The sequence below is a fragment of the Streptomyces sp. NPDC058257 genome (genome assembly GCF_042881845.1).
Lineage (GTDB): Bacteria > Actinomycetota > Actinomycetes > Streptomycetales > Streptomycetaceae > Streptomyces.
Map to the genome: position 1 here is coordinate 333,842 of NZ_JBHVXJ010000002.1, position 226,835 is coordinate 560,676.

Here is a 226,835-nt window from a genome sequence, read left to right on the forward strand (position 1 = left end):
GGTCCCTCCCCTGTGGGGACCGGTGCCGAACGACGTGGGCGGCTTCGTCCCGTGCCGTATCGGCCTATCGGCGCGGGTCGAGTACGGATCTACGGGCCGGATCCACAGGCAAGGCGGATACGGTCCGGATGTGCTCGGTGGAAACCAGTCGAGGTTCTGCGGCGTCAGAGGTCACCCCTGCGGGTAGCACGAGCTGGTGACCTGGTCTGACGCTGCGCGATTGGTTCGCTACCGCTTCGTGATCCTGTCAGCCTGGGCCCCGGACGGGGAGGTACTGCCTCTGTCCGGACGCCTTAACCGCAGGTCAGCCGTATAAAGTGAGTTTTCCGGTCCGGATATACAGGTGCGGAGGAGTAAGGGGTGGACGCCTTGAGTTCCGACTCAGGGGCTCGTACAGCCTTCGCGGAACGTCTCGCGCTGCTGTACAAGGAAGCAGGCAACCCTCCCCTCCAACGCGTGGCCGAGGCGGTCGTCCGGCATCAGCGGGTCGACGAACGAGGGCGGACCGTCCGGGTGTCCGCCCAGCGGATCAGCGACTGGCGGCGGGCGAGGAACGTGCCTGCCCAGTTCGCTGTCCTCGCAGCGGTACTTCATGTCCTGATACCCGAAGCACGTCGCGAACGGCCCGCGCCGGTGTCCACGGGTCTGTACGACATCGCCCAGTGGCAGCTCCTGTGGGAGCGCGCGGTGGCCGACCCGGTCAGTGGTCGCGTCGCCGCCCCGACATCCCCAGCAGGGGGAGGCGCGGGCGAGGAGCTTCCGGGTGACGCTCCAGCAGCCGTCACCAGTGTGTGTCCCTACCGCGGGCTTGCTTCGTACCGCCAGGAGGACTCCCGGTGGTTCTTCGGGCGCGACCGCAGCACGGATGCCCTCGTCGCCCAGCTTCGCGCCGCCGAGAAGACGGGTGGCCTCGTCATGCTCGTGGGCGCGTCGGGGGCGGGGAAGTCCTCCCTCCTGAACGCCGGCCTGGTGCCCACGCTGCAGAACGGTGAACTGGGAGACGAGAACGGGAACGCGGGCCCGGTACTGCAACTCGTACCGGGAAGCGATCCTCTCGCGGAGCTCACCCGCCACATACCCGAGCTCGCGCACGCCATCTCCCTCCTGGAGGACACGGCCGCGCAGGAGCACGGTGCTCCGCGATTCGCGGAGGCCGTGCGGGAGTCCGTCGCCGCGTGGGCGCGGCGCGAGACCTCGTCCGCCGCCCGCCCGGTCGTCATCGTGGATCAGTTCGAGGAGACGTTCACCCTCTCCTCCGACGATACGAGCAGGCGCACTTTCATTCAGGTCCTCCAGGCCGCCTGCTCTCCCATCGACGCCGGTGGCCCGGTCGACGCCGGTGGCCCGGCTCCCGCACTCGTGGTCCTCGGCATACGCGCCGACTTCTACGAGCAGTGCCTCGCGCATCCCGAACTCGCCGACGCCCTGCAGCACCGGCACATGGTGCTCGGGCCGCTGACCACGCAGGAGCTGCGCGACGCGGTGACAGGACCCGCCAAGGCCGTGGGGCTCGAACTCGAACCGGGGCTCGTGGAACTGATCGTCCGGGAAGTGAGTACGGACGGGCCCCGCGGCGCGCACGACGCCGGAGTGCTGCCTCTCCTCTCCCACGCCCTGCTCGCCACGTGGCAGCGGCGGAAGACGGGCCGGCTGACGCTGGCCGGCTACCGCGCGGCGGGCGGGATCCAGGGAGCCGTCGCGGCGAGCGCCGAACGCGCCTGGTCCGGCCTCGACCCGGCGGCACGCACGGCCGCCAGGCTGCTCCTCCTCAGGCTGGTCAGACTCGGCGAGGACACCCAGACCACCCGTAGGCGCGGGACGCGGCGCAAACTGGCGGAGGAGTCGAGCGACCCCGGCAAGACGGAGGAATCGCTCGAAGCGCTGGTCCGCGCCCGTCTTGTGACCCTCGACGCGGAGGCCGTGGAGATCACGCATGAGGCGCTGCTCCACGCCTGGCCCCGGCTGCGCGACTGGATCGACGAGGACAGGAACGACAACCTCCTGCGCCAACGCCTGGAGGAGGACGGCAGGACCTGGGAGGACTCCGGCCGCGATACGTCGCTGCTCTACCGGGGCTCCCGACTCGAACAGGCCCGTGCCTGGACGAAGACCGCCGGCGGCACCTTTCTGACCAGAGGTGCGGTGGAGTTCGTGGCCGCGTCCGCCAGACTCCGTCGGCGTACGGTCCTGATCACCCGGGGCGCGGTGGCGGCTCTGGTCGTGCTTGCCATGGTGGCCGTCGTATCGGCGGTGGTCGCGTGGCGGCAGCGGGACGACGCCGTGTTCCAGCAGGTGGTCGCCGAGGCCGATCGCGCCCAGCACACGGACCCGTCCCTCTCCGCTCAGCTGGATCTGGTGGCACACAATCTGCGGCCGGAGGACGCGGGCGCGAAGAACCGCCTGCTCTCGATCGTGAACGCACCGCTGGCCACCCCGCTCCTGGGCCACAAGGGCGCCGTCTACCTCACCTCCTTCAGCCCCAACGGAGGGCTCCTGGCCACCGCCAGCTACGACAGGACCGTACGGCTGTGGAACGTATCGGACCCGTCGCGCCCCAAGCCCCTGGGCAAACCCCTCACCGGACATACGAGTTGGGTCAGCAGCGCGGTCTTCAGTCCGGACGGCGACACCCTCGCCACCGGATCGGACGACGGCACGGTCCGGCTCTGGGACGTCCGGGATCCCGGCCACCCGCGCCCGCTGGGTTCGCCCATGGACCCTCACGGCGGCGCGATCTACCTGGTCGCCTTCAGCCCGGACGGGCGGACGCTGGCCTCCGCCCATGACGATCACCACGTGCGGCTGTGGAATGTGCGGAACCCGAGGCGGCCGAAGGCACTCGGTGCCTTGTCCGGCCACACCGCCGCCGTGCGCTCCGTGGCCTTCAGCCCCGACGGACGGACGCTGGCGTCCGGTGGCGACAGCGGCAAGATCAGACTGTGGAACGTGGTCGACCCGCGTCGCCCCAAGCCGATCGCGAAGGTGCTGAGCGGCCATACCGGCACGGTGCACTCCGTGGCCTTCAGCCCCGACGGCCGCACGCTCGCCAGCGGCAGCAGGGACAACACCATCCGGCTCTGGAACGTGACCGACCCACGCCATGGGAAATCGCTCGGCGGTGCGCTCACCGGCCACACCGGCGCCGTGTGGTCCGTGACCTTCAACCCCGCCGGAACCATGCTCGCGGCCGCCAGCGCGGACGGTACGGCGAGCCTGTGGAACGTCCGTGATCCGGCGCACTCTTCGCAGGTCGGCGAGCCTCTCGCGGGCAGCAGCGGAGAGATGTACGCCCTCGGCTTCAGCCCCGACGGGCGGACTCTCGCCACGGGGAGCGGCGACAACAAGGTCCGCCTGTGGTCGATACCGACGTCCGACATGATCGGCCAGATCGGTGCGTTCCGCCCCGACGGGAAGGTGCTCGCCACGGCCGCGCGCGACGAGCAGGTACGGCTGTGGAACGTGGAGCACCCCAACAAGCCCGTGTCGCTGAGCAAACCGTTCAAACCCTGGGACGGGGACGTGCGTTCACCGGTGTTCTCCCCCGACGGCGACACACTCGCGGTCCTTACGGGCAGCCGCGCGGTGCAGCTGTGGAACGTCGCCGACCCGGCCAGGCCCGTCCCCTACGGGCCGCCCGTCGCGCTGCGGACGCGTTTCGCGGCCGCGCTGGCCTTCAGCCCGGACGGGAACACCCTCGCCACCGCCCACACCGACCGCACCATCCAGCTGTGGGACGTCAGCAAGCCCTCTCGCCTCCGACCGCTCGGTAAGCCGCTCACCGGCCACAAGGGCTACGTCAACGCCCTCTCCTTCAGCACCGACGGCCGCACGCTCGCCAGCGGCAGCGCGGACAGCACCATCCGGCTCTGGAACGTGGCCGACCGGCGCCACGCCACCCGCCTCGGTACGCCTCTCACGGGGCACCTGGGCCCCATCAACACGCTCGACCACAGCCAGGACGGCCGCACGCTCGCCAGCGGCAGCGACGACGGCACGGTCCGGCTCTGGGACATCACCGACCCGCTCAAGGCGAAGCAGCTCGGCAACTCCCTCACGGGGCACACCGACGCGGTGATGTCACTGACGTTCAGCCGGGACGGCCACACCCTGGCGAGTGGCGGCAACGACAACACGGTCCGCCTCTGGGACATCGCCCAGCCCTCCAAGGCCGCTCCCATCGGTCAGTCGATGAGCCCCAACTCCAAGACGGGCGGTTTCCTGTCGTTCAGCCCCCAGGGCCAGATGCTCGGAGTTTCCAGCGGTACGGATACCGTCCGGCTTTGGAACTTGGACACGGACGAGGCGATTCGCCGCATCTGCTCAACCACTCGGGACGTACTGACACGGGAAAAGTGGGACGAGTATCTGCCCCGCCTCTCGTACGCGCCGCCTTGCGACGAGTAGGCAAGTCGCCGAGTAGGCGAGTCGCCGAGTAGGCGAGTCGCCGAGTAGGCGAGTCGCCGGGTGGCCGAGTAGGCAAGTCGTCGGGTGGCCGAGTAGGCAGGTGGCGGGTGGCCGAGTAGGCAGGTGGCGGGTAGGCGGTATATGGGCAGGCGAGTGGCGGTTCGCGGCCTCTCCCCCACGAATCATGCCGCGTGATCCCGGTCACAACTCCGCATTTCAGTTCGAGAGTTGCTCCCCTCTACACGCGGAGCCTTGTTACGGTTGGCCACAGCCCGATCGCTGGTGCATCCCCCGTCGCCAGCGGTCGGGCATTTTCATGATCCGGCCCAGCGGTGGCATCTCGATAGGTCGCTCGATGGTGGCTCGGTGGCTGCTCGGCGCGCTGCTCGGTGGCTGCTCGGCGCGCTGCCGTGAGCCCATTGCCCAAGAGGCGTTCAGTGCCTGATCGAGGCATCCAGTGCCACGCTGCTTTCAGGGCGACGGGACAGGAAGTTGAAATTGAGGCAATAGGCCACTTCCCCTTCCCCGGCGGTCGGTGAACTATCCACGGGCCAACTGGGTGGTAGGGCCATGCTTCTTGAAGGGCGGGTCTCGCATTTCGCAGATCAGGCCCGCTCGCTTGTTTTCGAACCGGGCCCGATTACACCTCGGTCGTATGGTGTGCACTCGCGTGGTGCGCCGCTCGTATGGTGTGTCACCCGCGTGGTGCGCCGCTCGTATGGTGTGTCGCTCAAGACCCCGTACGACACCGACACTCCCACGACGCACTTGGAAAGGGTGGTGAGCCGTGAGCCGGCGCATCGTCATCGTCACTGCCGTCCATGCGCCGTCGGCGCGCTTTCTTGCTGACGCGTACAGGTCCCTGAGCGAGCAGGAGTTGCCCGCGGGCTGGGAGTGGCACTGGCTGATCCAGGAGGACGGGACGACCGACCAGGTCGCGCCCCACGTCCCCGACGGCGACGACCGGATCACGTTCAAACAGGGCCGCGCGGGAGGCCCCGGTGTCGCACGAACCATCGCCCTGGCCCACGCGGACGGCGAGTACATCAAGGTCCTGGACGCCGACGACCAGCTCGCGCCGGGTGCGCTGGCCCGCGACCTCGCGGCCCTCGAAGCCGATCGAACCATCGGCTGGGCGACGTCACGCGTGCTCGACCTGCTCCCCGACGGATCCACCGCCGGTTTCCCCGGCGACCCCGTGAACGGGCCGGTGGAACGCCAGGAGGTACTCGACTACTGGGCGTCCCACGACTACCTCGCGCAGGTCCATCCGGCGACGCTCTTCGTCCGCCGCGAGCTGCTCGTCGCCCTGGGAGGCTGGATGGCCCTGCCCGCGTCCGAGGACACGGGTCTCCTGCTCGCGCTCAACTCGACGTCCCGGGGCTGGTTCTCGTCCGAGGTCGGCTTGCTCTACCGCAAGTGGGATGGCCAGGCGACCGGCCAGGCCTCGCACCTCGACAGGGCGGAGCGCGAGGCCCGTATGGCGGTGGTCGAGGCCAGGGCGCGAGCCCTTGGCCGCCTCCGGTGGAGCTATCCCGCCGATGTCGAAAGCCATGATCCGAGCGGCGCCGAGTCCGCGTCCGCGTCCGCGTCCGCCGGTGAGATGACGGGAGAATCAGAGGGAGAGGGAGAGGGAGAGGGAGAGGGAGAGGGAGACGCTGAGGCACCAACGTGGTTCCCTGCCGTGTTCCTCTTCGGCGTGGTCGCCCTGATCCTCCGCTTCGGCGGCGTCTGGCCCTGGTGGCCCCTGCTCTGGGCGTCGCTGTTCGCTGTGGCCGTGGGGATCGCGGCGTACGAGTGGCGGCTCGTCGTCCGCAGCCGGTGGCGGATGCCGGTCGGCGAATGGGCCCTCCTCGTCGTCGCCCATGCCGGGTGCGCCGCCTGCCTCGCCATGGTCCTCGGCTTCCTGCATCACTGACGCCCATGACCGGCCTGTATCGATGGCGTGCATTGGTGGCTTGTATTGATGGTCGGCGGGCAATATCGATCTTGCCGCGGTCGCCGCCCGACTCGTACGGTCACGGCTATGCCTCCCGCCACCCCCCGCCGCACGTCGGAGCTTCTCGCCACCCTCGGCCGCGGCTACGTACGCAACGCGCCCGGCTCGCTGCTCAAGGGCCCGCTCGCTGCCCGCTACCTCAACCCGTACCTGCGCGACCATCCACGTCAGCGCGTGGTCGAGGCGCGGTTCGACGCCCGCTTCGCCTGCGACTCGCGCGACCTCATCCAGCGGTTCATCAGCCTGTACGGGGTGTGGGAGCCGCACATGACGCGGTGGCTGCAGAGCCGTCTGGGCGCCGGGGACACGTTCGTCGACGTGGGCGCCAACATCGGCTACTTCGCGGTTCTGGGCTCGCGTCTCGTCGGCGGCACGGGGCGGGTGGTGGCCATCGAGGCGTCCCCCACCTTCCACGACCGCCTGCTGCGGCACGCCGAGCTCAACGGCTGCCACAACGTCCGCGCGGTCAACGCGGCGGTCTCCGACAGCCACAAGACGCTGACCTTCGTGCTCGCCAGCTCGAACAACATGGGCGCGAACTCGATCGTCCCGTACGACGGTCCGGCCGAGTCGAGCTTCGAGATGAAGGCCCGGCCCCTGCCCGAGCTCCTGGACGAGAGCCTGGACGAGGACGAACTCGCCAGGGTCCGCGTGATCAAGATCGACGTCGAGGGCGCCGAGGGCGGCGTCATCCGAGGTCTTGCCCCCGCCCTGGGCCGGCTCCGCCCGGAGGTGGAGATCGCCGTGGAGGTGACCCCGGGCCGCATGGCGCAACTGGGCGATTCCATCGATGAGTTGATGGAGACGATGGCGCGGCACGGCTTCCACACCTACCGGCTGCCCACCGACTACCGGCCCGAGAACTACCCCCACGCCCTCCGCCGACCGGAGCCCCCGACGCGATGGCGCGGCCCCATCGTCGGCGAGAGCGAGCTGGTGTTCTCGCGGGTCGACGCGGAGACCCTGGGCTGACCTGGATCAGAACCCGGAACCGGACAGACCCGGAATCAGATCGGACGCCCAACTCCTGGCCCGGACCCGGACCCAGGCCAGGCCTCCGGATCCACCGCCCGGCCGACGCCCTACAGGCCCCGGCCCCGGCTCCGGTCCCGGCCGACGCCCTACAGGTTCCGGTTCCGGTTCCGGTTCCGGTCCCGGTCGAACGCGAGGTCCAGCATGCGGATCGCGTTCCCGCGGAGCAGCTTGTAGGCGACTTCCTCGGGGAGGTGGCCGACGTGGTCCTCAGCCACCTGCTTCGTGTGCGGCCACGTCGAGTCGACGTGGGGGTAGTCGGTCTCGAAGGTGGCGTTGTCGACCCCGACGGTCTCGATCGAGTCGACGCCGTGCTTGTCCCGGAAGAAGCAGCAGAAGATCTGCCGGTAGTAGTACGTCGACGGGGGCTCGGGGATCAAGTCCTTGACGCCGCCCCAGGCCCGGTGCTCTTCCCATACGTCGTCGGCGCGCTCCAGGGCGTACGGGATCCACCCCATCTGCCCCTCGCTGTAGGCGAGTTTGAGGCGCGGGAACTTCACCAGGACCCCGGAGAAGAGGAAGTCCATCATCGACGCCATCGCGTTGTTGAAGCTCAGCGAGGCCTGAACGGCCGGGGGCGCGTCGGGCGACGCGGCCGGCATCTGCGACGACGAACCGATGTGCATGTTCACGACGGTGCCGGTCTCCTCGCACGCGGCGAAGAACGGGTCCCAGTAGCCGGAGTGGATCGATGGAAGGCCAAGGTGCGTGGGAATCTCGCTGAAGGTCACGGCCCGCACGCCGCGAGCGGCATTGCGCTTGATCTCGGCGACGGCGAGGTGCACGTCCCACAGCGGGATGAGGCAGAGCGGGATCAGCCTTCCGCCGCTGTCACCGCACCACTCCTCCACCATCCAGTCGTTGTACGCCCGGACGCAGGCGAGCCCGACCTCCCTGTCCTTGGCCTCGGAGAAGGTCTGCCCGCAGAAGCGCGGGAAGGTCGGGAAGCAGAGGGAGGCCTCGACATGGTTGATGTCCATGTCCGCGAGGCGGGCCTTCGGGTCCCAGCAGCCGCGGCGCATCTGCTCGCGCGTGATGCCGTCGAGCGTCATCTCGTCCCGGGAGAATCCGACGGCGGCGATGATGCGCTTGTACGGGAAGATCTCTCCCTCGTACTCCCACCAGTCGGTGACCTGCCCTTCCGGGTCCGTCGTGAACTTGTACTTGCCACCGATGTACTCGAGCTCGCCGATACCCGCGGTGAAGGGCTTGGGGCCCCGGTCGCGGTACTTGCTCGGGAGCCACTTCTCGAAGAGGTGCGCGGGTTCGATCACGTGGTCGTCCACGCTGATGACGCGGGGGAGTTCCTTGGCTTTCTCGGCCCCGACCTCGTTGTTGTCCACTGCTGTGCCCCCTACTACCTGCCGGTTTCCCTAGCTGACATCTGACGGACCATCAGATTGAGGTTATGGGCTCACCCCGGCGACGGCAACAGCTCTCCTGAAACTCGGCCTCTTGCGCGATCGCGCCGGATCCGCTGAACTGACGGCTCGTCAGTTTGCGGCACCGCAGGTCAATTTGAGGGAGGACGCCCGATGGAGACGATGTGGCTCACCGGAGCCGAGTGGGTCGCCGTGCTCCGGATCGGGCTCGGCCTGTGGTGGCTGGAGAGTTGGCGCCACAAGGACAAGAAGACCTGGTTCACCGGCGGCGGGATCGACTGGGCGGCGGGCATCGCGGACAAACACCGCTGGACCTTCGTGCGATCGGGCTTCGATGTCGTGGTGAAGCCCCGGCCTCGCACGATGGCGTACGTCGTCGCCTACGCGGAACTGGCCCTCGGCCTCGGCCTGATCGTCGGACTCCTCACGCCGATCGCCCTCATCGGCGGACTCGTGCTCAACCTGATCTACCTGGTGCTGATGATCCACGACTGGGGCGAGCAGGGGCAGAACCTGATGATGGCGCTGATCTCCACAGTCGCGCTCTTCGGGATGTCCTGGCAGGTCTGGTCCCTCGACCACGCCTTCGGGCTCTTCACGTAGACGCTCGAAGCCGTCCGGGCCTCGCGCCCCTGTCTCGCGCACCTGTCTGGTCTGTTGTGCCCCGGCATGCCACCCTGCCCGGCACATCCGCCCGCTACGGACTGAGGAACTTCCGCCCGCTACGGACTGAGGAACTGAGGAGAGGCCGATGAGCGAACGCGACCAGGAGACGTACGAGCCGGAGGCGGCCGCCCTCAGACAGGGCCACGCCGCCCGAGCCGAGAGCGCGGCAGCCCGGGCGGCGGCGATGAGCCACTACATCGAGCGCGGCGCGGGAGGGACGGGAAAGGCGGGAGGAGTGGGAGGGACAGGAGAGACAGGAGGGACAGGAGGGCAACCGTCCGGCTCCGCAGCCGACGAGAACGCCGTCTGGAAGGCCGCTCACGCCGCGCGCGTGGCGGCGCAGGCCCTCGCCGTGCTCTCCGAGAGCGCGCCCGATCCGGCCGCGGACTCTCGCTGCGCAAGAAACGCCGCCGCCTCCGCCGCGCAGGCCGCACAGATGGGGCAACTCGTGGACGGCGGCGCCGAACCGTCCCTCGCCGCCTGCCAGGCCGCGCTCAAAGCCTCCCTGGCCGCATCGTCGGCGGCGGGGGCCAGATACCTCGGAGCGGACGAGGAGCTGAACTCCCAGGCGGACATGGCGGAGAGGGCCGCCGTCGTGGCGGCGGAGCGGGCAGGATGGATCCGGCCCGGCACAGACGTCCCCGCCGTGTCGACGGGGGTACGAAGTCCCGAGGTCATGTCGATGCTGCACTTCTGACCCGACCGCACCCAAGGGACCGCGCGAGAAGAGCAACCGGCTTGCGTAGCATGGGTGTTACGTGCCGATGCCTGATCGGCGTGATGTATACCCGACGCCCCGTTCCGCTCACCGTTCCGTGGTGCCACCATGCGGAGTCCAGAGGTGTCGAGGGGTGTCGAGGGGCCCCTCGGCGGGGGCGGGCGGAGGAACAAATGGCAGAGGTGTTTTTGCGACGGCTGAGCCGATGGCAGGCGGAGCAGCAGCGGGAATCGATCGCCGACGTCTATGTCGAGGCCTACGAAGGAGAGGCCGGAGCCGAGTACCGGGACCGGCAGGGGTTCCTGCACGATTTCGAGGACATCGTGCAGCGGCCGGACTTCGACATGGTCGTCGCCGACGCGTCGGGCAGCATGCGCACGGTCGGCTGTCTCTACGGATACCGCGCCGCGCGTTCCGGCTCCTGGTGGGAGGGGTTTCGCGGTGTCCTGCCCGTGGAGGTCGAGGAAAGCACGGCCTCGGGCCGGGTCTTCATCCTGACCGAGCTGATGGTGGTGCCCTACTACCGGCGCCAGGGCATCTCCGAGCGCCTGCGCACGCTCCTGTTGGTACGGCACGCCACAGATCTGGTCGTCGCCGTCATCAAGCCGGACGACAATCTGGGGCGGGAGGTCCTGCGGTCGTGGGGCTGGACGAAGCTCGGCGAGTTCGATCCCGCAGGCTCCGGCTCGTCGGCGCCGCCCCGGCGGGGAGAGACCGAGGCGGGGACGCCGAACGGGCTGATGTGGGAGGGGTGGATGCGGCCGATGCCTTGATCGCGCGCCTGAGTCCGCTCCCGGGAATCGCTAGCCCTGCTTGCTCGTCTCCTTGCTCGTGCTCGTCTACGTGCTCGTCTCCTTGCTCGTCTACTTGCTCGCCTTCAGGGAGTACATGAGGGGGATGCGCGGGCGGTCCACGGGGAACTGGTAGATGCCGTCGCGGCGTTCGAGGGTGCCGAAGCGTTCGAAGAGCGTGGTGTCGTGCTCGTGGAGGAAGTCGATGCGCAGGCCGGCCGATGCCAGCGCCGAGACGACCTCGCCGACCGGGTGCTGCCATTCCACGGTGCGGTTGTGGACCGTGGGCGTCGTCGTGTCCGCGTAGCCGCCGGGGGCCTCGTCGATCCAGGCGTCGCGCGCGAAATAGTCGTACGCGATCCGTGAGCCCGTCTCGTCGTCCAGGATGTCCGCGAGCGGGTGGAACTCCGCGAGGTAGAGGAAGCCGCCGGGCGCGACGAGCGCCGCGGCGGTCTCGGCCCACCGCCTGATGTCGGGGAGCCAGCACAGGGCGCCCACTCCGGTGTAGACGATGTCGTACGAGGAGTCGGGCACCGCGTCCGCCGCGTCGTACACGTCTGCGGCGACGAAGGACGCCCGGTCGGCGGTGAGGCCGAGCTCTGCGGCGAGGTCGCGGGCCGCTTCGACGGCGGGTTCGGAGAAGTCGAGCCCGACCACGCGGGAGGCGCCGTGCCGGGCCCAGGAGAGCGTGTCCAGGCCGATGTGGCACTGGAGGTGGAGCAGCGAGCGCCCGGTGACGTCACCGACCTCCGCGAGCTCGAAGCCGCGCAGCGGGTCACTGCCGGAGCGGAAGGCTTCGAGGTCGTAGTAGTCACTGGCGAGGTGGAGGGGGACGCGCTCGTCCCAGCGTCTTCGGTTGGCCTCGCGCCAGTCGGACGGGGTCGGTGAGTACATTCCAGAAAGTTATCCACAGGCTGGGGACCCTCGCCAGCGGATTGTCGGCTCCGGCGTGCAGTATGGGGTTCATGAGCGACTTGGGTGCGGGTGCGGTGGATGCGTCGAGTGCGGGTGCGGGCGGAAGCGCGGGGATGCCGGAGTGGGAGAAGCGGTTCCGTGCGCCGCGGGTGTCCCTGCCCGACTGGGCGGAGGACGCTCCGGACCGCTCCCTGTTCGTGTCGAACGCGACAGGGACGTATGAGCTGTACGCATGGGACCGCGCCACCGGCGAGCAGCGCCAGGTGACGGACCGGCCGAACGGCACGACGGACGGGCTCCTCTCGCCGGACGGCGAGTGGATCTGGTGGTTCAGCGACACGGACGGCGACGAATTCGGCGTATGGATGCGCCAGCCCTTCGCGGGCGGCGCCGACGAGCCCGCGGTGGCGGGACTCGAAGCGTCGTATCCGGCGGGCCTCGTCCTCGCGCGGGACGGTCTGATGTCCGTCGTCGGCCGCTCCACGGACGAGGACGGCACGACGATCCATGTCGTACGCGCCCCGGACGCGGACCCCGTCGAGATCTACCGCCACCGCGAGTCCGCGGGCGTCGGCGACCTCTCCCACGACGGCTCCCTGATCGCCGTCGAGCACACGGAGCACGGCGACGCGATGCACTCCACCCTCCGGGTGATCAGGCCGGACGGCTCCACGGTCGCCGAGCTCGACGACACCGAGGGCGGCACGGTCGAGCTCGGCCTGGAGGTCCTCGGTTTCGCGCCGGTCGACGGGGACACGCGGCTGCTCGTCGGGCATCAGCGGCGCGGACGCTGGGAGCCGATGGTGTGGGACATCGCGTCGGGCGAGGAGACGGAGCTGGCGCTCGACCTGCCGGGCGACGTGAGCGCCGAGTGGTATCCGGACGGCTCGGCCCTGCTCATCGCGCACAGCTTCGAGGCCCGCAGCGAGCTGTTCCGCTATGTGTTCGCCTCCAGTGAGCTGATCGAGGTCGAGACACCCACGGGGTCGGTGTCGGGCGCGACGGCGCGGCCGGACGGCAGCGTGGAGTACCTGTGGTCGTCGGCCGCCGAGCCGCCGGTGGTGCGCTCGACGACGGGCGGCGTCGTGCTCGACCCGCCGGGCATGAAGGCCCCGGCGTCCGTGCCGGTGGAGGACGTGTGGGTGGAGGGGCCAGGGGGCCGGGTCCACGCCCTCGTACAGAAGCCCGCCGACGCGACAGGCCCGCTCCCCACGATCTTCGAGATCCACGGCGGCCCGACGTGGCACGACAGCGACGCGTTCGCGGCGGGCCCGGCAGCCTGGGTCGACCATGGGTACGCGGTGGTGCGGGTCAACTACCGCGGCTCGACCGGTTACGGCCGCGAGTGGACGGACGCCCTCAAGCACCGCGTCGGCCTGATCGAGCTGGAGGACATCGCGGCGGTGCGGGAGTGGGCGGTCACATCGGGTCTCGCCGACCCGGCCCGCATCATCCTGGCCGGTGGCTCCTGGGGTGGTTACCTCACGCTGCTCGGCGTCGGCACCCAGCCCGACGCGTGGGCGCTGGGCCTGGCCGCGGTGCCCGTCGCGGACTACGTGACGGCGTACCACGACGAGATGGAGGCCCTGAAGTCCATGGACCGCACGCTCCTCGGCGGTACGCCCGAAGAGGTCCCCGAGCGCTTCGAGGCCTCGTCCCCCCTGACGTACGTGGACGCGGTGCGGGCGCCGGTCTACATCTCGGCGGGCGTGAACGACCCGCGCTGCCCGATCCGCCAGATCGACAACTACGTGGACCGGCTCAAGGCCCGGGGCGCGACGCACGAGGTGTACCGGTACGACGCGGGGCACGGCTCGCTCGTCGTGGACGAGCGGATCAAGCAGGTGCGGTTGGAACTGGACTTCGCCGAGCGACACCTTCGCTAGCCGGGGGCTCGGCCGCGGGGGAGAGCTGTGATTTCCCAACCCCGCGGCCCGTCGCTCCGGGGCGCCCCCGTACCGTGGGGGTGTGTACCGGTTCCTGCTGACGCCCCGCTGGTGGGGGATCAACGTCTTCGTACTGCTGGCCATCCCCTTCTGCATCTTCATGGGGTCCTGGCAGCTGGGGCGGTTCGAGGACCGCGTCGAGGCGCATGACGCCGCGCAGGCACAGGCGGACCGGCAGGCGGCACCGTCCCGGTCCCAGGCGAAGGCCCGGCCGCTGGACTCGCTCCTCCCCGTGGACCAGGAGACGTCCGGGGAACGGGCGTCGGCAAAAGGGCGGTACGGCAAGCAACTCCTTGTGCCGGACCGGGAGTTGGACGACAAGTCCGGTTACTACGTTCTGACACTCCTGCACACCGACAGCGGCAAGGACCTGCCAGTCGTGCGCGGCTGGCTCCCCGGGAACGCGAGTGCGGCGAAGGCTCCCTCGGCGCCTTCCGGCGAGGTCACCGTGACGGGCGTGCTCCAGGCCTCCGAGAGCCCTGGGTCCAACGGGGTCAGTTCGGCCGGAGGACTCCCGAACGGGCAGCTCGGCGCCATCAGCGCGGCCTCACTGGTGAACGTGGTCCGGGGCGATGTGTACGACGCCTGGGTCACGCTGGAGAAGGGAGACTCCGGGATGAAGGCGGTCCCGGCGGCCGCGCCCGCGAACACCGGTCTCGACCTCAAGGCCTTCCAGAACCTCGGCTACACCGGCGAGTGGTTCGTCTTCGCGGGGTTCGTCGTCTTCATGTGGTTCCGGTTGTTCCGCCGGGAGCGCGAGTTCGCACGGGACGCCGCGCTGGGGCTTCTGCCGGAGGAGCCTGCTGGCGCCACTGAGGCTGCTGGGACCGCTGCCACCGCCGAGCCTGCTGGGACCGCTGCCGCCACTGAGGCTGCTGGGACCGCTGCCACCACTGAGGCTGCTCAGACTGAGGCTGCTGGGGCTGGGACTGCTGAGCCTGCCGCCGAGGCTCCTCGCGGGGCCTGAGTTTCCCTGCCTGGAAACGCCGGACGGGCTGGAGCGATGTCCAGCCCGTCCGAACCCACGTCACTCACATAAGCGCTCTCGCATACAGCGCTCTCACATACAGCGCTACGACGCGGACAGCATGCCCGTCCGGTAGACAGTCCCCGCACACGCGTTGGCGATCGTCGTGCCCGCAGCGGGCGAACCCGAGGCCGCCGTCAGGGACACCGTCACTCCGCCGTCCAGGACGCCGCCGTCCCCGCGCATCATCTGCGGCTCCGTGCCGTCCGGTGTGCCGCCGTCCGGGCCACCGCCCTCTGTGGGAGTCGGGTCGGGCGTGGGCTCGCCGCTGTCCGTCGGACACCCTTCCGAAGGCACCCAGGCGAACTTCACCTCGTACGCCTGGCCCGGCTGGAGGACCAGCGAGCTGATCGCCTGTGCCGGGTCCGGCAGGCCGGCCGCCGGGTCGCCCGCCACATGGTCGGCGATGCCGATCTTCCCGGGGTCGGCCGCACCGGTCGTGGACGTGCTCACGCTGCCCGGGGCGCTGACCGTACAGGCGGTCGAGGAGACGTTGGCGATCCGGAAGCTGCCGTACACCTTGCCGTCGCCCTCCGGGGCTCCCGCGCTGCCGACGGCGTTGCCGAGCTGGTCCATCGCGCAGGCGGCCGAGTCGGTGGACGCGGCGCCTTCCGGGTCGGGGCCACCGGTCGCGCCCGCGCTGGACGCCCCGCTCCCCTTGCCGTCCTTCTTGCCCTTCTCGTCCTTCTTGTCCTTGGACTTCGAGGGGCCCGAGCCGCTGCCCTCGCCCTTCTCGCCACCGTCAGGACCCTTGCCCTCGCTCGAACCGCCCTGCGTCTGCTCGCTGTTCCCGGCGATCGACGGCCGGTCGTCCGAGCCGCCGCCCGAGTTCGTGACGTGCACCAGAGCGGGGATGGCGGTGCCGATGAAGAGCGCGGCGGCCGCCATGCCGACGACGGCCTGGCGCTTGCGCGCCCGCCGTGCGGGCACCGCGTGGCGCAGACGCTCCAGGGCTCGGTCGTTCGGCTCGATCTCCTGGACGGCCGTACGCATCAACCTGCGCAGCGCCAGCTCGTCAGAGTCGGAACCGGAATCGGAATCGGAGCCAAAGCCGTCCTTACCACCGAAGACAGCACCCCAAGCCGAAGCGGCGCCACCCTCCGGCCCGCCCTCCGCACCAGATGTCGCACCGGACGTCGCACCGGCCTCGGCCTCAGCCTTGTCCCCGTCCCCGGACCCGTCCCCGGATCCGGACCCGCCTTCAGACGCGGTGGGCTCCTCGCCCTGACCGTGTTTCACAGTTCCGTCTCCAGCATGCTGCTCAAACTCGGCGTTCTCATCGCGCTCATCGCGCTCGCGCCCGTCCTCATGCTTGCTCATGCCGGTGCCTCCATGGCGACCCGCAGAGCCGCGATCCCGCGTGAGCCGTACGCCTTCACCGACCCGAGCGATATGCCGAGCGTCTCGGCGACCTGCGACTCGGTCATGTCCGAGAAGTACCGCAGGACCAGGACCTCGCGCTGGCGGCGCTGGAGGCCGCGCATGGCCTTGATCAGCTCGTCCCGCTCAAGGATGTCGTACGCACCCTCCTCCGCGCTCGCCATGTCCGGCATCGGCTTCGAGAGAAGCTTCAGCCCGAGGATCCGGCGCCGCAGCGCGGACCGCGAGAGGTTCACGACCGTCTGCCGCAGATAGGCGAGCGTCTTCTCCGGGTCCCGCACGCGTTTGCGCGCCGAGTGCACCCGGATGAACGCCTCCTGCACGACGTCCTCGCACGAGGCCGTGTCATCGAGAAGCAGCGCCGCCAGGCCGAGGAGCGACCTGTAGTGGGCGCGGTAGGTCTCGGTCAGGTGGTCGACCGTGGTGCCCGCACTCATCGTCTCCTCAGCGCCCTCGCGCTGCGTCGGGATGCGGGCCGATCTCGTCGTGGGCATGGGGGCGATCACCGGCATGCCGGCGGGCGCACGGGGACGGCGAGGCGGACGCAGGGCAATGCCCCTCGCCTGAACCGCTGTGAAATCGAGTACCTCTGCCACGCCTGTTGGACACGCCTACCCCCTGGAGGGTTGTACGCATCATGTGGTGCGTTTGCGGCAGGCATCGTCGCCGTTGGTGACGATGCATCAAATGCCCCCATGCGTACCAGCTCTTCCCCTATGCCCAATTTTCGCAGCGCTCAAGGTCACACCCCTGAAGGGCGATCGCAAAGACGCGCCCCGCCCAGCTGCCGGTTGCAGGGGACGGGGACGAATATTGCGAATCTTCGAACGCGGCAATGGTCCAGTTCAAGCGATCCTGGCCACCAAGCTGGACACAGAACTTACACAGATCCCACAAAGGCTTTCACTCCGGGGAGCACTAGGGACCGCCCCCGCCCGCCGGACGACAACCATCTGCACCTGTCTGCGTCTTTCTGTCCTCATACAGGATGCGAGCCCACGCGAGCCGAGCCGGGATGCGAGCCCACGCGAGCCGAGCCCATGGAACCCATGGAACCCATCGGGAGATCTACCGCCCGGTGAACTCCCCCGCCACCAGCTCCGCGATCTGGACCGTGTTCAACGCGGCCCCCTTGCGCAGATTGTCCCCGCAGACGAAGAGCTCGAGAGCCGTCGGATCGTCAAGGGCGCGCCGCACCCGGCCCACCCACGTGGGGTCGGTCCCCACCACGTCGGCGGGCGTCGGGAACTCGCCGGCGGCCGGGTTGTCGAACAGTACGACGCCCGGCGCGGTGGCCAGGATCTCCCGCGCACGGTCCACCGTGACCTCGTCCTCGAAGCGCGCGTGGACGGTCAGCGAGTGGGTGGTCACCACCGGCACCCGTACGCACGTGGCCGCGACCTTCAGATCGGGCAGGCCGAGGATCTTGCGGGACTCGTCCCGCACCTTCATCTCCTCGGACGACCACCCGTCGTCCCGCAGCGTCCCGGCCCACGGCACCACGTTCAGCGCCACGGGCTCCAGGAAGGGCCCGGTGTCGTCCCCGACAGCACGTCGTACGTCACCGGGGCTCGTGCCGAGTTCCGAACCTGCCACCAGTTTCATCTGCCGCCGCAGCGTTTCCACACCGTCCCGCCCGGCCCCGCTCACGGCCTGGTAGGACGAGACGATCAGCTCGCGCAGACCGAATTCGGCATGCAGCGCGCCGATGGCCACGATCATCGAGAGGGTCGTGCAGTTGGGATTGGCGACGATGCCGCGCGGGCGTACGCGCGCGGCATGCGGATTGACCTCGGGAACGACCAGCGGCACGTCCGGGTCCATCCGGAAAGCGGCGGAGTTGTCCACGACGACAACGCCCTTGGACGCGGCGACAGGCGCCCACTGGGCGCTCACCTCGTCAGGCACGTCGAACATGGCCACATCGACGCCGTCGAAGACGTCCTCGCTCAGCGCGAGGACCTCGACCTCCTCACCGCGCACGGCCAGCTTCTTGCCGGCCGAGCGCGGTGAGGCCACGAGTCGGATCTCGCCCCAGATGTCGGCGTGCTGCGACAGGATCTGGAGCATGACCGCGCCGACGGCCCCGGTCGCTCCGACGACCGCGAGCGTCGGCTTTCCGGTCATCGCCCGGTGCCTCCATAGACCACGGCCTCGTCCGTGTCGGAGTCGAGTCCGAAGGCGGTGTGCACCGCGCGCACGGACTCGTTCGCGTCATCGGCGCGGGTCACGACCGAGATGCGGATCTCGGAGGTCGAGATCAGCTCGATGTTCACGCCCGCGTCGCTGAGCGCCTCGAAGAACGCGGCGGTGACGCCGGGGTTCGTCTTCATACCCGCGCCGACCAGCGAGATCTTGGCGATCTGGTCGTCGTAGCGAAGGGAGTCGAAGCCGATGGTCGCGCGAGTCTTCTCCAGCGCGTCGATCGCCTTGCGTCCCTCGGCCTTCGGCAGGGTGAACGAGATGTCCGTGAGTCCGGTCGAGGCTGCCGACACGTTCTGCACGATCATGTCGATGTTGACCCCGGAATCCGCGATGGCGCGGAAGATCGAGGCGGCCTCACCCGGCTTGTCCGGCACGCCGACGACCGTGATCTTGGCCTCCGAGGTGTCGTGCGCGACACCGGAGATGATGGCCTGCTCCACCTTGCGGTCCCCTTGCGATTCGTTGCTGACCCACGTGCCCTTGAGTCCACTGAAGGACGAGCGCACGTGAATCGGGATGTTGTATCGGCGGGCGTACTCCACGCACCGGTGGAGCAGCACCTTGGACCCGGAGCTCGCGAGCTCCAGCATGTCCTCGAACGAGATCCAGTCGATCTTCTGGGCCTTCTTCACCACACGAGGATCGGCGGTGAAGACACCGTCGACGTCCGTGTAGATCTCGCAGACCTCCGCGTCGAGCGCGGCCGCGAGGGCGACAGCGGTCGTGTCGGATCCACCACGCCCGAGCGTGGTGATGTTCTTGCCCTCCTGGCTGACACCCTGGAACCCGGCGACGATAGCGATGTTGCCCTCGTCGATCGAGTTCCGGATGCGGCCCGGCGTGACATCGATGATCCGCGCTTTGTTGTGGACGGAGTCGGTGATGACACCGGCCTGGCTGCCCGTGAACGACTGGGCCGCGTGACCCAGGTTTTTGATCGCCATGGCCAGAAGGGCCATGGAGATCCGCTCCCCGGCGGTCAGCAGCATGTCGAATTCACGCCCGGCAGGAATCGGGGATACCTGCCCGGCAAGATCGATCAACTCATCCGTCGTGTCACCCATGGCGGACACCACGACAACGACCTGATGGCCGTTCTTCTTGGCGTCGACAATCCTCTTGGCGACCCGCTTGATGCCCTCGGCATCGGCTACGGAGGAGCCTCCGTACTTCTGCACGACAAGGCTCACGTGCGCTCCTCGCTCAGTCCGTCTCTTACCGCACTGCTGCGGTCGGCTCAGTCTAACGAGCGGCCGAAATTCGCCTCGCGGATATCACATGGTGAGATGTCCCGCCCACCAGGTGATCATCCACAGGCATACGCCCCCGCTTCTCGGGAGGTACGTTTCGACCGCTCGGCTTGGCACATGCCCGCTGGGGAGTCGGACACTCCGGAAAGTGGGACGGCTCACAGATTCACCCCGCCCCGGCCCACCGCTGCCGCGTCGGCCCCCGCCCCCCGGGGCCGGGGCCCGGTGAAATGCAGGAAAGTCCCGCTGGAGGCCCGTAAAGGGCATCGATTGGCGGGACTCTATTGCGAAGGGGCGGTCGGGCGGGGGTTGGTTTCGGGGGGGGGCTCGGAGTTGTTGTGGCGGGGGGGGTAGTGGATGTCGGAGATCTCTACTATTCTGAAAACTCGACTAGTCCGGGAGGTGGGGCAGGTGCCGGAGTTCAGTTCCGCCTGGTTGCGTGCGGCGCTGCCGTTGTGCCTGCTCGGGATGTTGGAGCGTGGCGAGAGTTATGGGTACGCGCTGTTGCAGGAGTTGGGCGCGGCCGGGTTGGCCAATGCCAAGGCGGCCACGCTCTATCCGGCCTTGACCAGGCTGGAAGAGGAGGGCGCCGTCGACATCCGCTGGAGCGCGGGCGAGGGCGGCCCCGGACGGAAGTACTACAGCCTCACCGAATCGGGGCGCGAGCGACTGGCCGTCGAGTATCACGCCTGGCGGGACTTCCACGGCGTGGTGACGGCCCTGGCCGGTTCAGGGGATCAACGAGAACTGGGGGAACCCGATGATGCGCACGGACGGCAGGGAGCAGCGGCAGACGCAGAAGCAGGGGCTGAGGCCTGACTGGGCCAGCGGCGACGACGCCCAGTGGGCCGCCCAGTTCGAGCTGGCGTTGGCCGTGGAGCACACGCCGCCGGTCGGGCTCGCCGAGGAGGTGCTCGAGGAGGCCCGGCTGACTGCCGTCGAGGCGGGGACATCCGTCCGGGAGATCTTCGGCGACCCCACCGCGTACGCGGAGACCGTGGCCGCCGAGCGGATCGACGAGGCCCATCGCAGCACCGTCGACCTCGAAGGCTTCGCCGCCGGTGACCGGTTCACCAGCTCGCTGTTGCTGGCCGGCGGCCAAGTCGCCCTGTTCGGTGTGGTGCTGTGGGTGAGCAACGGGTTCCGGATGAACGTCGGTTGGCCCACGGGGGGCGCAGGTCTGCTGCTCTCCGTGCTCATCGTGCTCGTCACGGGCGTCATCCCCGAGCTGCGTGCGGCCGGGCGGCTTCGGGCGGGCCGGATAGCCATCGCCTGCGCGGCGGTGCTTGTGGTGGCCTGCGCCGTGGGGTTCACCGCCATACCCCGCGGGCCTCAAGTGAGTGTTCCGGTGCCCTCGTTGTTCGTCGTCGGTGCGTTGCTCGGGGTGCTGGGGTGGCGGCTCTCCCCCGAGCGCGTCGGGCGATGGTTCCGTGAGCGGGCCGTTCCCGCCGACGCGACAAGGGATGACGACGAGGCCTGGCTGATACGGCTCTCCGCGTTGCTGCGGGGGCGGCATCGGGTGTCCGCGGGGGACGCGGCGCGCGCTGTGACCGAGGCACGGGACCATCTCGCCGCATCGGGCGGAAGCGCGGCGGGAGAGTTCGGGGACGTCGAGGTCTACGCGCTGCGGCTCAGCGAGGGGCCGGGGAAGACGCAGCGTGCGGCACGGGCCGAGGTGGTGCCCACGGTCCTGTTCACCGGGGGACTTCTCTGGTGGGGCCTGGACGTGCTCAGTGCGCCGGAGCCCTCGTCCCTCTGGTTCTGGGCCAAGGTCGCCGTGCTGGTCGTCGGCATATGGGCTTGGGCCACCACCACGTGGTCGCTGTGGCGGAAGCTGCGTCCGGGCGGAAGGGGCGGACCGGGCGGCACGGACAGCACTGGCGGCACGGCCAGCACGAGCGGCACCGGCGGCACGGACAGCGCGGGCAGCACCGGCGGCACGGGCGGCGGCTCGGGCGTCAAGGACGGCTGATCCTTCACCGCCCGTCCTCCACTCCTACTGCACCGAGCGCAGGCCCAGAGGCCCGGCGATCTCCTCCGCCATGACCTTGCCCGCGGCCTCGGCGAGGGCGTCCTCGGCCAGGTCCTCGTCGGTGTCGAGGCCGTTGAGGTCTTCGAGGGGCTGGTTCAGGCGGACGTGGGCGACCAGGGACTGGAGGGCTCGCAGGGCGCCCGAGGCGGTGGAGCCCCAGTTCGAGAAGTACGAGAACTGCCACCACCAGAGGGCCTCGACCGTGCGGCCGGCGCGGTAGTGCGCCAGGCCGTGGGAGAGGTCGGCGACCACGTCTGCCAGGTCGTCCGAGATGCGGCAGGCCACGGGGGCCTTGCGGGGTTCGTACGGGTCGAAGACCTCGGAGTAGACGTCGATCGGCTCCAGCATGGCGGCCAGGCGTTCGCGCAGGTCGTCCACGTCTCGCTCCGGGCCGAGGTCGGGCTCGTAGCGCTCCTCGGGGACGATGTCCTCGTGTGCGCCCAGGCGCCCGCCGGCGAGGAGGAGTTGGGAGACCTCAAGGAGGAGGAAGGGGACGGCCGAGTCCGGCTCGTCGCCCTTCGCGACCTCGGTCACCGCGACGATGAAGCTCTCGATCTGGTCCGAGATCTGCACCGCGAAGGAGTCCGGGTCCTGGGCGGAGGCGTGCAGAAGGACCGTCGACTCGGGGGCGACGATCGTTTCGGGGGCTGTCATCGGCTCGGGCGTGAGGATCGACTCGGGGACGATCGTCGCTTCCGGCTGAGTGGACTGCTCTGGCTGGTTCTTAGACATCTAGGAGTCGTCTCCCCTCGAAGGCGCGGCCCAGAGTGACCTCGTCCGCGTATTCCAGATCTCCCCCGACAGGGAGCCCGCTGGCCAGGCGGGTGACCTTCAGGCCCATGGGCTTGATCATGCGCGCGAGGTACGTCGCTGTGGCCTCCCCTTCCAGGTTCGGGTCCGTGGCGAGGATCAGCTCGGTGACAGTGCCGTCCGCGAGGCGCGCGAGCAGCTCTCGTATACGCAGGTCGTCCGGGCCGACGCCTTCGATGGGGCTGATCGCTCCGCCCAGTACGTGGTACTTCCCCCGGAACTCGCGCGTACGCTCGATCGCCACGACGTCCTTCGGCTCCTCGACCACGCAGATGACGCTCAGGTCGCGGCGCGGGTCGCGGCAGATGTTGCAGAGCTCTTCCTGCGCGACATTGCCGCAGGTCGCGCAGAAGCGGACCTTGTCCTTGACCTCAAGGAGGGCGTGCGCGAGGCGGCGTACGTCCGTGGGCTCCGCCTGCAGGATGTGGAAGGCGATCCGCTGCGCGCTCTTGGGACCGACGCCGGGCAGCCTGCCCAACTCGTCGATGAGGTCCTGAACCACGCCTTCGTACACGGGGTGCCTTTCCTGCTTTTGCCGAGTATCACACTTTGGTACGTACGGTAGTTGGCCCGTGGCCCTCTTAGAAGGGAAGGCCCGGCATACCGCCGCCGCCAAGGCCCTGCGCGAGCGGGCCCAGCTTCTGCTGCTGGAGCGCCTGCGCGTTCTCGTTCGCCGCCTGGACGGCCGCGACGACCAGGTCCGAGAGCGTCTCGGTGTCTTCCGGGTCGACCGCCTTGGGGTCGATCACGAGGCCGCGCAGCTCACCGGAGCCGGTGACCGTCGCCTTGACGAGACCGCCGCCCGCCTGTCCTTCGACCTCCGTGCGCGCGAGCTCCTCCTGAGCGGTCGCGAGGTCCTGCTGCATCTTCTGGGCCTGCTGAAGCAGCTGCTGCATGTCGGGCTGGCCACCACCGGGGATCACGATCAGCTCCTGTCTCGAAAGGTCTCGAATGGTCTGGGACGGTCTGTGGAGGTATTTACGGTGGATTTTCCACCTGGAACGAGCCTACGTGGTCGAGGGAGCCCTCGCCCCAGCACTCTTTCGAGTGAGATCAGCCGTCCTCCTATACCTGATCAAGCCCCTCTTCCGGGCGGAAATACCGCGATACCGGGCTCACGGCCACCCATTGGGCGGTAGGACTGGGGCTGCGCATGAGCAGATGACATTCAGTCGCTTCCACACCGTCAGCCGCTTCCGCACCATGAGCACCACCAACACCATCAGCACCATCAGCACCATCAAGGATCTCGTAGAGGTAGAGGGAGTGCCGGGTGAGCCAGCCGGAGATGCAGCCCGAGGGGGTGCCCCAGGAGGGGCAGGGTGCCGGGGCCCGTGGGCAGCAGGGCGTTCCTGGTGGTGCTCCTGGTGGTGCTCCTGGTGTTGGGGACGGCTCTCGGCTCGGGGATCTGACGGGGCGGGCCTTTCCCCTCGGCGACTGGAGTGAGCCCGCGGCACGGCTCGACGAGCTGTACCGGTGGGTGGAGCGGGGCGCGCTCAACACCGCGGAGTGGTACCTGTCCGACCGGGCGTGGAAGCGGCGCGGGGCGCGGCTCTCGCGGATCGGGGCGGCGGTGGGGGCCGTGGGCGCGGGGGTGCTTCCGCTGCTCGATCTCGCGGGGGCGGTGGGGGGCGTCGCCACGTGGGGGTTCGTCTCGCTGCTCGCGGGGGCCGCGTGCGTGGGGTGCGATCGGTTCTTCGGGCTCACGTCCGGGTGGATGCGGGACGTGGCCACCGCGCAGGCCGTGCAGCGGCGGCTTCAGGTGCTGCAGTTCGACTGGGCGTCCGAGAGCGTGCGGGAGGTTCTCGGGCCGACCGAGGGGACTGCCAGCGAGGCCGCCGATCGGTGTCTCGGGGTGCTTCGGCGGTTCTCCGAGGATGTGACGGAGCTTGTGCGGGCCGAGACGGCGGACTGGATGGTGGAGTTTCGGTCGGGGCCCGCGCCGTTGGCCATGCAGGCCGTGGTTCCGGCCTCCCGGGGAGAGGCGGGCACGCCCCCGGTCCGGGCCGCCCTGCCGCCGGGGGCCCGGCCCAATATGCCCCGGCAACGGCCGCCGGAGCCTCGGTGAGGTGAGGTGAGGTGAGGTGGGGTGAGTGGGGGGCGGGTGCGGGGTCCCGATCCCGCCCCTTCCCGAAACCATGGGGCTGCGCCCCCGGGACCCTCGGCAGGATGAGCTCGAACGACGGCCGGGCTGAGGACGGCCGAAGCGGTCAGCTGTAGATGATCATTGAGCCTTGCGCCAGGCTTCGGGTGGTCGCGGCGTGGAGGCCCAGCCATACGTGGCGTTCCCTCGCGAACGGGCTGTCGTCCGGTGGGGGCAGGGCCGCCGGTTCCTCCAGGGACGTGGGCGCCTCGGGGGGTGTCGGAGGGCGAGGGGGGTTGGACGCGTCGATGCCGATGGACGGGGCCACGAACTCCAGCTCCCGGAGAAGGGCGTGGGAGGAGCCCAATGGGCCGCCCCCCGAGAGGAGTTCGTCGTTCGAGAGAGGGGCGGGGAAGTCGACCGGGACGTACGCCCCCGCGTGGTCGTAGTGCCAGACCAGGTGCGACTGCTGGGCCGTCGTGTCGAACATCTCCAGCAACTGCTCGTAGTCACCGCCCAGTTCGTCCACCGGCGTGACCTCCAGGCCGCAGACCTGGAGCAGATACGCCCGGCGCAGGAAATGCAGCGCGTCGTAGTCGAAGCCCGCCACCGGGGCCACGTCGCCGGAGAGGCCCGGCATGTAGGCGAAGACGGGGACGGGGGGCAGGCCTGCCTCGTGCAGCGCCTTGTCGTACACCGCGATCTCTTCGGCGAAGGGATTGTCGGGGCTGTGGCACAGCACGTCGACGAGTGGGACCAGCCACAGGTCACAGGCCAAGGGGGCTCCTCAGGTCAGAAGTCAGGCTCAGGTCAGAAGTCAAGCTCAGGTCAGAAGGTCGGGCTGACGTCGGGCTCGAGTCGGGCTCAGGTCCGGCTCATGTCGGACATCGGACGTTCCTCGCGTTCAGGCAGCGTAGTCCGGGCAGGTGCCCCCTAGCTGCCCCCGTGCAGATCCCAGATCCACACCCCGTCTACCCACTTTCCGGGCCGGTCAAGAAGGCCATCCACCGTCTCCCGCAGCGCGGCGTCGTGCTTCTGCGGCGCGAGGACCAGTACGCCCGCGTTCCAGTACGTCAGATCCTCGCGCGCCGCCCTGCGCCAGGCGTCTGTTATCTGCGGGGCGCGGCCCGCGGAGCGGACGTCCTGGAGGAGGTTCGACGTGTTGCGGGGCGAGGCGCCGTAGATGCCGACGCGGTCGGGGCCCCACGGCCCGTTGAAGTAGCCGCCGGGCAGGCGGAAGTCCAGGTCGGCGGTGGTCTGCCAGTGCAGGGCCTCCGCACCGGTCGGGTCCGGGAGCGGTACCGGTACGAGTGACTCGCCGGCGCCCAGATACTTCTTCCAGGTCCCGTCGGCGATGAACGCGGGGGTCTGCTCCCGCTCCACCGCCCGCAGCGGCGCCGGCACGATCGGCAGGAGCGCGAGGGCGACCGCGGCCACGCCCGCGTACCGCGTGGCCGTCATCCGGTGGGCGGGAGCGAGCAGCCGCGCCAGCGCGAGGGCGATGAGCATGCCGAGCGCCGGGGCGCACACCATCGCCACCCGCGACTCGATGACCGACTCGAAGAGGGGTGCGTGCGCCAAGGGCGCCCACGGCCCTGGGAGCACGACCTCCGTCATGGGGATGCGGAACTTCGGGCCGAGGGAGAGGAACGCCGCAGCGATCGCCGTGAACGCCAGCGCCTTCACCACCGCCCGCTCCCAGAGACGTACGACGATCGCGAAGGCGAGGGCGATCAGGGGCCAGCCGTAGAAGGCGTTCTGCTCGGTGGGGTTCTGGGCGAGGGCGCGCGCGGCCTGCTCGCTGCCCGCGAGCGAGCGCTCCGAGAAGGAGAGGAGCGCGAGCGGGCTGTTGCCCGCGCCGTCGCCGTGCAGCACGCTCGTGTAGCTCTGCGGGCCGAAGAACTGCCAGTAGAGGGGAAAGGCGACCAGCGGGACAGTGACCGCCACGGCCACTCCGAGGCCGCGCGCCAGAGGCCGGATCGCCGCCCTCGCCACATCCTTGCGCGCAATCCCGTACGCCGCCGCGAACAGCAGCAGGCCCAGTGCCGCGAGCAGCAGCGGCTCCTCGCCGAGGAAGATCTGATAGGTGGTGAAGAGGCCGAGGACGACTCCGTCGCGTACGACCCTCGTGCCTGTGCCTGTGCCTGTGCCTCTGCCTGTGCCCGCGCCCTCGTCTGCGTCTTCGCCCTCACAGAGCCGCAGCGTCCTGTCGATGATCAGCGGGATCATGAACAGGACCATGAAGTTCGGGTGCGCGTGGGCGTGGCTGATCATGGGTGGCGCGAAGGCGGCGAGCGCCGCGCCGACGGCTGCCGCGCCCCGGTGACGTACGAGGCGCTTGAGGATCAGCCAGTACCAGGCGACGGCGGTCGCGGCCAGGCCCAGTGTCATCGCCGCGTTCAGGGCGACGGCAGGCCCGAAGAGCCAGGTCACGGGGGCGAAGGGGACGGAGAGGCCGAGCATGACCGTGTTGGCCATGAGGTTCACGCCGTCGGGATAGTTCTGGAGGGTCGTGAAGAGGGGGTTGTGGAGGTGGCGGATGTTGTCCGCCGTCACCGCGAAGAACCACTCCCACTGGTTCTGGTCCTGGAGGGAGTCCGGGAGATAGCGGTCGTCCGGCGCGATCAGGCGGCCCGAGTAGAGGACGACGGCCATGGACAGGAAGATCGCCGCGACGAGCAGGTCCCTCCGGGGGACGGTGCGGATCTTCAGCGAGGTCAGTTCGGCCAGGACCTTCACGTAGTCGAACGGGCGGACCTTCGAGCCCTCCTGGTGCGCCCAGCGCACCGGCACCTCGGCGACCGGCCAGCCGGAGCGGTGGAAGTACTGCAGTATCTCGACGTCGATCCCCCAGCCGCGGAGGCGGGACGCGGCGAAGGCCTCACGGGCACGGTCGCCGTCGAAGAGCTTGAAGCCGCACTGGGTGTCGCGGACTCCGGGGACGGCGACCGTACGTATCAGGAAGTTGCCGGTACGGCCGAGCAGTTCACGCAGGCGGTGCTGGTGGCTCTCGATCGTCGCGCCGGGGCGGGCGCGGGAGCCGATCGCGGCCGTGTGGCCGTCGGTGAGCGCCTTGTCGAGGCACTCCAGTTCCTCGATGGGAGTGGCGAGGTCGGCGTCGGTGATCAGTACGCGGTCGCCGCGTGACGCGAGGACGCCCAGGCGCAGGGCGTGGCCCTTGCCGAGGTTGCGGGGGGAGCGGATGAGCTGGACGCGGGGGTCCGAGGCTTCGGCGTCCGCGGCGATGTCGAGGGTGGCGTCGGTGGAGCCGTCGTCCACGACGATCAGCTCCCATCGGGCGCGGGCGCCTTCCGTGGAGCCTTCCGCGGCGCCTTCCGCGGAGCTCCGCGTGGAGCCCTCAGCGCCGTCCAGGTACGCGCGGATCGCGGCGAGCGTGGGAGCCAGGCGCCGTTCCTCGTTGTAGGCGGGGACGACGACCGTCAGGTCCACACTCATGCAGCGGCCGCGAGACGTTCGATGAGGGCGAGCGAGTGCACGTTGTACTCGGCGATGATCGCGTGCGCGGCCTCGGGGTCGCGGTGCGCGAGGGCGTCGACGAGCTCGGTGTGCCGGGCCCAGAGGGTGCCGCGCAGGTCGCCGTCGCCGTGTTCGACGGCGCGGCGGAGGTAGGTGACGGCGCAGACCCAGGACTGGACGCGGATGCGGTGCAGGAAGTCCGAGAGGTAGGGGTTGCCGAAGAGGGCGCTGAGCTCGCGCCAGAAGCGGAGGTCGTAGCCGATGAGGACGTTCAGGTCACCCGCGCAGGCGGCGCGGGCGGCTTCCTCGCCTCGGCGGCGTACGGACAGGAGCGCGGCGGAGGCCTCCTGCTGGGGCTTGGGTCCCAGCGGGGTGCCTTTCCTCGCGAGGTCGCGGAAGATTCCGTCGGCGACGAGTCTGCGGGCCTCCAGCATGCCTCGGTAGTCCGCCAGGGAGTGCTCGCGGACGCGGTAGCCGCGGTGCTGGTCGGCGTCGAGGAGGCCTAGCGCCGCGAGGTTCACCAGGGCCTCGCGGACCGGGGTCGCGGAGACGCCGTACTGCTCGGCGATCTCCTTGACCGTGAACTCCTGACCCGGCTCCAGACGGCCGCCGAGGATCTCGTCACGCAGCGCGTCGGCGATCTGCTGGCGCAGAGTGCTGCGGATGACGGCGGGGCCGTCGGTGCCGGGCATCTGGGTTCCCTCGTGGAGTCGTTTTGGCGGTCGTCGTCTTGCTTACGAGCACGTCAGACTACGCGGTCGGGGTTCTGGGGAGGCGGGGGCGATTCCTTGGCCGGGGGCCTGGTCGCGGGGTTGGGGGCCTGGTCGCGAGGTCGGGGGCCTGGTCGCGAGGTCGGGGGCCTGGTCGCGAGGCCGGGGGCCTGGTCGCGAGGCCGGGGGCCTGGTCGCGAGGCCGGGGGCCTGGTCGCGAGGCCGGGGGTCGATCCCGTGGCCGGGGCCACCCCCTGGGCGGGGCCGATCCCGAGGGTGGGCCCGATCCCGAGGGTGAGGGCCTGTCGCGGGTGCGGGGGCCTGTCGCGGGTGCGGAGGCCCGTCGCGGGTGCGGAGGCCTGTCGCGGGTGTGGGACGTTTCTGTCCGTGCCGCCGCTCCGCTTCGCGTCGGAGCTGTCCCGCCCACCCGGCCGATTACCCGAGGTCATGGGTGGATGGGAGGGAAGATCCGTCGCGAAGGGGCGGACAGTACAGGGCCGGCCGGTCCTGACCCGGGTCAGGACGCGTGTTCGTCCGCCACGGCAAGCGCGGCGTCAAGCGCCGCGAGGCCCTCCTTCGCCTCCGTGTCCGTGATGTTGCACGGGGGCACCACGTGGGTGCGGTTCATGTTGATGAAGGGCCACAGGCCCTGCTTCTTCGCGGCGGCGCCGAACGCGGCCATCGGGGCGTTCGCCTCGCCCGTGGCGTTGTACGGGACGAGTGGCTCGCGGGTCTCCTTGTCCTTGACCAGTTCCAGGGCCCAGAACATGCCGAGGCCACGGACCTCACCGACGCTCGGGTGCCGCTCGGCGAACTCCGCGAGGGCGGGGGCGATGATCTCCCTGCCGACGCGGGCCGCGTTCTCGATGACGCCCTCGTCCTCCATGACGTGGATCGTCGCCACCGCGGCTGCGCAGGCCAAGGGGTGTCCGGAGTACGTCAGACCGCCCGGGTAGGGCCTCCGGGCGAACGTCTCCGCGATGGCGGAGGAGATCGCGACGCCGCCGAGCGGGACGTAGCCGGAGTTCACGCCCTTCGCGAAGGTGAGGAGGTCGGGCACGATGCCGCCGTCGAAATGATCGGCGGCGAACCACTTGCCCGTACGCCCGAAGCCCGCCATGACCTCGTCCAGGACGAAGACGATGCCGTGCCGGTCGCAGATCTCGCGTACGCCCTTGAGGTAACCCGGCGGCGGGATCATGATGCCCGCCGTGCCGGGGACGGATTCGAGGATGATCGCCGCGACCGTCTGCGGGCCCTCGTAGGCGATGGTGTCCTCTAGGTGCTGGAGCGCGCGCTCGCACTCCTGCTGCTCGTTCTCGGCGTAGAAGGGGCTGCGGTAGAGGAACGGCGCCCAGAAGTGGACGACGCCCGACGTGCCGTTGTCGGAGGCCCAGCGGCGGGGGTCGCCGGTGAGGTTGATGGCGGTGGAGGTACCGCCGTGGTACGAGCGGTAGGCGGAGAGGACCTTGGGGCGGCCGGTGTGGAGGCGCGCCATGCGGGTCGCGTTCTCCACGGCCTCCGCGCCGCCGTTGGTGAAGAAGATCTTGTCCAGGTCGCCGGGGGTCCGCTCGGCGATGAGGCGTGCGGCCTCGGAGCGGGCTTCCACGGCGAAGGCGGGGGCGAAGGTCGTCATCTCCGCCGCCTGCCGCTGGATCGCGGCGACGACCTTCGGGTGCTGGTATCCGATGTTCGTGAAGACGAGGCCGCTGGTGAAGTCGAGGTAGCGGTTGCCTTCGTAGTCCCAGAAGTACGAGCCCTCGGCGCCGGCTACGGCGAGGGGGTCGATCAGCTCCTGTGCGGACCAGGAGTGGAACACGTGGGCGCGGTCCGCGGCCTTGACGGCGGCGCCGACCTGGGGATTCGGCTGAGGGGTCATGTGGGCGAGGGTAAATGTCCACGGTGTGGACGGGGTATGGGCGTTCCGTTTCGTGGCGGCGCGGGGTACTGGACAGTGTGTCGGGCTCCCGGGTGGCAGGGCCTCCGTACCCCGGCGGGGTGGGCTTCTCGTTCACCGGCGGGGTGGGCTTCTCGTTCACCGGTACGGGTGTCGGGGCGTCGATCCTCCCCGGCCCAGCCCCTTGCCTCAGTTGCCGCCATCACCGGGTTCACCGGGTTGACCGAGTTCACCGGGTTCGTCCTCGAACGCCGGACGGCCTGAGATGCCGGACCCGTCCCTCAGCCGGGACTAGTCATCCGAATCCGCCACCACCTTCGCCCGCGGCGCCCCGCCCTCCCCGCAGCGGATCTCGTACGGCAGATCGTCCTGATCGTCGTCGTCGCTCGGCTCCGCCTCCAGGCGGGCCACCGCGGCCGGGCCCCGTTCCACGTCGTCGTCGATGTGGAAGCCGTCCGCCGGGCTCCACGAGACGAGGTAGACCGTTCCGTCCGCCCTGCACTCGACCGTCGCCGTCCCGCCCGTGAAACGCAGGGTGGAACGGTCGGACGCCTCCTTCGAGGGGGAGCTCGGCGTACTGCTGGACGCGGACGGAGACCCGGACGGAGACCCGGACGGAGACCCGGACGAAGACGATGACGTCGAAGGAGACGGAGACGGAGTCGCAGACGCAGACGCCGACGTCGCCGCCAGCGCTCTGCGTACCGCCCCCTCGTCCAGCGGACGGCTGTGCGCCGCTCCCCCGCTGTCCGAACTGGCCAGCTGCCAGGCGCCCAGCGCCCCCGCGGCCGTACCCACGCCCACCCATGCCGCGGTCACCACCGCGTTCCGCCACTTCCTCATCCGGACACTGTGCCGCACCGTTTCCTAACGCCCGGTTAAGGGCTGCCCAAAGGCACTGACTACGGTGGATGTATGGCCCATCTTCTCGTCGTGGAGGACGATCCCCAGCTGCGCGGTGCCCTGGTGCGCGCCCTGCGCGACAAAGGGCACGCCGTCGCCACCGCGCCCAGCGGCATGGCAGGCCTGGACGCGGCGGTCACCCACCGCCCCGACCTCGTCGTGCTCGACCTGGGTCTTCCGGACGTGGACGGCGCCCAGATCCTGCGCATGCTCCGTGCTGTCAGCGACGTACCCGTCATCGTCGCGACCGCACGCGACGACGAACCGGAGATGGTGGCGATCCTGGAGGACGGAGCCGACGACTACATCATCAAGCCGTTCGGTGCCGCCCAGCTGGACGCCCGTATCAAGGCGGTGCTGCGCCGCCTCGGCGCGACCGAGGTGGCCGAGGAGCCTCTGCGGGTGGGAGGCCTCGCCATCGATCCCGCCTCCCGCGAAGTCACCCTCGACGAGAGCCCGCTGGACCTCACCCCCCGCGAGTTCGAGCTTCTCGCCTACCTCGCCCACCGACCCGGCCAAGTCGTCTCCCGCCGCGAACTCCTGGCCGAGGTGTGGCAGCAGCCCCTCGGCGGGGCCGACAAGACCGTCGACGTCCATCTCTCCTGGCTCCGCCGGAAACTGGGCGAGACCGCCCAAGCGCCCCGCTACCTCCACACCGTCCGCACCGTGGGCGTAAAGCTGACACCCCCGGAAGGACCGTCCGAAGAGCCCCCCGAAGAACCCCCCGCAGACCAAGGCCCCGGGGCCCGCTGATGCGCCGCAGTCTTCTCCTCCTCACCGCCGCCACCACCGCCCTGGTGCTCACCGCCCTCCTCGTCCCCCTCACCCTCCTCACCCGCACCCACGCCGCCGACCGCACCACCGCCGAAGCCACCGCCCGCGCCCAGTGGGTGGCGCACGCCATCGGGCCCGACCTCGCCACCTCGGAGGAGCGCGAGACCGCCGAGCAGACCGTGGAGAGCGTCAACGCGTCCGATCTGCCGAACACGTCACTCGTCTTCGCCGACGGCACCGTCATCGGTCCTGATCCCCGGCATCAGCAGGCCCACATCACCGAGGCCGTCCGGCTCGCCCGCACCGGTCGCGCCTTCACCTACGAGCCCTCCACCGGCGGCCGTGAGGTCCTCGTCCCCGTGCAGGGCGCCGCCGACGGCACCGCGGTCGTCCAGGTCACCCTCACCGAGCGCCAGCTGTACGCGGGGACCATGACCTCCTGGCTCGTGCTCGCCGGGATCGGGGTCGGCCTCGTACTCATCGGGCTGCTCCTCGCCGACCGTCTCGGCGCCCGTCTGGTCGGCGCCACCAGGCGCCTCGCCCGCACCGCGGACCGTCTCGCCGCCGGTGACCTCACCGCGCGCGCCACGCCCGAGGGCCCGCCCGAACTCCGGCTCGTCGCAGGTCAGCTCAACCACCTCGCCACCCGCATCGACGAACTCCTCACCGCCGAACGCGAGAACGCCGCCGACCTCGCCCACCGCCTCCGCACCCCCGTCGCCGCCCTCCGCCTGGACGCCGAGACCCTCCGCGACTCGGAGGACGCGCACCGTATCGCCGCGGACGTCGCGGCCCTCGAACGCAGCGTCGACGACGTGATCCGTAAGGCCCGCCGCCCATTCCGGGACGCCCCTTACGCGGACCTGGCCGCCGTGGCCCGCGAACGCGCCGCTTTCTGGCTGCCCTTGGCGGAGGATCAGGGGCGGGAGACCGAGACGTCGACCCAGCAGGGAACCCACCCGGTGCCCGTCCCCGAGGACGACCTCACCGCCGCCATCGACGCCCTCATCGGCAACGTCCTCGACCACACGCCCCAGGGCACCCCGTTCCGCATCACCGTCCGTACCGACCCGGCGGGGCAGGCCCAGCTCGTCGTCGCCGACGAAGGCCCCGGCCTCCCCGCCACCTACGCGGCGGAACGCGGCTCCAGCGGCGGTGGCTCCACGGGGCTCGGCCTGGACATCGCCCGCCGCACGGCACAGACGGCGGGCGGCACCTTCGACATGGCGTCGGACGCCAACCACGGCACCCGGGTGACCCTCACCTTCCCGCAGGCACCGCCGCGGCCCGCGGAAACGCGACCCGGACGGAACGAGCCCACCGGTTGACACCCAACTCGGGGCGCAGCGCGGCGAAACCGCCGCAGTACTTCGTGAAGTCCGCGGCCCGCACCCCGTACCGGTGAAGGACACGGTCCGCCTCCGTCAGATGCCCCTGCGTCTTGGTCTCCACCAGAACGAGCCCGGAGTCCGCCGCCACCGACCGGCCCGTGGCCACGTCCCGGACGACGAGTCCCGCGTCGCACGTGATGCGCTGGCCGTCGGCGACGAAGGTCGCCCGCTGGTACTCGGTGACGAGGGCCGTCGTCAGGCCGCCCGGCGCCTCGATCCCGTACGACCCGCTCAGCACGCCCCTGAGGAAGCCCTGCCGCTCGGCGTCGAGCACGCGGTCGTCGCCCTCCAGGCGCTGGCGGTGCTTGACCGTCTCGCCGCGCCCGCTCTTCAGCTTGATCTCGAACTGCCGCTCGCCGCTGTCCTGGTAGACCCGCTCGCGGATGCGGTAGCGCAGCCGCCTGCCCTGCCGGTGGTGGTGGTAGGTAAGGAGCTCAGGGGTGTCGTAGTACGTGGAGTGGTAGTTGAACCAGCGCTTTCCGCCGATGCTCAGCGCCCGGAAGGGGCCGGAGGCGCGGCGCGGGTCCGTGAGCAGCGCCGCCAGGTCGTCGAAGATCTCGACCGGCACGAGATAGCTGTTGTCGTAGCGGGCGAGCAGCTCCGCCCGGGCGTTGACCTCGTCGAGCGAGATGGGGTGCGCGGCGAGCGCGGCTCGTCCGATGGCGCGTACGGCGGGGTTCACACGGTCTCCTTCTGGTGGGGGACGGCAGGCGTGCGGGACCGGGTCGTGCGGCGTCGTGGTTCCGTACGTAGGAACTCCCCGGCCCTCTCGGAAGGTTCCGGTTGCCGGAAGCGGACTTCCAGAACCATCAGGTCTCGGACGTAATCGACTTCCTGGACGGTCCAGCCGAGCGGCTCTCCCAGGCGCCGCGACAGTTCGGCACGGAGCTCGGTCTCGTCGCGGTACACGGCGTCCAGGGTGATGACGGTCCGGCGGTCGCCTGCGAAGAGGCGGGGGTGGTCGGCGACGTACATCACCAGGAGCAGCACGGCGGCGAGCCCGGCGGCGACCGGCAGGTCGAGGCCCGGAAGGCCGCAGAGGAGGCCGAGTACGAGGGTGATGAAGTAGTACGCCACTTCCTGGTGCTGCAGCGCGTCCGAGCGGAGCCGCACGATCGAGAGCACTCCGAAGAGCCCGAACCCGAGCGCGAGCCCGCCGTTGCCGCCGGCGCTCGCGAGAGCGGAGACGACCGCGAAGAGCGCGACGTTCAGGGCGAGGTAGGCGGGGACCAACTCGCGTCTGCGGTGCCGTGGGTAGAAGACCCCGAAGGTCAGAAGGGTCACGGCCACCAGGTCGAGGCCGAGGTGGGCGGCCATCTGCCCGAGGTTTTCTGCGCTGTCCATGACCAGAACGCTAGGGAACGGCGGGTTAAGGGCGCCCCCAGTGGGAGTTAACGAGCCGGGCGCTCTCACCGCCGCCTGGCGGCAGGTGCTCGGTGCCTCCCCGCCTGAGACCCTGCCCGTCGCCGCAATCGCCCGCGCGATGGGCGTCACCCGGCAGAGCGTGCGGCGCGTCGCCGATCTCCTCGCGCGGCGCGGCCTCTCCCGGCTCATGCGCAACAACCCGTTACGGAGCCGTAGCGGGCGGTACGTGCCCCGATGTCGGACCACGCGACTATCCTCGATCTGTTGCACACCAACGGGGGAGGTCGGGGCGACGATGGAGAAGCTGGGGCTCGGGGATCCACCGCGAATAGGCGCCTATCGGCTGCTCGCGCGGCTCGGCGCGGGCGGCATGGGGCACGTCTATCTGGCGCGATCCGACCGGGGACGTACGGTCGCGGTGAAGCTGGTGCGTGAAGAGCTCGCCGAGCAGGAGGAGTTCAGGAACCGCTTCCGGCAGGAGGTGCAGGCGGCGCGGCGGGTCGGCGGCGCGTGGACGGCGCCGGTGCTCGACGCGGACACCGATGCGGCGATCCCCTGGCTGGCCACGGGATATGTCGCGGGGCCCTCGCTCCAGAGCGTCATCTCGCGCGACCACGGGCCGCTGCCCGAGCGGTCCGTGAAGATACTGGCGGCCGGGCTCGCCAACGCCCTCAAGGACATCCACGCGGCGGGCCTCATCCACCGCGACCTCAAGCCGTCGAACGTGCTCGTCACGATCGACGGACCCCGCGTCATCGACTTCGGCATCGCCCGCGCCCTCGAAACGGTGACCGACGGCGGCCTGACCCGCACCGGCGCCCTCGTCGGCTCGCCCGGCTTCATGGCGCCCGAGCAGGTGCGGGGCGACCGGATCACTCCGGCGTGCGATGTGTTCTGCCTGGGTTCGGTCCTCGCGTACGCGGCTTCGGGCGCGCTGCCGTTCGGCACGGCCAACAGCGGCGTGCACGCGCTGATGTTCCGTATCGCGCAGGAGGAGCCGAATCTGGAGGACCTTCCGGAGGAGCTGGCCGAGCTGGTCGGCGACTGCCTGCGCAAGAACCCCGCGGACCGCCCTTCGCTGGAGCAGCTCCTCGAACGGACCGGCGCGCAGGACACGCTCGGCGACGGCGGCCGGACGCGGGACCCGTGGCTTCCGGGCGCGCTGGTGGCCCAACTCGGCCGCCATGCGGTGCAGTTGCTCGACACGGAGGATCCGGACGAGGGCGGGGACGGGGGCGGGAGCGGGGGCGGGGCCAAGTCGCCGTCCGTCAACGGATCCAAGGGGGCGGTTCCGCCGGTGTCGCTCGCGCCGCCGAAAGACCTGGCCACGGGGGGCGAGGGCGCCGCGCCCAAGTCCGCCGAGTCCGGAGCTGGCGCTGGCGCTGGCATTGGTGATGGTGCTGGCGCTGGCGCGCCCGGAACTGGAGCCGCCGGAGCCGGGGCCGCTGCGGCTGCGGCTGCCGCTGCCGCTGCCGGAAACGGAGCCGACTCCGCCCCCACTCCCGCTCCCACTCCCACCGCCGCCCCCGCCGACGGCGACACCCCGCCCCCGCCCGGAAGACCCGGCGAGGCCCCGCTCGACCACCTCCCCACGATGATCGCCGGCCAGGCACCGCGCCCCACACCCCCACCGGGCCCGGCGTACGGCTACCCCCAGCAGCACCCCCAACAGCAGCCTCAGCCCCAGCAACACCCTCAGCCCGGCTACGGCTACCCCCAGCAAGGCCCGTACGGCCCCACCCCGCCCTACGGCCCCACACCCCCGTACGGCCCGCTCGTCCACCCCCAGCCCGAGCCCCCGCGCCGCAACAGTCGGTCCACCGCCGCACTCATCGCGGTGGCCGTCATAGTGGCCATAGGAGCGGGCGGCGCGGTGTACGCGGTGATGAAGGGCGACGGCACCACGAAGGCGGGCGCCGCGAACTCCAAATCGCCGTCCAACAGCGCCCCTTCGACGCCGGGCACACCGTCCGACGACAAGGCGACGGAGCCCGAGAACCCGCCCACGTCCCCCGCGTCCAAGGCCGGGGAGGGCACGGTCCCGGACGAGTTGCTCGGCACCTGGAGCGGCTCCATCGAGAACAACCTGGGCCACAACACCCGCCGGCTCGTCCTCCAGCAGGGCGAGGTCGGCGACACGGTCATCTCGATCACGGCGGACGGACCGACCGACACGGGCGGCACGTACCACTGCGTGTTCCAGGGCAAGTTGGAGTCGGCGAGCGGCGACACCCTGCGCATCGGGCCGACGGACGTGATCGTCGGCCAGCCCGCGACCTCCTGCACACCGGGCAAGGCGAGCACGGTCACGCTGCTCTCGGACGGCAGGCTGCACCGCGAGAACACCGGCACCGACAAGGGCCTGACGTACGACAAAGAGGGCTGAGTACGCCGCGGAAGGCAGAAGGGGGCGCCCCGGATGAAGCCGGGGCGCCCCCTTCCTCGTACAGCGAAAGCCGCTAGATGAACGAGTTGATCTCGATCGTCTCCGTGCGGCCCGGACCCACGCCGATCGCGGAGATCGGGGCGCCGGACATCTCCTCCAGGGCCTTCACGTAACCCTGCGCGTTCTTCGGCAGGTCGGAGAAGGTCTGTGCCTTGGTGATGTCCTCGGACCAGCCGGGGAAGTACTCGTAGACCGGCTTCGCGTGGTGGAAGTCCGTCTGGTTGTACGGGAGTTCCTCGACGCGCTTGCCGTCGATCTCGTACGCCACGCAGACCGGGATCTGCTCCCAGCCCGTCAGGACGTCCAGCTTCGTGAGGAAGAAGTCCGTCAGGCCGTTCACGCGGGTCGCGTAGCGGGCGATCGGCGCGTCGAACCAGCCGCAGCGCCGGTCGCGGCCGGTGGTGACGCCGCGCTCGCCGCCGATGCGGCGCAGGTCCTCGCCGTCCTGGTCGAAGAGCTCGGTCGGGAACGGGCCCGCGCCGACACGCGTGGTGTACGCCTTCAGGATGCCGATGACGCGGCTGATCTTCGTCGGGCCGACGCCCGTACCCGTGCAGGCGCCGCCCGCGGTCGGGTTCGATGAGGTGACGAAGGGGTACGTGCCGTGGTCCACGTCCAGGAGCGTGCCCTGGCCGCCCTCGAACAGGACGACCTTGTCCTCGTCGAGCGCGTCGTTGAGGATCAGCGTGGTGTCGGCGACGTACTGCTTGATGTTCTCGCCGTGCTCCATGAGCTGCTCGACGATCTGGCCGACCTCGATGGCGCGGCGGTTGTACAGCTTGGTGAGGAGCTGGTTCTTGACCTCAAGAGCCGCCTCGACCTTCTGCTCCAGGATCGACTGGTCGTAGAGGTCCTGGACGCGGATGCCGGTGCGGTTGATCTTGTCGGCGTACGTCGGACCGATGCCGCGGCCCGTCGTGCCGATCTTGCGCTTGCCGAGGAAGCGTTCCGTCACCTTGTCGACGGTCACGTTGTACGGCGTGATGATGTGCGCGTTACCGCTGATCAGAAGCTTCGACGTGTCGACGCCGCGCTCGTTCAGACCGCTCAGCTCGGAGAGCAGGACCGACGGGTCGACGACGACTCCGTTGCCGATGACGGGCACGCAGTCCGGGGAGAGAATCCCGGAAGGGAGGAGATGCAGCGCGTACTTCTGGTCGCCTACGACGACCGTGTGGCCGGCGTTGTTGCCGCCCTGGTATCGCACTACATAGTCCACGGAGCCACCGAGCAGGTCGGTGGCCTTTCCCTTGCCTTCGTCACCCCACTGAGCACCGAGCAGCACAAGTGCGGGCACAGGCGTACACCCCTTCCGGGCGGGGCATGTCCAAGGTCTAGGGGCCGTAGCCGCCGTATGGGTGTGCCTTGGATGCTGCCCCGGAATAGACGAAGCCCCTGGCGCAATAGCGCAAGGGGCTCTTGCACAAAGATGCTACCCGAGGACTAAAGAAAGGGCGCACGTTGTCGGCTCGCGACCAGCTGCTAGTCGTCATCGACCCGGTCGCCCGGCGCACGGACGGTGAGTCGGTACGGATCGCGAAAGATGTCTTGGGCGCGGGTGCGACCGCCCGCATCTGCCTGCCGGAAGGACCGGAGGAGTTTGCGAAAGCCCTGGCCAGAAGGGGTGCGCGGCGCCCCGTAGTGATCGGTGACGACCGGGCGCTGCTGCGCGCCGTCGCGGTCCTGCACCGCGAGCGGGAGCTCGAATCGTGTGTGGTCTCGGTCGTTCCGGTGGGAGCGTCCCAAGCTCTTTCGCGGTCGCTGGGAGTGCCTGCGGGGGCCGTCGCCGCGGCCCGGGCGGTGCTCGAAGGGGCCGAGCGGCGGCTGGATCTGCTCGTCGACGACAGCGACGGGGTGGTCCTCGGGAATCTGCGGATCCCGCCCGTCGCCTCTTCGGGTTCTTCGCCTTCGGCTTCTTCGGGTTCCTCGGGTTCTTCGGGTTCCTCGGGTTCCTCGGGTTCCTCGGGTTCCTCGGGTTCGGCCTCAGCCTCGGACCCGGGCTCCGGCTCCGGCTCCGACTCCGGCTCCGGCTCCGGCTCCGGCTCCGGCTCCGGCTCCGGCTCCGGCTCCGGAGGGACGGTGGTGGACAACCACCCCTGGCTTCGTACGTGCCAGTCGCTCGTACGCACCCTCGCGCACCCCTCGCGCGTCGCGTCGGCGCCGGGACCCGCGCCCGTCCGGCTGCGGGTGGAGGCGGACGGGGTGCTCGTGGTGGACCTGGACCAGCTGGTGCAGGGGGTCTCGATCAGTACCGGGGCCGACGGCCTCGCGCAGGTCGAGGTCAGACCCTCCTCGGTGGGCGCCTCGCCGCAGGTCCTGCGGGTGCGGGCGCGGACGATCACGGTGTCCGGGCCGGATTTCCGGTACCGGGCGGACGCCGTGGTCGGGGGGCCTGTGCGGACGCGGACGTGGTCGGTGCGGCCCGACGCCTGGGGCTTGATGCTGCCCAGGTGACCGTGACCGCCGCGGGGTGGGCAGGGGGTTTTCAGCGCCCCCCCTGCGACCTACTCGCTCCTCGCTCCTCGCTACTTGCTACTTGCCGAACAAGGTCTCCCGGTGCACCCGCCACCGCTCCAGCATTCCCGCGATCTCGTGCTCGACGAACTCGAAGAAGGCCAGCGTCTCGGCCATGCGTCGGCCCGCCGGGGTGTCGGCGCCCAGGCTGGTGACGCCGTCGTGCAAGGCGCTCTCCCAGCGCTTGAGCACGCCGTCACGGTTGGCAAGCGCCTCGTACCACTGGTTGCTGTGCACCCGGAAGAGGTCCCGCCGGGAGCCGGGTTCACGCTCCCTTGCCACCATGTGCTGCTGCGTGAGATAGCGGACCGCGCCCGACACCGCCGCCGGGCTCACCCGCAGTCGCTCCCCCAGCTCCGCCGAGGTCAGCGCGCCCGAGTCCGACGCGAGGAGCGCGGCGAAGATCCTCGCGGGCATCCTCGGCATGCCCGCCTCGACCAGCTGCGCGGCGAACTGCTCCACGAAACGTGAGACGACCTCGTCGTCACGTCGCGCCTCTTGCTTGGACTCGTCGGGCATCTCCCGATCATCTCCCTTGCTCCGCCGGACGTGATCGAGTTTATACGCTTCCTTAACTTCACAAGTTTGTGAAAATAGCGTACGTTCTGAAACATGACGAAGGCAATCACTGTCTCCGGACTGCACAAGTCGTTCGGACGGACGCACGCGCTCGATGGCCTCGATCTCGACGTCGAGACCGGCGAGGTCCACGGCTTCCTCGGCCCCAACGGTGCCGGGAAGTCCACGACCATCCGGGTCCTCCTCGGCCTGCTCCGCGCCGACTCCGGAGCCGCCCAGCTCCTCGGCAAGGACCCGTGGAGCGATGCCGTCGAACTGCACCGGCGCGTGGCGTACGTACCGGGCGACGTCACGTTGTGGCGCAACCTCTCCGGCGGCGAGGTCATCGATCTCTACGGGAAGCTGCGGGGCGGCCTCGACCAGGCGCGCAGGGCCGACCTCATCGAGCGGTACGAACTCGACCCGGCCAAGAAGGGGCGTACGTACTCCAAGGGCAACCGGCAGAAGGTCGCCCTCGTCGCCGCCTTCGCCTCCGACGTCGACGTGCTCATCCTCGACGAGCCCACATCCGGGCTCGACCCGCTCATGGAGGAGGTCTTCCAGAGCTGCGTCGAGGAGGAGCGGGGCCGGGGGCGGACGATCCTGCTCTCCTCGCACATCCTCAGCGAGGTGGAGACGCTCTGCGACCGCGTCAGCATCATCAGGAAGGGCCGGACCGTCGAGAGCGGTTCGCTCGCCGGCCTGCGCCACCTGACGCGGACCAGCGTCACCGCCGAGCTCGCGGGACCGCCCGACGGGCTCACGCGGCTGCCCGGCGTCCACGACGTCGACGTGTCCGGGAACCGCGTCAAGCTCCAGGTCGAGACCGACAAGCTGGACGCGGTGCTGCGTACGCTCGCCGACTCCGGGGTCCGGTCACTCCTCTCCACACCGCCCACCCTTGAGGAGCTCTTCCTGCGGCACTACCAGGAGGACGTGCGGACCGGCGAGACGGTGTCGCGATGACCGCCGCCGTCGCCGGACCTTCGGGGTTCGCTCCGCGCACCGGCGGATCGGGCCAACTCGCCGGTACGGGAACCCTGTTGAGGCTCGCCCTGCGCCGCGACCGCGTCATGCTGCCCGTCTGGGTCCTCGTCGTCGCCGGCATGGTCCTCTCGATGCCGGGCGCTCTGGAGAAGACATACGCAACGACCGCCGAGCGGGCCGACGCCATGCGGTCGATGAACGCCAACTCCTCGATGCGGGCGCTGTACTCACCCGTGTTCGGGGACTCCATCGGGGCGCTCTCCGCCTGGCGCATCGGCGTCTACGCCGCCATCCTCGCCGCCGTGATGAGCCTGATCATCGTCGTACGGCACACGCGCGATGAGGAGGAGACGGGGCGCCAGGAGATGATCTCCGCCGCGATGGTGGGGCGGCGCGCGCCGCTGACCGCCGCGCTGCTCGCCGCGTTCACGGCGAACGCGGCCGTGGGTCTCCTCATCGCCGCCGGGATGGCGGGGCAGGGCTCGGGCGGGGCGCTCGCGCTGGGGCTCGGCGTCGCGGGCACCGGCATGCTCTTCGCCACCATGGCGGCGATCGTCGCCCAGCTCACGGAGAGCGCGCGGCTCGCCAAGGGCCTCACGTCGGCTGTGCTCGGCACGGCGTACGTGCTCAAGGCCGCCGGTGACGCGGGGACGCGGGGCGGCGAGTCCGTACTCACCTGGATCTCACCGCTCGGGTGGGTGGAGAACCTCCGCGCCTACGCCGGTGAGCGGTGGTGGGTGCTGCTCCTGATCGCCGCCGCGATCGTGGCGCAGGGCGCCCTCGCGTACGACCTCGCCGGGCGGCGCGACGTCGGCATGAGCTTCCTGCCGACCCGGCCGGGCCCCGCGAAGGGCCGCCTCGCCACGGCGGGCGCGCTCGCGTGGCGGCTGCAGCGCGGCAGCGTGCTCGGCTGGATGCTCGGGTTCCTGGCCGCCGGTGTCGTCTTCGGCGGGATGGTCGACGGCGCGGCGGACATCGTCGGCGGCAACGAGAACACCCGCGACATCATCGAGCGGATGGGCGGCCAGTCCGGCCTCACGGACGCCTTCCTCGCCACGATGGTCGGCATACTCGGCATGGTCACCTCGCTGTACGTGGTCGCTTCGGTGCTGCGGCTGAACGCCGAGGAGACCTCGCAGCGGGCGGAACCTGTCCTGGCCAACGCGGTGGGGCGGCTCCGGTGGGCCGCGGGCCATCTGGTCATCGCCTTCGGCGGCGCGCTGCTCCTGATGCTGGTGGGCGGGCTCGGTCTCGCCGTCGGGTACGGGCAGGACCTCGGGCCGATCATGGGCGCGTGCCTGGTGCAGGTGGCCGCGATCTGGGCGCTCGGCGGGTTCGCGGTGCTGCTCGTGGGGGCGTTCCCCAGGGCCGCCGTCGCCGCCTGGGCGGTGGCCGGGGTCTGCCTGGCGATCGGCTGGATCGGCCCCGCGCTCGGCCTTGCGCAGGCGGCGCTGAACGTCTCCCCCTACGGACACCTCCCGAAGCTGCCCGGCGGGGGCATGGAGTGGGCGCCGGTGGTGGTGCTTCTCACCATCGCGGCGGTGCTCGTCGCGGCGGGGGTCGCGGGGCTTCGGCGCAGGGACATGATCAGTTGACGTCGGCCTGTGAGTCGGCCTGCGAAAGGACGGCGCCCTGGGCCCGGGGCGAAGCCCGCAGCGGCGTCCGGGGCGAAGCCCGCAGCGGAGTCCGGGGCAAAGCCCGCAGCGGAGTCCGGGCCGAAGCCCGCAGCGGCGTCCGGGGCTCCGAAGTACCCCCGCGTAGTACCTGCGACGGACGCCGCAGAACCCGTCCAGGAGGGGACGACCTCCACCCACGGCACCCGTACCTTCGTAAGCGTGACTGACGCGACCAAGACCGCCACCAGCAGTACCCGAAGCCCGGAGCACCGCATGGCCGTGGGCGCGATCGCGGGGCTCCGCCAGGACCTGATCCGTGACGCCTTCGCCTACCGCCCGATGCCGCCGATGCGTACGGACGGGCCGGTGAGCCGACGGCTTCCGGCCCGCATACGCCCCTACGCCGCCTGGATCCCGCACGCCGTGGTCGCGATGGCCGCCGTCCTCGCGTACTCGGCCGCCCCCGTCAGCGGCAGCGGGATGGGCGCCGTACTCACCGGCATCCTGCCTGCCGCCGCCGTCCTCATGACCCTGATGCGGCCCGTCGGCGCCTGGTGGTTCTCGCTGGCGAGCACCCCGTTCATCGCCGTGATCGCCCCCAGCACGGACGGCTGGCCGTGGACCGACAGCTCGTTCATCTCGCACATCACCGTCATGACGGTGGTCGCCGTGCGGACCCGTCCGCGTGCCGCCGCGTGGATGTGGGCCTGCACAGCCGCCTACGGCGTCTTCGTCGAGGTCTTCACGGGTTCGAGCGCGTACGGCAGTGACCTGCCCCAGATGCTCTTCTTCTCCGCGCTCGCCCTCGTCACCGTCTCCCTCCTGCACGTCCGCCGCGAGGCGCAGCGAGAGGTCAGCGTCGAGCGGACGGCCACCGCGATGGAGCGCGGCAAGCGCACGCTCCTCGAGGAGCGGACGACGATCGCGCGCGAGCTGCACGACGTCGTCGCGCACCACATGTCGGTGGTCGCCATCCAGGCGGAGGCCGCGCCCTACCGCGTCGAGAACCCGCCGCCCGAGCTCGAACAGGCGTTCATCACCATCCGTGAGAACGCGGTGGCCGCGCTGACCGAGCTGCGCCGCGTCCTCGGTGTCGTACGCGCGGAGGACTACGAGGCGCCCGACGCCCCGCAGCCCACCCTCGCCGACCTCGACCGGCTCATCGCGAACGTCGGCGAGACCGGCCTGAACGTCGAGAAGGTGATCACCGGCGCGGTCCGCGAACTCCCGCAGGGCGTCGAGCTCTCCGCGTACCGCATCGTCCAGGAGGCGCTGAGCAACACCCTGCGCCACGCACCCGGCGCCACGGCCCGCGTCGAGGTCGGCTACGTCCTGGGCGGCCTTGGCCTGCGCATCGTCAACGGCCCGGCGACCGGCCTGGTCAAGCCGTCGCCCGGAGCGGGCCACGGCCTCACCGGCATGCGTGAGCGTGTCACGATGCTGGACGGCGAGATGACGACCGAGAACACCCAGGACGGCGGCTACGAGGTCACCGTGTTCCTGCCGGTCGCGTCCGCGCCGGAATCCGATGGAGGCCAGAAGTGACGATCCGCGTACTGATCGCCGACGACCAGATGATGGTCCGCGAGGGCTTCTCCGTCCTGCTCAACGCGATGCCGGACATCGAGGTCGTGGGCGAGGCGGTCAACGGCCGCGAGGCGGTCGAGCGCGTGCGCGAACTCAAGCCGGACGTCGTTCTGATGGACATCCGCATGCCCGAGCTGAACGGCATCGAGGCCACCCGGGAGATCGTCGCGGCGGACGTCGAGTCGAAGGTCCTCGTCCTGACCACCTTCGACCTCGACGAGTACGTCTACCAAGCGCTGCGCGCGGGCGCCTCCGGCTTCCTCCTGAAGGACGCGTCAGCGCGCCAACTCGCGGACGGCGTGAAGGTGGTGGCGGCCGGCGAGGCGCTGCTCGCGCCCTCCGTGACGCGCCGCCTCATCACCGAGTTCTCCAAACTGGGCGGGACACCGCGGCTGTCGGCGACGGTCCAGGCGCAGCAGTACGGCGAACTCACCGAACGCGAGACGGAGGTGCTGGTGCTCGTGGCCCAGGGCCTGTCCAACTCGGAGATCGCCTCGCGCCTCGTGGTCGCCGAGTCCACGATCAAGACCCACGTGAGCCGCGTCCTGGTGAAACTGGGCCTGCGGGACCGTACACAGGCGGCGGTCTTCGCGTACGAGGCAAGGCTGGTCACGCCGGGCTGACCCCGACTACCGTCCTTCCATGGACGCCGCCAACGCCCCCATCGCCACCTTCGCCCCCTGGTCGCCGGAGTTCATCGCCGATCCGTACCCGGCCTACGCGCGACTGCGGGCCGCCGGGCGGGTCCACCACTTCGAGCCGACCGACCAGTGGCTGATCCCGCACCACGCCGACGTATCGGCGCTGCTGAGGGACCGGCGGCTCGGGCGGACCTATCTGCACCGCTTCACGCACGAGGAGTTCGGACGGCAGTCGCCACCGCCCGAGCACGAGCCGTTCCACGTCCTGAACGACAACGGCATGCTCGACCTGGAGGCGCCGACCCACACCCGCATCCGGCGCCTGGTGTCCAAGGCGTTCACACCGCGCACGGTGGAAGAGCTCAGGCCCTACGTCGAGGGCCTCGCCGACCGGCTCGTACGGGATCTGGTGGCCGACGGGGGCGGTGACCTCGCGGCGCGGGTCGCCGAGCCGCTGCCCGTCGCGGTGATCGCGCAGATGCTGGGCATCCCGGAGAGCGACCGGGACCAGCTGCGGCCCTGGTCGGCCGACATCTGCGGGATGTACGAGCTGAACCCGTCCGAGGAGAGCGCGACGCGGGCGGTCACGGCATCGCTCGAATTCTCGGCGTACCTGCGCGAACTCATCGCGGTGCGCCGCGAGAAGCCGGGCGACGACCTGATCTCCGGGCTCATCGCCGCGTACGAGGACGGGGAGTCCCTGAGCGAGCAGGAGATGATCTCCACCTGCGTGCTGCTGCTCAACGCGGGACACGAGGCGACGGTCAACGCCACCGTCAACGGCTGGTACGCGCTCTTCCGGAACCCCGCCCAGCTGGCCGCCCTGCGCGCGGACCCCGGGGGACTCGGCCCCACCGCAGTGGAGGAGTTGATGCGCTACGACACCCCGCTGCAGTTCTTCGAGCGGTGGGTCCTGGACGACATCGAGGTGGACGGCACCGTGATCCCGCGCGGCAGCGAGGTCGCCCTCCTCTTCGGCAGCGCGAACCACGACCCGGCGGTGTTCACCGCCCCCACCACCCTGGACCTGACCCGCGCCGAGAACCCGCACATCTCCTTCAGCGCGGGCATCCACTACTGCATCGGCGCACCGCTGGCCCGCATCGAACTTGCGGCCTCGCTGGGCGCGTTGCTCCGCAGGGCCCCGGGGCTGCGACTCGCCTCGGAACCCGAGCGCAAGCCGAACTTCGTGATCCGGGGCCTTCAGGAGCTGCTGGTGGAAGCGTGAGGCTCGATCCACATCAGTACCCCGACGGTCTCACCAACCCCGTCTCGTAGGCGAAGACGGCCGCCTGTGTGCGGTCCCGCAGGCCCAGTTTCACCAGGGTGCGGCCCACATGCGTCTTCACCGTCTGCTCGGCCACCACAAGAGCGGCCGCTATCTCCGCGTTCGACAGACCCTGCGCGATGAGGGCGAGAACCTCCGTCTCGCGCTCGGTCAGCGCGCCCACGCGCGTCTTGAGCGGCGTGCGCGGGACCTCGCCGAGCGACGGCGCGTGATCCCGGGCGCGAGCAGCGCGTCACCCGCGGCTGCTCAGCGGGGGCAGCGGCATGGGTGCGAGCGTGCACAACTCCTCGCGGAACGACCGCAGGACGGGCAGCACGACGGAGCCGAAACCCTCACGGCCCGCTCCTTCCGCACTCACCGCACCGTCCGCATTCACCGCCCCGTCCGCACTCACCGCACCCTCCACGCTCTCCCCACCCCGCACAAGATCAACTCTATGCACCCCGCACCGCCTTCGGCTCCACGGTTCCATCCCCGGCCCCACCGGGCCGGTGCACCCTCGCCACCCGCGATCCTCCCCGGCTCCTCCCCCCGGCCCCCTTGCTCGTAGGTCCAGAAGGCCGCCCAGCACACCCCGAGCCCCAGCACGAACACCGGAAGCCAGACGAGGCGGGCCAGGACCCAGCCGAGCCCGTCCGGCACGGTGTGCAGGCCCGGCAGCGGGGCGCCCGCCAGCAGGCCGAGCGCCGTGACCGCCATCAGCGCGGTCTGGTGCCAGAGGTAGACCGTCATCGCGAAGAGGTTCACCACGGCCACCGCGGCCCAGGCGGCGGGCCTCCGCATCCAGCGCCCGAGCGGCTCCCTGAGCAGCGTCGCGAGCCCGCACTGCGCGAGGCCGAAGGTGACGGCGGCGAGGGTCGGAGGGTTCAGGTTCGAGATCGCGGCACCGGGCACACCGACCATCGACGCCGGGTATCCCGCACAGCGGATCAGTCCGGCGGTGGCCACCACGCCGCCCGTGAGCGGCGACGTCCAGGCCGCCGGCCCCCTGGGTGGCGGCGCGACCGCATACGACCGAGCCGTACGAGTGGCAGAGCAGCGAGAGGCGGGCGCGCGGATTGACGGCGCGCAGCGCGCCGACGAAGACCCTGAGCGCCGGCGCCGCTTCCTCCGCGCGCCCGGTCGTCAGGGCGGCAGGGCGGCAGGGCTGACCGTGCCCGGCGTCTCGTAGCCGAGCCAGGCCACGACCGCCGCGTGCGCGCCCAGTTCGCCGTGCAGGGCGACGGCTCCCGCGCGAAACCGCCCGTACGTGTCGATGCCGGTGTCCGAGCCAGGCACCAGGACGGCGACCCGGTCGGCGGCCTTCAGGTCGCCGAGCACCTCGGCGGTCCTGCCCGCGCCCCGGCCGTCGAAGGCGAGGAAGTGGCGGTCCGGCGCGGCCATGGCGCGGAGTCGGCCTGCCCGTCCCCGGTCGCCGTACCGCGCCGCCATCCGCGCGGCCCGCGCGGCGTTCGCGCGGTTCGCGTCGTACGCCGCGTCGAGCGTGCCCGCCGTGAGGGGCGCGAGTTCCGCCGGGGCGGGGGCCGGGACCTGCGGGCGGACGGCGCCCGACACCGGCACGGCGACGGCGCCCGCGACCAGCGCGGCGAGCAGAGTGCGGCTGAGCCGCCCGGCCCGTGGCGTCATGGGTCCTTCCCTTCCAGTTCGTGTCTCTGGAAGGGAAGTTATGGATCAGGACCCGTAGTCGGCATCACACCGTGGAACTCACTTGGCGCGTAGCTCTCAGGTACTACGGGTAGCCCAGGGGCCACGCTCTGCGGGTATCCCCCGGGCGTTCCCGGGCATCCCCGGTCTAGTACGCCAGCTGTGCGATCTCCTCCGCCACCACCGCGCAGGCGTCCGCCGCCGGGTCGATCAGCGGGAAGTGGCCGACGCCCTCCAGAAGCGTGAACCCGACGACCTCGCCCGCCTTCGCCGCCGCGTCGGCGTACGCCTCGGCCACCGCCTGCGGCACGACGATGTCGGTACGTCCCTGGACGACGGTCGTGGCGATGCCGGTCGGCAGCAGGGCCGCCGGGTCGGCGTGCGCGAGACGCTCGTCGAACTTCTCGGCCCCGCCGAGGAGTTGAAGGGGTGCGTCCGAGCAGACGCCGAGCTCCCGCGCGACCCGGAAGTCGGCGACGGGCGCGAGGGCGACGACGCCCCGGAAGGGGACGGGCCGGTCGATGCGCCAGGGGGAGCCGGTGGGCAGTACGTGGCGGGCGGCGGCCCAGAGGGCGAGGTGGCCGCCCGCGGAGTGGCCGGTGACGACGGTGCGGCGGATGTCGGCCGACGGCACGAGGTCGGCCACGAGCGCGGGGAGCGCGTCGAAGGCGGCTGCGACGTCGTCGAAGGTCTCGGGCCAGCGCCCCGCAGCGGGTCCGCCGCCCTGGGCGGGGATCGAGCTCCCCCGGCGGTACTCGACATTGGCCACGGCGAAGCCACGCCTGGCCAGGAAGTCCGCGAAGGGCGTGAGATGCCGCCGGTCGTACGGGGCCCGCCAGGCGCCGCCGTGCAGGACGACGACGAGGGGGGCGGGGGCCTCCGTGGCGATCCGGGGCTCGTAGAAGTCGATCACCTGGTCGGGGTGTTCGCCGTACGCGGCGGTGGCGTCGGGCGTCACCGCGGGGTGCGAGAAGGCGGCGTCGGCCTCGGCGGTATCGCGGGCCACGGCGTCGTCCGGCATGCGACAACCTCTCTGCGGGTGCGTGGGGTACAGGTCGGGTACAGGTCGGGTACAGGTCTCTTGATCTTCCCCTACCCCGCTCCTTCCCGATACCGGCGCCGGGCGGCCGGAATTCGGCCCGCCCGGCGAACGGCGACACGCCGCTACCCCGCGGCTTCCCTCAACGTCCGCGCGAGCACCCCCGCGGCTCGCTCGGCATCGGCGAACCCGACGTACAACGGCGTGAATCCGAACCGCAGCACATCGGGCGCCCTGAAGTCCCCGACCACGCCCTGCTCCACGAGACGGCGCATGACGTCACCCGCGTCGTCGCACCGCAGGGCGACCTGGCTGCCGCGCTGTCCGTGCCCGGCCGGGGTGAGCACCTCGACCCGGCCCTCGGGGACGTAGGCCGCCACGCACTCGATGAAGAAGTCCGTCAGCGCAAGCGACTTGGCACGTACGGCCTCGATGGACACCCCGTCCCAGACGTCGAGCGCCGCGTCCAGGGCCAGCATCGAGAGGATGTCGGGCGTACCGACCCGCCCCCGTACGGCACCCTCCGCCGCCTCGAACTCCGGCCGCATCCCGAAGGGCTCGGCGTGCGAGTTCCAGCCGGGCAGCGGGGAGTCGAAACGGGCCTGCAGATCCGCACGGACGTAGATGTAGGCAGGTGAACCAGGGCCGCCGTTCAGGTACTTGTAGGTGCACCCGACCGCGAGGTCCACGCCGTGCGCGTCGAGCCCGACGGGCAACGCCCCGGCGGTGTGGCACAGGTCCCAGACCACCAGCGCGCCCGCGTCGTGCACGGCCGCCGTCAGGCCGGGCAGATCGTGCAGGCGCCCGGTGCGGTAGTCGGCGTGGTTGAGCAGGACGACCGCCGTGCGCGGGCCGAGGACACCGGCCACGTCGTCCGGCGCGACCGGCCGCAGACGGCACCCCGTCAGGCGCGCGGCCGACTGAGCGATGTACCCGTCCGTGGGGAACGTCGTCGCGTCAACGACGATCTCGTCGCGCCCCTCGTCCGAGTCACGGACCATGCGCACGGCCGCGACAAGCGCCTTGAAGATGTTCACGCTCGTCGAGTCGCCGACCACTATCCGGCCGGCCGCCGCGCCGACGAGGGGAGCTATGCGGTCGCCGACGCGCTCGGGCGCGGTCCACCAGCCGCTTTCGTCCCAGGAGCGGATGCGGAGCTTTCCCCACTGCCGGGAGATGACGTCCGCGACGCGCTCCTGGACGTTCGCCGGCAGCGCGCCGAGCGAATTCCCGTCCAGGTAGACGGTGTCGTCGAGGACGAACTCGTCTCTCTTCCCCCGGAGTTCGTCCTCGGCGTCCTTCTTCGCCGCCTGCGCCTGCATCTGCGTCTGCGTCTGCGTCTGCATCTGGAGATCCGCGTCAGACATGGCTCCTCGCCGTCCACAGCTCGGGGAAGACGTTCTTCGTCGCGCGCTTCTCCAGCCAGGCCACACCGGCCGAACCGCCCGTGCCCGTCTTGGAGCCCATCGCGCGCCGCGTCGCCACCAGATGGTCGTTGCGCCAGCGCCACACCAGCTCGCCGACATCCGTCAACGTCTCGCCCAGACGGGCGAGTTCCTCGCTCTCGTCACCGGAGTAGAGGTCGGTCCAGACCTTCTCGACCTCGGGCGACGGCTCGTACTTCTGCGTCAGGTCGCGCTGGAGCACGGCGGTAGGGACCGCGTGGCCGCGGCGGGCGAGCAGGGCGAGGACCTCGTCGTACAGGCTCGGCTCCTGGAGCGCCTTCTCCAACTCGGCGTGGACGCGCGGCGCGCCCCGGTGCGGCACCAGCATGGACGCGGATTTGTCGCCGAGCAGGAACTCCATGCGGCGGTACATCGCGGACTGGAATCCGGATCCCTCGCCGAGCGCGGAACGGTAGGAGTTGAACTGCGCGGGGGTCAGCTGGGCGAGCGGGCGCCACGAGGCGTTCAGCGCCTCCAGCTCGCGCAGGCTCCGCTTGAGGGCGGCCACGGCGACGGGGACGTCATCGCTGCGCAGGGCGCGCGACGCGGTCTCCCACTCGTGCACGATGACCGTGAACCACAGCTCCATCACCTGGGTGGTGACCAGGAAGACCATCTCTCCGGGGTCGTCCGAGCGCAGGTGCTGGAGGTGGGTGAGGACGTCCGCCTGGACGTAGTCCTCGTAAGGGGTGGTTCCTGCGAAGTCGAGGTTCGGGGTGTCCGCCTCTTGGGACATCGCGATCTCCTTGATACGTACTCCGGGTAGCGGTCCGCCCCTGCCGTTACCGACACGGGGGCCCCGGTCCCCACCGGCATCCTCCGCAACATCCCACAAAACGGCAAGACCTGCCTGGTCACAGCGGCGTCCAGGCAGGTCAAGCACGTATTGGGGGCTAGCTGAGGGTGTCCGCCGTGCTAGCCGAGAGTGTCCGCCGCCGCCGCGGAGGAGTCCCGCAGGAAGCCCGCGCAGCGCTCGTACTCCTCCTGCTCGCCGATCGACTGCGCGGCGCGGGCGAGCCCGTGCAGGGCGCGCAGGAAGCCGCGGTTCGGCTCGTGCTCCCACGGCACCGGGCCGTGGCCCTTCCAGCCGGCCCTGCGCAGCGAGTCGAGGCCGCGGTGGTAGCCGGTGCGGGCGTACGCGTACGACTCGACGACGCTGCCCCGGTCGAACGCCTCGTCGGCGAGCTGCGCCCAGGCGAGCGAGGAGGTCGGGTACTTCGCGGCGACGTCGGCGGGCGCGGCGCCGTTCGCGAGGAGCTCGCGCGGCTCCGGGTCGTCGGGCAGGTGGGTCGGGGGCGGTCCCCCGAGCAGATCCTTGTGAATGGCCATGGGTTCCAGTCTGCGCCATGGCGCGACGCGAAGGGCCCGGTACCCCGTCCTGGAACGGGGTACCGGGCCCTTCGTCACGAAAAGCGGTGCGGCGGCGGTGCCTACTTCAGCTTCGTGCCCGTGGAGCGCAGGTTCGCGCACGCCTCGGTGATGCGCTTGGCCATGCCCGCCTCGGCGGCCTTGCCCCAGGTGCGGGGGTCGTACGTCTTCTTCGAGCCGACCTCGCCGTCGACCTTCAGGACGCCGTCGTAGTTCTTGAACATGTGGTCCGCGACGGGACGCGTGAAGGCGTACTGCGTGTCCGTGTCGAGGTTCATCTTCACGACGCCGTTCTCCAGGGCGGTCGCGATCTCCTGCGCGGTCGAGCCGGAGCCGCCGTGGAAGACGAAGTCGAAGGGCTGTGCGCCCGCGGCCTTGCCGTGCTTGGCGGCGACGCCCTCCTGGAGGTCCTTGAGGAGCTCCGGGCGCAGGACGACGTTGCCCGGCTTGTAGACGCCGTGGACGTTGCCGAAGGACGCGGCCAGGAGGTAGCGGCCCTTCTCGCCCAGGCCCAGGGCCTCCGCCGTACGCAGCGCGTCGTCGACGGTCGTGTAGAGCTCGTCGTTGATCTCGTGCGTGACGCCGTCCTCCTCGCCACCGGTCGGGGTGATCTCGACCTCAAGGATGATCTTCGCGGCGGCGGCCTTCGCGAGCAGCTCCTGGCCGATGGTCAGGTTGTCGGCGAGGGTCTCGGCCGAGCCGTCCCACATGTGCGACTGGAAGAGCGGGTCACGACCGGCCTTGACGCGCTCGGCGGAGACGTCGATCAGCGGACGGACGTACGTGTCCAGCTTGTCCTTGGGGCAGTGGTCGGTGTGCAGCGCGACGGTGATGTCGTACTTCGCGGCGACGATGTGCGCGAACTCGGCGAGGGCCACGGCGCCCGTCACCATGTCCTTGTTGTGCTGGCCGCCCAGGAACTCCGCACCACCGGTGGAGATCTGGATGATGCCGTCGCTCTCGGCCTCCGCGAAGCCGCGCAGTGCGGCGTGCAGCGTCTGCGAGGAGGTCACGTTGATGGCCGGGTAGGCGAACTTGCCTGCCTTCGCCCGGTCGAGCATCTCGGCGTAGACCTCGGGAGTTGCGATGGGCATGTGTCCGCTCCTTGTGATGTGCGGGTGTGTGCTTGGCCCTGACCTAAGGGGGCGACGTCATCGTCGCCCCCATCCTTCCAGACTTGCCGGGCGGCCCAGGCCGCCCGGCGTTCACCGGATCCGGTCCGGCCCTAGTCCAGGCCGAGGTCGTCCTTGGAGTACGCGAAGAGGTACGGCACCCCGGCGCCCTCGGTGATCTTCTCGCCCGCCCCGGTGGCGCGGTCCACGATGGTCGCGACGCCGACCACCTCGGCGCCGGCCTCGCGCACGGCCTCGACGGCGGTGAGCGGGGAACCACCGGTGGTGGAGGTGTCCTCGACGACGAGAACGCGGCGCCCCTTGATGTCCGGGCCCTCGACGCGGCGCTGCATGCCGTGCGCCTTGGCGGCCTTGCGCACGACGAACGCGTCGAGCCGCCGGCCGCGCGCCGCGGAGGCGTGCAGCATCGCGCCCGCGACGGGGTCGGCGCCCATGGTGAGTCCGCCCACGGCGTCGAAGTCGAGGTCGGCGGTGAGGTCGAGCAGCACCTCGCCGACCAGCGGGGCGGCCTCGCCGTCGAGGGTGACGCGGCGCAGGTCGATGTAGTAATCGGCCTCAAGACCCGAGGAGAGGGTCACCTTGCCGTGCACCACGGCCTTGTCCTTGATTTGCCGCAGCAGCGCGCCACGTACGTCGTCAGTCATGCCTGTCAGCTTAAAGCCGCGTCCAGGTCCAGGTCGTCGACGTCTCCAGGGGGTCGATCGGGGTGACGAGGCGGGGCAGGGTGTTGAGGCCGTCGGGCGGCCCTGTCTGCGGCTCGACGCACACGGCGGCTTCCTGCTCGTCGTACACGACGACCCACTGCTCGCGGCTCTTCACCGTGAGTTCCAGCTGCTCGGGCCAGGTCAGGGTGACGTCGACGCCGTCGGTCATCCCGAAGCAGTCGTCCCAGGGGCCGGGGGTGGGGGCGATGCGGTTGCCGGTGGGGAGGTGGTCGTCGCCGCGCTCCTCCTGCCAGGAGGGGGCGAAGTCGACGCGTACGTCCTCCTGGCCGAGGTTCCGGTTGAACCACGGGTGCCAGCCCGCCTGGGCGGGGAAGGAGTCGCCGTACGTCTCGATGCCGAGGGTGAGGGTGAGGGAGTCCTCGGTGAGGGCGAAGAGCTGGGTGACGCGGCCTTCGTAGGGCCAGGGGTCGCTGAGGTCGTACGTGAACGCGGCCTCGCTCCTGCCGGTGCGGGCGGTGCGCCATGCCGCGTCCCTGGCGAAGCCGTGGATGGCGTGGGGCGGGGAGTTGAGGGGCATCTGGTGGACCGTGCCGCCGTTGCGGAACCTGCCTTCGCGGATGCGGCCGACCCAGGGGGCCATGGGGAAGCAGCCGTAGCGTTCGCCCTGCCGCAGCAGCTCGATGCCGCCGACCCGAAGGCTCCCCACTCGGCAGCCGTTACCCGGCTGCAGCTCGACTTCCGCGTCGCCCGCGCTCAGTGTCACGCTCTCTTCGCTACTCACGGGGTCGACCCTACGTGTCCAGGGCTCGGCCCCTCCGGCGTCTGAGGAGCGGGGTCCGGGGGGGGGCGGGGTCGAGGGCCGGGGTCGAGGGCCGGGGGAGATTCACCGCCTGCGGCGCAACGCCCGCCCCGCGACGATCGCCGAGGCGAGGACCACCGCGGCAGCGGGCGCGGCCCAGCGCAACGTGGCCCGCGTCGACATCGAATCCGCCGCGGGCGCCGGGGCGTACCGTCCCCGGGGCGGCGCGTGGTCGACCTCCTCCGCGCTGCGTCCGATCATCGTCCGCCGGGCGTGCGCGGCCTCCGCGGGCGGCACCAGAATGTCCTCGACATCGACATCGTCGTCGGAGTCCCCGTCGAACGACGAGGCGGGCACCTGCGTCTCGAAGACGGAAGCCGCCTCCACGGGTTCGATGACCACGGGCTCGGGCTCCGGCGCCGCGGACTCGGCCTCCGGCTCGGTCCCCCGCCCAAGACCCTCCGCGAACCGCTCGAGGAGCCTGCGCACGGCCCCCTCCACAGCCTGTGGAGAACTTTCGGCGACGCGCCCATCGCCCGCACCCGTCCCGGCGAAGACCACCCGCGTCCCGGAACCGTCCTCGGCGGGATCGAGCCGCACCGTGAGCGAGAGCTTCACCGTGCCGCCGCCCCGCACCTCGACGCCCTCGCCCTCGATCGCGAAGGAACCGTCACCGCGCGCTGCGACCCGCGCCACACCGCGGTACGTGATCGTGTGGCCGCCGATGCGCACCTTGAGACGGCCGGAAAGCGGCTGTGCGGACTCGTCCGCGTCGCGCTGAAGTCCGGGCACCGCCCCAGCGACCTGCGCGGGGTCACTCAGCACCTGCTGAAGACGGTCGGCGGGAACCGGAACGAACACCTCATGCTCCATGGCAGTCGAGCCTACCCACGCCGTCCAGACCATGTACGTCGGTTCGTCAGTTCGCGTACCGCGGGTGCACCAGTGTGGAGGGGGTCAACCCACGCACCCGCGTCCGTTCGGCGGACGCCACGCCCACCCCCAGCAGCGCCGCCGTCCGTGGCGGATCGAGGTCCGGGCGGGAGTCGGCCGCGAGGACGAACCCCCAGTCGCGCGGCACCGCCGCACCGTCCGCCGTCCGGCCGGGGCCCGCCGTGACCCCGGGAAGCCTGCCGCCCACGCGGTACGGCTCGGTCCGCAGTCCCGCCGCCCGCAGCGTCGCCTCCACCGTCCAGTAGACGCGGGGCTCGGCGCCGACCGGACCCGCGTGCACGGCGAGGCGACCGCCCGGGGCGAGGACCCGCCGCGCGAGGCCGTAGAACTCCTGGGAGTAGAACTTGGTGCTCGCGGTGATGCCGGGGTCCGGCATGTCGGAGATCACCACGTCGTACGTACGAGGGGGTGAGCGCAGCCAGCGGAACGCGTCGGCGTGCACCACCCGCACCCGGGGGTCGCGGTACACGTGCTCGTTCAGCTCGCTCAGCGCCGGATCACTGCGCGCCAACTCCACGACCCCGGGATCGATTTCGACGACGTCCACCCGCCGCACGCCGGAGTGCCGCAGCACCTCACGCGCGGCGAGGCCGTCGCCGCCGCCGAGGATCAGCACGCGCGCGTGCCCGCCGTTCATCGCGGGGCCGACGAGCGCCCGGTGGTAGCGGTGCTCGTCGCGGCCGCTGACGCGCAGACGCCCGTCGAGGTAGAGGTCGAGCGAATCGCTTCTGCCGCCGGTGAGGACGACTTCCTGGACGTCGGTCTGCACGGCGACCCGGACGTCCTTGCCGTAGACCGCACGCCGCGCCGCCGCCTCGAAGTCGCCGACGAGCACGGCGGCGGCGGCGAGCACGCCGAGGACGGTGACGTTGGCGACGAGCAGCGCCCAGCGGCCTCGCACACTCAAGTCCCGCCCGAAGAGGCCGAACACGAGTGCGCCGCCCGCCAGTACGTTCACCGCGCCGGTGATCAGCGCCCCGGAGAGCTGGCCGAGCAGGGGGAGCAGCAGGAAGGGAAAGGCGAGGCCGCCCACCAGCGCGCCCACGTAGTCGGCGGCGAACAGGTCCGCCACGGCGCCGCTGGGGTCCTGCCGTCTGATGCGCTGTATGAGCACCATGAGCAGCGGTACTTCGGCGCCGATGAGCAGGCCGATGGCGAGCGAGAACGCGACGAGCAGATACCGCGAGCCGCTCGCCCAGACCTCGCCCCGGTCGCCGGTCCAGGCGAACGCCGCGTACAACGCCATGGCGCTCAGGCCGCCGACCAGCGCGAGTGCCGCCTCGACCAGGCCGAACCCGGCGGCGGCACGGCAGCGCAGACGCTTGGCGAGCAGGGACCCGATGCCCATGGCGAAGACCATCACCGAGAGGACGACGGACGCCTGGGTGACCGAGTCACCGATCAAGTACGAGGCGAGGGCGACCAGTTCGAGTTCGTACACCAGACCGCAGGCCGCGCAGATGAAGACGCCCGCCAGGACGAGTATGCGCCCCGTCCGGGGTGTCACGGGCAACTGCGTTGACGGCTCGATCACCTTGGGAACGCTACGTCACCACACTCTCACGCCAGGTCACCCACAAGGGTGTATCTCGACGTCAGAGGTGTAGAACCCGCCGAGAGCCGATCGAGAACACCTCAGAGCACCGCGGGCATGCGCGCCCCCACGCGGGTGCGCGTCGCCACGAGTTGCCCGTCCTGCGGATAGGCGTGCCAGGTGCGCCACTGCACGGCGCCTTCGTGCCACTGGGCGAGGAGCGCGGTGAACGCGTGCGGGCTGCCGGGGAAGACCCCGGCGAGTCCGTGCGGATGCTCAGATACCAGGGCGAGCAGCTCCTGCGCGCGGCCCGCGAACTGGCCGCGCGAGAGGGTCTCGACGCGCGCCGCGAATTCGTACTCCCACTCGCCGAGGCGCTTGGAGACGCCGAGCGGAAGGGGCGTACTGCTGCCGGGGATACAGGCGACGGTCTCGGAGCAGGTGCCGCGCTCCTCTTCGAGGAGCACCTGGTGGGACGCCCCCAGGAGCCGCAACTCCAACTTGGCGTGGGCGAGTTCCAGTTCGAGTGTGGCGAGCGCGGGCAGCGGCTCGCGCCCCAGGGTCCAGGCGAGATCCGAGGCGCACGTGTCGGTATAGACAGTCTTCAGGGTCGTGAGCATGGGTCGGCTCCGCTAACACGCAATGGAGGTGGGTCCGGCACACCCGGTCAGGGACCGGGAGGTCGGAATGCCGGCTCGTGCCCACGAAGACGTCCCGGTTGTCCAAGTAGTCCGTTTCGAGGGCGGCGCTGACGGTTAAGAGGGAATCATGGACTGCTGCACTGCCACATCGTTTTTACCCAACTTCGGAGGGTTTCCACCCCCTCGGGGGCTGCACAGTTCAACTGTTCAATGACTCAACGACGAAGTGCCCGGCAGGAGTTGCCTCCCGCCGGGCACTCCGGCCTGGTTCTTGAGCCGGTTTCTTCAGCCGGGCACTTCAACAGATGGACGGACCAGCTGCCCCGTGTCAGCTGCCTCCGCCACCACCACAACCGCCACCGCCACCGCCGCCGCACGAGGAACCGCCGCCGCAGGACGACCCGCCGCCACAGGAGCCGCCACCGTGGTGGCCGCCCCCGTGGTGGCCACCGCTGTCGCCGCCACCGGCCCACCAACTGGCGCCGCTCGAACCAGCCGCACCGGCCGCCCCGGAGCCGGACCGACCGCTGTTTCCCCGGCCGGCGTACGACACGAGTGCGACGATAAAAACCACCGCGATCAACACGAAGACCAAGACCATGACCTTCACGCCCCTTTCCGTTCCCCCGAAGCAGGCCCCCCGTGGGTCCGCGTTCTCTCTTGTGTTCTTGTTGTTCTTGCGTGGAAGGGGGATGCCCCCGGCCACGCGGCCTCAAAGCAGAGTTGAGGAAGTTCAGAGGGTTCGCTGGGGGCGAACCGGGGGGGGGACCCGCACGTGTAAGGAGCGAGAAGACATGGCACATACAGAGTCCGGCAAGAAGGTCATGGGCTGGGCCACCGCAGCCGCACTGCTGGCGATGACGCCGCTGATGGCGGCGTGCTCGGGCGGCACATCGGACGACTCCGGCGCCTCGTCGGACAAGAGCTCCAGCGCTCAGGCGGGCGACAACTCCGAAGCGCAGGCGGGCGGCCGGTCCACCGTGCCCTCCGTGGTCAGCGCCTGGGTCGGCGCGGTCATCGAGAAGGACGCGAAGCAGTCGTGCCTGCTCTCCGCTGTGCCGGGCAGCGGAGGATCGGCCCCGAAGGCGGCCACCGCGCAGACGTGCGACGCGGCGATGCTGAAGAAGATGGACCCCGGCCTGAAGTCCATGAGCAAGGCGTTCGCGCCGCAGAACGCCTCCGGCAAGCCGACGGTGAAGGTCGACGCGCCCACCCCCGATGGCGACAAGGCAACCGTCCCGACGGCCAAGATCAACGTCGGCGGAAAGCCCCTGCGGGACATCATGCTGTCCCGCTCGCACGGCGTGGACGCGAAGTCCTTCACCGCCAAGGTGCAGACCGCCAAGGTCGACGGCAAGTGGTACGTCGGTGACTTCGACATCAACGTCGGCAACAGCGGCAGCGGCAGCGGCAGCGGCAATAAGACGCTTCAGCCTCAACAGCCGTAGCCGCGTGAGTTGAGGAAGTCCGGAGGTTCGGCGCAGGATGGCGCTCATGACCTCCACACCCGGGCGCCCGTTGCTCAACCGCCGCCTCGCCGAGTTCGGCACGACGATTTTCGCCGAGATGTCGGCGTTGGCGGTGAAGACCGGCGCCATCAACCTCGGCCAGGGCTTCCCCGACACGGACGGTCCCGAGGAGATCCGCGAGGCCGCTGTCCGCGCCCTGCGCGACGGCCGCGGCAACCAGTACCCGCCGGGTCCGGGCATCCCCGAGCTCCGCACGGCGATCGCCGCGCACCAGCAGCACCGGTACGGCCTCGCGTACGACCCCGACCGCGAGGTCCTGGTCACGGCGGGCGCGACCGAGGCGATCGCGGCGTCCCTGCTCGCCCTGGTCGAGCCCGGCGACGAGGTCATCGCCCTGGAGCCGTACTACGACTCGTACGCGGCGTCGATCGCCCTCGCCGGCGGCAAGCGCGTCCCCGTGACGCTGCGCCCGGACGCCGCGGCGGGCCGCTTCCGCCTGGACCTGGACGAGCTGCGCGACGCGGTCACGCCCCGCACCCGGCTGCTGCTCCTCAACACCCCGCACAACCCGACCGGCACCGTCCTGACCCGCGCGGAGCTCACCGAGATCGCGAAGCTCGCGGTCGAGCGCGACCTGCTCGTGGTCACGGACGAGGTGTACGAGCACCTGGTCTTCGACGACGGCGAGGGGACCGCGCACATCCCCCTCGCCTCCTTCCCCGGCATGCGCGAGCGCACGGTGACGATCGGATCCGCGGGCAAGACGTTCTCGTACACCGGCTGGAAGGTCGGCTGGATCACGTCCACGCCGGAGCTGGTGACGGCGGTCCGCTCGGCGAAGCAGTTCCTCACCTACGTGTCGTCGGGCCCGTTCCAGTACGCGATCGCCGAGGCCCTGGCCCTGCCGGACTCCTACTTCACGTCCTTCCGCGAGAGCATGCGGACCAAGCGGGACCTCCTGAGCGAGGGCCTGACGGCGGCGGGCTTCGGCGTCTACCGCCCGGCGGGCACGTACTTCGTCACGACCGACATCAGCGCTCTGGGAGAGTCCGACGGCTTCGCCTTCTGCCGGGCGCTGCCCGAGCGCGTCGGCGTGGTCGCCGTACCGAACGCGGTCTTCTACGACCACCGGGAGGCAGGGGCGCCGTTCGTGCGCTTCGCGTTCTGCAAGAAGGACGAGGTGCTCGCGGAGGCGGTCTCGCGGCTGAAGTCGCTGTAGCCGCCGGGGGCCGACGACACGAGAGCCCGGCCGGGAAGCGACCGCCTGATGGTGGGCGCCCCGGCCGGGCTCTCGTGGTGAACGTCGTGAACGTGGTCCAGGCGCGTGGTCCAGAACGTGGTCCAGGTGCGTGGTCCAGGTGCGCGGTCCAGAACGTGGTCCAGGTGCGTGGCCTAGGCCTCGTCGTCGGGCTTCTCTTCACCCTCGGTGGCGTCGACCTCGGCCTCAAGGCCGAGCTGCTCGACGAGCCACTTGTCGAACTCGATCGCGGCCCGCACCCAGCTGACCGTCGACGACACGAAGTGCTCCAGGGAGACACCCGTGCCGATCAGCATCTGCGCCTCACCGATAAGGCGGACGGTGCCGTCGTCGTGGGTGTGCGTGTAGACCTTCGGCCACAGGGTGCGGCGGTTCCAGTCGTCGATCGCTTCGAGAAGCTGGGACTTCTCTTCGATCCCGTGGGCGCGGTCGTAGAACGTCCGCACCGAGAAGACCTGCTGGTCCCCCTCGCCACGGAACATGAAGTACGTGCGGAACTCCTCCCACGGCGCCGCGAGGTCACCCTCTTCGTCGACGACGTGCTTGAGCTCCATCTGGTCCAGGAGCTGCTTGACCAGGTCCTGGTCGGGGACAACGGGGCCCGCCGGTCCATCGCCCTGCTGCGGTTCGGGCTGTCCCCCGAAATTCGGAATCGAGGACGGGTCGATGCTCACGTGCTTAGTCCCTTCGTACGGATTCCGCCATCCTGCCCCATGTCGGGCGGGGGCCCGCAACCCCCGCCCCTGATGTGACCGGGTTATGCCGTCCTGGAGCGGCTCACAGGGTCTTTCCCGCTGCGTTTCCCGCTGTCTTTCCCGCTGCGTTTCCCGCCGCGTCTCCCGCTGTGTCTCCGGTGGCCGGGCCGACGATCAGGCCGTCCCCGAAAGTGTCCACACGCACCGTGTCCCCGTCCTTCACCTCGCCCGAGAGGATCTCCTTGGCGAGCATGTCGCCGATGGACGTCTGGATGAGGCGCCGCAGGGGCCGTGCGCCGTACGCCGGGTCGTTGCCCTCTTCCGCCAGCCAGGCCAGCGCGTCGGGAGAGACCTCAAGGGTGAGCCGCCGCTCGGCGAGCCTCTTGGCGAGGCGCTCGATCTGCAGCTCGGCGATGTGCGCGAGCTCGTCCTTGCTGAGCGCGGAGAAGACGACGAGGTCGTCGAGCCGGTTCAGGAACTCCGGCTTGAAAGAGGCCCGCACGACGTCCAGGACCTGCTGCTTCTTCTCCTCCGGTGACGTCGTCGGCTCGACGAGGTACTGGCTTCCGAGGTTGGAGGTCAGGACGAGGATGGTGTTGCGGAAGTCCACCGTCCGCCCCTGCCCGTCGGTGAGGCGTCCGTCGTCGAGGACCTGGAGCAGTACGTCGAAGACTTCCGGGTGCGCCTTCTCGACCTCGTCGAGGAGCACGACGCTGTACGGGCGCCTGCGTACGGCCTCGGTGAGCTGGCCGCCCTCTTCGTAGCCGACGTAGCCGGGCGGGGCGCCGACCAGCCTGGCCACGCTGTGCTTCTCGCCGTACTCGCTCATGTCGATGCGGACCATGGCGCGCTCGTCGTCGAAGAGGAAGTCCGCGAGGGCCTTCGCCAGCTCGGTCTTGCCGACGCCGGTGGGCCCGAGGAAGAGGAACGATCCGGTGGGGCGGTCGGGGTCGGCGATCCCCGCGCGCGTGCGGCGCACGGCGTCCGACACCGCCCGCACGGCCTCGGTCTGCCCGATGAGCCGCTTGCCGAGCTCGTCCTCCATGCGGAGCAGCTTCTGCGTCTCGCCCTCCAGGAGGCGCCCGGCGGGGATGCCGGTCCAGGCTCCGACCACATCGGCGATGTCGTCGGGGCCGACCTCCTCCTTGACCATGGTGTCCTTGGAGACCTCTTCCTCGGCCTCGGAAGCGACCTCCAGGTCGTGTTCGAGGGCCGGGATCTCGCCGTAGAGCAGCTTGCTCGCGGTGTCGAAGTCGCCGTCGCGCTGCGCGCGTTCGGCCGTTCCGCGCAGCTCGTCGAGCTTCTCCTTCAGCTCACCGACGCGGTTGAGGGACTGCTTCTCCTTCTCCCAGCGGGCGTTGAGCCCGCGCAGCTCCTCCTCCTTGTCGGCGAGGTCGCGCCGCAGCCTTTCGAGGCGCTCCTTGCTCGCGGGGTCGGTCTCCTTGCTGAGGGCGAGCTCCTCCATCTTCAGGCGGTCGACGGAGCGCTGGAGCTCGTCGATCTCCAGGGGGGACGAGTCGATCTCCATACGCAGCCGGGAGGCGGCCTCGTCCACAAGGTCGATGGCCTTGTCGGGCAGGAAGCGGGATGTGATGTACCGGTCGGAGAGCGCGGCGGCCGCGACAAGGGCGCTGTCCGCGATCTGGACCTTGTGGTGGGCCTCGTACCGCCCCTTGAGCCCGCGGAGGATGGCGATCGAGTCCTCGACGCTCGGCTCGTCGACCAGCACCTGCTGGAAGCGGCGCTCCAGGGCGGGATCCTTCTCGATCCGCTCCCGGTACTCGTCGAGGGTGGTCGCACCGACCATCCGCAGCTCGCCGCGGGCGAGCATGGGCTTGAGCATGTTGCCGGCGTCCATGGCGGAGTCGCCGCCCGCCCCGGCCCCGACGACGGTGTGCAACTCATCGATGAAGGTGATGATCTGCCCGTCGCTGTCCTTGATCTCGGAGAGGACGGTCTTGAGCCGCTCCTCGAACTCGCCGCGGTACTTCGCGCCGGCGACCATGGCGCCGAGGTCGAGGGAGACGAGCCGCTTGTTCTTCAGCGACTCGGGCACGTCCCCCTTCACGATGCGCTGCGCGAGCCCTTCGACGACGGCGGTCTTGCCGACGCCGGGTTCACCGATGAGGACCGGGTTGTTCTTCGTGCGCCGGGACAGGACCTGCACCACGCGCCGGATCTCCTGATCACGGCCGATGACGGGGTCGAGTTTGCCCTCCCTGGCGGCAGCGGTGAAGTCGGTGCCGAACTTCTCCAGGGCCTTGTACTGACCCTCCGGGTCCGGTGTGGTCACCCGACGTCCTCCCCTTGTCTTCTCGAACGCGTCGAGCAATTTCTTGGCGGTGGCCCCGTGCCGGCTCAGGACCTCACCGGCGGAGCCGCCCTTGGCGGCGACGCCGATCAGCAGATGCTCGGTGGAGAGGTAATCATCGCCCAGCTCCTTCGCGCGCTGCGAGGCGTCGGCGATGACCGCGAGCAGTTCGCGGTTGGGCTGCGGCGGCGCGACGGTCGACCCGGTGACGCTGGGCAGGGCGGTCAGCGCCCGCTCGGCGTCGGCGCGGACGGCGGCCTGGTCGGCGCCGACCGCGGCGAGCAGGTCGGTGATGTTCTCGTTGTCCTGCCCCTCGAGCAGCGCGAGCAGCAGATGCGCGGGGGTCAGATCGGGATGCCCTCCCTCCACGGCCCGGTTGCTGGCCGCGTTGATCGCGTCCCGGCTCCTGTTGGTCAGCTCGGCGTCCACGTGAGTCGTCTCCTCCTTGAGATCCATATGTCCCGGTGGCTCGATGTCCCGTCGCACGGGTGGCCCGGTGGCCCGGTGGCTCGGGTGACCTGGCCCACCTGACTTAAACAGCGTACATAAAGTTGAGTCTATTCCACTCAAGAAAGGGAGGGGGTGGAGTCCTGGCCCTCGCGGCGGCCGAGCGGACGGTTAGGTTCCCTCCATGGCCATGGACCCGCAGCACCCGACCCCCGCGTATCTCAGTTTCTGGCGCGAACGCCACCTGTGCACGCTGACGACGCCCCGCCCCGACGGCACCCCGCACGTCGTGCCGGTCTGCGTGACCTACGACCCGGAGGCGGGCGTTGCCCGCGTCCTGGCGAGCAGAACGAGTGCGAAGGTCACGAACATCCTCAAGGCGACGGACGCGGAGGGGGCGGACGGCGGCCCGGGGGCGCGGGTGGCGGTCTGCCAGGTCGACGGACGGCGCTGGGCGACGCTGGAGGGCCACGCGCGCGTGCGCACGGAGGCGGCGGAGGTCGCGGAGGGCGAGCGGCGCTACGAGGAGCGGTACGGGAAGCCGCCGAGGGTGAATCCGCACCGGGTGGTGATCGAGATCAGGCTGACGCGGGCGATGGGGACGCGGGCGCTGCGCACGCAGGCACCGGACGAGGCGTAGCCCCCCAGGGCCTCTCCGGGCCCGGCACACACCACAGCGGCGCCACCGTGTTCAGGTCCACGGTGGCGCCGCTGCTGGGGGAAGCACCTGCGCGATGTACAACGACGGGGGATCGCGTCAGGCGCTGCGGGGGGTGGCTGTGATGGCTCTTGTAGTGCTCGGACTCTGCTGTTCCTGCTGCTCGCCGGGCCCGCCGGGGTCACCGACAAGCTGGTGGTCACGCCGGTCGAGATTGACGAAGACCATCCCGTACCGAATGGCACACCGCACGGGCTGTGGGGCGCCCCGCGGCTTGCGGAGGCACCGGTAGGCCCGGATCTCCTCCTCGTCGTCACGGGTGACGACTACCGGCTCACCGAGAAGCGTGACCATCAAGGAGTCGCCTGCGTGGGGTATCGCGGTGGCGAGATCGATGAAGTGCCAACCTGAGCGGTAGGCGGTGGCCATTTCTCGGCGGAATGTGCGGTCGTCGGGCGGGGTACTCATGCGCCTGCTCCCGCCGGGGCTACGTTCCAGCCCAGGTCCGTGGACGGAGCTGAAACGGAACTCGTATTCGCCGGCTCGCTGTGCCACCCGAGATCGAGAGTGCTCAGCGCACCCAACGTCAGCCCTGCGGAGAAGGTGGTGACAAGCACCGAGCGAAGCATGCGCTTAAACATGGTCGGCTTCGTCCTCACTTGGTAGGTTCCTCTCCCCCGGCTCAACAAGACGATGTCTCAATCGAGCACGTCAAAGCCACAGGGTGGATGCATCATGTTCCTGCACGTTCAGGACCCTGGGGGGTGGAGATTTGCTTACAACAGGTGTGAAACCGACACATCCTCACCCTGCCGTCCCTCTTTGTGGCGAGGGATCCAGGTTGTATGCGAGTGCGCTCAGCAACGGCCGCCTGCCGCGCGACGAGGCCGAGAACGCTCCCTGCCTTCTCGAATCGGCTCTTCTCCACCCGGATCCGGACGACGCGAACTGGCTGCGGCCCGTTTCACCGTCCGCAGCACTCGCGCAGCGCCTCCACCCCATCGAGCAGGAAATCAAGGATCGGCGGAATCTGGCCGTTCAACTGGCCGATATTTTCGAGCCATTCATGGCCATCACCGCACGTGAGGAACCGGCTACCCATGCGATAACCGTCCTGGAGGGCGAGGCCCGCATCAACGCCGCCATCGAGCGCGCGACAGCGGAGTGCCGTACGGAGGTGCTCACCGTCCAGCCGGGGGGCGGTCGCAGCGAGGCGACCCTCAACATCGCGCTGAAGCGCGGACAGACAGTTCTCGACCGCGGCATCTCCATGCGCACCATCTACCAACACACCATGCGGCACAGCCAGGGCACCCTCGCCTATGCGGCGCGCATGGCCCAGGACAACGTAGAGATACGGACCCTGGAAGAAGTGATCGACCGGTTGATGATCTTCGATCGTGCCGTCGCCCTCATCCCCGCTCGCGCCGATCGCGACGTGGCCCTGGAGCTGCGCCATCCCGGTCTGGTCGACTACCTCGCCAAGGTCTTCGAGCAACAGTGGCAGTCGGCCACTCCCCTTCTCGATGAAGTTCCCTACCCACCATCGGCCAACGGCATCACCGGCGTGCAACGCTCCATAGCCAAGCTGCTCATCGACGGCCACGTCGACGAGGCGATCGCCCGCCGTCTCGGCATGAACGTCCGCACCTGCCGCGCCCACATCGCCAAGATCGCCGCCGCCCTGGGCAGCGGCAGCCGCGCTCAACTCGGGTACCTGATCGCCCAGTCCGGGATCCTGGACAAGGATCACTGAACTCGGTCGGGGAGTGAGCGGACATGACGTTGCAGCCTCATGCGCACGAAGCCGACGAGCTGTGCGAGGCGGGCTCCGCCTTGTACGCACTGGCGCTGGCCGAAGGCCGCATACGTCGCGAGGAAGCCGCAGCGGCACCCTGCCTGACCCGGTTCGGCCTTCTCCACGCCGATGCCGATGACGTGGAGTGGCTACGCCCCACCGCACCCGCGGTAGCTCTCCCCCGGCTGCTCGAAGGCATCGAGGAGCGCATCGCGCATCACCGGCATCGCGGGGCCCGACTGGCGACGTCGTTCGAGGCGTTCATGAATGTCACCCCGCGACGGCCCGCTTCAGCAGGCCGCTCCGCCATCACCGTCCTGAACGGGCTTCCCGAGATCCAGAAAGCGGTGGCACAGGCGCTGGCCGACTCCAGCCAGGAAATGCTGTCCATCCAGCCGGGAGGGTTCCGGCCCCCCGAGGCACTTGCCCAGTCCCTGGCCGACGCGAGAGGCGTCCTCTCCAGAGGGGGCCGCATGCGGACCCTGTACCAGCACACCTCACGCCACTCCCTGTCCGTGTTCGGCTATCACGATCAGCTCAAAGGTGGCACCGAGATCCGCACCCTGGGAGAAGTCACCGAGCGCCTCTTCGTCTTCGACCACACGGTCGCCTTCATACCGGCGAACAAGGATCGCAGCATTGCGCTGGAGATCCGTCTCCCCGCCCTCGTCGACCACCTCGCCGCCACCTTCGAGTGCCTATGGGACCTGGCCACCCCGATGTATCCGCATTCGGTGCAACTGCCCTCGGGCAATGGCGTCACGACCCGTCAGCAAGCCATAGCCAACCTCCTGGTCGACGGACTCACGGACTCTGAGATTTCCGCGCGTCTCGGCATGAATGTGCGCACAACCCGTGCCCACATCGCCAAACTGGCGAAAATCCTCGAAAGCCGCAGCCGGGCCCAACTCGGCTACCTCATAGGTCGTTCAGGAATTCTCGACCAGCGGACGTGACGTCCCATCCGCAAACCGGTCCCGACCGTGGTGCAACTTCCTGTGCATAGAATCATGACGCTTCAACCACTCGGGAGGGGCACAACATGTCCGTCGAGCACATCCCGCACGACGTGGAACAACTCTGCGAACCAGGTTCGGCCACTTACATCCGCGCGCTGAGCGAAGGCCGGATCCCCAGCGGCGATGCCGAACAGGTGCCTTGTCTCCTCGACTTCGGTCTGCTCCATCCCGATGTCAACGACATGCGGTGGCTGCGTCCCACGGACCCTGGTGTCGCCCTCCCCCGCCTCCTCCGCACCGTCGAAGACCGCGTCACGGACCAGCGCCAACGGGAGGAACGCCTCACCGCGGTCTTCAAGCCGCTCATGGCTCGCACGCCCCGGCTGCCCGAGAGCTCGGACGATCCCGCGATCACCGTCCTCGACGGCCTGGAACGCATCAGTTCGGCCATCGACCGGGCGATGTCCGACACCACGGAGGAGTTCCTCGCCGTCCAGCCCGGCGGCGCCCGCCCCCCGGAGACTTTGGCCGAGGCCTTCACCCGCGACCAGGCGCTGCTCAGCCGCGGCTGCCGCATGCGGACGCTCTACCAGGACACCACCCGGCATTCCCTCCCCGCTCTGGCCTACTTCGAGCGGCTCCAAGGCGACGCCGAGGCCCGCACCCTCGCCGAGGTCACCGAACGCCTCTTCGTCTTCGACCGGACCGTGGCCTTCATCCCCGCGAGCAAGGACCGCAGCCTCGCCCTCGAACTGCGCCACCCCGCCGTGGTCGAATACCTCGCCACCACCTTCGACCGACTCTGGCGCCTGGCCACCCCCATGTGGCCCCAATCCGCCCCCCAACCAGCAGAAAACGGCATCACCACCCGCCAACGCACCATCGCAGGCCTCCTCATCGAAGGCCATACCGACTCCGAGATCGCCACCCGACTCGGCATGAACGTCCGCACGGCCCGCGTCCACATCGCCAAACTCGCCACCACCCTCGGCAGCCAGAGCCGGGCCCAACTCGGCTACCTCATAAGCCAGTCGGAGATCCTGAACCAGGGCGCCTGAGCCCGAGAGTCGATGCACGAATACGCACTCCTGGGTCATTTGCCCCCGCCTCAGCGAGCTGCAATACAACAAGATGACGCTGGCGGCACGCCCCCGCCCCCGCCAGAGTTACTGCCGACGGAGCAAGCCCGGTTCGGGTCGATCCGTCGGCGAGCTGTCCTGCCAAACGGCCTGGGCAGAGCCTCGCTTCCCTTTGAGTCATCCCGGTCGGCTGCCCCGTAGCCGGCCGGGATGGCTCTCACTGCACCTGCCGTGACTCACGACTGGGAGCGAAATCTTTGCGCCTCCAGCGTCATATTCCCAGGGGGGGAAATGAAGAACAGGCCTCTTGTAAATCGAATAATGGCCACCAAGGCCGCGAAGGGTGCTGTCGTGGCGGCCTTGGCGGCTACGGCCATCGGGCTTACGGCTCCGATGTCGAGCGCCTCCAACGAGAGATCGTGGGACGACGGCTGCCGTGGGTACTGGTACTCAACCGCCGGTCACGGGTACTGCAATGACGCGAACACGTGGTACTCCAAGGGGTGGTACACGGACTACAACTGCAACAACGAGATCGACGAGCAGCACTACGACACGCTGCGCAACGGCTATCGGGGCAAGTACGACACCTACGAGTGCACGTTCAAGATCAACCACACGGACTCGCACAAGTAGTTCACCAGCGCCACGGTGGGCCCGCCATTCCGGTGGGCCCACCCCGCATTTGGGGAATTCCATCTATGACGACTTATCCCGTCGCCCGACTGACGGCCCTCACGCAGGGGTACGGCGGCCGACGCATCATCGACGATCTCGACTTGTCCATTCAGCCGGGCGTCACCGGATTATTGGGTCCCAACGGGGCAGGGAAAACGACCCTGTTCCGTACCCTCGCCACGATCGCGCCGCCGCAGAGCGGGGAACTGGAGCTCTTCAACAAGCCCGTCACCAGCGAACGAGATGTCCGGCAAGTCCGTCCTCGAATCGGCTACCTCCCACAGGACTTCGGCTACTACCCGGCGTTCTCCGTCACTGATTTCGTCCGCTACTGCGCCTGGTTGCGTGAGGTTCCGTCCAAGAAGGCCAAGTCGGCGACCGAGGAGGCGCTGGCCGCCGTCGGACTGGCCGACCGGGCCCGCGACCGGATGAAGTCGCTCTCGGGCGGCATGCTCCGTCGAGCCGGTATCGCCGCAGCCATCGTCGGCTCCCCGTCCCTGCTCCTCCTCGACGAGCCCACCGTCGGCCTCGACCCCGCACAGCGCCTCGACTTTCGTGACCTCATTCGTTCCCTCGCCCGCGCCGGGGCCGCCGTTGTGCTCAGTACGCACCTGGTGGAGGACGTGGGCGCTGCTTGTGACGCCGTCCTCGTGCTCAGCGACGGCCAGGTGGTCCACAGCGGTACGCCCCAGCAGTTGGCGGAACTGTCCACACCGACCGCTCCGGGAGACAGCCCTCTGGAGCGCGGCTACATGACGGTTCTGGGCAACCGTGGGTCGACCGAGGAAGCCGCATGCTGAACGCATACCGCATCGAGCTGCGCCGTTCGCCCCTGCTCACCGCCTTCCCCGTGATGATCGCGGTGGACCTGCTGGTGCTCTTCGGCCGGTCCCGGTACTGGATCGGCGTGTGGCCCGAGGCGAGCGTGGCGGCGCAGATCGTCACACTCTTTCTGGGACCCGTTCTCGCCGGTGTCTCCGCCTGGCAGGCCGGACGTTCCTCCCGGGCGGGACTGCCCGAGTTCCTTCTCGCGGCCGCCCAGCCGGGCTGGCGGATCGAGGCCGTGAGGCTGGCCGCCACCCTCACGCTCGGTTTCCTCGCGTACGGGATCGGGTGCCTCACCGCCGCGGCCGTCTCGATCGGCGACGCAGGACCGGGATTCCTCTGGCCGTCCTACCTGCTGCTCGGCGCCTCGACCCTCATCATTTTCGCGTCCGTGGGACACCTGGCAGGTCGCTGGTGGCCCTCGGCGGGATTTACGCCCATCGTCTGCGCCCTGGGCTGCTTCATCAGCATGCTGGCCCTGCCGTTCAAGTTCAACGTCCTCGCGGGGCCGCCGGACACCCACGTAAGTCCGCTGCCGGTCGCCCTCCGTCTCCTGTGCGCTCTCGCTCTCGCGGTGCTCGCGGTGACAGCACCGCCGCTGAAGAGGCAAGCCGAACGCCGGACACCCCACCGGAAATCGCCCCGCCATATACGTGGTGTCGCCGTCGGGTCGGTGGTCTGTTCCTTCACCGCGCTGGCCGCGGTCCCGGCCGCCGGTGAACTGCGCGTAGAACGTCCGGCCACGGCGACCACGCCGCTCTGCGACCGTGCCGATGAGAGTGCCCCACGGGTGTGCGTCTGGCCCGAACACCGGAAGTACCTGCCCGAGCTGACCCAGATGGTTCAGCACCTTGATCAGGCCGGTCAATCCTGGATCAAGGTACCCACCGAGTTCCGCGAGTTCGGGCTCCAGCGAACCGACCTGGGAGACCCCGGATTCGACATCGCCGAAGGGCACGTACGCACTGCGGCAATCGCCATGGCCGACCAGGTGTTCACGGCGTCCTTCGGCCGATGCCGCCCGCCCCAGGACGAGCGCCGTGCCTGGCAGGCCATCGACAACATCCACCTATGGCTCGAATACGAGGCGATGGGACAGGACCCGGCCGTCGCCGATGAAGGACTCCACGTCGAAGGAGTCACCACCGCACAGGGCGAGGCGACCAAGGCCGCGCGAATGCCGTCGGCCGAACAGCGGAACTGGGTCGAGCAGCAGCGCGGCCATGTACTTCGTGAAAGCTCTTGGTGCAAGCCTGATGAACGGCACTGATCTGCCAGATCTGCCCGATATACCTGATCCGCCTGGTCCTCCTGGCCTGTCTGATCTGCTGCGCTATGCAAGAGTCCACCGGGGCCCAGCGATCCTTGCCGGAACCACAGTTGTCGCCCTGCTGTCAGCGTTCTTCGGCGGGACCGACATCGCGCTTCCCTCGATCGGCAGCGGAGGAGCCACCACAGGGGTCCCCTACCGGCAGGAGCTTCCGCTTCTCTCGGCGGTCTTCCTCACATCCGCTCTCGACGGAGCCATGTCGGCACACGACGCGATGGGTGCATCCACGATGCACCGATTGCGCGTCGCATACTGCACCACGCTGACATTGACGGTCTGCGCCTTCTCGTTCGGTGCGGAGGCTCTCGCCAGCGGTCCGGACTCCGGGATCGTCTTCGTCCGGTCCGCCTTGATCTGGCTGGGCCTCGCCCTGCTTTCCGCCCGCCTACTGGGGCAGCAACTCGGCTGGGCCATCCCGCTTGCTTCGGTCCTCTTTCTGGTCTGGTACCCCGGCGACTGGTGGGATTGGACGTCCAACCCGGCCACCGACGTTTTCAGCTGGACTGTTGCCGCCATTGCTCTGGGCCTCGGGGTTACCGCGACCGCAGCAACTCCCTGGCGGAGGAAGGCCTTCCTCCATAGAGCTCGTTGACAACACCTCAGAACGGCGCCCTCACGCCCCTTACCGCGCCGCGCACTCGTGATCGCCCACGCCCACCCGCGAATCCATGGGTAATGCATTTATATCGGGTTCGTAAGGGACGTGTAACAGGACTCTGTGAACTTTGAACCGCAGGTCACCGGTGTGATCACATAACAAATGCCCGGGTAACCCCCGGAGCGCACCAGTGCTTTGTGCGGCCGGAACCCACGGCCGCGCCAGGTGCGAGACGTACCGCCTGCGTCGTCCTCCCCGGCCGCATATGTGTCACCGCGGCCCGGGGCGGTGTGACGGAATCGCGTGGTGTTCCCGCGTCCGTCTTCAAGCAGCGGCCGTGCGCCTCGCGGCGCGCGTCCCCCCACGAAAGCGAGCGAAAAATGCGCAAGACCCTCAAGAAGGCAGCAGTTGTCGGCGCCACCGTCCTGGCGTTCTCCGGTATCGCAGCCGGAGCGGCTCAGGCCGCGCCGGCCTTGCGTCAGGGCGCGGACATCATCGGAACCGGCAGCCTCGACGACTGCATCGCCCGGGGCAAGGACATGAAGGCCAAGGGTGAAATCGCGGACTGGGCCTGCATGGTGGGCTCCAAGGACAACACCTACGAGCTGACCCCCTTCTACGCCAACTAATCCTCCGCAGCACATGCCCGGCCCCCTTCACCAGGGGCCGACGGCCCGTCCATGAGGCCCTGCGGTCGCCACCCCCTCGGCGCCGCGCCACGCCTCCATGGTCGGCCCCGACAGCTCCCCCGGCGGACGCGTTCCGCCGGGGGAGCTGTCGGTTCCGCCCCGGTCACCCGACGCGGTGAGGGCGGGACGCTTCCCCGGACCCGGCCTCCCCCAGCTCGAACCAGACCCCCTTCGCATACCGCCCCGCCCTGTCGTCCGCGACGCCCCACGCGTCAGCGAGTTCCGCGACCAGGGCAAGCCCCCGCCCCCAGCAGGCGGCCACCCCGGCAGCGGGGTGCGCCACGACAGGCGGGTCCTGACTCTCGTCGAAGACGGTCACTCGTAGGCGGGTAAGGGTCAGGAAGACGCGGACCATCGCGGAGCCCTTGGTGTGCAGGTGCACGTTCGTGATGAGTTCCGAGGTACAGAGAGTCGCCGGCATGACCAAGGGGTCACGGTCGAGGGTACGCAGGACTGTGCGCACGAAGTCTCGGCAGATTTTGGGTGAGGTCGCGTCGCCCGGGGTGAACAGGCTGTAGTCGTAAGCCAGTTGCGCCGAGCGGTGTGCGGTGCGGGGTCGGTCGGTGGGCATGACGGTTGCTCCCGTCGGGAGGGGTGGGGGGCGGCCCCGCGCCGGGCGATGGCGGTGCCCTTGAGCCCCTCAGGGCGTTCGGGTGCCTTTCGACTTATGGGCAGGGGGAGCTGTATGACTCCTGTGTGTTACTGACGCGCCACCCACGGTAGGGAGTAAGGGAGCAAATGCGCAACCTTCTTGCCGTTACTGGTGGACCACATCGATGGGACAAGGCAGACTTTGCCCGAGCCATCAAGGAGACATAGTGGGACTGCGTACCGCCATCAGCGAACGCCAGCGAAGGCTCGGCCTCGAACTCAAACAACTGCGCGAACAAGCAGGATTGACCGCAGGGGAGGCCGCCGACTGCATCGGCATGAGCCGTGGCCAACTGAGTCACATCGAGATGGGCCGGACATCGATCCTCACCGATCGTCTGTTGGGCCTATGCCGCACATACGGTTGCGCAGATGCGCCCTATGTAAAGGCTCTGGTGTCCATGTCCGAAGCCACGGGCAAGGGGTGGTGGAGCACCCACAGGAAGAGCAGGGGCCCTGGGGCACTCAACCTCGCCGAGCTGGAGGAGAGCGCCGTCGCACTCCGCACCCACCAGTCTCTTTTCATCCCGGGCCTCTTCCAGACCAGCGCCTATGCCCGAGCGATCTTCAACAGCCCCAAACTGGGCGTCGACAACGTCGAGGACGCCCTGATGTTCCGGATGGAACGACAGCACATCCTCACCCGCGACAACCCGCCGTCCGTGCACGCGATCATTCACGAGGCCGCCCTGCACATGCGGTTCGGCAGCGCGCCCACGGTGCGCGAGCAACTGCTGCACCTCGTCGAGGTGGGCAAGCTGCCGAATGTCACCATCCAGGTCTATCCGTTCAGCGCGCAGGCGTACGCGGGACTCAGCGGCAACTTCGTCCACGCCGTCCCCAGCGTGCCGAGCCTGGGCACAGTCATCCTTGAACAGCCCACCGGCGACCAGTACTTGACTGAGCGAGAGCAACTCCAGCAGTACGGCACGCTTTTCGAGCGCCTTGCCGAGAACGCCCTCGCCCCCATCGACGTACCGACAGCCCCTGAAGCACACTCGGTGAAAGACTCGCTGGCACTCATCCAGCACCTGCTCTACGCCCTTTAGGAGACCCCGATGCCCGAGCTGAACTGGCAGAAGTCGTCATTCAGCGGCGGCCCGGAAGGGGACTGCCTCTACATAGCCCCCGCCCCCGACGGAACACTCCGCCTCCGCGAGAGCGACGCCCCAGCCATACAACTGGCCACAACCCCGCCCCAACTCTCCGCTCTCCTACTACACCTCAAGCACGAGCCCCCCACCCCTGACCGCCGCCTCTGCCCCTGAGTCGCGTCGCAAGAAAATCCCACCGACACGCCGCCTCACGCCCCACACACCGGGACTTTTCTGCAACCCACCATCAGCCTGCCGCCCACGAACGCAGCAGCCCCTCCCGCTCTCCCGCCCGGGGCGAGCCGCCCTCCCGGGCCCGGCCCCACTCCGCCATCGCCGCCAGCGTGATCCGCAGGGTCGCCTCGCCCTCCGTCATGCGGGACAGGAGCGTCAGCGACAGGTCGTGCTCCGCCTGGGAGTAGCCCGTCGCCGCAGCCACGTACGCCGTCAGTTCCCTCGGTTCCGTCTGCTCGGAGTCCGCCGCCGTCCTCGCGAGCCGTACCGTCATCGCCGGGGCGTCGTCCGAGCCGCCGAGGCCCACCGTGAGGGCCATGTCCACCAAGACGCCCACCTGCCGCTTCAGCGACTTCACGGGGGCGTCCTCGACCGTCAGGGCACGCACCTCGTCCCAGGGGTAGAACGCCGCCTGCCTGTCGCCAAGAGCCACGATGCCCTCCGGTGTCAGCCGCACCCCCGCCGCCAGGCCCGACGGCTTCGCGCCCACGTACACATCGCCCTCGGCGATCCAGAACAGGCCCACCATGGCCATCGTCAGCTCAACTCCCCCGGTACGTACGGCACGACAGCGCGTAGGGGCCGGGAGGTGCTGCCTCCCGGCCCCTACGCGTCACATTACTAAGAGCTTCGCTGAGCTACTGCTCCGACGACCTCTTGGGGCGCCACACCACCAGCGCGCTCGCCTGCTGCACGTCCTGGTAGGGGACGAGGTCACGGCGGTACGACGCGTGGACCGCCGCCTCGCGCTGCTGCATCGCGGCGGCCGCGCCCTCCACGGCGCTCGCCAGCTCGACCACCCTCGACTGCAGCGCCGCGACCTGGTTCTCCAGCTCGATGATGCGCTTGATGCCGGCGAGGTTGATGCCCTCTTCCTGCGACAACTGCTGCACGGTGCGCAGCAGTTCGATGTCGCGGGCCGAGTAGCGTCGGCCGCGGCCCGCGGTGCGGTCCGGGGAGACCAGGCCCAGGCGGTCGTACTGGCGCAGGGTCTGCGGGTGGAGTCCGCTCAGCTGGGCGGCCACCGAGATGACGTAGACCGGCGTCTCGTCGGTCAGTTGGTAAGGATTTCGACGACGGCCGTCCATCTCATGCTCCCTTCGCGGCCTGGAACAGTTCTGCCCGCGGATCGTCGTCCGCAGTCGCCTCGCGGTAGGACTCCAGGGCTTCCTTCGCCGCGTCGGAGAGCGATGTCGGAACCGACACCTCCACCGTCACCAGCAGATCGCCCCGCGAACCGTCCTTGCGGATCGCGCCCTTGCCCCGCGCCCGCATCGTACGACCGTTGGGAGTGCCCGGAGGGAGCTTCAGGGTGACCGGCGGGCCGCCCAGTGTGGGGACCTTCACCTCGCCGCCCAGTGCCGCCTCGGCGAACGTCACCGGCACCGTCACCGTCAGGTTGTCGCCCTTGCGGCCGAAGACCTTGTGGGAGTCGACGTGCACGACCACGTACAGGTCGCCCGCCGGGCCGCCCCGTTCACCGGGACCGCCCTTGCCGCGGAGCCGGATGCGCTGGCCGTCGCTGACACCCGCGGGGATACGCACCTGCATCGTGCGCGACGACTTCGCCCGGCCCGAGCCCTTGCAGACCTCGCACGGGTCCTGGGCGATGAGCCCACGGCCCTTGCAGTCCACGCAGGGGTCGGTGAGGGAGAAACCGCCGCCGCCGCCCCGCGTGACCTGGCCCGTGCCGACGCAGGTCGGGCACACGCGCGGTGTGCCGTTCTTGTCGCCGGTGCCGGAACAGGCCTTGCAGGGAGCCTGCGACGACATCCGCAGCGGGACCGTGGCCCCGTCCACCGCCTCCGTGAAGCTCAGCGTGACCTCGGACTCGATGTCCTGGCCGCGCCGGGGCTGCGTACGCGTGCCCGCGCCGCCCGTGCCCGCGCCGCCTCGGTTGAACAGGCCCCCGAAGACGTCACCCAGACCGCCCCCGAAACCGCCCGCACCGCCGGCGCCGCCCGCTCCACCGCCACCCGGGGCGCCGCCTCCGAAGAGGTCGCCCAGGTCGAAGTTGAAGGAGCCTCCCGCGCCGCCGCCGCCGGGACCTGCCCGGAAGCCGCCGTTGCCGAAGAGAGCACGCGCTTCGTCGTACTCCTTGCGCTTCTTGGGGTCCCCGAGGACGTCGTTCGCCTCGGAGATCTCCTTGAAGCGCTCCTCGGCCTTCACGTTGCCCGTGTTGGCGTCCGGGTGGTTCTCGCGGGCGAGTTTCCGGTACGCCTTCTTGATCTCGGCTTCGGTGGCGTCCTTGGGGACGCCGAGGACCTTGTAGTAGTCCTTCTCGATGAAGTCCTTGGTGCTCATCCCCGACGTCCCTCCTCTCGCTTCACAACAACTCCGATACGTCAGCCCTCGTCCGGGCCGCCACCGGTCTCCTTGTCCTCCGCCGCGTCGGCGGAGTCCGTGGAAGCAGCGGTCTCGTCATCGCCCTTGACCGTCTGCGCGCCCGGCTGCGGTTCGGCCACGGCCACCCGCGCGGGGCGGATGGTGCGCTCACCGATGCGGTACCCGGGCTGCAGGATCGCGACGCATGTCGTCTCGGTGACGTCGGGCGCGTACGAGTGCATCAGGGCCTCGTGGATCGTCGGGTCGAAGGGCTCGCCCTCCTTGCCGAACTGCTGGAGGCCCATCTTGGCGACGACCGTCTCAAGGGACTCCGCCACCGACTTGAACCCGCCGACCAGCTCGCCGTGCTCGCGGGCGCGGCCGATGTCGTCGAGGCTCGGCAGGAGCTCGCCCAGGAGGTTCGCCGCGGCGATCTCCTTGACCGTCACCTTGTCCCGCTCCACACGACGGCGGTAGTTCTGATACTCCGCCTGCAGCCGCTGGAGGTCCGCCGTGCGCTCGCCGAGCGCCGTACGCACCTGGTCGAGCTGCGCGGTCAGGCCCACGTCCTGAGCTGTCGTACTGCTTGCTGCGTCCCCGGCCGGGGCCGCCGGGCCCTCCTCGGTGGAGGGCTCGGCGGCCAGCGACGCGGCGTCATCGGGGGTGGCGCCGGAGGGGACGTCGGGCTTCTCGGTGTGATCACCGAAGCCCGGAGTCTCCTCGGTCATGCGGCGCCGCCCTTCGTGTCGTTCGGCTTCTCGTCGTCGACGATCTCGGCGTCGACCACGTCGTCGTCCTTGTCCTTGGACATGTTCGGGGCCTCGGCGCCCTCGGCACCCGGGGCAGCGCCCTCGCCGCCGGCGGCCTGAGCGTCCGCGTACATGGCCTGGCCCAGCTTCTGGGAGACGGCCGCGACCTTCTCGGTGGCCGTGCGGATCTCCGCCGTGTCCTCGCCCTTGAGCTTCTCCTTCAGCTCTTCGACGGCGGACTCGACCTCGGTCTTCACGTCACCGGGGACCTTGTCCGCGTTGTCGGTGAGGAACTTCTCCGTCTGGTAGACGAGCTGCTCGCCCTGGTTACGGGACTCGGCGGCCTCGCGGCGCTTGTGGTCCTCGTCCGCGTACTGCTCGGCCTCCTGGCGCATGCGGTCGACCTCGTCCTTCGGCAGCGAGGAGCCGCCGGTGACGGTCATCTTCTGCTCCTTGCCGGTGCCGAGGTCCTTGGCCGTCACGTGCATGATGCCGTTGGCGTCGATGTCGAAGGCGACCTCGATCTGCGGGACACCGCGCGGGGCGGGCGGCAGACCGGTGAGCTCGAACATTCCGAGCTTCTTGTTGTACGCCGCGATCTCCCGCTCGCCCTGGTAGACCTGGATCTGGACGGACGGCTGGTTGTCCTCGGCCGTCGTGAAGATCTCGGAGCGCTTGGTCGGGATCGTGGTGTTGCGCTCGATGAGCTTGGTCATGATCCCTCCCTTGGTCTCGATACCGAGGGACAGCGGGGTGACGTCGAGGAGCAGGACGTCCTTGACCTCGCCCTTGAGGACACCGGCCTGGAGGGCCGCGCCGATGGCGACGACCTCGTCCGGGTTCACGCCCTTGTTCGCGTCCTGGCCGCCGGTCAGCTCCTTGACGAGCTCCGCGACGGCGGGCATACGGGTCGAGCCACCGACGAGAACGACGTGGTCGATCTCGGAGAGCTGGATGCCCGCGTCCTTGATGACGTTGTTGAACGGGTTCTTGCACCGCTCAAGGAGGTCGGACGTGAGCTGCTGGAACTGGGCGCGCGTGAGCTTCTCGTCCAGGTGCAGCGGGCCCTCGGCGGACGCCGTGATGTACGGCAGGTTGATCGAGGTCTCCGTGGAGGAGGACAGCTCGATCTTGGCCTTCTCGGCCGCCTCGCGCAGGCGCTGGAGCGCCATCTTGTCCTTGGAGAGGTCCACGCCGTGGCCGTTGTTGAACTGCTTGACCAGGTAGTCGACGACGCGCTGGTCCCAGTCGTCACCACCGAGGTGGTTGTCGCCGTTCGTGGCCTTCACCTCGACGACGCCGTCGCCGATCTCCAGGAGGGACACGTCGAAGGTGCCGCCACCGAGGTCGAAGACGAGGATCGTCTGGTCGTCCTTGTCGAGGCCGTACGCCAGAGCGGCGGCCGTCGGCTCGTTGACGATGCGCAGGACGTTCAGGCCCGCGATCTCGCCGGCCTCCTTCGTCGCCTGGCGCTCGGAGTCGTTGAAGTACGCGGGGACGGTGATGACCGCGTCGGCCACCTTCTCGCCCAGGTACGACTCGGCGTCGCGCTTCAGCTTCTGCAGGATGAACGCGGAGATCTGCTGGGGGTTGAACCCCTTGTCGTCGATGTCCACCTTCCAGTCAGTGCCCATGTGGCGCTTGACCGAGCGGATGGTCCTGTCGACGTTCGTGACTGCCTGGCGCTTGGCGACCTCGCCTACCAGGACCTCACCGTTCTTCGCGAAGGCGACGACGGACGGCGTGGTCCTGGCGCCCTCGGCGTTGGTGATGACGGTGGGCTCGCCGCCTTCAAGAACGCTGACGACAGAGTTAGTCGTGCCCAGGTCGATGCCGACCGCACGTGCCATTTCGGTTCCTCCAGAGGTACTTCTTGAGTGGATCTGACTCAAGGATGCATGGTCGCTGCGCTTGCGTCAACAGATGTGAGTCTGGGGGGCTCAACTCTTATCCCGGGCTTACGCGCAACCCTCACCCCGCGCCGCACTCGACTGCGGGCCCGCCATGGCTGGTCGCGCAGTTCCCCGCGCCCCTGCGGGCCCCACGACGGCGCCGGCGCGGCAAGGGTTGCCTGAGCGACGCAGATCACCGCCTCGCTGGCTACAGTGCGGCTGAGTAAGTGGGTAGTCTCAGACGGACTGCATAAGTTACCGCTTAGTAATAGTTCGCCTCGCAGGCCCGAGGAGCCCCAAATGCAACTCGCCGCGATCATCGTGTCGCTGGTCCTAATCGCGGTCGGCGTCGCGCTGTTCGGCCGTGCCATCGTGCAGATCGTCCAGTACATGCGGCTCGGTCAGCCCGTCCCCGCCGGTACCCGCACCGATCAGCCCGTGCAGCGCACCGTCACCGTGGCCAAGGAGTTCCTCGGCCACACCCGCATGAACCGCTGGGGCGTCGTCGGCGTCGCGCACTGGTTCGTGGCGGTGGGCTTCCTCTCGCTGCTCCTGACCATCGTCAACGCCATCGGCCAGCTCTTCAAGGCCGACTGGATGCTGCCGATCATCGGCGAGTGGGCCCCGTACAACATGTTCGTCGAGTTCATCGGCACGATGACCATCGTCGGCATCGTGACGCTGATCGTCATCCGGCAGCTGAGCAACCCCGACAAGCCGGGCCGCAAGTCCCGGTTCGCGGGCTCGAAGAAGGGCCAGGCGTACTTCGTCGAGGCCGTCATCCTCATCGTCGGCGTCTGCATCTTCGCGCTGCACGCCCTTGAGGGTGCCCAGCACCACGTGGACAGCTACGAGGCGTCGTTCTTCATCTCGTACCCGTTCGTCTCGTGGTTCGGGGGCATGGATCTCTCGACGCTGCAGAACCTCACGTACTTCTTCGCCATGGTCAAGATCGCGACGTCCTTCATCTGGATGATCACCGTCGCGCTCAACACCAACATGGGCGTCGCCTGGCACCGCTTCCTCGCCTTCCCGAACATCTGGTTCAAGCGCGACGCGGACGGCTCCACGACCCTCGGCGAGCTGCAGCCCATGACGTCCGGCGGCAAGCCGATCGACTGGGAGGACCCGGGCGAGGACGACGTCTTCGGCGTCAGCCAGGTCGAGCAGTTCTCCTGGAAGGGCCTCCTCGACTTCAGTACGTGCACCGAGTGCGGCCGCTGCCAGTCGCAGTGCCCCGCCTGGAACACCGGCAAGCCGCTCTCCCCCAAGCTCCTGATCATGTCGCTGCGCGACCACGCGCACGCCAAGGCCCCCTACCTGCTCGCCGGTGGCGGCAAGGACATGGAGGGCAACGAGAAGGCGACGCAGGAGCAGCTGGCGGACGTGCCCGCCGCCGCACTCGCGGAGGCCGAGCGCCCCCTCGTCGGCACCGCCGAGGAGAACGGCGTCATCGACCCCGACGTCCTGTGGTCCTGCACCAGCTGCGGCGCCTGTGTCGAGCAGTGCCCGGTGGACATCGAGCACATCGACCACATCGTCGACATGCGCCGCTACCAGGTGATGATCGAGAGCGCGTTCCCGTCCGAGGCCGGCACGATGCTCAAGAACCTGGAGAAGAAGGGCAACCCCTGGGGGCTCGCCAAGAAGCAGCGCCTGGAGTGGCTCAAGGAGCTCGACTTCGAGGTGCCGGTCGTCGGCAAGGACATCGAGGACCTCACCGAGGTCGAGTACCTCTACTGGGTCGGCTGCGCGGGCTCCCTGGAGGACCGTGCGAAGAAGACCACCAAGGCCTTCGCCGAGCTGCTCAACATGGCGGGCGTCAAGTTCGCGATCATGGGCGGCGACGAGAAGTGCACCGGTGACTCCGCACGCCGCCTGGGCAACGAGCCGCTGTTCCAGCAGCTCGGCCAGGAGAACGTGGCCATGCTGAACATGGCGTACGGCGAGGACGACGAGGACCCGGCGACCAAGAAGCCGAAGACGGCCAAGAAGATCGTCGCGACCTGCCCGCACTGCCTCAACACGCTCGGCAACGAGTACCCGCAGCTCGGCGGCGACTACGAGGTCATCCACCACACGCAGCTGCTCCAGCACCTCATCGACGAGGGCAAGCTCATCCCGGTGACGCCCGTCGAGGGCCTCATCACCTACCACGACCCGTGCTACCTCGGTCGGCACAACAAGATCTACACGCCGCCGCGCGAGATCATGTCCGCCGTCCCGGGCCTGCGTCAGCAGGAGATGCACCGTCACAAGGAGCGCGGCTTCTGCTGCGGTGCCGGTGGTGCGCGGATGTGGATGGAGGAGCGGATCGGCAAGCGCATCAACACGGAGCGGGTCGACGAGGCGCTCAGCCTCAACCCCGACATCGTGTCGACGGCCTGCCCGTTCTGTCTGGTGATGCTCACCGACTCCGTCAACGGCAAGAAGAACGACGGCGCGGCGAAGGAAGCCCTCCAGGTCGTGGATGTCGCGCAGTTGCTGCTCGAATCCGTGAAGACGCCGGTGGACCCCGCCGGTGAGCCCGAGACCGCGGACGAGCCGGAGCCCGAGCCGGTGAAGTAGACCGCACGCAGGCCGCACGCAGGCCGCACGCAGTCCCCGTGCAGGCACGCCGCCAGGCGTTCAGGCCGGTTCCGCCCTCAGGGCGGGACCGGCCTTTCCTACTGTGCGGAAGGGGGGCATCATGTGCTGGTTGTTGTCGGTTGGGGCGGTCGGGGCGGGTGATGGGCATGCGGAGTGCCGGAACACATGGCATACGTGGCGTCAGACGGACGCGGCACGGTGGTGTCGTGGGTACGGCCGCCGCCGTCAGCTGCGCGCTGCTGCTCGCCGGGTGCGGGGGCGGCGACGACGCCGAGAAGCCCGACGCCCGGCACCGGCCCGTCAGCATGGCGGGCAAGAGCGCGGCACAGCTGCCCATACCCCGCGGCAAGGGCAGCAAGGTCGACGACGACTTCAACGGTGACGGCGCCCCCGATCTCGTACTGGACGACCTGGTGCACGAGGGCCACGGCGACGACGCGGGCATCGGTGTCGTCTACGGCTCCAGGACCGGACTGCGGCCAGGCGCACGGCAGTTGCTGAGCGCGCGGGCCAACGGGGCACGCACCAAGGGCGAGTTGCCCGCGTCCTTCGAGTCGGAGGCGTCCTGCGACCTCGACAAGGACGGGTTCTCCGATCTGCTCGTCTCCACCGACCCGCCCTACGACGGCCTCGGTCAGCCGCCCGTGCCGCTGCAGATCCTCTTCGGCTCGCCCAAGGGTCTGACCGGCAAGGCCGTGAAGGTGAAGGTGCCCGCGCAGTCCCGCTTCGGCAACGACTGGTCCGACCAGCCGGTGTGCGGGGACTTCGACGGGGACGGCGCGAACGACCTCGTCCTGCACGCGAGCGGCGCCCGGCTCACGTTCCTGCGCGGCCCGTTCAAACGGAACGGTGCCCCGCGCGCCGCGGGCAAGCCGCTCGCCGCGCCCGGCAACGACCTCGTCACCGGCAAGGCCACGGACGTGGACCGCGACGGCTACGACGACCTCGTCGTCCGCAAGGCGGCGGGCGCGTCCGGCGCCGCAGCCGGCGCCCTCGTCCTGGGCGGCCCGAAGGGCCCCGCCGAGACCGGCGTCCTCTTCCCCTCCGGCACGGACATCGCGTTCGGGCGCTTCGGCAGGGGCAAGGGCATGGACGCGGCCATCGCGGGCCCGAACGGGGTCGCCCTGCGCTACGACGTGCCCGGCACGCAGCGCGGCGCCATGAAGTCGAGGAACGTGACCGTGGACACCGGCGACTTCGACGGCGACGGCCTGAGCGAGCTGATCCTGAGCGGTGGCAGCAGCGGGGACGGGGGCGGCACCGGCGAGGTGCGGGTCTTCAGGGGACGTACGGGGCCGCTGGACAGCAACGCGTCGGCGCTCGTGGTCCCCGCCGCGAAGGGCACCACGCAGGTCCTCGCCATCGCGGACTTCAACGGCGACAAGCGTGACGATCTGGTCCTTCGGACGTATCGCGGGGACGGCGAGGACACGGTGGGGGTGTACCCGGGAGTGAAGGCCGACCTGACCGCGCGCAAGCCTCAACTGACCTTCTCCACGGCGGAGTTCCTGGCGCTGGGGGATGGGGCGTGAGGGCGGGGGTTGGGGCGGGGCTTGGGGTGAGGAGTTAGGGCGGGGAGTTGGGGCGGGGCTCGGGGCGGGGCGTGAGGGCGCGGCTCAGGGCGGGGAGTTGGGGCGCGGCTCGGGGCGGGGCGTGAGGACGGGGCTCGGGGCGGCATCGGGGCGGGGTCCTCGCCGTTCGGGCTGAGTTCTCGGTTGGCCCGGGGCCTGACGCCCGGTGGACGGCGAGTGGCGAGCGGCCAGCGGCGAGCAGCCAGCGGCCAGCGGCCAGCGACGAACGGCGAGCGGCGAGCGGCGAGCGGCCAACGGCTAGCGACGAACCGCCAGCCGCGAACGGCGAGTGGCCAGCGGCCAGCGCCCAGCGACGAACGGCTAGCGGCCAGCGACGAACCGCCAGCGACCAGCGGCGACCGGCGGCCAGCGGGCCGCGCAAAACAACCCGAACGCGCACAACACCACCAACTCCCGCCCCCCATACAACCCTTACCCCCCTCCACGGGTCTCCCTGTCGCCGAAACAGGACGTGACACCAGGCCCAACACCCGGCGAACCGGCGATCCGGCGAACCTCCTGCCCGGCACCCCATCGACCGCGGATGTCCGCCAGACATCCCCGCATGCAGCAGGAGACCCACGGAATGCCGAAGCACAAGCGCACTTCCCCGCTCCCCCGATCCAGACGTGGCCGCCTCGCGGCGGCCACGGCGACCGCCGCCGCGCTCACAGGCGGACTCCTCACCCTCACTGGCGGCACGGCGACCGCGGCGGAGCCCACCGCCGCCGTCCAGCCCGACGACGCCGACTTCAACGGCGACGGCGCGGCCGACATCGCCACCTCCGCCCCGCACGCCAACGTGGGCGGCAAGAGCAAGGCGGGCCAGGTCGTCGTCACGTACGGCGGCGCCGCGCAGCGCCACGTCACCTACAGCCAGAACAGCGCGGGCGTCCCCGGCACCGCCGAGAAGAGCGACATCTTCGGCGCCGACACCGCGTACGGAGACTTCGACAGCGACGGCTACGACGACCTAGCCGTCGGCGCCGTCGGCGAGGACGTCGGCAGCGACGTGGACGGCGGCACGGTCCAGGTCCTGTGGGGCTCACCGAGCGGCCTCTCCGGCGGCTCCACGGTCAAGGACCCACGCCCCACCAAGCACGACCGGTTCGGCGGCCCCCTCCAGGCGGGTGACTTCGACGGCGACGGCAAGGACGACCTCGCCGTCGCCGCGTCGGGCGCCGCCACCATCGACATCCTCGACGGCGGCATCAGACGCAGCGGCTCCACCGGCGGCCGCTACACCGTGCTCCCGCCCATCCACAGCGGCGAGGACACGGGCCCCTTCAACCTGCACTCCGGGGACGTCAACGGCGACGGCAAGGACGATCTGCTCGTCAACGGCTTCTCCACCGCCGACGACTACAACGCCAACCTGTGGCTGCCCGGCAGCGCGAACGGCGTCACCACGAGGGGCGTGCAGCGGCTGCCCGCCGGTCACATCACCGACGTCGGAGACACGGACGGCGACGGTTACGGCGACGTCATCATCGGCCTCACCTGGGACGAGGGCATCGACGGCGCCAACAAGGGCGGCACGGTGTACGTCGTCAAGGGCAACGCGAACGGCCCGTACGGCGACAGCCAGGCCATCACCCAGGACTCGGCGGGCATCCCGGGCGGCGGCGAGAAGGGCGACTTCTTCGGCGAGGAGCTCGACCTCGGCGACATCAACGGCGACGGGCACCTCGACCTGGCCGTCGGCACCCCCGGCGAGAACCTGGACGGAGTCGCCGACGCGGGCTCGGTCACCGTCATCTACGGCGCGTCGGACGGCTCCGGCCTCTCCACCAAGGGCGCCGTCCTGTACAGCCAGAACTCGCCCGGCGTCCCCAACGCCGACGAGAAGAACGACTTCTTCGGGTCCGACGTCCACATCGACGACCTGAACGCCGACGGCAGGGGCGACGTCACCGTCGGCGCGTCCGGTGAGAACGGCTCCAACGGCGCGTTCTACGTCCTGGGCGCACGCCCCGACGGCACCCTCGCGGGCACCTCCGGCGTCTACACGTCCACGGTCGGCATCTCGGCCTCGGGCACGCCGCGCCTCGGCACCAACTTCGCCGACTAGCACCGCCGTTCGCCCGACCTCCCGACGGAGCTCTCTGTTCGCCCCCGCATGTCCCACGGATACCTCCGTAGGCCAACGCACCTGACAACCCGCACCCCGACGAGTTGGAGTTCCCGTGCACACACGCACACTCGCCCTCGCGGCAGCCACCGCCCTGGCCGCGACCGGCCTCACCCTCCCCATCGCGGCCACCGCGAGCGCCGCACCCGCCGCCGCACCCGCCACGCCGCTCGCCGCCGACTTCAACGGCGACGGCTACGACGACCTGTTCGTCGGCGTGCCCAGTGCCACCGTCGGCGGCAAAGCCAAGGCCGGGGCCGTGAGCGTCGTGTTCGGCGGGGAGGACGGGCCGGGGCCGCACAGCGTGCGGCGCATCACGCAGGCCACCGTCGAGGTGCCCGGCACCCCGGAGGCCGGTGACCGGTTCGGGGGCGCGGTCGTGGCCGCGCATGTGGACGACGACAAGTACGCGGACCTCGTGATCGGCGCGCCCGGCGAGGATTTGTCCGATAGCGGATCCGCCGCGGACGACGACAAGACCGACGCGGGTTCCGTCACCGTCCTGTACGGCACCGGCGACGGCTTCGCCCTGGCCAACACCGCCGCACGCGGCGCCAAGTCGCAGGACGCGTACGGAAATGCCCTGGTCGCCGCCGACTTCACCGGCGACACCGACGTCGATCTCGCGATCGGCGGCAAGGACCAGATCGTCGGCAACTTCAACCCGCTCGCCGCCGACACCAAGCCCCTCATGTCCGACCGCATGGGCGGTCGCGCCCCCGTCATGACGACCGGCGACTTCGACAACGACGGGCTCGACGACCTCGCCCTCGGCTACTACACGAAGAACCAGCCCTACACCCAGTCCCACATCCGCCTCTACGGCTGGAACAAGGACGAGGGCTCCATGGGCAACTTCTGGAACAACTCCAACGGCGCCGCGAACGCCCTCGCCGCCGGTGACTTCAACGGCGACGGCTTCGACGACCTCGCTCTCGGCGACTGCCGCGAGATCGCCGACGAGAACATCGACGACCCGTGCGGACCGGAGGAGCTCACCAAGGGCGGCGCCATCCACATCCGCTTCGGCGACGCCAACGGCAGCTTCGGCTGGGAGCAGCAGACGTTCAACCAGGACACCGCGGGCATGCCCGGCGTCGCCGAGACGGGTGACGGCTTCGGCGACGCGCTCGCCGTGGCGGACATCGACGCCGACGGCCACGACGACCTGATCGCGGGCGCACCCGGCGAGGCCATCGGCGGCGCGGCCAAGGCGGGCAGCGTCACCGTCCTGAAGGGCGGCGAGATGGGCCTGCTCGACCCGGCGGGCGCGGCGAACGCGGGCACGGTCGCGTACCAGCAGAACTCGCCCGGCATCCTGGGCGTCGCCGAAGCGGGCGACCTCTTCGGCGCGGCGCTGGCCTTCGGCGACCACAACGGCGACGGCGCCCGGGACCTGTCCGTCGCGGCGCCCGGTGAGAACTCCGCCGCGGGCGGCGTCTGGGACCTGCCCGGCGCGAAGGCCGGCGGCTCGGTCGTCACCCCGAACTCCATTGGCCTGCCCGTCTCTTTGGACCCGCCGGCGTACGGAGCGGTGCTCGGTCACTAGCGATCCCGCCGGACGCGTCGGACGCGTCGTACGCGTCGGACGCGTCGGACGCGTCGTACGCGTCGCGCACCTCGACGACCCTGGGGAAAACCCCTCAGGGTCCCCCTAAGGGTTGTCACAGGTCGGCGGCAAAGCCGGCTCTCCTCCCGGGGAGGGACGACCCGGACCCTCCAGACCAGGTACGTTCGATTCGTGGCTGGATTCAGGATCGGACGCGGCCGGGACAACCGCACCCCGCAAGCACGCCCCCAACAACGACCGCGGCAGGAGCCGTACGGACAGCAGGCTCAGGCCCCCCAGGGCCAGCAGCCTCCGTACGGCTACCCTCAGCCGCCCTCCCAGCAGTACGGCGGTCAGCCGCCGTACGGCCAGGGTCAGGGCGGTCGCCAGGGCGGGTACGGCGGGCAGCAGTGGCCGCACGCGGGCGGCAACCACGGCAATCACGGTGAGCCGGAGTACTTCGGCGGCCCTGGTGGCCCTGGCGGCCCGGGACACGGGGGCCAGGGCGGCCAGGGGGGACAAGGCGGCGGCCAGGGCGGCTTCGATCCGTACGCCGCCAACAACCCCGGTCACACCCAGGCCTTCTCCGTGGGTGAGGACCTGTACAACCAGGGCGACACCTACCGCGCGGGCCAGACCGCCCCGCCGCCCGTGGGCCCGCGCCTGCACTGGAAGGACCTGCTGCGCGGCATCGTGATGAGCCCGGGGCCGACCTTCCTGCAGATGCGCGACTACGCGATGTGGGCCCCAGCCGTCATCGTGACGCTGCTCTACGGCCTGCTCGCGATCTTCGGATTCGACGGCGCCCGCGAGGACGCCATCAACGCCACCATCTCGGCGGCCGTTCCGTACGTCCTGACGACAGCGGTCGCGATCACGATCAGCGCCTTCATCCTCGGCGTGGTCACCCACTCCCTGGCCCGCCAGCTCGGCGGCGCCGGTGCCTGGCAGCCGACGGTCGGCCTCTCCATGCTGATCATGTCGATCACGGACGCGCCCCGCGTGGTCGTCGCGATGTTCTTCGGCGGCGGCCAGACCTTCGTCCAGCTGCTCGGCTGGGTGACCTGGGTCGCGGCGGGCGCGCTGCTCACGGCGATGGTGAGCAAGTCGCACGACCTGCCGTGGCCGAAGGCACTGGGCGCGGCGTCGATCCAGCTGCTCGCGCTGCTCGCGATCATCAAGCTGGGTACGTTCTAGCGACGTAGCGAGTGCGAGCAGGACGGGCCCCGGCGGAGTGATCCGCCGGGGCCCGTCCTCTGTCCGCTCAGGCGTCAGACGTCAGGCGTCAGGCGTCAGGCGTCAGGCGTCAGGCGTCAGGCGTCCAGAACCTGCCCTTCGCGCCGTACCACAGGCGCCTCGACACTCCACGGGAAGTTGATCCAGTCGTCGGTGCGCTTCCAGACGTACTCGCACTTCACGAGCGACTGCGACTTCTCGTATATCACCGCGCTGCGCACCTCGGCCACGTGGTCGAGGCAGAAGTCGTGCACGAGCTTCAGCGTCTTGCCGGTGTCGGCGACGTCATCGGCGATGAGCACCTTCTTGTCGGTGAAGTCGATCGCGTTCGGCACGGGCGCCAGCATGACCGGCATCTCCAGGGTCGTCCCGACCCCCGTGTAGAACTCCACGTTCACCAGGTGGATGTTCTTGCAGTCGAGCGCGTACGCGAGCCCGCCCGCGACGAAGACGCCACCGCGGGCGATGGAGATGATGACGTCGGGCCGGTACCCGTCGTCGGCGATGGTCTGCGCGAGCTCGCGCACCGCGCCGCCGAACTTCTCGTACGTAAGGTTCTCGCGCACGTCACTCATGCTGAATGTCACACCTGGGTTCGATGGAAATTGAGGAAGGAACGGGAGGCGGTCGGCCCGCGCTGCCCTTGGTAACGCGATCCGTACCGCTCGGAGCCGTAAGGCGCCTCGGCGGGCGAGGTCAGCCGGAACAGGCACAGTTGCCCGATCTTCATTCCGGGCCACAGCTTGATGGGAAGCGTCGCGAGATTCGACAGTTCGAGCGTCACGTGCCCGGAGAAACCGGGGTCGATGAAGCCGGCGGTGGAGTGCGTGACGAGCCCGAGCCGCCCCAGGCTGGACTTCCCCTCCAGCCTGCTGGCGAGGTCGTCGGGGAGGCTGATGATCTCGTACGTCGAGGCGAGCACGAACTCACCGGGGTGCAGGATGAACGGCTCGTCGCCCTCGGGCTCGACGAGCCGCGTCAGGTCGGCCTGCTCCACGGAGGGGTCGATGTGTGGGTAGCGGTGATTCTCGAACACCCGGAAGTAGCGGTCGAGCCGCACATCGATGCTTGAGGGCTGCACCATGGATTCGTCGTACGGATCGATCCGTACTCGTCCGGTGTCGATCTCGGCCCGGATGTCCTTGTCTGAGAGAAGCACGCACCGAGGATACGCAGAGCGCGCGGGCCCGCCCCAATCGGACGCCCCGCGCGCTGCCTGCCGTTCGCTGCTTCTCTGCTTTCCGGTTCGCTGCTTTCCCGCTGCCCCGCTACCGCTTCTGCGACGCGACCGGCACGGCATGCCGCAATCGGGCGCAGCGTGGACAGCGGATGAGACGGCCGGGTCCGAGCCGGTCGGCCTTCTGCATCGGGAACGAAGCAGTGCTGAACACGTGCCCTTCGGCACATCGGACGACGGTGCGCTCCATCAAGTCCTCGAGTCCCTTCCCCAAAGCCGTAGTTGAGCTCGTAGCTCGCCGCACTCCACTCGCGAGCGAGCCGACGACGAGAGGCCACATTACGGGACGAATAGGGCGCCCCTCCAGGCGGCACTCCGGCCCTTCACGGTACGCCCCAACTCCCGCACCCCGCTGAGGCATCCACGCCCCGGACAGCACGAAGACCCCGGGGCAAAAGCATCCGGGGCCTGGGATGAGGTAGAGTGTGCGACGTTACGGCACCGCCACAGACGGTGTTTTTCGCGGGTGTAGTTTAGTGGTAGAACATCAGCTTCCCAAGCTGAGAGTGCGAGTTCGATTCTCGTCACCCGCTCCACACTTGAGGCCCAGGTCAGCGACCTGGGCCTTTTTGCTGTGCGGTTTCCCTGAGTCGTCGCGTGCCAGATCCGTGCCAGATGCTTGATCATCCGGCTTCCGTGCCACGGACCGGCGGGCCCGCTGAACGCTGCGGTCGAGCATGCCGGCGACCTCCTGTTGCCGTGCCTCCTCGGAGTGCTGGTAGATCATCGCGGCCTTCTGGGAGGACTGGCCGGCGCGGACCATCGTGTCCTTGAGCGTCGCGCCGGATCGGGTCGACAGGGTGTGTCCGGTGTGCCGGAGATCGTAGAACCGGAAGCCGTCCGGCAGGCCGACGACCGCCCGAGCCTTGCGCCAGTACTTGCCGAAGGTGCTGCGGCGGAACGGTGCACCCCGATCGCCGACGAAGACGAGCCCATCGGGTCCCTCCTCGGCGTACGACTCCATGTGCCAGCGCACCTCACGTTCCAGGAACGCGGGCAGGTAGATCGTGCGGGTACCGGCGTCCGACTTGGTGTCGCCAGGAGCACGCCGCCCATTCGTCCGCTCCGGTTCGGCGACCCGCACCGTGATCTTGAGGGCCTCCAGGTCGACATCCCGGCGCCGGAGCCCGGCAAGCTCCTCCGGACGGGTCGGACCGTACGCACCGAGGTAGACCATCAGGCGCCACCCCATGCCGATCGCTCCGGCAAGGGCATCCACCTGCGCGACGGTCGCCGTGGGCCGTTCCTGGGCTTCAGCGCCCGCACCCTTAATCCGGCACGGGTTGCGGCGGACCAGGTCGTCGTCGACTGCCGTCTCCATGATGGCCTTGAGGAGGCGGTACGCCTTTGCCGTCGCGGTCTTGGCGCCGGTCCGCAGTCGCTCGGTACGCCAGGTCCGAACGCGGGGTGCAGTGAGTTCGTCCAGGTCGTCACCACCGAAGGTCGGAAGGGTATGACCGTCCAGGAGGTAGCGGTACAGGTCACGCGTCAGGACGCCGATCTCACGCTCCTCAACCCACATGTTCGCGTACGCACGGAAGCTCACTGCGCCGATCTCCGGCCCCCGCCAGTCACCCCTGCGAATCTCCGTCTGCTTCTCGGCAAGCCAGTCGTCGGCGTCGGCCGTCGTCTCGAAGGTGTACGGCGCCGGGTACATCACGCCATCAGGCCCGGGGTATCGCGCCTGGTAGCGCCCTGAGGACAGTTTCCGGATCGATCCGAAGCGGCGGCGCCTGCCTTTGCCATTGGCCATCAGCCCTCCCATAGCGAGCGCGAGAGCGCTTACGGGGTTCGACTGTGTGAGACCTGATGAAGTCGCGGACGGCAGTCTCGGGGATACGGACGTGCTGGCCGACCTTGACGTAGGTGCTCCGGCGTTCTTCGATCAAGCCCGGCTGCGCTCCGCTCCGCCGGGCGGGCTTCCCGGCTCCGCTGCCCTTCGCGCTCCTGCCTTCGGCCCGCGCTACGGGCGCTGCGCCGACGCCCGCACACGTGTGGCTAGGCCAGGACCATGAGTCGAGCACCCCACACACACCGGCCACCGGCCACGGTCAAAGACGATGCCTCCGGCGGGGGCGCTCCGGCACCGGGGGCCGGGGGTGCGGGTCCGCGGGTGGATGGGAGCTGGGATTGGGTGGTGGGCTGAGCAAGGTTCCATCTCAGCCGGCCGGTCGAGCGACGACTCAAACCAGCTTCAATTCAGGGCAAATCCTGGCGAGCTGTTCAAAAATGAACCTGACGTCTTGATGAATGTTGCGATAGTCAAACCTCAAATACTGGAGCCGCGCCACGCGGGCCACCGCTTCAGGAAGGATTGCCTCATCTAGACGCTCGGCCCCCGAGAGGAGCACAGGAACAACAATCTTCCCGTTCTTGAACGCTTCCTCGATCTCTCTAGAAACCCAATCTACTTTCGGGCTTGAATCATGCACCTTAGAACCAAAACCAGCCGCCCAACCCTCATCCACGATCACGAGGAGCACGTCACAGCCAGCGACACACTCAAGAATCGACTCCGAATAGTCTGAGCCGGGAGCTATAGACCTGGCTGCGCGAAAAACTTCATGCTCCCCGAAGCGACTGGAGAGCAGCTCGTCAAGCAAGGCGGCAGCGTAGGCGCCTCCCCTTTTGCGGTAGTTTATGAAGATTCGCGCCACTTTACCTCTCTTCGCGCCCGAAAGATGCACTCGCTCTTCTCTGAAGATCTCCCCCGTATCACGCGTGCCCCCTAGGCTAATCGACTGAAGTGTCGAACGCCCTCAACGGAGTTGAACGCTTAAGGCAACACCCGCCGAACAGCGAAGGGGGAAACCTATGGCTGAAGCATCTCGCGCCAATCGCCAGCAAACCGGAAAGAGCACCACAAAAACCTCGATACCGCCACAAAGCTTAGATGAACTCATGTCCAGTTCAGACCTGCTGGACATGACGAAGTGGCACATCGATAGATATGACAGACTACGCAGCTCCACCTCCGTTCGAGCTTCAGTCTTGCTGAGCGCAAATGCAATCTTGGCAAGTGGATCGCTAATTCTGGTAAATTACCACCTTCAAACGACTAAGAACTCGCGCTCATTCTGGATAGAAGCCATTTTCTGCGCGCTGGCCGTATTGACGCTGTCACTCATCCTTCGAAGTCTCTGGAGCTCCATCAACGCCATCGCGGCGCGGAAAACAACTCGCGTCCTGCACTCCACCGAGATCCCTTCCAGATTCCTTTTTAACTGGGGAGATACCCTCAAGTCAGTGGATGGCCATAGCGACTTCTCCAGGAAGGTCAGAGATCTCACCCTAGATTCAATGCTCGGCCATGCCACGGCAGAGCTTTGGACTGATATCTTGCAGCACTCGCAGCGGCACCGACATCTCAGATCGGCCATCAATACATTCCGGTACTGCGTTATGGCCCTGCTCGGCTTGGCGGCTTTCACGTTCGCTGTAACACTTAGATGACCACCCTCACCCACAGCTTCGGCAAGAGTCAGCCGTACCTTAGCCCCCAGCTGTGAGGTCGCCGGCACGATAAAGCCCGGGGCCCAGTGTGCGACAAGAGTCGGCTGCCGCGCCGCTCACACCCGTGCCAGGTCGGCCGGGGAACCGCGGGGAACGGCAGGCACTAAGTCGGGTGCGTGGAGAGGCCCTTAGAGCGTTCCCCCGCAGGTCAGCAACTCAACTCCTCCTAGATCACCCGAGCTTCCCAAGCTGAGAGTGCGAGTTCGATTCTCGTCACCCGCTCCAGCAGCTTCAGCGCAAGAAACAGAGCCCCCAGGTCGTAGACCCGGGGGTTTCTCGTTGCCCAAGGGCGGACCCGTCGCCGGGCTTGTCCGCGAGGAGGTCGGCGAGACCGCCGCCGAGCGCGTGCGTACCGGTCGGTCACGGGTCCGCCAGGTCCGCACCGGAGGCGATTCTCTGTCCGGCGGTGATTCTCTGTAACGGGCGGGCATTTCCGTGTAACAGGCAGGTATTAGGGGACGGCCGGACGGAACGTTCGCCCCGGGCGGGTGTGTCCTGGTGATCAGTAACGCTCGCTCGTGCCGGACGCAGACGGCACCGACCGTAGGGAAGAAACGATGCGCGCCAAGACCCTCACCCTCGCCGCCGTGGCCCTCGCCGCGAGCCTCTCGCTCACCGCCTGCCAGGGCGACGAGGACTCGGCCGCGAGCGGGAGCGGCTCCGGGAGTGGCTCCGGGAACGGCTCCGGGGCCTCTTCGTCCTCGTCCTCGGCCTCGGCCTCCTCCTCGTCTTCGTCCTCCTCCTCGCCCGGGTCCTCCGACGGCAACGACAAGGCCACCGGCGGCGAATCGGCCGCCACGGAGTCCTCCGGCCAGGGCAGCGGTGGCGGGCAGGTCACCACCGGCAACTGCAAGACGGCCAACCTCACCTTCAGCTCCTCGCACGGGATGGGCGAGGGCGACCTCTTGGTCAGCATCAAGAACACCGGTGGCGACGCCTGCACGCTCAAGGGCTTCCCCGGAGTCGACCTCAAGGCAGACTCCGGCCCCGGCGGCATCAGCGCCGAGCGCAGCGAGCTCGCCGCCCCGGCCGTCGCGCTCAAGGGCGGCGAGACGACCCGCTTCACCCTGCACACCCCGCGCAACGACACTGGCGGATCGGGACTCGACATCACCACCATCGTCGTCACCCCGCCCAACGAGACCCACTCCAAGACCCTGCCGGTCTCCCTCAACGTCCCCGTCTCCGACAAGGCCGTCGCCACCGTCACGGTCGACCCCGTCGGCACCGGCAAGCAGTAACCGAGGAGGCCTACTTGTCCTCCCAGGGGCGCCAGTGCCCGCCGCCGTCGACGGTGCCGAGTTGCTGGTCGGCGAAGTGCACTCCGAAGCCGAACACGCCGTCCTGCGCCAGGAACTCCACGAGTCGACGGCGTGAGTGCTCGGCCCGGGCCCGGTCGTGATCGAGGACGACCTCCCAGTCGGGGTGCTCGATCTGGACGGGCGAGTGCATGGCGTCGCCGAAGGCCACGATCCGGCGGCCGTCACCGGTGTCGAGGATCCAGGCCGTGTGCCCGGGGGTGTGTCCGGGCAGCGCCCAGGCACGAACTCCCTCGGCGATCTCCGTTCCGTCGGCGACGGCCGTGGTCCGTTCGCTCTGTCCGGCGAGCCGGGGACCTGAGGCCGGGTCCAGGCCTTCAAGCTCCCCTGCTCCGACGATCCATCGCGCGACGGGGAACAGGCTGCGCGGGTCGTCGACGGCGTCGGGACGGGCCCAGCCGGTGTGGTCGTCGTGCAGGTGGGTGAAGGCGACCGTCTCCAGCGTGGCCGGGTCGACGCCCAGGCGTCGCAGGTGATCGGGAAGGTTCTGTACGTGGTCGAAGCCGTGCTGGAAGTGCTCCAGGTCCTCGCCCGAGATGCGGCCGTGGCCCGCGTCGAGGAGCAGTCGCCTGCCACCGCGCTCGACGCGCTCGACGCGCTCGACGCGCTCGACGAGCAGCGCACCGCAGCTCATGGCCAGGTGGCCCGCGTCCGTCATGTGAGGGCCGTGTTCCGTCCAGTCCTCGTCGGCTGAGGCGGGGTAGACCCGGGTGGGAATCATGTGGACGCCTGCGTCGGGAACGTAGGTGAGGGTCAGGTCGCCCAGAGTCCGCGTCCACAGGCGCGGCAGTCGGCATCCCGAATCGTCGACTTCGGCGGGGTCGTGCGGCGGGTGGGCGGCGGTGGCCTGCTTGCTGGTGGTCATGGTGGGTGCCCTTCCTCGGGGCTCAGGCATGAGCGGTCTTCTTGGCGTCTGAGTGGGTGTGCTCCGTGCCTGCGGGAGAGGTGCGGAGCGCGCGGGCGGTTTCGTTCGACGACGGGGCGGCGAGTGGTTCAGCGGGGCTCGGGCGGAGAAGCTCCAGGGCCCAGATCGCGAGACCGATCAGCGCGATCACCGCGCCGAGCACGGAGACTCCCGCCCAGCCCACGAGCGGATACAGCGCGGCCGTCAGGGCGGACGAGACGGTGCTGCCGGCGAACGCGGAGACCATGAGCGCCGTGGTGACCCGGCTGCGGGCGTGCGGGACACGGCGGTACAGGACGCTCTGGTGGCTGATCAGCAGTGCCTGCTGGGCCAGGTTCAGCGCCACGATGCCGACCATCAGCGCGCTCAGACCGAGCGGGCCGCCCTGCCCCGCGAAGACGAGCACGCCCCAGCTGCCCGTGAGGACGATCAGTCCGCCGGTGGTCACCTGGCGGGCACGGCCGCGGTCCGCCATCCGTCCTGCCACCGTCGCGGCGGCGGCCCCGACGACCCCGACCAGACCGAACAGGCCGATGACGGCAGGACCGTACCCATAGGTGGGGCCCGCGAGGAGGAACGACGAGGCGGTCCACAGGACCGTGAAGCCGCCCATGCCGACCGCGGCGAGACCCATGCGCCTGCGCAGCAGCGACTCGGTGCGCACCAGTGTCACCACCGAGTGCAGCAGCCGGGGATAGGGAGTCTTCGCGGTCGGCGGTACGGGACGCAGAACCAGGCGCAGCGTGATCGCGAGAGCCACCATGACGAACGCCGCGAAGACGAACACCAGCCGCCAGTTGCCGAATTCGGCCAACGCCCCGGCGACGGTCCGCGCGAGCATGATGCCGATGAGCAGGCCGCTCATGACCGTGCCGACCACCGCGCCGCGTTCATGGTCGGCGGAGAGCGAGGCGGCCATCGGCACCACGATCTGTGCCACGGCGGAGGTCGCCCCGACCAGCGCGACCGAGGCGTACAGCGCGCCCAGCGAGGGGGCGGCGGCCACGCCGAGGAGAGCTACGGCGCTCAGGGCGAGCAGGCCGCTCACGAGACGGCGCCGTTCAAGTACGTCGCCCAGCGGCACAAGGAGCGCCAGCGAGAGCGCGTAGCCGATCTGCGAGGCGGTGACGACCAGGCCCCCGGCCCCCTCGGAGACCCCGAGCGCCTTGGAGAGAACGGGCAGCAAGGGCTGCGCGTAGTAGATGTTCGCGACCGCCGCGCCGCACGTCACCGCCAGCAGCAGCACCATCGCGCGGCTCAGTGGGGGGCGGACGCCGGCGTCGGCGCCCGCTTCCTTGGATTCTGGATCGTTCATGCCGGAATACTCGTCCCGGCTCGGTGCGCCGGTCAAGGTATTCCGGATCGAATGATCCGTAAGTGATCAGGGTCACGTACGGCCGTCGACGCCTCGACGCCTCCACACCTTGAGCTCCTGGCGCTTTGTGGAGCGGTTGGTCCAATATGGGAGGCGCCGGGGAAGCACTCCCCGCCCGAAACGCCCGTTGCGCGACGCAGGAGGTTCATGTGCCGTCCGCCGGCCGTCCCCGCGCCTTCGACATGCAGGCCGTACTGGAGGCCGCGATGCTGCTGTTCTGGGAGCAGGGGTACGAAGCGACCTCGCTGGCGCAGCTGCGAGCGGCCACCGGACTCTCGTCCGCCAGCCTCTACGGCGCCTTCGGCTCGAAGGAAGGGCTGTTCAAGCAGGTCGTCGAGCACTACATGGAGGGGCCGGGCAGCGCCGTCGCCGTCATCGAGGACGAGACGCTCAGCCCGTGGGAGGCCGTGGCCGGGCTGCTGCACGGCTCGATCGACATGCAGGCCGACTCGTCCCACCCCACCGGCTGCCTCATCGCCCTGTCCGGCACGATGCGGGCACCGGGAGAGGAGCACGCCGGGGTGCGCGCGGCCGTCGCGGACCGGCGAGAAGCGGACCGGGTGCGGATCAGGGCCTGCGTGGAGCGGGGTGTCGCCGCGGGTGAACTCGACGCCGACGTCGACGGCGTGACCACCGTGGTCCACAGCTTCCTTCTCGGCCTCTCCACACAGTTGCGCGACGGGGTGCCCGCGGCGACTCTGCACACGGCGGTCGACGTCCTGCTCCGCAACATACGCCGCGCGTAGGCGCGCATAGGCGCTCGTAGATACGTATAGCGCTCGGTGAGTCCGCCGTGTGGTGAATCTGTGGCGAGACTGCGGCGAGTACGCGATGGCAAATGAGTTCAAGGGCCAGCCTGTTACGGATCTGTCCCGGCGGTCAACAGCCGCGGGGGACACGGAGGACCGCGGCGAAAGCTGCTGGAACCGGCGCCCCCGCGAGCTGCGGCGCGCACGGAAACAGCGCCCCCATGAGACTGAATCCCCGTTTCAGGGCGGCAGATCGGCGGTTCGGCGGCAGGGTCGTCGTCGGGCTCAAGCCGTACGCGCTCGGCGGTGGCGCCACCGTCCGGCCCCCGCTCCCACAATCGCGTGTAACAGGCATGTATTAGGGGCGGGCAAGCGGAACGTTTCCACTCGCGAGCGTGTCTTGATGATCAGCAACGCTCACTCGTGCCGGACGCAGACGGCACCGACCGTAGGGAAGAAACGATGCGCGCCAAGACCCTCACCCTCGCCGCCGTGGCCCTCGCCGCGAGCCTCTCGCTCACCGCCTGCCAGGGGGACAAGGACTCCGACGCGAGCGGCGCCGGTTCCGGCTCCGGGTCCGGGTCGTCCTCTTCCTCTTCCTCGGGCGGGTCCTCGGGCGGGTCCTCGGACGGGTCCTCGGACGCGGCCTCCGGCAGCAGCACGTCCGACGAGAACGCCAAGAACACCGGCGGCGACTCGGCCACCACGGCGTCCGGCCAGGGCAGCGGTGGCGGGCAGGTCACCACCGGCAACTGCAAGACCGCCAACCTCAGCTTCAGCGCCTCGCACGGCATGGCCGAGGGCGACCTCATAGTCAGCCTCAAGAACAAGAGCGACACCTGCTCGCTCAAGGGCTTCCCCGGCGTCGACCTCAGGTCCGAGGACGCCTCCGGGCCCCTCAGCGCCGAGCGCAGCAAGCTCGCCGCCCCGGCCGTCGTCCTCAACACCGGTGAGACGACCCGCTTCACCCTCCACACCCCGACGAACGACGGCACCGGCGAGGACCCCGTGTACGTCAGCGCCATCGACGTCACCCCGCCCAACGAGACCCACTCCAAGGCCCTGTCGACCGACCTCAACCTCCCGGTCGGCGCCGACGGCAAGGTCTTCGTGGACCCGGTCGGCACCGGTAAGCAGTAAGCGGCAAGCAGTAAGCGGTAGCAGTAAGCACGCATGCCACTCACAGGCTCAGCTCAGCTCACCCTCACCTTCCCCCTTACCTTCCCCCTCTCCCTCCCCCTCGCCCCCGGCTCAGTGCACGCGCGCACCAGTTGATGATCGCCGCGTTGACCAGCGCCCCGACGGCGACCGCGACGATCACCATCACGGTGCCGTCCGGGAGCGCCAGGAGCACGAAGCTGGCAGGAGCCGTGGCGAGCAGGGGGATGACGCCCGCCATGGACTCGTCCGAGCTGTCGACCGCGCTCACCACCAGGGCCCACACCAGCAGGACGGCGCAGGCCGCGAGGTAGGCGAGAGCGATGATGGTGCCGGCCTTGGGGCGGCGGTTGGTGCCGGGCATGGTGATGAGCAGCCTCCGTGGCGATCGTTGCGGTCCGTTGTCAGAGATGGGGGCCCGGCGGGTTGGGGCGGGCCAGGCCCAGGTCGTACGCGAGGATCGTGGCCTGTACCCGGTCGCGCAGGCCGAGTTTCCGCAGGAGTGCGTTCACGTGGGACTTCACCGTGCCGACCGTGATGCCGAGTTCCTCGGCGATCTCCGCGTTGTTGAGGCCGGACGCGAGCAGGGCAAGGACGTTGCGTTGGCTGCCGGTCAGGGTGTTCAGTTCGTGCGGTCCCGCCCCCGCTCCGGTGACAGGGCCTGACGCGTAGTGGCCGATCAGTCTGCGGGTCGCGGACGGGGCGAGAACGCTCTCGCCCGCCGCCACCACCCGGATGCCGTGCAGCAGTTCGGACGCGTGCACGTCCTTGAGCAGGAAGCCAGAGGCCCCCGCGCGCAGCGCGTCGAAGACGTACGCGTCGAGGTCGAACGTCGTCAGGACCAGAACCCGAGGCGCGCTCTCCCGGCCCGTGATGATCCGGGTCGCGGCGATGCCGTCCAGTTCGGGCATCCGTACGTCCATGACCACCACGTCGGGCGCGAGGTCCGAGGCGAGCCGCACCGCGTCGACGCCGTCGGCCGCCTCGCCGACCACCGTCATGTCGTCCTCGGCGTCGATCACGGCGGCGAACCCCGCCCGCACGATGCCTTGATCGTCGACGACCAGCACTCTCAGGCTCATCGTTCCCTTTCCTCGTCGGTCCGCGGCCCGAGCGGCAGCCCGAGGCTGATCGCGCCCGCCGGGGTCGTGGTCAGGGTGCCGTCGAGTGCCTCGACCCGGGTCGCGAGCCGTTCTCGTACGACGGGTACCGCGGAACCGGGCACTCCGGTGGCCGTCAGCGTCAACGTATCCCCGTCCGCGTCCAGTACGAGCACCGCGGGCCCGTCGCCGCCGGTCGCGAGCAGCGTCTCGGCGGCGTTGTAGGCGGCCAGGTCCACGGCCGCGGGGAGGCGGTCCGGCACGCGGTCGGTCAGCCGTACCTCCACATCACGGCCGGTCGCCCTGACCTGCTGGGCAAGGAGGTCCAGGGCCTGGAGGGTGGGCTGTGGCCGCAGCTCGCCTTCTCTCTGGTGAGCTCCGCCCCCGACCGCTTCCCCCGCTTCCCCCTCTTCCCCCTCTTCCCCCTCCCGGACCGTGTCCAGCAACGCGCGCATCGCCGCCAAGGCGTCGCGGGCCCGTTCGGCCGTCCCGTCGAGCCTGCCCGCCTCCGCCTCCGTGACCATGTCCGCGGTGCGCGCCAGGACCGTGGTCTCCAGGCCCGCGGCGATCCGGCGGCGCTCGGCCCACGCGTCCCGGACGGCCTCCTCGGTCCAGGTGGCGAGGCGTTCCTCCTGGGTGTCCCTGGCGGCCGAGTCGCGTCGGCGCGCCAGCGTCCCGCCCCCGCGGGCCGCTCCGACCGCCATGGTCGCGCCGGCCGTCGCGCACGCGGCGAGCGCCCATGTGGGTGCCGTAGTACCCCGGTCGAGGACTGCGGCGGTGGCCGCCCCCGCATGGACCACCACGGCGGCGAGCGTGAGGACCCGGGCGAGCGCGCGGCTCTCGGCAGGGGGCGTACGACGTGCCGCGTCCGCGGCGAGCGCCGCGCAGGTGGCGAGCATGCTCAGGGCGGGCGGCAGGACCGCGGGACCGGTGTAGTCGCCCGCCGCCATCGCCACCGGCCACAGCGGGGCGAGCGCGAGCAGGCCGATCTGAGCGGCGCGGGGCGCCCGGCGCAGCCACAGCAGCGCGACCGCCTGTGCGGCGGCGAGGAGCGCGAAGAGCACGCCCGCGGACACGCGCTGGGCGTTCGACGCCGTATCCGCCCTGATCACCAGTGCCGGGAGCAGCGGTTGCAGGACGAGGCCGGCTGCCGCCGTCAGTTGTGCGAGGCGGTAGTTCCATGTCGCGGGCGGCTCCACCGGGGCAGCCGTACGGCCGGGCAGGACCGCCCGTACCTCCCAACCGCCTTCCTCCGTCGGGCCGCTGTGCAGGGTGCCGCCCGCCTCCCGCGCCCGGGACCGCAGGAACCCCTGGCCGCGTCCGCCGCCCAGGCCCGCCGCACCGTGAGCGCGGGCCCGGTCCGCCGAGTCGGCCTGCGGTGCGGAGCTTGTCACCACGACGTCCGTGCGGGTGTCGCCGTACCGGCACAGCACCTTCGTGTACGCACCGGGAGCGTGCCGCGCCACGTTGGTCAGCGCCTCGCGCACGATGCCGTACGCCGCGTCGGCGACCGCGCCGTCCGGCAGCGGGTCGATCTCGATGTCCACCCGCTGGTCGAGGCGGCGGAAGCCCGCGACCAGGCCGCGCAGCCGCTCCTGCGGCGACGGCAGTTCCTCGCGGGAGGGCGCGGGGGCCCGCACCGCGCTCAGCGCCCGGGTGACCTCGCGGCCGGTCTCGACCGCGAACCGCGCTGCCTCCGCGGCCAGTTCGGGTCGGCGGTCGCGCAGCCCGACGGCGGCCCCCACTGTGACCACCACGGCCGTCAGGTGATGGGCGCTGACGTCGTGCAACTCCCGCTCCATACGGCGCCGTTCGACCACGGGGAGGCGATGCCGTTCGGCCTCGGCCCGCTTCAGCCGCGCTTCGGCCGCCTGCCGTGCGCGGCTCCTTTGCCGTACGAGGAGGCCGGCGCCGCACGCGGCGGCGTAGAGGAGAGCGGTCAGGACGAGGTCGAGTCCGTTCTGCTCACTGAGGCCGTGCAGCGTGATGCCCTGAAGCAGCTGCCAGACCGCGAGCGCCACCACGCACATCACGGCGGTGAAGGTGTCGCGTTCGGTGGCCACGGTGAACAGGGCGAGGGCGACCCCCGCGGTCCCGAGCAGCGCCGTCGCCCCGGCGGGCAGCGGCCCGGCGCCCAGCGCACAGGCGGCGGCGACCACGACGAGGGTGAGCACCGGGCGCGTACGGCGAAGGGCGAGCGCGGCCGTCACCACTGCGGCGACCAGGGCCGCCACGAGAAGCGCGGCCCCGGGAGGAACGGCCCCGCGCACCAGCGGCACACCGGGCCACACCACGGCCTGGGCGCAGATCAGCAGGACCGGGAGCAGCCGGTCGTCGGTTCGATTCATGACAGATCAAGGCTATGACCGAAGGTGAGCGGATCGGCTCCGGCTTGAGGCCTATCTCGCCCGGTGCCCCTCCTACCTGGGTTATAGGTGCGGGCGACGCGCCCCGGCCGGCGTACGGCCAGGGCGCCTCCTCTACCTCTGGTTCGAGACGGCAATCGTCCGTCAGCCCGAGGTCGGCGCCCCGCGTCGCGCCATAGCCTCGATCACGTCGAGAGACGCCTCCCACTACTGATTCAAGGGGTACTCCCATGTCCAAGCGCATTGTTGTCCCGTCGCTCGTCGGTGCTGTCGTCGTCGGCGCGATCGCCGCCGGTGGAATCGCCATGGCGGCGGACCCGGCCCCGACGGAGCCGACCCTGGAGAACAGCTCGGCCCGTTACGTCGCCCGGTCGTCGTCCGACGGCGGCGGCGCGGGCTCGCTCACCTTCACCACGGACGTACGCGACGACTCGGGCGTCCGGGGCCTCAAGGTCCTCGCGTGGCCCGCGAGTTCGAAGCTGGACCCGACCGAGGCGGAGCTCCGGAGCGTGGAGAGCGCCACGTGCCGCGGCACCTCGGACGGGACGTCCCGCTGCACCTACACGCTGAAGGTCACGGAGAAGGAGGCGGCGGGGCTGGACCAGGGCACCTGGTACGTCTCGGCGCGGGCGACGGCCAAGGACGGGGGCACGGCGTTCGTGCCGCGCGCCGCCACCTTCGACGTCAGGCGCTGACGTTTCCGGTCGTCCGGTGCGGCCCCAATTCCATGAGCACGTCGCCGAGTTGGGCGGGTGTGAGGGCCGGGGCGGGGAGTGTCGGCGTGGCCGGGGACGCGCGCAGACCGTCGAGGAACAGGGCCAGGGGCCGGTGCCAGGCGTCGGGCGCGGTCGCGGCGGTCGCGGCGGTCGCGGCGGTGAGTGCCGGGATGGCCCGGCCCAAGGCCGCGAGTGCGAACAGCACGTCCTCGGTGGTGGCGTCGGCGCGGACCGTGCCCTGCTCGCGGGCCCTGTTCAGCAAGATGTCCATCGTCTCGCGGTTGTGGGCGTGGACGGCCTGGAGCGCTTCGATGCCCTCCAGGTGGGTGGTCATGAGGTCGTTGGTGCCGCGGTCGCCGGCCAGGGTGACGAAGACGGCCCTCACGTAGTCGTTCAGCGCGGCCCAGGCGTCCGGGGCGGTCCTGGCCCGCTCACCGGCGGCCATCGTGCCGGTCAGCAGGTCGTGGAAGACGGCGTCGATGAGGGCGGCGCGGGTGGGGAAGTTCCGGTAGAGCGTCGCGTTCCCCACGCCTGCCCGGCGGGCGATCACGTCCAGCGGCGCTTCGAGCCCCTGCTCCGCGAACACCTCGCGGGCCGCCTCCACCAGAAGATCCCAGTTGCGCCGCGCGTCGCGGCGCCGCGGAGGCGTCGCGCGGTGTGAGTCGCCGGTCGTCATCACTCTCCCTGCCATCCATCCAGCCAGCCATCCAGCTATCCATCCAGCCAGCCAGCCAGCCAGCCAGCTATCCAGCTGCCATCAGTCCACCTGCCGAGCACCCCAAGTGGGGAGCGCTCCCCGGTAGTGATGCTATCGTCGCATCCGTAAGTGGGGAGTGCTCCCCACTTACGGATGGGGAAATGGACACGGGAAACGGAAAGCAGGAAGGGCGTGGCATGAGCGGGACAGCACTCGGAACAGCGCTGGTGCTCGGTGGCGGCGGGCCGGTCGGTGGAGCGTGGATGACCGGGGTACTGGCCGGTCTCACGGACGCCGGAATCGACCTCGGCCGGGCCGACGTCACCATCGGCACATCGGCAGGCTCGATATACGGCTCCCGGATCGCGGGCGGCGAACCACCGCGCGAGCTGTACGAGCAGCAGCTCGCGGGAACGGACCGCATCGAGCTGAACGTGAGCGCGTCTCAGACACTCCGTTTCCTCTGGGCGGCCCTCGGCTCCCGGGACCCCGAGCGCTCCGTGCGGCGCCTGGGCCGTGCCGCCGTCGCCGCCCGCACCGTCCCCGAGTCCGAGGTGTTCGACGCCTTGCGAGGCCTGCTCCACAGGCAGCGGGACTGGCCCGGGCGGGCCATGCGGATCGCCTCGGTCGACGCCCTGACCGGCGGTGTGGAGACGTTCGACGCGGACTCGGACGTCACCCTCCTCGAAGCCGTCGCCGCCAGTTGCGCGGTGCCCATGGTCTGGCCGCCGATCACGCTCGCCGGTCGCCGGTGGATCGACGGCGGCTCTCGCTCCACCACCAACATCCACCTGGCCCGCGGCTACGGGCGGGTGCTGGCCGTCTCCCCGATCCCGTCCGCCGTCGGACCCCACCCCAGCGCACAGCAGCAGGCGGCCGAACTCGCCGCGGAGGGAGCCGAGGTCACCCTCCTGACCCCGGAGCCAGCCGCCCGCCGCACCATGGGCCGCGACATGACCGCCGATGCCCGCCGCCCGGACGCGGCCCGCGCGGGACACCGCCAGGCCACAGCGCTCGCGGCGACGATGGCCGCGCTCTGACGCGGAAGCGGACTCCCCCGCGCGGAGGCTCACCGCCCTGCGGCCCAACCAGCCCCTCTACGCCAGATCTCACACCCTCACGCCCGCGGGCCGCGCGTTACAGTCGGAAGCTCTTGTCAGTCAGCTCGGTCAGTCAGCTTGATCGAGTTCGGTAGAGGTCGGTCGAGTTCCAGTCGAACTGGACCGGCCTCCACAAATGGGGGTCTCTCATGGCACTGTTCGGCAACGCGCACACGATCAATCCGGCGACCGCACAGCAGGACTACGCGCGCCTGTTGGGTCACGGCGAACAGGTGCAGGCCGCGTTTCTGCTGATCCGCGACACCATGATCTTCACCGACCGCCGTCTCATCCTCATCGACAAGCAGGGGATAACCGGCAAGAAGGTCGAGTACCACTCCATTCCGTACCGCAGCATCTCCCACTTCTCGGTGGAGACCGCCGGGCACTTCGACCTCGACGCCGAGCTCAAGATCTGGATCTCCAGCGCCCAGGAGCCGATCCAGAAGACCTTCACCAAGGGCGTCGACATCTACGAGGTGCAGGCGATCCTGACGCAGTACGTGGCGCGCTGACCAGCAGCGGCGAAGCCGCTCAACTCCGACCGCCCGACCGGGCCGCCCGGCTCTGACTGCCTGACCGGGCCGCCCGATCAGGCCGCCCGGCCCGGACCGCCCGATCAGGCAGTCGGCACGCGGTCCAGGAATCCGTACACCCTGCGGATACGCCCGTCGTCGGCGAGCGCGATGACGTCGAAACCGGCGACGGGCGCGGAGCCGTCGGCGACCGACACCAGTTCCCACCCGAAGCGCGCGATGCCGTGGTGACCGTCGACCGCGCCGATCTGCTTGAACTGGAACCCCGGGAACTGCTCGTGGGCCCCCGCGATCACGGCGGCGAGGGACTCGTACCCGGCGACGTCGGACAGCGGGTCCGTGTAAGTGCCGTCCTCGGCCCAGGCGGCGGCCACGGCCTTGGCGAGGTCCTCGGCGCCCTCGGTGTTCCAGGCCTCGAAGTAGCGGGCGACAGCGGTCTCGTACGCGGAAGAGTCGTGTGCGGTCATGGCGGGTGCCTCCTGCGATGCGGTCATCGGGGTTGTTCCTTCTGCGACGTGAGCTTGCCGGACAGCCAGGTGCAGGGCGATTACGTCCGAGGTAACGCGAGGTAGTGCGAGGCCGGAAGCGCTCCCCGGTGTCTTCTCACGCGCGTGCGTCTGTGCTTGCCTTGGGGCCGCTCGTGGGCCTCTTGGGGCCTCTTTCGGTCGCCCGGACGGGAGTTGGCGTATGCGCAGGTCGTGGGTCGGTGGAGTGCTGGCCGCCGCGCTGCTCCTCGGTGCGTGCGGTGACCCCGGCCCATCCGAGGCGACCCCGGCCCCCACCCCAAAGACCCCCACACCCGACACCACCCCACCCCCACCCCGCCCACCAACGGTCCGCCCCCGCGTTGCGGAAAAGTCTCGGACAAAAGCCCCAAAGGTCCTCTACCTGGGGGACTCTCTCGCAATGGAGAACCAGACCGCCCTCGGCGACCTGCTCCGCGCCGAACTCGGCGCCCGCTACACCAGCGCCCCCTACTCCGGCACCACCCTCTGCGACTACCTCGACGGCACCGGCGACGACTCCCTCGTACCGGACGAGGACAAGGCCGCCGCGCTGGTGCGTGCGCAGCGGCCGGATGTCGTGGTGCTCCAGTTCTGGGGCAACGCCTGGGGCTATACGCCGTGCATGGACGGCATCACGTACGACAAGGCGCGGGCGAAGTACTTCGACCGGTACGCCGCCGACGCGAAGGCGCTGACCTCGCAGATCAACGACGCCGCCGGCGGGGCGGGCCGTACGCGTGTCGTGTGGGTGCTGCAGGGGCCCGACCCGATCACGCCCGATCGCGTCCGGCGCGTCAACGGCATCTACGAGACCCAGGCCCGGACGTCGGGCGGGATCGTCGCCGACGCGGGCCGCGCGGTCGCCCCTGCGTCGGGCCGGCACACCTGGGTCGAGAAGCTGCCGTGCACCACGTACGAACGGAACCATCCCGCGTACTGCACCGAGCCGGGCCGTGGCCGCACCGCCCTGCATCGCGGCGACGACTACCTGCACTTCTGCCTGGCGCCCACCACCGCCAAGTCCCGCCCCTGCCCGACCCGTTCGCCCGGCATCCGGCGGATGGCGGCGGAGATCACCCGGGCTGTCGCCGACGCGCGCCAGTGATTCCGGGCGCCGCGGGCGACGTCATCCCCATTCGGCCCAATTCCGCTCGCGCACCCCGGGCACCTGTCACACGCTGTGAATTCCTGTCGGCAGAGAAACACAGCGAAGAACAGAAGAAGAGAAGAAGAGAAGGGGTGCCCATGAGCAGCAGCGGTGACAGCGGCAGCAGCAGTAGCGGCGGCACGAGCGACGCATCGGGGGGCGAGAGTCTCTGGGCATCCGGCGGCACGATGTTCGCGGGTGTCCTGATGCTGGTCAACGGCATCCTCGGCATCCTCGAAGGCATCGCGGGCATCGCGAAGGACGATGTCTACGCGCGCATCGGGGACTACGTCTACAAGCTCAACCTCACCGCGTGGGGCTGGCTGCACCTGATCCTCGGCATCCTCGTCGCGATCACCGGCTACGGCATTCTCAAGGGCGCGGCCTGGGGCCGGGCGAGCGGTATCGCGCTCGCGTCGCTGGCCGTGGTCCTGCAGTTCCTGTGGCTGCCGTACCAGCCGGTCTGGGCGTTGATCTCGATCGCCATCGGCATCTTCGTCATCTGGGCGCTCTGCACGGACCACCCTGACCGTCACCGTGACCGTGGTGTTCCGCCGGGCGACACGGCGGCGGCGGGCGGCTGGGGACCCCGGCCCACCTCCAGCGGCCCCGGTCCGTTCGCCGAGGGATCCGGTGGCGCGGGTGGCTCCGGTGGCTCGGAGCCTTCCGGCGGCTCCGGCGGCTCCGGTGCAGGTGCCGGTGGCTACAACCCCGGTGGTACCGGTCCCACGCCTCCTCCCGCCGCCCCCTGACCGGACGCGAGGCAGAGGTGGCCCCGGAGGGGCCCATGACACCGCAGGCCCGCGCCCTGCTCCCGCTCGTCGTGCCCGCCCTGCTCATCGGTGTCGGGTCAAGCCTGATCCTGCTGCTGCTCAGCCTGGTCGCCGAGCGGTTGCAGGATCTGCTGTGGGACACGTTGCCGGACGCGGTCGGGGTGTCCGGGACGTCGACGGGGTGGATCTTCGGCGTGCTCACCGCGGCGGGGCTCGTCGTCGGTCTGATCGTGTGGAAGGTCCCCGGGCGCGCCGGGCCCGATCCCGCGACGCTCGGCCTTGTCGATCCGCCGCTGCCCGTCCGGGTGCTCCCCGGCATCGCGCTCGCCGTCATCGTGGGCCTCGCGGGCGGCGTCAGTCTCGGCCCGGAGAACCCGATCACGGCGATCAACATCGCCCTCGCCTTCGCGCTCGGCGCGAAGGCCATGCCCCGCACTCCCGCCGCCGACTGGATCGCCCTCGCCGCCGCGGGGACCATCGGCGCCCTCTTCGGTACGCCGGTCGCGGCGGCGCTCGTGCTCTCCGAGACCGTCACGGCTCCGGGCCCCGACCCGCGCCCCCTGTGGGACCGGCTGTTCGCGCCGCTCGTCGCGGCGGGTGCGGGGGCACTGACCACCGTCCTCATCGCGCACCCGACGTTCCAGATCGACGTCGAGGCCTACGGCGGGCCGCGCTGGGTCGACATACTCTCCGCGACGGTCATCAGCACGGGGGCGGCCGCGATCGGGCTGTGCGCCGTGTACGCCTTCCCCCATCTCCACCGCGCCTTCCACCGGCTCGGGCACCCCGTACTGATGCTGACCGTGGGCGGTCTCGTGCTCGGGGCCCTTGGCGCGCTCGGCGGCCGGCTGACCCTCTTCAAGGGCCTGGACGAGATGAAGGAGCTGACCGCGCACGCCTCGGACCACGACGCGGGCAACCTGCTCCTGCTCGCCCTGGTCAAACTGCTCGCGCTCTGCGTGGCCGCGACCTGCGGATTCCGGGGCGGGCGGATCTTCCCGGCGGTCTTCGTGGGCGTGGCCCTCGGCATGTTCGCGCATGCCCTCGTCGACGCGGTCCCGCCCGCCCTGGCCATCACCTGCGCCATCCTCGGCGTCCTGCTCGCCACGACCCGGCAGGGCTGGCTGAGCCTGTTCACGGCGGCCGTGGTGGTGATGGACCTCGAACTGCTGCCCGTCCTGTGCGTCGCGGCCCTGCCCGCCTGGCTGTTGGTGACGGGACGCCCGGACATGCTGATCGAGGAGAACCGGGCGAGTACTACGGCAGGTTAGAGGACGCCGGCAGGTCAGGGGCGGTCAAGGCCCGGCACCCCCAGCGCCCCGAGCCCGTCGAGGACCAGGTCCACGCCGACCGCCGCGAGGAGCAGGCCGAGCAGCCTGCCGAAGAGCTCGATCGTCGCGTGATGTGTGCCGCGCAGGACGCGCGCGAGGAGGACCACGCAGACCAGATCCAGGGCGACCACGGTCACGTACGCGCCGACGACGGTGGAACGCCAGGTCCAGGTGTCGCGGGCCGCCGCCTCGATCAGTACGGCGGTCATGGCGAGCGGGCTCACGATGTACGGCATCAGCAGTTCGCGTACGCCGCTGACGAGATCGGGGGCGTCCTGGTTCGCGTGGTCCGAGCCGAGGTGGACGCCGAGTACGAGTCCGACGGCGTAGATGAAGAAGATGACACCGCCCGCGAGTTGCAGAGCGGGGGTGGAGATGTGGAAGAGCTCAAGGAGCCATGGCGCGGTGAAGCCCGCGATCAGACCCACCAGGACGGCCGCCCCCGACGAGACGAGGGCGATCGTGCGCAGCTCGCGGACCGGGTGGTTCTGCGCGAGGCCGCCGAAGGCGAGCAGCACCTTGGGCGGGCCGACGACGGAGAAGAAGGTGATGAAGGCAGCGGAATAGGTCAGGGCAGCGGTCACGCACGGCATCCTCGCGCGTGCGGGCCCGGGGGGGCGTCAGGGCGTCAAGAACACGCCGGGCGTCAGAAACGCGCCGGGCCGCCGTTCGCCGCGACGGCGTCACGCACCGCCCGGACGAACTCCTCAAGGCGCGGGGTGCCCGCGGCGGCCGTACGCGAGATGAGCGCGACATCGGCCGACGGAACGTCGTCAAGGGGTACGAAGACGATGTCCGGCCGTGAGTAGTACTTCTCCACGGACGCGATGACCGGCGACACCCCCTGCCCCGTGGCCACCAGCGTCATCAGCTCCTGGAATCCGGCGACGGACCGGCCGCGGCGGATCGGCAGGCCGCCGGGTGTGCGGGGCGGGACGTGGAAGTCCCACCAGTAGGCGGGCGCGCCGTTGACGACGCCGAAGAAGGTCTCGCCCGCGCACTCTTCGAGGGACACGCTGCCGCGACCGGCGAAACGGTGGCCGAGGGGCACGGCGAGCATGCGGGGTTCGTTGATGACGACGGGCCCGACGGTGAGGTCCGGCTCCTCGACGGGCAGGCAGGTGAACAGCGCGTCGGCCTCGCCGCTCCGGAGCGTGCCGAGCGGATCCCCGAACTGGGTCTCCCGCATCCGGACGTCGCAGCGCGGGCAGCGCGCACGGAACGTCTCAAGGATCGCGGAGGTCAGCGAGCCAGCGCCCGACCCGAGGAAGGCGACGGTCAGCTCCCCGTCGACACCGCGCGCCGTGTCCTTGGCGCGGGCGACCGCGGCCTCCATCCTCAGGTGCAGCGGCGCCAGATCGTCGTACAGCTGACGGCCCAGCGGGGATATCTCCACCTTGCGGCTCGTGCGCTCGAAGAGCGGGGCGCCGATCTTGCGCTCCAGCTTCTTCACGGTCTGGCTGACGCGCGCCTGGGAGAGGAGGAGGCGTTCGGCGGTGCGGCCGAAGTGGAGTTCTTCGGCGAGTGTCAGAAAGGTCTCAAGCTCTTGCCGTTCCATTCTCCCCCGTCACCCGCCCATCCCTGACCTGCATCTATAAGCCTGAGCGTGCCGATCGTTTCATGGATCGTCGTTGATCGGGGGGTGGTGGGGGCGGATCTTGGAGGAGTCCGGTCCACGGACGTCGTCGCTTCGCTCCGCTTCCTTCAACTCCCCGGAGATCCACATGCTTTCGCGCACTCGCACTCGCACTTCCGCTGTCGCCGCCGCTGCCGCGCTCGCCCTGACGGCCGGTCTCGCCGTCACGGGAGCCCACGCATCGGGCTCGAAATCGTCGCCGGGACCCACCTGGACCGCCGCCTGGGCGGCTTCGCCGCAGCGGCCGAGTACCGGGTTCAAGCCGAACTGGTCGGAGGACGGATTCTCGGGCCAGACCCTGCGCCAGGTCGTACGCGTCACGCGGGGCGGCGACAGAGCCCGCATACGGCTCTCCCACGCGTACGGCACATCGCCGCTGCACATCGCGGGCGCGACCGTCGCTCGTACGAAGAAGGGGGCCGCCGTCGAGGAGGGCTCGGTGCGGCGGCTCACATTCGGGGGAAGGCGGTCGGTCTCGATCCCGGCGCACGGTCAACTCTCCAGCGATGAGGCGAGGTTGAACCTCAAGCCCTTCGAGTCGGTCACCGTCACCCTGCATCTCGCCCGCACGACGGGACCCGCCACGTTCCACGCGCAGTCCTTCTCGACGAGTTACCGGGCGGACGGCGATCACGTCGAGGACTCCGGGGCGGGGGCGTTCGACGAGTCGACGGAGTCCTGGTACTTCCTGTCGGGCGTGGACGTCACGAGCAGCGGTGACCGCGCCCGCCGGAAAGACGGCGTCGTCCTCTTCGGCGACTCCACCACCGACGGTTTCGCCTCCTCCACCGACCTCAACCGCCGCTGGTCCGACGCCCTCGCCGAACGCCTCGCCAAGGCGGGCACGCCCCGTCCGGTGCTCAACGCCGGTATCGGCGGGAACCTCGTCCTCAACGACTCGGCCTGGTACGGCGAGAGGGGTACGGCCCGGTTCGGCCGGGACGCGCTGGACCTGCCGGGGGTGGGGACGGTCGTCGTCCTCGAAGGCCTGAACGACATCGGCTTCAGCGAGAGCGATACGCCCACGTACAAGCCCGCGCCGAAGGTGAGCGCGGCTGAACTCATCGCGGGTCACCGGACGTTGATCCGGGCCGCACATGCAAAGGGGGTCAAGGCGGTGGGGGCTACGTTGCTGCCGCTGGGGGGCTCTGATCACTATGGGGAGCGGGCGGCCAAGGTGAGCGATGAGTTCAACGAGTGGGTGCGCGACTCCGGGGAGTACGACGGGTACGTGGACTTCGACCGGGCTCTGGCGGACCCGGCTGACGGGGAGCGGATCGCGCCGGAGTTCGACAGCGGGGATCACCTGCACCCGAACGATGCGGGGTATCGGGCGATGGCCCGCGCAGTGGACCTCGAAACGCTCTGATCCCCAACTCCGCCCCGGACCCCGGTCCTCGAACGCCGGACGGCTGAAATCCTTCAGCCGTCCGGCGTTCGAGGCCGTCTTGGCGGGGGTTCAAGGGCGGAGCCCCATGGTTTCGGGAAGGGGCGGGATCGGGGGGAGCCCCGCGGGGAACGCCTGAACCTCACTCCCTCGGCGATGCGATCGCCCGCGCGGCGACCACCTCCTGACGGAGCGGCTCCAGGACGCTCTCCTGGGGCCCGGTGGTGAACGGGGCCGGGACCTCCTCCAGGGTCTCCGAGTCCCGCAGGCCATCCGCCAACTCCCGCAGCTGGCGGGCGATCTCCCCGACCTCCGTCAGTGTCGGCTCCCCCGCCCCGTGCCCGATCCGCACCCGCGCGGCGGTGGTCGCATCCACGATCCGCTCCACCGCGATCACCAGAGGCCACCACGCCGCCGCCCGCGCTCCCATCGGCGGCGGCTCGGTCAGAGCGCGCTGGAACTCCGTCCGGATGACGGACATGTCCCGGTACAGACCCCGCCGCATCCGCGCCCGAGCGGCCGCGTCCACGGCCGTGCCGAACGCGCTCTCGACGTACGACGCCGTATCGGCGACCGCGTCCGCGAGCCGGTCGCCGATCCGGGTGTGCCAGCTCTCGGGCCACAGCAAGTACCCCGCCACCAGCGAGATCCCGCAGCCGATCAGGCTGTCGACCAGGCGCGGCACGACGAGCCCGAAGCCCTGGTGGTTCAGGACGTCGGAGAGGAGCAGGATCACCGGGGTGATCGCGGCCGTCTGGTAGCCGTAACCCCGCGGTGTGAACGCCGGAATCAGCGCCGCCAGGACCATCATCACCGGCACGTCCCACCAGCCCCTGGGCACCTGCGACAGCACGGCCGCCGCCACCACGAGCCCGGCGGCCGTGCCGAGCGCCCGCAGCACCGCCCGTGAGAAGACCGAGCCGAAGTCGGGCTTGAGGACGAAGGTGACGGTGAGCGCCACCCAGTACGAGCGGGGCACCTCGATCAGCGACACCAGGGACTGGGCGATGCCGATGCAGAGGGCGAGCCGCAGGCCGTAGCGCCAGGACGCGCTCGACAGGACGACGTTGCGGGCCGCTCTGCGGGCCCGGACGCGCAGAGCGGCGGGTCGGCCCAGGCCGTCGTCGACATTCACGATGCCGTGCGGGTCGGAGTCGTTGAGGAGCTCGGCGACGTGCCGCAGGGCATGGTCGACCGCGTCGGCCGACGGGTCGGAGGGCGGGGGCAGGTCGGGGTCGGCGATCGGGGTCGCCGCGCGGCCCGCCACCGCGTCCGCCAGTCGCCGCACCTGCGCGGGGAACTCCGGCGGCATCGGAACCCCGCACTGGTGCGCTGCGGGCGCGGCCTCGATGACCGGCGTGATCGCGTTCAACTGGGCGACCAGGCGCACCAGATCGGGGTTGCGGCCGTGCGCGCGGGTGCGCCGGGCGAGGACGAGGTCGTACGAGTGGTTCAGGGATGTGGTGACGGCCGCGCGCGCGTCGTCGTAGCGCTCGGTGCCCGCGGCTTCGAGCAGCGCGGCCACGCCGCGGTAGGTCGCCGCGACGGCGGCCCGCTCCGGGATGCCGGACCGCAGCGGCCAGGCGAGGAGGGCGAGGGTGAGGACGAGGAGGCCGCCGCCGGTCATCAGGGCGGGCGCAAGCCACCACTCGCCCGGCATCGGAAGCCCCGCGCCCACCACGGAGTTGAGCAGCAGGAGCAGCCCTGACACGGACGCCACGGCGCCGATCGTGGACATCATCCCGGAGACGAGGGCGACGAGCGTGACCACGCCGACCGCGACCCAGCCGTGCCCGAAGACGAGCGAGCCGATGGTGACGCCGATCGCGCCGAAGAGCTGCGGGACCGCGATGTTGAGGATCCGCATGCGGTACGCGTCGGCGGTGTCGCCGATGACTCCGGAGAGGGCACCCATGGAGGCGAGCGCGCCGTACGCGGGCTGCCCCGCCGCGAGGCCCACGAGGAGGGGCAGCGCCAGGGCGATGGACGCGCGCGCCACCGCGGCCCACGGGATCGGCGCGGGCTGTGGCTTGAGTGTCCTGACCAGCCAGGGGGGTGGGGCGAGGGCGCTCAGGGAGCGAGGGCCCGGTGGTGCGGGTGAGTCGCGGCGGCGCATGCGGCCATTTTTACCGGTCCCCTCCGTGCAGCGTCAGATCCACCACCAGTGCCCGGTGGTCCGTGTCGCCGATCTCCAGGAAGCGGGCGTCGCGCGCCGAGAAGTCCGGGGTCGCGAGGACGTGGTCGATCTGGGTGCCAAGCGGTGAGATCAGGTCGGCGGGCCAGCTGGGGGTGCGGGCGGACCCGGCGAGGCGGGCGGCGTCGCGTACGCCGCCGGTGTCCAGGATGTCGCGGAACGCCGCGTGGTCCTGGGTGGCGTTGAAGTCGCCCGCGATGATGGTGGACCGGTTCGCGCGCTTGCCCTTGGCGGCGTAGTCGCGCAGTTCGGCGAGCTCGGTGCGCCAGGTGCCGAGTTGCTTGGGCAGCGGCGGCATCGGGTGGGCGAGCTGTATGCGGACCTGGTGGCCGTCCTCAAGATCGGCCACGGCGCCGGGCATGCCGAGCGTGCCAGCGAGGCCGCTCGCCTTCTTCAGGGGCAGCTTGCTGACGATCACCGAGCCCTCGGCGCCGCCTGCCTCGCTCGCGGTGCGGTACGGGTAGTCGGCGCGGGGCAGTTCGTCGCGCAGGGTGTCCGAGCAGGTGTAGTCGCACTCCGGGACGAAGAGGAGGTCGGGTTTCTCCTTGCGGACCGCCTTGAGCAGGCCGTGGGTGGCCTGGCCGAACTGCACGTTCGACGCCATGACGCGGATCTCGGCGACGGCGGGGCCTTTGGGGTCGTCCGTCTTGCCGTACGGCTCGAGGAACCAGGCGACGCCGCCGAGCACGATGACGCCCCAGACGAGGCCGACGCGCCAGCGGGCGAGCGCCGCGAGCAGAAGAGCGACGATCGCCGGGGCGAGGAGGAACGGCAGGAAGGCGAGGATCTGCGGTACGGGGGTGAGGCCGTCGGAGTCGGCGACGCGGAAGCCGAGGATGGCGGACACGCCTGCGAGGAGGAGGGCGGCCAGCCATGCGGCGGGCCGTCGCCGGGGTCGCCTCTTCTCCCGCGGCTCGGGCCAGTCGTCCTGGGGGGCCGTCCTCGCTGCCGTTGCGCTGTCCAAGGCCGGCCTCTCCGCTCTGGGGTCTCTCCGTCTGGGGTCCGTGCGCGAATCTTCCCTCAGAGACGGCTTGAGCGGGGGGCAGGTTGCAGTCCCCCTCGGCTTCCCACCCCTCAGTCCTCCTCAGAGTCCCCTCAGGCCCCCTCAGACTCCGGACGCACCGGTGTTCTCGACCGGAGCCGACGACGCCGGAGCTGATGATGCCTGAGTCGCGCTCGCCCCGCGGCGTCCCAGCAGCCACGTGGCGAGCGCGACCGCGATGCCCACCCCCAGAATCACCCACGCCGCCACACTCAGCGAAGACGTCAACGCGTCGTACACCGCCTCGGCCGCCGGGCGGGAGACGTCCTTCGGCAGATCGTCCAGGGTCAGGCCCCGGCCCACCGCGATCGCGACGGCGAGTACCGCCCCGCCGAGGGCCGCGCCGAGCGCCGTGCAGATGATCGCGCGGCGGCGGCGCACCGCCAGGAAGATGCCGGCCACGGCGAGGAGCACCGCGGCGACCGGGAGCCAGAGGCCCGCCACCTGGAGCATGTGGAATCCCTTCCCGAAGGGACCGAGGTCCGAGGACTGCATGAGCGTCACTTCGGTGTGCTCGACCGGGATGCGGTTCGCGAACGGCACGCCGTCGTCGGCCAGTTGCTTCTTGACCTGCTGAGTGATCGGCGCGAGGTCGATGGTGACGGCGCCTCCGTCGGCCTGGTCGGTGAGAGCGTCCTGCACCGCGGCGTGCGCCTCGCGGTTCGCCGACTTCCAGGCCGTCTTGAACGCCGCTGTCCCGGTGAAGGACCGCACCGCGTCCCGTACGAACGACTCGACCGTGCCCTGCAGCGGTCCGACGTCGATCTCCTTCATCACCCCGTCCGTGACCGCGTCGGCCACCGCGCCCCGCACCGCGGAGTCGGAGGCGAGCGGCGCCATCGTGGCGACGTACTGATCGGCGTCCTGGATCTCGTACTTCGCCCAGGTGGAGAGCGCGCCGAGCGGCACAAGGACACAGGCGAGCACGAGCAGCAGGGCGGACAGCGGACGTCTGAGCATGAGCACGTCCCAAGCCGAAGCCCCGCTCACGCCGGGCGCGACCGGGACGAGTGCAGATGGGGCAAGGAAGTCCCACCTGCGGTTGAGGAACTCCAGCCTGCGGTTGAGGAACTCCAGTCTGTGGTTGAGGAGGCTCGTCGCTACTCGCGGCTGTAGAGCCGCGTCGCTACTCTCGGTGGGTCTGTCACGGTCATGGGGTTGTCACGGTCAGTGGTTCGTCGCGAAGTCGGACCGCCCCTGAGGCACGAACTCATCGTCCGGTGGAGCGTTCGCCCGAACGGGTGTTTGCTGGAAGGTGGGGAGAAGGGGCGGGGGCAGATCGGGGGGAACGAGGAGGTCGATCATGCGGACCACTCCGGCCCTGAGAACCACTCCGGCCGCCCTGGGAACTCTCGCCGCCGCGCTCATGACCGCGGGTGCGCTCTCCCTCGGAGGTGCCGCGCCGGCATCCGCCTCGGCGCCACCCACGCACAACAACCACGACGTGGTCTGGGGGACGATCGTCGCCCCCGTCGACCTGAAGATCCGGGACATGCCGTCCACCAGCGCCACGATCGTCGCGAGACTGCCCGCGGAGAGCCAGGACCGCGTCGAGTGCGAGACGCAGGGCACGAGTGTCTGGGGCGACACCTCCTGGTACTGGCTCGGCGGGGTGCAGGGCTGGGCCAGCGCCGCGTACGTCGATGTCGGCGGGCAGCATGTGCCCAGCTGCGGGTCCTCGGATCCCTGCAAGGAGTACAAGCCGTGCTGGGACACGTGCCAGGGCGGCTACAACCGATACCACTGAAGCCGCCGAGTTGCCGGGCGGCGCAGGCGGGTGTGCCCTTGATGTAGGGCGGGCGTGAAGCGCTGGACCGGGGGCGAACGTGTCTGGAGGAACCGTCATGGCTCACGTGGCACCCACCTCATCAGCACCCCGCGTGTTCGGCGGCTCCGCCGTCAGCAGGGCCGCGACGGCCGCCGTGCTCCTCGGCGTCGTCTACGGCGTCTGGGCGGCGGGAATGGCACGCGACGCGGGGCCCATCACCACCGGCAACGTCCTGCTCGGCGTCGTGGCCGGAGTCGTCGTCGCCGCGGTCTTCATGGGCCTGCGCGCGATCGCGCCGGGTCTGCCACGCGAGCTGCGCGCGGCGGCCTGGGCGGGCTTCGCGGGAATCGCGTTCGGCTACCTGTACAGCCTGAGCGACGCGACCGTCCTGCGGTCCACGATCATGGCGCTCGCTGTGGCGGCCGGGGTGTTCGCGGTGATGTTCTACCGCTACTACACGAGCGAGTGAAGGCTCAGCTCCCCGGCCCCTGAACCCCTAGCCCCTGAGCCCAACACCACTGTGCCCGTCAGCGCCGAGCGCGCTGACGGGCACAGTGAGGGGAAGGCAGGTGGAGCGGGTGGAGCGAATGAGGCAGGTTCAGCAGGTACAGCAGGTGCAGCGGATGGAGCAGGTGCAGCGGGGGAGGTCCGGACTCAGCCGACCTTCTCCGCTCTGTCCAGCTGCTTCATCGCCTTCGCGAGACCGTTGGCCCACAACTGGTTGACCTGGGCCTTCTCGTTCGCGTCCGGCTGCGAGTTGGTGCACGAAGTGCCGGGCCCGCCGCCGGACATCAGCTCACTGCACGGCCCTTCGTAGTGGTCCGGAAGGCCGAGGACGTGCCCCGTCTCGTGCGCCGTCACGCGCGTCGAGTCGTACTGCTGGTTCTGGGCGTAGTCCAGGAAGACGTACCCGTTGCCGTGGCCGTCCGTGCTCGCGTACGAGCCGCGCGAGTCGTTCCCCTCGCGGTACTCGAAGCTCGCACCGCTGCTCCCCGCCTGGAGCTTCACGTTGGACACCGCGCTGTTCCAGATGGAGGTGCTGCTGGCTATCTGCTGCGCGAAGGTCGGGGCACCGGAGGCGTCGTACACCACCGTGACCTGCTTCGTGCCGGGGTTGGCGGCACGCTTCTCGGCGACCGACTTCAGGACGGCCTCGAAGAACGCCTTGTTGGCCGCGGCTTCCTCGCCGGAGCCCGCGTACTTGGCGTACGAGGCGGTGTTGGACGGCGCGGTGGGGGTCGCGGCCGTGGCTGTCGTCGAGCCGAGACCCGCGGCGGCAAGGCCGAGGACGGCGACGGCGGACAGGTAACGCTTGTTCATGTGGGGGGCTCCCTACTCGTTCTGTGAAAGGTGAACGGTTCGGTATCGGGAGTGTCAGGGAGCCCGGGGCGTCTGCGGATGATGGCAAGTGGCGATAGCGCCGAGCTATCACCGGCCCTCCGCCAACGTTCCGGTCCCTCTCCGGCCCCCGCCCGGACGAGTCCCGGAGGGGTTCCGGACGAGCCCCGGTCCCCGCCCGGACGAGTCCCGGCCAACCTTCCGACCGACTCTCCTTGTGCCCAAATCAGGCGGTTCCCATGGGGTTTGTGAGTCTGGTGCAGCGCCGCCCACCGCTCTACGCTCACAGCCATGGAGCTCGAGGTGAGGCACCTCCGCGCACTGTGCGCCATCGCCGATACCGGCAGCCTGCACAAGGCTGCACGTCAACTCGGCATGAGCCAACCCTCGTTGACGACACAGCTGCGCCGCATCGAGCAGGAGATCGGCGGCCAGCTCTTCGCCCGCGAGCGCACCGGCTGCCGCCCGACCCCGCTCGGCCGCGTCGCCCTCAGCCGCGCCCGCCCCCTCGTCAGCGAGATGCGGGCGCTGGTGAGCGAGACCAAGGCCGCCGCCGCCCGCGCGTCCGAGGGCCCGCAGCTGCGCATCGGCTCCACGGCGAACGTCGCCATACCGGGCTGGCTGCGCCGCCTTCGCGTACGCCTGCCCGCCGCCGAGACCTCGCTCCAGATGGACGTCTCCGCGAACGCGCTGCTGCGGATGGTCGCGGGCGGCCAGCTCGACGTGGCCTTCGTGCACGAGGTGGAGGGGAGTCCGCTGCGGCTTCCGGACGGGCTGCGGCGGCGCGTGCTTGTCGAGCGGGAGCCGCAGTTCGTCTTCCTCTCCGCCGACCACCCGGCGGCGGCACAGCCCGTCGTCCACCTCACCGACCTCGCCGCCGACCGCTGGATGGTGGACCCGACGGTGGACGGCGAGTGGGACGGGCTGCTCCGGGTCCTTCGCGCGGCCGGCCTCAACCCCCGTGTCCTGCACGGCGATTACCTCACCGCGTCCTCCCTCGTCGCCACCGGCGAGGTCGTCACGGTCTGCCAGCCGACCTCGCGCGCGAGACCCGACATGGTGGTCCGGCCGTTGCACGGCGACCCGCTCGGCGTACGACTGCTCGTGGCCGCCCGTACGGAGAAGGCGCTCGACGCGGTGTACGGGGAACTGGAGGCCGCGTACTGGGAGGCGGCCCGCCAGGCGCCCGCGTACGGGGAGTGGCTCGCGGGGCAGGCGGCAGCGGCGTGACCCCAACGGCCCGACCCGGGTGACCTAGGTCCCGGACAACCGATGACCTTCGACCACACCACCACTGACCTGCACTTTTACCCGCTTCACGGTTCCGCGTGACCATGTGCGGCCGGTTGTTACGTTCCCTACGGATGACGCACACACAGCGCCCGTAGCTTCATGTCTGTCGACGCCACAAAAAGGCATGAAGACGGACAGTTCGACCGACCAGTCACAAGGGATCCGCTATGCGCGCCACCCGCCGTACCTTCCGCACCGCCGCCATCGCCACCGGAGCGATCGCCGCTCTCGCCGTCCCGACGACAGCGGCTTTCGCCGCCGACACCCCGCCGAACCCGCAGGGCCAGATCGCCCCGGACGACCAGACGGGCACCACGGGCCAGGACCAGGACCAGGGCCAGGACAAGTCCAAGGACCAGGACCAGGGCACGGACCAGAACCAGGGCACGGACCAGGACAAGGGCACGGACACCGACACGGAGACGCCGAAGCCGGGCAGCTGGGAGTCGAAGGGCACCACCGACCTCGGCAAGGGCTGGTCCGCGAAGGTCGACGTGAACGCCTCCGCCCGCACCGCCAAGGCCTCCATCTCCCACGACGGCGCGGCAAAGGGCTCGCTCACCGCGTACGAGGATTCCGCGAGCACCACCATCGACGGCAACACCTTCACCCTGACGCCCGACGGCACGGTCACCGCCAAGCTGGTGGACAAGGGCAAGGACAAAGAGAAGAACAAGGACAAGGACAAGGACAAGCCCGTCCCCGGCGGCTGGGTCTCCAAGGGCACCACCGACCTCGGCAAGGGCTGGTCCGCGAAGGTCGACGTGAACGCCTCCGCCCGCACCGCCAAGGCCTCCATCTCCCACGACGGCGCAGCAAAGGGCTCGCTGAAGGCGTACGTCAAGCCGTCGAGCACCAAGATCGACGGGAGCACCTTCACCCTCGCCGCCGACGGCACCATCACCAGGACGGGCGCCAAGCCGACCCCGCCGAAGCCGCAGCCCAAGCCGACGCCCGACCACAAGCGCACCCTGGTCCACCAGTACGCGAACCTCGGCGGCACCGGATTCGACGCGAAGGTCTACAAGACCAGGAGCGGCTACGAGGCCGACATGATCGCCAAGGCGCCGGAAACCGGCAAGAAGATCGTCTGGGACACCCTCAAGCAGTCCGGGAACAAGCCCGCGTACGGACAGCACAACGGCGCGCACTTCGTACTCAACCCTGACGGCACCATGAAGGGCTGGACGGGGGGCCAGAAGTCGCAGCCGCAGACGCACACAAACCCAAACGCGAGCACGAACACGAACACGAACACGCAACCGAAGAACGGCACCTCTCACGTGGTCCCGAAGGGCGGCGTCAAGGCCGGTGCCGAAGGCGTGCACCCGGCAGGCGAGAGCGCACCGCTGATGGCGGCCGGCGGCGGCATGGCGGCGCTCGGCGCGGCGGGCCTCGGGTTCGCGCTGTACCGCCGCAAGCAGGACAACTGACCTGGCGGGAGCGGCGGTACGAAAGAGAACGGGGCACCCCCTTGGAGAGGGGGTGCCCCATTGTTCAGGTACCGCTCAGACGCCGATGTCGCTGCCGTCCTTGCGCCAGACGGAGATGACCGACGGACGGACGATCTTGCCCGCCCCGTCGGGCCACGCGCTCGCGGGCTTCTCGACGGACGCGCCGTCGACCTCGCCCGGGTGCTGCACGGACACGAGTACGCGGCGGTCCTGGACCAGCGGGCCGCAGGTCTCCGCGCCGGTCGGCATGGTCAGGAACTGCTTGAGCTCACCGCGCCGGTCACCCTTGGTCGCGACACCGAACAGGCCGTCGTGCGAACCGAGTTGGTTGCCGTCCGTCGAGATCCACAGGTTGCCGTGCGGGTCGAAGGCGACGTTGTCCGGGCAGGAGATCGGGCTGACCTTGTCCTTCGGGAAGCCCGCGAAGTACGTGGCCGGGTCCTCGGGGTCGCCCGCGACGAGGAAGAGCGACCAGGCGAAGGTGGTCGACTCGGGGCGGCCCCGGCGCTCGGTCAGTTCCAGGATCTGGCCGTGCTTGTTGAGGTTGCGCGGGTTGGCCTCGTCGGCAGCGGCCTTGCCCGCCTTGCCGCGGTCGGAGTTGTTCGTGAGCGCGACGTAGACCTTGCCGGTGTGCGGGGACGGCTCGATGTCCTCGGGGCGGTCCATCTTCGTGGCGCCGACCTTGTCACCGGCCTGGCGCGTGAAGACGTACACCTCTTCGGCGGTCATGCCGTCGACGTGCGATACGGCGTGGCCCTTGGGACCCGCGGTGGCGAGCGGGATCCAGACGCCGCTGCCGTCGAACTCACCGTCGGCGGGCAGCTTGCCCGTGCCGTCGATGTCGCCCGCCGGGGAGTCGCCCGTCAGCTTGGCGACGTACAGCGTGCCCTCGTCGAGCAGCGTGAGGTTGTGCTGGTGCGCGGCGCGGGACGTGCCCTTGGCGACGCGCTTGCTGCTGACGAACTTGTAGAAGTAGTCGAACTTCTCGTCGTCACCCATGTAGACCACGGGGCGGCCGTCGTGCGTGAGGCGCGGCTGCGCGGCCTCGTGCTTGAAGCGGCCGAGCGCGGTGCGCTTGCGCGGGGTCGAGTCGGGGTCGTACGGGTCGAGTTCGACGACCCAGCCGAAGCGGTTGGCCTCGTTGGGCTCCTTGGCGAGGTCGAAGCGGTCGTCGAACCGCTCCCACTTGCGCTCGGAGGCGGTGCCGATGACGCCGTAGCGCTTGAGGCGCGCGGCGGCGGTGGGGTCGGTGACCTTCTCCGCGTTGGCGAAGTACTGGTTGAAGTTCTCCTCGCCGTGCAGGGTCGTGCCCCAGGGGGTGGTGCCGCCGGCGCAGTTGTTGAGGGTGCCCAGGACGGTGGTGCCGCGCGGGTCGGCCTTCGTACGGACGTACTCGCTGCCCGCTGCGGGCCCGGTGAGCCGGAACTCGCTGGTGACGGTGAGGCGGCGGTTGAGCTGGTGACGGCTGACGGCGCTCAGCCTGCCGCTCCCCCGCTCCTCCTCGACGACCACGACGGAGAGGCCGTGCGCGGCCCAGGCGATCTCGACCTGGTCGCGGGTGGGGTTCGCGGCGTCGTATCCCTTGAACATCAGGATCTCGTCGGTGTACTCGTGATTGGCCACGAGGACCTGCCGCCCGCGCTCGCGGCGCAGCGGCAGCAGGGAGAGGAAGTCGTTGTTGTACCCGAACTGTCCGGCCTGCGCCTTCGCGGTCTGCTTGTCCGGGTCGAAGGCGGGAGCCCCGCGGAGGATGGGCTCGCCCCAGCGGATGACGACGTTCTGGGCGTAGCCGTCCGGGATCGTGACGGTGTCGGTGGTGTTGGGCGCGACGGGCGTGAAACGGAGACCGCGCGCCCCTTTTTTGCTTTTGTGCGACGAGGGTTTCCGGGACCCGGACACGGCTCCGGCGGCGGCTTCGGCCTCGGGGGCGGCGGGGCCCGCGATGACGGCGCTGCCCGCGGCGGTGGCCACGGTCACGACCGCGGCGGCCCGCATCATCGAGCGGCGGCTGAGCGCACCGGCTATGACGTCGCCGACGTACTCGTTGTCGCTGGTGTTGGGCACCTCGTGGAAGCAGGCATCACCACAGCGGAACCGGCAGGTCATGGCGGAACGGCCGCCGCTCCCCTGGTGCGAGGTGATGATCGGCAGCAGTTTGCGCACGGTTCCTCCGTTGTGTGGTCGTATCTCTCGGCGTGGCTTGATTCCGCCGTGACGCTAGGCGCGGAGGTCGGCAGGGCGACGGCCTGAGAGTGAACGGGAGGTGAACCGGGAGCGCACATAGGGCAGTTGAGCTGCGTGTGCGCGGTAAGAGTGATCGTTGGGCGACCCTCACCAAGATCGCCTGTCGCGGCGGCTAACCTTACGTGTCCGCCCTGGCCAGGGGTTATCGGGAATCAACTCACGCGAAGGGGTGCACCCATGGGCATTCTGAGTGTCCTGCGGAACGCGTTCGGACGGTCGTCACGCAAGGGGAATCAGGCTCCGGAGCCTGAGGCAGTGTCCCCGGAGGCTCCGGAGTCCCCGGAATCCCCGGAGGCCCCGCAGACTCCGGAGGCGAAGCCCGCCTCCGCGACCGTACCGGCGCCCTCGTCCGAGCGGGTGCCTCCGGCGGCTCAGCCGAAGGCGACGGTTCCGGGACCGTCGTCCGAACCGTCTCCTTCGGAGGTGGACGACCTCGTCGCGGCGGCATTCGACCGCGATCGGGTGACGTTGCCGTCACCTTCACCGGAGCGGGAGCCTGAGCCTGCGGCTGAGCCCGCAGCTGCGGCTGAGCCCGCAGCTGCGGCTGAGCCCGCAGCTGAAGCCGAGCCCACGACTGAGCCTGCGGCTGGGCCCACGACTGCGCCCGAGCCCGCAGCCGAAGCCGAGCCCACGACTGAGCCTGCGGCTGAAGCCGAGCCCGAGCCCGCGGCTGAAGCTGACGCCGTCCCCTCGGAGCCGAAGCCCGAACCGAAGCCGGAGCCGAAGCCCGAGCCGACAGCGGCTGCCGAAGCTGCGACCGAGGCCCCCGAGCCGGAGCCCGCGGAGGAGGCCACTGCCCCCGCCCCTGAGCCGGAAGAGGCGCCCGCCGCCGCTGTGCCCTCATCCGAAGCCGGACCAGACGAGCCCGCCGCCGCCGCGCCCACGCCCGAAGCCGGACCAGACGAGCCCGTCGCCGCTGTGGGCAATCGTCCCGCTGGGCGGGACGGGTGGGCACAGCCCTCGACGCCGGGTGCCGATGGAGAAGCGGAAGCCGCAGCACCCCCGGCGGAGCCGGACGCGCCGACTACCGGTGAAGAGGCCGAGGCGCCCGTGACCTCGGCGGAGCCGGAAACTCCCGTCGCCCCGGCAGAGGCAGAAGCCCCCGCACCCCCGGCGGAGCCGGATGCCGAGCCGGAGACCGAGCCGGAGACCGAGCGGCCGGAGACCGAGCCGGACGCCACAGCCAACGGCAAGCCCGCCCTCTCCGCGGCCAAGCTGAAGACCCGAGCCCCGGGCCTGGCCACCGCCTACAAGGCGGCAGGCGCAGCTCTCCAGGAGCGGGACCTCACCGGGGTCCGCGCCCCCGTGTACCTCGTACTGGACCGCTCAGGGTCCATGCGCTCGTACTACAAGGACGGCTCCGCCCAGAGCCTGGGCGAGCAGGTACTCGCCCTGGCCGCCCACACGGACCCCGAGGCCTCCGTACACGTCGTCTTCTTCTCGACGGAGATCGACGGCACCGGCACCCTCACGCTCCCCGAGCACGAGGGACGTATCGACGAGCTGCACGCGGCGGCGGGCCGCATGGGCCGTACCAGCTACCACCGCGCGATCGAAGAGGTCGTGACCCACTACGAGAAGTCGGAGCACAAGGGAAGCCCGGCCCTCGTCGTGTTCCAGACGGACGGACCGCCTGACGCGAAGGGCCCTGCCAACCAGGCCCTCGCGGACGCGGCCGAGCACCCCCTCTTCTTCCAGTTCGTCGCGTTCGGCGAGCACGAGGCGAAGGGCTTCGACTACCTCCGCAAGCTGAAGGCGGAGAACGCCGCCTTCTTCCACGCGGGCCCGACCCCCCGCGAGCTCACGGACGCCGAGCTCTACGAGGGCCTGCTCGCGGCCTGGCGCCCGTAGCGGCGGTCCAGGGGGTGGGCCACGGGTCCACCCCCTGGAATCGAGGTGAATCGCCCCCTCCATGGCCGTTAGGATTTCGACCATGGCGGCCACTGGATCCGAGAAGCAGGGGACGAGCGAAGGCGCAAAGGCGTACTACGTATCGACCCCCATTTACTACGTCAACGACGCTCCTCACCTGGGCCACGCCTACACGACCGTTGCAGGGGACGTGCTCACGCGCTGGCACCGTCAGCGCGGCGAGAAGGTGTGGTACCTCACCGGCACGGACGAGCACGGTCAGAAGATCATGCGCACTGCCGAAGCGAACAACGTCACGCCACAGGAGTGGTGCGACAAGCTCGTGGATGAGGCCTGGCGGCCTCTCTGGGAGCACCTGAACATCGCGAACGACGACTTCATCCGCACGACCGAGAAGCGTCACACGGACCGCGTGCAGGAGTTCGTCCAGGATCTCCACGACAAGGGCGAGATCTACAAGGGCGGCTACGAAGGCCCGTACTGCGTGGGCTGCGAGGAGTACAAACTCCCCGGCGACCTGATCGACGGCGAGGGCGAGTTCGAGGGCCAGAAGCTCTGCCCCATCCACAAGAAGCCGGTGGAGCTCCTCAAGGAGGAGAACTACTTCTTCAAGCTGAGCGAGTACGGCCCCAAGCTCCTTGAGCACTACGCGGCCAACCCCGACTTCATCCAGCCGGAGTCGGCGCGCAACGAGGTCGTGAACTTCGTCAAGCAGGGTCTGCAGGACCTCTCCATCTCGCGCTCGACGTTCGACTGGGGCGTCAAGGTCCCGTGGGACGACAAGCACGTCATCTACGTCTGGGTCGACGCTCTCCTCAACTACGCCACGGCCGTCGGCTATGGAGCGGACGAGGAGAAGTTCAAGACAACTTTCCCCGCCGACGTCCACCTCGTCGGCAAGGACATCCTCCGCTTCCACGCGGTCATCTGGCCCGCGATGCTGATGGCGCAGGGCCTCCCGCTGCCGGGCCGTATCGCGGCGAACGGCTGGCTGATGGTCGGCGGCGAGAAGATGTCGAAGTCGAACCTGACGGGCATCAAGCCGCAGGACCTCACGTCGCACTTCGGCGTGGACGCGTACCGCTGGTACTTCCTGCGTGCCATCGCGTTCGGCCAGGACGGCTCGTTCTCCTGGGAGGACTTCTCCGCCCGCTACACGAGCGAGCTGGCGAACGACTACGGAAACCTCGCCTCGCGCGTGGCGGCCATGGTCGGCAAGTACTTCGGCGGCACGCTTCCCGAGGCGACGGCGTCCGGTGCCGCGGAGCAGGCGGTCCAGGAGGGTCTGGCCAAGGCGGTCGCGACGGCCGACCTGAAGATCGGCGAGGAGCTGGACTTCCAGGCCGGCATCCTGGCGGTCTTCGCCTTCGTCAAGCAGGTCAACGGCTACATCACGGAGCAGGAGCCGTGGAAGGTGGCCAAGGACGAGTCCCCCGAGGGCAAGGCCCGCCTGGCGACGATCCTCTACACGGCGGCGGATTCGCTGCGCGCGGTGGCCGTCCTGCTGAACTCGATCATGCCGGAGACCTCGCAGAAGCTGTGGGACTCGCTCGGCGCGGAGGCCTCGCTCGGCGCGCTCGCCGAGCAGAAGGTCCAGGACGCGGGTACGTGGGGGCAGCTTCCGGTGGGGGTGACGGTGACGAAGGGTGCGGTGCTGTTCCCGCGCCTGGAGGAGCCGAAGCAGTCGTAAGCAGCCGTAAGCAGTCATAAACGGCTGTAATCGGTCGATGCATCGACTCTCAACGGCATCGAACCGGACTGAACTGCGCTGAAGGGGCTCGCGATTCACCTCGCGGGCCCCTTCTTCTTGCCCAACTTGGCTGATTCATGCGGGTCAAATAGCGATACCGATCACATTCGACCAGAACTCACGTCGTCTTCACATCTTCGTACGTACGCTTCACTCTATGACCACGACTCCCGCCGCCCCGGACCGGCCGCGCCCAGCGGCCGAGGTGAACGAGGAGATACGCGCGCTCTGGCTTCGTACGGGCGGGTATCTGCGCCCCGAGCAACACCTTGAGTACGAGAAGCTCGTGGCGGAGTGGGCCGAGGCGACATCAGCCGCGGCAACGCACTCCCCGGCCGCGTGACCTACACCTCACGACCGACCGCCGCGGCCTCACCCTCGTACGACCTCACGAGCCGCGCCAACTGACGCCCCACCGCCCGTAGCGGCTCCTCGCTGCGGGTGACCTGGGCGGTGACCTCGGCCCCCTCAAGGGCGCTGATCACCGTGGTCGCCACCTCCCGCGCGTCCCCCGGGGCGAAGCCGGACCCGAGCAGCTTCTCCTCGACGAGCCGCTCCCAGCTCCCCAGCGCGGCGGCGCACACCCGCTGGATCTCAGAGTCATCCGCGCCCAACGTCTCCAGGGCCGCGGCGGTGACGGGACACCCATCGACCCACCCGGACTCCCGCAGCCCCACGGCGAGTTCCGCGACGCAGGCCTGGATCGCGGCGCCCGGGTCGTCGGCGGCGGCAAGTCCGTCCCTCAGCACCTCGGCGAACTCCTCACCGCTGTACGTGATCGCGGCCACGGCGACGGCCTCCTTCCCGCCAGGGAAGAAGTGGTAGACGGAGCCGAGCGTGGCCTCCGCGTCCTTCGCGATCTGCTTGATGCCGGTGCCGACATACCCCTGCCGCTGCAGCAGCCGCGCGGCGGCGATGACGATGCGGTCGCGGGTTCCATGGGTTCCGCGGGTTCCGTGAGTTCCATGGGTTCCGCGGCTTCCGCGGGATCCGACGGCGTTGGTCTGAGCCATGGAGCGCAGCCTACCTCCCGGACTAATTAGAGCGTTCGTTCCAGTGCCGTGCTAGGTTTCCGGCGAGCACTAGATAGAGCGCTCGTTCTAGTAACCGGATCCGGCCCACCTGGAGACGCCCCATGACCACCACCCCAGCCACCCCAGCCGCTTCCACCCCAGCCGCTTCCACCCCATCCACCCCATCCACCTCAGCCACTTCCGCCGCTTCCACCCCCTCCCTCACCTCCCCCGCCCCCCTCACCCTCATCGGTCTGGGGCCCATGGGCCACGCGATGGCGACGACGCTGCTCGACAAGGGCCACCAGGTCACGCTCTGGAACCGCACCGCGTCCCGCGCGGACGACCTGGTGGAGCGGGGCGCGATTCTCGCCGCCACCCCCGAGGAGGCGGTGGCCGCCAACGAGCTGGTGATCCTGAGCCTCACGGACTACGACGCGGTGTACGCGGTCCTCGAACCGGCAACAGCCGCGCTGCCCGGCCGGGTCGTCGTCAACCTCAGCTCGGACACCCCGAAGAAGGCCCGCGAGGCAGCGGCCTGGGCCGCCGGGCACGGCGCCGTCCACCTCACCGGCGGCGTACTCGTCCCGCCGAACGGCATCGGGAAGCCGGAGGCCTCGACGTTCTACAGCGGCCCGCGCGAGGCGTACGACAGACACCGAGCGACGCTTGAGGTACTGACGGGCGCGACGGACTACCGGGGCGAGGACGCCGGCCTGGCGGCGCTGATGTACCAGCTCAACATGGTCATCTTCTGGACGAGCGTCTCCAGCTACTGGTACGCGGTCGCCCTCGCCAAGGCCAACGGCCTGTCGGCGGCGGACATCCTCCCGTACGCCTCCCTGAACATGGCCGGGATGCCGGAGTTCCTGTCCTTCTACTCGTCACGCATCGACGCGGGCAACCACGAGGGCGACGTGGACCGCCTCGCCATGGGCCTGGCCAGCATGGAGCACGTGGTGGACACCCACGCCGACTCGGGTGTGGACGCGGCACTGCCGTCGGCGGTGGCCGATCTGTTCCGGCGCGGAATGGAGGCGGGGCACGCGGCGGACAGCTTCTCCAGCATCGTGGGGCTGCTGGGTGCGGCGACTCCTCGGAACGGATGACACCGCGATACGGGCTCCCTCCCACCCCACCCGCCATGTTCGAGGCCGACTACCTCACTGTCGAACATGCGGAAATCTATGTCGGCGGGAGTAGACATTGATTGATGGTCTGGCTATGGTTTCTCTCGTAGCCGAGATCGAGCAGGGCCCGGCAGGAACGAACTGCCGGGCAGCAGCATCCGCAAGTGCAGTTCGCAGGACGGTGCGGTGGTGGAGTTTCGAAGCCAGAGCAGTCGCAGGACGGCGACGGGACTGACGACCGGACCGGGTGGCCCGCAGTGATCAGGGGCCGCCGTGAGCAGCACCGCAGTACACACAAGTGCAGTACGCAGTCCCGTAGCAGTACGCAGTCCCGTAAGTAAGCAAGTGATCCAAGAGGGAAGAACGGAGGAGCCAGGCGCCATCAGGATCGCCCGGGCGGAATTCTTGAGCCCGGGTACCGCAGGACATCGATAGTGAGGTGGTCTCCGGTCAAGCAACCGCGATCCCCGCAATCCCGACGACTTCCAGGTCGGGCCGGCGGAAACAGAAGGCCGGCGCAGTATCAGAGCCGGCAGATGGTGTAGCAGTTCCTTCGGGGCCCGGGTGCCACACAGCACCCGGGCCCCTCCACGCGTGTTCGCAGCCACGAGCCGAAGGCGACTGTCGGTGCGGACTGCCAGACTCGCGCACATGACGGAAAACGGCAGCGATCGGATCTCGCCAACTCCCCAGCATTACGCACCCCGTTGGAGCGACGACACCCGCGAGCCCCCGCCGGACACGGGCGACGAACGGGAGGCGTTGACGACGTCCCTGGACTGGCATCGTGCGACGTTCGAGCTGAAGTGCGCGGGCCTGACGCGGGAGCAGCTGTCGGAGCGGGCGGCACCTCCGTCCGAGTTGTCGCTGCACGGCCTGGTCCGTCACCTGGCGGGGGTGGAGCGCTGGTGGTTCCGCATCCAACTGGCGGGCGAGAAAGTCCCGTTGCTGTACTACTCCGACGAGGACCCGGACCAGGACTTCGACACGCTGACCGGCGACGCGGGGGAGGCGTTCGCGGTGTGGCACGAGGAGTGCGAGCGCTCGCGCCGGATCGTGGCGGCGGCGGACTCCCTGGACGTGACGGGCACCCGCAGGTCCACGGGCGGGCCGATCTCTCTCCGCAGAATCCTGATCAACATGATCGCGGAGTACGCGCGGCACAACGGGCACGCGGATCTGCTGAGGGAGCGGATCGACGGCACGACGGGGATGTAGGGGATGTAGGGCGGCTCGGCGACCCCCGGCGCCCCCCGGCGCCCCCCGGCGGCCCTCAGCGACTCCCGACGGCTCCCGGCGACTCCCGGCGGCTCCCGACGGCTCCCGGCGGCTCCCCGCGACTCCCGTCTTGAACATGCAGGCAAATGCCTGCATGATGGAAGGGTGAGTACGAGCAGGAGCCCGAACCCCGAGGTGGCCGGCGGGGTCGACAAGGTCTTCAAGGCCTTGGCCGACCCCACCCGCCGCTACCTCCTGGACCAGCTGCACGCCCACAACGGCCAGACGCTGGGCGAGCTGGCCGAGCGTGTGGCGATGACGCGCCAGTCGGCGACCCAGCATCTGGCCCTCCTGGAGGACGCGAACCTGGTCAGCACCGTGCGGCGAGGGCGCGAAAAGCTCCACTACCTGAATCCCGTGCCTCTGCACGAGATCCAGGAACGATGGATCGACAAGTTCGAGGACCCACGTCTACGAGCACTCAGCACCCTGAAACAACAGGCGGAGGCCGCCATGACCACGAACCCGACGAACCCAACGAACCCGACGAACCCAACGAAGCCGACGTACGTCTACGTCACCTACATCGAGAGCACCCCGGAGAAGGTTTGGCACGCCCTGACCGACGCGGAACTGACGGCGGCGTACTGGGGCCACGCGAACGTCTCCGACTGGCAGCAGGGTTCGACCTGGGAGCATCAGCGGACGGACGGCTCGGGCATCGCGGACGTGGCGGGCAAGGTGGTGGAGGCGACGCCGCCGAAGCGCCTGGTGACGACGTGGGCGTATCCCCATGCCGCCCCGGCCTCCGCCGAACCCTCGCAGGTCACGTTCGACATCGAGCCGTACGGCGGGATCGTGCGCCTCACGGTGACCCACGAGAACCTCGCGGACGAGAAGGAGCGCAACGACGTGGGTTCGGGCTGGCCCGCAGTCCTCTCGAACCTCAAGTCCCTCCTAGAAACAGGCTCCCCCCTCCCAGAAAAACCATGGCTGATCCCCGCCCCCTGAGCCCCAAGAGGCGGTTGCAGAAAAGTCCCGCGACACGCGCCGAGAGGGGCGGGGTCGGCGGGACTTTTCTGAGATCGGGCACGCGAGACCCGGGTCCGCTACCGCCTGGTGGCTGTTACGTACCGTCCTCCGTCTTGTCCGGGTCGACGCCCATGGTGATCGACCCGATGACGCCCTTCTCGATGTGCCCCTTGCGGTACTTCAGCTTCAGGAGGCCGTCCTGCGTGCCGCCTCCGCCGTAGATCGTGTCCTCGTCCAGCGTCGTGCGCGTCGTCGTGCTCGTGGAGTACGGGGTCGCCTCCGCCGAAGCGAGCACCGCCGTCTCCGCGAAGAAGAACTGGCCCGTGTGGCAGGCGTGGCCGCCCTCGTAGCCGGTGTCGGTGAGCTTGCCGTCCACGTGGACCTTGGTGTGGATGTGCACGGCACGGCCCTGGTACCAGCCGGGGAAGACGGTGCGGAACTCCACGTAGCCGTGCCTGTCCGTCAGCTGCGTGCCCCGCAGGTAGCGCTCGTCGTCGGTCGGCTCCTGGTGGCCACCGCCCCCGCCGCCTGGGCCGCCGGTGGGCGGGGTCCCCGTGGGCGTTCCGGTCGGTGCGCCGGTCGGTGCGCCGGTCGGTGCGTCGGTCGGTGCGTCGGTCGGTGCGCCGGTCGGTGCGCCGGTCGGGGGAGTGCCGCCCCCGCCTCCACCGCTCATCGACTCGTACCCCGAGTAGATCCCCAGCGCGTCGCAGTGCCAGATGTCCACGGCCGCCCGCCTCAGCGGCTTGCACGTGTCGGCGTCGATCACCTTGAGGCGCAGGGTGAAGGGGATGCCCTCCCTGTCCTCGGTGATGTCCTTCCGGATCTTGTCGGCGTCGATGTAGTACGGGCCCTCGGTCGTCTCGGCGGTCAGCCGGTAACACGTCTCGCCGGACGAGGCGGTCGAGGCAGACGAGGCGGACGAGGCGGACGAGGCGGCGTCAGAAGCCGCGGAGCCCGTTCCCCGCGCTGACCCGCTCTCCCCTGACGCGCTCTGCGCGGACGCGCTCGCCGCCACCGCGCCGCCCACGCCGACCGCCGCCACGGCCGCTCCGGTCGCGAGCACGACCTTACGGCGCGTCAAGTCCCGTTTGTGTGAGGGGCCTTGGGGCTTCTCCGGGTGCGTATCGCTCTTCTCTGTCATGCCCCGGACGCTAGGCACTCCGCCTGTCAGGAACATGTGCGTCGACTGTGGCCATGCACAGCAAGAGGGCCCGGAACCAATGCCGATACGCATTGGTTCCGGGCCCGCCCACCGACTGGCGCTCCTACTTGTCCGCCTCACCCTTACCGGAGGCAACCGGCTTGCGCAGCGTGAGGTTCAGCTCGCGCAGTCGGCTCTCCTCCAGCTCGGAGGGCGCGCCCATCATCAGGTCCTGCGCGTTGCCGTTCAGCGGGAACGCGATCGTCTCGCGGATGTTCGGCTCGTCCGCGAGGAGCATGACGATGCGGTCGACGCCGGGGGCGATGCCGCCGTGCGGCGGGGCGCCGAGGCGGAAGGCGCGGAGCATGCCCGCGAACTCCCGCTCCACCGTCTCGGCTTCGTAGCCCGCGATCCCGAAGGCCTTGAGCATGACCTCGGGCTCGTGGTTACGGATGGCGCCGGACGACAGCTCGATGCCGTTGCAGACGATGTCGTACTGCCAGGCGAGGATGTCGAGGGGGTCCTTCTCCTCCAGGTCCTTCATGCCGCCCTGGGGCATCGAGAAGGGGTTGTGGGAGAAGTCGATCTTGCCGGTGTCCTCGTCCTTCTCGTACATCGGGAAGTCGACGATCCAGCAGAAGCGGAAGACGCCCTCTTCGAAGTGCCCGGCGCGCTTGGCGGCCTCGACGCGCACCGCGCTCATGATCTTCGAGACCTCGTCGAACTCGCCCGCGCCGAAGAAGACCGCGTGGCCCGCCTCCAGGCCGAGGCGCTTGGTCAGCTCCTCGACGTTCGCCTCCGTCAGGAACTTCGCGATCGGGCCCGTCAGCGAACCGTCCTCGGCGACGCGCACCCAGGCCAGGCCCTTCGCGCCCTGCTCGACCGCGTAGTCACCGAGGCCGTCGAAGAACTTGCGGGACTGCGACGCCGTGTCCGGCACCGGAAGCGCGCGCACGTGCTTGCCCGCGAACGCCTTGAACCCGGAGTCCGCGAAGATGTCCGTGATGTCGCTCAGTTCGAGCTTCGCGCGCAGGTCCGGCTTGTCGTTGCCGTACTTCAGCATGGACTCGCGGAACGGGATGCGGGGGAACGGGGACGTGACCTCGCGGCCACCGCCGAACTCCGTGAAGATCTCCGTCATCAGCTTCTCGATGGGCTGGAAGACGTCTTCCTGCTCCACGAAGCTCATCTCGACGTCGAGCTGGTAGAACTCGCCCGGCGAACGGTCCGCGCGGGCGTCCTCGTCGCGGAAACACGGCGCGATCTGGAAGTAGCGGTCGAAGCCCGAGATCATGAGCAGCTGCTTGAACTGCTGCGGGGCCTGCGGCAGGGCGTAGAACTTGCCCGGGTTCAGGCGGGACGGCACGACGAAGTCGCGGGCGCCCTCGGGGGACGTCGCGGCGAGGATCGGCGTCGCCATCTCGTTGAAGCCGAGGGCCACCATCTTCGAGCGGATCGAGGCGATGACGGACGAGCGCAGCATGATGTTGCGGTGCATGCGCTCGCGGCGCAGGTCGAGGAAGCGGTACTCAAGGCGCCGCTCCTCGTTCACGCCGTCGTCCGCGTTGATCGTGAACGGGATCTGCTGGGCGGCGCCGAGCACCTCGACCTCGGCGGCCTCGATCTCGATCTCGCCGGTGGGCAGCTCGGGGTTCACGTTCTCCGTGCCGCGCGAGACGACCTTGCCGTCGATACGGACGACCGTCTCCTTGGAGAGCTTGTCGAGCGTCTCGGCGGCGGACGTGCCGGGGCGGGCCACCAGCTGCGTGATCCCGTAGTGGTCGCGCAGATCGATGAAGAGGATGCCGCCCAGGTCTCGGCGATTGTGCAGCCAGCCGCTCAGCCGCACGTCGGAGCCGACGTCAGAGGCGCGGAGCTCGCCGCAGGTGTGGGACCTGTACCGATGCATCTTCGTTCATCCAGTCTTCGCGTATAGGGGTTCGCGTATAGGGGAGAGAGCAGGCAGGGCTCAAGGCTACCGTCCGGGCGGAGATCGCTTCCCGGATTACTCTGCGCATCACACCGCGCGGTACGCACGGGACCGCTCCCGGCCGCCCCGGCGGTGGCGGCCTGCCCCCCGATCTTCCTAAAGTGGGTCAATGCGCAACGACGATCCCTTGCAAGAGGCGGGGGACGAACCCCTACCTCCCGTACGGGAAGTCCTGGCCGCCATCGCGACCGGCCTGTGGCGCTGGGACAACGCGGCCGGAACCGTCACGCTCGACGCCGAGGCGGCCCGGCTCCTCGGGCTTCCCCCGCACGCCCAGACCCTCACCGAGGCGGGCGTGCGCTCGCGCTTCCATCCCGTCGACTGGAACGAGATCGACGGCACCGTCCAGCTCGCCGTCGCCGAGGGCACCCTGGCCGAGGCCCGTCTGCGGATCATGGACGACCAGGGGCGGGTCCTTCGCATCGTGCGCAGCCGCTCCAAGCCGATCATCGACGAGGCGACACATTCGTACGAGCTCATCGGCACCCTTCAGGAGGTCACCGAGCCCCCGCCGGGCGCCGCGGCGCGCAGTCCGGTCACCGGTGACTGGCGGCGCTCCCGCGAGGCCTTCCTGCTCGACGCCGGGCGTGCGCTCGCCGAGGCGCGGTCGACCGAGGAGGTCCTTCGCGTCGCCAGCGGGCTCTCCATGCCGGGGTTCTCGCCGGACGGGCTCGGCGTCTTCGGGGTCGAGGGCGACCGGCTGAAGATCATCGGGCATCACGGCCACAAACCCGGCGACGACGTGCCCTTCTCCGCGATGCCCCTGGACACGGACTATCCGGCCGCCGAGGTGGTGCGCACGGGCCGCGCGGTCTACCTCTCGTCGCCCGACGAGTACCACCGCCGCTACCCCGCCACCTGGCCGCTCGCCCAGCCCTTCGACCGGAAGTCGTGGGCGTTCCTGCCGCTGACGGTCGCGGGCCGCACGATGGGCGCGTGGCTGGCCGCCTTCGCCTACCCCGTCTCGTTCACGCCCGACGAGCGCTCCGTCCTGACGACGGTGGCCCGGATGCTGGCCCAGGCCCTGTCGCGGGCCGGGGTCGCCGAGTCGGAGCGGGAGCTGACGGAGGGTCTTCAGCGCTCGATGCTGCCGCTGCTCGGGCCGCGGATCCCTGGGATGAGCGTGGCCGCGCGGTATGTGCCGACCGGTGGCGGGCTCCAGGTGGGCGGCGACTGGTACGACATGATCCCGCTGCCCAACGGCCGCATCGCCTTCGTCATCGGCGACGTGCAGGGGCACGACGTGCGCGCGGCGGGCCTGATGGGGCAGCTGCGGATCGCCCTGCGCGCGTACGCCTCCGAGGGCCACCGCCCTGACGCCGTGCTCTCCCGGGCGACGCGCTTCCTGTCGGGGATGACGGACGGCGTCACGATCGGGTCGGGCGGCGATGTCGGAGGCGACCCCGCCGACCCGCGCTTCGCGACCTGCCTCTACGTGGAGGCCGACCCCGTCACCGGCATCCTGGAGATCGCCCGCGCGGGCCACCCGGAGCCCGCGATACGGATGAGCGACGGAACGGTTCTGCTGCGCCCCACGGCGGGCGGTCTGCCGCTCGGCATCGACCCGGACGCGGACTACCCCACGACGCGCCTCGTCCTGGAGGCCGGCGAGACGATGCTGGTCTGCACCGACGGCCTCATCGAGACCGGCGGCCACGACCTGGACAGCGGCTGGAAGCGGATCCGCCAGATCCTGGAGGAGTACGGGGGCCACGGCGACGGCGACGACGGTCTGGAGGAGCTCGCCGACACCCTCGTACAGGCCGTGCACGGGCCCTCCTCGCACCACACCACGGGCCCCCTCGTGGACCGGCGCGAGGACGACATCGCGGTCCTGCTCCTGCGCAGGTACGGCCACCCCGCCCACCGCACGCCCGCCCGCCGCACCGTCCTGACGGTCGCGCAGGCCGAGCCGGAGCGCATCGCGGGGGCGCGGCGGCACATGCGGGAGCTGCTGCACGACTGGGCGGTCGCCGATCAGGTCGACTCGGCGGTCCTGATGGTCTCCGAGATGATCACGAACGTGCTCGTGCACACGGACGGCGACGCCATGCTGGTCGCCGAGGTCACCGGGGAGCCGGGATCGCGCTGCCTGCGGGCCGAGGTCTCGGACGGCAGCGACGACCTGCCGCACAAGCGCCACCCCGGTGAACTCGCCTCGTCCGGGCGGGGGCTGGTGCTCATGGAACTCCTCGCCGACGAGTGGGGGGTGGACCCCAAGGGTGAGGGCAAGAGCATCTGGTTCGAGCTCTACGAGGGGGAGAACAGCCCGTCCGGCGATTGAGGACGAACTCGGCGAAGCCGGTGATGACGGCGCCCGAAACTACCCCGCGCCCTCCGCGCCCTCCGCGCCCTCCGGATAACGCTCCCGCAGCTCCGAGATCACCCCGAACGCCGCCGCGGTCACCGGCACCGCGAGCAGCATCCCCAAGATCCCCGCCACGGACGCCCCCGCGGTGATCGCCAGCATGACGACCGCCGGATGCATCTGCACGGTCCGCGACTGGATCACTGGCTGGAGCACGTGCCCTTCGAGGACCTGCACGGCGAGTACGACGCCCAGCGCCCACAGCGCGATGATGAAGCCGCGGTCGGCGAGCGCGACCAGGACGGCGACGGCGCCGGAGATGAAGGCCCCCAGATAGGGGATGTAGGCGCCGATGAACACGAGCGCGCCGAGCCCCAGCGCCCCCGGCACCCCCAGGATCAGCAGCCCGATGGTGATGCAGACGGCGTCGATCAGGGCGATGAACGTGGTCCCGCGCATGAAGCCCTCGACGGCCTCGAAGGCACGTCTGCCCATCGCCTCGACGACGTCGGCGGTGCCGCGCGGGGCGAGCGAGCGCATGGAGCTCATGGCCCGGTCGGAGTCGCGCAGGAAGAAGAAGACGAGCAGCAGGGCGAGGACGGCCATGGCGGTCATCTCGCCGACGACGCTGAGCCCGCTGAGCACTCCGGAGGCCGCGGAGCCGCCGAACTTGCCGAGCAGTTCCTTGGCGTTGGACGCCATGTCGTCCAGGGAGGTCCCCGCCGCACCGAAGTGCTCGGACAGGTCGGTCGCGGCCTGCTTCAGGGAGGCGATGATCTGGTCGCCGGTGTCGATCAGGGCCTTGACCACGATGTACACCGCGCCGCCGACGACCGCGACGACGGCCGCGCAGGTCAGTCCCGCGGCCAGCGAGCGCTGCACCTTCATCTTCAGGAGCCATCGGTAGACGGGCCCCAGGAGCGCCGTGCCGAGAAGGGCGAGCAGGACCGGCGTGACGGCCGTCTTGAAGGTGACGAAGAGCCAGATCGCCACGGCGGCCACGCCGGCGACGAGCAGGAGGACGGCGCACCAGGCGGCGGTACGGCGTACGGGCTCGGGCAGAAGGGTGCTCACCCTCCTACCCGAGCATGACCTCACCGGCCCCGCACGCCGTGTACGCCCAACAGGCGCTTACATGCCGTGCACGGCGGGAACCGTACCGAGCAGTCCCTTCTGGAAGTCCTCGAACGCCTGCTGGAGCTCGGCCTGACTGTTCATCACGAACGGTCCGTAGTGCGCCATCGGCTCACGGATCGGCTGCCCGCCGAGCAGCACGACCTCCAGGTCGGGGGTGTTCCCGTCCTGCTTCTCGGCCGCGCGGACGGTCAGCGAGGAGCCGGAGCCGAAGACCGCCGTCTGGCCCTGGTGCACCGGACGGCGCTCGGCACCGACCGTGCCGCGTCCGGCGAGCACGTACGCGAGGCCGTTGAAGTCCTCGCGCCAGGGCAGCGTGACCTCGGCACCGGGGCGGACCGTCGCGTGGATCATCGTGATCGGTGTGTGCGTGACGCCGGGACCCTCGTGCCCGTCGAGCTCACCGGCGATGACGCGCAGGAGCGCGCCGCCGTCGGGCGAGGTGAGGAGCTGCACTTGGCCGCCGCGGATGTCCTGGTAGCGGGGGTCCATCATCTTGTCCCGCGCGGGCAGGTTCACCCACAGCTGGAGGCCGTGGAAGAGACCGCCGGACTGGACGAGGGACTCCGGCGGCGCCTCGATGTGCAGGAGGCCCGATCCGGCGGTCATCCACTGGGTGTCGCCGTTCTGGATGGTGCCGCCGCCACCGTTCGAGTCCTGGTGCACGAAGGTTCCGTCGATCAGGTACGTGACGGTCTCGAAGCCGCGGTGAGGGTGCCAGGGAGTCCCCTTCGGCTCACCGGCTCCATAGTCCACCTCGCCCATCTGGTCCATCATGATGAACGGGTCGAGGTGCTTGTAGTTGATCCCCGCGAACGCCCGGCGCACCGGGAAGCCCTCGCCCTCGAAACCGCTGGGTGCGGTCGTCACGGCGAGCACGGGGCGGGCCACGGCGTCGGCGGACGCGGCCACACGGGGCAGGGTCAGCGGGTTCTCGACGGTCACAGCGGGCATGTCGGTGCCTCCTTCTTCGTACGTCCACTTTAGTTGAACGTAGAACTTCTTGCCACCGGGAACGCGAGACGCCCGGAGGTAATTCCCTCCGGGCGTCACAACGGCATCAGTGCGGGCAGTGGTCAGCCGTACATCCGCCGCATCGCGAAATCGACCATCTGTTCGACAGCCTTGGCATCGAAGACCATACGGTGCTCGCCCTCCATGTCGAGGACGAAGCCGTAACCGGTGGGGAGGAGGTCGATGACCTCGGCGCCCGTGATCACGAAGTACTTGGACTCCTTGCCCGCGTATCGGCGCAGCTCCTTGAGCGACGTGAACATCGGGATCACGGGCTGCTGGGTGTTGTGCAGGGCGAGGAAGCCGGGGTTGTCGCCGCGCGGGCAGTAGACCTTCGAGGTGGCGAAGGCCTGCTGGAAGTCCTCTGCGGACATCGACCCCGTGGTGAAGGCGCGCACCGCGTCCGCGAGGGACGGGGGCGACGGCTCGGGATAGAGCGGGGGCTGCTGCTGGGCGTACCCGCCCGCGCCGCCCTGCATCTGCTGCGGCGGCGGCTGCGGCGGTGCGTAATTCTGCCCGGCGCCCGCTTGTTGGTCGTAGCCGTACATGAGGACAAGCCTACCGAGGCCGAACGGGGCGCTGCTCACACTTGGGGGATCAGGGGTTGCGTCTTATTACCGGCGGGTAGCATTATCGGTAGCTACTAACTGGTACGTGGTTTTTTCGCTTACGCAGACCCGCTTACGCAGACCCGCCTGACCTTCCCGCCTCCCCGAACCCAACGGAGCCGTCGCCATGGGGCACTACAAGTCGAATCTCCGCGACATCGAGTTCAACCTCTTCGAGGTGCTCGGCCGCGACAAGCTGTACGGCACCGGCCCGTTCGCGGAGATGGACGTCGACACCGCGAGGACCATCCTCGACGAACTGCGCCGCCTCGCCGAGAACGAGCTGGCCGAATCCTTCACGGACGCCGACCGCAACCCGCCGGTGTTCGACCCCGAGACCAACACCGCGCCGGTCCCGGCGTCCTTCAAGAAGAGCTACCAGGCCTTCATGGACTCCGACTACTGGCGCCTCGGCCTGCCCGAGGAGATCGGCGGCACGACCGCTCCCCGCTCGCTGATCTGGGGTTACGCGGAGCTCCTCCTCGGCGCCAACCCGGCGGTCTGGATGTACTCCTCCGGTCCGGCGTTCGCGGGCATCCTGCACGAAGAGGGCAACGAGGCGCAGAAGAAGGTCGCCTCGATCGCCGTCGACAGGCAGTGGGGCTCGACGATGGTCCTGACCGAGCCGGACGCCGGTTCGGACGTCGGCGCGGGCCGCACGAAGGCCGTGCGGCAGGACGACGGCTCCTGGCACATCGAGGGCGTGAAGCGCTTCATCACGTCCGGTGAGCACGACATGTCGGAGAACATCCTCCACTACGTCCTCGCCCGCCCCGAGGGCCACGGCCCCGGCACGAAGGGCCTCTCGCTCTTCCTGGTCCCCAAGTACGAGTTCGACTGGGAGACCGGCGAGCTGGGCGACCGCAACGGCGTCTACGCCACGAACGTCGAGCACAAGATGGGCCTCAAGGCGTCCAACACGTGCGAGATGACGTTCGGCGACCGCCACCCCGCCAAGGGCTGGCTGATCGGCGACAAGCACGACGGCATCCGCCAGATGTTCATGATCATCGAGTTCGCCCGCATGATGGTCGGCACGAAGGCCATCGCGACGCTCTCGACGGGTTACCTCAACGCCCTGGAGTACGCCAAGGAGCGCGTGCAGGGCCCGGACCTGGCCCAGTTCATGGACAAGGCCGCGCCCAAGGTGACGATCACCCACCACCCGGACGTACGCCGCTCGCTGATGACGCAGAAGGCGTACGCGGAGGGCATGCGCGCCCTTGTCCTGCACACCGCCGCCGTCCAGGACGACATCCAGATCAAGGAGGCGGCGGGCGAGGACGCGTCGGCGCTCATCGCCCTGAACGACCTCCTCCTGCCCATCGTGAAGGGCTACGGCTCGGAGAAGTCGTACGAGCAGCTGGCGCAGTCGCTCCAGACGTTCGGCGGCTCGGGGTACCTCCAGGAGTACCCGATCGAGCAGTACATCCGCGACGCCAAGATCGACACCCTCTACGAGGGCACGACGGCCATCCAGGGCCAGGACTACTTCTTCCGGAAGATCGTCCGTAACCAGGGTGCCGCGCTGAACGGCCTCGCCGAGGAGATCAAGAAGTTCCTCGCGGTCGACACGGGCGGCGAGCGGCTGGCCGGGGCCCGCGAGGAGCTGGCCAAGGCCGCGGTCGAGCTGGAAGCCATCGTCGGCGTCATGCTGACGGACCTCGCGGCCACCGAGCAGGACGTGAAGTCCATCTACAAGGTGGGCCTCAACACGACCCGCCTCCTGATGGTCTCGGGCGACGTCGTCGTCGGCTACCTCCTCCTGCGGGGCGCGGCGGTCGCCGCCGAGAAGCTGGAGTCGGCCAAGGCCGTGTCCTCCAAGGACAAGGCCTTCTACGAGGGCAAGATCGCCGCGGCCAAGTTCTTCGCGGCGAACGTCCTGCCGAGCGTCGCGAACGAGCGGAAGCTCGCCGAGGGCGTGGAGCTGGACCTGATGGAGCTTGACGAGGCGGCTTTCTAGCCACCACGGCGCTTGCGGGTGGCCCGCTCCCGTTCCGGGGGGCGGGCCACTGTCGTACGCGGGGTGAACGCGTGGGTGGGAGGGAGACATCCACGGGGCGGGAGGGAGACATCCGCCACCAAGCGGCGGTACGAAACTCTTGGTTACGGGCATGTCACGTACAGAACCTCCAGAAAAGGCCACCCTCGCCTTGAGGAACTGCTGGCTAGGCTGGAAGCCATGAGCACACCTGCCCGCCCGTCTCCCACCGCCGCCCCCGCAAAGAGCGCTCCGCGCGCCCCTCTTGCCTTCGACCGCGGCCACTCCGACGACCTCTTGACCTTCCTGGCGGCAAGCCCCTCCCCTTACCACGCAGTGGCGAGCGCCGCGGAGCGGCTGGAGAAGGCCGGTTTCCGGCAGGTCGAGGAGACCGACGCCTGGGACGGGTCGACGGGCGGGAAGTATGTACTGCGCGGCGGCGCGATCGTCGCCTGGTACGTCCCTGAAGGCGCGTCCGCACACACCCCGTACCGCATCGTCGGCGCCCACACCGACTCCCCGAACCTCCGCGTCAAGCCGAAGCCGGACGCGGGCGGGCACGGCTGGCGGCAGGTGGCGGTCGAGATCTACGGCGGCCCGCTGCTCAACTCCTGGCTCGACCGCGACCTCGGCCTTGCGGGCAGGCTCTCGCTGCGGGACGGCTCGACGCGGCTGGTGAACATCGACCGGGCGCTCCTGCGGGTCCCGCAGCTGGCGATCCACATGGACCGCGGGGTGGTCGCCGACGGCCTCAAGCTCGACAAGCAGAAACACATGCAGCCCATCTGGGGGCTCGGCGACGACGTACACGAAGGCGACCTCATCCACTTCCTGGAGGAGGAGGCAGGCCTCGCCCACGGCGAGGTCACCGGCTGGGACCTGATGACGCACCCCATCGAGGCGCCCTCCTACCTCGGCCGCGACCGCGACCTCATCGCGGGCCCGCGGATGGACAACCTGCTCTCCGTGCACGCCTGTACGGCGGCGCTCGCCGCCGTCGCCGCGGCGCAGGACGCCGAATCCCTCGCGTACATCCCCGTACTCGCCGCCTTCGACCACGAGGAGAACGGCTCGCAGTCCGACACGGGCGCGGACGGCCCGCTGCTCGGCTCGGTGCTCGAACGCTCCGTCTTCGCGCGCGGCGGCACGTACGAGGACAAGGCCCGCGCCTTCGCCGGCACCGTCTGCCTCTCCTCCGACACGGGTCACGCCGTGCACCCCAACTACGCGGAGCGGCACGACCCGACGCACCACCCGCGCGCCAACGGCGGCCCGATCCTCAAGGTCAACGTCAACAACCGGTACGCCACGGACGGCGCGGGACGCGCCGTGTTCGCCGCCGCGTGCGAGCGAGCCGGCGTGCCCTTCCAGAGCTTCGTCTCGAACAACGCGATGCCCTGCGGCACGACGATCGGGCCGATCACCGCGGCCCGGCACGGCATCAAGACCGTCGACATCGGCGTCGCGATCCTCTCGATGCACAGCGTGCGCGAGCTGTGCGGGGCGGACGACCCGTACCTCCTGGCCAACGCGTTGGTCGCGTTCCTGGAAGGCTGAGGCAAAGGGTCGGTCTCCACTTCTCCGTGTGGGCGTGGCGCGTCCGGGTACCCGGACGCAACGCCACGACTTCACGACTTAGGGAGGCGGTCCACATGGGCCTGGGAGGATGCATCATCTTGATCGCCGCGGGCGCCATCCTCGCGTTCGCCACCGACTGGCAGATGGACGGCATCAACCTCACCGTCACCGGCCTGATCATGATGGCCGTGGGCGTGATCGGTGTCGCCGCGTTCACCAACGCGCGCCGCAAGACAGTCGTGCCGCCGGGCGCGACCGTGGTCGAGACGGAGAACGACCACCATCACCACGGCCTCTGACAGGCATCGTCGGGCCCGGCGGCCACTCCTGTGGCCCCCCCCCCGGGCGGGGCCCACCCGCCCCCCCCCCCCCGGGCCGGGCCCCGGCCGCGGCGGCCCCGCCGGCCACTCCTGTGGCCGCCGGGCCCGACGGCATGTGGCCACTTCACGGTGAACTCCCCCGCTTCCCCTGGTGCCGAGCGCGTCGCGGGGTAGTCATGGCTGCATGAAACTTCTCGTACGCGACCGGCTGCTCGGCATCGGTGACGACTACTGGATCGAGGACGACCAGGGCCAGAAGGTCTTCTTCGTCGACGGCAAGGCGATGCGCCTGCGCGAGACCTTCGAGCTCAAGGACATGCAGGGGCGCATCCTCATCGACATCCGCGCCAAGATGCTGGCGCTGCGCGACACGATGCTGATCGAACGGGACGGCGAACCGCTGGCCAAGGTCAAGCGCAAGCGCCTCTCGCTCCTGCGCAACCACTACCGCGTGGAGCTGGTCGACGGCACCGAGCTCGACGTGAGCGGCAAGATCCTGGACCGCGAGTTCGCCATCGAGTACGACGGCGAACTCCTGGCCGACATCTCGCGCCGCTGGTTCACGGTCCGCGAGGCGTACGGCCTGCACATCACCCGCGACGACGCCGACGCGTCCCTGCTCCTGGCCATCACGGTCTGTGTGATCCGCCTGGCGGAGAAGGAACGGGGCGACGACGACTGACGGCGGCGGCTCAGCGGTCCCGCGGTCCCGCGGTCTCAGCGCCGGGGCGCCTCGGGTACATCGAGGCCGAGCAGCCGGTCCTTCAGCGCCGGGAACTGCTCACGTGTGGCGGCCACCTTCGCCGGGTCGAGCTCGACGGTGAGGACCTCCTCGCCGTCCCCCGCCTCGGCGAGCACCTCGCCCCACGGGTCGACGACGATGCTGTGACCGGCCTGCGGCACGCCCGCGTGCGTACCGCCGGTGCCGCACGCGAGGACGTACACCTGGTCCTCGACCGCACGGGCCCGGGCGAACAGCGTCCAGTGCTCACGCCGCCGCGCGGGCCATCCGGCGGGGACGACGAACATCTCGGCGCCCGCGTCGACGAGCCCGCGGAAGAGCTCGGGGAAGCGGAGGTCGTAACAGGTGGCCAGTCCGATCACCGCGGCGGGCGTGCGCACCGTCACCAGCTCGCTGCCCGCCCCCATCAGGACGGCCTCGCCCTTGTCGAAGCCGAACCGGTGGATCTTCCGGTACGAGGCGGCGAGTTCGCCCTGGGGCGAGAAGACGAGCGAGGTGTTGTAGAGGTCCCCCGACGCGACCCGCTCCGGAACGGAGCCCGCGTGCAGCCAGACGCCCGCGTCGCTCGCGGCCTTGGCCATCGCCTCGTACGTGGGCCCTTCCAGCGGCTCCGCCTCGCTCGCGAACAGTTCGTAGGCGAAGGCGCCCGTGGTCCACAGTTCGGGGAGGACGACGAGATCCGGCCGCTCACGCTCGGCTACTTCACGTACCAGTGAAGAGACCCGCGAGCGACGGGAATTGACCGATTCGCCCTCGTCTACGGCGATCTGGATGAGGGAGGCGCGCACACTACCACCGTCCTGGCATTCGAGCCGTCAATGCAGGCCTACGATCGTCACACGAAAGCACTGCCGGGGTGCCTGTGGGCAGCGTACTGTGAATTTCCGGGGGACCCCCCCGGACCCCCACGACGCGTCTCAGACACCCACCGCCCGCGTACGACCGCCGAGGGGTCCCGTGAGTCTCCATCCCAGCCTTCAAACCTACGCCGACGCCTGGACCCAATCCGTATCAGCCATATCCGAGCTGGTGTCACCGCTCGCCGAGGCAGAGTGGAACTGGGCCACGCCCTGCCCCGGCTGGTCGGTGCGGGATGTCGTCTCCCACGTCATAGGCCTGGACTGCGAGATGCTGGGCGATCCACGCCCCATCCACACCCTGCCCCGCGACCTGTACCACGTACAGACCGAGAGCCAGCGCTACACGGAGATACAGGTAGACGTCCGGCGCCACCACACCGCGCCCGAGATGACCTCCGAGCTGGAGTACACGGTCATCCGCCGCACGCGTCAGCTGCGGAACGAGTCGCGCGACCCCTCCCACAAGGTCCGCGGTCCGCTCGGCACCGAGCAGACGCTCGAACTGGCCACGCGGATGCGCGCCTTCGACGTCTGGGTGCATGAGCAGGATCTGCGCACGACGCTGCGCAAGCCCGGCAACCTCGACTCCCAGGGTGCGTACGTGGCGCGCGACCTCCTCCTGCACGGCCTCGCCAAGGTGGTCGCCAAGAAGGCCCAGGCGCCGGCGAATTCAGCGGTCGTCTTCGATGTGAGCGGCCCCGTCGAGTTCCTGCGCACGGTCCGCGTCGACGCCGAAGGACACGCCACGGTCGACAGCGCCCCCTCGCTCGGCCCGCTCGCCACGCTGAGCCTGGACTGGGAGACGTACTTCCGCCTCGCGTGCGGCCGCATCACGTACGAGTCCGTGACCGACCGGATCAAGATCGAGGGCGATCACGGCCTCGGCGAGGCGATCCTGCGGGAGTTCTCGGTCACGCCGTAGGCCCCCGCCCCCCGCCTCAGACGGGGACGTGCACGGCCTCGACGCGGCTGGCGACAAGCCGCTCCTTCTCCCGGCGCACCGCACGCGTCCGCAGCCGCAGGATCTGGCTGAGGCCCACCGCTTCGAGGACGAAGACGGCGGAGAAGGCGATCCGGTAGTTGTCGCCGGTCGCGTCGAGGAGAACGCCGATGGCCAGCAGCGTCGTCATGGAGGCGACGAAGCCGCCCATGTTCACGATGCCGGAGGCGGTGCCCTGGCGCTCCGGCGGATTCGCGGGCCGCGCGAAGTCGAAGCCAATCATGGACGCGGGGCCGCAGGCGCCGAGCACGGTGCAGAGAGTGATGAGCAGCCACATCGGGGCGTGGTCGCCGGGGTAGTGGATCGTGACCGCCCACATCACGGCCGTCGCCGCGACGGTACCGATGGCGATGGGCGTGCGTGCGGCGTGGTGCCGGGCGACGATCTGGCCGTAGACCAGGCCCACCACCATGTTGGAGAGCACGACGAGGGTGAGCAGCGTCCCGGCCGTGGCGCGCGTCAGGCCCTGCGCCTCGACGAGGAACGGCAGGCCCCACAGGAGCAGGAACACCATCGCGGGGAACTGCGTGGTGAAGTGCACCCACAGGCCGAGCCGCGTGCCGGGCTCGCGCCAGCTCAGGGCGATCTGCTTGCGCACGAAGGCACCACCGGTGTGCCGCACCGGCTCCGGCGCGTGCCCCTCGGGGTGGTCCTTGAGGAACAGCGTCATCAGTACGAGGACGAAGACGCCGCAGAGCGCGCTGCCGGCGAAGGCCGCGGTCCAGCCGACGGAGTGCAGGAGCCGGGCGAGGACGAGCGTGGAGACGAGGTTGCCCGCCATGCCGACGAGCCCGGCGAGCTGGGCGACCAGCGGGCCGCGCCGGGCCGGGAACCAGCGGGTGCCGAGCCGCAGCACGCTGATGAAGGTCAGCGCGTCACCGCAGCCGAGCAGCGCGCGGGACGCGAGCGCCATCCCGTACGAGGGCGAGAACGCGAAGCCGAGCTGCCCGAGCGTGAAGAGCACGACTCCGATGGTCAGCACGCGCTTGGTGCCGAGCCGGTCGACCATCAGGCCGACGGGTATCTGCATGCCCGCGTAGACGAGCAGTTGGAGGATCGAGAAGGTCGAGAGCGCGGACGCGTTGACGTGGAACCGGTCGGCGGCGTCGAGTCCGGCGACGCCGAGGGAGGTCCGGAAGATGACGGCGACGAAGTAGACGGCGACGCCGATGCCCCAGACGAGGACGGCCTTCTTGCCGCCTGGAGGGTCACCGGGGAGGGAGAGGGGGGCGGAGGCCGAACTCATCGAGACCTCCGGTGCCGGGTGAGCGGGTGGGAGACATGCCGATAGGCGACGCACGAGCCGGCACCGGCGGACGGCAAGGCGGCACACGAGCAGGCACCGGCGGACCGCGAGGCGGCACACGAGCAGGCACCGGCGGACCGCGAGGCGGCACACGAGCAGGCACCGGCGGACCGCGAGGCGGCACACGAGCAGGCACCAGCAGACGGCGAGGCGACGCACGAGCAGGCACCAGCAGACGGCGAGGCGACGCACGAGCAGGCACCAGCAGACGGCGAGGCGACGCACGAGCTGGCACCGGCGGACGGCGAACCGTCGAAGAGCAACCTCATCGGACATCTCCCCGGGCAAGGTTCTGGAACCACCCGACGTGCCGGGCGACCACCGCCTCGGCCGCTTCCACGTCCCCGGACGTCAGAGCGTTCAGGAGCTCCTCGTGCTCGGCGAGCGTCTTGGCGATCCGATCAGGATGGGAGTGCATCACGGCCACGCCCATCCGCAGCTGCCGGTCCCGGAGCTGGTCGTAGAGGCGGGCAAGGATCTCGTTCCCCCCGCTCCGCACGATCTCCGCGTGGAAGCAGCGGTCGGTCACGGCGGCAGCGGAGAAGTCGCCCGCGGCAGCCTGCTCCCGCTGCTGCCGCAGCAGCTCCTCGAGCCGCTCGATCAGAGCCGGAGGCGCCGGCACCGCCTTGCGCACCGAGTGCGTCTCCACCAGGAGCCGCGTCTCGACGACGTCGGCGATCTCCTGCACGGACACCGGCAGGACGAGGGCCCCCTTCTTCGGGTAGAGCCGGAGAAGGCCCTCCACCTCCAGCTTCAGGAGCGCCTCGCGCACCGGTGTGCGGGACACCCCGACGGCCTCCGCGAGCTCACCCTCGGTGAGCAGCGTGCCGCCCTCGTACCGGCGGTCGAGCACGCCCTGCTTGACGTGCGCGTACACGCGCTCGGCGGCGGGTGGCTGCTTGAGGGCCCCGGCTGGGGCACCAGCGGGGGCCCGAGTGGGGGACGAGGTGGGTGCGACAGACATGCGCACAGCATAGATACAACACGTACCCATGAGGGCGTCCATTCCACGATCCGGACATCACCCGCATCGGCATGCATCCATTCGCCACTCTCGTGAGTCTTAGTATCGAGCGGCACCCTCATGTGGCCGCATTCCAGGGGCATTTGGGCAATTTGGAGCATTGAACTTGAAAACCCGCATTAAGGGCATTCGCCGCGCGTCGGCCGTCATCGTCACCACAGGTGCGGTACTCGCGGGCGGAGCCCTCACGGCCCCGGCCCATGCGGCCGCGCTCCCGAAGCCGTCGATCGCCGGCAAGGGCGGCTACGTGATGAACAACGGCACGGGCAAGTCACTCTTCACCAAGGCCGCCGACACCCGTCGGTCCACCGGCTCCACCACCAAGATCATGACGGCGAAGGTGGTGCTCTCGCAGACCAACCTCAACCTCAATTCCAAGGTCAAGGTCGAAAAGGCCTACAGCGACTACATCGTCAGGAACACCGCGTCGTCGGCACGCCTGATCGTCGGCGACAAGGTCACCGTCCGCCAGCTCCTGTACGGCCTCATGCTGCCGTCCGGCTGCGACGCGGCGTACGCGCTCGCGGACAAGTTCGGCAAGGGCTCCACCCGCGCCGCCCGCGTGAAGTCGTTCATCGGCAAGATGAACAGCCAGGCCAGGACCCTCGGCCTGACCAACACCCACTTCGACTCCTTCGACGGCATCGGCAGCGGGAGCAACTACTCCACGCCCCGTGACCTGACGAAGCTCGCCAGCAGCGCGATGAAGAACTCCACGTTCCGTACGGTCGTGAAGACGAAGTCGACGAAGCAGAAGGTCACCACGAAGAGCGGTGGCTACCGCTACATGTCGTGGTCGAACACGAACAACCTGCTCAGCAGCTACAGCGGCGCGATCGGCGTGAAGACGGGCTCCGGCCCGCAGGCCAAGTACTGCCTCGTCTTCGCCGCCACCCGCAGCGGCAAGACGGTCATCGGTACGGTCCTCACCTCGACCTCCGTGGACGCCCGCACGAAGGACGCGAAGAAGCTGATGGACTACGGCTTCAAGAAGTAGCCAGGCGCTACCCCCCTGACGGGGGTACGACGAGGGGGCCCGCCGCAGCACGCGGCGGGCCCCCTCGTCGTATGTCCTCTGTGCTGCCTACGTATGTACGCCCCGCGTCCTGGCTACGCCCAGGTGATGAGCCGCTTGGGCTGCTCCAGGATCGCCGCCACATCGGCGAGCACCTTGGAGCCGAGCTCGCCGTCGACCAGGCGGTGGTCGAAGGAGAGCGCGAGCGTCGTCACCTGACGCGGCTTGACCTTGCCCTTGTGGACCCAGGGCTGGAGCTTGATCGTGCCGACCGCGAGGATCGCGGACTCGCCGGGGTTCAGGATCGGCGTCCCGGTGTCGACGCCGAAGACGCCGACGTTCGAGATGGTGACCGTGCCGCCCTGCATCGCGGCCGGAGTCGTCTTGCCCTCCTTGGCCGTGGACACCAACTCGCCGAGCGAGGCGGCCAGTTCCGGCAGGGTCTTGGCGTGCGCGTCCTTGATGTTCGGGACGACAAGGCCGCGCGGCGTGGCGGCGGCGATGCCCAGATTCACGTAGTGCTTCTGGACGATCTCCTGATTCGCCTCGTCCCAGGCCGCGTTGACGTCCGGGTTGCGCCGGATCGCCACGAGCAGCGCCTTGGAGATGAGCAGGAGCGGGTTCACTCGCAGCCCCGCGAACCCGTGCTTGTCCGCGTCCCGCTTCAGCTCATCGACGAGCTTCATCGTCCGCGTCACGTCCACCGTCACGAACTCCGTGACGTGCGGTGCCGTGAAGGCCGAACCGACCATCGCCTGGGCGATGACCTTGCGTACGCCCTTGACGGGGATGCGGGTCTCGCGGGCACCGGCCACGGGGGCGGCAGGAGCGGCGGCTTCGGCGGCCACCGGCTCCGGGGCGGACACGGGGGCGGCGGGGGCGGGTGCGGCGACCGGAGCCGGAGCCACTGCCGCGTGCACGTCCTCGCGCGTGATGATCCCGTCGGCGCCGGACGGGACGACGGCCGTGAGGTCGACTCCCAGGTCCTTGGCGAGCTTGCGCACCGGCGGCTTGGCCAGCGGCCGGGTACCCGCGGGGGCGGACGGGGCGGCGGGTTCGGCGGGCGCGGTGGAGGCGGCGGAGGCGGCGGGCGCGGCGGAGGCGGCAGCCGTGCCGGAGCCGTTCAGTTCGGCCTGGACCGCCGCCGCGTAGTACGTCCCCGCGGCATCGGCCTGGTCCTGTGCGGACTTGCGCGCGCGGCGCTTCGTCGAGGACTCGGCGACCCCGTAGCCGACGAGCACGGGCTGACGGCCCGTGGGCGCGGCCTCGTCCTCGTCCGCGGGGGCGGCCTCCGCCGCGGGGGAGGGTTCCTCCACCGGGGCCGCAGCCGTCTGAGCGGCTGCGGCGGGCGCGCCACCGCCGGACACGTCCACCGCGATGATCACCTGGCCGACATCGACCGTGGTGCCCTCGGGGAAGCGCAGTTCGCTCACGACACCGTTGAACGGAATGGGCAGCTCGACGGCGGCCTTGGCCGTCTCGACCTCGCACACCACCTGCCCGTCGGTGACCGTGTCGCCGGGCGCCACGAACCACTTGAGGATCTCTGCCTCGGTGAGCCCCTCGCCCACGTCGGGCATCTTGAACTCGGCCAGCGCAGTGTCTGTCATCGTCGTCACGACCCTCTCCCTCAGAACGCCAGCGAGCGGTCGACAGTGTCGAGCACCCGGTCGAGGCCCGGCAGGTACTCCTCTTCCAACCGCGCAGGCGGATACGGCGCGTGGAAACCGCCGACCCGCAGCACGGGAGCTTCGAGGTGGTAGAAGCACCGCTCGGTGATGCGGGCCGCGATCTCCGCGCCCGTACCGAGGAAGACCGGGGCCTCGTGGACCACGACGAGCCGCCGCGTCTTCTCGACCGAGGCCTGCACGGTGTCGAAGTCCATCGGCGACATGGAGCGCATGTCCAGCACTTCGAGGGACTTGCCCTCTTCGGCGGCGGCCGCGGCGGCTTCCAGGCAGACCTTCACCATCGGGCCGTACGCGGCGAGCGTCAGGTCCGTGCCCTCGCGGGCGACCTGGGCCTTGTGCAGCGGCGCCGGGATGGCCTCGGTGTCGACCTCGCTCTTGTCCCAGTAGCGGCGCTTCGGCTCGAAGAAGATCACCGGGTCGTTGCTCTGGATGGCCTGCTGCATCATCCAGTAGGCGTCCGACGAGTTCGAAGGCGAGACGACCTTGAGCCCCGCCACGTGCGCGAACAGCGCCTCGGGCGACTCGCTGTGGTGCTCGACGGCGCCGATGCCGCCGCCGTACGGAATGCGGATGACGACCGGCATCTTGATCTTGCCGAGCGCGCGGGCGTGCATCTTCGCGAGCTGCGTGACGATCTGGTCGTACGCGGGGAAGACGAAGCCGTCGAACTGGATCTCCACCACCGGGCGGTAGCCCCGCAGGGCCAGGCCGATGGCCGTGCCGACGATGCCGGACTCGGCGAGCGGGGTGTCGATGACCCGGTCCTCGCCGAAGTCCTTCTGCAGCCCGTCCGTCACACGGAAGACACCGCCGAGCTTGCCGACGTCCTCGCCCATGATGAGGACCTTGGGATCCGTGTCGAGCGCCTTGCGCAGCGATTCGTTGATCGCTTTGGCAAGAGGAAGTTTCTTTACGCCCATGGTCACTTACCGCCCTCGTCCGCGAACGACGCCTGGTACGCCTGGAACTGCGCGCGCTCCTCGTCGACCAGCGCATGCCCGTCCGCGTACACGTTCTCGAAGATCGCCATCAGATCCGGATCCGGCATCGCCCGCACCACCTCTCGCACTCGCTTGCCCAACGCTTCGCTCTCCTCGTCGAGTTCCGCGAAGAATCCCTCATCCGCGTGACCCTCGGACTCCAGGTAGGCGCGCAGCCGCAGGATCGGATCCTTGACCTCCCAGGCCTCCCGCTCTTCGTCCCTGCGGTACTTGGTCGGGTCGTCGGACGTGGTGTGCGCGCCCATGCGGTAGGTGAACGCCTCGATCAGCGCCGGACCCTGGCCCGTACGCGCCCGCTCCAGGGCCCACTTGGTGACGGCGAGCACGGCGAGCACGTCGTTGCCGTCGACCCGCACACCCGGGAAGCCGAAGCCCTGCGCGCGCTGGTAGAGCGGCACCCGGGTCTGCTTCTCGGTGGGCTCGGAGATCGCCCACTGGTTGTTCTGGCAGAAGAACACGACGGGGGCGTTGTAGACAGCGGAGAAGGTGAACGATTCGGCGACGTCGCCCTGGCTGGACGCGCCGTCCCCGAAGTACGCGATCACGGCCGAGTCCGCGCCGTCCTTGGCCACGCCCATCGCGTACCCGGTCGCGTGCAGGGTCTGCGAACCGATGACGATCGTGTACAGGTGGAAGTTGTTGGTGTTCGGGTCCCAGCCACCGTGGTTCACGCCGCGGAACATCCCGAGCAGGTTGGTCGGGTCGACCCCTCGACACCAGGCGACGCCGTGCTCGCGGTAGGTCGGGAAGACGTAGTCGTCCTCGCGCGTGGCCCGGCCCGACCCGATCTGGGCGGCCTCCTGACCGAGCAGCGACGCCCACAGGCCCAGCTCGCCCTGGCGCTGCAGGGAGGTGGCCTCGGCGTCGAAGCGGCGGGTGAGGACCATGTCGCGGTACAGGGCGCGCAGTTCGTCGGCGGTGATGTCCGCGACGTACGAGTCGTACTCGGCGTTCTTGACCCGCTTGCCCTCAGGGGTCAGCAGCTGGACAAGCTGGGGTTCCGTGCTTTTCTTCGGCGCGGCCTTCTTCGCGCTTGCGCGCTTGCCGCCGCTGGTAGTGCTGCGGCGCGGTGTGCGCGCGGCGGTGCTCTCCACGGTCACGTGTGCTCCTCCGTCGGTCCGGCCCCCGGGATTACCGGGTAAGCCAGTGCGGCTCGCCTGATCCGTGCCCGCGCACGGGGTGGGTGCGACTCGGCCGGGAACAGGCGTGACAGGTGCCCCGGCGAGCGCCCTGCACAATGCACGTTACCCAGTGCTTCCCAATTCTGTGAAACCCCATCTGACCTGGGAATTTGCTTGGATTTCCAAGTATCTGACTGCTTGGATTTCCGAGTAAATCCAGAAAGACGGGAACAGTTCCTGGTCACAGCACTGATCACAGCCTGGCAGGGGGCCGGAACACCGGCACGTTATCCCGGGCACCCCACGCACGGGAAGAGTTCAGCTGGGGCGCAAGAAGAGATCGTGTGTGAGACTGGCTCCGTGCGCGAAGACGGAAAAATTACGGTATTTCTCCTCGACGACCATGAAGTGGTGCGGCGAGGAGTCCATGAGCTGCTCTCCGTGGAGTCCGATATCGAGGTCGTCGGCGAGGCGGGTACAGCGGCGGACGCCCTGGTCAGGATTCCGGCGACGCGACCGGACGTGGCCGTGCTCGACGTGCGGCTTCCGGACGGCAGCGGTGTCGAGGTCTGCCGTGAGATCCGTTCGCAGAACGAGGACATCAAATGCCTGATGCTCACCTCGTTCGCGGACGACGAAGCCCTCTTCGACGCGATCATGGCGGGCGCTTCCGGCTATGTCCTGAAGGCCATTCGCGGCAATGAACTGCTCTCCGCCGTACGTGATGTGGCGGCCGGAAAGTCCCTGCTCGACCCCGTCGCCACGGCCCGGGTCCTGGAGCGGCTTCGCGACGGAAACACCCCCAAGGGCGACGACCGCATGTCGAACCTGACGGACCAGGAGCGGAAGATCCTCGACCTGATCGGCGAGGGCCTGACCAACCGGGTGATCGGCGAGCGGCTGCACCTCGCCGAGAAAACGATCAAGAATTACGTCTCCAGCCTGCTCTCCAAACTCGGCATGGAGCGGCGCTCGCAGGCGGCGGCCTACGTGGCGCGCATTCAGGCGGAGCAGAATCACTGAAAGTGATCCCGCAATACGTCTCGTGATCCGAAACGGGACTTACGTCCTCGTCCCCTAGGGGCCAGATCCCCTTCCCCGGCCCCCCGCCGGTGCCAGAGGGTGGACGTATGCCCACCGACGATCAGGAACAGGACGAGCGGCTCGCCTTCGAACTGCTCGGCCGCACCGACTACGGCCGGGTCGCGACCAGCATGCGCGCGCTGCCCTTCCTCGCCGCCGCCCGCCACGTGGTCGTGGACGGGCGCATCCTGCTGCGGATGCACAAGGGGTACGGGTACCACGAGGCCTGCATCGGCAGTGTCGTCGCCTACGGGGCGGACAACCTCAGCGCCGAGACCGCGCGCACGGGGCAGTGGACCGTGCAGTTCGTCGGCCTCTGCGAGGTCATCGAGCCGACCAATGCCGAGCTGGAACTCTTCGGCCCGGGGCCGCACTACGTGGACGGCGAGCTCTACGACCCGGTCTATATGCGCATAGAGCCGCAGCTGGCCACGGTGCACACCCTGCAGGGCGGCCGGAACCGGCAGCTCCAGCGCACACGGTGACCCCGCCTCCTGGGGCCCGCAAACCCCTGTAGTGCCCGTGTACCGCCCCCTGTGACGACGCACGCGCGCGTGGCGCCCTTTCGGGCTCCACGCGCGCGTGCGTATGCGTATGCGTAGGAGACTCTCGCCTCTGCTCAGCCCTCGCCCCCGTCGCCGCCGGCGACGTCCCCGCCCTCGGTGCCGCCGTTGGTCACCGGCGGGTCCGGGGTCGTCGGGTCGCTGGCGTCCCCGGAGGGCGTCGTCGGGTCATCCGACGGCTCGGTGGGATCGTCGGTGGGATCCGTCGGGTCGTTCGACGGCTCGTTCTCGGTGGGCGTGTCAGGAGTGGTCGGGCCGGTGGTGTTCGGCTGGGACGGGCTCCAGTCACCCTGACCGCCGGAGCCGTCGCCGGGCTCAGTGCTGTTCTGGTCCGAGGTCTCCTCGTCCGAGCTCTTGCTCGGCTTCTTCGACTCCGACTGCTTCGTCGGCGACTTCGTCGGGGTGTCCGTGTCCTTCGACTTGTTGTCGTTCGCCGTCAGCGCGAACGCGACACCCACGGCGATCGCGATGACCGCGAGCACGGCGAGGATCCACATCTTGCCCCGGCCGCCCCGGCCGTTCCCGTCGCGGTGACTGCCGTCGAAGCCGCCGTCGTCGCCACCCGGCGGACGCAGCATGGCGCCCGGGATCTGGGCGGTGCCCGAGTCGCCGGGGTGCTGCATCGCGGTGGTGCCCGCGACGCCCATCGCCGGGGTGTTGCCGCCCTGGTGCATGCCCGCGACGTCGACGGGCCCGGTGTTCCAGGTCCCGGTGTGGCTGCCCTGCTCGTGGAGCATCTGCAGCCCGTACTGGACCAGACCGCGCATCTCCTCGGCGGTCTGGAAGCGGTCGTCCGGGTCCTTGGCCAGCGAACGCATCACCAGGCCGTCCAGCTCCGGCGGCGACCCGTCGGAGGTCTCCGACGGCGGTACGGGGATGTCCTGGACGTGCTGGTAGACCACGGAGAGCGGCGTCTCGCCGGTGAACGGGGGCCGCAGCGCGAGGAGTTCGTAGAGCAGACAGCCGGTCGCGTAGAGGTCGGAGCGGTGGTCGACGGCCTTGCCGAGCGCCTGCTCCGGGGAGAGGTACTGGGGCGTGCCCATGACCATGCCGGTCTGGGTCATCGTCGACTGCGCGCCGTGCAGGGCACGGGCGATACCGAAGTCCATCACCTTCACCGCGCCGGTGTCGGTGATGATCACGTTCGCGGGCTTGATGTCACGGTGCACGATGCCGTGCTGATGCGAGTACGCGAGCGCCTCAAGCACCCCGGAGACGATGATCAGGGCCTGCTCGGGACCCGGCGCCTCCGCGTTGAGCAGCAGATCGCGGATCGTCCGGCCCTCGACGATCTCCATGACGATGTACGGGACGACGCTCGGCCCGACGACGTCCTCACCGGAGTCGTAGACCGCGACCACGGCGTGGTGGTTGAGTCCCGCGACCGACTGGGCCTCGCGCGTGAAGCGCGCCTTGGAGACCGGGTCCTCAGCGAGGTCGGAGCGGAGCAGTTTGACGGCGACGGTCCGGCCCAGACGTACGTCCTCGGCCGCGAACACCTCTGCCATGCCGCCCCGGCCGAGTCTGTGGGTAAGCCGATATCGGCCGTCCCCAACAAGACCGCCATTACCCCACAACTCCGGCGCATCCGACATACCGCCGCCAGTCGCCTCGGGGTCGGACGGGCCCTGAGCGCGCTGCGTCTGTGCCATCAGTCCTCGCCGTCGTTTCTGGTCGTGGTGCTTGGTGGTACCGGGAGAGCCCCGCCGGGTCACGCTACAGCCTTCACGCGTCCCGACGGTTCGAGGTGGACCGGACATCAAACCCGCCGGGCACCCTCACGCGCAAACTTGTAACGCTTCCGAGACGCTTCTTGCGCGTACGGTCACGGAACGGGCATCGAGCTTGACGTAGCAGGGCCCTCGGGCAGACTTGGCCAGGAATAGCGGGAATGGATCACCGACCGCGGAGCCGTCCGGCACGCCGCGCCGATGGGGGACGCACGACATGAGCAGCCAGGACGGCGTACAGGGACGGTATGCGGGACGCTCGCTGGCCGGTGGCCGGTACCAGCTGCGTGATCTTCTCGGTGAAGGCGGCATGGCCTCCGTCCACCTCGCTTACGACTCCGTGCTCGATCGTCAAGTCGCGATCAAGACGCTTCACAGCGAGCTCGGTCGTGAGCAGTCCTTCCGCGAGCGCTTCCGCCGCGAGGCCCAGTCGGTGGCCAAGCTCACTCACACGAACATCGTCTCGGTCTTCGACACGGGCGAGGAAGACCTCGACGGCGCGACGATGCCGTACATCGTCATGGAGTACGTGGAGGGCAAGCCGCTCGGCTCCGTGCTCGACACGTCCGTCGCCCAGTTCGGCGCGATGCCGTCCGACCAGGCGCTGAAGATCACCGCCGATGTCCTCGCCGCACTTGAGATCAGCCACGAGATGGGCCTGGTCCACCGCGACATCAAGCCCGGCAACGTGATGATGACGAAGCGCAACGTCGTCAAGGTCATGGACTTCGGCATCGCCCGCGCCATGCAGTCCGGCGTCACCTCCATGACGCAGACCGGCATGGTCGTCGGCACCCCCCAGTACCTCTCGCCGGAGCAGGCCCTCGGCCGCGGCGTCGACGCCCGCTCCGACCTCTACTCCGTCGGCATCATGCTGTTCCAGCTGACCACCGGGCGGCTGCCCTTCGAGGCGGACTCGCCGCTGGCCATCGCGTACGCGCACGTCCAGGAGGAGCCGGTCGCTCCGTCCTCGATCAACCGCTCGCTGCCGCCCGCGGTGGACGCGATCGTCGCCCGCGCGCTGAAGAAGAACCCGAACGAGCGTTTCCCGACCGCCGAGTCGATGCGCGACGAGTGCCTGCGCGTCGCCCAGTCGCTCCAGGTGGCCGCGCCGAGCATCGTGCCGGGGGCCCAGACGGCGAGCGGTGCGGGCGTCGGCTCCGCGGTCTTCCCGCCGGTCGACAGCTCGTTGCCGCAGAGCGGCAACGTCCAGACTCCGTACCAGCCGGGTCCCTACGGCCCGCCCACTCCGGCCCCGGCCCCCGTGACCCCGGGGTACGGCTACCCGCAGCAGGGCGGCTACCAGACTCCGGCGCCCGCGAACGCGTACGCCCAGCAGGGCGCGCAGACCCCGCCGCCGTACTCGATCTCGCCGCAGCAGACGTCCGTGCAGGGCCAGGGTGGATCCGGGTCGGGCGGCGGCAAGCGGAACATGCCGGTGATCGTCGGCTCGATCGTCGTCGCGCTGATCGCCGTCGGCGGCCTGATCGCGGCGCTGTCGATGAACAAGGACGACGGGGGCGGCACGGCGGGCAAGGAGACGGAGTCGAGCGCGCCCGCGGAAGGGTATCGGGGTCCGGACCGGACTCAGACGGTGGAGACCAGCGTGTGCACCGAGCCCGAGACCGCGTACAACGACGAGACCAAGATCAAGGTCCCGAACTTCACGTTCAAGGACTGGCGCTCCGTGCAGAAGTGCCTGCAGGCGTCCGGCTGGCAGTACGACAAGCGCACGATCGACGAGAACACCTATGGGAAGGACACCGTCATGCAGCAGTCCCCCAAGGAGGACTCGGACATCGACCCGAAGGACGTGAAGATCGAGTTCACGCTCTCCACGGGCAACCCGTCCTGAACGGCTTCAGCGCCTGACTCCGGGCGCGGAACCTGATGTGAGGCGCGGAACCTGACGTGAAGGGCCCGGTCACCTTGTGACCGGGCCCTTCACGTTTTCAGTACCTGGCGTTTTTACTACGTGGCGTTCTTTGGTATCTGGCGTTCTTCAGTACCGGGTGGCCGCTTACTGGTATCCGCTTAGAGGTAGGGCCCTCCGGACCGCCCCGCGATACCGCCGTCCTCTTCCTCCTCGCCGCCGCCCGCACCGGGCGGCAACGCGCGCCGCATCGACTCAAGCTGTGCCCGCGCGGCCATCTGCTGCGCGAAGAGAGCCGTCTGGATCCCGTGGAAAAGCCCCTCCAGCCATCCCACGAGCTGGGCCTGCGCGATGCGCAGTTCGGCGTCGCTGGGCACTCCCTCGTCGGTGAAGGGCAGGGAGAGCCGTTCCAGTTCCTCGACGAGCTCGGGGGCCAGACCGTCCTCGAGCTCCTTGACCGAACTGGCGTGGATCTCCTTGAGCCGTACCCGGCTCGCCTCGTCGAGAGGTGCCGCCCGCACCTCCTCGAGCAGCTGCTTGATCATGCTGCCGATGCGCATGACCTTCGCCGGCTGTTCGACCATGTCCGTCACCGGGACCTCGCGGGATTCGTCGTCTCCGCCGCCGCCGAGCGCCATTCCGTCCTGTCCGACAACCAGGACCTGGGGGCTCTCCGGCGACCTTTCGTTCCTCGGCATCTCCATGCCGCCATTCTCTCGCACGCGTACATCACACATCGGTAGTGCCCCCATTTGCCGCTGATCCACCGTGTACGGGGCGGCCGTATCAGCCTCGTCGCAGCCGCACGGCGAGGAAGGCGAGACCGAGGCCGATGAGGACGAGCCCGCTGCCGAGCGGCAGGACGCGAAGACCGGGGACGGCCGGTCCGGCGGCGGTGCGCCGGGTGGCGTCGGATGCGGTGGTCCTGGTGCCGGACTGCCTGTCGGCCTGCTTGTCGGCCTGCTTGTCGGCCTGCTCGGCGGGGGGCGGCTTCGGCCTGTGGGCCGGTACGGACACCGCCGGAGAGGGGGGTGGTGGCGGTGGTGGCACCGGATCCGCACGCCCGGGCCGGACCCGGCCCTCGCCGGGGACGCTTCCGGCACGGGTCTCGCTGGGGGAGGGATCAGCGGCGTACGAGAGTGATATCGGTGAGACGGCCAGGAGCACCGTCAGGATCAGCAAAGGACGAAGCAAGGGACGAAGCCATGGAGTCATCGGAGTCATCGCGCTGACCCCCTCCCGCTACCGGGTCGCCAAGATCAAGATCAAGAGAGATCACTGAAGCTGCACCAAGCGTCACACAGTGACACAACTCCGGCATCTCGACCGTCTCAGCGACCTGTCTCAACGGCCTGTCTCAGCGGCCTGTCTCGGCAACCCGGTGGCGAGGCGCTCAGCGAACGAGCAGCACCTTGCCGATGTGCGAGCTCTCCTCCAGTACGCGGTGGGCGGTCGCCGCGTCACTCATCGGAACCGTCTGGTCGACGATCGGGCGTACGTGGCCCGCGGCGATCAGCGGCCACACGTGCTCGCGCACCGCCGCGACGATCGTTGCCTTCTCCGCGGCGGGACGGCCGCGCAGGGAGGTCGCGGTGACGGCGGCGCGCTTGTTCAGGAGCGTGGCGATGTTCAGCTCGCCCTTGACTCCGCCCTGCATACCGATGATCGCGAGACGGCCGTTGGTGGCGAGGGTCTGCACGTTCCGGTCCAGGTACTTGGCGCCCATGTTGTCGAGGATGACGTCCGCGCCCGCGCCGTCCGTGGCGCTCTTGAGCTCCTCGACGAAGTCCTGCTCGCGGTAGTTGACGAGGATGTCCGCGCCGAGCTCCCGGCAGAAGTCGAGCTTCTCCTTGCTGCCCGCCGTGACCGCCACCTTGGCGCCGACGGCCTTCGCCAGCTGGATCGCCATGGTGCCGATACCGCTGGAGCCGCCGTGTACGAGGAACGTCTCGCCGGGACGGAGGTGGGAAATCATGAAGACGTTGGACCAGACCGTCGACGTCACCTCGGGCAGCGCGGCCGCCGTGACGAGGTCGACGCCTTCGGGTACGGGCATCAGCTGACCGGCGGGGACGACGACCTGCTCGGCGTAGCCGCCCCCGGCGAGCAGCGCGCACACCTCGTCGCCGATCTCCCATCCGGAGACACCGGCACCGATGTCGGTGACGCGGCCCGCGCACTCGAGTCCCGGATAGGGGGACGAGCCGGGTGGGGGGTTGTAGAAGCCCTGGCGCTGGAGCAGGTCGGCGCGGTTCACGGCGCTGGCCACGACGTCGACCAGCACCTCACCCTCGCCGGGTACGGGATCGGGGACCTCGGCCCATACGAGCGCTTCGGGTCCACCGGCTTCGGGGATCGTGATCGCATGCATGCGGGCGAGGCTACTCTCTGTGGATTCCAGCCGGTCCGACTACGTGCGCAGACCGCCGCGCGGCGGATTCGACCGGGCGTCAGGAGCCATCGGTGACGTCGGCGTCGCCCGCACGATGGTGATGAGACGGTCCATCAACTGCAGCTTCCCGACGGCAGGATCGTCGTACCCGAGCACCCGGTGCCCGCGTACGACACTCACGACGAGGTCGTCCGTCTCGCGTACCCCCATCCCCACCTCGGCCTTTATCACCGGCCGTTCGACGAGATCGAGCCCGCTGCCCTGCTGGATCAGGTCCTCCATGACCATGCCCGCACTCGGGCTGAGCACGGAGAGGCCCAGCAGCCGTCCCGCCGCGCTGGCACTGGTGATCACCGCGTCGGCGCCGGACTGCCGAAGCAGCGGCGCGTTCTCCTCCTCGCGCACAGCGGCCACGATCTTCGCCCCGCGGTTCATCTGCCGGGCGGTCAGCGTGACCAGTACCGCGGTGTCGTCGCGCTGGGTCGCGATGATGATCTGCCGGGCGCGCTGCACCTCGGCACGGAGCAGCACATCGCTGCGCGTCGCGTCGCCGATGACTCCCGCGTAGCCCTCCGCCGTGGCGGCGTCGACGACCTTCGCGCTCGGGTCGACGACCACGATCTGCTCGGGCTTCAGGCCGGTGGCGCAGACGGTCTGGATCGCGGAGCGGCCCTTCGTACCGAAGCCGACGACGACGGTGTGTTCACGCAAGTTGGACCTCCAGCGGTTCAGGCGCCATTCCTCGCGCGTACGTTCCGTGAGCACTTCGAGAGTGGTGCCGACCAGGATGATCAGGAAGAGCACGCGCAGCGGCGTGATCAGGAGAATGTTGCAGAGCCGCGCGCTGTCGCTGTACGGGACGATATCGCCGTAGCCGGTGGTGGAGAGCGTGACGGTGGAGTAGTAGGCGGCGTCGAGGAAGTCGAGCGCGTCGTCCGAGTTGTCGTGGTAGCCGCCGCGGTCGATCCAGACGATGAAGGTCGTCAGGGCGAGCACCGCGAGCGCCATGAGGAGCCGCTTGCCGACCTGGAGCAGGGGCCGCTCGACGACTCGGCGGGGCAGCTTGATGCGGTGGGTGACGAGGTGTTCGTCGGGGTGGCGGGCGATGGCGTCGTGGCCGGGAAGTTTCACGTGAAACACTCCCCGGCCGCCGTGTCGGCGCCCCACGGGAGGTCGAGGAACTCCAGCTCCTGGCCCTGCCGCCCGCCCCCCGGCGGGACGACCGCGAGGCCGTCGGCCACCGCGATCCCGCGCAGCATGGCCGGGCCGTTGTAGTGCAGCGGCACCGCGTGGTCGGCGCGGAGGGTGACGGGGACGAGCCGGGTGTCGTGCGGGTGTCCGTGCACGTCCTCGCGCAGAGCAGCGGTGTACGGCGACGAGGCGGGGCGCCCCGAGAGCGTACGCAGCAGGGGCTCGGCCAGGGTCAGCAGGCCGGAGACGGCGGCGAGCGGATTGCCGGGCAGGCCGACGAGGTGCCGGTCGGGGGCGATACGGGCGAGCAGCATGGGGTGCCCGGGGCGTACCGCGACGCCGTCCACGAGGAGTTCGGCGCCGATGCGGCGCAGGATGGGGTGGACATGGTCGACCGGCCCGGATGCGGTGCCGCCGGTGGTGACGATGAGATCGGCGGTCGAGGTGGTGATGGCCTCGTGGAGCGCCTCGGCGTCGTCACCGAGCCTGCGCACGCCGATGACTTCCGCGCCGAGCGAGCGCAGCCAGGGCGGGAGCATGGGCCCGAGCGCGTCACGGATGAGGCCGTCCTGGGGGAGCCCATCGGTCAGCAATTCGTCGCCCAGGATCAGCACTTCGGCTCTGGGCCGGGGCACCACGGGCAGTTCGTCGTATCCCGCCGCTGCCGCGAGACCGAGCACCGCCGGGGTCACCAGGGTGCCCAGTGGCAGGAGTTGATCGCCGGAGCGGCACTCCTGGCCGCGTGGCCGGATGTCCTGCCCCTGCGTGACGTCCCGCTGGGGGTGCAGCCGCCCCTTGTCGTCGGTGAGGCCGTGCTCGCTACGGATGACGGCGGTGGCCTCCCGCGGAATCCGTGCCCCGGTCGCGATCCGTACGGCCTCGCCGTCGGAGAGCGGGTCCGGCCGCCCGTGCCCGGCGAGAATCCCGTCGGCCCGAACGTCCCAGGGCCCTGGCCCGGCTACGGCCCACCCGTCCATAGCGGAGGTGTCGAAGGAGGGCAGGTCGGTGAGGGCGACGAGGGGCGCGGCAAGAACGAGGCCGAGCGCTTGGCCCAGAGGGACGGTGCTCGGCTCGGAGACGGCGGGGACCGGCCGGGGAGCGCGTCCGGCAGCAGCGCGGGCTGCGGGCCAGGGGGTGATGTCGCGGTGCTTGGCTTGGGCGGTGGGGTCGCTGGGGCTGGGGGTGGCCTGGCCGCTGGGTCCACTCGCCGCGGCGGGTGCGGTGGGTGCGGTGGGTGCGGCGGGTGCCGCGGGGCCGGACTGAGGCTGGGGCGGGGCGTCGTTCCCCGGGTCACCCGAGGTGGCCGACGCACACCGAAGGTCGCCGCCGCCGACGGGCGCACCGTCGGCGCGCCTGCCGGACCTGCGGTCATGGTCGTCGTTCACCAGGGCGAGAGCCTCGTCGAGCTCGGCGTCCGGCGCGGGCCGCCCAGTCATCCGGCATCCGGCCGCATATCGGCCCGCGCGTCCTGCCCCGGGTCGGGCCGGTCCACCTGCGGCGCCACGTCGGGCGCGGAGCCCGGTGGCGTCACGGCCGGGGCGGCATCCGGCTTCTCGCCGGGCCCCGCATCGGTGCCGTCGCCCTCCTCCGCCCACCGCGTGGCCAGCGCCGCCGCCTTGCGGGTGGCTTCGGCCACCGCCTCGGGCCCGCCGCCCTCGGCCCGCGCCGCCGCGTACCCCACCAGGAAGGTGGTCAGCGGAGCCGCAGGCCTGGCCACGCCGTGTGCGGCGTCGCGGGCGAGGTCGAGCAGCAAGCCGGTGTCGACGTCGAGCTCGATGCCCAGTTCGTCCTTGACTGCGGAAATCCATTCATCCAACACGTGCCCATGCTCCCTGATACGCGCCCGTGCGGCGGCGATGTCGTCCCAGGTGTCGCAGTCGAAGGACGCGACCGGGTCAGCGACCCGGGCGAGTTCGAGCCGCGCGGTGAGCGACCTCAGCGGAAGACCCGTCAGACCATCGTGCTCAACGGCGAGCAGCGCCGTCTCACGCTTCAGTGAGGCGCTGCGGTAGGCGGCGACCAGCGGCTGGTCCCGGCCTCCGGGGTCCCTCAGCACCGCACCGTCCGCGCCGCTCTCCCGCAGGGCGGCGAGAAGACTTTGAACCGTCGCCTCTTCCAGGAAGGGCAGATCGGCGGAGAGCACCACCACCTGCTCCGCCCCCGTGCGCCGCAACCCCGCGTCGAGAGCGGCGAGCGGCCCCGCCCCGGCAGGTTCCTCGCGCGCCCACACCACGGGGCGAGCGGTCGGACGGGGCCCGGCGACGACCACCGTCGTACCCGCTCCGGAACACGCGGCGAGCACCCGGTCGAGCAGCGCCCGGCCGCCCACCCGTACGCCGGGCTTGTCCGCGCCGCCGAGCCGTCTGGCGCCGCCGCCCGCGAGCACCACGGCGTCGTACGGAGCGTCGTGCCGATCGTCGGGCGGGACATCGGTCGGGGCGGCGTGCGCGGCGGCGGATACGGCGCCACCCGGAGCCCTCTGCGCGGTCATCCCCCGAGTATGGGCGCACGAAGGATCATTGCCACCCCTCGGCGCTCCCTTCTGTAGGAGGACTCACATCGCCTCTGCAGGGGGACTCACATCGCCGCGCCAGGACTCACGGCGCTGCCCCGGGCCTGCTCATACCGCCCGCAGCAGCACCGCGGGCCGCTCCACGCAGTCCGCCACGAACCGCAGGAACCCGCCCGCCGTACCGCCGTCGCACACCCGGTGATCGAAGGTGAGCGAGAGCTGCACGACGTGACGCACCGCCAACTCTCCCTGGTGCACCCACGGCTTGGGCACGATCCGGCCCACGCCGAGCATGGCCGCCTCGGGGTGATTGATGATCGGCGTGGAGCCGTCGACCCCGAACACCCCGTAGTTGTTCAACGTGAACGTGCCGCCTGTCAGTTCCCCCGGCGTCAGCTTCCCGTCCCGCGCCGACTCCGTGAGCCGGATCAACTCGGTGTTGACCGAGTCGGTGGTCCGCTTGTTCGCGTTCCGGACGACGGGGACGACCAGACCGCGGTCGGTCTGCGCGGCGAAGCCGAGATGGACGTCGGCGAGCCGGACCACCTCGCGCGCCTCCATGTCCACGGTGGAGTTGAGCATCGGGTAGCGGGCGAGGGCCGCCACGCTGATGCGGGCGAACAGCGCGAGCAGCGAGATCTTCCGCCCGTCGCCCTCCTTCACGGCGGCGTTCATCGCGGCGCGCGCCGCGAGCAGTTCGGTCGCGTCGGCGTCGACCCAGCAGGTGGCTTCCGGTATCTCACGCCTGCTGCGGGACATCTTGTCCGCGACGAGGCCCCTGATGCCGGTCAGGGGATAGCGGGCCTCCGCCGTCGGCGCTTCGCGGGACACCTCGCCGGCCGGTGCCACCGTCGGGTGCGTGAGCGTTTCCTCGTGCGCGGCCGTCTCGTGCGCCAACGCCTCATGCGCGGCCGTCTCGTGCGCCAACGCCTCATGCGCGGTCGTCCGGCCTTCCGCGATGGCCGTCTCCACGTCGGCCCGCATGATCAGCCCGTCCGGACCCGTGCCCGTCAACTCCCGCAGCTCCACGCCGTTCTCACGGGCCAGCTTCCGCACGAGGGGCGAGATCACCGGTATCGGGCCGTCCGCGTTCGGGCGGTTGGCCGGACCGGAGCCCTCGGGCGTCTCGGCAGGCTCCCGCAGCCGCGGCGGCGGTTCCTCCTGCCGTACGGGCTGCCGTACGGACCGTGTGACGGGCTGCCGTACGGGCTGCGAGGCAGGCTCCGGGGCGAACTGTGTGGCGGGCCCCGCCGGACGCACCCTCCTGCGTCGCGCGGGCGCCGCGGCCGTGCCGTACCCGACCAGGACGTTACCGGAGGACTCCTCGGCGGCAGCCGCCTGAAGCGCCCGCTCCGCCGGCTCCTGCGGAGCCGCATCGGTGTTCCCGGCCGCAGCGCCGACGGCGACCGTCAACAGTGGCGATCCCACCGGAAGTTCCGTGCCCTCCTCACCGAAGCGGGCCGTCACCACGCCTCCGTACGGGCAGGGCACCTCCACCATCGCCTTGGCCGTCTCCACCTCGACGACGGGCTGGTCCACGGCGACGACATCGCCGACCTGTACGAGCCAGCGGGTGATCTCCGCCTCCGTGAGCCCCTCACCGAGGTCGGGCAGCTTGAACTCGAGGCTGTTCACGTTCAGACCGGGCGCCATCAGCTGTCCGCCTCCCACTGCAACCGCGCGACCGCGTCCAGGATCCGGTCCACGCCGGGCAGGTGATGCCGCTCGAGCATCGGCGGCGGATAGGGAATGTCGAATCCGGCGACGCGCAGGACCGGCGCCTGAAGGTGGTGGAAGCACCGCTCGGTGACACGTGCGGCGATCTCCCCGCCGGGACCGCCGAACCCGCCCGACTCATGCACGACGACCGCGCGCCCGGTCCGCCGCACGGAAGCGGCCACCGTCTCGTCGTCGAAGGGCACGAGGGAGCGCAGATCGACCACTTCGAGGTCCCAGCCCTCGGCGACCGCCGCCTCGGCCGCCTCAAGACAGACGGGCACGGAAGGGCCGTACGTGAGGAGCGTGGCGCTGCGCCCGGTGCGCCGCACCACTGCCTTGCCTATGGGTTCAACGGCCTGCGGGGCGTCGGGGTTCCAGTCGGCCTTGGACCAGTAGAGGCGCTTCGGCTCCAGGAAGACGACCGGGTCGTCGGAGGCGATGGAGGCCCGCAGCAGGCCATAGGCGTCGGCGACCGTGGCGGGCGTGACGACGTGGAGCCCCGGAGTCGCCATGTAGTACGCCTCGGAGGAGTCGCTGTGGTGCTCGACGCCTCCGATGCCACCGCCGTAGGGCACGCGCACCGTGATGGGCAGCGGCATCGCGCCCCGCGTGCGGTTGCGCATCCGCGCCACGTGGGAGATCAGCTGCTCGAAGGCGGGGTAGGCGAACGCGTCGAACTGCATCTCGACGACGGGCCGGAGCCCGTACATCGCCATGCCGACGGCCGTCCCCAGGATGCCCGCCTCGGCGAGCGGTGTGTCCGTACAGCGGTCTTCGCCGAACTCCTTGGTGAGTCCGTCGGTGACCCGGAAGACCCCGCCGAGCGCACCGACGTCCTCTCCGAGGACGTGTACGGCCGGGTCGTCGGCCAGGGAGTCGCGCAGCGCGCGCCCGAGCGCCTGCGCCATGGTGGCCGGTTTGGCTGCCTTCTCGGTGGCCCGTTCGGCCGCGATCGTGCTCATCGCGCGTTCCCCTCGCCGTCTACGTTCTCCGCGCTGTCTTCTGCCTCGAGCTCGGCCCGCAGCTGGGCCGCCTGCTCGCGCAGTTGGGTGGTCTGCTCGGCGTACACATGGCCGAAGAGGTCCATGGGGTCCAGCTCGGAGTCCTGGTTCATGCGTGCACGCAGGTCGGCCGCCATCGCCTCGGCGTCGTCACGGGCCGCCCGGGTCCGTTCCTCGTCGAGGAGACCGCGCTCGGTCAGCTCCCGCTCCAGAAGCAGGATCGGGTCGTGCGCGCGCCAGGCCTCGACCTCGGCGGACCCGCGGTAGCGCGTGGCGTCATCGGCGTTCGTGTGGGCGTCCATGCGGTACGTCACCGCTTCGACGAGCGTGGGGCCGCCGCCCTGACGCGCGCGGGACACCGCTTGGCTCAGCACCTCGTGCACCGCCGCCGCGTCGTTGCCGTCCACCAGGCGTCCCGGCATTCCGTACCCGACGGCCTTGTGGGCAAGGGACGGGGCCGCCGTCTGCTTGTCGAGCGGCACGGAGATCGCGAAGCCGTTGTTCTGCACCAGGAAGACGACGGGCGCCTGCCAGACGGCCGCGAAGTTCAGCGCCTCGTGGAAATCGCCCTCGCTGGTGCCGCCGTCGCCGACCATGGCGAGCGCCACTACGTCGTCGCCTTTCAGACGGGCGGCGTGCGCGAGCCCCACGGCGTGCGGGAGCTGGGTGGCGAGAGGGGTGCACAGGGGCGCTATGCGGTGCTCACGCGGGTCGTATCCGGTGTGCCAGTCGCCGCGCAGCAGGGTCAGCGCCTGGACGGGGTCGAGGCCACGGGCGACCGCGGCGAGCGTGTCCCGGTAACTGGGGAAGAGCCAGTCCCGCTCCTCGAGGACGAGCGCGGCGGCCACCTCGCACGCCTCCTGGCCGGTGCTCGACGGATAGACGGCGAGCCTGCCCTGCTTCGTGAGGGCGGTCGCCTGCGTGTTGTACCGCCGTCCGCGCACCAGCTGTGCGTACAGCCGTCCCAGGAGCTCCTCGTCGGCCTTGCCGGCGGCCTCGGTGCCCAGGACGCGGTACGGCTCCGCGTCGGGCAGCAGCGGCGCGGGATCGGTCCTGAGCTGCCATGCGGGTGGCGGGGTGGGCCGGTAGACGCCCCGTTGCTCCATGACCGTCATGTCGGCACCTCCGTGTGGCAGCGATCTCCTCGTGGGAGCGGCAAAGAGGCGCGACAACGTGAGGCGCCTCACCTACCGATTGTTCGGTCGTCGGCACATTTTGGCTACAGGCACCTCCAGGCTGTGGACAAACGGTTCTCCACAGCCTGGGATGGATGCAGTACGTCCATGGTAGGGAGGCGGGGGGACATGGCATCTGAACGAATGGCCGACGGGCGCGACGGTGATCGTCCGGAAAGCGGGTCCGGCGACCGCCAGGAGGGCCTGCCCCGCCCGCTGGACTCGATCGACCGCGACATCCTGCACATCCTGCACACGGACGGTCGCGCGTCGATACGGTCCGTGGCCGAGCGCGTCCATGTGTCGCGGGCCAACGCGTACGCGCGCATCAACCGGCTCATCGACGACGGTGTGATCCGCGGCTTCGGCGCCCGGATCAACCACGAACGGGCAGGCCAGGGCGCGTCCGCGTACATCACACTCAAGATCGTCCAGAACACCTGGCGCACGGTGCGCGAGCATCTGCGCACGTTGCCGGGCGCCTCTCACATCGCGCTGGTCAGCGGCGACTTCGACGTGCTGCTCCTGGTGCACACACCGGACAACCGCGCGCTGCGCGAGCTGGTCCTGACCCGGCTGCAGTCCATCCCCGAAGTGCTCAGCACGCGTACGTTGCTGGTCTTCGAGGAGGACGACCTGGACCCGGAGAGCTGACCCGTCAGCTGCCGCTGCGCAGGCCCGCGAAGGCCAGCTGCACGACGGCGTCGGCGACCTGCTCGCCCGACGAGGCGCCACGGGCGTCCGGCTTGTACCACTCCACGATGGAGTTGATCATGCCGAAGAGCAGCCGGGTGGCGAGACGCAGCTCGACGTCGGAGCGCAGGTCGCCGTCGGCGATGGCCTCCTTGAGCAGATCGGCGACTTGCAGGTCGAACTCCCTGCGCCGCTCCATGGCCCATCGCTCGGTGTCCGTGTTGCCGCGCACGCGAAGCAGCAGCGTCACATAGGGCAGCTCGGCGATCAGCACCTCGACGGTGCGGCGCGTGACGTGCTCCAGTCGCCGCACGGCGGTGCCCACGCGCGCGTGGTCCTCGGCGAGGATCCCGAAGAGCCCGTCGAGCGCCCGGCTCACCGCACGGCGCAGCAGCTCCTCCTTGCCGGACACGTGGTGGTAGATCGAGGACTTGGAGATTCCGGCCGCCTTGGAGAGGTGCTCCATGGACGTGCCGTCGTAACCGCGCTCGTTGAAGACCCGGACGGCCACCGTCAGGAGGGTCTCCGGGGTGTACGTGTCGCGCCGTGCGTTGGTCATGAGTATTCCTCTCGCACGGCCTGACGCCGCAGGGCCTGGGACGGCGCGTAACGCCCGTTCGGGTACTCGTCGTTCAGGAGGTCGAGCGCCTCTGCCACCCGGTACGCGGTGAGACGGCGGCCCCATTCGATCGGGCCCAGCGGGTAGTTGACGCCGAGGCGCATGGCGGTGTCGATGTCCTCGGCGTCCGCCACCTCGCGCCCCACGGCGTCGAGGGCGAAGTCGATGAGCATCCACACCGTGCGCGCCACGATCATTCCGGGGGTGTGCCCGATGACGCTGACCTTCTTGCCGAGCGCCTGGAAGAGGCCGGTCGCCTCCTTCAGGGCTTGTTCGTCGACCCTGCTCGACGGGGCGAGGGCGATCCGGGTCGCGGACCGGTAATCCAGCGCGAGGTCGAAGTGGATCGTGGGTTCCGCCGACGCGTCGGCCGCGGAACCGTCGGCCGGGGCGAGCTGCGCGCCGCTGGGGAGCTCGATGAAGCCGGGGTAGCTCGGGACGCCCTTCCCACGGCCCACCCGGATGCCCGCCTTCCTGATCAGGTCGACGAGCGCGTCCGCCGGGAAGAGGTCTCCGTGCAGGGCGACGGACTCCGGGGCCTTCGCGGGGGCGGCGGTGTGCGGCTCCGGGCGCGGTGCGTCGTCGCCGTACGCGTACCAGCCCTGCCCCGACTTGCGGCCCAGGCGACGCGATTCGACGAGCCTGCGCTGGGCGAGCGACGGCGTGAATTTGGGGTCCTGGAAGAAGGATTCCCACACGGAGCGGGTGACGGCCTCGTTCACGTCCTGGCCGATGAGATCGGTGAGCTCGAAGGGGCCCATCTTGAAGCCACCCGATTCGCGGAGGACGGCGTCGATGGTGGCCGGGTCGGCGGCCCGCTCCTCGTGGAGGCGCAGCGCCTCGGCGTAGAAGGGGCGGGCGATCCGGTTGACGATGAAGCCGGGGGTGTCCGCGCTGCGCACCGGTGTCTTGCCCCAGGCCCGCGCCGTCTCGTATGCGCGCGTGGCGGCCGTTTCGTCGGTCGCGGAGCCGCTGACGACCTCGACGAGGGGGAGGAGCGGCGCCGGATTGAAGAAGTGCAGTCCGACGAAGCGGCCGGGCTTTCCGAGCGTGCCCGCGATGGCGGTGACGGAGAGGGAGGATGTGTTGGTGGCGAGGAGACAGTCCTCGTCCACGATCTTTTCCAGCTCCTCGAAGAGGCTCTGTTTGACGGGCAGTTGCTCCAGGACCGCCTCGATGACAAGTCCGCACCCGGCAAGATCGGCGAGGCCGTCGACCGGTGTGATCCGGCTCCCGGCGGCGGACCGGTCGTCGGCGGTGAGCCTGCCCTTCTCGACGAGCCGGTCCAGGCGCGCGCCGATCGCGGCCGCCGCGGTCGTCGCCTGGCCCTCCACTGCGTCGTACAGCCGCACGGGGTGGCCGGCCAGCAGGGCGACCTGGGCTATGCCCTGTCCCATGGTGCCGGTGCCGACCACGGCAACGGGGCTGCTGAACTCGAGTGCTGTCATGCTCGCGATCCTCCCGCACGAGACGTCCGCCGGAGGGCGCGGGGGTGCCCGGCGAGAAGTTGTCCACAGGTTCGGCGGACCCCCTTGTCCCGACCGATCGTTCGGTTACTCTAGCTCTGTCTGTCTGTTCCCGCCCACTGCTCCTGCCCACCGCCCTGCCCAGCTCGCCGGCTCGACGCAGAGCCGGCTCGACGAGGAGTTGGTCCGATATGGCCGCCGAACTCACCGCGCACCAGCTGATCGCCACACACCGGCCCACGCTCGACCAAGCGCTGGAGACGATCCGCACGCGCGCGTACTGGTCGCCGCACCCCGAGCACCCCAAGGCCTATGGAGAGAACGGCAGCCTGAGCCTGCCCGAGGGCAAATCCGCCTTCGACGCCCTCCTCGGCAGCCGCTTCGACCTCGACCAGCCGGGCACGGACGACTGGACAGGCGCGGAAATCTCGCCGTACGGAACCGAGTTGGGCATCACGTACCCCCACCCGGACATCGACACGCTGCTGCCCGCGATGCGCGCCGGAATGCACGCCTGGCGCGAGGCGGGCGCGGAAGTGCGCGCGATGGTCTGTCTGGAGATCCTGTCGCGCATCAGCGCCCGCACGCACGAGATGGCGCACGCGGTCATGCACACCAGCGGCCAGGCCTTCATGATGGCCTTCCAGGCGGGCGGACCGCACGCCCAGGACCGCGGCCTCGAAGCGGTGGCGTATGCGTACGCCGAGCAGGCCCGCACCCCCGAAGCCGCCGAGTGGTCCAAGCCCCAGGGCAAGCGCGACCCGATCACCCTGGACAAGCGCTTCACGCCCGTGGCGCGCGGCATCGCGCTCCTGATCGGCTGCAACACGTTCCCGACGTGGAACGGCTACCCGGGCCTGTTCGCCTCCCTGGCCACCGGCAACCCGGTCCTGGTCAAGCCCCACCCGCGTGCGGTGCTGCCGCTCGCGCTGACGGTGCGTGTCGCGCGCGAGGTCCTCGCCGACGCGGGCTTCGACCCGAACCTGGTGTGCCTGGCCGCCGAGCGACCGGACGAAGGCATCGCCAAGACCCTCGCCGTGCGCCCCGAGGTCAAGATCATCGACTACACGGGTTCCACGGCCTTCGGAGACTGGCTGGAGGCCAACGCCCGCCAGGCGCAGGTCTACACGGAAAAGGCCGGCGTGAACACGGTCGTCGTCGACTCGACCGACAACTACAAGGGGATGCTGTCCAACCTGGCCTTCTCCCTGTCGCTGTACAGCGGCCAGATGTGCACGACCCCGCAGAACCTCCTGATCCCCCGGGACGGCATCGCGACCGACGCCGGAGCCAAGTCGTACGACGACGTGGTCTCCGACCTCGCCGCATCGGTGAACGGCCTGCTCGGCGACGACGCCCGGGCGAACGGCATCCTCGGCGCCCTCGTGAACCCGGACGTGAAGGCCCGTCTTGAGGCCGCGGCGGGTCTCGGCGAAGTGGCTCTCCCCTCACGGGAGATCAGCAACCCGGAGTTCCCGGACGCCGTGGTCCGCACTCCGGTGATCGTCAAGCTGGACGGCGCGAAGCCGGACGCCGAGGCGGTCTATCTGAACGAGTGCTTCGGCCCCGTCTCCTTCGCCGTCGCGGTCGACTCCTCCGCGGACGCCGTGGAGTTGCTGCGCCGCACGGTGCGCGACAAGGGCGCGATGACGGTCGGCGCGTACACGACGTCGGACGAGGTGTCCGGAGCCGTCGAGGAGACCTGCCTGGAGGAGTGCGCCCAGCTCTCCTTGAACCTCACGGGCGGCGTCTATGTGAACCAGACGGCCGCGTTCTCGGACTTCCACGGCTCGGGCGGCAACCCGGCGGCGAACGCCGCCCTGTGCGACGGCGCTTTCGTGGCCAACCGCTTCCGGGTGGTGGAGGTGCGCAGGGACGCCTGACGCCTCGCGGCGGGTTCAGGCCTCCGCGCCCGGAGGCCTGCCCGCCGACCAGTGGAAGAGCGTCATCCCGACGCTGGTGGCCAGGTTGTAGCTGGAGACCTGGGGTCGCATCGGCAGCGAGACCAAGTGGTCGGCGCGCTCCCGCAGCTGCCCGGACAGGCCGCTGCGCTCGGACCCGAAGGCCAGCACGGCGTCGTCCGGCAGCTTGAGGCCGCGGATGTCCTCGCCCTCCGCGTCGAGCGCGAACACCGGCCCCGGCGGCAGCTCGGAGACGTCCGTCCGCTCGACGGCCGTGGCGAAGTGCAGGCCGGCACCGCCGCGTACGACCGTGGGGTGCCAGGGGTCGATCGTGCCGGTCGTGACGACGCCCGTCGCCCCGAACCCCGCCGCGAGCCGGATCACGGCCCCGGCGTTGCCCAGGTTGCGGGGGTCGTCGAGGACGACGACGGGCGCGGTCCTCGGCATGCGGGCCAGCGCGTCGAGATTCGCCGTACGGGAAGGGCGTACCGCGAGAGCGGCCACTCCGGTGGGATGCAGACGCGGCACAAGGGAGCGCAGAGTCGTGTCCGGGACCTGGACCAGGAGCGCGTCGAGGGCTTCTTTCACATCCGGCGCGAGCTCGTCGGCGAGGGCGAGGACAGCGGCCCTGTCACCGGCCAGAGCCGAGGGGATCACCGCTCCGAAGCGCAGCGCGTGCTTGATGGCATGGAAGCCGTCGAGGAGCACGGAGGTGTCCGCGATCCCCCGCCAGGCGCGCACGGCATCGTCCGGATCCCGCTGGCGCGTCCCGCTCATCCCGCGTACGTCCCGTTCATGAAGGGAAGCCTACGCGCGCGTGCTCGGTGGATTCCGGGGCCGGTTCCTCGTCCGCCCCGCGCTGCCCCGGCACCGTGCCGCCGCGCGAGAACCACGAAAACCGCGAAACCCGTGAGAACAGCGCCCGACGCGCGCGCGTCGTCCATTCGCCGACGCGCCGCAGGAACGACGTCGGCAGGAACACCGCGTCTGCCGCGATCATCGCGAGCGAGAAGAACGGCAGGCCGAGGACGACCGCGATGACCGCGTGCTCGCAGATCATGGCGGCGAGCAGGACGTTCTTGACGCGCCTGTTGAAGAGAGTGAAGGGGAAGGCGACCTGTACGGCGACCGTCCCGTACGTCACCAGCATCACCATGAGGCCGTGCGAGGCGAGCAGGTCGGAGAGCGCGGGCCAGGGGGAGAAGTAATCGAGGCGCAGCGGGTAATAGATGGCCGTGCCGTCCTGCCAGCGGCTGCCCTGGATCTTGTACCAGCCGGCCGTCGCGTAGATCAGACACGCCTCGACCATGATCACAAGGAGCGCGGCGTTGTGCGCGAGCTTGACGACGACGTCGAGCAGCTTGTGCGCCTCGCCGTCGGGCGCGCGCCGTCCGACGGCCCACCACAGACCGTGCGCCAGCCACAGCCCCCAGAAGACCAGCGACCATCCCCCGCTGAGCTCCCCCATCAACGTCACCACGCAGAGGCCGAGCCCGAGGACCCACCACAGCACGGGCCCGACCCTGTCGACGGGCGGCTCAGCCGCCTTCCCCTGCGCGACCGGTGTCTCCCCTTGCTCCACCGATGCCGCACGCGCGCGTGCACGCGCGCCGCGCCGGGCGTCGAGCGACCAGACCTGGCCGCAGCGCGTGAACACCAGATAGGTCGCCATGAGGTGGATGACGTTGTCGCCGCCATCGCCCATGAAGATGGAGCGGTTCTGCAGCGAGAGCACCCCGATCATGAAGATCACGGACATCGTGCGGGTGCGCCAGCCGAGCATCAGCAGGGCGCTGCTCAAGACGGCGAGCGCGTAGACGGTCTCGAACCAGATGCGCCCGTCGGACCACATCAGGGCCGTGAAGGCGTCGTTCTCCGCGATGAGCTGTTGGGCCATGTCCCAGCTCCACGGGCTGTCGGGCCCGTAGAGCTCGTGGCGGTTGGGGAGTTCGCGCAGCAGGAAGACCAGCCAGGTGGCGGCGAACCCGATGCGGATCACGGCGGTCTGGCGGGGCCCGAGAGCGGACGAGGTGATCCGTTCGATGCCGTGCCCGAGCTGGGAGCCGAAGCGGTTCATCGGGCGTCCCCCTCGGACCCCTGAGCCTTGCCCAGGGGCATGTCGTCGGACGTCACGGACCACCACGACAACTGGCGGAGCACCGGTTTGGTGTTGACCTTCTCGTCGCTCCACTCAGGAGCGGTCACGTTCGTGGTCCTGGAGCGGACCTGGACGCGCTCGATGGTGGCGCCGCGCCCCATGGACTCCTCGCGCTCGACGCGCATCACCACGATGCGGCGGATGTAGCGCTCCGAGAGCTCCCCGCGCAGGCCGCGGGGACGATTCTGCGCGTCGTGCGCCCCCACGTAGAAGTCCCAGGCCCTTCGCAGTTCGTTCTGCTGCGTGTGGCTGGGCAGCAGATTCCCGTCGATGGCGGCGCCGTCGCGCGCGGAGAGGTCGTACCAGCCGGTGGTCCGGGTGGTTCCGTCGTCCGTACGGATCTCGGCGCGGGCCTGCACCGCGATGTTCTGCTGCATCGGGTTGGGCGCGAAGAGCTTCCAGTTCTGTTCGAACTCGGGGTAGACCCAGTCGTCGACGACCTGCCCGTGCTGCTTGGTCATGGTGTTCGAGGGGGCGACGTGCAGGAAGAGCATCCCTGCGTGGACGCAGGCCGTGACGGCGATCAGCGCCATCGCGAGCGCGCCCGCGACCTGGTAGCGCGGGGAGAGGGCGGCGAGGCCGGTGCGCTGCGGGGGCGCGGCAGCGGTACCAGGGGGCGACGGGGCGTCGATGGGCGGGATCGTCCGTCCATGCGCGTCGGTGGGCGGGATCGGCGGCCCGTTCGGGTCCGCGGGCGGGATCGGCGGCCCGTTCAGGTCCGCGGGCGGGATCGGCGGCTCGTTCGCGTTGTTGTCGATCGCGTCCATTCCGCCCCGATTCCCGATCCCGGACGGTGGTGCGCCCATCGGCCCGCCCGTCACACGGCTCTCTACCGCCCGCTTCGCACCGGAACGGTACTCATGCCTGCGCGCCAGGCACAGCGTCCGTGAAGTTATCCACAGGGTTGACACCTTATGGCGCTGAGCCGCACCATTGAATTCCACGAACCGAACGATCGGTCGGTAGCTAGCTAAAGGTCGAGGGGGACCACGATGGCGACAGCAGCCGAGCATCAGACGGCCCGGTCCGAGCCGGACCGGGCAGCGGCCGACGCCGCACGCACAGCGGCGCACGAATCCGCTTTCGACGCCGCGGTCGCGGCCGACGAGCGCATCGAGCCGCGCGACTGGATGCCCGACGCCTATCGCGCCTCGCTGGTCAGGCAGATAGCGCAGCACGCCCACTCCGAGATCATCGGCATGCAGCCGGAAGCCAACTGGATCACGCGCGCACCGTCCCTGCGGCGCAAGGCGATCCTGATGGCCAAGGTGCAGGACGAGGCCGGCCACGGCCTGTACCTGTACAGCGCGGCCGAGACCCTGGGCGCCAGCCGCGACGAGCTGCTCGACAAGCTGCACGCGGGCCGCCAGAAGTACTCGTCGATCTTCAATTACCCGACGCTGACCTGGGCGGACGTCGGCGCGATCGGCTGGCTGGTGGACGGCGCCGCGATCACGAACCAGGTCCCGCTGTGCCGCTGTTCGTACGGCCCTTATGCCCGCGCGATGGTCCGCGTCTGCAAGGAGGAGTCGTTCCACCAGCGCCAGGGGTATGAATCGCTGCTCGCCCTCAGCCGGGGCACCGAGGCCCAGCACGCGATGGCGCAGGACGCGGTGGACCGCTGGTGGTGGCCGTCCCTGATGATGTTCGGCCCGCCCGACGACGAGTCGTCGCACTCGGAGCAGTCGATGACCTGGAAGATCAAGCGTCACTCGAACGACGAGCTGCGCCAGCGCTTCGTGGACATCTGCGTCCCCCAGGCCGAGTCGCTCGGACTCACCCTCCCCGACCCGGACCTCGTGTGGAACGAGGAGCGGGGGCAGCACGACTTCGGCCTGATCGACTGGACGGAGTTCTGGGCCGTCCTCAAGGGCAACGGCCCCTGCAACGACCAGCGGATCACCCAGCGCAGGAACGCGCACGAAGAAGGCGCGTGGGTGCGCGAGGCAGCGGCGGCGTTCGCCGCCAAGCACGGGGAGGCGAAGGCATGAGCAGCTCGACCGAATGGCCGCTGTGGGAGGTGTTCGTGCGCTCCCGCCGCGGGCTCTCCCACACCCACGCGGGCAGCCTGCACGCACCGGACGCGGAGATGGCCCTGCGCAACGCCCGCGATCTGTACACCCGCAGAAGCGAAGGCGTCTCGATCTGGGTCGTGCCGTCCACGCAGATCACCGCCTCCTCGCCCGACGAGAAGGACTCCTTCTTCGAACCGGCGGGCGACAAGCCCTACCGCCACCCGACCTTCTACGACATCCCGGACGGGGTGAAGCACCTGTGACCGCGTCACTGTCCCTCACGGCCACCGCCACCGCCCTCGCCCTGGGCGATGACGCGCTGGTGCTCTCGCACCGGCTGGGGGAGTGGGCGGGCCACGCACCGGTCCTCGAAGAAGAGGTCGCCCTCGCGAACATCGCCCTCGACCTGCTCGGCCAGGCACGCGTCCTGCTCTCCCTGGCGGGGGACGAGGACGAACTGGCCTATCTGCGCGAGGAGCGCGCCTTCCGCAACCTCCAGCTCGTCGAGCAGCCGAACGGCGACTTCGCCCACACCATCGCCCGCCAGCTCTACTTCTCCACCTACCAGACCCTGTTGTACGGCCAGTTGGCGAGCGGAGACAGCACGTTCGCCCCGCTGGCGGCGAAGGCGGTCAAGGAAGTCGCCTATCACCAGGATCACGCGGAGCAGTGGACGCTGCGGCTCGGTGACGGGACGGCGGAGAGTCATGAGCGGATGCAGAGCGGTCTTGACGCGCTCTGGAGGTTCACCGGGGAGATGTTCCAGCCGGTGGAGGGCCTCGACGGCGCGCACGGCGCTCGAGGCCTCGACCGGCAGGCGCTGCGCGAGAGCTGGACGGCCTCGGTGACCGCCGTCATGGAGAAGGCGACCCTGACCGTGCCCACCGGTCCGCAGGAAGGCGCCTGGGCCGCGGGCGCGGGCCGCCAGGGCCTGCACACCGAATCCTTCGGGCGGATGATCGCCGAGATGCAGCACCTGCACCGCAGCCACCCGGGGGCGTCATGGTGACCACCGCCCTGGAGGAAGAGCTCCTGGCCCTCGCGGGCTCCGTGCCCGACCCGGAGCTGCCGGTCATCACACTCGCCGAGCTCGGGGTCCTGCGCGGCGTTCACGTCCGTGGCATCGGCAAGGTCGACGTCGAGCTGACCCCCACGTACACCGGCTGCCCGGCCATAGAGGCCATGACCGCCGACATCGAGCAGGTGCTGCGCGAGCGCGGCATGGCGGAGGTCTCCGTGCACACCGTGCTCTCCCCCGCCTGGTCGACGGACGACATCAGCGCCGAGGGCCGCCGCAAACTGGCGGAGTTCGGCATCGCGCCACCGCGCCCGCACAGCACAGGCGAGCCGATACCGCTCACCCTCTCGGTCCGCTGCCCGCACTGCGGCTCGACCGACACCGAACTGCTCAGCCGCTTCTCGTCGACGGCCTGCAAGGCCCTGCGCCGCTGCGTCGCCTGCCGTGAACCGTTCGACCACTTCAAGGAGTTGTGATGGCACGCTTCCACCAGCTCCGGGTATCGGCGGTCGAGCGGCTCACCGACGACTCCGTGACGCTGACCTTCGAGGTGCCGCCCGCACTGCGCGAGCAGTACGTGTACGCACCGGGCCAGCATCTGGCCGTCCGCCGTTTCGTCGACGGCACCGAGATCCGGCGTACGTACTCGATCTGTGCCCCCGCGCCCCACCCCGAAAGCCCGTCGGAGCCGCGGACCCTGCGGGTCGGGGTGCGTTTCGTCGAAGGCGGCGCCTTCTCGACGTACGCCCTGAAGGAAGTCGCCGTCGGCGATGAGCTGGAGGTGATGACTCCGGGCGGGCGCTTCACGCTGGATCCGGCGCCCGGACGCTATGCGGCGGTGGTCGGCGGCAGTGGGATCACGCCGGTGCTCTCCATCGTCACGACACTCCTGGAGCGCGAACCGAGCGCCACGTTCTGCCTCATCCGCAGCGACCGCACGGCCGCGTCGACGATGTTCCTGGAGGAAGTCGCCGACCTCAAGGACCGCTGGCCGGACCGGTTCCAGCTGGTCACCGTGCTCTCCCGGGAAGAGCAGCAGTCCGGGCTGGACTCCGGACGGCTCGACGAGGAGAGGCTCGGCAAGCTGCTGCCCGCGCTGCTGCCCGTCGAGGAGGTCTCGGGCTGGTTCCTGTGTGGTCCGTTCGGTCTGGTGCAGGGAGCGGAGAAGACACTGCGCCGCCTGGGCGTGACACGTCAGCGCATCCACGAGGAGATATTCCACGTGGACGACGGCCTCGCCGCACCGGCACTCGCCTCACAGCCGACCGCCGCCATACCGACCGCCCCCGCGCACAGCACCGTGACGGTGACACTCGACGGGCGCTCAGGCACCTGGCCGGTCCAGGAAGGGGAGTCCTTGCTGGACACGGTGCTGCGCAACCGCGCGGACGCGCCGTACGCCTGCAAGGGCGGGGTGTGCGGGACCTGCCGGGCCTTCCGGGTCTCGGGCGAGGTGCGGATGAACCGCAACTTCGCACTGGAGCCGGAGGAGACGGAGGCGGGGTATGTGCTCGCGTGCCAGTCCCATCCGGCCACGGACACGGTGGAGTTGGACTTCGACCGCTGAGACCTGCGCGGCTGCCTTCACTGTCCACTTCGCCGTTCAGTTCGCTGCCCCCTTCGCTGTTCCCTTCCCGTAGAACCTGTTCTATCTTGACGACCCGTCAGAAACGGCGGGCGTACGGGCGTAGTGGAGACAGAGCCGTCGGGCCGGTGCACGGGAGGACAAGCAGTGGACTTCACCTTCACCGAGGAACAGCAGGCGGCCGTCGATGCGGCGAAGGCGCTCTTCGCGTCCATCGCGCCCGACGGGGTGCCGAGCCCGGCCCTCGTGCCGGGCGCCGTCGCCGAGGACTTCGACCGTGCGCTGTGGGCCAAGCTCGCCGGATCCGACCTGCTGAGCCTGCTGATCGAACCCGAGCACGGCGGTGCGGGCCTGGACGCCATCGCCCTCTGCCTGGTCCTGCGCGAGTCGGCGAAGAGGCTCGCCCGGGTTCCGCTCCTGGAGAGCAGCGCGGCCACGTATGCCGTGCAGAGGTACGGCGGCGAGGAACTGAAGCAGCGGATGCTGCCCGGGGCCGCCCGCGGAGAGCTCGTCCTGACTGTCGCGGCGAACGGCCGCAGCGGACACGACCCCGCCGAACTGTCCGTCACCGCACGGCAGGACGGCGACAGCTGGCTGCTCGACGGCACGCAGACAGCCGTGCCCTGGGCACAGAACGCCGACTTCATCGTGGTGCCCGCCCACACATCCGCCAGCCGGACCGTCCTCGCCCTGATCCCCCGCGTGCACGAAGGCCTCACCCTCGCCGAGCAGGTGTCCACGAGCGGTGAGCGCCTGGGCGAGCTCAGTCTGGATTCCGTGCGGATCGGCGGCGGCGACGTCATCGATGCCGACGGGGCCTGGGACTGGCTGCGCGATCTGCTCGCCACCGGGACCTGCGCACTCGCGCTCGGCCTCGGCGAGGGCGTGCTGAGCATGACCAGCGAATACACCAGCAAGCGCGAGCAGTTCGGCTTCCCTGTCGCCACCTTCCAGGCCGTGGCAGTTCAGGCGGCCGACCGTTACATCGACCTGCGCGCGATGGAGGTCACCCTCTGGCAGGCCGCCTGGCGCATCAGCTCGGGCGCGAGCGGCGCGCTGCCCGCAACCGGGGACGTGGCCGTCGCCAAGATCTGGGCGTCGGACGGCGTGCGCAGGGTCGTGCAGACGGCGCAGCACCTGCACGGCGGCTTCGGTTCCGACACCGACTATCCCCTGCACCGGTACCACGCGTGGGCCAAGCAGTTGGAGCTTTCCCTCGGCCCGGCCGCCGCGCACGAGGAGGCCCTGGGCGACCTGCTCGCCGCCCACCCGCTCGGCTGAGACGGCCCCAGGTGTCCCCAGACGTCTCCGGGTATCCCCAGGTGTCTAGATCACGGCGCCCGGCTGACCCTTGTCGTCGATGACGGGGCGCCCCGCGGCCTGCCAGCTCTGCATGCCGCCGTCGACGTTCACCGCGTCGATACCCTGCTGGAGGAGGTACGTGGCGACCTGCGCCGAGCGTCCACCGACCCGGCAGATGACATTGACCTTGCCGTCCTGCGGGGCGGCCTCGGTCAACTCGCCGTAGCGGGAGACGAACTCGCTCATCGGGATGTGCAACGCACCCTCGGCGTGACCCGCCTGCCATTCCTCGTCCTCACGGACGTCAAGCAGAAAGTCGCCGCCAGTGAGGTCGCCGACGCCGACCGTGGGCACCTGAGATCCGAAAGCCATGCCCTGACGCTACCCGACGGTCTGAGAGATCAGCCAAGAGACCAACGATGTCGTTGGCGTCGTTGGCGACATCGACGCCAACGACCAAAACGACCGCCGTCTAAGCGGTCAGCCGTGCAAGCTCGGCCTCGCGCTCGGTGACCTGCGCGAGCAACTGCTCGGCGATCTCTTCAAGCAGCTGGTCCGGATCGTCCGGCGCCATCCGCAGCATCGCGCCGATCGCACCCTCCTCCAGCTCCCGGGCGATCACGGTGAGCAGCTCCTTGCGCTGGGCGAGCCACTCCAGGCGTGCGTAGAGCTCTTCGCTCTTGTTCGGCCACTGCTGCTCGGCCACGGGACCGGCGGCCCACTCCTCGGACAGCTCCCGCAGCAAGGCCTCGTCCCCACGGGCGTACGCGGCGTTCACCCGGGTGATGAACTCGTCCCGGCGGGCGCGCTCCTGATCGTCCTGGGCCAGATCGGGGTGGGACTTGCGGACGAGCTCGCGGTAGAGCTTGCGGGCCTCGTCGCTCGGCCGCACCCGCTGCGGCGGCCGCACCGACTGATCGGTCAGCATCGCGGCGGCCTCCGGATAGAGACCCTCGCCGTCCATCCAGCCGTGGAACAGCTCCTCGACACCCGGCATCGGCATGACCCGCGCCCGCGCCTCGTCCGCCTTGCGCCGGTCCTCCGGGTCACCGCTCCGGGCCGCGAGGGCCTCGGCGATCTCCGCGTCCAGCTCGTCCAGGCGCGCGTACATCGGGCCGAGCTTCTGGTGGTGGAGCCGGGAGAAGTTCTCCACCTCGACCCGGAACGTCTCCACGGCGATCTCGTACTCGATCAGGGCCTGCTCGGCCACCCGGACCGCCTTCTCAAGACGGTCCTCGGGCCGCGCGGCGCCGCCCTGCCCCGCCGCCCCGTCAGGGGCTTCGCGACCAGCGGTCACGGGATCGGGATCAGGCGTCTGGGGCTGCGTCGGCTCGGTTTCCGGGGTCGTCACCCGTCCAGCGTAGGCCACCGTGACACGGCGCCGGCCGCACGGCATCCAGCCCCCGTCCCGCACCGCTCAGCCCCCGGCACACACCTCGCCCCACACCCCGCCCACCCGCCGCCGCTCCCCGCGGCCGTCCCCCGCCTCACACCCCCGCCTCCGCAGCCACCCGCCCTTCCTTGACCGCACGCACCAGTTCCCCGTGGTCCGCCTCCGTCCGGTTCGCGTACGTCACCGCGAACGCCGCCACCGCCGTGTCCAGCTCGTCGTTCTTCCCGACGTACCCGGCGATCAGCCGCGGATCGGCGCTGTGCGCGTGCGCGCGGGCCAGCAGAGCCCCGGTCATCCGGCCGTAGTCGTCGATCTGGTCGGCCGCGAGCGCCACCGGGTCCACGCTGCCCTTGCGGTTCCTGAACTGCCGTACCTGGAAGGCCCGCCCGGCCACCGTCGTCCATCCAAGGAGGAAGTCGCTGACCACCTGCATCCGCTTCTGCCCGAGCACCACCCGATGCCCCTCGTGTGCGACCTCGGGCACCGCGAAGCCCGCCGTGGGCAGATGCGGAAGCAGTACGGAGGGCCGCGCCTCCTTGACCTGGAGCACCAGCGGCTCGCCCCGGTGGTCGAGCAGCAGCACGACATACGACCGCAGGCCCACGCTGCCCGTGCCCACGACGCGGAAGGCCACGTCCTGGATCGCGTACCGCGCGAGCAGCGGCAGCCGGTCCTCGGACAGCGTGCCCACATACTCGCCGAGCGCGGAGGCGACCTCCTCCGCCTCCGCGTCCGGTATCCGCCGCAGCACCGGCGGTGCGTCGACGAAGCGCCGACGCCCCGCACGGCCGTCCTCGCCATCGACGCGCTCGGTCGATTTGGCGGCGAACCGGGCGCTCGTGTTCTGCCGGGCCTTCTCGGAGACGCTCTCCAGGGTGCCGAGCAGGTCCCGTGCGTCCGCGTGCGAGACCAACTCCTCGTCCGCGATGGCGTTCCACGCGTCGAGCGCCGGGAGCTTCGCGAGCAGCCGCATCGTGCGGCGGTAGGACCCCACCGCGGCGAACGCCGCCTCGCTGCAGACGTCCTCGCGCGCCCCCGCCTCGCGCCCCGCGAGCACGAGGGATGCCGCGAGCCGCTTCACGTCCCACTCCCAGGGCCCGTGCCCCGTCTCGTCGAAATCGTTCAGGTCGATGATCAGGCCACCCCGCGCGTCCGCGTACAGGCCGAAGTTCCCGGCGTGCGCGTCGCCGCATATCTGGGCGCCTATCCCCGTCACCGGGGTCCGCGCGAGGTCGTACGCCATCAGACCGGCGGAACCGCGCAGGAAGGCGAAGGGCGAAGCGGCCATCCTGCCCATCCGGATCGGCGTGAGCTCGGGGAGCCTGCTGCGGTTGGTCTCTTCCACTGCCTCGACAGGGTCGGGCCGTCCTTCGGCTTCGGCGAACCACTCGTGCGAGGCGCGGCTGACCCGCTCGCGCAGCGCCTTGCCCGTCCTCTTCGGCGAAACCCCGGAAACTCCGGAAACCCCCGAGCCCGCCGAATCCCCCGAACCCGCCGGGTCCGCGGACTCCTGCGAGGCCCACTCCGCGAACCCCTTCACGTACGGCAGCCGCGCACCGCTGATCCCCGCCATGACCAACCCCCACCGTCCAGACCGTCACACCGTCGCAGGCGGCCCTACACGGGCCTCACCTGGCATGAAGGTACCGCCGGGCGCCAATCGGCGGCAGAGCCTGTGGACAACCCACAGCCTGTGGACAACTCGGCACGCCAAACGGTCGCTCGTGACATACATCACCAAGCCGCAGGGCGCCCTGGAACAAGCACAAGCCGCAACATCTCTGGAACAAACAAGGGAATTAAGAACCCCAGCACAACGAGAAGCGGGCCCCCACCAGGACTTTCATCCTGGTGGAGACCCGCTCCACATGGTGCGCGAGGGGGGAGTTGAACCCCCACGCCCTTTCGGGCACTGGAACCTGAATCCAGCGCGTCTGCCTATTCCGCCACCCGCGCATGGGTGTTGTCTTGGGCCTCTCACCGCTTCGTGCCGCTTGTTGCGAACACTGTTCGGTGCGAGCGCCTTCCGACATCCAGAAGATTAGCACGCTGCCGGGGGTGGATTCACATCCGTATTCGGGGGCACCTGCCCAGGTGATCCGCCGAGTTCCGGGCCCGACCGACCGACTTCCGTCGTACTCGGCCAAGCTGCACAGCCGGGTGCGGGACACTGGTTTGAGGCCCCCTCTACGATCCCTGTCAGAGGAGCCTGAGACGGACCCGGAAGGATCCCGGAACCCTGGCGCGGGCATGCCTTGTGAGAGGCGACACTCGTCGACTGGGCGGACAGAGGGAACCAGCCGATTTCCCGGTGCGTGGATACGATCAGTAAGCAGTACCAGGATGACTACGACGGAGGAGGTGCCCCATGGGAGTCATGAAGAAGTTCGAACAGCGACTCGAAGGTCTCGTCAACGGCACCTTCGCCAAGGTGTTCAAGTCCGAGGTCCAGCCCGTCGAGATCGCCGGCGCCCTTCAGCGCGAGTGCGACAACAACGCGACGATCTGGAACCGCGAGCGGACCGTCGTCCCCAATGACTTCATCGTGGAACTCAGCGCGCCCGACTTCGAACGTCTGAGCCCGTACTCGGGACAGCTCGGGGACGAACTCTCCGGAATGGTGCGCGAGTACGCCAAGCAGCAGCGGTACAGCTTCATGGGCCCCATCAAGGTCCACCTGGAGAAGGCCGAGGACCTCGACACGGGGCTGTACCGAGTGCGCAGCCGCACGCTCGCGTCCAGCACCTCACAGAGCCCGGAGCGCGCCCCCGGCAGCCCTACAGGCCCCTCGGGCCCCTCGGACCCGAACGCCGGGCAGAGCCCCGCCAGGCCCCCCGCGGGCGGCGCAGGCGGCGGCTACGGCTACCCACAGCCCGCCAGCGCGCCTCCCCCCATGCCCGCCGCGCCGCCCCCGGGCGGCCGTCCCGGCGCGGCCTCACCGGCACCGAGCCGCCCCCAGGGGCCCGGCGCCGGGCCACTTCCGGGTGCGCAGGTGCGGCGCTGGATCGAGATCAACGGCAATCGCCATCAGATCTCCCGCCCGACGCTGGTGCTGGGTCGCAGCACCGACGCCGATGTGCGGATCGACGACCCCGGCGTATCGCGCCGGCACTGTGAGATCCGGACCGGAACGCCCTCGACGATCCAGGATCTCGGGTCTACCAACGGCATCGTGGTAGACGGGCAGCACACCACCCGCGCTACGCTCCGCGACGGCTCGCGGATCGTCGTGGGCCAAACCACCATCGTTTATCGGCAAGCCGAAGGGTGAAGCGGGGGCAATGTCAGAGCTGACCCTGACGGTCATGCGGCTGGGTTTCCTAGCCGTTCTGTGGCTGTTCGTGATCGTGGCCGTCCAGGTCATCCGTAGCGACCTGTTCGGTACGCGCGTCACACAGCGCGGCTCGCGCCGTGAGAACGCGCGACCGCAGCAGGCCGCACGCCAGCAACAACAGCAGGCTGCGACACCACCTCCCCAGCGCCAGCAGCAGGGGGGCGGACGGCAGCGCCGTGGCGCCCCCAGCAAGCTGGTCGTATCCGAAGGGATCCTCGCGGGCACGACGGTCGCCCTGCAGGGCCAGACGATCTCGCTGGGCCGGGCACACGATTCGACGATCGTGCTCGACGACGACTACGCGTCGAGCAGGCATGCCAGGATCTACCCGGACCGTGACGGCCAGTGGATCGTCGAGGATCTCGGGTCCACCAACGGCACGTATCTGGACCGGACCCGACTCACCACCCCGACGCCCGTTCCGCTGGGCGCGCCGATCCGCATCGGCAAGACCGTCATCGAGCTGCGGAAGTAGTACGACAATGAGCGAGCGGAGCGAGCGAGCCGACGCGGTCCACACACTGGACGCCAGCGCGCTCCCGACCGGAGGGTGGGCACCGTGCGGATGTACCCGGAGCCGACGGGCGAGGTGCGCATGAGTCTGTCTTTGCGCTTCGCCGCCGGATCGCACAAAGGCATGATCCGAGAGGGGAACGAGGACTCCGGTTACGCCGGTCCACGTCTCCTCGCGATCGCCGACGGCATGGGGGGCCAAGCCGCGGGTGAGGTGGCGAGCTCCGAGGTGATCTCGACGCTCGTCACCCTCGACGACGACGTACCGGGATCGGACATCCTCACGTCGCTCGGCACCGCCGTGCAGCGGGCCAACGACCAACTGCGCCTGATGGTCGAGGAGGACCCGCAGCTCGAAGGCATGGGGACGACCCTGACCGCCCTTCTGTGGACGGGCCAGCGTCTGGGCCTCGTACATGTGGGCGACTCACGTGCCTACCTCCTTCGGGACGGCGTCCTCACGCAGATCACCCAGGACCACACCTGGGTTCAGCGCCTCGTCGACGAGGGCCGGATCACCGAGGAAGAAGCCACCACCCACCCGCAGCGCTCCCTGCTGATGCGCGCGCTCGGCAGTGGCGAGCACGTCGAACCGGACCTCTCCATCCGTGAAGTCCGTTCCGGCGACCGCTATTTGATCTGCTCGGACGGTCTCTCCGGCGTCGTGTCGCACCAGACGATGGAAGACACCCTCGCGAGCTACCAAGGCCCGCAGGAGACCGTGCAGGAGCTCATCCAGCTCGCGCTGCGCGGCGGCGGACCCGACAACATCACGGTGATCGTCGCCGATGTCCTGGACATCGACGGCGGCGACACCCTCGCGGGACAGCTCTCCGACACCCCCGTGGTCGTCGGCGCGGTCGCCGAGAACCAGCTCCAGGCGCAGGACGACGGCGCCATGCAGACCCCCGCGGGCCGTGCGTCCGGTCTTGGCCGTCCGGTGCCTCCGCAGCCCTCAGGAGGCGGCTTCGGGCCGCCCGGGAGCGGCGACACGACGGGGTACGTTCCCGAAGGGAACTTCGGCGCGTACAGCGACGAGGACTTCGTGAAGCCCGGCGGCGGCCGCAAGTGGCTCAAGAGATCGCTCTACACCGTGCTCGCCCTGGCGGTCATCGGCGGCGGCCTGTACGGCGGCTACCGCTGGACCCAGAACCAGTACTTCGTAGGCACGAACGAGAAGAACGTCGCCCTGTACCGCGGCATCGACCAGGATCTGGCGTGGGTCAGCCTGTCGAAGGTCGAGGAGAACTACCCGAAGATCGAACTCAAGTACCTGCCGCCGTACCAGCGCAAGCAGGTCGAGGCGAGTATCGAAGAGGGCAACCTCGACGACGCCAAGAGCAAGATCGAGGAGCTCGGCCTGCAGGCCTCGGCCTGTGAGAAGGACGCCAAGCGCCGCGATGCCGAGCGTAAGAACACCAAGCCCGGCGAGGGTGAGGCGGGCGGCACCACCGGTCTGTCCGCCAAGGCCCCCACCGACGATCCGACCGATCCGAACGCCCCGTCGGGCACGAACGACAAGAACGACAAGAACAGCACGACCGACAAGAACAAGTCCAAGACCGCACCGACTCCCACACCCGGCCCCAGCCTCTCCCAGGACGAGGAGAAGCTGGTCCCGCTGTGCGGTAAGCAGTAAGCAGCCGTTGGGGGCCTCTGCACGCCATGAGCAGTAGTACTACACACACGTCGACCATCGGCGCGATCGGAGCGCCGAGCAGGCGCAACACCGAGCTCGCGCTCCTCGCGTTCGCCGTCGTCATCTCGCTGTTCGCCTACATCAACGTGGGTCTCGCGATCGACGGCAAGATGCCGGCCGGCATGCTCGGTTACGGCTGCGGTCTCGGGCTGCTCGCGGCCGTGTCCCACATCGTGGTGCGCAAATTCGCGCCGTACGCCGACCCGCTGCTGTTGCCCCTGGCGACGCTCCTGAACGGCCTCGGTCTGGCGGTCATCTGGCGCCTCGACCAGTCGGAGCGGCTGCAGAACCTCCCCGACTTCGGTCCGGCCGCGCCGAACCAGCTCAAGTACTCCGCGATCGGCATCGCGCTGTTCATCGGCGTACTGCTCCTGCTCAAGGACCACCGCGTCCTGCAGCGCTATACGTACATCTCGATGGTCGGCTCCCTGATCCTGCTGCTGCTGCCCCTGGTTCCCGGGCTTGGCAAGAACGTGTTCGGCGCCAGGATCTGGATCCACGTCGGCGGATTCTCCATCCAGCCCGGTGAGTTCGCGAAGATCGTCATCGCGATCTTCTTCGCGGGCTATCTCATGGTGAAGCGCGACGCCCTGGCGCTGGCCAGCCGGCGCTTCATGGGCCTGTACCTGCCGCGTGGCCGTGACCTTGGCCCGATCGTCGTCCTCTGGATCCTCTCGATCCTGATCCTGGTCTTCGAGACCGACCTCGGTACCTCGCTGCTGTTCTTCGGCATGTTCATCGTCATGCTGTACGTCGCCACGGAACGCACCAGCTGGATCGTGTTCGGCATTCTGATGTCCGCGGTCGGCGCGGTCGGCGTCGCCTCCTTCGAACCGCACGTCAAACAGCGCGTCGCCGCGTGGCTCGACCCCCTGCACGAGTTCGAGCTGAGCCAGCAGGGCGTGATCGGCCACTCCGAGCAGGCCATGCAGGCCCTGTGGGCCTTCGGTTCCGGCGGCACCCTCGGCACCGGCCTCGGCCAGGGCAACTCCGACCTCATCAAGTTCGCCGCCAACTCGGACTTCATCCTCGCCACCTTCGGCGAGGAGCTCGGCCTCGCCGGGATCATGGCGATCATGCTGATCTACGGGCTGATCGTGGAGCGCGGTGTGCGCACGGCCCTCGCCGCGCGCGACCCGTTCGGCAAGCTCCTCGCGATCGGCCTGTCCGGCGCCTTCGCCATCCAGGTCTTCGTGGTCGCGGGCGGCGTCATGGGGCTGATCCCGCTGACGGGTATGACCATGCCCTTCCTCGCGTACGGCGGTTCATCGGTGATCGCCAACTGGGCGCTGATCGGCATCCTGATCCGCATCAGCGACACGGCCCGCCGCCCCGCGCCCGCCCCTGCCCCGAATCCCGACGCCGAGATGACCCAGGTGGTCCGACCGTGAACAAGCCCCTGCGCCGGATCGCGATCTTCTGCGGGCTTCTCGTCCTCGCCCTGCTCGCCCGCGACAACTGGCTCCAGTACGTCCAGGCCGACACGCTCGCCAAGGACGAGAAGAACCCTCGCGTCACCATCGAGCGGTATGCCACCCCGCGCGGCGACATCATCGTGGACGGCAAGCCGGTCACCGGCTCCAAGGAGACCGGCGGCAGCGACCTCAAGTACAAGCGGACGTACAAAGAGGGCCCCATGTGGTCCCCGGTCACCGGCTTCGCCTCGCAGAGCGTCGGCGCGACGCAGCTGGAGTCCATCGAGGACGGCATCCTGACCGGCAACGACGACCGGCTCTTCTTCCGCCGCAGCCTCGACCTGCTGACCGGTGAGAAGAAGGAGGGCGGCAACGTCGTCACGACGCTCAACTCGGACGCGCAGAAAGCCGCGTACAAGGGTCTGAGCGGCCTCGGCAAGGGCGCGGTCGCCGCGCTCGACCCCTCCACGGGCGCGATCCTGGCCCTCGCGTCCGCTCCTTCGTACGACCCCTCCACCTTCGCCGGAACCGACGGGTCCGCGTTCCAGAAGCTGGACAAGAACAAAGACCAGCCGATGCTCAACCGCGCCCTGCGCGAGACGTACCCGCCCGGCTCCACCTTCAAGGCGGTCACCGCCGCGGCGGCCCTGGAGCACGGTCTGTACGACGACATCGACGCGCCCACCAAGTCCCCGCTGCCCTGGACGATGCCCGACACCACGCAGCCGCTGCCGAACGAGGGCAACCTCCCCTGCAAGAACGCCTCGCTGCGTGAGGCGCTGCGGGTGTCCTGCAACACCGTCTTCGGCAAGATCGGCTCGGACCTCGGCAAGGACAAGATGACCGAGACGGCCGAGAAGTTCGGCTTCAACGAACAGCAGTTCGTGCCGGTCCGCTCGAACGCCTCCGTCTTCCCCAAGAAGATGGACAGGCCGCAGACCGCGCTCTCCTCCATCGGCCAGTTCGAGACGGCCGCGACGCCGCTTCAGATGGCCATGGTCGCCTCGGCGATCGCCAACGACGGCAAGCTGATGGAGCCGTACATGGTCAGCGAGCTGCAGGCGCCGAACCTCGACGTGATCGAGAAGCACTCTCCCAAGGAGATGAGCCAGCCGCTCTCCGAGGAGAACGCGCAGAAGCTCCAGGACATGATGGAGACGGTCATCGACAAGGGCACCGGCACGAACGCCAAGATCCCGGACGTCACCGTCGGCGGCAAGACCGGTACGGCCCAGCACGGCATCGACAACAGCGAGAACCCCTACGCCTGGTTCATCAGCTACGCCAAGACCGACTCCGGTTCGCCGGTCGCCGTCGCCGTGGTCGTCGAGGACAGCAAGGCCGGCCGCGACGACATCTCCGGTGGCGGTCTGGCCGCTCCCATCGCCAAGGACGTGATGAAGGCGGTTCTCGACAGCAAGAAGTGACCCCCGTCACGGCTCCTCCACATCAGTGCACGTTGCGATACCGGTCCTGTATCGGGTGACGGTGGCGGCCGGGTCACGTAAGGCGAGCCGGGTACGGTATGCCCGGACAGCACACCGCCGGACCACACAAGGGTGCGGTCGGGACCGACGGAGAGGGCTGGATTAGCTATGGAAGAGCCGCGTCGCCTCGGCGGGCGGTACGAGCTGGGCCAGGTGCTCGGCCGAGGCGGGATGGCGGAGGTTTACCTCGCGCACGACACCCGTCTCGGACGCACCGTGGCGGTGAAGACGCTGCGGGTCGACCTCGCGCGCGACCCGTCGTTCCAGGCCCGGTTCCGCCGTGAGGCCCAGTCGGCCGCCTCGCTCAACCATCCTGCGATCGTCGCGGTCTACGACACCGGCGAGGACTACGTGGACGGGGTCTCGATCCCGTACATCGTGATGGAGTACGTCGACGGGTCCACCCTGCGCGAGCTGCTGCACTCCGGGCGCAAGCTGTTGCCCGAGCGCGCCATGGAGATGACCATCGGCATCCTCCAGGCCCTGGAGTACTCCCACCGCAACGGCATCGTCCACCGCGACATCAAGCCCGCGAACGTCATGCTGACGCGCAACGGCCAGGTCAAGGTCATGGACTTCGGCATCGCCCGCGCCATGGGTGACTCCGGGATGACGATGACGCAGACGGCGGCGGTCATCGGCACCGCGCAGTACCTCTCGCCGGAGCAGGCCAAGGGCGAGCAGGTCGACGCGCGAAGCGACCTCTACTCCACGGGCTGCCTGCTCTACGAGCTCCTCACGGTGCGCCCGCCCTTCGTCGGCGACTCACCGGTCGCGGTCGCCTACCAGCACGTACGGGAAGAGCCCCAGGCTCCCAGCGTCTTCGACGGTGAGATCACGCCGGAGATGGACGCCATCGTCCTGAAGGCCCTCACCAAGGACCCGGACTACCGCTACCAGTCGGCCGACGAGATGCGCGCCGACATCGAGGCCTGCCTCGACGGCCAGCCCGTCCAGGCCACCGCCGCCATGGGCGCGGTCGGGTACGGCGGCCACCCTGATGATCAGCAGACGGCGATGCTGCGCCCGCAGAACGGCGGCGGCCAGACATCGATGATGCCGCCGGTCGGCCCGGACGACGGCTACGACGACCATTCACGCCGCCGCCAGAAGAAGAGCAATACCTCCACGATCCTGCTGGTGCTCGCGGGGCTCCTTGTCCTGGTGGGCGCGATCCTGATCGGGAAGTGGGCGTTCACCGGCGGCGGTGGCAGCGATTCGATCAAGGCACCGAACTTCGTCGGCGAGAAGCTCGCCGAGGCCAAGCAGTCGGCGAAGAACGTCGACCTCGTGCTCGACGACACCGAGCACAAGCCGTGCGCGAAGTACCCGAAGGGCGAGATCTGCTCCCAGGACCCGGGCGCGAACGCGTCGGTCAAAAAGGGCGACACGATCAACGTGACGGTCTCCACGGGGGCGCCGAAGGTCGCGGTGCCGAGCGTCATCGGCCTGGACATCGACAAGGCCACCGAGAAGCTCGAAAGCTCCAAGTACCAGTTCAAGGTCGAGCCCAACCAGGTGGAGTCGCCCGAGACCCCCGGTGAGGTCCTCGAACAGGACCCGACGTCCGGTACCGAGGTGCAGAAGGGAAGCAAGATCACCCTTGACGTCGCCAAGAAGGCCGCCAAGTCCACGGTCCCCGACGTCACCGGCAAGACCTGTGAAGAGGCCAAGGCCCAGCTGAAGACCAACGACCTCGTCGGTACGTGCGAGGAAGAAGAGAACGCTGACGTCGATCCCGGCAAGGTGTTCTCGCAGAGCCTCGCCCCGCAGACCGAGGCCGACCCCAACTCCACGGTCACGCTGAAGGTCGCCAAGGCCGCCGAGAAGGCCACCGTGCCCACCCTCACCGGCCAGAAGCTCAAGGACGCCCGCAAGGCCATCGAGGACGCCGGTCTGACGGTCGGCACCATCACGGGCCCGCAGGACGACGACGCCCTTGTGGTCCTCTCCCAGCCCGCCGCCAACGAAGAGGTCGATCCCGGCTCCGGGGTCAACCTGACCACGGCGGGCGGCAACCAGGGGGACAACGGCGGCGGCAACGGCGGGGACGGAGGCGGCTTCCTCGGAGGCAACGCGGGCTTCTCCCGCCACAACGAGGACTGACCGACTGACCCCGCCGCAGTACTTACTGCAGTACACGGGAAGAGCCCCGGAGACCGCCGAGCAGGCGGTGTCCGGGGCTCTTCCCGTGCGGGGTCGTGCGTGGTTGTGCGGGGTCGTGCGTGGCCGTGCGGGGTCGTGCGTGGCCTAGGTGATCAGTCCAGCTCCGCCGGCGGCGTCCGCTTGTTGTCGACCTTCTCGACCCGCTCCAGCTCGCCCCACACCACATAGCGGTAGTTGGACGTGTAGACCGGCGTGCACGTCGTCAGGGTGATGTAGCGGCCCGGCTTCTTCACGCCGGATTCCTTCGGGACCGGGTTCAGGACGTTCACGTTGTACTTCGATGTCTCGGGCAGCGTCGAGTACACCTTGTACACGTACCACTTGTCCCGGGACTCGAAGACGATCGCGTCGCCCTTCTTGATCTTGTCGATCTTGTGGAACTTCGCGCCGTGCCCGTCGCGGTGCGCGGCCAGCGTGAAGTTGCCTTCCTTGTCCTCGGGGAGCGCCGACTTGATCGGGTCCTCGTAGTAGCCCGCGACACCGTGGTTGAGCACCTTGCTGCTGGTGCCCTTGCTGACCAGGACCTCGCCGCCGCCCATCGCGGGGACATGGAGGAAGCCGATGCCGTCCTTGGTGTTCAGGTTCCCCGGGCCGCCCGCCCAGCGGTCGCGCACCTTGTCGCCCTGCTGGTGCGCCTCGCGGTCCGCGACGACGTTGGTCCACCACAGGGAGTAGACGACGAAGAGACCGAGCACCAGGCCCGCGGTGATGAGGAGTTCGCCGAAGACACTGACCGCCGTGGCGAGGGGACCGCGGCCCCGGCGTCGCGGTGGGGGCGCCTCGTCCTGCTTCTCGTCGTGGTCGGCGTGGTCGGTCGTCGCTGCCACTGGATCTGCCCCGTTCTCACCGTGCTAGTTGACGAGCGCGCTCGGCTTTCCCTTGCCGCGCGGCCGTTCCTCGACCATCTTGCCCCAGACGATCATTCGATACTTACTCGTGAATTCCGGGGTACAGGTGGTCAGTGTGATGTACCGGCCCTCTTTGGTGAAGCCCGACCCAGGAGGGACAGGACCGATCACCGAGGTGTTGCTGGGCTGGGTCTGCGGCAGGATGCTCGCCATCTTGTAGACGAAGTACTTGTCCTGCGTCTCCACGACGATGGGGTCGCCCGGTTCGAGCTGATTGATGTACCGGAACGGCTCGCCATGGGTGTTGCGATGCCCGGCGACCGCGAAGTTGCCCTTCTTGGCTTCCGGCATGGGCGTCTTGGTGGCGCCCTCGTTGTAGTGGCCGACCATGCCGCGGTCCAGGACCTTCGACTTGTCGATGCCCTCGGCGATCGGCACGACCACGTCGAGGCGGGGGATGTGCAGGAGCGCGAAGCCCTGGCCCGGCGCGAAGACGCCCGGCTTGCCCTTGCCCTTCGCCCACGACTCCTGAAGGTCGCTCGCGGCGCCGTCGGCCTGCTGGTGGGCGCGGATGTTCGTCCACCACAGCTGGTACGTGACGAAGAGAAGCATCAGGACGCCCACGGTGATGAACACCTCGCCGATCCCCCGGCTCACCACAGCGCCGGCGGAGGGCCTGCGGGCGCGCTCGGCGCGACGGGCCTCCACACGCGAGAGAGGGGCCGCGGACTCCGCGGAAGAACGCGGGGTGGACTCCGCGGAAGAACGCGGGGCGGCGCGAGAGGCGCCCTTCTTGGCGGCCTTGCGGCGGGCGGCCCGGCCCTCGCCTTCCGGCGGCCCTTCGGTGACCGGCTCCGGGTCGACCGCGGCTGCGGCTGCGGCTTCGACTATTCGGCGCGTGTCCGCCGTCCTCAGCCCTACCGTCTCGTCGTCGACCGGCGGCTGGGGCTGTTGGGCTTGCGGCTGCGGGGCCTCGGGTATCGGTTCCGGTTCGTACGCGGGCGTCGACCGCTGGGGGGCGTACGCGCCGTACAGCTCTTCGTACGTCGGCTCCCGCACCCCGCCCTGCCAGTCACGGGCATACCCCTCGGGGTCGTACCACTCCTGCTCCTCAGACCGCGGTTCCCGACGCGCTTCCCGACGCGGCTCAGGCTCAGGCCGCGGCTCGGGCTCGGCGGGCCCGCTGCGGAACCACGGCGAAGGGTGCTGACCCGGCAGTGGATCGGTCAGCGGATCGGCGAGGTGGTCGACGGCCGCCTCGAACGCCCCGGGCTCCTCAAACGCCCCGGACTCCCCGTGCGACGCGTACTGCTCGTCGTACGGAAGTCCTGAGGAGTCGCGCTCGGGGCGCAGCGCGGTCACGCCGTGGCCCTGCCCACCACCGGGGCAAGACCGCTCGACCGACCGACCGCCCCCTCGTCCCCGCACTCGACAAGCCAGTTGGCGAGCATGCGGTGACCGTGCTCGGTAAGCACCGACTCGGGGTGGAACTGCACGCCCTCGACCGGCAGCTCACGGTGGCGCAGGCCCATGATGATGCCGTCCTCCGTGCGCGCGGTCACCTCCAGCTCGGCCGGAACCGTGGTCGGCTCGGCTGCGAGCGAGTGATAGCGCGTCGCGGTGAACGGCGACGGCAGCCCGGCGAAGACACCCTTGCCCCCGTGCGTCACCGGGGACGTCTTGCCGTGCAGCAACTCCGGCGCGCGGTCCACCACGCCGCCGTACGCCACCGCCATCGACTGCATGCCGAGGCAGACACCGAAGACGGGCACACCGGTGTCGGCGCAGTGCCGCACCATGTCCACGCAGACGCCGGCCTGCTCGGGCGTGCCCGGTCCCGGCGACAGCAGGACACCGTCGAAGCCGTCCTGCGCGTGACGCAGCTCGACCTCGTCGTTGCGCACGACCTCGCACTCGGCACCCAGCTGGTAGAGGTACTGGACGAGGTTGAAGACAAAGCTGTCGTAGTTGTCGACCACGAGGATGCGGCTGGGACGGCCTTCGGTCCTCACCGGGCGCACTGGGCTCACAGGGCTCACTGACCGTCCACCGTCACGTCGTTGAAGGGAAGCAGCGGCTCGGCCCAGGGGAAGACGTACTGGAAGAGCACGTAGACCGCAGCGAAGACGAGCATCAGTGAGAGCAGCGCCCGCACCCATGCGTTTCCCGGCAGATGCCGCCAGATCCAGCCGTACATGCCGTCCCTTCCGTAGCCGTACGGCACCAGACTAACGGCGCAGTGCCTCCGGTTTCCCGGCCTCGACGGGCTGGGTCGCATCGAGGTGCGCCCAGACGATCAACCGGTGGCTGTGGCCCCACTCTGGCTCACAGGTTGTAAGGGTGAGGTAACGGCCCGGACCGTCGAATCCGGACTTGCGCGGAACCGCGTCGATGACGCCGATGTCGCCGGGCAGCGTCTTGTAGGGCCTCTTGTCGATGCGGTACGTGAACCACGTGGCGCCGTCGGTCAGGACCACGGGGTCGTTCGGACGCAGCTTCGGGAAGTCCTTGAACGGGTCTCCGTACGTGCGGCGATGGCCGGCCACGGAGAAGTTGCCCCGCTGGCCGAGTTGCGCGGTGTCCCCGTAGTGACCGAGCCCCTTCTTAAGGATGTCGGTCCCTGTGCCCTGGAGCACCGGCTTGTTCCACGTGAAACCGAACCGCGGGATGTACATGACGGCGAAGGGCTTGCCGTCCTCGTAGGGGCCGGGCTTCTTCGGCGACGACGCCTCCGAAGGCTCGTCATCCACGCGCGCGGGCACCGAACCCCGCGCCCACCGGTCCTGCAGCCGGTCGATCTGGCTGTCCATGGCGTTGTCGGCCTTCACGCCGGTCCAGAACAGGACGTACACCACGAAAAGCACGATCAACGTGCCGACGGTGATGCACAGTTCGCTGAACGTCCTGACGAGCACTCGCACCGACACAGGCTCCCCCAGCGGCTTACTCCACGGGCTTCGCGTAGTGGAGATCCACTGTGCCCGAGTAGCCGGGAAGAGTCATCGCCCCGTCGTCATCGACTTTCCAGCCGAGGCCGTACGCGTTGACGTACAGCATGTAGTTCTGGATCTGCGGAGACGCGGCGAGCGCCGTCTTGAGCTTCTCCGGGTCGCCGACCGCCGTCACCTTGTACGGCGGCGAGTAGACGCGCCCCTGGAGGATCAAGGTGTTTCCCACGCAGCGGACGGCGCTGGTGGAGATGAGCCGCTGGTCCATGACCTTGATGCCCTTGGCGCCGCCCTGCCAGAGCGCGTTGACCACGGCCTGGAGGTCCTGCTGGTGGATGACCAGGTCGTTGGGCTGGGGCTCGGGGTAGCCGGGGAGCTTCGCGGTGGCGTTCGGCGGGGCGTCGGCGAGGGTGACGGAGACGGCCTCACCGCCGAGCTTCTTGGTGCCCGCGTTCTCCTCCAGGGCCTTGAGCCGCGCGTCGTCGGCCTTCGTACCGCCGTTGTCGCGCTCGGCCAGGGACTCGACGTCGTCGCGCAGCGAGCCGTTGGACTCGTCGAGCTTGCCGTTCTTGTGGCTGCGCTCCTCGATGAGGTCGGAGAGCTTCAGCAGAGAGGCGTCGGTGCGGATGTTCGTACCCTTGGCCGTGTTGAAGCTGGTGAAGAAGATGAGGCCCGCGAGCGCGAAAACGGCGGCCGTGAGGAACCGGACCGGCCGCCAGCGAGAGCGGCGACCCGGACCTGCGGGGGAGTCGGCAAGATTGCTCAACGTACCCTTATCTCCTTCAGCGCCGCGGAAGCACTACGCTAACGGACGCCCGGGGGAGGGCTCAGCTCCCCGTATCGACAGGAGAGACCCTCGTGCCGAAGTCACGGATCCGCAAGAAGGCCGACGATTACACGCCGCCCGCGAAGAAGGCGACGAACATCAAGCTGACCAGCCGTAGCTGGGTGGCTCCGGTGATGCTAGCGATGTTCCTCATCGGGCTCGCCTGGATCGTCCTCTTCTACGTCACCGACGGCAAACTGCCGATCGACCCGCTGGGCAACTGGAACATCGTGGTCGGCTTCGGCTTCATCGCCGCAGGGTTCGGCGTCTCCACGCAGTGGAAGTAGCGCCGTTCCACCGGCTGCGAACGCGCTCTTCAGAGCGGCGAGAGCAAGCCTTGCCCTGAGTTATCCACAGCGCTATCCACACTGGGGACCAAACTGGGGAAAAGAAAGACGATCTGTGGATAACCCTCGTGACGTTGACGCCGGTATGACTGGTCGATCGTCATCCGAGCCACCACTGGCCCCTTGTCCTTCCTGGGGAAACCCAGGTCAGTGACAAGGGGCACAGCTGTTCCCCACAACATGCACAAGATCCGGCACACGCTGTGGACAACATGGAGCTGCGGGCGGCGTCCCGGCCCCGATTGCCGGTTTCAGCCGAGCTGAGCGGTCCTGATGACCACGGTCGCCAGGACCACGACCAGCACCACGGCACAGGTCCCCCACTGCACGAGCGATCGCCGCTCGCGGGGCGCGTGCACCATCCCGTACGCGATCGCCACACCGGCGACCAGACCGCCGACATGCGCCTGCCAGGCGATACCGCTCCAGGTGAAGGTGAAGAGCATGTTCAGCGCGAGCAGCGCGATGACCGGGCGCATGTCGTAGTTCAGGCGCCGCATCAGGACCGCGGTGGCGCCGAGCAGGCCGAAGATCGCTCCGGATGCCCCGAGCGAGGCGTCACTCGCGTCGACAAGGACATAGGTGAGCGCTCCGCCCGCCAGGCCGGAGAGCAGGTAGAGCGCGATGTAACGGGCGCGGCCGAGCGCGGCCTCCAGAGGGCCGCCGAGCCACCACAGGCCCAGCATGTTGAACGCGATGTGCCAGATCTCCTGGTGCGCGAACATGGACGTGACCAGGCGGTACCACTGGCCCTCGGCGACGCCCTCGGTCGGCGCGTACGGATACGGCGGCCATTCGCCGAGCAGGACGAGATCGCCGACGAGTCGCTCGTTCACCTGGATCGCGATGAACACAAGAACGTTGATCGCGATCAGGATCTTGGTGATCAGGCGCGGATCGGCGGCGATCGAGCCGCCCGCGATGGTGCGCGGCTGGTTGGCCGCGGGCGCGTGCCCCGTGCCCGAGCCTTCGCGCACACACTCGGGGCAGTGGAAGCCGACCGAGGCGCTGATCATGCACTCCGGGCAGATGGGGCGCTCGCAGCGGGTGCAGCTGATGCCGGTCTCGCGGTCCGGATGCCGATAGCAGCGGGGCAGGTGCGATGCGTCCTGTGGCCCCTGCGGGCTGCCTGGTGCCTGGTCCATGGGGTCCCCTCAATATCCGTACAAAGGCACAGCTGCGCCCACACGTGCGAACGCGCCGCCCCGCCCTTCCTTACGGATGGGCGGGGCGGTTTGGTTCCCTCGCGGGGTGCGCCGGTGTCAGCGGGATGCGCCGGTGTCAGGCGCCGCGGGTCTCGATGACGACGGACTCGATGACCACGTCGTTCAACGGGCGGTCGGTGCGCGGGTTGGTCTGCGTGGCCGCGATCTCGTCGACGACCTTCTGGCTCGCCTTGTCGATGACCTCACCGAAGATGGTGTGCTTGCGGGTGAGCCAGGCGGTCGAGGAGACCGTCAGGAAGAACTGGGAGCCGTTGGTGCCCGGACCCGCGTTGGCCATGGCGAGCAGGTAGGGCCTGTCGAAGGCGAGGTCGGGGTGGAACTCGTCCTCGAACTCGTAGCCCGGGCCGCCCGTGCCGTTGCCCAGCGGGTCGCCGCCCTGGATCATGAAGCCGCTGATGACGCGGTGGAAGACCGTGCCGTCGTAGAGCCTGCCCGTGGTCTTCTTGCCGGTCTCCGGGTTGACCCACTCGCGCTCGCCCTGGGCGAGCTCGACGAAGTTCTTGACCGTCTTCGGCGTGTGATTCGGGTGCAGCAGCACCTCGATGTCGCCGCGGTTGGTCTTCAGGGTGGCGTAAAGCTGCTCGGCCACGGTCCGCCTTCCGTTGTCCTCTGTGACGCCCTGATACTCCCACGGACCCGATTGGGACGAGTAGCCACCGATTGGGCGCGCGCCGGGACGATCCGTGGCATTGTCGGCGAAGAACTCTCCTTGTACCGATTTGATCAAATTGATCGCACCCGGATGCCCGCCCTTTCATGCCTCGGAGCCATCCGAAAGGCATGATCCTTGAAAGGGTGGAAAGGTGACATACCTATAAGCCACCGAGGAGGAGGATCCCGTGACCCGCATCGACAGCGTGCGCGCCGCGACCGGTTCCGCGAGGGACAGCGTGCGGCATGCCGCGGAGGCGGTGGCCCCCTACGCCGGCACGGCCAAGGAACAGGCCGTCCAATACGCGCACGAAACCCGCGTACGTCTCGCGCCCAAGGTGTCGCAGGCCGCCGAGCAAGCCCGTGTCCAGTACGGCGCTCACGTCGGCCCGCGCATCGAGCAGGCCCGTACGCATGTGCCGCCGAAGGTCGACCACGCCGCGCACGAAGCCGCCGTCCGCACCCGCAAGGCTGCCGGGCAGACCCGCAAGGCCGCTCAGCAGGCCGCCGACTACTCGAAGCCGCGCATCGAGCACGCCGTTGCCGCGACCGCCCCCGTCCGCGACGAGGCGGCGTCCCGCGGGTCCGCGGCGCTGTCCGCCCTGCGCGGTGAGGTCTCTCCCAAGGAGATCCAGCGGCTGACCCGTAAGCACAACCGCCGTGCTCGCGCCGGGCGCGTGGCCAAGGGCCTCATCGTCCTCGGCGTCCTGGCGGGTGGTGCGGTCGCTGCCTGGAAGTGGTGGGACAAGCAGGCCAACCCGGACTGGCTCGTCGAGCCGCCGGCCGCGACGGAGGTCCCCGACAGCACGCCGCTGACCTCGGTCGACGGCAGCGGTCAGACCTCCCTGGACCCCGAGGTCCAGGCCAAGCAGGCCGAGTCGGAGGCCGCACAGCGCGACGACCTGCGCTGAGCTGAGCTGCGCCGGGCCGAGGAACGAACAACGCCGTAGGGCGGGACCACCTCAGAGGGTGGTCCCGCCCTACGGCGTTTCATCAGAGCGCCCTGTTCTCGGTCCAGGACGGAAGCCAGGCATCGGCCAGGACGTCGGCCTGGGCGGCTCCGGCGGGGGCGGCTCCGGCGGGTCGGAGGAGAACTGACTGCTGAGCACAGAAAATGCCCCCTGAACTGCGGAAACACAGTGCAGGGGGCATTCATGAAGTGGAGCCTAGGAGATTCGAACCCGAAATCGTTACCTTCCTGACCTGCGGAAACGCCGGAGAATCGGACATTAAACCCTGTTTCCATCCTCCTGCATCCTGCTCCATCCGCCTCGATCAGGCTCCCGTGCTGACATGTCAGCACAGGTCCAAAAGACATTGCTCCAGAAAATCGCTGGGCTCAACAAAGCCCCTCCCGACCCTGCCAGACAGGCGATGCACGCTCAGATCTGTTTCCCTTGCGTAAGCAAAGCGCCGGTAGAGGCCAACAAGTAGCGTCGTTGGCGTCAGCACGGCCGATTTCTGTACCCGCAGTTAATGCCGCGGCACCAGTCTTCCGTAGGCATCTGGCGGCCTACCTCTCGTAGGCCCAGGTACGGCCGGTCTCGCGGTACTCCTCGACTGAGATTGGCTCCACACCAGCCCGCATGCGGGCGGTGTAGAGCAGTCCGTCGAGGTGGTCGATTTCGTGGGCGACGAGCCGGGCGAGTCCGCGTTCGTACACCGTGGTGACCGCGGTGCCGTCGAGCGCGGTGGTCTCCACCGTGATCACCAGGGGGCGGGGGACCATGCCGCGGACGTCGAAGAAGGACAGGCACCCCTCGTACTGCTCGTCGGCGTCCTTAGAGGATGCGGTGATCCGGGGGTTCAGCAGCACGATCGCGGGACTGTCGCGTTCGGGCGGCTGGACGGCGGCTGCGGCCCGGCCGATGCCGATCTGCGGGGCCGCTAGCCCCATGCCCTTGGCGAAGGGGTGGACCTGTCCGATGCGCTCCATCGAGGAGAACAGCATCTCCACCGTCAGCTCGGCGTCCTCGCGCTCGGCGGGCAGGTCGAAGGGCCGGGCGACCTCGGCAAGAACGGGGGCGCCGTACTGGACGACGCCGATCTCGCGCATCCGCTGGCTGGGCTGCTGCACCTCGGTCACCTGGACTCCCCGGGGGTCGTGTTGAGTTCGGGCCTCGCCCGGAACCTCCACTCAAGACGGTATCGGGCGTGCAGGGCCGGGGTGGCCGTCGTCCAGGTGAAGACCCGCATCCCGTTCTCCTCCGCGCGGGCGGGCGCGGTCCGCAACGGGGCGGCCTCGGCGGTCATGGACGTCTCCGTGCCCCACACCACCGGGTCCAGCGCGACGGGAAAGGCGAGTTGGACTTCGAGGTGTTCGGTGGGCAGACGGACCGCGCGCTGGAACCACCGTCCCCACTTCTCGTCGCCCACCGAGTACGCGTACTCGATCCACACCGACTCGCCGGGGTAGAGGGGGAAGCGGCCCTGGGTGTTCTCGAAGACCAGCCAGATCTCCTTGAACGCGTCCCGGTCGTGCTTGGCGTCCCAGCGCATCGCCTCGCCCCGGCATGTAGCGGTCAGGGCGAGTTCGTCCCAGGTCAGGGGATGTTCGCGGTAGTGGGCGTTCGAGCGTTCCGGCTCGCCGGGGTATCGGTCGACACTGATGCGGATCAGGTAGCGGGTAACGGGTTCGGTGCCGGTGTTCCGCAGTCGGCGCCGCATCGTGAGTCGGTAGCTGGCCCCGTCGTAGTCCAGGCGGGCCTGGTCGTGCTCGACGACCAGAGCGGAGCCGGTGGCGTACGGCTGCTCGGCCCGACGCGGAGCCGGCGGGGCGCTGGGGCGTCTGGTCCGGGTCCTGGCCGTTTCGTAGTCGCACCACCGATTCCAGATCGCCTTGCCCGCGTTCATCGTCTCGTCGGCGAGGCGGGCGAACTCCTCGGTCGGCTTCGCTCGGCCGGACTCGATGTGACTGACGTAGGAGGGATCAAAGCCCATCTGCATGGCCAGGGTGCGCTTCGCCAGGCCCCTCACCTCGCGCCAGTACGAGACTTCGGCGGCGAACGCCTCCGCCTCACTGGTCGGCTCCTGCGGCTCGTCCGCCTGCCTGTCCACCTCGGCGCCCTCCGACCTGACCGGTCTTCACGGTGATGATGAATGAGCGGTACGTGAGTGCAGTTCATCATTCCGTCACCGTCCCCGCTGCCGTTTTCCTTCCCTCAACCGGCCCGTCCCGACCCTGCGGGCCCCGGGCAGAAGGAGACGAAAGACGATGAGTCAGCGTGTGCTTTACCTGCTCAACATCTCCAACCCCGACCGGCTGGCCGCCGATTCTGGCTGGATCTTCGCCGACCTGCTCGCCCCAGCCCTGGCGGATGCCGGAGCCGAGGTCACCGTCGCCGCCCCGGCCCCGGCGGGTGACGGGCGGGCCGACTTCCAGCGCACGGCCGTGCCGGGCACGAAGTACCGGGCCCGCTTCGCCCCCGACCTGGACCAGTTGGGCGAGCTGATCCGCGAGGTCCGCCCGGACACCGTGGTCGCCAACCAGATCGAGGCCGCTCCTGCGGTCCGCACCGCCCTGCTAGAAGCAGGCTCCAACGCGTTCCTCGCGGGGTACTGCCACTACCTGCCGTTCTCTTTCACCGCCGACCAGCAGATGCGTGTAGACCCCGCGCTGGACGACGCGGGGCTCGGCCGCAGCGTGCTGCTGGCCTTCGCCGCCGGTCTCGCCGCCTGCGACCGCGTCCTGGTCCACTCCTCCACCGCCGCCTCCTGGACCACCGCGGCGGCCTCCCGGATGGCCCTGGACCTGGGCGAGAAGCTGCGGGTGGTCCCCGCACCGCGAGACGAACGCCTGGTCCGCGACCCCGCCGACGCCACCGCCCCGAACGGCCACGGGGCCATCGGCGTCTACAACCACCGGCTGTACGCGCACTACGGCACCGCCCGCTTCGTCGACGTCGCCCGGCAGATGACCGGGCCTTCGGTCCAGCTGCGGGTCATGGACCTGTTCGGGAACCGCCGCACCGACCGCACCCGCCTGGACTCCAGCCCAGAGCGGCACCGTGCCGAACTCGCCGCCCTGGACGGGGTGGAGGTGGTCTCTGACCGCGGCGACCGCGTGCGCTACAGGGACCTGCTGGCCGGCGCGCACTTCGGCATCGCCCCGTTCCGCGTGGGCTGCCCGTGGTCGATGAGCGTGATCGACTGCCAGGGCATGGGCTTGCCCGTCATCGCCCCACGCCTGGGCTGGCTCGCCGAGCACGTCGACGCCGAGCTGCTGTTCGACGCGGACGCCGAGGCCGTCGCCTTGGCCGAGCGGCTGGCGACCGACGCCGAGTTCTACGCGGTGCACGCCAAGCGGGCGCACGCCTCCACCGCTGACTTCACCCCTGCCCTGGTGGCCGCCCGCTACTTGGAGGCGATCTCGTGACCGGGTTCGATGCGGTGATGCTGTCGTACGACGAGCCGTTGGCGGACAAGCTGCACGCCCGCCTCCAGCGGGTGCTGGGGTTGAAGGTCAAGCGGCTGCACGGAGTCCACGGGATGCGCCGCGCCTACCGGCTCGCCGCCGAGGTCGTCGACGCCGAGCAGTTCCTGCTGGCGGACGGGGACTTCGTGATCGACACGGAATTCGCCGTCGGGGACATCGAGCCGCTGAGCGAAGGCGTATCGCTGCGGGTCTGGCGAGCAGTCAACCCGCTCAACGGCCTGGTCTACGGCTACGGCGGGCTCAAGCTGGTCCGCCGCTCGGCGCTGCGGGAGCTCGGCGAGGCCATCGATGTACTGGCCGCGCTCCCGGGCCGGATCGAGTTCTCGAAGACCGTGGCCGGCACGACGCGGATCAACCAGAGCCCGTACCACGCGTGGAAAGCGGGTTTTCGGGAGTGCTCGATGCTCGCACGTGGCAGTGAGTACGGCATGGACGACATGGAGAGCCGCGAGCGGATCACCGCCTGGACGTCCGGCGAGCAGGGCGAGTTCGCCGAGTACGCCGCCGCCGGTGCCCGCGAGGGCGTCGCGTTCGCGGGCGAGGCTGCCCGCGATCCGGGGCGGTTCGAGAGGCTGAACGATCCGGCCTGGCTGCTGGAACGCTTCAGCGCCGCGCACGGCGAGCAGGCGGTTGCCGGATGACCGGGCCGCTGGTGCTGATCGAGCCGTACGCCCACCGGCTCGGCGGCCACCACCAGCACGCTCTGGTCGCGATCGCCCAGGCTGGCCCCGGCACCGTGGTGGTCGCCCCGTACGGCGTCGGGGCCGAAGCGGACACGGCCCTGCGTGCGGCGGGGGCCCTCGTCGCCGGGCCGGTCGGCCCGGCGGCCCGGGTGCTGTTCGTCGCCGCGAACACCGCGGCGGTCCTCTCGGCGGCCGGTCGGCGGGTCTTCGCCTCCCGCCGCTGGCCCACCGGCCTGCGGCGGGCCCCGCACCAGATCACCCTCCTCGCCCGCTGCCTCATCGAGGCCGCGTGTCTGCGGACCGCCCGGCATATCGCTCCGGCCCCGGGCGCGGTGGTGGTGCTCAGCGCGAGCGAGGCCCTGCACGGCGCCGCCGCCCTACTCGGCGGGCTGCCCCACCTGCGGTTCGTCCACGAAGGCGTCACCACCGAGGACGCGGCCGTACGGCTGCTCGGACGGCTCGCCCGCCCCGGGGAGAAGCGGGTGCTGGCGCTGTACCCGACGGCCGCCGTGCGTGACCAGCTCGCCCCGGCCTTCCCCCGCCTGCCCGGCGAGGTCCGCACCTTCGCCGTCGACGACGGCAGACGCCTGAGCGAGGCGGAGCGGAAAGGAGCCCGTGCGGCCTTCGACATCCCGGCCGGCGGGCGTGCGGTGTGCCTGGTCGGCGGCTGGTGGCCGCACAAGGACATCGACGTCATCGACGCCGCCCTCACCCAGCTCAAGGAGCCGCTGCACCTGGTGGCCTGCGGCCACCCGCTCGACGAGGCGGTGCTGGCACGGTGGCGGGACCTGCCGCAGGTCCGCCTCCACACCGTCCCCGGCCCGGTCAGCGAGAAAGTGCTGCGGATCGTCTACGGCGCCGCCGACGCAGCCCTGGTCGCCCGCCACCGAGAGGTCGGTAAGGAGTCCGGGCTGGTAATGGGCACTGTCCGACACGGCGTTCCGCTGATCGTGTCCGACCACGACCCCGACCTCACCGCCCGCCTGACCGGCCAGGACTGGGCCCGGGTCTTCCCCGCCGAGGACCCAGACGGCCTCGCAGACACCCTGGATCGTCTCACCGCCGACCCGCCGAATCCGCCCGGCACCGACGCGGCCGACACGGTGGGCCTGCCCCCGGCGGACAAGCAAGCCGCTTTCCTCACCGACACGTACGCCCGCCTGCTGGCCAAGGAGTACTGATGCCCACGAAGCCGGCGCTGATCGCCGTGATCGGCCCCGTCGAACCCGCCCTGTTAGCCGCCTGGGCCACCCACTACCGCGGGCTCGGCATCGAACGGTTCCACGTCGCCTTCCACTTCCCCGACCATGTCCCCGACGCCTGGCGCCACCAGCTCGTCGCGGCCAGCCACGAGCTCGACATCACCCCGGCCGCCGTCAGCACCGGCCCGTGGCACGAGCACACCAACAGCGAACTCCGCGACGCCCTACGCGAGGAGGCCGGGACCGGCTGGCACCTGCTCGCCGATGCCGACGAACTCCAGACCTACCCCGCCCCGCTGGACGAGGTGATCGCCACCTCCGAGGCGGGCGGGCACCGGGTGGTCGGCGGGCTCATGCTCGACCGCGTCGCCGCAGACGGCCGTCTCGCCCATTGGAGCCCGGTAACTGGCCTGGACTGGGCCTTCCCGCTCGGTGGACATCTCACGCACCGCCTCCTACGGGGTGACCCCCGCAAGATCGTCCTCGTACGGTCCGGCGTCACGGTGGCCTCTGGGAACCATCGGGCCCCCGGCCACAAGCCCGACCCCGAGGCACTGGCCTGCGTCCATCACTTCAAATGGCGCTCCGGCGTCCTGGACGACCTGCACCGGCGGGTGGAACGGTTCACCTCCGGCGACTGGAGCGAGCACACCCCGGCCGTACGCGACGAAGCCCACCGACTGCTGGACCACACCGACCGCCACGGCGGACGGATCGACGTTGGTGACCTCCGCTTCTCCTTCCGCCGCGTGAGCCTTCAGACGCTGCCCGCCGGATGGGGACACGAAGCGAAGACGATCGCCACCACATGGCGCCCGCCCGCTGCCCGCACCGGCACCCGCCCGTAAACCAGGCCCGAAGCCGGGCGGCCGGGCCACAATGGAAGCAGAAGGGCCCGCCTGCCGAAGGGATGACCGTGAGCACGTCTGCACCGCTCGCCGTGCTGCTGGTCGGCATCACCGGTTCCGGCAAGACCGTGCTCGCCCGCTCCCTGGCCGACCGTGGGATGGTCCGCCTCTCGGTCGACGAACAGGTCCATCGCCTGCACGGCCGCTACGGCGTCGACTACCCCGAGCACGAGTACTTCGAGCGCGAACGCCCCGTCGTCGATGCCGTACGGCAACAGGTGGTCGACGAGCTGGCCGCTGGCCGGGACGTCGTCCTCGACCACGGGCTGTGGCTACGCCAGGACCGCGACGCGTGGAAGAAGACCGTCGAGGCCGCAGGCGCCCGGTGGGCGCTGGTCTACCTCCCCGTCGAGAAGCCGGAGCTGCTGCGGCGCCTAAACGAGCGCAACCAGCGCGCCGACGCCAACGCGCTCACAGTTACCCCCGGGGCGTTGGACGACTTCTTCGCCCGCTTCGAGCCCCCGGCTCCCGGCGAGGACGCGATCAGCGCCGACGAACTGGATAGGGCACTGGCAGTGCGTTGATCAACCCACCGGCTTTTCATCCCAACCCTGACTGCCACCGGCCTTGATATGGGCCGACGCTGAGAGACGGGGCCGTCTTTCGTCCTGCTCGTCAACGCCCGGTGCAGTGTCGCGGATGGTAAAGGCGCCACTCCAGCCCCATTCGTGGCGACTGCCCCACCCCAAGCTGCTTGACGCTACGCAGCGGCCTGGGATGCCTGGGGTCGGGCGCCCAAAGTCTGGCCCAGTGCCCGTTCGACCGAGACCAGGATGACCACCCGCTCCGGGTCCGGCGTCGGCGTACGGCCATATCGCTTTCCGTAACGGGCTACCGCATCTTCGACCACAGCCACGTCGCTGCACACCTCTGCCACCCCTTCGAGCGTGGCCCACCGGCCTCCGTCTACCTGGCACAGGGCCACGCGGGCTTCACCGCCACCCGCGAGAATGTTGGCCACTTTACGACTCGATTTGCGAGTGATAACTCTGGCCATTCCCGCGGCGACATCCACCGTCACACCGACTGGCACGACATGCGGTCGCCCGTTGGGCCGCAGCGTGGTCAATGTGCACAGATGGTACTCATTCCAGAACCTCAGGTAACTGTCCGGCTGGATGGATATCGCGTTCGACATGGCTGGAAGCGTAAACGCCTCAGTTGCCCGAACTGCCCCAGGGTGACCGCCGCCACACCCCTTCCGATCAGCAATTTTGTCCTATTCGCGGGTGTTTGAGAGAGCGTCCGCCTCGCCTAAAGTCTCAGGTTGATAACGGAGTCATCCGCCACCTCGCAAAAGTTGATCGGTCCACGCCAGACGATAAAACCCCAGTTCAGAGCCTCGTACGGGATGGAACAAGGTTGATTTACGTCGCTTTGACCGGTCGAAGTTACCTGCCGTCTACACGAACCGATCATGATTTTTAGGCCATGCCTTGTCGGAAGCGTCACGTACTGTCCAAAGAGGTTCCCGGGAACTCCACGGGGCAGCCCCGCTCGGGGCGTCAGCGCGTGTTCGCGTACGTGACATCCGATTAGGCGGGAAGCCCTGGATGCCCTGGCATCCCTCCCCCTGCAAGGGGATTTAGTGGGGCGCAGGAGCAGTCGGCTGCGGTCGTTTCCGGCGCCGGGAACCGGACGTCATCGACGTGGGCGCGGTGTCGCCCGGCTCGGGGGAGCCATCACAGCCGGTTGGAGGGATTACTCAGTGTGGTCGGATAAGAGTGGTCGTGACGCGTCGGAGCCCAAGGTTCCCGCTCAGGACGGAGCCAACCGCCGTCGCCTTGGGCGCTGGCGTACAGCCGCAGCCCGGACGGTGGAGAAGGATCTCCACCGGCTGATTCGGCGGGAGCTGCAAGACCTCGGGGTGACTCCCCCGCTCGACGTTCACGATCTTTGCGAGAAGCTGAGTCGGCGGCGCGGGCGCCCGCTCTTTCTGCGTGCAGCTCCGCTGCCCAAGCCTGGCCCGTCGGGCATGTGGGCGGAGTACGACACGTACGACGTGATTCTGTACCAGCAGGAGACGACCGAGCTGCACCAGGATGGGATCATCCTGCACGAGGTCGGGCACATCCTCGTGGCGGAGAACGAGGCGGCCTCCGAGCCCCCCTCGGGCAAGGCCGAGACGAACACGCCGGATACCGCCTCTGATGAAGAAGCGGCGGCCGTCGACGTGGAGGGGTGGGCCACCCTGATGCCGGTCTTCGGTACCGAGGCGGTCAAGCGTGTTGCTCAGCGTTGTTCATACGAGGACGGCGAGGAGTGTTCCGTCGAACTCGTGGCGACGATCATCCTGGAGTGGTCGGCCCTGCTCGCAAGCTCCACTCCTCCGGCTGATGATCCCGCCCTGCGACGGGTCGAGGCGGCTCTTGGTGACCGGCGAGGATGGCTGTAACTCTTGGAACTCCTGCTCCTGGGGCTCCTGGCCGCTCTGGTCTGGAAGCTCTACCAGTGGAAGCGAACCCCTCATGACGCACCTCTTCGCTCGGTCACCCTCTGCCTGCTCTGTGCCGCACTCTCGTACCCCGTAGCGATGCCCGGCGGCGCGTCCGGCGTCGACACCGTCGCCGGACATGGGACGGCGAAGCTGATCCAGAACGTGCTGCTGCTTCTCGCGGTGTACTTCCTGATGTGCTTCTACCTCTACTCCGCCGCCGACGAGGACGCGGGCCGACGCAGGGCCCGGAAGGAAGCCGTCGTTGTCGCGATCGTCGCGGTGGCGATCACCGTGGCCGCCGAATCTGTGCCGCACGAGGTCTTCGCCGGCTCCTTCAGCACGGCCGACATGACGACTCCGCAGATCTCGTTCTTCTACGGCGGCGCTGGCCTCTACCTGATGTACGCGCTCGGCATGGCGTGCCGGTGGACTCGCCGCTACGCCCGCATGTCCCGACGCCCGCATTCCACCGGACTCTGGATGGCGGCCGTGGGTCTGGGGGCCATGGCGGTGGCCTGCGCGATCCGCGCCGTCATCGTCGCCGTTCGCGCGGCCGACGTAGAGGTCCCTGGGCCGCTGATGGCAGCCGTCGCCTTCCTCCTGGTGGCGTCAATCCTCACGTTCGCGGCGGGCATCACGTATTCGGGAGCCCGAGCCCGGATCTCATCCCTCCGCCTCTGGCTCCGCCACCGACGGGATCACCGCCGCCTTGCCCCGTTGTGGGAGCTGCTGGCGGAGACGTACCCGGACAACGTGCTGCGGCCGGCGTCCGCGGCGGCCTTGGACAGGTGGCGGGCTCGTGGAGTGCACCGGCGCTACCACCGTCGCATCGTGGAGTGCCGCGACGGTCTGGTGGACATCAGCCCCTACCTGCTGGATGAGGGCGACGACAGCACAGTCCTCAACATCGACTCCGCCGAGCTTGCCGCCCGGCTCCGCCGGGCCTCCGCCCGGATCGAGAAGGGCATCCCCGCCCCCCGCCGCGCGGTTCCTCTCGCGATGGCGCTGGGCAGCGACCGGGAGTCGGATGTGAAACAACTGATTGCGGTATCCGACGAACTGCGCGCAGCCGCATGACCTCGCACGATCAAGGAGCCACACGATGCTGATTACCGGTGGACGAGTGCTCGTCGACTCGGGGACCTACCTGGAGGACGGCGCCGTTCTCATCGAGGGCGAGTCGATCGCGGCCGTCGGGCCGCGCGCGGAGATCGAGGAGCGGGCCGGGGCCGACGTGCCCCGATTCGAGTTCGGCGGGACGGTCTTGCCGGGACTCATCGACGCCCACGTTCACCTGGCCTTCGACGGCGGGCCTGATCCGGTGTCCACCCTCCAAAGCTCGACGGACGACGCCCTGTTGGAGGACATGCGGCGTCGCGGCGAACAGCTCCTGCACAGCGGCGTCACCACGGTCCGGGATCTCGGAGACCGTGGCGGACTGGCCCTTCGTCTGGCTGCCGAGATCAACGATCGCCGTACGGCGGGACCGAGGATCGTCTCCGCGGGTACCCCAGCGACCACCGTGGGTGGGCACTGCCACTTCCTCGGCGGCGAAGTCTCCGGCGAGACCGAGATCCGCGACCTCGTGCGGCGCAACCTCGCGGCCGGGGCCGGGGTCATCAAGGCGATGGTCACCGGTGGCGGTCTGACGAAGGACGGCCCCAAGAGCCATCAGTCACAGTTCACGGCGGAGGAACTGACGGCTCTGGTCGAGGAAGCCCACAAGGCGGGCGTGCCCGTCGCGGCCCATGCCCACGGGGCCGACGGCATCGCCTCCGCCGTCGAGTCAGGCGTCGACACCATCGAGCACTGCACCTGGATGTCGAGCGGGGGCCTGGACTTCCGGCCCGACGTGGTCCAGCAGATCATCACGAAGGGCATTACCGTCTGTCCGGCGGTAAGCCCGCATTGGCAGATGCTCCCGCGCTTCTTCGGCGAGGAGCGCGCCAACGCGATGTTCGATCTGGTGCGGCAGATGGCCGATGCCGGGGTCCGCCTGATTGCCGGGACGGACGCAGGCGTGCAGCGCGCCGGCTTCGACGGGCTTGTTCAGGCGCTGTCGTTCTACTCGCACCTGGGTCTGTCGAACGCCACGATCATCGACATGGCGACCTCACAGGCTGCCGCCGCCCTGGGCCTGGGCGACATCACGGGGAAGGTCGCTCCCGGCTACCGCGCAGACCTCCTCCTGGTGGACGGAGACCCGATCGGTGATCTCTCCGCACTGAGCGGAGTCCAGGCCGTGTTCGCCTCCGGTCTGCGCCACGAGCCGAACGGCACGGGGCAGTAAGAACCTCACACTGGTGCCCTGTTTCCCGACCCTCGCGGGTCCGGGGAACAGGGCACTATTTGTTGGTGCCTGGATCGGCCTTCTTGTCCAGCTCGCTGGCGAGGTCGTTCAGGATCGAGAGGACATCGGCCGGCAGGCCCTCGGCACTCATTCCGCGGGCCCGGACCCGGCCCACCTTGCCCTGCTTGGCCGCCGACATGAGGCGGAGCCCTTCGTAGACCTGCCGGGCGACGGCGTCATTCGGCTCGAAGTACAGCTTGGAGACGTCGAAGAACTGGGCCAGACCTTCGAGGACCACGGGCACCGGCTCGTCGTCCTCACCCGTCCGCAGGGCTTCGATGGCCTCGGCCGATGTGACCTGGGAGCCCGCGTAGGCGTTGACCGAGTCCGCGATCTCCTGGTCCTCCGGCGCGGTTCGGCCCGGGTAGGAGCGCTCCAGCAGGAGAGTGATCTTCTCGGCCAGCGTCTCCGGCACCTTCTCGGCGGCGTCCTCGTCAGCCTCTCCGAAAGACCGGTCCTGGGCACGTTTCAGCTCGTCCTCGGTCACCCCGTAAGCAGCCGCAAGGAGAGGGACGTACCGGTCCTTGAGCCGTCGAATGCCCTGTTCAGCTCCAGCCACCGGCCCATCGCTCTTGGTCCCGATGATCGCCTTCGTCTCGTACCGGTAGAGGCCGGCGTCGCATCGCAGGTCGATCAGATCGGGCAAGCCGTCTCGCGGGAAGAGGTCGTCCAGCGGCCGATTCAGCACTCCGGCGAGGGCAGGCAACTTCTCCTGATCGGGTGTCGTCGCTCCCGACTCCCATCCCGCCACGGTCGAGTCCGCAGAGCCGAGGGCGGACGCCACGTCGGCCTGTGAGACGTCGGCGTCTCGACGCACCTTGCGCACACGTTCTCTGTCGAAACGGCGAGCTGGCATCGGACCTCGTTTTTTGGGTGAGCCGAGGAAACCTCGGGTTGTTGACTTTTCGTATTAACCAAGATAGCTTCATCTTAGCGAAAAACGAGGGGGTTCGCACCCCTCTCAGCCTTCGCCCACCTGCGGTTCCCATCGCGGACCGGTCCGGTGGAGAGGGAAAGCTGCGCATCACCCAGGCGCGGCCCTTCCCCTCAAAACGCCATCGGCGCCCGAGAGTTCGCACCTCTCGGACGCCAGACAGCTCGTGATCCGCGGCCCCCGACAGGGGCGCTGGTCACTCGCACGGCCACTCCGTGTCCTTTCGCACGGCACGACGGAGCGGCGTACCACATAAAGGAGTGTCGCATGTCCCCTACCACGGACTGCAACCCGAAGGTGGAGATCCCTTCGGGCCCGGCCGAACGGCTGGCGGCGCAACTGGCGTCCATGCTGCCGGAGGCCGCTGTCGTTCAGGTGCGTCTCCAGGGCCCCCGAACCCTATGGCCCCACCTTGGACTCACCGCCGTGAATGACCACGGACGCACCCTTCGTGTCCCTCGGGCGAAGGCGCTCACCATCGCCCGGTGGATCATCCGCTCGTTCCCCCAAGCCGGATGGGCGGCATCCGGCGGGCACGCCTTCGACCTGCGGACCGCTGAACTGCGCGGGCTGGAAGCATGACGGCGGCCGTGGCACCGGCGAACGCGGGCCCGGCCGTGGATTTGCAGGGACTCGCAACCGTGGTCGGTCTCTTGGCTCAGGCCGGCGGCCTGGACGCCCTGTTGGGCAGCCAGGCGACGGACTCCCGCGACAAGCGACTGCACATCGGCTACAGCGAAGCCGCTGAACGGCTGAACATTCCGGAAAAGTGGCTCCGTGAGCGCATATCGACGCTCCCACACCGGAAGTTCGGGAAGTTCGTTCAGTTCACGGAGGACGACCTCCACGCGATTTCCGATATGCATTTCGTCAGCCCTGACGCAAAGCCCCAGAGGGATGACGAGTCGGTATTGATGGCGCTTCAGCCTTCCAAGCGCTCTCGTAAGCGTTCCTGATCTCCTCTCGCGCCCGGTTGCAATAATTCGCGGCGCTGCGAACATCGCGAGATACAAATGAGCACTGACATATCCAGCCTCATCGAGGCTGCGCACCAGGGAAACTGGCTGCCCCTCATAGAAGAGTCGAAGAAGGCTCCGGGCAAGTATTGGGCCGAATCTGCCCGATGCACGAACCAGGACATCAACATTTTCGTCCCACTCGCAGACGGCCCGCGGGAAGAACCCGACTCGGTGAAATCCAAGTTGGGAACCTCCCTCAACCGTCCTCGCAATCTCTGTGCGTCATGCCCGTTGGCCGTCGCTGCCCGGTGCCTGGTGGAATCCCTCAAGGATGACGACGAGTACGGGATCCGGGGCGGCCTGCTGGCTTCGGAGCGTTCAGAGCTGCGGCGTGCATGGCAGGACCGGGACAGCGAGAAAGCCGTAGAAGCCGCGCTTCGAGGGGGCACTGCGGCCCTGACCAAGCCCGCCCGGGACGCCGTGATTGCGCGCTTCGCCACTGATCCCTCCCTGGACGCTGCCGCCGTCGCTCGCGGCCTCGGCGTAACGCATGAGTACCTGCTGAAGCTTGCCCGCCGCTACCGAAAGTCGCAGGCCGGGCGGGGCACGCCTTCGGTCCACATCGTCTCGGACGCGGCCTGACCTCCCCCCGAGGAAACGATTCTTCCGCACGGCGGACCCTGCGTTCACGGGAGTTCTCCCCATGCTTCAGGACAGCCCCTCCGGATTTCGGCGCGCGAATATCAGTGCCGCGATCCGTGAGATTGCACCGACAGCCGTACTCGTGCGGGTCTATCCCGAGCGACGGTCTGTTACCCACCTCTTCGAATCGGACTTCTACCGCATGCTTATCGACCGCAGGACCGAAGAAGAAGTGGCGCGCATTGTCAGGCGCGGATTCGGCAAGGTCGCAAACTGGCGTCTTGCCCACGATTTCTACCTTCCTACCGAAACGCTGTACCTCACCCCGGAGCCGGACCAGAACGGCTACATTCCGGAGGACGACCACTCTTTCGGCCTTTCCCTCCACCGTCGCATAGCAATAGTTGGCGGTGAATGCCGATGAGCGACATAGCAACCGAACTGATCTGGTCACAATCAAAGTCGTGTAGGGGCTCACGCCTCGTCATGCTGGCCCTGGCCCGTGAGGCGGACAACGACGGCAAAGCCACGCTGACCTTGGACGAGATATCCACGCTCACCCGCCTTACGCCTCGCTCGATAACGAAGTGCCTCGGAGAGCTGGCAAAGCTCGGAGAACTCAGCCACGAGCGGGGAGGGGGAGCGTCCAATCCGAACACCTACTCGATACTGCTGTGCAGCGATGGGGTTGGCCGTGTCGGTTCGGAGAAGGAACTTCCTACTCCCAACGCTGAAGATCCAGAAGAGGGAACCAGGTTCCAGGAACTTCCCTCCCAGAACTCCGCTCCGGAAGTGGGAAGTGGGACGTTTCAGCACACAGATTCGGAAGTTTCTTCCTCGCGCGCACGTGGTGGTAATACTCCCTACGGGAGTATTACCACCACCAAAGAGCAAGCTAGCTTGCTGGGGTCACGTCGAGAGAACACCACCGCCAAGCAGGACTCGGTGAGGGTTCCCGATGGAGCCAAGGACCTGGTAACAGCCATAACAAGCGCTGGAATGCTCGTCGGATGGCGACTGACCGAATCGGAATGGGATCGGGTAACAGCTCTCGCAGCACGTTGGGGAAATGAACGGCTGGTCGAGATGGTGGCGCGTCGATGGAACGCCGACCGACCCCCGCAGTCCGCTCGCTATCTGCTGCGCATCTGGGCGGATCTGCCCTCGCACGCTCCCGCAGCAGCCTCCCAGGGGAACGTTGTGCCGTTGCGTCGGCAATCCGGAGGCTGGATTCCCTTTCAGAACACCGCTGCCCCCAGTGCTTACCAGAATGGATTTTGATCATGGCAGAGCCGGAACGCGCGGGCAGCGCCAGGTCGATGCGCGCAATGGAACGAATACTCGCTGCGAAAGGACTTCAGGCCGTGCCGGACGCCGACCCCGCCGATGAGGCACCGGAAGAGAACCCCGGAGACCGCGAGTGGCACTGTCGGGCGCGGGCCGACTACGCCGTGAGCCGCTGGCAGAGGGCAACCCCTCCTCGATTCCGTGACGCTCAGGCCACGCTGCCGGAGGTCATCGGCTGGGCCGACCGGGCATTCACGGACAACGCTGCTGCTGGCGCGCTGCTCCTCACCGGTCTCACGGGGACGGGCAAGACGCACCAGGCGTACGGGGCCATGCGGAGGATCGCGGCCGGCGGACCGGACCGGTTCGAGCTGATCGCCGTGAACTCAGCGGACATGTACGGCAATTTGCGCCCGTCACAGGTCATGGGGGCAGCAGAACACGAGCTGCAACGGCTCAGCCGTGTTCAGTACCTGCTCCTCGATGACCTCGGCACGGCGAAGACCTCGGAATGGACCGAAGAGGTCACGTACCGGCTGATCAACTACAGGTACAACCACTGCTTGCCGACGATCATCACGTCCAACCTCCCGGCCCGCGATGAGAACGGCCCGGACCTGAGCGACTTTGTCGGGGCCCGTGTGGCGAGCCGTCTGGCCGAGATGGTCACGACCCTCGTCCCGATGATCGGCGCCGATCGGCGCCGCGGTGGGAGGGCGGCATGATGCCCGTCCGCCTCCGCGGAGCATCCCGCGACGCCGCAGCGCTGTCCACAGCCTGTGCATATGTCGGCCCTCGCAGCCGGTACGCGAACCCGTTCACAGCCGGAGTTCGGTCCCCGCTCGGACCCCCGATGGACGACGCGGAGTCGGTGGATCTCTTCGCAGCCACGCTCCGGAGCCCAGTCGGACGCCACTACGCAGTTCGCTTCGCCCGAATCCTGCGCGGGCTCGACCTGATGTGCACATGTCCCCTTGATGCTCCGTGCCACGCGGACGTTCTCCTGCGCCTCGCCAATGAGCCCGGTGACGGCACCGCACCCCGCGCTACCGATCTTCTGGAAGGCCCCCGATGAGTCACCCGATCATGTTCGCTGCGGCCAAGCACCTCACCACCGCAGAGGAGCGACGCAAGACCGCTCGGGAGGCCGCGTTCCGTACCTGGGGCCCCAGGTCGATCACCGCCGCGTCGAAGTACGCACGCACCCTCTTGGGGGACGCCGCAGTCACGCTCGACTGGGAGGTTCTGGGACTTCTCAGCTTCGAAGAGCACCTGCAAGCCTTCGCGTCGCTCGACACGACTGGGGGCCAGCACCTGGAGCTGTACTACACCGATCAGGGCGGCACGGAACGAATCTCGCTGCGGGTGTCGTGCGTGAGCTGCCCGAGTCAGCACGTGCACGAGGTGACGTCTTTGGAACAGCTCGGCCAGCTCCTCTCGCAGACCCCGGCCTGGCAGGACATCAGCCCGCGCGACGGGGGCAACCTCTGATGTCACACGCGCACATAGACACGGCGGCGGGGACCGAACGGCAGGAGAGCTACAGCCTGCGCGGAATGACGGCCTGGGACCGCAGTGCAATCATCCTGCTCGGCGCGGCCGGCTTCGCCTTCTCGTACGACGCACTGCGTCAGATCGCCCTCGCGATCCACGCCAGGGAGACCTTGTCCTACCTGTTCCCGGTGTTCATCGACGGGTTCATTGCCTACGGCGTGCGGGCGATTGTGCTCCTTCGGCACCAGCGGTTCGCCGCGCGGCTTTACGCCTGGTTCTTGTTCCTCGCGGCGACCGGAGCGAGCCTCGGCGCGAACGCGCTGCACGCAATCACGTTGAACGATTCTCCGCAGGCCGGACGGTCCGCGCTGCACCTCGCGGACAGCGTCGTGGGGGTGCTGTCGATGCTCGCGCCGCTCGCGCTGGCGGGATCGGTCCACCTCTACATCCTGATGGCGCGGACGGCTGAGCGGGCGGTCCCGGACCGGGCTGACGCTGGTCCCGGACCGGTCCGCGAGGAGGCTCCGACACTCCAACGCGTCGCAGCCCAGCAGGGTCCTCGTCCCCTGGAAGCACCGGCGTCGATGCCTCCACGGCCGTTGACGAACGGTCCGTCCGCGCCGCAGGACGCCGTCGCAGCAACCGTTGACCTGCGGAAAGCCGAGCCCCACTCCGACGTAGAACCACGTACGGAGGACGCCGCGGCTCACCCGTCCGCGGAAGCAGACGGAGAGGAGACGGAGGGTAAGAGCGCGGACGGACCGGACGGCGAACCTGTGGACCACGCGCCGACCACAGCAGTGCCGGAGAGCACGGAATCCTCTGGGCCCACGGCTGTCCGCGCCCCTACGGACGGAGAAAAGCCGTCCGTCCCGGACGACGCGGAATGCCCACAGGACCGGGAGGCGGACGACGACTGGTTGGCAGAGCTACTGCCGATCGCGCGGACCGCTACCGAGCGGGCCGGACGGACCAGTCGCGAGGTTGTAGGGGACGCCGTCCGCAAGCACCAGGCGATCAGCAACGACCGCCTTGGTGTGCTGCTGGCCCGGCTGAAGGAAGAGGACGACAAGGGGGCGAGGACACCCGCCGCTGCCTCCAGTGCCCTCTGGTGATCCCATCTCATGACGGGCCCGGGGCCTGTGTGGCTCTCGCCATGCAGGCCCCGGCCGGTCAGCTTGATCAGGAAGGAACGACGATGTGGTCTCGCCGACGCGACCGGGCGGAGGACGCCGCCCGCGCCGATGCCGTACAGGCAGCGTCCGCCCTCACGGGTCACCTCCAGGGCGGGGGCAGTCTCGTGCCGGTCCAGGCGGGCGGTCTTGCCCTTGCGGCCGATGAAATCGCCTTCGCGGACGTGGCTTGCTCCGCCGCCCGCTTCTATGGGACGGAGGTCGACTACCCGACCTCGGCCAGCGGGTATCTCCAGGATCACCCGACCTTCGGCCGACAGTGGGTGAGCAATGGTCGTCTCGACGCCCGTCGGCGCCAGGAAGCGGAGGACGCCGCCCTTCCGCAGTGGCGCGATCACACCGCGGCCCGAGTGGTGCTCACCTCGATCGGAGTGCGGCTCCTGCCAGCGGGGTCTCGTGACTGGCTGCCCTTCGACCATGCCCTCCTGACCGGCGTAACTGATGAGGAATCCGCTGTTGTGCTGTCGTACGCCGTCTGCGCTCCCTTGCTGCTTGCCGGGCCAGCGGCACCGTGGCTCGGCATAGCGATCAACCACCTGCGCCAGTCCAGCTCGTAGAGACTTGACCGCCGGGAACACCACCGCAAAAGTCGGAACCTAATTCTAAGAATTAGGTTCCGACTTTTTTGTTGATTCGAGTTGTCCGCGAACCCCTGCAAGGATCTAGGCGTGGCCAACGCCAAAGAGTGCTTCTGGCCAATGGGGCAATTTCCTTGGGCCTCCTCCAGATCAAGCAAGGGGTTGATGACCTTGATATGAGTGACTACCTCAGCTGCGAATTTTCTAATTTGCACTGAACAGATTTGGACACTTCTCGGATTGGGTCGTAAGACCTCGCCCTTTCCCACAGTTTCCCGGCTGCCGTCGGCGAGAGCCGCAGGAGTTCCCCCCTCCTGCGAGGGGGTGTTGCGGTCCCTCCAGGGACCGCAACACCCGAATCGACAAACCCTTCTGCGCGGAGCCTGCCGTATCACCGGCACCAGCGCTCTTCCCCGTCGTACAGAGTTCCGCCGCCATGAATGTGTTCTTAGCAGCGGAACCCTTGAGCTGATTCTTCGTAGGGAGAAATTCGTGCTTACCACCCGCTTCTTCAAGCGCACCATGCCCATAGCAGTCGGGACGGCACTCGTCGCCGCCGCGATGTCTGCAACCCCGGCCTCGGCCAGCTCCGGATGGTGGGCTTCCAAGGGCGGCGGCGCCCAGGGCTTCTATAACCACGTCGATGACTCGGTCACCGCATGTGACACCAAGACGGACGGCCGCAAGGCAGCGGTCGAAATCCTCTCGGGGGACGGCCGACGACTGCTCACCACTGTCACCGATAACTACAACGACGGCCGTTGCTCTTGGAGGAGGCCGACTCTCTTCCAAGGCACACACAAGATCAGGGTCTGCGTGAAGAAGGGCAAGGCACGCCCCGTCAAGTGCGGCGCGATGCACACGTTCGAGGTCTGACCCTTCCCACGCTCCTCACTCCCCCTGCGCACGATTGTGGTTCCCGCATGTCCCGATCCAGCCGCTTTACACCCATATCCGCCGCAATAGGAATAGCCGGTTCCCTGGCCGCTCTGTCGACCGGCTGCTCCAGCTCGACCAGCGGCCCATCCACCGCCTCGACCGCACAGCCACACTCCGTCTCGGCGGGCATCCCCAACACACCCTCACCGAGCACCAGGACCGCCGCCGCCCCGTCAACTACCGCTCTACCTGATGACGTTGACCGCACGGCACGCGCCTTCACAACGGCCTATGCAGAGCACGACGCACGCGACGGGGCCGACAGCTCTTATGCAGACGCCGGCGCTCGGGCGGCCCGGCTCGCCTCGGGGGACCTCGCCGGCGTACTCGCTCAGAAGCGACCGAGCCAGGACGCCGCCTGGGCCGCACTGCGGGCTGAAAAGGCACACCAGGCAATCAAGATCACGTCTGCTGTCGTCCCCGACGGCGCACCTGCGGTAACGACGTCCTCCGCTCTCGTCCGCGTGAGCTACACCCTCACGACTATCCCGAAGTCTGGGCACGCGCAAAGCAGTGGCGAACAGCTCGCGCTTCGCCTGGAGCACACCTCCAAGGGCTGGCGAGTCACTGCCTTGCCCTGGGCGTGACGGGGCCACGATGAACAAGGGCACACAGGCTGGCCTGGGACTCGTCACGGCCGGATTGATCACCGGGGTCGCCATGCTGACCACGTTCGGCGGCGCCGACAGCGCCTCCGCACAGGAGACCGGCCCCGGCGGCGGCATCCAGACGGACGCACCCGTACCGGGCTGGGTCCGCAAGTTGATCAACAAGCATGAGGGCGAGTGTCCGCAGGTCACGGCCTCTCTCCTGGCGGCTCAGCTCTATACCGAGAGCAACTTCAACTCCGGTGCGAAGTCGCCCGTCGGGGCCGTCGGAATCGCGCAGTTCATGCCGGGGACCTGGGCTCAGCATGGCAAGGACGGCGACGGCGACGGGATCAAGGACATCCGGAACCCGGCAGACGCCATCGCCGCGCAGGCCGCGTATGACTGCACCTTGGCTAAAGAGGTCAAAAAGGTGCCGGGCGACTCGACGGACAACATGTTGGCCGCGTATAACGCGGGCGGCGGCGCGGTGATCAAGTACGGCGGCATCCCGCCGTACCCCGAGACCCGCGAGTACGTGCGCAACATCCGTGCGCTGGCCTCAAAGTGGGCGGACGCTGTCAAGCCCGACGCCCCGGCCGGCAAGGGCGCAGCTCGCGCGATCTCGGCCGCGAAGACAGCTCTGGGCACCTGGTACCGGTGGGGCGGCAGTTGCGTTATGCCGTATGAGGGCGTGGGCGGTTGCGACTGCTCCTCGCTCACCAAGATGGCCTGGTCAGCGGCGGGAGTGAACCTGCCGCGCACCACGTATGACCAGGTCCACGCAGGGACCGCCGTCAAGGCCATCTCCCAACTCGCGCCGGGCGACTTGCTGTTCAGCGTCCCCGGCAGCGCCGGGCCTGAGCACGTCGGCATGTACATCGGCGGCGGCCAGGTCATCGACGCCCCGCACACCGGGGCTCAGGTGCGGATCAAGCCGCTCTCGTACTGGAAACCGCAGATCATCGCGATGCGGCACGTCGGCTAATCACGCCAAAACATCCCAAACTATCTCTTACAGCACCAAGGGGCTGAACATGCACAACCTCCTGTCTGTCGCTGCCGATCCCTCCCTTCACACGACCCTCGCCGCCGGTGCCGATGTCGTGTCCGGTGTGAAGCCGGACTGGGGCCCGTTCGGGAAGCTCGGCGGCACGGCGAAGGTGATCCTCGGCGTCATCGCGGCCGTCGTCCTTGTTGTCGGTGCCGGTGCCTTCCTTGCCGGTGTCGGCAAGTCGAAGGGCTGGTTCGGTGAGGGCCACTCCACGATGGACAGCTCGCGCGGCAAGGGCATGATGGTCGGCGGTCTGACCTGCGTCTTCCTCGTGGCCAGCTTCGGCACCATCTTCGCCATCACGTACGGCATGGGTGTGTGATCCATGCCTTTCCGATCCCGGAGGAACGTTTCCTCCTCGAAGGCCAACGGAGCGCGCCGCGCGTCGGCCAAGCTCTGGGGCATCGCGGCCGGCGGCGCGGCGGTGGTCACTGCGGCCGGGGTGGTCGTCAGCATGGCAACGGGTACCCCTCCGGCCACGGCCCCCTCCGCACAGGTACCCGCTCACTCGGCTCCGCAGGCGAGCGGGGAAGGCGTGCGGGATCTGCACGGCGTTCCCGTCGGGTACCCGCACACTCGCTCCGGCGCCAAGGCGGCGGCAGCCAACTTCACGACGGTCAGCAGTAGTTCTCAGTTCCTCACGGACAAGGGCGCGCGGCACCGCGCTGTGGCCGTCATGGCGGCCAAGGGCACAGCCGGAACGGCTTTGAAGAAGGCCGACCACGCGGCCGAAGACGCGGTCGACTCCCTGCGCGGCGACGCGTCCAAGGTCTCCGCCAAGAAGGCCGTCGCCCGTACTGGTGTCCTCTCGGCACATGTCCTGGGCTTCGACGCCCACGGGGCGATGGTGCGGCTGTGGACGACGACGGTTCGCGGCAGCACGGCCGGGCACGCGACGCCGAAGACGGGCTTCCAGTCGGTGACGGTCACGCTCACCTGGGAGTCGAACGACTGGAAGCTGAAGGACAGTTCGACCTCGAAGGGGCTCGTCGCTCCGATTGACGTGCGGCAGGCGTCCAACGTGCCGGCCGACTTTTCGGACTACACCTCGGCCGCTGCAGAAGACCCCGTGCTGAGCGGCACCGAAGACCGAAAGGGATTCCCGGCCCCGTACGGACACAACGAACGCGGCGCGCGTGCCGCCGCCGTCAGCGCCACCATGCTCTACGGCGATCCCCGGTTCTTCGCCGATGAGGACTGGCGGCACCGGATGCTGGCGGCCACCGCCGCGTCGAGCGTGCTGCACTCGGTCACCTCGGACAGCGACTCGACGGCTCGTCTGGTCATGGAGAACCGTGGTGTCGGCGCGGACGGGACGACCGCCGACAGCAGTGAACTGATCACGCGGACTGCGGCGCTCGCCACCCGCTCGATCTCCTACTCCGACCAGGCCGCGAGCATCGAGCTGTGGACAGCGTCGGTGGGCGGCGTCGCAGGGAAGGACGAGACGCAGCGCCCGCAGGTCGCCTTCCTGCGCATGACCGTGGATCTGGTCTGGGAGGACGGCACCTGGAAGACAACGACCGTCACGCCGTCCGAACCGCTCGTGCCGTCCCCGCCGGCCATGCAGGAGGCGGACCCGGCCGACAGCTTCGCGGACGTGGGGGGTGCCAGCAATGCGCCTGCGACTGCGTGACGACGCCCCCGGCCTGTTGACCATCGAGCGGGGAACCCCGGGTCACTGGCGCCGCCGCCTCCGAGCGGTGGCCATGGTCAACGTGATCATCGGGTTCGTGTTCGTGCCCTCGGCGGTGGCCAACCCCTTCTGCTACATCCCGATGGTGTGCGAGGCGAAGGCGGCCATCGACTTCGTCAAGGACCCGCTGGGGTTCCTGCTCCAGAAGCTCACCGAGGCGAACATCTGGTTCCTGCGCAAGATGCTGGAGCTGATCCAGAACACCACGAAGATCGACCTCACAAGCCCCGGCTTCCTGAAGCAGTACGCGATCATCTTCGCGGCCTCCAGCCTGCTCACCGTGGCCCTGTGGCTGATCGCCGTGGCCAAGCGGGCGGTTCGCGGGGTTGCCGTGACCACCGCCGTGTCCGAGGCGATCGGCTTCCTGCTCCTCCAGTTCGTGGTCAACGCCATGACGCCGGGCGCAATCGCGCTGCTGATGAAGGCCATTGACGAGGTCACGGCCATCTTCGAGCCCTACGCGACATCGAACTTCAAGCCGTTCTTGGAGAACATCCTCAAGGTCATGGCAGCCAATCCCTCCGAGGGCGTGGGACAGCTGCTGGTCGTCAACCTCATCATGATGTGCGGCGCCCTGCTGATGTGGATCGAGCTGCTGATCCGCAGCGCGGCGATCTACGTGGCCGTCGCGCTCGGGCCGATCGTCAACGCCGGATTGGTTGATCGCGACCTGTGGAACAAGAGTAAGAAGTGGTTCGGTGGCATCTTCGCCATCGGCCTGAGCAAGCCGGTCTTGTTCGCCCTGCTGGGCCTCGGCGGCGCGGTCCTCAGCGATACGTCGGGGAGCATGTCCGACGCAGTCTCCAAGACCCTCGTCGGTGCGCTGATTCTCCTGCTCGCCGTCTTCGCCAGTGCCACCCTCTACAAGTGGGTGCCCGCCTTCGGCGACGAGATGGCCCAACTCCACCACGACCGGAAGTCCGCCCAGTCGTCCGGCCCGGCTGCTGCGGTTGACGGCCCTGCCCAGCACGCCAACCGAGCGATGGGGGCCCGCGTGCAGGACTCGTTGGTCGGCGGCAGCGCCAAGACCGCTGGCGCCAAGACCGCTGGCGCCAAGATGGGTGGCGGAACGGCTGTGGCCGGGCCAGTCGCAGCAGGGGCGGCCGTTGCCAAGGCTGGCGTCGACGTGGCGAAGAACAAGGCCGCCAGTTCCCCGGGCGCGCAGGGCACCGACGCCGCAGGCGGCAAGCCCGAACAGGCTGAAGGCCAGCGCGGCGACGACACCGCCGGTAAGTCCGGTGCACCGGCAGCCGCTCGTCCTCCAGGAGCGACCTCCGACCCGGTCGTCAGCTCTTCTCCGGACTGGTCCTCGGCAGGTGGCCACGCATCCGCCGGACGCCCACCGGGAGCCAACGGGGCACCGAGCGCAGCTCGGCCGCCCTCGCCGCCGTCGCCCGGCCCGGGAACTTCGGGGCCGACGCCGCCCGCATCTCCCTCCTCCGCATCAGGAACCGCCTCGGGCTCCGGGCCCTCTGTCACGCCCCCGCCGCCGTCGCGGCCCTCGGGCAGTCAGGCACCCGGACGACCGAACCCCAGCAAGGACCAGTGACCCTCCATGTCAACTCGTACGTATCAGTTCGGAAAGCACCGCCCCACCGGGCTGGTCGGCCGCCGTGACCTCGGCGAACAGGTCGTCCTCGGCGGCGGCGCCGTCACCGGCATCCTCTTCGGCTACCTCTTCAACGGCGTGACGGCCATCGCCGCGACGTGCCTGGTCCTGCCCATCCTGCTCGCCCTGGTCATCGTGTACGCGCCATACCGCCCCAAGGGCACATCCCAGCGGCGCACCCTCTACCGCTGGTGGCGGATCAACCGCTACCACCGCAAGGCGCTCCGCCGCACCGGCGGCGTGTGGGTGTCCCCAGCCGTCGAGGCCGGCGTGCGCCCCAATGGCACTCCGCCGGACGCCGCTCTGGTGGAGCCGGAAGGCGTCACGGGCATGACGTGGGTGCCGGTCACGGTCCGCGGACAGCAGACCGTCGTGGTCCTCCAGCCGGAGGCCGGGTGCGTCACAGCCACTCTGGAGATCGCCTCGCCCGGCCTCGGCGGCAAGGAAGTCGGTGAACAGGTCGTCGCTCTGGAGCGCTGGGGTGAACTCCTCGACGCCTTCGGCAACGTCGAAGAGCACCCGGTGAAGCGGATTCAGGTCCTCGCCCGCCAGATGAAGTCGGACCCCTACGCCCACCAGCGCTACATCGCGCAGCGCGACGAGTCGGCCGCGACGACGGACGCCCCGCAGTGGCTGAAGGACTCGTACGACGTACTGGCCAACGCCGTATCCACCAGCGCCGAGGAACACCGCTACTACATCACCATCCACGCCCGGTTCACCCGCGACCTGGCGGCCGAGGGCGCCGCCCGCGGAACCGGAGACGAAGGGATCGCCGCCGCCATGGCCGCGTACCTGGATGAACTGTGGTCCCGCGCAGAGGACGCCGACCTCTCCGTGATCGCGCCTTTGGACGAAGGCCGGATGACCGCGTTCATCCGCAACTCCTACGATCCTGACCACGCCATCTGGGACACCGACCTCCGACAGGCGCACGCCTTCCCCCGCAACGTCGACGTCCGCGACGGCGTTCACGTCGCCACCCGCGCGGCAGGCTCCACCGAAAGCTGGTACCACGCCACCGCCGCCGTGGTCGGATGGCCCACCACCCCTGTCGGCCCGGATTTCCTGAGCCCCCTGCTGATCGGGATGCCCGACGTCATCCGCACCATCTCGATCACGCAGCAGCTCGAACCCAACGACAAGGCCGTGGAGCGGATGCTCGCGGAGGACACGAACAACCAGGCCGAGATCGACCGCGACCGTAAGCGTGGCAAGAACATCGACCCGCGCGACCAGATCGCCGCCAGCGCTACCGGATCACGCGGCATGACCCTGGCCTCCTCCGGCGCGGCTGGCTCCGCCGTCGTTGGCTACATCACCATCTCCTCGCGCAGCGCCGAAGAACTGGAGCGCACCAAGCGCACCACCGCCTCCCGCGCCCGCAACGCGCACCTGCGGATCGAATGGCTCGACCTCGAACACGCCCGCGCCTT

General features: G+C 69.5%; 206 protein-coding genes, 2 tRNA genes and 7 pseudogenes (2 of these 215 running past the window's edge). 112 read left to right on the forward strand and 103 right to left on the reverse strand.

Annotated features, from left to right (window positions below):
• The 4 genes and pseudogenes from ACFVXC_RS06870 to ACFVXC_RS06885 form a co-directional block, all read left to right on the forward strand.
• A protein-coding gene (locus tag ACFVXC_RS06870) for a hypothetical protein (protein ID WP_389903057.1) crosses the window boundary here: on the forward strand, positions 1–187 show its end. It extends 344 nt beyond the left edge of the window; the window shows 187 of its 531 coding nt (coding positions 345–531); its start codon lies off the left edge, out of view; it ends in the stop codon at positions 185–187.
• A gap of 173 nt (positions 188–360) precedes the next feature.
• Complete coding sequence (locus ACFVXC_RS06875; protein WP_389902219.1) at positions 361–4,404, forward strand: hypothetical protein; 4,044 nt, start codon at positions 361–363, stop codon at positions 4,402–4,404.
• A 787-nt stretch (positions 4,405–5,191) separates the two neighbouring features.
• Positions 5,192–5,944 (forward strand): annotated as a pseudogene (locus ACFVXC_RS06880) (glycosyltransferase family 2 protein); the annotation flags it as partial.
• 486 nt (positions 5,945–6,430) lie between these two features.
• Positions 6,431–7,375 (forward strand): FkbM family methyltransferase, encoded by a 945-nt coding sequence (locus ACFVXC_RS06885; protein ID WP_389902221.1) that lies wholly within the window; start codon positions 6,431–6,433, stop codon positions 7,373–7,375.
• A 149-nt stretch (positions 7,376–7,524) separates the two neighbouring features.
• Here the strand turns inward: ACFVXC_RS06885 and ACFVXC_RS06890 are convergent, their stop codons facing one another.
• Complete coding sequence (locus ACFVXC_RS06890) at positions 7,525–8,778, reverse strand: amidohydrolase family protein (RefSeq protein ID WP_389902224.1); 1,254 nt, start codon at positions 8,776–8,778, stop codon at positions 7,525–7,527.
• Positions 8,779–8,970: 192 nt separating this feature from the next.
• Between ACFVXC_RS06890 and ACFVXC_RS06895 the strand changes: the two genes are divergently transcribed.
• The 3 genes from ACFVXC_RS06895 (at position 8,971) to ACFVXC_RS06905 (ending at position 10,974) form a co-directional block, all read left to right on the forward strand.
• The gene (locus ACFVXC_RS06895) at positions 8,971–9,420 is read left to right on the forward strand and encodes a DoxX family protein (protein WP_389902226.1); all 450 of its coding nucleotides are present in this window, start codon (positions 8,971–8,973) and stop codon (positions 9,418–9,420) included.
• Between the two features lie 148 nt (positions 9,421–9,568).
• Positions 9,569–10,180 carry a hypothetical protein gene (locus ACFVXC_RS06900; RefSeq protein WP_389902227.1) on the forward strand — a complete coding sequence of 204 codons (612 nt, stop codon included), beginning with the start codon at positions 9,569–9,571 and terminating at the stop codon, positions 10,178–10,180.
• A 194-nt stretch (positions 10,181–10,374) separates the two neighbouring features.
• The gene (locus ACFVXC_RS06905) at positions 10,375–10,974 is read left to right on the forward strand and encodes a hypothetical protein (protein ID WP_389902228.1); all 600 of its coding nucleotides are present in this window, start codon (positions 10,375–10,377) and stop codon (positions 10,972–10,974) included.
• Positions 10,975–11,064: 90 nt separating this feature from the next.
• Here the strand turns inward: ACFVXC_RS06905 and ACFVXC_RS06910 are convergent, their stop codons facing one another.
• The gene (locus ACFVXC_RS06910; RefSeq protein WP_389902230.1) at positions 11,065–11,886 is read right to left on the reverse strand and encodes a class I SAM-dependent methyltransferase; all 822 of its coding nucleotides are present in this window, start codon (positions 11,884–11,886) and stop codon (positions 11,065–11,067) included.
• A gap of 134 nt (positions 11,887–12,020) precedes the next feature.
• Between ACFVXC_RS06910 and ACFVXC_RS06915 the strand changes: the two genes are divergently transcribed.
• Complete coding sequence (locus tag ACFVXC_RS06915; protein WP_389903002.1) at positions 12,021–13,793, forward strand: prolyl oligopeptidase family serine peptidase; 1,773 nt, start codon at positions 12,021–12,023, stop codon at positions 13,791–13,793.
• Between the two features lie 82 nt (positions 13,794–13,875).
• Positions 13,876–14,820 carry an SURF1 family protein gene (locus ACFVXC_RS06920; protein WP_389902231.1) on the forward strand — a complete coding sequence of 315 codons (945 nt, stop codon included), beginning with the start codon at positions 13,876–13,878 and terminating at the stop codon, positions 14,818–14,820.
• A gap of 105 nt (positions 14,821–14,925) precedes the next feature.
• On the opposite strand, the gene ACFVXC_RS06925 is transcribed toward ACFVXC_RS06920, so the two are convergent.
• The 4 genes from ACFVXC_RS06925 to ACFVXC_RS06940 all read right to left on the reverse strand — a co-directional run bounded on the left by ACFVXC_RS06925 (position 14,926) and on the right by ACFVXC_RS06940 (position 19,655).
• The gene (locus ACFVXC_RS06925) at positions 14,926–16,200 is read right to left on the reverse strand and encodes a hypothetical protein (protein WP_389902233.1); all 1,275 of its coding nucleotides are present in this window, start codon (positions 16,198–16,200) and stop codon (positions 14,926–14,928) included.
• Positions 16,197–16,856 (reverse strand): SigE family RNA polymerase sigma factor, encoded by a 660-nt coding sequence (locus tag ACFVXC_RS06930; protein ID WP_389902234.1) that lies wholly within the window; start codon positions 16,854–16,856, stop codon positions 16,197–16,199. Before ACFVXC_RS06930 ends, ACFVXC_RS06925 begins: the two co-directional genes overlap by 4 nt.
• Before the next feature lie 472 nt (positions 16,857–17,328).
• On the reverse strand, positions 17,329–18,387 hold the full coding sequence (locus tag ACFVXC_RS06935) for an aspartate-semialdehyde dehydrogenase (protein WP_389902236.1): 1,059 nt from the start codon (positions 18,385–18,387) through the stop codon (positions 17,329–17,331).
• Positions 18,384–19,655 carry an aspartate kinase gene (locus tag ACFVXC_RS06940; RefSeq protein ID WP_389902238.1) on the reverse strand — a complete coding sequence of 424 codons (1,272 nt, stop codon included), beginning with the start codon at positions 19,653–19,655 and terminating at the stop codon, positions 18,384–18,386. The genes ACFVXC_RS06935 and ACFVXC_RS06940 overlap by 4 nt, the downstream gene beginning before the upstream one ends.
• A 471-nt stretch (positions 19,656–20,126) precedes the next feature.
• On the opposite strand from ACFVXC_RS06940, the gene ACFVXC_RS06945 reads away from it, so the two are divergent.
• Both ACFVXC_RS06945 and ACFVXC_RS06950 read left to right on the forward strand, forming a co-directional pair.
• Positions 20,127–20,534 carry a PadR family transcriptional regulator gene (locus tag ACFVXC_RS06945; protein ID WP_389902240.1) on the forward strand — a complete coding sequence of 136 codons (408 nt, stop codon included), beginning with the start codon at positions 20,127–20,129 and terminating at the stop codon, positions 20,532–20,534.
• The gene (locus tag ACFVXC_RS06950) at positions 20,476–21,687 is read left to right on the forward strand and encodes a hypothetical protein (RefSeq protein WP_389902242.1); all 1,212 of its coding nucleotides are present in this window, start codon (positions 20,476–20,478) and stop codon (positions 21,685–21,687) included. The genes ACFVXC_RS06945 and ACFVXC_RS06950 overlap by 59 nt, the downstream gene beginning before the upstream one ends.
• Before the next feature lie 24 nt (positions 21,688–21,711).
• Here the strand turns inward: ACFVXC_RS06950 and ACFVXC_RS06955 are convergent, their stop codons facing one another.
• The 3 genes from ACFVXC_RS06955 to ACFVXC_RS06965 form a co-directional block, all read right to left on the reverse strand.
• Positions 21,712–22,401 (reverse strand): DUF5063 domain-containing protein, encoded by a 690-nt coding sequence (locus ACFVXC_RS06955; protein ID WP_389903004.1) that lies wholly within the window; start codon positions 22,399–22,401, stop codon positions 21,712–21,714.
• A gap of 70 nt (positions 22,402–22,471) precedes the next feature.
• Positions 22,472–23,071: a recombination mediator RecR gene (gene recR / locus ACFVXC_RS06960; RefSeq protein WP_030781910.1), complete on the reverse strand. Its 600-nt coding sequence runs from the start codon at positions 23,069–23,071 to the stop codon at positions 22,472–22,474.
• A gap of 67 nt (positions 23,072–23,138) precedes the next feature.
• Positions 23,139–23,480: a YbaB/EbfC family nucleoid-associated protein gene (locus tag ACFVXC_RS06965; RefSeq protein ID WP_389902244.1), complete on the reverse strand. Its 342-nt coding sequence runs from the start codon at positions 23,478–23,480 to the stop codon at positions 23,139–23,141.
• 350 nt (positions 23,481–23,830) lie between these two features.
• Here ACFVXC_RS06965 and ACFVXC_RS06970 point away from each other — a divergent pair, with 350 nt between their 5' ends.
• Complete coding sequence (locus ACFVXC_RS06970; protein WP_389902245.1) at positions 23,831–24,625, forward strand: SLATT domain-containing protein; 795 nt, start codon at positions 23,831–23,833, stop codon at positions 24,623–24,625.
• Between the two features lie 142 nt (positions 24,626–24,767).
• Here the strand turns inward: ACFVXC_RS06970 and ACFVXC_RS06975 are convergent, their stop codons facing one another.
• The 5 genes from ACFVXC_RS06975 to ACFVXC_RS06995 all read right to left on the reverse strand — a co-directional run bounded on the left by ACFVXC_RS06975 (position 24,768) and on the right by ACFVXC_RS06995 (position 31,156).
• Positions 24,768–25,418 carry a hypothetical protein gene (locus ACFVXC_RS06975; RefSeq protein ID WP_389902246.1) on the reverse strand — a complete coding sequence of 217 codons (651 nt, stop codon included), beginning with the start codon at positions 25,416–25,418 and terminating at the stop codon, positions 24,768–24,770.
• A 155-nt stretch (positions 25,419–25,573) separates the two neighbouring features.
• Positions 25,574–28,096 (reverse strand): dolichyl-phosphate beta-glucosyltransferase, encoded by a 2,523-nt coding sequence (locus tag ACFVXC_RS06980; protein WP_389902248.1) that lies wholly within the window; start codon positions 28,094–28,096, stop codon positions 25,574–25,576.
• Positions 28,093–28,809, reverse strand: coding sequence for a GntR family transcriptional regulator (locus tag ACFVXC_RS06985; RefSeq protein ID WP_389902249.1), 717 nt, complete (start codon positions 28,807–28,809; stop codon positions 28,093–28,095). Before ACFVXC_RS06985 ends, ACFVXC_RS06980 begins: the two co-directional genes overlap by 4 nt.
• Before the next feature lie 535 nt (positions 28,810–29,344).
• Positions 29,345–30,706, reverse strand: a complete 1,362-nt coding sequence (locus ACFVXC_RS06990; protein ID WP_389902251.1) for an aspartate aminotransferase family protein — start codon at positions 30,704–30,706, stop codon at positions 29,345–29,347.
• Positions 30,707–31,015: 309 nt separating this feature from the next.
• A complete protein-coding gene (locus ACFVXC_RS06995; RefSeq protein ID WP_389902252.1) occupies positions 31,016–31,156 on the reverse strand; it encodes a hypothetical protein in 141 nt (46 codons plus the stop codon).
• Positions 31,157–31,247: 91 nt separating this feature from the next.
• On the opposite strand from ACFVXC_RS06995, the gene ACFVXC_RS07000 reads away from it, so the two are divergent.
• Genes ACFVXC_RS07000 through ACFVXC_RS07010 form a run of 3 tightly spaced genes read left to right on the forward strand, consistent with a single transcriptional unit; the run spans position 31,248 to position 33,729 of the window.
• Complete coding sequence (locus tag ACFVXC_RS07000) at positions 31,248–31,595, forward strand: hypothetical protein (protein WP_389902254.1); 348 nt, start codon at positions 31,248–31,250, stop codon at positions 31,593–31,595.
• A 44-nt stretch (positions 31,596–31,639) separates the two neighbouring features.
• A complete protein-coding gene (locus ACFVXC_RS07005; RefSeq protein ID WP_389902256.1) occupies positions 31,640–32,380 on the forward strand; it encodes a response regulator transcription factor in 741 nt (246 codons plus the stop codon).
• Entirely contained in the window at positions 32,380–33,729 is a 1,350-nt protein-coding gene (locus ACFVXC_RS07010) for a sensor histidine kinase (RefSeq protein ID WP_389902257.1), read from the forward strand. Before ACFVXC_RS07005 ends, ACFVXC_RS07010 begins: the two co-directional genes overlap by 1 nt.
• Here the strand turns inward: ACFVXC_RS07010 and ACFVXC_RS07015 are convergent.
• The gene (locus ACFVXC_RS07015) at positions 33,662–34,474 is read right to left on the reverse strand and encodes a VTC domain-containing protein (RefSeq protein WP_389902258.1); all 813 of its coding nucleotides are present in this window, start codon (positions 34,472–34,474) and stop codon (positions 33,662–33,664) included. The genes ACFVXC_RS07010 and ACFVXC_RS07015 overlap by 68 nt on opposite strands.
• Entirely contained in the window at positions 34,471–35,136 is a 666-nt protein-coding gene (locus ACFVXC_RS07020) for a DUF4956 domain-containing protein (protein WP_389902260.1), read from the reverse strand. Before ACFVXC_RS07020 ends, ACFVXC_RS07015 begins: the two co-directional genes overlap by 4 nt.
• Positions 35,137–35,452: 316 nt before the next feature.
• On the opposite strand from ACFVXC_RS07020, the gene ACFVXC_RS07025 reads away from it, so the two are divergent.
• Positions 35,453–37,543, forward strand: coding sequence for a serine/threonine-protein kinase (locus ACFVXC_RS07025; protein ID WP_389902261.1), 2,091 nt, complete (start codon positions 35,453–35,455; stop codon positions 37,541–37,543).
• A 73-nt stretch (positions 37,544–37,616) separates the two neighbouring features.
• On the opposite strand, the gene ACFVXC_RS07030 is transcribed toward ACFVXC_RS07025, so the two are convergent.
• Positions 37,617–38,900, reverse strand: coding sequence for an adenylosuccinate synthase (locus tag ACFVXC_RS07030; RefSeq protein WP_389902263.1), 1,284 nt, complete (start codon positions 38,898–38,900; stop codon positions 37,617–37,619).
• A 164-nt stretch (positions 38,901–39,064) separates the two neighbouring features.
• On the opposite strand from ACFVXC_RS07030, the gene ACFVXC_RS07035 reads away from it, so the two are divergent.
• The gene (locus ACFVXC_RS07035) at positions 39,065–40,057 is read left to right on the forward strand and encodes a diacylglycerol kinase family protein (RefSeq protein WP_389902264.1); all 993 of its coding nucleotides are present in this window, start codon (positions 39,065–39,067) and stop codon (positions 40,055–40,057) included.
• A gap of 78 nt (positions 40,058–40,135) precedes the next feature.
• Here the strand turns inward: ACFVXC_RS07035 and ACFVXC_RS07040 are convergent, their stop codons facing one another.
• A complete protein-coding gene (locus ACFVXC_RS07040) occupies positions 40,136–40,636 on the reverse strand; it encodes a GbsR/MarR family transcriptional regulator (protein ID WP_389902266.1) in 501 nt (166 codons plus the stop codon).
• Positions 40,637–40,729: 93 nt separating this feature from the next.
• Here ACFVXC_RS07040 and ACFVXC_RS07045 point away from each other — a divergent pair, with 93 nt between their 5' ends.
• The 5 genes from ACFVXC_RS07045 (at position 40,730) to ACFVXC_RS07065 (ending at position 46,734) form a co-directional block, all read left to right on the forward strand.
• Positions 40,730–41,641, forward strand: coding sequence for an ATP-binding cassette domain-containing protein (locus ACFVXC_RS07045; RefSeq protein WP_389902268.1), 912 nt, complete (start codon positions 40,730–40,732; stop codon positions 41,639–41,641).
• Entirely contained in the window at positions 41,638–43,257 is a 1,620-nt protein-coding gene (locus ACFVXC_RS07050; protein ID WP_389902269.1) for an ABC transporter permease, read from the forward strand. Before ACFVXC_RS07045 ends, ACFVXC_RS07050 begins: the two co-directional genes overlap by 4 nt.
• A gap of 240 nt (positions 43,258–43,497) precedes the next feature.
• Positions 43,498–44,823, forward strand: coding sequence for a sensor histidine kinase (locus ACFVXC_RS07055; protein WP_389902270.1), 1,326 nt, complete (start codon positions 43,498–43,500; stop codon positions 44,821–44,823).
• The gene (locus tag ACFVXC_RS07060; RefSeq protein ID WP_389902272.1) at positions 44,820–45,488 is read left to right on the forward strand and encodes a response regulator; all 669 of its coding nucleotides are present in this window, start codon (positions 44,820–44,822) and stop codon (positions 45,486–45,488) included. Before ACFVXC_RS07055 ends, ACFVXC_RS07060 begins: the two co-directional genes overlap by 4 nt.
• Positions 45,489–45,507: 19 nt before the next feature.
• On the forward strand, positions 45,508–46,734 hold the full coding sequence (locus ACFVXC_RS07065; RefSeq protein ID WP_389902274.1) for a cytochrome P450: 1,227 nt from the start codon (positions 45,508–45,510) through the stop codon (positions 46,732–46,734).
• A gap of 13 nt (positions 46,735–46,747) precedes the next feature.
• Here the strand turns inward: ACFVXC_RS07065 and ACFVXC_RS07070 are convergent.
• The 14 genes and pseudogenes from ACFVXC_RS07070 to ACFVXC_RS07135 all read right to left on the reverse strand — a co-directional run.
• Positions 46,748–47,037: pseudogene (locus tag ACFVXC_RS07070) on the reverse strand (response regulator transcription factor); the annotation flags it as partial.
• Positions 47,027–47,188: a hypothetical protein gene (locus ACFVXC_RS07075; RefSeq protein WP_389903059.1), complete on the reverse strand. Its 162-nt coding sequence runs from the start codon at positions 47,186–47,188 to the stop codon at positions 47,027–47,029. The gene ACFVXC_RS07075 and the pseudogene ACFVXC_RS07070, both read right to left, overlap by 11 nt.
• Positions 47,185–47,742: a hypothetical protein gene (locus ACFVXC_RS07080; RefSeq protein ID WP_389903061.1), complete on the reverse strand. Its 558-nt coding sequence runs from the start codon at positions 47,740–47,742 to the stop codon at positions 47,185–47,187. Before ACFVXC_RS07080 ends, ACFVXC_RS07075 begins: the two co-directional genes overlap by 4 nt.
• Before the next feature lie 13 nt (positions 47,743–47,755).
• Positions 47,756–48,420 (reverse strand): annotated as a pseudogene (locus tag ACFVXC_RS07085) (alpha/beta hydrolase); the annotation flags it as partial.
• Between the two features lie 166 nt (positions 48,421–48,586).
• Complete coding sequence (locus ACFVXC_RS07090; RefSeq protein WP_389902276.1) at positions 48,587–49,459, reverse strand: alpha/beta hydrolase family protein; 873 nt, start codon at positions 49,457–49,459, stop codon at positions 48,587–48,589.
• Between the two features lie 143 nt (positions 49,460–49,602).
• Positions 49,603–50,823: a kynureninase gene (gene kynU / locus ACFVXC_RS07095; RefSeq protein ID WP_389903007.1), complete on the reverse strand. Its 1,221-nt coding sequence runs from the start codon at positions 50,821–50,823 to the stop codon at positions 49,603–49,605.
• 13 nt (positions 50,824–50,836) lie between these two features.
• On the reverse strand, positions 50,837–51,658 hold the full coding sequence (locus ACFVXC_RS07100) for a tryptophan 2,3-dioxygenase family protein (protein ID WP_389902279.1): 822 nt from the start codon (positions 51,656–51,658) through the stop codon (positions 50,837–50,839).
• Between the two features lie 179 nt (positions 51,659–51,837).
• The gene (locus tag ACFVXC_RS07105; RefSeq protein WP_389902281.1) at positions 51,838–52,251 is read right to left on the reverse strand and encodes a DUF3151 domain-containing protein; all 414 of its coding nucleotides are present in this window, start codon (positions 52,249–52,251) and stop codon (positions 51,838–51,840) included.
• Between the two features lie 101 nt (positions 52,252–52,352).
• Positions 52,353–53,384: a class II fructose-bisphosphate aldolase gene (gene fbaA / locus ACFVXC_RS07110; protein ID WP_389902283.1), complete on the reverse strand. Its 1,032-nt coding sequence runs from the start codon at positions 53,382–53,384 to the stop codon at positions 52,353–52,355.
• Between the two features lie 131 nt (positions 53,385–53,515).
• A complete protein-coding gene (pyrE, locus tag ACFVXC_RS07115; RefSeq protein WP_389902285.1) occupies positions 53,516–54,067 on the reverse strand; it encodes an orotate phosphoribosyltransferase in 552 nt (183 codons plus the stop codon).
• A gap of 10 nt (positions 54,068–54,077) precedes the next feature.
• Complete coding sequence (locus ACFVXC_RS07120; RefSeq protein ID WP_389902288.1) at positions 54,078–54,869, reverse strand: aldose 1-epimerase; 792 nt, start codon at positions 54,867–54,869, stop codon at positions 54,078–54,080.
• 102 nt (positions 54,870–54,971) lie between these two features.
• On the reverse strand, positions 54,972–55,760 hold the full coding sequence (locus tag ACFVXC_RS07125; protein WP_389902290.1) for an SRPBCC family protein: 789 nt from the start codon (positions 55,758–55,760) through the stop codon (positions 54,972–54,974).
• Between the two features lie 46 nt (positions 55,761–55,806).
• The gene (locus tag ACFVXC_RS07130) at positions 55,807–57,375 is read right to left on the reverse strand and encodes a polyamine aminopropyltransferase (RefSeq protein WP_389902292.1); all 1,569 of its coding nucleotides are present in this window, start codon (positions 57,373–57,375) and stop codon (positions 55,807–55,809) included.
• A gap of 101 nt (positions 57,376–57,476) precedes the next feature.
• Positions 57,477–57,995 (reverse strand): DUF2617 family protein, encoded by a 519-nt coding sequence (locus ACFVXC_RS07135; RefSeq protein WP_389902295.1) that lies wholly within the window; start codon positions 57,993–57,995, stop codon positions 57,477–57,479.
• An 815-nt stretch (positions 57,996–58,810) separates the two neighbouring features.
• Between ACFVXC_RS07135 and ACFVXC_RS07140 the strand changes: the two genes are divergently transcribed.
• Positions 58,811–59,464: a hypothetical protein gene (locus tag ACFVXC_RS07140; protein WP_389902297.1), complete on the forward strand. Its 654-nt coding sequence runs from the start codon at positions 58,811–58,813 to the stop codon at positions 59,462–59,464.
• A gap of 37 nt (positions 59,465–59,501) precedes the next feature.
• Positions 59,502–60,704 carry a pyridoxal phosphate-dependent aminotransferase gene (locus ACFVXC_RS07145; RefSeq protein WP_389902300.1) on the forward strand — a complete coding sequence of 401 codons (1,203 nt, stop codon included), beginning with the start codon at positions 59,502–59,504 and terminating at the stop codon, positions 60,702–60,704.
• Between the two features lie 173 nt (positions 60,705–60,877).
• On the opposite strand, the gene ACFVXC_RS07150 is transcribed toward ACFVXC_RS07145, so the two are convergent.
• Both ACFVXC_RS07150 and clpB read right to left on the reverse strand, forming a co-directional pair.
• On the reverse strand, positions 60,878–61,417 hold the full coding sequence (locus ACFVXC_RS07150; protein WP_389902302.1) for a YbjN domain-containing protein: 540 nt from the start codon (positions 61,415–61,417) through the stop codon (positions 60,878–60,880).
• Between the two features lie 169 nt (positions 61,418–61,586).
• A pseudogene (gene clpB / locus ACFVXC_RS07155) lies at positions 61,587–64,178 on the reverse strand (ATP-dependent chaperone ClpB); the annotation flags it as partial.
• A gap of 202 nt (positions 64,179–64,380) precedes the next feature.
• On the opposite strand from clpB, the gene ACFVXC_RS07160 reads away from it, so the two are divergent.
• Complete coding sequence (locus ACFVXC_RS07160) at positions 64,381–64,836, forward strand: pyridoxamine 5'-phosphate oxidase family protein (protein WP_389902304.1); 456 nt, start codon at positions 64,381–64,383, stop codon at positions 64,834–64,836.
• Between the two features lie 117 nt (positions 64,837–64,953).
• Here ACFVXC_RS07160 and ACFVXC_RS07165 read toward each other — a convergent pair whose 3' ends face one another.
• The gene (locus tag ACFVXC_RS07165) at positions 64,954–65,322 is read right to left on the reverse strand and encodes a hypothetical protein (RefSeq protein WP_389902305.1); all 369 of its coding nucleotides are present in this window, start codon (positions 65,320–65,322) and stop codon (positions 64,954–64,956) included.
• A 304-nt stretch (positions 65,323–65,626) separates the two neighbouring features.
• On the opposite strand from ACFVXC_RS07165, the gene ACFVXC_RS07170 reads away from it, so the two are divergent.
• The 8 genes from ACFVXC_RS07170 to ACFVXC_RS07205 all read left to right on the forward strand — a co-directional run bounded on the left by ACFVXC_RS07170 (position 65,627) and on the right by ACFVXC_RS07205 (position 72,750).
• On the forward strand, positions 65,627–66,610 hold the full coding sequence (locus tag ACFVXC_RS07170; protein ID WP_389903010.1) for a helix-turn-helix transcriptional regulator: 984 nt from the start codon (positions 65,627–65,629) through the stop codon (positions 66,608–66,610).
• A gap of 23 nt (positions 66,611–66,633) precedes the next feature.
• The gene (locus ACFVXC_RS07175; RefSeq protein WP_389902308.1) at positions 66,634–67,608 is read left to right on the forward strand and encodes a helix-turn-helix transcriptional regulator; all 975 of its coding nucleotides are present in this window, start codon (positions 66,634–66,636) and stop codon (positions 67,606–67,608) included.
• Positions 67,609–67,694: 86 nt separating this feature from the next.
• Positions 67,695–68,669, forward strand: a complete 975-nt coding sequence (locus ACFVXC_RS07180; protein WP_389902311.1) for a LuxR C-terminal-related transcriptional regulator — start codon at positions 67,695–67,697, stop codon at positions 68,667–68,669.
• 342 nt (positions 68,670–69,011) lie between these two features.
• Complete coding sequence (locus ACFVXC_RS07185; protein ID WP_389902314.1) at positions 69,012–69,326, forward strand: hypothetical protein; 315 nt, start codon at positions 69,012–69,014, stop codon at positions 69,324–69,326.
• 65 nt (positions 69,327–69,391) lie between these two features.
• A complete protein-coding gene (locus ACFVXC_RS07190) occupies positions 69,392–70,168 on the forward strand; it encodes an ATP-binding cassette domain-containing protein (RefSeq protein ID WP_389902315.1) in 777 nt (258 codons plus the stop codon).
• Complete coding sequence (locus tag ACFVXC_RS07195; protein WP_389902316.1) at positions 70,162–71,463, forward strand: ABC transporter permease; 1,302 nt, start codon at positions 70,162–70,164, stop codon at positions 71,461–71,463. The genes ACFVXC_RS07190 and ACFVXC_RS07195 overlap by 7 nt, the downstream gene beginning before the upstream one ends.
• A complete protein-coding gene (locus tag ACFVXC_RS07200) occupies positions 71,450–72,115 on the forward strand; it encodes a hypothetical protein (RefSeq protein ID WP_389902318.1) in 666 nt (221 codons plus the stop codon). The genes ACFVXC_RS07195 and ACFVXC_RS07200 overlap by 14 nt, the downstream gene beginning before the upstream one ends.
• Positions 72,116–72,501: 386 nt before the next feature.
• Complete coding sequence (locus ACFVXC_RS07205; protein WP_389902321.1) at positions 72,502–72,750, forward strand: hypothetical protein; 249 nt, start codon at positions 72,502–72,504, stop codon at positions 72,748–72,750.
• A 163-nt stretch (positions 72,751–72,913) separates the two neighbouring features.
• Here the strand turns inward: ACFVXC_RS07205 and ACFVXC_RS07210 are convergent, their stop codons facing one another.
• Positions 72,914–73,381 (reverse strand): ATP-binding protein, encoded by a 468-nt coding sequence (locus ACFVXC_RS07210; RefSeq protein ID WP_389902322.1) that lies wholly within the window; start codon positions 73,379–73,381, stop codon positions 72,914–72,916.
• A 247-nt stretch (positions 73,382–73,628) separates the two neighbouring features.
• Here ACFVXC_RS07210 and ACFVXC_RS07215 point away from each other — a divergent pair, with 247 nt between their 5' ends.
• Complete coding sequence (locus ACFVXC_RS07215) at positions 73,629–74,510, forward strand: helix-turn-helix domain-containing protein (protein WP_389902323.1); 882 nt, start codon at positions 73,629–73,631, stop codon at positions 74,508–74,510.
• Between the two features lie 9 nt (positions 74,511–74,519).
• Positions 74,520–74,729, forward strand: coding sequence for a DUF397 domain-containing protein (locus ACFVXC_RS07220; RefSeq protein ID WP_389902324.1), 210 nt, complete (start codon positions 74,520–74,522; stop codon positions 74,727–74,729).
• A gap of 73 nt (positions 74,730–74,802) precedes the next feature.
• On the opposite strand, the gene ACFVXC_RS07225 is transcribed toward ACFVXC_RS07220, so the two are convergent.
• The 5 genes from ACFVXC_RS07225 to dnaK all read right to left on the reverse strand — a co-directional run bounded on the left by ACFVXC_RS07225 (position 74,803) and on the right by dnaK (position 79,713).
• Complete coding sequence (locus ACFVXC_RS07225; RefSeq protein WP_389902327.1) at positions 74,803–75,324, reverse strand: hypothetical protein; 522 nt, start codon at positions 75,322–75,324, stop codon at positions 74,803–74,805.
• Positions 75,325–75,427: 103 nt separating this feature from the next.
• The gene (locus tag ACFVXC_RS07230) at positions 75,428–75,877 is read right to left on the reverse strand and encodes a heat shock protein transcriptional repressor HspR (protein WP_389902329.1); all 450 of its coding nucleotides are present in this window, start codon (positions 75,875–75,877) and stop codon (positions 75,428–75,430) included.
• A gap of 1 nt (position 75,878) precedes the next feature.
• Complete coding sequence (gene dnaJ / locus ACFVXC_RS07235; protein ID WP_389902331.1) at positions 75,879–77,093, reverse strand: molecular chaperone DnaJ; 1,215 nt, start codon at positions 77,091–77,093, stop codon at positions 75,879–75,881.
• 41 nt (positions 77,094–77,134) lie between these two features.
• Positions 77,135–77,842 (reverse strand): nucleotide exchange factor GrpE, encoded by a 708-nt coding sequence (grpE, locus tag ACFVXC_RS07240; RefSeq protein ID WP_389902334.1) that lies wholly within the window; start codon positions 77,840–77,842, stop codon positions 77,135–77,137.
• Positions 77,839–79,713, reverse strand: a complete 1,875-nt coding sequence (gene dnaK, locus ACFVXC_RS07245) for a molecular chaperone DnaK (protein ID WP_389902336.1) — start codon at positions 79,711–79,713, stop codon at positions 77,839–77,841. Before dnaK ends, grpE begins: the two co-directional genes overlap by 4 nt.
• 342 nt (positions 79,714–80,055) lie before the next feature.
• Here dnaK and ACFVXC_RS07250 point away from each other — a divergent pair, with 342 nt between their 5' ends.
• The 5 genes from ACFVXC_RS07250 to ACFVXC_RS07270 all read left to right on the forward strand — a co-directional run bounded on the left by ACFVXC_RS07250 (position 80,056) and on the right by ACFVXC_RS07270 (position 88,792).
• Positions 80,056–82,323, forward strand: a complete 2,268-nt coding sequence (locus ACFVXC_RS07250) for a (Fe-S)-binding protein (RefSeq protein ID WP_389902339.1) — start codon at positions 80,056–80,058, stop codon at positions 82,321–82,323.
• Positions 82,324–82,550: 227 nt separating this feature from the next.
• On the forward strand, positions 82,551–83,876 hold the full coding sequence (locus tag ACFVXC_RS07255; RefSeq protein WP_389902342.1) for an FG-GAP repeat domain-containing protein: 1,326 nt from the start codon (positions 82,551–82,553) through the stop codon (positions 83,874–83,876).
• Positions 83,877–84,501: 625 nt separating this feature from the next.
• Positions 84,502–85,986 (forward strand): FG-GAP repeat protein, encoded by a 1,485-nt coding sequence (locus tag ACFVXC_RS07260; protein ID WP_389902344.1) that lies wholly within the window; start codon positions 84,502–84,504, stop codon positions 85,984–85,986.
• Positions 85,987–86,101: 115 nt separating this feature from the next.
• Positions 86,102–87,595 (forward strand): FG-GAP repeat protein, encoded by a 1,494-nt coding sequence (locus ACFVXC_RS07265; RefSeq protein ID WP_389902347.1) that lies wholly within the window; start codon positions 86,102–86,104, stop codon positions 87,593–87,595.
• Between the two features lie 192 nt (positions 87,596–87,787).
• A complete protein-coding gene (locus tag ACFVXC_RS07270) occupies positions 87,788–88,792 on the forward strand; it encodes a Yip1 family protein (protein WP_389902350.1) in 1,005 nt (334 codons plus the stop codon).
• Between the two features lie 116 nt (positions 88,793–88,908).
• Here ACFVXC_RS07270 and ACFVXC_RS07275 read toward each other — a convergent pair whose 3' ends face one another.
• The gene (locus ACFVXC_RS07275) at positions 88,909–89,406 is read right to left on the reverse strand and encodes a phosphoribosyltransferase (protein WP_389902352.1); all 498 of its coding nucleotides are present in this window, start codon (positions 89,404–89,406) and stop codon (positions 88,909–88,911) included.
• Between the two features lie 8 nt (positions 89,407–89,414).
• Positions 89,415–89,990 (reverse strand): dCTP deaminase, encoded by a 576-nt coding sequence (gene dcd, locus ACFVXC_RS07280; protein WP_383276281.1) that lies wholly within the window; start codon positions 89,988–89,990, stop codon positions 89,415–89,417.
• Positions 89,991–90,530: 540 nt separating this feature from the next.
• On the opposite strand from dcd, the gene ACFVXC_RS07285 reads away from it, so the two are divergent.
• Positions 90,531–90,604, forward strand: a tRNA-Gly gene (locus ACFVXC_RS07285).
• 56 nt (positions 90,605–90,660) lie between these two features.
• On the opposite strand, the pseudogene ACFVXC_RS07290 reads toward ACFVXC_RS07285, so the two are convergent.
• The 3 genes and pseudogenes from ACFVXC_RS07290 to ACFVXC_RS07300 form a co-directional block, all read right to left on the reverse strand.
• A pseudogene (locus tag ACFVXC_RS07290) lies at positions 90,661–91,821 on the reverse strand (tyrosine-type recombinase/integrase); the annotation flags it as partial.
• A gap of 1 nt (position 91,822) precedes the next feature.
• Positions 91,823–91,957: pseudogene (locus ACFVXC_RS07295) on the reverse strand (DNA-binding protein); the annotation flags it as partial.
• 294 nt (positions 91,958–92,251) lie between these two features.
• On the reverse strand, positions 92,252–92,755 hold the full coding sequence (locus ACFVXC_RS07300; RefSeq protein WP_389902355.1) for a TIR domain-containing protein: 504 nt from the start codon (positions 92,753–92,755) through the stop codon (positions 92,252–92,254).
• Between the two features lie 127 nt (positions 92,756–92,882).
• Here ACFVXC_RS07300 and ACFVXC_RS07305 point away from each other — a divergent pair, with 127 nt between their 5' ends.
• Both ACFVXC_RS07305 and ACFVXC_RS07310 read left to right on the forward strand, forming a co-directional pair.
• Positions 92,883–93,521: a hypothetical protein gene (locus tag ACFVXC_RS07305; protein ID WP_389902358.1), complete on the forward strand. Its 639-nt coding sequence runs from the start codon at positions 92,883–92,885 to the stop codon at positions 93,519–93,521.
• Positions 93,522–94,138: 617 nt separating this feature from the next.
• Entirely contained in the window at positions 94,139–94,822 is a 684-nt protein-coding gene (locus ACFVXC_RS07310; protein WP_389902361.1) for a DUF4232 domain-containing protein, read from the forward strand.
• A gap of 10 nt (positions 94,823–94,832) precedes the next feature.
• Here the strand turns inward: ACFVXC_RS07310 and ACFVXC_RS07315 are convergent, their stop codons facing one another.
• Both ACFVXC_RS07315 and ACFVXC_RS07320 read right to left on the reverse strand, forming a co-directional pair.
• The gene (locus ACFVXC_RS07315; protein ID WP_389902363.1) at positions 94,833–95,765 is read right to left on the reverse strand and encodes an MBL fold metallo-hydrolase; all 933 of its coding nucleotides are present in this window, start codon (positions 95,763–95,765) and stop codon (positions 94,833–94,835) included.
• A 22-nt stretch (positions 95,766–95,787) separates the two neighbouring features.
• Positions 95,788–97,119, reverse strand: a complete 1,332-nt coding sequence (locus tag ACFVXC_RS07320) for an MFS transporter (RefSeq protein ID WP_389902365.1) — start codon at positions 97,117–97,119, stop codon at positions 95,788–95,790.
• Positions 97,120–97,328: 209 nt separating this feature from the next.
• On the opposite strand from ACFVXC_RS07320, the gene ACFVXC_RS07325 reads away from it, so the two are divergent.
• Both ACFVXC_RS07325 and ACFVXC_RS07330 read left to right on the forward strand, forming a co-directional pair.
• The gene (locus ACFVXC_RS07325) at positions 97,329–97,925 is read left to right on the forward strand and encodes a TetR/AcrR family transcriptional regulator (protein ID WP_389902367.1); all 597 of its coding nucleotides are present in this window, start codon (positions 97,329–97,331) and stop codon (positions 97,923–97,925) included.
• Between the two features lie 465 nt (positions 97,926–98,390).
• A complete protein-coding gene (locus ACFVXC_RS07330; protein WP_389902369.1) occupies positions 98,391–99,068 on the forward strand; it encodes a DUF4232 domain-containing protein in 678 nt (225 codons plus the stop codon).
• Between the two features lie 76 nt (positions 99,069–99,144).
• Here the strand turns inward: ACFVXC_RS07330 and ACFVXC_RS07335 are convergent, their stop codons facing one another.
• Genes ACFVXC_RS07335 through ACFVXC_RS07345 form a run of 3 tightly spaced genes read right to left on the reverse strand, consistent with a single transcriptional unit; the run spans position 99,145 to position 102,534 of the window.
• Positions 99,145–99,450 (reverse strand): SCO4225 family membrane protein, encoded by a 306-nt coding sequence (locus ACFVXC_RS07335; protein WP_389902372.1) that lies wholly within the window; start codon positions 99,448–99,450, stop codon positions 99,145–99,147.
• A 40-nt stretch (positions 99,451–99,490) separates the two neighbouring features.
• Positions 99,491–100,168 carry a response regulator gene (locus ACFVXC_RS07340; RefSeq protein WP_389902373.1) on the reverse strand — a complete coding sequence of 226 codons (678 nt, stop codon included), beginning with the start codon at positions 100,166–100,168 and terminating at the stop codon, positions 99,491–99,493.
• Positions 100,165–102,534 (reverse strand): histidine kinase, encoded by a 2,370-nt coding sequence (locus tag ACFVXC_RS07345; protein ID WP_389902375.1) that lies wholly within the window; start codon positions 102,532–102,534, stop codon positions 100,165–100,167. The genes ACFVXC_RS07340 and ACFVXC_RS07345 overlap by 4 nt, the downstream gene beginning before the upstream one ends.
• Before the next feature lie 248 nt (positions 102,535–102,782).
• On the opposite strand from ACFVXC_RS07345, the gene ACFVXC_RS07350 reads away from it, so the two are divergent.
• Positions 102,783–103,247: a DUF5707 domain-containing protein gene (locus ACFVXC_RS07350; protein ID WP_389902377.1), complete on the forward strand. Its 465-nt coding sequence runs from the start codon at positions 102,783–102,785 to the stop codon at positions 103,245–103,247.
• Here ACFVXC_RS07350 and ACFVXC_RS07355 read toward each other — a convergent pair.
• Positions 103,237–103,944 (reverse strand): TetR/AcrR family transcriptional regulator, encoded by a 708-nt coding sequence (locus ACFVXC_RS07355; RefSeq protein ID WP_389902379.1) that lies wholly within the window; start codon positions 103,942–103,944, stop codon positions 103,237–103,239. The genes ACFVXC_RS07350 and ACFVXC_RS07355 overlap by 11 nt on opposite strands.
• Before the next feature lie 218 nt (positions 103,945–104,162).
• On the opposite strand from ACFVXC_RS07355, the gene ACFVXC_RS07360 reads away from it, so the two are divergent.
• Together ACFVXC_RS07360 and ACFVXC_RS07365 are read left to right on the forward strand one after the other, a co-directional pair.
• Entirely contained in the window at positions 104,163–105,005 is an 843-nt protein-coding gene (locus tag ACFVXC_RS07360) for a patatin-like phospholipase family protein (RefSeq protein ID WP_389902382.1), read from the forward strand.
• A 209-nt stretch (positions 105,006–105,214) separates the two neighbouring features.
• Positions 105,215–105,580 carry a PH domain-containing protein gene (locus ACFVXC_RS07365; RefSeq protein ID WP_389902385.1) on the forward strand — a complete coding sequence of 122 codons (366 nt, stop codon included), beginning with the start codon at positions 105,215–105,217 and terminating at the stop codon, positions 105,578–105,580.
• 104 nt (positions 105,581–105,684) lie between these two features.
• Here ACFVXC_RS07365 and ACFVXC_RS07370 read toward each other — a convergent pair whose 3' ends face one another.
• Positions 105,685–106,095: a nuclear transport factor 2 family protein gene (locus tag ACFVXC_RS07370; protein WP_389902388.1), complete on the reverse strand. Its 411-nt coding sequence runs from the start codon at positions 106,093–106,095 to the stop codon at positions 105,685–105,687.
• A 193-nt stretch (positions 106,096–106,288) separates the two neighbouring features.
• Between ACFVXC_RS07370 and ACFVXC_RS07375 the strand changes: the two genes are divergently transcribed.
• From ACFVXC_RS07375 to ACFVXC_RS07385, 3 genes and pseudogenes are all read left to right on the forward strand, one after another.
• Complete coding sequence (locus tag ACFVXC_RS07375) at positions 106,289–107,212, forward strand: SGNH/GDSL hydrolase family protein (RefSeq protein WP_389902390.1); 924 nt, start codon at positions 106,289–106,291, stop codon at positions 107,210–107,212.
• A 230-nt stretch (positions 107,213–107,442) separates the two neighbouring features.
• Positions 107,443–107,775, forward strand: a pseudogene (locus ACFVXC_RS07380) (hypothetical protein); the annotation flags it as partial.
• A gap of 266 nt (positions 107,776–108,041) precedes the next feature.
• Positions 108,042–109,298 (forward strand): ion channel protein, encoded by a 1,257-nt coding sequence (locus tag ACFVXC_RS07385; RefSeq protein WP_389902393.1) that lies wholly within the window; start codon positions 108,042–108,044, stop codon positions 109,296–109,298.
• A 14-nt stretch (positions 109,299–109,312) separates the two neighbouring features.
• Here ACFVXC_RS07385 and ACFVXC_RS07390 read toward each other — a convergent pair whose 3' ends face one another.
• Both ACFVXC_RS07390 and ACFVXC_RS07395 read right to left on the reverse strand, forming a co-directional pair.
• Positions 109,313–109,942 (reverse strand): MarC family protein, encoded by a 630-nt coding sequence (locus ACFVXC_RS07390; RefSeq protein ID WP_389902395.1) that lies wholly within the window; start codon positions 109,940–109,942, stop codon positions 109,313–109,315.
• Between the two features lie 62 nt (positions 109,943–110,004).
• Positions 110,005–110,916, reverse strand: a complete 912-nt coding sequence (locus ACFVXC_RS07395) for a LysR family transcriptional regulator (protein WP_389902398.1) — start codon at positions 110,914–110,916, stop codon at positions 110,005–110,007.
• Positions 110,917–111,082: 166 nt separating this feature from the next.
• On the opposite strand from ACFVXC_RS07395, the gene ACFVXC_RS07400 reads away from it, so the two are divergent.
• Positions 111,083–112,363, forward strand: coding sequence for an SGNH/GDSL hydrolase family protein (locus tag ACFVXC_RS07400; protein ID WP_389902400.1), 1,281 nt, complete (start codon positions 111,083–111,085; stop codon positions 112,361–112,363).
• Positions 112,364–112,523: 160 nt separating this feature from the next.
• Here ACFVXC_RS07400 and ACFVXC_RS07405 read toward each other — a convergent pair whose 3' ends face one another.
• The 3 genes from ACFVXC_RS07405 to ACFVXC_RS07415 all read right to left on the reverse strand — a co-directional run bounded on the left by ACFVXC_RS07405 (position 112,524) and on the right by ACFVXC_RS07415 (position 116,577).
• Complete coding sequence (locus ACFVXC_RS07405) at positions 112,524–114,497, reverse strand: FUSC family protein (protein ID WP_389902402.1); 1,974 nt, start codon at positions 114,495–114,497, stop codon at positions 112,524–112,526.
• 10 nt (positions 114,498–114,507) lie between these two features.
• Positions 114,508–115,539, reverse strand: coding sequence for an endonuclease/exonuclease/phosphatase family protein (locus ACFVXC_RS07410; protein WP_389902405.1), 1,032 nt, complete (start codon positions 115,537–115,539; stop codon positions 114,508–114,510).
• 141 nt (positions 115,540–115,680) lie between these two features.
• The gene (locus ACFVXC_RS07415; protein ID WP_389902408.1) at positions 115,681–116,577 is read right to left on the reverse strand and encodes a hypothetical protein; all 897 of its coding nucleotides are present in this window, start codon (positions 116,575–116,577) and stop codon (positions 115,681–115,683) included.
• Between the two features lie 343 nt (positions 116,578–116,920).
• On the opposite strand from ACFVXC_RS07415, the gene ACFVXC_RS07420 reads away from it, so the two are divergent.
• Together ACFVXC_RS07420 and ACFVXC_RS07425 are read left to right on the forward strand one after the other, a co-directional pair.
• Positions 116,921–117,364: an SH3 domain-containing protein gene (locus ACFVXC_RS07420; RefSeq protein ID WP_389902410.1), complete on the forward strand. Its 444-nt coding sequence runs from the start codon at positions 116,921–116,923 to the stop codon at positions 117,362–117,364.
• Between the two features lie 97 nt (positions 117,365–117,461).
• On the forward strand, positions 117,462–117,854 hold the full coding sequence (locus tag ACFVXC_RS07425; protein ID WP_389902412.1) for a hypothetical protein: 393 nt from the start codon (positions 117,462–117,464) through the stop codon (positions 117,852–117,854).
• Between the two features lie 185 nt (positions 117,855–118,039).
• On the opposite strand, the gene snpA is transcribed toward ACFVXC_RS07425, so the two are convergent.
• Positions 118,040–118,705 carry a snapalysin gene (gene snpA / locus ACFVXC_RS07430; RefSeq protein WP_389902414.1) on the reverse strand — a complete coding sequence of 222 codons (666 nt, stop codon included), beginning with the start codon at positions 118,703–118,705 and terminating at the stop codon, positions 118,040–118,042.
• Positions 118,706–119,014: 309 nt separating this feature from the next.
• Here snpA and ACFVXC_RS07435 point away from each other — a divergent pair, with 309 nt between their 5' ends.
• Positions 119,015–119,953 (forward strand): LysR family transcriptional regulator, encoded by a 939-nt coding sequence (locus tag ACFVXC_RS07435; protein ID WP_389902417.1) that lies wholly within the window; start codon positions 119,015–119,017, stop codon positions 119,951–119,953.
• A 230-nt stretch (positions 119,954–120,183) separates the two neighbouring features.
• The gene (locus ACFVXC_RS07440) at positions 120,184–121,449 is read left to right on the forward strand and encodes a hypothetical protein (protein WP_389902420.1); all 1,266 of its coding nucleotides are present in this window, start codon (positions 120,184–120,186) and stop codon (positions 121,447–121,449) included.
• A gap of 75 nt (positions 121,450–121,524) precedes the next feature.
• Here ACFVXC_RS07440 and ACFVXC_RS07445 read toward each other — a convergent pair whose 3' ends face one another.
• A complete protein-coding gene (locus tag ACFVXC_RS07445; protein ID WP_389902422.1) occupies positions 121,525–123,633 on the reverse strand; it encodes a PhoX family protein in 2,109 nt (702 codons plus the stop codon).
• Positions 123,634–124,764: 1,131 nt separating this feature from the next.
• Here ACFVXC_RS07445 and ACFVXC_RS07450 point away from each other — a divergent pair.
• The 3 genes from ACFVXC_RS07450 (at position 124,765) to ACFVXC_RS07460 (ending at position 127,679) form a co-directional block, all read left to right on the forward strand.
• On the forward strand, positions 124,765–125,565 hold the full coding sequence (locus tag ACFVXC_RS07450) for a VWA domain-containing protein (protein WP_389902425.1): 801 nt from the start codon (positions 124,765–124,767) through the stop codon (positions 125,563–125,565).
• A gap of 82 nt (positions 125,566–125,647) precedes the next feature.
• Positions 125,648–127,276 carry a methionine--tRNA ligase gene (gene metG / locus ACFVXC_RS07455; RefSeq protein ID WP_389902427.1) on the forward strand — a complete coding sequence of 543 codons (1,629 nt, stop codon included), beginning with the start codon at positions 125,648–125,650 and terminating at the stop codon, positions 127,274–127,276.
• Between the two features lie 217 nt (positions 127,277–127,493).
• Positions 127,494–127,679, forward strand: coding sequence for a hypothetical protein (locus ACFVXC_RS07460; RefSeq protein ID WP_389902430.1), 186 nt, complete (start codon positions 127,494–127,496; stop codon positions 127,677–127,679).
• Position 127,680: 1 nt separating this feature from the next.
• Here the strand turns inward: ACFVXC_RS07460 and ACFVXC_RS07465 are convergent, their stop codons facing one another.
• Complete coding sequence (locus ACFVXC_RS07465; RefSeq protein ID WP_389902432.1) at positions 127,681–128,349, reverse strand: TetR/AcrR family transcriptional regulator; 669 nt, start codon at positions 128,347–128,349, stop codon at positions 127,681–127,683.
• 122 nt (positions 128,350–128,471) lie between these two features.
• On the opposite strand from ACFVXC_RS07465, the gene ACFVXC_RS07470 reads away from it, so the two are divergent.
• The 3 genes from ACFVXC_RS07470 (at position 128,472) to ACFVXC_RS07480 (ending at position 131,708) form a co-directional block, all read left to right on the forward strand.
• On the forward strand, positions 128,472–129,458 hold the full coding sequence (locus ACFVXC_RS07470) for an NAD(P)-dependent oxidoreductase (protein ID WP_389902434.1): 987 nt from the start codon (positions 128,472–128,474) through the stop codon (positions 129,456–129,458).
• Positions 129,459–130,130: 672 nt separating this feature from the next.
• Positions 130,131–130,697: a DinB family protein gene (locus ACFVXC_RS07475; RefSeq protein ID WP_389902436.1), complete on the forward strand. Its 567-nt coding sequence runs from the start codon at positions 130,131–130,133 to the stop codon at positions 130,695–130,697.
• A 165-nt stretch (positions 130,698–130,862) separates the two neighbouring features.
• Positions 130,863–131,708 carry an ArsR/SmtB family transcription factor gene (locus ACFVXC_RS07480; RefSeq protein WP_389902438.1) on the forward strand — a complete coding sequence of 282 codons (846 nt, stop codon included), beginning with the start codon at positions 130,863–130,865 and terminating at the stop codon, positions 131,706–131,708.
• 115 nt (positions 131,709–131,823) lie between these two features.
• Here ACFVXC_RS07480 and ACFVXC_RS07485 read toward each other — a convergent pair whose 3' ends face one another.
• Together ACFVXC_RS07485 and aspS are read right to left on the reverse strand one after the other, a co-directional pair.
• Positions 131,824–132,870: an intradiol ring-cleavage dioxygenase gene (locus tag ACFVXC_RS07485; RefSeq protein WP_389902440.1), complete on the reverse strand. Its 1,047-nt coding sequence runs from the start codon at positions 132,868–132,870 to the stop codon at positions 131,824–131,826.
• A 124-nt stretch (positions 132,871–132,994) separates the two neighbouring features.
• A complete protein-coding gene (gene aspS / locus ACFVXC_RS07490; protein WP_389902443.1) occupies positions 132,995–134,779 on the reverse strand; it encodes an aspartate--tRNA ligase in 1,785 nt (594 codons plus the stop codon).
• 190 nt (positions 134,780–134,969) lie between these two features.
• On the opposite strand from aspS, the gene ACFVXC_RS07495 reads away from it, so the two are divergent.
• On the forward strand, positions 134,970–137,144 hold the full coding sequence (locus tag ACFVXC_RS07495; protein WP_389902445.1) for a SpoIIE family protein phosphatase: 2,175 nt from the start codon (positions 134,970–134,972) through the stop codon (positions 137,142–137,144).
• A gap of 39 nt (positions 137,145–137,183) precedes the next feature.
• Here ACFVXC_RS07495 and ACFVXC_RS07500 read toward each other — a convergent pair whose 3' ends face one another.
• The 3 genes from ACFVXC_RS07500 to ACFVXC_RS07510 form a co-directional block, all read right to left on the reverse strand.
• Positions 137,184–138,242: an AI-2E family transporter gene (locus tag ACFVXC_RS07500; RefSeq protein WP_389902448.1), complete on the reverse strand. Its 1,059-nt coding sequence runs from the start codon at positions 138,240–138,242 to the stop codon at positions 137,184–137,186.
• 57 nt (positions 138,243–138,299) lie between these two features.
• The gene (locus ACFVXC_RS07505; RefSeq protein ID WP_389902449.1) at positions 138,300–139,256 is read right to left on the reverse strand and encodes a pirin family protein; all 957 of its coding nucleotides are present in this window, start codon (positions 139,254–139,256) and stop codon (positions 138,300–138,302) included.
• Between the two features lie 122 nt (positions 139,257–139,378).
• Positions 139,379–139,864, reverse strand: coding sequence for an SseB family protein (locus ACFVXC_RS07510; RefSeq protein ID WP_389902451.1), 486 nt, complete (start codon positions 139,862–139,864; stop codon positions 139,379–139,381).
• 187 nt (positions 139,865–140,051) lie between these two features.
• On the opposite strand from ACFVXC_RS07510, the gene ACFVXC_RS07515 reads away from it, so the two are divergent.
• From ACFVXC_RS07515 to ACFVXC_RS07530, 4 genes are all read left to right on the forward strand, one after another.
• A complete protein-coding gene (locus ACFVXC_RS07515) occupies positions 140,052–141,887 on the forward strand; it encodes an acyl-CoA dehydrogenase (protein ID WP_389902454.1) in 1,836 nt (611 codons plus the stop codon).
• Between the two features lie 219 nt (positions 141,888–142,106).
• Positions 142,107–143,462, forward strand: a complete 1,356-nt coding sequence (locus ACFVXC_RS07520; RefSeq protein WP_389902456.1) for a M18 family aminopeptidase — start codon at positions 142,107–142,109, stop codon at positions 143,460–143,462.
• A 95-nt stretch (positions 143,463–143,557) separates the two neighbouring features.
• The gene (locus ACFVXC_RS07525; RefSeq protein WP_389902459.1) at positions 143,558–143,782 is read left to right on the forward strand and encodes a DUF6458 family protein; all 225 of its coding nucleotides are present in this window, start codon (positions 143,558–143,560) and stop codon (positions 143,780–143,782) included.
• Positions 143,783–143,987: 205 nt separating this feature from the next.
• Positions 143,988–144,485, forward strand: a complete 498-nt coding sequence (locus ACFVXC_RS07530; protein ID WP_389902461.1) for an LURP-one-related/scramblase family protein — start codon at positions 143,988–143,990, stop codon at positions 144,483–144,485.
• 35 nt (positions 144,486–144,520) lie between these two features.
• Here ACFVXC_RS07530 and ACFVXC_RS07535 read toward each other — a convergent pair whose 3' ends face one another.
• Positions 144,521–145,333: a carbon-nitrogen family hydrolase gene (locus tag ACFVXC_RS07535; protein WP_389902463.1), complete on the reverse strand. Its 813-nt coding sequence runs from the start codon at positions 145,331–145,333 to the stop codon at positions 144,521–144,523.
• A 169-nt stretch (positions 145,334–145,502) separates the two neighbouring features.
• Here ACFVXC_RS07535 and ACFVXC_RS07540 point away from each other — a divergent pair, with 169 nt between their 5' ends.
• On the forward strand, positions 145,503–146,327 hold the full coding sequence (locus tag ACFVXC_RS07540) for a maleylpyruvate isomerase family mycothiol-dependent enzyme (protein WP_389902465.1): 825 nt from the start codon (positions 145,503–145,505) through the stop codon (positions 146,325–146,327).
• 16 nt (positions 146,328–146,343) lie between these two features.
• On the opposite strand, the gene ACFVXC_RS07545 is transcribed toward ACFVXC_RS07540, so the two are convergent.
• Both ACFVXC_RS07545 and ACFVXC_RS07550 read right to left on the reverse strand, forming a co-directional pair.
• On the reverse strand, positions 146,344–147,651 hold the full coding sequence (locus tag ACFVXC_RS07545) for a nitrate/nitrite transporter (RefSeq protein WP_389902468.1): 1,308 nt from the start codon (positions 147,649–147,651) through the stop codon (positions 146,344–146,346).
• A gap of 325 nt (positions 147,652–147,976) precedes the next feature.
• Positions 147,977–148,675 (reverse strand): GntR family transcriptional regulator, encoded by a 699-nt coding sequence (locus tag ACFVXC_RS07550; protein ID WP_389902470.1) that lies wholly within the window; start codon positions 148,673–148,675, stop codon positions 147,977–147,979.
• A 166-nt stretch (positions 148,676–148,841) separates the two neighbouring features.
• On the opposite strand from ACFVXC_RS07550, the gene ACFVXC_RS07555 reads away from it, so the two are divergent.
• A complete protein-coding gene (locus ACFVXC_RS07555) occupies positions 148,842–149,732 on the forward strand; it encodes a D-alanyl-D-alanine carboxypeptidase family protein (RefSeq protein WP_389902472.1) in 891 nt (296 codons plus the stop codon).
• Positions 149,733–149,845: 113 nt separating this feature from the next.
• On the opposite strand, the gene ACFVXC_RS07560 is transcribed toward ACFVXC_RS07555, so the two are convergent.
• The 3 genes from ACFVXC_RS07560 to pdhA (ACFVXC_RS07570) are packed head-to-tail and all read right to left on the reverse strand — an operon-like array spanning position 149,846 to position 153,542.
• Entirely contained in the window at positions 149,846–151,369 is a 1,524-nt protein-coding gene (locus ACFVXC_RS07560) for a dihydrolipoamide acetyltransferase family protein (protein WP_389902474.1), read from the reverse strand.
• A gap of 11 nt (positions 151,370–151,380) precedes the next feature.
• Entirely contained in the window at positions 151,381–152,361 is a 981-nt protein-coding gene (locus tag ACFVXC_RS07565) for an alpha-ketoacid dehydrogenase subunit beta (RefSeq protein WP_389902477.1), read from the reverse strand.
• Positions 152,362–152,363: 2 nt separating this feature from the next.
• Positions 152,364–153,542 carry a pyruvate dehydrogenase (acetyl-transferring) E1 component subunit alpha gene (gene pdhA, locus ACFVXC_RS07570; RefSeq protein WP_389902479.1) on the reverse strand — a complete coding sequence of 393 codons (1,179 nt, stop codon included), beginning with the start codon at positions 153,540–153,542 and terminating at the stop codon, positions 152,364–152,366.
• Positions 153,543–153,923: 381 nt separating this feature from the next.
• Here pdhA (ACFVXC_RS07570) and ACFVXC_RS07575 point away from each other — a divergent pair, with 381 nt between their 5' ends.
• Together ACFVXC_RS07575 and ACFVXC_RS07580 are read left to right on the forward strand one after the other, a co-directional pair.
• Positions 153,924–154,586: a response regulator gene (locus tag ACFVXC_RS07575; RefSeq protein WP_383284176.1), complete on the forward strand. Its 663-nt coding sequence runs from the start codon at positions 153,924–153,926 to the stop codon at positions 154,584–154,586.
• Positions 154,587–154,693: 107 nt separating this feature from the next.
• Positions 154,694–155,131, forward strand: coding sequence for a pyridoxamine 5'-phosphate oxidase family protein (locus ACFVXC_RS07580; protein WP_389902480.1), 438 nt, complete (start codon positions 154,694–154,696; stop codon positions 155,129–155,131).
• Positions 155,132–155,265: 134 nt separating this feature from the next.
• Here ACFVXC_RS07580 and ACFVXC_RS07585 read toward each other — a convergent pair whose 3' ends face one another.
• Entirely contained in the window at positions 155,266–156,861 is a 1,596-nt protein-coding gene (locus tag ACFVXC_RS07585; protein WP_389902481.1) for a protein kinase, read from the reverse strand.
• A 295-nt stretch (positions 156,862–157,156) separates the two neighbouring features.
• Here ACFVXC_RS07585 and ACFVXC_RS07590 point away from each other — a divergent pair, with 295 nt between their 5' ends.
• Positions 157,157–158,794, forward strand: a complete 1,638-nt coding sequence (locus ACFVXC_RS07590) for a protein kinase (protein ID WP_389902484.1) — start codon at positions 157,157–157,159, stop codon at positions 158,792–158,794.
• A 179-nt stretch (positions 158,795–158,973) separates the two neighbouring features.
• Here the strand turns inward: ACFVXC_RS07590 and ACFVXC_RS07595 are convergent, their stop codons facing one another.
• The 9 genes from ACFVXC_RS07595 to pdhA (ACFVXC_RS07635) form a co-directional block, all read right to left on the reverse strand.
• Positions 158,974–159,516, reverse strand: a complete 543-nt coding sequence (locus ACFVXC_RS07595; RefSeq protein ID WP_389902486.1) for a bacterial proteasome activator family protein — start codon at positions 159,514–159,516, stop codon at positions 158,974–158,976.
• Between the two features lie 82 nt (positions 159,517–159,598).
• Positions 159,599–159,829, reverse strand: coding sequence for a hypothetical protein (locus tag ACFVXC_RS07600; RefSeq protein WP_389902488.1), 231 nt, complete (start codon positions 159,827–159,829; stop codon positions 159,599–159,601).
• A gap of 376 nt (positions 159,830–160,205) precedes the next feature.
• Positions 160,206–161,183 carry an NAD(P)H-quinone oxidoreductase gene (locus tag ACFVXC_RS07605; protein WP_389902491.1) on the reverse strand — a complete coding sequence of 326 codons (978 nt, stop codon included), beginning with the start codon at positions 161,181–161,183 and terminating at the stop codon, positions 160,206–160,208.
• 39 nt (positions 161,184–161,222) lie between these two features.
• Entirely contained in the window at positions 161,223–162,335 is a 1,113-nt protein-coding gene (locus ACFVXC_RS07610) for a potassium channel family protein (RefSeq protein ID WP_389902493.1), read from the reverse strand.
• The gene (locus tag ACFVXC_RS07615) at positions 162,332–163,831 is read right to left on the reverse strand and encodes a molybdopterin molybdotransferase MoeA (protein WP_389902494.1); all 1,500 of its coding nucleotides are present in this window, start codon (positions 163,829–163,831) and stop codon (positions 162,332–162,334) included. The genes ACFVXC_RS07610 and ACFVXC_RS07615 overlap by 4 nt, the downstream gene beginning before the upstream one ends.
• Positions 163,828–164,886: an NTP transferase domain-containing protein gene (locus ACFVXC_RS07620; RefSeq protein ID WP_389902495.1), complete on the reverse strand. Its 1,059-nt coding sequence runs from the start codon at positions 164,884–164,886 to the stop codon at positions 163,828–163,830. Before ACFVXC_RS07620 ends, ACFVXC_RS07615 begins: the two co-directional genes overlap by 4 nt.
• Before the next feature lie 129 nt (positions 164,887–165,015).
• Positions 165,016–166,560 (reverse strand): dihydrolipoamide acetyltransferase family protein, encoded by a 1,545-nt coding sequence (locus ACFVXC_RS07625; RefSeq protein WP_389902498.1) that lies wholly within the window; start codon positions 166,558–166,560, stop codon positions 165,016–165,018.
• A complete protein-coding gene (locus ACFVXC_RS07630; protein WP_389902499.1) occupies positions 166,560–167,588 on the reverse strand; it encodes an alpha-ketoacid dehydrogenase subunit beta in 1,029 nt (342 codons plus the stop codon). The genes ACFVXC_RS07625 and ACFVXC_RS07630 overlap by 1 nt, the downstream gene beginning before the upstream one ends.
• Positions 167,585–168,742, reverse strand: a complete 1,158-nt coding sequence (gene pdhA / locus ACFVXC_RS07635) for a pyruvate dehydrogenase (acetyl-transferring) E1 component subunit alpha (protein ID WP_389902501.1) — start codon at positions 168,740–168,742, stop codon at positions 167,585–167,587. Before pdhA (ACFVXC_RS07635) ends, ACFVXC_RS07630 begins: the two co-directional genes overlap by 4 nt.
• A 204-nt stretch (positions 168,743–168,946) precedes the next feature.
• On the opposite strand from pdhA (ACFVXC_RS07635), the gene ACFVXC_RS07640 reads away from it, so the two are divergent.
• Entirely contained in the window at positions 168,947–169,456 is a 510-nt protein-coding gene (locus ACFVXC_RS07640; RefSeq protein WP_389903013.1) for an Lrp/AsnC family transcriptional regulator, read from the forward strand.
• A gap of 4 nt (positions 169,457–169,460) precedes the next feature.
• Here the strand turns inward: ACFVXC_RS07640 and ACFVXC_RS07645 are convergent, their stop codons facing one another.
• Together ACFVXC_RS07645 and ACFVXC_RS07650 are read right to left on the reverse strand one after the other, a co-directional pair.
• Positions 169,461–170,054, reverse strand: a complete 594-nt coding sequence (locus ACFVXC_RS07645; protein WP_389902504.1) for a TetR/AcrR family transcriptional regulator — start codon at positions 170,052–170,054, stop codon at positions 169,461–169,463.
• The gene (locus ACFVXC_RS07650) at positions 170,051–171,562 is read right to left on the reverse strand and encodes a 3-hydroxyacyl-CoA dehydrogenase (protein WP_389902505.1); all 1,512 of its coding nucleotides are present in this window, start codon (positions 171,560–171,562) and stop codon (positions 170,051–170,053) included. Before ACFVXC_RS07650 ends, ACFVXC_RS07645 begins: the two co-directional genes overlap by 4 nt.
• A gap of 209 nt (positions 171,563–171,771) precedes the next feature.
• Here ACFVXC_RS07650 and paaN point away from each other — a divergent pair, with 209 nt between their 5' ends.
• A complete protein-coding gene (gene paaN / locus ACFVXC_RS07655; RefSeq protein ID WP_389902506.1) occupies positions 171,772–173,463 on the forward strand; it encodes a phenylacetic acid degradation protein PaaN in 1,692 nt (563 codons plus the stop codon).
• A gap of 15 nt (positions 173,464–173,478) precedes the next feature.
• Here the strand turns inward: paaN and ACFVXC_RS07660 are convergent, their stop codons facing one another.
• Genes ACFVXC_RS07660 through ACFVXC_RS07670 form a run of 3 tightly spaced genes read right to left on the reverse strand, consistent with a single transcriptional unit; the run spans position 173,479 to position 176,406 of the window.
• The gene (locus ACFVXC_RS07660; protein ID WP_389902508.1) at positions 173,479–174,258 is read right to left on the reverse strand and encodes a TrmH family RNA methyltransferase; all 780 of its coding nucleotides are present in this window, start codon (positions 174,256–174,258) and stop codon (positions 173,479–173,481) included.
• A gap of 16 nt (positions 174,259–174,274) precedes the next feature.
• Entirely contained in the window at positions 174,275–175,558 is a 1,284-nt protein-coding gene (locus ACFVXC_RS07665) for an HTTM domain-containing protein (protein ID WP_389902510.1), read from the reverse strand.
• Positions 175,555–176,406 carry a DUF5819 family protein gene (locus tag ACFVXC_RS07670; protein WP_389902512.1) on the reverse strand — a complete coding sequence of 284 codons (852 nt, stop codon included), beginning with the start codon at positions 176,404–176,406 and terminating at the stop codon, positions 175,555–175,557. The genes ACFVXC_RS07665 and ACFVXC_RS07670 overlap by 4 nt, the downstream gene beginning before the upstream one ends.
• A gap of 225 nt (positions 176,407–176,631) precedes the next feature.
• Between ACFVXC_RS07670 and paaA the strand changes: the two genes are divergently transcribed.
• The 6 genes from paaA to ACFVXC_RS07700 all read left to right on the forward strand — a co-directional run bounded on the left by paaA (position 176,632) and on the right by ACFVXC_RS07700 (position 181,538).
• Positions 176,632–177,630: a 1,2-phenylacetyl-CoA epoxidase subunit PaaA gene (gene paaA, locus ACFVXC_RS07675; protein WP_389902514.1), complete on the forward strand. Its 999-nt coding sequence runs from the start codon at positions 176,632–176,634 to the stop codon at positions 177,628–177,630.
• The gene (paaB, locus tag ACFVXC_RS07680; RefSeq protein WP_363210366.1) at positions 177,627–177,917 is read left to right on the forward strand and encodes a 1,2-phenylacetyl-CoA epoxidase subunit PaaB; all 291 of its coding nucleotides are present in this window, start codon (positions 177,627–177,629) and stop codon (positions 177,915–177,917) included. Before paaA ends, paaB begins: the two co-directional genes overlap by 4 nt.
• On the forward strand, positions 177,914–178,663 hold the full coding sequence (gene paaC, locus ACFVXC_RS07685; protein ID WP_389902517.1) for a 1,2-phenylacetyl-CoA epoxidase subunit PaaC: 750 nt from the start codon (positions 177,914–177,916) through the stop codon (positions 178,661–178,663). Before paaB ends, paaC begins: the two co-directional genes overlap by 4 nt.
• Entirely contained in the window at positions 178,657–179,148 is a 492-nt protein-coding gene (gene paaD / locus ACFVXC_RS07690; protein ID WP_389902519.1) for a 1,2-phenylacetyl-CoA epoxidase subunit PaaD, read from the forward strand. The genes paaC and paaD overlap by 7 nt, the downstream gene beginning before the upstream one ends.
• Entirely contained in the window at positions 179,148–180,239 is a 1,092-nt protein-coding gene (paaE, locus tag ACFVXC_RS07695; RefSeq protein ID WP_389902521.1) for a 1,2-phenylacetyl-CoA epoxidase subunit PaaE, read from the forward strand. Before paaD ends, paaE begins: the two co-directional genes overlap by 1 nt.
• A gap of 165 nt (positions 180,240–180,404) precedes the next feature.
• On the forward strand, positions 180,405–181,538 hold the full coding sequence (locus ACFVXC_RS07700; protein ID WP_389902524.1) for an acyl-CoA dehydrogenase family protein: 1,134 nt from the start codon (positions 180,405–180,407) through the stop codon (positions 181,536–181,538).
• A 45-nt stretch (positions 181,539–181,583) separates the two neighbouring features.
• On the opposite strand, the gene ACFVXC_RS07705 is transcribed toward ACFVXC_RS07700, so the two are convergent.
• The 4 genes from ACFVXC_RS07705 to ACFVXC_RS07720 form a co-directional block, all read right to left on the reverse strand.
• A complete protein-coding gene (locus ACFVXC_RS07705) occupies positions 181,584–181,913 on the reverse strand; it encodes a rhodanese-like domain-containing protein (protein WP_389903016.1) in 330 nt (109 codons plus the stop codon).
• Positions 181,914–182,031: 118 nt separating this feature from the next.
• Positions 182,032–182,910 (reverse strand): J domain-containing protein, encoded by an 879-nt coding sequence (locus tag ACFVXC_RS07710; RefSeq protein WP_389902527.1) that lies wholly within the window; start codon positions 182,908–182,910, stop codon positions 182,032–182,034.
• 136 nt (positions 182,911–183,046) lie between these two features.
• Entirely contained in the window at positions 183,047–184,525 is a 1,479-nt protein-coding gene (locus ACFVXC_RS07715) for a DUF2252 domain-containing protein (RefSeq protein ID WP_389902529.1), read from the reverse strand.
• Between the two features lie 296 nt (positions 184,526–184,821).
• Positions 184,822–184,908: transfer RNA gene (locus ACFVXC_RS07720), tRNA-Leu, on the reverse strand.
• Positions 184,909–185,320: 412 nt separating this feature from the next.
• Here ACFVXC_RS07720 and ACFVXC_RS07725 point away from each other — a divergent pair.
• The 6 genes from ACFVXC_RS07725 (at position 185,321) to pknB (ending at position 193,506) form a co-directional block, all read left to right on the forward strand.
• Positions 185,321–186,223 (forward strand): FhaA domain-containing protein, encoded by a 903-nt coding sequence (locus tag ACFVXC_RS07725; protein WP_389902530.1) that lies wholly within the window; start codon positions 185,321–185,323, stop codon positions 186,221–186,223.
• Positions 186,224–186,233: 10 nt separating this feature from the next.
• Positions 186,234–186,761: an FHA domain-containing protein gene (locus ACFVXC_RS07730; protein ID WP_389902531.1), complete on the forward strand. Its 528-nt coding sequence runs from the start codon at positions 186,234–186,236 to the stop codon at positions 186,759–186,761.
• Between the two features lie 120 nt (positions 186,762–186,881).
• Positions 186,882–188,438, forward strand: a complete 1,557-nt coding sequence (locus ACFVXC_RS07735) for a Stp1/IreP family PP2C-type Ser/Thr phosphatase (protein ID WP_389902533.1) — start codon at positions 186,882–186,884, stop codon at positions 188,436–188,438.
• Positions 188,439–188,464: 26 nt separating this feature from the next.
• Positions 188,465–189,889, forward strand: coding sequence for an FtsW/RodA/SpoVE family cell cycle protein (locus ACFVXC_RS07740; RefSeq protein WP_389902536.1), 1,425 nt, complete (start codon positions 188,465–188,467; stop codon positions 189,887–189,889).
• Entirely contained in the window at positions 189,886–191,340 is a 1,455-nt protein-coding gene (locus tag ACFVXC_RS07745) for a peptidoglycan D,D-transpeptidase FtsI family protein (protein ID WP_389902537.1), read from the forward strand. The genes ACFVXC_RS07740 and ACFVXC_RS07745 overlap by 4 nt, the downstream gene beginning before the upstream one ends.
• 168 nt (positions 191,341–191,508) lie before the next feature.
• Entirely contained in the window at positions 191,509–193,506 is a 1,998-nt protein-coding gene (pknB, locus tag ACFVXC_RS07750; protein WP_389902539.1) for a Stk1 family PASTA domain-containing Ser/Thr kinase, read from the forward strand.
• A 152-nt stretch (positions 193,507–193,658) separates the two neighbouring features.
• On the opposite strand, the gene ACFVXC_RS07755 is transcribed toward pknB, so the two are convergent.
• The 6 genes from ACFVXC_RS07755 to ACFVXC_RS07780 are packed head-to-tail and all read right to left on the reverse strand — an operon-like array spanning position 193,659 to position 198,128.
• A complete protein-coding gene (locus ACFVXC_RS07755; protein WP_389902542.1) occupies positions 193,659–194,393 on the reverse strand; it encodes a class E sortase in 735 nt (244 codons plus the stop codon).
• 24 nt (positions 194,394–194,417) lie between these two features.
• The gene (locus ACFVXC_RS07760) at positions 194,418–195,776 is read right to left on the reverse strand and encodes a class E sortase (protein ID WP_389902544.1); all 1,359 of its coding nucleotides are present in this window, start codon (positions 195,774–195,776) and stop codon (positions 194,418–194,420) included.
• Positions 195,773–196,426, reverse strand: coding sequence for an aminodeoxychorismate/anthranilate synthase component II (locus ACFVXC_RS07765; RefSeq protein ID WP_389902546.1), 654 nt, complete (start codon positions 196,424–196,426; stop codon positions 195,773–195,775). Before ACFVXC_RS07765 ends, ACFVXC_RS07760 begins: the two co-directional genes overlap by 4 nt.
• Positions 196,427–196,449: 23 nt before the next feature.
• Entirely contained in the window at positions 196,450–196,611 is a 162-nt protein-coding gene (locus ACFVXC_RS07770; protein ID WP_361466628.1) for a hypothetical protein, read from the reverse strand.
• Between the two features lie 31 nt (positions 196,612–196,642).
• Positions 196,643–197,335, reverse strand: a complete 693-nt coding sequence (locus ACFVXC_RS07775) for a class E sortase (RefSeq protein ID WP_389902549.1) — start codon at positions 197,333–197,335, stop codon at positions 196,643–196,645.
• 22 nt (positions 197,336–197,357) lie between these two features.
• Complete coding sequence (locus ACFVXC_RS07780; RefSeq protein WP_389902551.1) at positions 197,358–198,128, reverse strand: DUF881 domain-containing protein; 771 nt, start codon at positions 198,126–198,128, stop codon at positions 197,358–197,360.
• A gap of 92 nt (positions 198,129–198,220) precedes the next feature.
• On the opposite strand from ACFVXC_RS07780, the gene crgA reads away from it, so the two are divergent.
• Complete coding sequence (gene crgA / locus ACFVXC_RS07785; protein WP_389902554.1) at positions 198,221–198,475, forward strand: cell division protein CrgA; 255 nt, start codon at positions 198,221–198,223, stop codon at positions 198,473–198,475.
• Between the two features lie 311 nt (positions 198,476–198,786).
• On the opposite strand, the gene ACFVXC_RS07790 is transcribed toward crgA, so the two are convergent.
• Together ACFVXC_RS07790 and ACFVXC_RS07795 are read right to left on the reverse strand one after the other, a co-directional pair.
• Positions 198,787–199,680 (reverse strand): rhomboid family intramembrane serine protease, encoded by an 894-nt coding sequence (locus tag ACFVXC_RS07790; RefSeq protein ID WP_389902556.1) that lies wholly within the window; start codon positions 199,678–199,680, stop codon positions 198,787–198,789.
• Between the two features lie 136 nt (positions 199,681–199,816).
• Entirely contained in the window at positions 199,817–200,350 is a 534-nt protein-coding gene (locus ACFVXC_RS07795) for a peptidylprolyl isomerase (RefSeq protein ID WP_389902558.1), read from the reverse strand.
• Between the two features lie 250 nt (positions 200,351–200,600).
• On the opposite strand from ACFVXC_RS07795, the gene ACFVXC_RS07800 reads away from it, so the two are divergent.
• Positions 200,601–201,323 carry a DUF5324 family protein gene (locus ACFVXC_RS07800; RefSeq protein ID WP_389902561.1) on the forward strand — a complete coding sequence of 241 codons (723 nt, stop codon included), beginning with the start codon at positions 200,601–200,603 and terminating at the stop codon, positions 201,321–201,323.
• 602 nt (positions 201,324–201,925) lie between these two features.
• Here the strand turns inward: ACFVXC_RS07800 and ACFVXC_RS07805 are convergent.
• Together ACFVXC_RS07805 and ACFVXC_RS07810 are read right to left on the reverse strand one after the other, a co-directional pair.
• Entirely contained in the window at positions 201,926–202,498 is a 573-nt protein-coding gene (locus ACFVXC_RS07805; RefSeq protein WP_389902563.1) for a peptide deformylase, read from the reverse strand.
• On the reverse strand, positions 202,495–203,469 hold the full coding sequence (locus tag ACFVXC_RS07810; protein WP_389902566.1) for a helix-turn-helix domain-containing protein: 975 nt from the start codon (positions 203,467–203,469) through the stop codon (positions 202,495–202,497). Before ACFVXC_RS07810 ends, ACFVXC_RS07805 begins: the two co-directional genes overlap by 4 nt.
• 157 nt (positions 203,470–203,626) lie before the next feature.
• Between ACFVXC_RS07810 and ACFVXC_RS07815 the strand changes: the two genes are divergently transcribed.
• From ACFVXC_RS07815 to ACFVXC_RS07835, 5 genes are all read left to right on the forward strand, one after another.
• Positions 203,627–204,787, forward strand: coding sequence for a glycosyltransferase (locus ACFVXC_RS07815; RefSeq protein WP_389902569.1), 1,161 nt, complete (start codon positions 203,627–203,629; stop codon positions 204,785–204,787).
• The gene (locus ACFVXC_RS07820) at positions 204,784–205,488 is read left to right on the forward strand and encodes a hypothetical protein (protein WP_389902572.1); all 705 of its coding nucleotides are present in this window, start codon (positions 204,784–204,786) and stop codon (positions 205,486–205,488) included. Before ACFVXC_RS07815 ends, ACFVXC_RS07820 begins: the two co-directional genes overlap by 4 nt.
• Entirely contained in the window at positions 205,485–206,711 is a 1,227-nt protein-coding gene (locus ACFVXC_RS07825; RefSeq protein ID WP_389902575.1) for a hypothetical protein, read from the forward strand. Before ACFVXC_RS07820 ends, ACFVXC_RS07825 begins: the two co-directional genes overlap by 4 nt.
• Positions 206,711–207,580, forward strand: a complete 870-nt coding sequence (locus tag ACFVXC_RS07830; RefSeq protein WP_389902576.1) for a hypothetical protein — start codon at positions 206,711–206,713, stop codon at positions 207,578–207,580. The genes ACFVXC_RS07825 and ACFVXC_RS07830 overlap by 1 nt, the downstream gene beginning before the upstream one ends.
• A 68-nt stretch (positions 207,581–207,648) precedes the next feature.
• A complete protein-coding gene (locus tag ACFVXC_RS07835) occupies positions 207,649–208,164 on the forward strand; it encodes an AAA family ATPase (RefSeq protein WP_389902577.1) in 516 nt (171 codons plus the stop codon).
• Positions 208,165–208,340: 176 nt separating this feature from the next.
• Here the strand turns inward: ACFVXC_RS07835 and ACFVXC_RS07840 are convergent, their stop codons facing one another.
• A complete protein-coding gene (locus tag ACFVXC_RS07840; protein ID WP_389902579.1) occupies positions 208,341–208,778 on the reverse strand; it encodes a pyridoxamine 5'-phosphate oxidase family protein in 438 nt (145 codons plus the stop codon).
• A gap of 837 nt (positions 208,779–209,615) precedes the next feature.
• Between ACFVXC_RS07840 and ACFVXC_RS07845 the strand changes: the two genes are divergently transcribed.
• From ACFVXC_RS07845 to ACFVXC_RS07855, 3 genes are read left to right on the forward strand one after another with little or no spacing between them, the layout of a single operon-like run.
• Positions 209,616–210,035, forward strand: coding sequence for a hypothetical protein (locus ACFVXC_RS07845; protein ID WP_389902582.1), 420 nt, complete (start codon positions 209,616–209,618; stop codon positions 210,033–210,035).
• Positions 210,036–210,038: 3 nt separating this feature from the next.
• A complete protein-coding gene (locus ACFVXC_RS07850; RefSeq protein WP_389902583.1) occupies positions 210,039–211,154 on the forward strand; it encodes an MAB_1171c family putative transporter in 1,116 nt (371 codons plus the stop codon).
• Positions 211,155–211,179: 25 nt separating this feature from the next.
• A complete protein-coding gene (locus ACFVXC_RS07855; protein WP_389902586.1) occupies positions 211,180–212,367 on the forward strand; it encodes an amidohydrolase family protein in 1,188 nt (395 codons plus the stop codon).
• Positions 212,368–212,422: 55 nt separating this feature from the next.
• On the opposite strand, the gene ACFVXC_RS07860 is transcribed toward ACFVXC_RS07855, so the two are convergent.
• Positions 212,423–213,253, reverse strand: coding sequence for a helix-turn-helix transcriptional regulator (locus ACFVXC_RS07860; protein ID WP_389902588.1), 831 nt, complete (start codon positions 213,251–213,253; stop codon positions 212,423–212,425).
• 375 nt (positions 213,254–213,628) lie between these two features.
• On the opposite strand from ACFVXC_RS07860, the gene ACFVXC_RS07865 reads away from it, so the two are divergent.
• From ACFVXC_RS07865 to ACFVXC_RS07940, 16 genes are all read left to right on the forward strand, one after another.
• Entirely contained in the window at positions 213,629–213,943 is a 315-nt protein-coding gene (locus ACFVXC_RS07865) for a transcriptional regulator (RefSeq protein ID WP_389902590.1), read from the forward strand.
• The gene (locus ACFVXC_RS07870) at positions 213,940–214,317 is read left to right on the forward strand and encodes a hypothetical protein (RefSeq protein ID WP_389902593.1); all 378 of its coding nucleotides are present in this window, start codon (positions 213,940–213,942) and stop codon (positions 214,315–214,317) included. The genes ACFVXC_RS07865 and ACFVXC_RS07870 overlap by 4 nt, the downstream gene beginning before the upstream one ends.
• Positions 214,318–214,374: 57 nt before the next feature.
• The gene (locus ACFVXC_RS07875; protein ID WP_389902595.1) at positions 214,375–214,962 is read left to right on the forward strand and encodes a WhiB family transcriptional regulator; all 588 of its coding nucleotides are present in this window, start codon (positions 214,375–214,377) and stop codon (positions 214,960–214,962) included.
• A gap of 61 nt (positions 214,963–215,023) precedes the next feature.
• Positions 215,024–215,386, forward strand: a complete 363-nt coding sequence (locus tag ACFVXC_RS07880) for a hypothetical protein (protein WP_389902597.1) — start codon at positions 215,024–215,026, stop codon at positions 215,384–215,386.
• Entirely contained in the window at positions 215,383–216,243 is an 861-nt protein-coding gene (locus ACFVXC_RS07885; RefSeq protein WP_389902599.1) for a hypothetical protein, read from the forward strand. The genes ACFVXC_RS07880 and ACFVXC_RS07885 overlap by 4 nt, the downstream gene beginning before the upstream one ends.
• A gap of 2 nt (positions 216,244–216,245) precedes the next feature.
• On the forward strand, positions 216,246–216,974 hold the full coding sequence (locus ACFVXC_RS07890) for an ATP-binding protein (protein WP_389902602.1): 729 nt from the start codon (positions 216,246–216,248) through the stop codon (positions 216,972–216,974).
• On the forward strand, positions 216,974–217,324 hold the full coding sequence (locus ACFVXC_RS07895; RefSeq protein ID WP_389903019.1) for a DUF4326 domain-containing protein: 351 nt from the start codon (positions 216,974–216,976) through the stop codon (positions 217,322–217,324). The genes ACFVXC_RS07890 and ACFVXC_RS07895 overlap by 1 nt, the downstream gene beginning before the upstream one ends.
• Positions 217,321–217,740 carry a DUF6195 family protein gene (locus ACFVXC_RS07900; RefSeq protein WP_389902603.1) on the forward strand — a complete coding sequence of 140 codons (420 nt, stop codon included), beginning with the start codon at positions 217,321–217,323 and terminating at the stop codon, positions 217,738–217,740. Before ACFVXC_RS07895 ends, ACFVXC_RS07900 begins: the two co-directional genes overlap by 4 nt.
• The gene (locus ACFVXC_RS07905) at positions 217,740–218,858 is read left to right on the forward strand and encodes a DUF2637 domain-containing protein (protein WP_389902606.1); all 1,119 of its coding nucleotides are present in this window, start codon (positions 217,740–217,742) and stop codon (positions 218,856–218,858) included. The genes ACFVXC_RS07900 and ACFVXC_RS07905 overlap by 1 nt, the downstream gene beginning before the upstream one ends.
• Positions 218,859–218,941: 83 nt before the next feature.
• The gene (locus ACFVXC_RS07910; RefSeq protein ID WP_389902608.1) at positions 218,942–219,493 is read left to right on the forward strand and encodes a hypothetical protein; all 552 of its coding nucleotides are present in this window, start codon (positions 218,942–218,944) and stop codon (positions 219,491–219,493) included.
• 513 nt (positions 219,494–220,006) lie between these two features.
• Positions 220,007–220,390, forward strand: a complete 384-nt coding sequence (locus tag ACFVXC_RS07915) for a hypothetical protein (RefSeq protein ID WP_389902610.1) — start codon at positions 220,007–220,009, stop codon at positions 220,388–220,390.
• A gap of 660 nt (positions 220,391–221,050) precedes the next feature.
• Complete coding sequence (locus tag ACFVXC_RS07920) at positions 221,051–222,028, forward strand: NlpC/P60 family protein (RefSeq protein ID WP_389902613.1); 978 nt, start codon at positions 221,051–221,053, stop codon at positions 222,026–222,028.
• A gap of 49 nt (positions 222,029–222,077) precedes the next feature.
• Entirely contained in the window at positions 222,078–222,416 is a 339-nt protein-coding gene (locus ACFVXC_RS07925) for a hypothetical protein (protein WP_389902616.1), read from the forward strand.
• A gap of 3 nt (positions 222,417–222,419) precedes the next feature.
• On the forward strand, positions 222,420–223,730 hold the full coding sequence (locus ACFVXC_RS07930; RefSeq protein ID WP_389902619.1) for a hypothetical protein: 1,311 nt from the start codon (positions 222,420–222,422) through the stop codon (positions 223,728–223,730).
• Positions 223,711–225,339, forward strand: a complete 1,629-nt coding sequence (locus ACFVXC_RS07935; RefSeq protein ID WP_389902622.1) for a hypothetical protein — start codon at positions 223,711–223,713, stop codon at positions 225,337–225,339. Before ACFVXC_RS07930 ends, ACFVXC_RS07935 begins: the two co-directional genes overlap by 20 nt.
• A gap of 6 nt (positions 225,340–225,345) precedes the next feature.
• Positions 225,346–226,835: the 5' portion of an SCO6880 family protein gene (locus ACFVXC_RS07940; protein WP_389902624.1), read on the forward strand. The gene runs 37 nt beyond the window's last position; the window shows 1,490 of its 1,527 coding nt (coding positions 1–1,490); it begins with the start codon at positions 225,346–225,348; its stop codon lies off the right edge, out of view.

Coding starts and splice junctions, on each gene's coding strand:
- ACFVXC_RS06900 (WP_389902227.1), top strand. CDS start 9,569: ATGAGCGAACGCGACCAGGAGACGTACGAGCCGGAGGCGGCCGCCCTC.
- ACFVXC_RS06955 (WP_389903004.1), bottom strand. CDS start 22,401: ATGACAGCCCCCGAAACGATCGTCGCCCCCGAGTCGACGGTCCTTCTG.
- ACFVXC_RS07375 (WP_389902390.1), top strand. CDS start 106,289: ATGCGCAGGTCGTGGGTCGGTGGAGTGCTGGCCGCCGCGCTGCTCCTC.
- ACFVXC_RS07425 (WP_389902412.1), top strand. CDS start 117,462: ATGGCTCACGTGGCACCCACCTCATCAGCACCCCGCGTGTTCGGCGGC.
- paaE (WP_389902521.1), top strand. CDS start 179,148: ATGGCACGCTTCCACCAGCTCCGGGTATCGGCGGTCGAGCGGCTCACC.
- ACFVXC_RS07025 (WP_389902261.1), top strand. CDS start 35,453: ATGGAGAAGCTGGGGCTCGGGGATCCACCGCGAATAGGCGCCTATCGG.
- ACFVXC_RS07930 (WP_389902619.1), top strand. CDS start 222,420: ATGCCTTTCCGATCCCGGAGGAACGTTTCCTCCTCGAAGGCCAACGGA.
- ACFVXC_RS07320 (WP_389902365.1), bottom strand. CDS start 97,119: ATGAACGATCCAGAATCCAAGGAAGCGGGCGCCGACGCCGGCGTCCGC.
- ACFVXC_RS07190 (WP_389902315.1), top strand. CDS start 69,392: ATGACGACTTATCCCGTCGCCCGACTGACGGCCCTCACGCAGGGGTAC.
- paaD (WP_389902519.1), top strand. CDS start 178,657: ATGGTGACCACCGCCCTGGAGGAAGAGCTCCTGGCCCTCGCGGGCTCC.
- ACFVXC_RS07405 (WP_389902402.1), bottom strand. CDS start 114,497: ATGCGCCGCCGCGACTCACCCGCACCACCGGGCCCTCGCTCCCTGAGC.
- ACFVXC_RS07770 (WP_361466628.1), bottom strand. CDS start 196,611: ATGTACGGCTGGATCTGGCGGCATCTGCCGGGAAACGCATGGGTGCGG.
- ACFVXC_RS07365 (WP_389902385.1), top strand. CDS start 105,215: ATGGCACTGTTCGGCAACGCGCACACGATCAATCCGGCGACCGCACAG.
- ACFVXC_RS07910 (WP_389902608.1), top strand. CDS start 218,942: ATGTGGTCTCGCCGACGCGACCGGGCGGAGGACGCCGCCCGCGCCGAT.
- ACFVXC_RS07630 (WP_389902499.1), bottom strand. CDS start 167,588: ATGAGCACGATCGCGGCCGAACGGGCCACCGAGAAGGCAGCCAAACCG.
- ACFVXC_RS07590 (WP_389902484.1), top strand. CDS start 157,157: ATGAGCAGCCAGGACGGCGTACAGGGACGGTATGCGGGACGCTCGCTG.
- ACFVXC_RS07815 (WP_389902569.1), top strand. CDS start 203,627: ATGAGTCAGCGTGTGCTTTACCTGCTCAACATCTCCAACCCCGACCGG.
- aspS (WP_389902443.1), bottom strand. CDS start 134,779: ATGCATCGGTACAGGTCCCACACCTGCGGCGAGCTCCGCGCCTCTGAC.
- ACFVXC_RS07895 (WP_389903019.1), top strand. CDS start 216,974: ATGCCCGTCCGCCTCCGCGGAGCATCCCGCGACGCCGCAGCGCTGTCC.
- ACFVXC_RS07140 (WP_389902297.1), top strand. CDS start 58,811: ATGGCACATACAGAGTCCGGCAAGAAGGTCATGGGCTGGGCCACCGCA.
- ACFVXC_RS07220 (WP_389902324.1), top strand. CDS start 74,520: ATGCCCGAGCTGAACTGGCAGAAGTCGTCATTCAGCGGCGGCCCGGAA.
- ACFVXC_RS07640 (WP_389903013.1), top strand. CDS start 168,947: ATGGCCGACGGGCGCGACGGTGATCGTCCGGAAAGCGGGTCCGGCGAC.
- fbaA (WP_389902283.1), bottom strand. CDS start 53,384: ATGCCCATCGCAACTCCCGAGGTCTACGCCGAGATGCTCGACCGGGCG.
- ACFVXC_RS07250 (WP_389902339.1), top strand. CDS start 80,056: ATGCAACTCGCCGCGATCATCGTGTCGCTGGTCCTAATCGCGGTCGGC.
- ACFVXC_RS07045 (WP_389902268.1), top strand. CDS start 40,730: ATGACGAAGGCAATCACTGTCTCCGGACTGCACAAGTCGTTCGGACGG.
- ACFVXC_RS07005 (WP_389902256.1), top strand. CDS start 31,640: ATGGCCCATCTTCTCGTCGTGGAGGACGATCCCCAGCTGCGCGGTGCC.
- ACFVXC_RS07400 (WP_389902400.1), top strand. CDS start 111,083: ATGCTTTCGCGCACTCGCACTCGCACTTCCGCTGTCGCCGCCGCTGCC.
- ACFVXC_RS07020 (WP_389902260.1), bottom strand. CDS start 35,136: ATGGACAGCGCAGAAAACCTCGGGCAGATGGCCGCCCACCTCGGCCTC.
- ACFVXC_RS06915 (WP_389903002.1), top strand. CDS start 12,021: ATGCCGGAGTGGGAGAAGCGGTTCCGTGCGCCGCGGGTGTCCCTGCCC.
- grpE (WP_389902334.1), bottom strand. CDS start 77,842: ATGACCGAGGAGACTCCGGGCTTCGGTGATCACACCGAGAAGCCCGAC.
- ACFVXC_RS07275 (WP_389902352.1), bottom strand. CDS start 89,406: ATGAGTGACGTGCGCGAGAACCTTACGTACGAGAAGTTCGGCGGCGCG.
- ACFVXC_RS07345 (WP_389902375.1), bottom strand. CDS start 102,534: ATGAATCGAACCGACGACCGGCTGCTCCCGGTCCTGCTGATCTGCGCC.
- ACFVXC_RS07440 (WP_389902420.1), top strand. CDS start 120,184: ATGCGCGCCACCCGCCGTACCTTCCGCACCGCCGCCATCGCCACCGGA.
- ACFVXC_RS07620 (WP_389902495.1), bottom strand. CDS start 164,886: ATGACCGCGCAGAGGGCTCCGGGTGGCGCCGTATCCGCCGCCGCGCAC.
- ACFVXC_RS07100 (WP_389902279.1), bottom strand. CDS start 51,658: ATGTCCCAAGAGGCGGACACCCCGAACCTCGACTTCGCAGGAACCACC.
- ACFVXC_RS07225 (WP_389902327.1), bottom strand. CDS start 75,324: ATGGCCATGGTGGGCCTGTTCTGGATCGCCGAGGGCGATGTGTACGTG.
- ACFVXC_RS07670 (WP_389902512.1), bottom strand. CDS start 176,406: ATGGACGCGATCGACAACAACGCGAACGAGCCGCCGATCCCGCCCGCG.
- ACFVXC_RS06910 (WP_389902230.1), bottom strand. CDS start 11,886: ATGTACTCACCGACCCCGTCCGACTGGCGCGAGGCCAACCGAAGACGC.
- ACFVXC_RS07145 (WP_389902300.1), top strand. CDS start 59,502: ATGGCGCTCATGACCTCCACACCCGGGCGCCCGTTGCTCAACCGCCGC.
- ACFVXC_RS06905 (WP_389902228.1), top strand. CDS start 10,375: ATGGCAGAGGTGTTTTTGCGACGGCTGAGCCGATGGCAGGCGGAGCAG.
- ACFVXC_RS07890 (WP_389902602.1), top strand. CDS start 216,246: ATGGCAGAGCCGGAACGCGCGGGCAGCGCCAGGTCGATGCGCGCAATG.
- ACFVXC_RS07845 (WP_389902582.1), top strand. CDS start 209,616: ATGTGGGCGGAGTACGACACGTACGACGTGATTCTGTACCAGCAGGAG.
- ACFVXC_RS07725 (WP_389902530.1), top strand. CDS start 185,321: ATGGGAGTCATGAAGAAGTTCGAACAGCGACTCGAAGGTCTCGTCAAC.
- ACFVXC_RS07385 (WP_389902393.1), top strand. CDS start 108,042: ATGACACCGCAGGCCCGCGCCCTGCTCCCGCTCGTCGTGCCCGCCCTG.
- ACFVXC_RS07885 (WP_389902599.1), top strand. CDS start 215,383: ATGAGCGACATAGCAACCGAACTGATCTGGTCACAATCAAAGTCGTGT.
- ACFVXC_RS07435 (WP_389902417.1), top strand. CDS start 119,015: ATGGAGCTCGAGGTGAGGCACCTCCGCGCACTGTGCGCCATCGCCGAT.
- ACFVXC_RS07520 (WP_389902456.1), top strand. CDS start 142,107: ATGAGCACACCTGCCCGCCCGTCTCCCACCGCCGCCCCCGCAAAGAGC.
- ACFVXC_RS07050 (WP_389902269.1), top strand. CDS start 41,638: ATGACCGCCGCCGTCGCCGGACCTTCGGGGTTCGCTCCGCGCACCGGC.
- ACFVXC_RS07395 (WP_389902398.1), bottom strand. CDS start 110,916: ATGGAACGGCAAGAGCTTGAGACCTTTCTGACACTCGCCGAAGAACTC.
- pdhA (WP_389902501.1), bottom strand. CDS start 168,742: ATGACGGTCATGGAGCAACGGGGCGTCTACCGGCCCACCCCGCCACCC.
- paaB (WP_363210366.1), top strand. CDS start 177,627: ATGAGCAGCTCGACCGAATGGCCGCTGTGGGAGGTGTTCGTGCGCTCC.
- ACFVXC_RS07515 (WP_389902454.1), top strand. CDS start 140,052: ATGGGGCACTACAAGTCGAATCTCCGCGACATCGAGTTCAACCTCTTC.
- ACFVXC_RS07135 (WP_389902295.1), bottom strand. CDS start 57,995: ATGCTCACGACCCTGAAGACTGTCTATACCGACACGTGCGCCTCGGAT.
- ACFVXC_RS07875 (WP_389902595.1), top strand. CDS start 214,375: ATGAGCACTGACATATCCAGCCTCATCGAGGCTGCGCACCAGGGAAAC.
- ACFVXC_RS07420 (WP_389902410.1), top strand. CDS start 116,921: ATGCGGACCACTCCGGCCCTGAGAACCACTCCGGCCGCCCTGGGAACT.
- ACFVXC_RS07230 (WP_389902329.1), bottom strand. CDS start 75,877: ATGGACGGCCGTCGTCGAAATCCTTACCAACTGACCGACGAGACGCCG.
- ACFVXC_RS07650 (WP_389902505.1), bottom strand. CDS start 171,562: ATGACAGCACTCGAGTTCAGCAGCCCCGTTGCCGTGGTCGGCACCGGC.
- ACFVXC_RS07790 (WP_389902556.1), bottom strand. CDS start 199,680: ATGGACCAGGCACCAGGCAGCCCGCAGGGGCCACAGGACGCATCGCAC.
- ACFVXC_RS07645 (WP_389902504.1), bottom strand. CDS start 170,054: ATGACCAACGCACGGCGCGACACGTACACCCCGGAGACCCTCCTGACG.
- ACFVXC_RS07715 (WP_389902529.1), bottom strand. CDS start 184,525: ATGGCGGGGATCAGCGGTGCGCGGCTGCCGTACGTGAAGGGGTTCGCG.
- ACFVXC_RS07470 (WP_389902434.1), top strand. CDS start 128,472: ATGACCACCACCCCAGCCACCCCAGCCGCTTCCACCCCAGCCGCTTCC.
- ACFVXC_RS06895 (WP_389902226.1), top strand. CDS start 8,971: ATGGAGACGATGTGGCTCACCGGAGCCGAGTGGGTCGCCGTGCTCCGG.
- ACFVXC_RS07660 (WP_389902508.1), bottom strand. CDS start 174,258: ATGAGCGGGACGCGCCAGCGGGATCCGGACGATGCCGTGCGCGCCTGG.
- ACFVXC_RS07830 (WP_389902576.1), top strand. CDS start 206,711: ATGCCCACGAAGCCGGCGCTGATCGCCGTGATCGGCCCCGTCGAACCC.
- snpA (WP_389902414.1), bottom strand. CDS start 118,705: ATGAACAAGCGTTACCTGTCCGCCGTCGCCGTCCTCGGCCTTGCCGCC.
- pyrE (WP_389902285.1), bottom strand. CDS start 54,067: ATGACTGACGACGTACGTGGCGCGCTGCTGCGGCAAATCAAGGACAAG.
- ACFVXC_RS07355 (WP_389902379.1), bottom strand. CDS start 103,944: ATGACGACCGGCGACTCACACCGCGCGACGCCTCCGCGGCGCCGCGAC.
- ACFVXC_RS07010 (WP_389902257.1), top strand. CDS start 32,380: ATGCGCCGCAGTCTTCTCCTCCTCACCGCCGCCACCACCGCCCTGGTG.
- ACFVXC_RS07040 (WP_389902266.1), bottom strand. CDS start 40,636: ATGCCCGACGAGTCCAAGCAAGAGGCGCGACGTGACGACGAGGTCGTC.
- ACFVXC_RS07065 (WP_389902274.1), top strand. CDS start 45,508: ATGGACGCCGCCAACGCCCCCATCGCCACCTTCGCCCCCTGGTCGCCG.
- ACFVXC_RS07665 (WP_389902510.1), bottom strand. CDS start 175,558: ATGAACCGCTTCGGCTCCCAGCTCGGGCACGGCATCGAACGGATCACC.
- ACFVXC_RS06985 (WP_389902249.1), bottom strand. CDS start 28,809: ATGCCCGGCACCGACGGCCCCGCCGTCATCCGCAGCACTCTGCGCCAG.
- ACFVXC_RS07865 (WP_389902590.1), top strand. CDS start 213,629: ATGTCCCCTACCACGGACTGCAACCCGAAGGTGGAGATCCCTTCGGGC.
- ACFVXC_RS07260 (WP_389902344.1), top strand. CDS start 84,502: ATGCCGAAGCACAAGCGCACTTCCCCGCTCCCCCGATCCAGACGTGGC.
- paaA (WP_389902514.1), top strand. CDS start 176,632: ATGGCGACAGCAGCCGAGCATCAGACGGCCCGGTCCGAGCCGGACCGG.
- ACFVXC_RS07855 (WP_389902586.1), top strand. CDS start 211,180: ATGCTGATTACCGGTGGACGAGTGCTCGTCGACTCGGGGACCTACCTG.
- ACFVXC_RS07900 (WP_389902603.1), top strand. CDS start 217,321: ATGAGTCACCCGATCATGTTCGCTGCGGCCAAGCACCTCACCACCGCA.
- ACFVXC_RS06980 (WP_389902248.1), bottom strand. CDS start 28,096: ATGAGTGTGGACCTGACGGTCGTCGTCCCCGCCTACAACGAGGAACGG.
- ACFVXC_RS07840 (WP_389902579.1), bottom strand. CDS start 208,778: ATGTCGAACGCGATATCCATCCAGCCGGACAGTTACCTGAGGTTCTGG.
- ACFVXC_RS07595 (WP_389902486.1), bottom strand. CDS start 159,516: ATGGAGATGCCGAGGAACGAAAGGTCGCCGGAGAGCCCCCAGGTCCTG.
- ACFVXC_RS07935 (WP_389902622.1), top strand. CDS start 223,711: ATGCGCCTGCGACTGCGTGACGACGCCCCCGGCCTGTTGACCATCGAG.
- ACFVXC_RS07105 (WP_389902281.1), bottom strand. CDS start 52,251: ATGGCCATTCACAAGGATCTGCTCGGGGGACCGCCCCCGACCCACCTG.
- ACFVXC_RS07090 (WP_389902276.1), bottom strand. CDS start 49,459: ATGCCGGACGACGCCGTGGCCCGCGATACCGCCGAGGCCGACGCCGCC.
- ACFVXC_RS07730 (WP_389902531.1), top strand. CDS start 186,234: ATGTCAGAGCTGACCCTGACGGTCATGCGGCTGGGTTTCCTAGCCGTT.
- ACFVXC_RS07310 (WP_389902361.1), top strand. CDS start 94,139: ATGCGCGCCAAGACCCTCACCCTCGCCGCCGTGGCCCTCGCCGCGAGC.
- ACFVXC_RS07510 (WP_389902451.1), bottom strand. CDS start 139,864: ATGTACGGCTACGACCAACAAGCGGGCGCCGGGCAGAATTACGCACCG.
- ACFVXC_RS07735 (WP_389902533.1), top strand. CDS start 186,882: ATGAGTCTGTCTTTGCGCTTCGCCGCCGGATCGCACAAAGGCATGATC.
- ACFVXC_RS06935 (WP_389902236.1), bottom strand. CDS start 18,387: ATGACCGGAAAGCCGACGCTCGCGGTCGTCGGAGCGACCGGGGCCGTC.
- dnaK (WP_389902336.1), bottom strand. CDS start 79,713: ATGGCACGTGCGGTCGGCATCGACCTGGGCACGACTAACTCTGTCGTC.
- paaN (WP_389902506.1), top strand. CDS start 171,772: ATGGCCGCCGAACTCACCGCGCACCAGCTGATCGCCACACACCGGCCC.
- ACFVXC_RS07205 (WP_389902321.1), top strand. CDS start 72,502: ATGCGCAAGACCCTCAAGAAGGCAGCAGTTGTCGGCGCCACCGTCCTG.
- ACFVXC_RS07495 (WP_389902445.1), top strand. CDS start 134,970: ATGCGCAACGACGATCCCTTGCAAGAGGCGGGGGACGAACCCCTACCT.
- ACFVXC_RS07165 (WP_389902305.1), bottom strand. CDS start 65,322: ATGAGTACCCCGCCCGACGACCGCACATTCCGCCGAGAAATGGCCACC.
- ACFVXC_RS07880 (WP_389902597.1), top strand. CDS start 215,024: ATGCTTCAGGACAGCCCCTCCGGATTTCGGCGCGCGAATATCAGTGCC.
- ACFVXC_RS07360 (WP_389902382.1), top strand. CDS start 104,163: ATGAGCGGGACAGCACTCGGAACAGCGCTGGTGCTCGGTGGCGGCGGG.
- ACFVXC_RS06885 (WP_389902221.1), top strand. CDS start 6,431: ATGCCTCCCGCCACCCCCCGCCGCACGTCGGAGCTTCTCGCCACCCTC.
- ACFVXC_RS07195 (WP_389902316.1), top strand. CDS start 70,162: ATGCTGAACGCATACCGCATCGAGCTGCGCCGTTCGCCCCTGCTCACC.
- ACFVXC_RS07210 (WP_389902322.1), bottom strand. CDS start 73,381: ATGCCCACCGACCGACCCCGCACCGCACACCGCTCGGCGCAACTGGCT.
- ACFVXC_RS07460 (WP_389902430.1), top strand. CDS start 127,494: ATGACCACGACTCCCGCCGCCCCGGACCGGCCGCGCCCAGCGGCCGAG.
- ACFVXC_RS07585 (WP_389902481.1), bottom strand. CDS start 156,861: ATGGCACAGACGCAGCGCGCTCAGGGCCCGTCCGACCCCGAGGCGACT.
- ACFVXC_RS06925 (WP_389902233.1), bottom strand. CDS start 16,200: ATGAGCAAGCATGAGGACGGGCGCGAGCGCGATGAGCGCGATGAGAAC.
- ACFVXC_RS07315 (WP_389902363.1), bottom strand. CDS start 95,765: ATGACCACCAGCAAGCAGGCCACCGCCGCCCACCCGCCGCACGACCCC.
- ACFVXC_RS07525 (WP_389902459.1), top strand. CDS start 143,558: ATGGGCCTGGGAGGATGCATCATCTTGATCGCCGCGGGCGCCATCCTC.
- ACFVXC_RS07415 (WP_389902408.1), bottom strand. CDS start 116,577: ATGCTCAGACGTCCGCTGTCCGCCCTGCTGCTCGTGCTCGCCTGTGTC.
- ACFVXC_RS07870 (WP_389902593.1), top strand. CDS start 213,940: ATGACGGCGGCCGTGGCACCGGCGAACGCGGGCCCGGCCGTGGATTTG.
- ACFVXC_RS07185 (WP_389902314.1), top strand. CDS start 69,012: ATGGCCACCAAGGCCGCGAAGGGTGCTGTCGTGGCGGCCTTGGCGGCT.
- ACFVXC_RS07605 (WP_389902491.1), bottom strand. CDS start 161,183: ATGCATGCGATCACGATCCCCGAAGCCGGTGGACCCGAAGCGCTCGTA.
- ACFVXC_RS06950 (WP_389902242.1), top strand. CDS start 20,476: ATGATGCGCACGGACGGCAGGGAGCAGCGGCAGACGCAGAAGCAGGGG.
- ACFVXC_RS07125 (WP_389902290.1), bottom strand. CDS start 55,760: ATGGAGCATGAGGTGTTCGTTCCGGTTCCCGCCGACCGTCTTCAGCAG.
- ACFVXC_RS07905 (WP_389902606.1), top strand. CDS start 217,740: ATGTCACACGCGCACATAGACACGGCGGCGGGGACCGAACGGCAGGAG.
- ACFVXC_RS07160 (WP_389902304.1), top strand. CDS start 64,381: ATGGCCATGGACCCGCAGCACCCGACCCCCGCGTATCTCAGTTTCTGG.
- ACFVXC_RS07530 (WP_389902461.1), top strand. CDS start 143,988: ATGAAACTTCTCGTACGCGACCGGCTGCTCGGCATCGGTGACGACTAC.
- ACFVXC_RS07920 (WP_389902613.1), top strand. CDS start 221,051: ATGAACAAGGGCACACAGGCTGGCCTGGGACTCGTCACGGCCGGATTG.
- ACFVXC_RS07740 (WP_389902536.1), top strand. CDS start 188,465: ATGAGCAGTAGTACTACACACACGTCGACCATCGGCGCGATCGGAGCG.
- ACFVXC_RS07305 (WP_389902358.1), top strand. CDS start 92,883: ATGGCTGAAGCATCTCGCGCCAATCGCCAGCAAACCGGAAAGAGCACC.
- ACFVXC_RS07200 (WP_389902318.1), top strand. CDS start 71,450: ATGAACGGCACTGATCTGCCAGATCTGCCCGATATACCTGATCCGCCT.
- ACFVXC_RS07335 (WP_389902372.1), bottom strand. CDS start 99,450: ATGCCCGGCACCAACCGCCGCCCCAAGGCCGGCACCATCATCGCTCTC.
- ACFVXC_RS07580 (WP_389902480.1), top strand. CDS start 154,694: ATGCCCACCGACGATCAGGAACAGGACGAGCGGCTCGCCTTCGAACTG.
- pknB (WP_389902539.1), top strand. CDS start 191,509: ATGGAAGAGCCGCGTCGCCTCGGCGGGCGGTACGAGCTGGGCCAGGTG.
- ACFVXC_RS07350 (WP_389902377.1), top strand. CDS start 102,783: ATGTCCAAGCGCATTGTTGTCCCGTCGCTCGTCGGTGCTGTCGTCGTC.
- ACFVXC_RS07485 (WP_389902440.1), bottom strand. CDS start 132,870: ATGACAGAGAAGAGCGATACGCACCCGGAGAAGCCCCAAGGCCCCTCA.
- kynU (WP_389903007.1), bottom strand. CDS start 50,823: ATGCAGACGCAGACGCAGACGCAGATGCAGGCGCAGGCGGCGAAGAAG.
- ACFVXC_RS07545 (WP_389902468.1), bottom strand. CDS start 147,651: ATGAGTTCGGCCTCCGCCCCCCTCTCCCTCCCCGGTGACCCTCCAGGC.
- ACFVXC_RS07340 (WP_389902373.1), bottom strand. CDS start 100,168: ATGAGCCTGAGAGTGCTGGTCGTCGACGATCAAGGCATCGTGCGGGCG.
- ACFVXC_RS07565 (WP_389902477.1), bottom strand. CDS start 152,361: ATGGGCGTAAAGAAACTTCCTCTTGCCAAAGCGATCAACGAATCGCTG.
- ACFVXC_RS07550 (WP_389902470.1), bottom strand. CDS start 148,675: ATGTCTGTCGCACCCACCTCGTCCCCCACTCGGGCCCCCGCTGGTGCC.
- ACFVXC_RS07330 (WP_389902369.1), top strand. CDS start 98,391: ATGCGCGCCAAGACCCTCACCCTCGCCGCCGTGGCCCTCGCCGCGAGC.
- ACFVXC_RS07505 (WP_389902449.1), bottom strand. CDS start 139,256: ATGCCCGCTGTGACCGTCGAGAACCCGCTGACCCTGCCCCGTGTGGCC.
- ACFVXC_RS07370 (WP_389902388.1), bottom strand. CDS start 106,095: ATGACCGCATCGCAGGAGGCACCCGCCATGACCGCACACGACTCTTCC.
- ACFVXC_RS07175 (WP_389902308.1), top strand. CDS start 66,634: ATGACGTTGCAGCCTCATGCGCACGAAGCCGACGAGCTGTGCGAGGCG.
- ACFVXC_RS06990 (WP_389902251.1), bottom strand. CDS start 30,706: ATGACCCCTCAGCCGAATCCCCAGGTCGGCGCCGCCGTCAAGGCCGCG.
- ACFVXC_RS07465 (WP_389902432.1), bottom strand. CDS start 128,349: ATGGCTCAGACCAACGCCGTCGGATCCCGCGGAAGCCGCGGAACCCAT.
- ACFVXC_RS07475 (WP_389902436.1), top strand. CDS start 130,131: ATGACGGAAAACGGCAGCGATCGGATCTCGCCAACTCCCCAGCATTAC.
- ACFVXC_RS07180 (WP_389902311.1), top strand. CDS start 67,695: ATGTCCGTCGAGCACATCCCGCACGACGTGGAACAACTCTGCGAACCA.
- ACFVXC_RS07825 (WP_389902575.1), top strand. CDS start 205,485: ATGACCGGGCCGCTGGTGCTGATCGAGCCGTACGCCCACCGGCTCGGC.
- ACFVXC_RS07615 (WP_389902494.1), bottom strand. CDS start 163,831: ATGACTGGGCGGCCCGCGCCGGACGCCGAGCTCGACGAGGCTCTCGCC.
- ACFVXC_RS07925 (WP_389902616.1), top strand. CDS start 222,078: ATGCACAACCTCCTGTCTGTCGCTGCCGATCCCTCCCTTCACACGACC.
- dnaJ (WP_389902331.1), bottom strand. CDS start 77,093: ATGAGCACCAAGGACTTCATCGAGAAGGACTACTACAAGGTCCTCGGC.
- metG (WP_389902427.1), top strand. CDS start 125,648: ATGGCGGCCACTGGATCCGAGAAGCAGGGGACGAGCGAAGGCGCAAAG.
- ACFVXC_RS07625 (WP_389902498.1), bottom strand. CDS start 166,560: ATGGCGCCCGGTCTGAACGTGAACAGCCTCGAGTTCAAGCTGCCCGAC.